Annotated in this window: 234 protein-coding genes, 3 pseudogenes, 1 riboswitch and 1 other annotated feature (2 of these 239 running past the window's edge); of the genes and pseudogenes, 107 read left to right on the forward strand and 130 right to left on the reverse strand. The window is 52.8% G+C overall.

The window, feature by feature from the left end; genetic code table 11:
* Positions 1–146, forward strand: the 3' portion of a protein-coding gene (locus KB235_RS00365) for an SDR family oxidoreductase (RefSeq protein WP_211780078.1). The gene continues 925 nt to the left of window position 1, outside the view; 146 of the gene's 1071 nt are visible here — the last part of the coding sequence; its start codon lies off the left edge, out of view; the stop codon is at positions 144–146.
* Positions 147–158: 12 nt separating this feature from the next.
* On the opposite strand, the gene KB235_RS00370 is transcribed toward KB235_RS00365, so the two are convergent.
* Entirely contained in the window at positions 159–1538 is a 1380-nt protein-coding gene (locus KB235_RS00370; protein WP_211780079.1) for a TrkH family potassium uptake protein, read from the reverse strand.
* Between the two features lie 136 nt (positions 1539–1674).
* On the opposite strand from KB235_RS00370, the gene KB235_RS00375 reads away from it, so the two are divergent.
* The 3 genes from KB235_RS00375 to KB235_RS00385 all read left to right on the forward strand — a co-directional run bounded on the left by KB235_RS00375 (position 1675) and on the right by KB235_RS00385 (position 3548).
* Complete coding sequence (locus KB235_RS00375; protein ID WP_246514272.1) at positions 1675–1926, forward strand: hypothetical protein; 252 nt, start codon at positions 1675–1677, stop codon at positions 1924–1926.
* Positions 1927–2008: 82 nt separating this feature from the next.
* Positions 2009–2791, forward strand: a complete 783-nt coding sequence (motA, locus tag KB235_RS00380; RefSeq protein WP_034807231.1) for a flagellar motor stator protein MotA — start codon at positions 2009–2011, stop codon at positions 2789–2791.
* Positions 2769–3548 (forward strand): flagellar motor protein MotB, encoded by a 780-nt coding sequence (locus KB235_RS00385; RefSeq protein WP_034816756.1) that lies wholly within the window; start codon positions 2769–2771, stop codon positions 3546–3548. The genes motA and KB235_RS00385 overlap by 23 nt, the downstream gene beginning before the upstream one ends.
* Before the next feature lie 24 nt (positions 3549–3572).
* Here KB235_RS00385 and KB235_RS00390 read toward each other — a convergent pair whose 3' ends face one another.
* The 4 genes from KB235_RS00390 to KB235_RS00405 all read right to left on the reverse strand — a co-directional run bounded on the left by KB235_RS00390 (position 3573) and on the right by KB235_RS00405 (position 7492).
* Positions 3573–4997: a dihydrolipoyl dehydrogenase family protein gene (locus tag KB235_RS00390; RefSeq protein ID WP_211780080.1), complete on the reverse strand. Its 1425-nt coding sequence runs from the start codon at positions 4995–4997 to the stop codon at positions 3573–3575.
* A complete protein-coding gene (locus KB235_RS00395) occupies positions 4994–5359 on the reverse strand; it encodes a DUF1499 domain-containing protein (RefSeq protein ID WP_211780081.1) in 366 nt (121 codons plus the stop codon). The genes KB235_RS00390 and KB235_RS00395 overlap by 4 nt, the downstream gene beginning before the upstream one ends.
* Positions 5360–5423: 64 nt before the next feature.
* Positions 5424–6803 (reverse strand): sensor histidine kinase, encoded by a 1380-nt coding sequence (locus KB235_RS00400; RefSeq protein WP_211780082.1) that lies wholly within the window; start codon positions 6801–6803, stop codon positions 5424–5426.
* On the reverse strand, positions 6800–7492 hold the full coding sequence (locus KB235_RS00405; RefSeq protein WP_034808752.1) for a response regulator transcription factor: 693 nt from the start codon (positions 7490–7492) through the stop codon (positions 6800–6802). The genes KB235_RS00400 and KB235_RS00405 overlap by 4 nt, the downstream gene beginning before the upstream one ends.
* 124 nt (positions 7493–7616) lie before the next feature.
* Here KB235_RS00405 and KB235_RS00410 point away from each other — a divergent pair, with 124 nt between their 5' ends.
* Together KB235_RS00410 and KB235_RS00415 are read left to right on the forward strand one after the other, a co-directional pair.
* The gene (locus KB235_RS00410; RefSeq protein WP_211780083.1) at positions 7617–8438 is read left to right on the forward strand and encodes a Cof-type HAD-IIB family hydrolase; all 822 of its coding nucleotides are present in this window, start codon (positions 7617–7619) and stop codon (positions 8436–8438) included.
* Between the two features lie 35 nt (positions 8439–8473).
* On the forward strand, positions 8474–9466 hold the full coding sequence (locus KB235_RS00415) for an alpha/beta hydrolase (RefSeq protein WP_034808756.1): 993 nt from the start codon (positions 8474–8476) through the stop codon (positions 9464–9466).
* Positions 9467–9533: 67 nt separating this feature from the next.
* On the opposite strand, the gene KB235_RS00420 is transcribed toward KB235_RS00415, so the two are convergent.
* The 4 genes from KB235_RS00420 to KB235_RS00435 all read right to left on the reverse strand — a co-directional run bounded on the left by KB235_RS00420 (position 9534) and on the right by KB235_RS00435 (position 13424).
* Positions 9534–11099 carry an aromatic amino acid hydroxylase gene (locus KB235_RS00420; RefSeq protein ID WP_211780084.1) on the reverse strand — a complete coding sequence of 522 codons (1566 nt, stop codon included), beginning with the start codon at positions 11097–11099 and terminating at the stop codon, positions 9534–9536.
* Between the two features lie 53 nt (positions 11100–11152).
* Positions 11153–11350, reverse strand: a binding site (T-box leader).
* Positions 11351–11471: 121 nt separating this feature from the next.
* Positions 11472–12149: a uracil-DNA glycosylase gene (locus tag KB235_RS00425; RefSeq protein ID WP_034816769.1), complete on the reverse strand. Its 678-nt coding sequence runs from the start codon at positions 12147–12149 to the stop codon at positions 11472–11474.
* A gap of 82 nt (positions 12150–12231) precedes the next feature.
* The gene (locus KB235_RS00430; RefSeq protein WP_034816771.1) at positions 12232–12867 is read right to left on the reverse strand and encodes an FMN-dependent NADH-azoreductase; all 636 of its coding nucleotides are present in this window, start codon (positions 12865–12867) and stop codon (positions 12232–12234) included.
* Between the two features lie 125 nt (positions 12868–12992).
* Complete coding sequence (locus KB235_RS00435; protein WP_034816773.1) at positions 12993–13424, reverse strand: MarR family winged helix-turn-helix transcriptional regulator; 432 nt, start codon at positions 13422–13424, stop codon at positions 12993–12995.
* Positions 13425–13583: 159 nt separating this feature from the next.
* Between KB235_RS00435 and KB235_RS00440 the strand changes: the two genes are divergently transcribed.
* From KB235_RS00440 to KB235_RS00450, 3 genes are all read left to right on the forward strand, one after another.
* Positions 13584–13958: a hypothetical protein gene (locus KB235_RS00440; RefSeq protein WP_034808627.1), complete on the forward strand. Its 375-nt coding sequence runs from the start codon at positions 13584–13586 to the stop codon at positions 13956–13958.
* Positions 13959–14048: 90 nt separating this feature from the next.
* Positions 14049–14936, forward strand: coding sequence for a diacylglycerol/lipid kinase family protein (locus KB235_RS00445; protein ID WP_034808629.1), 888 nt, complete (start codon positions 14049–14051; stop codon positions 14934–14936).
* Between the two features lie 59 nt (positions 14937–14995).
* Complete coding sequence (locus KB235_RS00450) at positions 14996–15520, forward strand: GNAT family N-acetyltransferase (protein ID WP_034816774.1); 525 nt, start codon at positions 14996–14998, stop codon at positions 15518–15520.
* Positions 15521–15553: 33 nt separating this feature from the next.
* On the opposite strand, the gene cbpA is transcribed toward KB235_RS00450, so the two are convergent.
* On the reverse strand, positions 15554–16189 hold the full coding sequence (cbpA, locus tag KB235_RS00455) for a cyclic di-AMP binding protein CbpA (protein ID WP_211780085.1): 636 nt from the start codon (positions 16187–16189) through the stop codon (positions 15554–15556).
* 187 nt (positions 16190–16376) lie between these two features.
* On the opposite strand from cbpA, the gene pdxK reads away from it, so the two are divergent.
* The 3 genes from pdxK to bshB2 are packed head-to-tail and all read left to right on the forward strand — an operon-like array spanning position 16377 to position 18278.
* Positions 16377–17201 (forward strand): pyridoxine/pyridoxal/pyridoxamine kinase, encoded by an 825-nt coding sequence (gene pdxK / locus KB235_RS00460; protein WP_034816775.1) that lies wholly within the window; start codon positions 16377–16379, stop codon positions 17199–17201.
* Between the two features lie 55 nt (positions 17202–17256).
* Positions 17257–17628 carry a YojF family protein gene (locus tag KB235_RS00465; protein WP_034816776.1) on the forward strand — a complete coding sequence of 124 codons (372 nt, stop codon included), beginning with the start codon at positions 17257–17259 and terminating at the stop codon, positions 17626–17628.
* A complete protein-coding gene (gene bshB2, locus KB235_RS00470; protein ID WP_211780086.1) occupies positions 17625–18278 on the forward strand; it encodes a bacillithiol biosynthesis deacetylase BshB2 in 654 nt (217 codons plus the stop codon). Before KB235_RS00465 ends, bshB2 begins: the two co-directional genes overlap by 4 nt.
* Before the next feature lie 163 nt (positions 18279–18441).
* On the opposite strand, the gene KB235_RS00475 is transcribed toward bshB2, so the two are convergent.
* The 5 genes from KB235_RS00475 to nhaC form a co-directional block, all read right to left on the reverse strand.
* Complete coding sequence (locus KB235_RS00475; protein ID WP_034816778.1) at positions 18442–19272, reverse strand: undecaprenyl-diphosphate phosphatase; 831 nt, start codon at positions 19270–19272, stop codon at positions 18442–18444.
* Positions 19273–19416: 144 nt separating this feature from the next.
* Complete coding sequence (locus tag KB235_RS00480) at positions 19417–20520, reverse strand: MFS transporter (protein WP_211780087.1); 1104 nt, start codon at positions 20518–20520, stop codon at positions 19417–19419.
* A gap of 133 nt (positions 20521–20653) precedes the next feature.
* Complete coding sequence (locus KB235_RS00485; protein WP_034816779.1) at positions 20654–21166, reverse strand: type 1 glutamine amidotransferase domain-containing protein; 513 nt, start codon at positions 21164–21166, stop codon at positions 20654–20656.
* Between the two features lie 70 nt (positions 21167–21236).
* Positions 21237–21827, reverse strand: coding sequence for a DNA-3-methyladenine glycosylase (locus KB235_RS00490; RefSeq protein WP_034816780.1), 591 nt, complete (start codon positions 21825–21827; stop codon positions 21237–21239).
* Between the two features lie 258 nt (positions 21828–22085).
* Positions 22086–23462 carry a Na+/H+ antiporter NhaC gene (nhaC, locus tag KB235_RS00495; protein WP_211780088.1) on the reverse strand — a complete coding sequence of 459 codons (1377 nt, stop codon included), beginning with the start codon at positions 23460–23462 and terminating at the stop codon, positions 22086–22088.
* 211 nt (positions 23463–23673) lie between these two features.
* Here nhaC and queC point away from each other — a divergent pair, with 211 nt between their 5' ends.
* The 4 genes from queC to queF are packed head-to-tail and all read left to right on the forward strand — an operon-like array spanning position 23674 to position 25965.
* Entirely contained in the window at positions 23674–24318 is a 645-nt protein-coding gene (queC, locus tag KB235_RS00500; RefSeq protein WP_034805173.1) for a 7-cyano-7-deazaguanine synthase QueC, read from the forward strand.
* Positions 24315–24770, forward strand: a complete 456-nt coding sequence (gene queD, locus KB235_RS00505; protein WP_029333810.1) for a 6-carboxytetrahydropterin synthase QueD — start codon at positions 24315–24317, stop codon at positions 24768–24770. Before queC ends, queD begins: the two co-directional genes overlap by 4 nt.
* Entirely contained in the window at positions 24770–25465 is a 696-nt protein-coding gene (gene queE / locus KB235_RS00510) for a 7-carboxy-7-deazaguanine synthase QueE (protein ID WP_211780089.1), read from the forward strand. The genes queD and queE overlap by 1 nt, the downstream gene beginning before the upstream one ends.
* An 11-nt stretch (positions 25466–25476) precedes the next feature.
* Complete coding sequence (queF, locus tag KB235_RS00515) at positions 25477–25965, forward strand: preQ(1) synthase (protein ID WP_029333812.1); 489 nt, start codon at positions 25477–25479, stop codon at positions 25963–25965.
* 26 nt (positions 25966–25991) lie between these two features.
* On the opposite strand, the gene KB235_RS00520 is transcribed toward queF, so the two are convergent.
* Entirely contained in the window at positions 25992–26624 is a 633-nt protein-coding gene (locus KB235_RS00520; protein ID WP_211780090.1) for a TVP38/TMEM64 family protein, read from the reverse strand.
* Positions 26625–26740: 116 nt separating this feature from the next.
* On the opposite strand from KB235_RS00520, the gene KB235_RS00525 reads away from it, so the two are divergent.
* Positions 26741–27250, forward strand: a complete 510-nt coding sequence (locus KB235_RS00525; RefSeq protein WP_034805178.1) for a hypothetical protein — start codon at positions 26741–26743, stop codon at positions 27248–27250.
* A 188-nt stretch (positions 27251–27438) separates the two neighbouring features.
* On the opposite strand, the gene KB235_RS00530 is transcribed toward KB235_RS00525, so the two are convergent.
* The 3 genes from KB235_RS00530 to KB235_RS00540 form a co-directional block, all read right to left on the reverse strand.
* Positions 27439–27936 (reverse strand): hypothetical protein, encoded by a 498-nt coding sequence (locus tag KB235_RS00530; protein WP_211780091.1) that lies wholly within the window; start codon positions 27934–27936, stop codon positions 27439–27441.
* Between the two features lie 94 nt (positions 27937–28030).
* Positions 28031–28486, reverse strand: coding sequence for a GNAT family N-acetyltransferase (locus tag KB235_RS00535; RefSeq protein WP_246514274.1), 456 nt, complete (start codon positions 28484–28486; stop codon positions 28031–28033).
* Between the two features lie 56 nt (positions 28487–28542).
* Positions 28543–29307 (reverse strand): TrmH family RNA methyltransferase, encoded by a 765-nt coding sequence (locus KB235_RS00540; protein ID WP_211780092.1) that lies wholly within the window; start codon positions 29305–29307, stop codon positions 28543–28545.
* Between the two features lie 220 nt (positions 29308–29527).
* On the opposite strand from KB235_RS00540, the gene KB235_RS00545 reads away from it, so the two are divergent.
* From KB235_RS00545 to KB235_RS00555, 3 genes are all read left to right on the forward strand, one after another.
* The gene (locus KB235_RS00545; RefSeq protein ID WP_034805186.1) at positions 29528–31156 is read left to right on the forward strand and encodes a PTS transporter subunit IIBC; all 1629 of its coding nucleotides are present in this window, start codon (positions 29528–29530) and stop codon (positions 31154–31156) included.
* Positions 31157–31208: 52 nt separating this feature from the next.
* A complete protein-coding gene (locus KB235_RS00550; RefSeq protein WP_034805189.1) occupies positions 31209–32000 on the forward strand; it encodes an endonuclease/exonuclease/phosphatase family protein in 792 nt (263 codons plus the stop codon).
* Between the two features lie 114 nt (positions 32001–32114).
* Positions 32115–33296, forward strand: coding sequence for an MFS transporter (locus KB235_RS00555; RefSeq protein ID WP_246514276.1), 1182 nt, complete (start codon positions 32115–32117; stop codon positions 33294–33296).
* Between the two features lie 30 nt (positions 33297–33326).
* On the opposite strand, the gene KB235_RS00560 is transcribed toward KB235_RS00555, so the two are convergent.
* Complete coding sequence (locus KB235_RS00560; protein ID WP_211780094.1) at positions 33327–34031, reverse strand: alpha/beta hydrolase; 705 nt, start codon at positions 34029–34031, stop codon at positions 33327–33329.
* Between the two features lie 76 nt (positions 34032–34107).
* On the opposite strand from KB235_RS00560, the gene KB235_RS00565 reads away from it, so the two are divergent.
* Positions 34108–35373: a purine/pyrimidine permease gene (locus KB235_RS00565; protein ID WP_211780095.1), complete on the forward strand. Its 1266-nt coding sequence runs from the start codon at positions 34108–34110 to the stop codon at positions 35371–35373.
* 21 nt (positions 35374–35394) lie between these two features.
* Here the strand turns inward: KB235_RS00565 and KB235_RS00570 are convergent, their stop codons facing one another.
* The 4 genes from KB235_RS00570 to KB235_RS00585 are packed head-to-tail and all read right to left on the reverse strand — an operon-like array spanning position 35395 to position 38348.
* Positions 35395–35787 (reverse strand): RDD family protein, encoded by a 393-nt coding sequence (locus KB235_RS00570; protein ID WP_211780096.1) that lies wholly within the window; start codon positions 35785–35787, stop codon positions 35395–35397.
* The gene (locus tag KB235_RS00575; protein WP_211780097.1) at positions 35784–36431 is read right to left on the reverse strand and encodes an NAD(P)H-binding protein; all 648 of its coding nucleotides are present in this window, start codon (positions 36429–36431) and stop codon (positions 35784–35786) included. Before KB235_RS00575 ends, KB235_RS00570 begins: the two co-directional genes overlap by 4 nt.
* 34 nt (positions 36432–36465) lie before the next feature.
* A complete protein-coding gene (locus KB235_RS00580; RefSeq protein ID WP_211780098.1) occupies positions 36466–37770 on the reverse strand; it encodes a nucleobase:cation symporter-2 family protein in 1305 nt (434 codons plus the stop codon).
* The gene (locus KB235_RS00585) at positions 37767–38348 is read right to left on the reverse strand and encodes a xanthine phosphoribosyltransferase (RefSeq protein WP_034816795.1); all 582 of its coding nucleotides are present in this window, start codon (positions 38346–38348) and stop codon (positions 37767–37769) included. The genes KB235_RS00580 and KB235_RS00585 overlap by 4 nt, the downstream gene beginning before the upstream one ends.
* 78 nt (positions 38349–38426) lie before the next feature.
* Positions 38427–38528: riboswitch (purine riboswitch) on the reverse strand.
* A gap of 128 nt (positions 38529–38656) precedes the next feature.
* Here KB235_RS00585 and KB235_RS00590 point away from each other — a divergent pair.
* From KB235_RS00590 to KB235_RS00600, 3 genes are read left to right on the forward strand one after another with little or no spacing between them, the layout of a single operon-like run.
* A complete protein-coding gene (locus KB235_RS00590; protein ID WP_211780099.1) occupies positions 38657–39265 on the forward strand; it encodes an NAD(P)-dependent oxidoreductase in 609 nt (202 codons plus the stop codon).
* A gap of 60 nt (positions 39266–39325) precedes the next feature.
* Positions 39326–40879 carry an ABC-F family ATP-binding cassette domain-containing protein gene (locus KB235_RS00595; protein ID WP_034805204.1) on the forward strand — a complete coding sequence of 518 codons (1554 nt, stop codon included), beginning with the start codon at positions 39326–39328 and terminating at the stop codon, positions 40877–40879.
* Positions 40880–40898: 19 nt separating this feature from the next.
* Positions 40899–42023: a DUF418 domain-containing protein gene (locus KB235_RS00600; protein ID WP_034816797.1), complete on the forward strand. Its 1125-nt coding sequence runs from the start codon at positions 40899–40901 to the stop codon at positions 42021–42023.
* Between the two features lie 46 nt (positions 42024–42069).
* Here the strand turns inward: KB235_RS00600 and KB235_RS00605 are convergent, their stop codons facing one another.
* From KB235_RS00605 to KB235_RS00625, 6 genes are all read right to left on the reverse strand, one after another.
* Positions 42070–42561, reverse strand: a complete 492-nt coding sequence (locus KB235_RS00605; RefSeq protein WP_034805208.1) for a hypothetical protein — start codon at positions 42559–42561, stop codon at positions 42070–42072.
* Between the two features lie 119 nt (positions 42562–42680).
* The gene (locus KB235_RS00610; RefSeq protein ID WP_034816799.1) at positions 42681–43610 is read right to left on the reverse strand and encodes a manganese-dependent inorganic pyrophosphatase; all 930 of its coding nucleotides are present in this window, start codon (positions 43608–43610) and stop codon (positions 42681–42683) included.
* A 93-nt stretch (positions 43611–43703) separates the two neighbouring features.
* A complete protein-coding gene (locus KB235_RS15740; protein ID WP_255344253.1) occupies positions 43704–43838 on the reverse strand; it encodes a hypothetical protein in 135 nt (44 codons plus the stop codon).
* A gap of 95 nt (positions 43839–43933) precedes the next feature.
* Positions 43934–44215, reverse strand: a complete 282-nt coding sequence (locus KB235_RS00615; RefSeq protein WP_029333828.1) for a HesB/YadR/YfhF family protein — start codon at positions 44213–44215, stop codon at positions 43934–43936.
* A 67-nt stretch (positions 44216–44282) separates the two neighbouring features.
* Entirely contained in the window at positions 44283–45242 is a 960-nt protein-coding gene (locus KB235_RS00620) for a LacI family DNA-binding transcriptional regulator (protein WP_034805214.1), read from the reverse strand.
* 11 nt (positions 45243–45253) lie between these two features.
* Complete coding sequence (locus KB235_RS00625) at positions 45254–45487, reverse strand: hypothetical protein (protein ID WP_034805217.1); 234 nt, start codon at positions 45485–45487, stop codon at positions 45254–45256.
* Between the two features lie 238 nt (positions 45488–45725).
* Here KB235_RS00625 and KB235_RS00630 point away from each other — a divergent pair, with 238 nt between their 5' ends.
* The 4 genes from KB235_RS00630 to KB235_RS00645 all read left to right on the forward strand — a co-directional run bounded on the left by KB235_RS00630 (position 45726) and on the right by KB235_RS00645 (position 50090).
* Positions 45726–47015, forward strand: coding sequence for an NCS2 family permease (locus KB235_RS00630; protein ID WP_024370897.1), 1290 nt, complete (start codon positions 45726–45728; stop codon positions 47013–47015).
* A 239-nt stretch (positions 47016–47254) separates the two neighbouring features.
* Complete coding sequence (locus KB235_RS00635; RefSeq protein ID WP_211780100.1) at positions 47255–47992, forward strand: (Fe-S)-binding protein; 738 nt, start codon at positions 47255–47257, stop codon at positions 47990–47992.
* A 2-nt stretch (positions 47993–47994) separates the two neighbouring features.
* On the forward strand, positions 47995–49398 hold the full coding sequence (locus tag KB235_RS00640) for a LutB/LldF family L-lactate oxidation iron-sulfur protein (protein WP_024370899.1): 1404 nt from the start codon (positions 47995–47997) through the stop codon (positions 49396–49398).
* On the forward strand, positions 49395–50090 hold the full coding sequence (locus tag KB235_RS00645; protein ID WP_211780101.1) for a LutC/YkgG family protein: 696 nt from the start codon (positions 49395–49397) through the stop codon (positions 50088–50090). Before KB235_RS00640 ends, KB235_RS00645 begins: the two co-directional genes overlap by 4 nt.
* Before the next feature lie 42 nt (positions 50091–50132).
* On the opposite strand, the gene KB235_RS00650 is transcribed toward KB235_RS00645, so the two are convergent.
* A complete protein-coding gene (locus tag KB235_RS00650) occupies positions 50133–51167 on the reverse strand; it encodes a DUF4097 family beta strand repeat-containing protein (protein WP_211780102.1) in 1035 nt (344 codons plus the stop codon).
* A complete protein-coding gene (locus KB235_RS00655) occupies positions 51164–51484 on the reverse strand; it encodes a PadR family transcriptional regulator (RefSeq protein WP_034805234.1) in 321 nt (106 codons plus the stop codon). Before KB235_RS00655 ends, KB235_RS00650 begins: the two co-directional genes overlap by 4 nt.
* Before the next feature lie 190 nt (positions 51485–51674).
* Here KB235_RS00655 and KB235_RS00660 point away from each other — a divergent pair, with 190 nt between their 5' ends.
* A complete protein-coding gene (locus KB235_RS00660; protein ID WP_211780103.1) occupies positions 51675–53627 on the forward strand; it encodes an ATP-binding protein in 1953 nt (650 codons plus the stop codon).
* A 35-nt stretch (positions 53628–53662) separates the two neighbouring features.
* On the opposite strand, the gene KB235_RS00665 is transcribed toward KB235_RS00660, so the two are convergent.
* Positions 53663–54460, reverse strand: coding sequence for a glucose 1-dehydrogenase (locus tag KB235_RS00665; protein WP_034816812.1), 798 nt, complete (start codon positions 54458–54460; stop codon positions 53663–53665).
* 189 nt (positions 54461–54649) lie between these two features.
* On the opposite strand from KB235_RS00665, the gene KB235_RS00670 reads away from it, so the two are divergent.
* Together KB235_RS00670 and KB235_RS00675 are read left to right on the forward strand one after the other, a co-directional pair.
* The gene (locus tag KB235_RS00670) at positions 54650–55972 is read left to right on the forward strand and encodes a hemolysin family protein (protein WP_246514278.1); all 1323 of its coding nucleotides are present in this window, start codon (positions 54650–54652) and stop codon (positions 55970–55972) included.
* A gap of 192 nt (positions 55973–56164) precedes the next feature.
* Positions 56165–57157 carry a 5'-3' exonuclease gene (locus tag KB235_RS00675; RefSeq protein WP_034805239.1) on the forward strand — a complete coding sequence of 331 codons (993 nt, stop codon included), beginning with the start codon at positions 56165–56167 and terminating at the stop codon, positions 57155–57157.
* Positions 57158–57169: 12 nt separating this feature from the next.
* On the opposite strand, the gene KB235_RS00680 is transcribed toward KB235_RS00675, so the two are convergent.
* Entirely contained in the window at positions 57170–57970 is an 801-nt protein-coding gene (locus KB235_RS00680; protein ID WP_211780105.1) for a VOC family protein, read from the reverse strand.
* Positions 57971–58074: 104 nt separating this feature from the next.
* Between KB235_RS00680 and KB235_RS00685 the strand changes: the two genes are divergently transcribed.
* Together KB235_RS00685 and KB235_RS00690 are read left to right on the forward strand one after the other, a co-directional pair.
* Positions 58075–58401 carry a winged helix-turn-helix transcriptional regulator gene (locus KB235_RS00685; RefSeq protein WP_034805242.1) on the forward strand — a complete coding sequence of 109 codons (327 nt, stop codon included), beginning with the start codon at positions 58075–58077 and terminating at the stop codon, positions 58399–58401.
* Between the two features lie 64 nt (positions 58402–58465).
* Entirely contained in the window at positions 58466–59473 is a 1008-nt protein-coding gene (locus KB235_RS00690) for a S66 family peptidase (RefSeq protein WP_211780106.1), read from the forward strand.
* A 4-nt stretch (positions 59474–59477) separates the two neighbouring features.
* Here the strand turns inward: KB235_RS00690 and KB235_RS00695 are convergent, their stop codons facing one another.
* A complete protein-coding gene (locus tag KB235_RS00695) occupies positions 59478–60668 on the reverse strand; it encodes a helix-turn-helix domain-containing protein (RefSeq protein WP_211780107.1) in 1191 nt (396 codons plus the stop codon).
* Positions 60669–60729: 61 nt separating this feature from the next.
* On the opposite strand from KB235_RS00695, the gene KB235_RS00700 reads away from it, so the two are divergent.
* Positions 60730–61980, forward strand: a complete 1251-nt coding sequence (locus tag KB235_RS00700; protein WP_246514280.1) for an MFS transporter — start codon at positions 60730–60732, stop codon at positions 61978–61980.
* 22 nt (positions 61981–62002) lie between these two features.
* Here KB235_RS00700 and KB235_RS00705 read toward each other — a convergent pair whose 3' ends face one another.
* The 4 genes from KB235_RS00705 to KB235_RS00720 form a co-directional block, all read right to left on the reverse strand.
* On the reverse strand, positions 62003–62299 hold the full coding sequence (locus KB235_RS00705) for a DUF3817 domain-containing protein (RefSeq protein ID WP_034816822.1): 297 nt from the start codon (positions 62297–62299) through the stop codon (positions 62003–62005).
* 82 nt (positions 62300–62381) lie between these two features.
* A complete protein-coding gene (locus tag KB235_RS00710) occupies positions 62382–62885 on the reverse strand; it encodes a DoxX family membrane protein (protein WP_034805257.1) in 504 nt (167 codons plus the stop codon).
* A gap of 185 nt (positions 62886–63070) precedes the next feature.
* Positions 63071–63484, reverse strand: a complete 414-nt coding sequence (locus KB235_RS00715) for a pyridoxamine 5'-phosphate oxidase family protein (RefSeq protein ID WP_034805259.1) — start codon at positions 63482–63484, stop codon at positions 63071–63073.
* A gap of 120 nt (positions 63485–63604) precedes the next feature.
* A complete protein-coding gene (locus KB235_RS00720; protein WP_016507985.1) occupies positions 63605–63805 on the reverse strand; it encodes a cold-shock protein in 201 nt (66 codons plus the stop codon).
* Positions 63806–64072: 267 nt separating this feature from the next.
* Between KB235_RS00720 and KB235_RS00725 the strand changes: the two genes are divergently transcribed.
* The gene (locus KB235_RS00725) at positions 64073–65668 is read left to right on the forward strand and encodes a glycoside hydrolase family 55 protein (RefSeq protein ID WP_211780108.1); all 1596 of its coding nucleotides are present in this window, start codon (positions 64073–64075) and stop codon (positions 65666–65668) included.
* On the opposite strand, the gene KB235_RS00730 is transcribed toward KB235_RS00725, so the two are convergent.
* Together KB235_RS00730 and KB235_RS00735 are read right to left on the reverse strand one after the other, a co-directional pair.
* A complete protein-coding gene (locus KB235_RS00730; protein ID WP_034816827.1) occupies positions 65632–66138 on the reverse strand; it encodes a flavodoxin domain-containing protein in 507 nt (168 codons plus the stop codon). The two genes, KB235_RS00725 and KB235_RS00730, sit on opposite strands and share 37 nt — an antisense overlap.
* Before the next feature lie 101 nt (positions 66139–66239).
* The gene (locus KB235_RS00735; protein ID WP_211780109.1) at positions 66240–67889 is read right to left on the reverse strand and encodes a glycoside hydrolase family 13 protein; all 1650 of its coding nucleotides are present in this window, start codon (positions 67887–67889) and stop codon (positions 66240–66242) included.
* 113 nt (positions 67890–68002) lie between these two features.
* Here KB235_RS00735 and KB235_RS00740 point away from each other — a divergent pair, with 113 nt between their 5' ends.
* The 3 genes from KB235_RS00740 (at position 68003) to KB235_RS00750 (ending at position 71121) form a co-directional block, all read left to right on the forward strand.
* A complete protein-coding gene (locus KB235_RS00740; RefSeq protein WP_211780110.1) occupies positions 68003–68782 on the forward strand; it encodes an AraC family transcriptional regulator in 780 nt (259 codons plus the stop codon).
* An 83-nt stretch (positions 68783–68865) separates the two neighbouring features.
* Positions 68866–70206 carry a globin family protein gene (locus KB235_RS00745; RefSeq protein WP_211780111.1) on the forward strand — a complete coding sequence of 447 codons (1341 nt, stop codon included), beginning with the start codon at positions 68866–68868 and terminating at the stop codon, positions 70204–70206.
* Between the two features lie 18 nt (positions 70207–70224).
* The gene (locus KB235_RS00750; protein WP_211780112.1) at positions 70225–71121 is read left to right on the forward strand and encodes a class F sortase; all 897 of its coding nucleotides are present in this window, start codon (positions 70225–70227) and stop codon (positions 71119–71121) included.
* Between the two features lie 45 nt (positions 71122–71166).
* Here KB235_RS00750 and KB235_RS00755 read toward each other — a convergent pair whose 3' ends face one another.
* From KB235_RS00755 to KB235_RS00765, 3 genes are all read right to left on the reverse strand, one after another.
* Entirely contained in the window at positions 71167–71874 is a 708-nt protein-coding gene (locus tag KB235_RS00755; RefSeq protein WP_021068048.1) for an ABC transporter ATP-binding protein, read from the reverse strand.
* Positions 71874–73511 carry an ABC transporter permease gene (locus KB235_RS00760; protein ID WP_211780113.1) on the reverse strand — a complete coding sequence of 546 codons (1638 nt, stop codon included), beginning with the start codon at positions 73509–73511 and terminating at the stop codon, positions 71874–71876. Before KB235_RS00760 ends, KB235_RS00755 begins: the two co-directional genes overlap by 1 nt.
* Before the next feature lie 134 nt (positions 73512–73645).
* Positions 73646–74716: a Fe(3+) ABC transporter substrate-binding protein gene (locus KB235_RS00765; RefSeq protein ID WP_211780114.1), complete on the reverse strand. Its 1071-nt coding sequence runs from the start codon at positions 74714–74716 to the stop codon at positions 73646–73648.
* 228 nt (positions 74717–74944) lie between these two features.
* Here KB235_RS00765 and KB235_RS00770 point away from each other — a divergent pair, with 228 nt between their 5' ends.
* Together KB235_RS00770 and KB235_RS00775 are read left to right on the forward strand one after the other, a co-directional pair.
* Positions 74945–75517 (forward strand): TetR/AcrR family transcriptional regulator, encoded by a 573-nt coding sequence (locus KB235_RS00770; protein ID WP_211780115.1) that lies wholly within the window; start codon positions 74945–74947, stop codon positions 75515–75517.
* Positions 75518–75541: 24 nt separating this feature from the next.
* Complete coding sequence (locus KB235_RS00775) at positions 75542–78685, forward strand: efflux RND transporter permease subunit (protein WP_211780116.1); 3144 nt, start codon at positions 75542–75544, stop codon at positions 78683–78685.
* A gap of 47 nt (positions 78686–78732) precedes the next feature.
* Here KB235_RS00775 and KB235_RS00780 read toward each other — a convergent pair whose 3' ends face one another.
* Positions 78733–79470 carry a YwqG family protein gene (locus tag KB235_RS00780; RefSeq protein ID WP_211780117.1) on the reverse strand — a complete coding sequence of 246 codons (738 nt, stop codon included), beginning with the start codon at positions 79468–79470 and terminating at the stop codon, positions 78733–78735.
* Between the two features lie 151 nt (positions 79471–79621).
* Here KB235_RS00780 and KB235_RS00785 point away from each other — a divergent pair, with 151 nt between their 5' ends.
* From KB235_RS00785 to KB235_RS00810, 6 genes are all read left to right on the forward strand, one after another.
* Entirely contained in the window at positions 79622–79978 is a 357-nt protein-coding gene (locus KB235_RS00785; RefSeq protein WP_114164927.1) for a CidA/LrgA family protein, read from the forward strand.
* A complete protein-coding gene (locus KB235_RS00790; protein ID WP_211780118.1) occupies positions 79975–80649 on the forward strand; it encodes an LrgB family protein in 675 nt (224 codons plus the stop codon). Before KB235_RS00785 ends, KB235_RS00790 begins: the two co-directional genes overlap by 4 nt.
* 90 nt (positions 80650–80739) lie before the next feature.
* A complete protein-coding gene (locus tag KB235_RS00795) occupies positions 80740–81477 on the forward strand; it encodes a glucose 1-dehydrogenase (RefSeq protein WP_211780119.1) in 738 nt (245 codons plus the stop codon).
* 112 nt (positions 81478–81589) lie between these two features.
* Positions 81590–82828, forward strand: a complete 1239-nt coding sequence (gene pepT, locus KB235_RS00800) for a peptidase T (RefSeq protein ID WP_211780120.1) — start codon at positions 81590–81592, stop codon at positions 82826–82828.
* A 55-nt stretch (positions 82829–82883) separates the two neighbouring features.
* Positions 82884–83330 (forward strand): OsmC family protein, encoded by a 447-nt coding sequence (locus KB235_RS00805; RefSeq protein WP_211780121.1) that lies wholly within the window; start codon positions 82884–82886, stop codon positions 83328–83330.
* Positions 83330–84046, forward strand: coding sequence for a DNA/RNA nuclease SfsA (locus KB235_RS00810; RefSeq protein ID WP_211780122.1), 717 nt, complete (start codon positions 83330–83332; stop codon positions 84044–84046). The genes KB235_RS00805 and KB235_RS00810 overlap by 1 nt, the downstream gene beginning before the upstream one ends.
* A gap of 25 nt (positions 84047–84071) precedes the next feature.
* Here KB235_RS00810 and KB235_RS00815 read toward each other — a convergent pair whose 3' ends face one another.
* A complete protein-coding gene (locus KB235_RS00815; RefSeq protein WP_211780123.1) occupies positions 84072–84683 on the reverse strand; it encodes a stage II sporulation protein M in 612 nt (203 codons plus the stop codon).
* Positions 84684–84815: 132 nt separating this feature from the next.
* On the opposite strand from KB235_RS00815, the gene KB235_RS00820 reads away from it, so the two are divergent.
* The gene (locus KB235_RS00820; protein WP_211780124.1) at positions 84816–86441 is read left to right on the forward strand and encodes an ABC-F family ATP-binding cassette domain-containing protein; all 1626 of its coding nucleotides are present in this window, start codon (positions 84816–84818) and stop codon (positions 86439–86441) included.
* A gap of 33 nt (positions 86442–86474) precedes the next feature.
* Here the strand turns inward: KB235_RS00820 and KB235_RS00825 are convergent, their stop codons facing one another.
* On the reverse strand, positions 86475–87221 hold the full coding sequence (locus KB235_RS00825; RefSeq protein ID WP_211780125.1) for a FixH family protein: 747 nt from the start codon (positions 87219–87221) through the stop codon (positions 86475–86477).
* Between the two features lie 277 nt (positions 87222–87498).
* Here KB235_RS00825 and KB235_RS00830 point away from each other — a divergent pair, with 277 nt between their 5' ends.
* Entirely contained in the window at positions 87499–88698 is a 1200-nt protein-coding gene (locus KB235_RS00830) for a LysM peptidoglycan-binding domain-containing protein (RefSeq protein ID WP_211780126.1), read from the forward strand.
* Between the two features lie 43 nt (positions 88699–88741).
* Here the strand turns inward: KB235_RS00830 and aceA are convergent, their stop codons facing one another.
* From aceA to KB235_RS00845, 3 genes are all read right to left on the reverse strand, one after another.
* Complete coding sequence (gene aceA / locus KB235_RS00835; RefSeq protein ID WP_034808062.1) at positions 88742–90016, reverse strand: isocitrate lyase; 1275 nt, start codon at positions 90014–90016, stop codon at positions 88742–88744.
* Between the two features lie 67 nt (positions 90017–90083).
* Complete coding sequence (locus KB235_RS00840; RefSeq protein ID WP_211780127.1) at positions 90084–90380, reverse strand: hypothetical protein; 297 nt, start codon at positions 90378–90380, stop codon at positions 90084–90086.
* On the reverse strand, positions 90377–92563 hold the full coding sequence (locus KB235_RS00845) for a malate synthase G (RefSeq protein WP_211780128.1): 2187 nt from the start codon (positions 92561–92563) through the stop codon (positions 90377–90379). Before KB235_RS00845 ends, KB235_RS00840 begins: the two co-directional genes overlap by 4 nt.
* Before the next feature lie 179 nt (positions 92564–92742).
* On the opposite strand from KB235_RS00845, the gene KB235_RS00850 reads away from it, so the two are divergent.
* Positions 92743–93189 (forward strand): MarR family winged helix-turn-helix transcriptional regulator, encoded by a 447-nt coding sequence (locus tag KB235_RS00850; protein ID WP_211780129.1) that lies wholly within the window; start codon positions 92743–92745, stop codon positions 93187–93189.
* A complete protein-coding gene (locus KB235_RS00855; protein WP_211780130.1) occupies positions 93186–93821 on the forward strand; it encodes a nitroreductase family protein in 636 nt (211 codons plus the stop codon). The genes KB235_RS00850 and KB235_RS00855 overlap by 4 nt, the downstream gene beginning before the upstream one ends.
* Before the next feature lie 38 nt (positions 93822–93859).
* Here the strand turns inward: KB235_RS00855 and KB235_RS00860 are convergent, their stop codons facing one another.
* From KB235_RS00860 to KB235_RS00875, 4 genes are read right to left on the reverse strand one after another with little or no spacing between them, the layout of a single operon-like run.
* A complete protein-coding gene (locus tag KB235_RS00860; protein WP_211780131.1) occupies positions 93860–94522 on the reverse strand; it encodes an NAD(P)H-dependent oxidoreductase in 663 nt (220 codons plus the stop codon).
* A gap of 16 nt (positions 94523–94538) precedes the next feature.
* Positions 94539–95150 (reverse strand): class I SAM-dependent methyltransferase, encoded by a 612-nt coding sequence (locus tag KB235_RS00865; RefSeq protein WP_211780132.1) that lies wholly within the window; start codon positions 95148–95150, stop codon positions 94539–94541.
* Positions 95150–96154: an ABC transporter permease gene (locus KB235_RS00870; protein ID WP_211780133.1), complete on the reverse strand. Its 1005-nt coding sequence runs from the start codon at positions 96152–96154 to the stop codon at positions 95150–95152. The genes KB235_RS00865 and KB235_RS00870 overlap by 1 nt, the downstream gene beginning before the upstream one ends.
* Positions 96151–96825: an ABC transporter ATP-binding protein gene (locus KB235_RS00875; RefSeq protein WP_211780134.1), complete on the reverse strand. Its 675-nt coding sequence runs from the start codon at positions 96823–96825 to the stop codon at positions 96151–96153. Before KB235_RS00875 ends, KB235_RS00870 begins: the two co-directional genes overlap by 4 nt.
* A gap of 112 nt (positions 96826–96937) precedes the next feature.
* On the opposite strand from KB235_RS00875, the gene KB235_RS00880 reads away from it, so the two are divergent.
* Positions 96938–97810, forward strand: coding sequence for an ROK family protein (locus KB235_RS00880; RefSeq protein ID WP_211780135.1), 873 nt, complete (start codon positions 96938–96940; stop codon positions 97808–97810).
* Positions 97811–97846: 36 nt separating this feature from the next.
* Here KB235_RS00880 and KB235_RS00885 read toward each other — a convergent pair whose 3' ends face one another.
* Both KB235_RS00885 and KB235_RS00890 read right to left on the reverse strand, forming a co-directional pair.
* The gene (locus tag KB235_RS00885) at positions 97847–98341 is read right to left on the reverse strand and encodes a hypothetical protein (RefSeq protein ID WP_211780136.1); all 495 of its coding nucleotides are present in this window, start codon (positions 98339–98341) and stop codon (positions 97847–97849) included.
* Positions 98338–99855, reverse strand: a complete 1518-nt coding sequence (locus KB235_RS00890; protein ID WP_211780137.1) for a GGDEF domain-containing protein — start codon at positions 99853–99855, stop codon at positions 98338–98340. The genes KB235_RS00885 and KB235_RS00890 overlap by 4 nt, the downstream gene beginning before the upstream one ends.
* Positions 99856–100490: 635 nt before the next feature.
* Between KB235_RS00890 and KB235_RS00895 the strand changes: the two genes are divergently transcribed.
* Positions 100491–100928: a hypothetical protein gene (locus tag KB235_RS00895; RefSeq protein WP_211780138.1), complete on the forward strand. Its 438-nt coding sequence runs from the start codon at positions 100491–100493 to the stop codon at positions 100926–100928.
* 119 nt (positions 100929–101047) lie between these two features.
* On the opposite strand, the pseudogene KB235_RS00900 reads toward KB235_RS00895, so the two are convergent.
* The 7 genes and pseudogenes from KB235_RS00900 to KB235_RS00925 form a co-directional block, all read right to left on the reverse strand.
* A pseudogene (locus tag KB235_RS00900) lies at positions 101048–101389 on the reverse strand (family 1 glycosylhydrolase); the annotation flags it as partial.
* A gap of 5 nt (positions 101390–101394) precedes the next feature.
* Entirely contained in the window at positions 101395–102018 is a 624-nt protein-coding gene (locus tag KB235_RS00905; protein ID WP_246514282.1) for a PTS transporter subunit EIIC, read from the reverse strand.
* A 28-nt stretch (positions 102019–102046) separates the two neighbouring features.
* Positions 102047–102127: pseudogene (locus KB235_RS15800) on the reverse strand (hypothetical protein); the annotation flags it as partial.
* A 100-nt stretch (positions 102128–102227) separates the two neighbouring features.
* Positions 102228–103079 (reverse strand): BglG family transcription antiterminator LicT, encoded by an 852-nt coding sequence (gene licT, locus KB235_RS00910; RefSeq protein WP_211780139.1) that lies wholly within the window; start codon positions 103077–103079, stop codon positions 102228–102230.
* Positions 103080–103289: 210 nt separating this feature from the next.
* The gene (locus tag KB235_RS00915; protein ID WP_211780882.1) at positions 103290–104030 is read right to left on the reverse strand and encodes an AAA family ATPase; all 741 of its coding nucleotides are present in this window, start codon (positions 104028–104030) and stop codon (positions 103290–103292) included.
* Positions 104021–105289 (reverse strand): sensor histidine kinase, encoded by a 1269-nt coding sequence (locus tag KB235_RS00920; RefSeq protein WP_211780140.1) that lies wholly within the window; start codon positions 105287–105289, stop codon positions 104021–104023. Before KB235_RS00920 ends, KB235_RS00915 begins: the two co-directional genes overlap by 10 nt.
* Entirely contained in the window at positions 105286–105936 is a 651-nt protein-coding gene (locus KB235_RS00925; RefSeq protein ID WP_211780141.1) for a response regulator transcription factor, read from the reverse strand. Before KB235_RS00925 ends, KB235_RS00920 begins: the two co-directional genes overlap by 4 nt.
* Positions 105937–106079: 143 nt before the next feature.
* Here KB235_RS00925 and KB235_RS00930 point away from each other — a divergent pair, with 143 nt between their 5' ends.
* Entirely contained in the window at positions 106080–106643 is a 564-nt protein-coding gene (locus KB235_RS00930; RefSeq protein ID WP_211780142.1) for a hypothetical protein, read from the forward strand.
* 31 nt (positions 106644–106674) lie between these two features.
* Here KB235_RS00930 and KB235_RS00935 read toward each other — a convergent pair whose 3' ends face one another.
* A complete protein-coding gene (locus tag KB235_RS00935) occupies positions 106675–107382 on the reverse strand; it encodes a hypothetical protein (protein ID WP_211780143.1) in 708 nt (235 codons plus the stop codon).
* 88 nt (positions 107383–107470) lie between these two features.
* Positions 107471–109381: an endonuclease MutS2 gene (locus tag KB235_RS00940; RefSeq protein WP_211780144.1), complete on the reverse strand. Its 1911-nt coding sequence runs from the start codon at positions 109379–109381 to the stop codon at positions 107471–107473.
* 458 nt (positions 109382–109839) lie between these two features.
* On the opposite strand from KB235_RS00940, the gene KB235_RS00945 reads away from it, so the two are divergent.
* The 3 genes from KB235_RS00945 to nagE are packed head-to-tail and all read left to right on the forward strand — an operon-like array spanning position 109840 to position 112680.
* On the forward strand, positions 109840–110328 hold the full coding sequence (locus tag KB235_RS00945; RefSeq protein ID WP_034816872.1) for a PTS sugar transporter subunit IIA: 489 nt from the start codon (positions 109840–109842) through the stop codon (positions 110326–110328).
* Between the two features lie 19 nt (positions 110329–110347).
* Positions 110348–111196: a PRD domain-containing protein gene (locus KB235_RS00950; RefSeq protein ID WP_211780145.1), complete on the forward strand. Its 849-nt coding sequence runs from the start codon at positions 110348–110350 to the stop codon at positions 111194–111196.
* Complete coding sequence (gene nagE, locus KB235_RS00955) at positions 111193–112680, forward strand: N-acetylglucosamine-specific PTS transporter subunit IIBC (RefSeq protein WP_211780146.1); 1488 nt, start codon at positions 111193–111195, stop codon at positions 112678–112680. Before KB235_RS00950 ends, nagE begins: the two co-directional genes overlap by 4 nt.
* Before the next feature lie 67 nt (positions 112681–112747).
* On the opposite strand, the gene htpX is transcribed toward nagE, so the two are convergent.
* Complete coding sequence (gene htpX, locus KB235_RS00960) at positions 112748–113632, reverse strand: zinc metalloprotease HtpX (RefSeq protein ID WP_211780147.1); 885 nt, start codon at positions 113630–113632, stop codon at positions 112748–112750.
* 15 nt (positions 113633–113647) lie between these two features.
* The gene (locus KB235_RS00965; RefSeq protein WP_211780148.1) at positions 113648–114193 is read right to left on the reverse strand and encodes a LemA family protein; all 546 of its coding nucleotides are present in this window, start codon (positions 114191–114193) and stop codon (positions 113648–113650) included.
* 230 nt (positions 114194–114423) lie between these two features.
* On the opposite strand from KB235_RS00965, the gene KB235_RS00970 reads away from it, so the two are divergent.
* Positions 114424–115605, forward strand: coding sequence for an amidohydrolase (locus tag KB235_RS00970; RefSeq protein WP_211780149.1), 1182 nt, complete (start codon positions 114424–114426; stop codon positions 115603–115605).
* A 12-nt stretch (positions 115606–115617) separates the two neighbouring features.
* On the opposite strand, the gene KB235_RS00975 is transcribed toward KB235_RS00970, so the two are convergent.
* The 5 genes from KB235_RS00975 to KB235_RS00995 all read right to left on the reverse strand — a co-directional run bounded on the left by KB235_RS00975 (position 115618) and on the right by KB235_RS00995 (position 119381).
* Positions 115618–116940, reverse strand: a complete 1323-nt coding sequence (locus KB235_RS00975) for a hemolysin family protein (RefSeq protein ID WP_211780150.1) — start codon at positions 116938–116940, stop codon at positions 115618–115620.
* Positions 116941–117018: 78 nt separating this feature from the next.
* The gene (locus tag KB235_RS00980) at positions 117019–117489 is read right to left on the reverse strand and encodes a DMT family transporter (protein WP_211780151.1); all 471 of its coding nucleotides are present in this window, start codon (positions 117487–117489) and stop codon (positions 117019–117021) included.
* 11 nt (positions 117490–117500) lie between these two features.
* The gene (locus tag KB235_RS00985; RefSeq protein WP_081852689.1) at positions 117501–118172 is read right to left on the reverse strand and encodes a Crp/Fnr family transcriptional regulator; all 672 of its coding nucleotides are present in this window, start codon (positions 118170–118172) and stop codon (positions 117501–117503) included.
* Positions 118173–118185: 13 nt separating this feature from the next.
* Positions 118186–118611 carry a DMT family transporter gene (locus KB235_RS00990; RefSeq protein ID WP_034808008.1) on the reverse strand — a complete coding sequence of 142 codons (426 nt, stop codon included), beginning with the start codon at positions 118609–118611 and terminating at the stop codon, positions 118186–118188.
* A gap of 110 nt (positions 118612–118721) precedes the next feature.
* On the reverse strand, positions 118722–119381 hold the full coding sequence (locus KB235_RS00995; protein ID WP_034808006.1) for a type 1 glutamine amidotransferase domain-containing protein: 660 nt from the start codon (positions 119379–119381) through the stop codon (positions 118722–118724).
* A 381-nt stretch (positions 119382–119762) separates the two neighbouring features.
* On the opposite strand from KB235_RS00995, the gene KB235_RS01000 reads away from it, so the two are divergent.
* Positions 119763–120869: a glycerol dehydrogenase gene (locus KB235_RS01000; protein ID WP_211780152.1), complete on the forward strand. Its 1107-nt coding sequence runs from the start codon at positions 119763–119765 to the stop codon at positions 120867–120869.
* Between the two features lie 12 nt (positions 120870–120881).
* Here the strand turns inward: KB235_RS01000 and KB235_RS01005 are convergent, their stop codons facing one another.
* Entirely contained in the window at positions 120882–121358 is a 477-nt protein-coding gene (locus tag KB235_RS01005; RefSeq protein ID WP_034808003.1) for a hypothetical protein, read from the reverse strand.
* Positions 121359–121416: 58 nt separating this feature from the next.
* Entirely contained in the window at positions 121417–121635 is a 219-nt protein-coding gene (locus KB235_RS01010) for a hypothetical protein (protein ID WP_034808001.1), read from the reverse strand.
* Positions 121636–121835: 200 nt separating this feature from the next.
* Here KB235_RS01010 and KB235_RS01015 point away from each other — a divergent pair, with 200 nt between their 5' ends.
* Both KB235_RS01015 and KB235_RS01020 read left to right on the forward strand, forming a co-directional pair.
* Positions 121836–122672, forward strand: coding sequence for a M15 family metallopeptidase (locus tag KB235_RS01015; RefSeq protein ID WP_211780153.1), 837 nt, complete (start codon positions 121836–121838; stop codon positions 122670–122672).
* A gap of 81 nt (positions 122673–122753) precedes the next feature.
* Positions 122754–123089: an antibiotic biosynthesis monooxygenase gene (locus KB235_RS01020; RefSeq protein ID WP_034807998.1), complete on the forward strand. Its 336-nt coding sequence runs from the start codon at positions 122754–122756 to the stop codon at positions 123087–123089.
* On the opposite strand, the gene KB235_RS01025 is transcribed toward KB235_RS01020, so the two are convergent.
* Complete coding sequence (locus tag KB235_RS01025) at positions 123072–123773, reverse strand: CBS domain-containing protein (RefSeq protein ID WP_034816888.1); 702 nt, start codon at positions 123771–123773, stop codon at positions 123072–123074. The genes KB235_RS01020 and KB235_RS01025 overlap by 18 nt on opposite strands.
* Before the next feature lie 113 nt (positions 123774–123886).
* On the opposite strand from KB235_RS01025, the gene KB235_RS01030 reads away from it, so the two are divergent.
* Together KB235_RS01030 and KB235_RS01035 are read left to right on the forward strand one after the other, a co-directional pair.
* Positions 123887–124618 (forward strand): AzlC family ABC transporter permease, encoded by a 732-nt coding sequence (locus KB235_RS01030; RefSeq protein ID WP_034807996.1) that lies wholly within the window; start codon positions 123887–123889, stop codon positions 124616–124618.
* On the forward strand, positions 124615–124914 hold the full coding sequence (locus KB235_RS01035; RefSeq protein WP_211780154.1) for an AzlD domain-containing protein: 300 nt from the start codon (positions 124615–124617) through the stop codon (positions 124912–124914). Before KB235_RS01030 ends, KB235_RS01035 begins: the two co-directional genes overlap by 4 nt.
* Before the next feature lie 39 nt (positions 124915–124953).
* Here KB235_RS01035 and KB235_RS01040 read toward each other — a convergent pair whose 3' ends face one another.
* A complete protein-coding gene (locus KB235_RS01040) occupies positions 124954–126432 on the reverse strand; it encodes an HD-GYP domain-containing protein (protein WP_211780155.1) in 1479 nt (492 codons plus the stop codon).
* A 115-nt stretch (positions 126433–126547) separates the two neighbouring features.
* Positions 126548–128329: a mechanosensitive ion channel gene (locus KB235_RS01045; RefSeq protein WP_211780156.1), complete on the reverse strand. Its 1782-nt coding sequence runs from the start codon at positions 128327–128329 to the stop codon at positions 126548–126550.
* Positions 128330–128542: 213 nt separating this feature from the next.
* Between KB235_RS01045 and KB235_RS01050 the strand changes: the two genes are divergently transcribed.
* From KB235_RS01050 to KB235_RS01065, 4 genes are all read left to right on the forward strand, one after another.
* Entirely contained in the window at positions 128543–128956 is a 414-nt protein-coding gene (locus KB235_RS01050) for a methylglyoxal synthase (RefSeq protein ID WP_034816894.1), read from the forward strand.
* 95 nt (positions 128957–129051) lie between these two features.
* Positions 129052–129861 (forward strand): hypothetical protein, encoded by an 810-nt coding sequence (locus tag KB235_RS01055; RefSeq protein WP_246514285.1) that lies wholly within the window; start codon positions 129052–129054, stop codon positions 129859–129861.
* A 118-nt stretch (positions 129862–129979) separates the two neighbouring features.
* Positions 129980–130495 carry a YflT domain-containing protein gene (locus KB235_RS01060; RefSeq protein ID WP_034807990.1) on the forward strand — a complete coding sequence of 172 codons (516 nt, stop codon included), beginning with the start codon at positions 129980–129982 and terminating at the stop codon, positions 130493–130495.
* Positions 130496–130513: 18 nt separating this feature from the next.
* Positions 130514–131125 carry a YflT domain-containing protein gene (locus KB235_RS01065; protein WP_211780157.1) on the forward strand — a complete coding sequence of 204 codons (612 nt, stop codon included), beginning with the start codon at positions 130514–130516 and terminating at the stop codon, positions 131123–131125.
* A 342-nt stretch (positions 131126–131467) separates the two neighbouring features.
* On the opposite strand, the gene KB235_RS01070 is transcribed toward KB235_RS01065, so the two are convergent.
* The 3 genes from KB235_RS01070 to KB235_RS01080 are packed head-to-tail and all read right to left on the reverse strand — an operon-like array spanning position 131468 to position 134730.
* A complete protein-coding gene (locus KB235_RS01070) occupies positions 131468–132430 on the reverse strand; it encodes a 2-hydroxyacid dehydrogenase (protein ID WP_211780158.1) in 963 nt (320 codons plus the stop codon).
* A 26-nt stretch (positions 132431–132456) separates the two neighbouring features.
* A complete protein-coding gene (locus KB235_RS01075) occupies positions 132457–133599 on the reverse strand; it encodes a YcjF family protein (protein WP_211780159.1) in 1143 nt (380 codons plus the stop codon).
* A 12-nt stretch (positions 133600–133611) separates the two neighbouring features.
* Positions 133612–134730, reverse strand: a complete 1119-nt coding sequence (locus KB235_RS01080) for a GTPase (RefSeq protein ID WP_211780160.1) — start codon at positions 134728–134730, stop codon at positions 133612–133614.
* A gap of 81 nt (positions 134731–134811) precedes the next feature.
* Between KB235_RS01080 and KB235_RS01085 the strand changes: the two genes are divergently transcribed.
* A complete protein-coding gene (locus tag KB235_RS01085) occupies positions 134812–135198 on the forward strand; it encodes a VOC family protein (RefSeq protein ID WP_081852690.1) in 387 nt (128 codons plus the stop codon).
* Positions 135199–135290: 92 nt separating this feature from the next.
* A complete protein-coding gene (locus KB235_RS01090; protein ID WP_211780161.1) occupies positions 135291–136088 on the forward strand; it encodes a formate/nitrite transporter family protein in 798 nt (265 codons plus the stop codon).
* Positions 136089–136130: 42 nt separating this feature from the next.
* Here KB235_RS01090 and KB235_RS01095 read toward each other — a convergent pair whose 3' ends face one another.
* On the reverse strand, positions 136131–137603 hold the full coding sequence (locus KB235_RS01095; RefSeq protein WP_211780162.1) for an alanine/glycine:cation symporter family protein: 1473 nt from the start codon (positions 137601–137603) through the stop codon (positions 136131–136133).
* Between the two features lie 408 nt (positions 137604–138011).
* On the opposite strand from KB235_RS01095, the gene KB235_RS01100 reads away from it, so the two are divergent.
* Positions 138012–138986 carry a hypothetical protein gene (locus tag KB235_RS01100; RefSeq protein ID WP_211780163.1) on the forward strand — a complete coding sequence of 325 codons (975 nt, stop codon included), beginning with the start codon at positions 138012–138014 and terminating at the stop codon, positions 138984–138986.
* Between the two features lie 50 nt (positions 138987–139036).
* Here KB235_RS01100 and KB235_RS01105 read toward each other — a convergent pair whose 3' ends face one another.
* The 12 genes from KB235_RS01105 to KB235_RS01160 form a co-directional block, all read right to left on the reverse strand.
* Complete coding sequence (locus KB235_RS01105; RefSeq protein ID WP_167331255.1) at positions 139037–139204, reverse strand: hypothetical protein; 168 nt, start codon at positions 139202–139204, stop codon at positions 139037–139039.
* Position 139205: 1 nt separating this feature from the next.
* Positions 139206–139409, reverse strand: a complete 204-nt coding sequence (locus KB235_RS01110) for a YwbE family protein (protein ID WP_024370994.1) — start codon at positions 139407–139409, stop codon at positions 139206–139208.
* Positions 139410–139473: 64 nt separating this feature from the next.
* Positions 139474–139806 (reverse strand): hypothetical protein, encoded by a 333-nt coding sequence (locus KB235_RS01115; protein WP_211780164.1) that lies wholly within the window; start codon positions 139804–139806, stop codon positions 139474–139476.
* A gap of 39 nt (positions 139807–139845) precedes the next feature.
* Positions 139846–140205, reverse strand: a complete 360-nt coding sequence (gene mnhG, locus KB235_RS01120) for a monovalent cation/H(+) antiporter subunit G (protein ID WP_211780165.1) — start codon at positions 140203–140205, stop codon at positions 139846–139848.
* Entirely contained in the window at positions 140192–140467 is a 276-nt protein-coding gene (locus KB235_RS01125; RefSeq protein WP_211780166.1) for a Na(+)/H(+) antiporter subunit F1, read from the reverse strand. Before KB235_RS01125 ends, mnhG begins: the two co-directional genes overlap by 14 nt.
* Positions 140467–140943, reverse strand: coding sequence for a Na+/H+ antiporter subunit E (locus KB235_RS01130; protein WP_034816920.1), 477 nt, complete (start codon positions 140941–140943; stop codon positions 140467–140469). Before KB235_RS01130 ends, KB235_RS01125 begins: the two co-directional genes overlap by 1 nt.
* Positions 140940–142430, reverse strand: a complete 1491-nt coding sequence (locus KB235_RS01135) for a Na+/H+ antiporter subunit D (protein ID WP_034816922.1) — start codon at positions 142428–142430, stop codon at positions 140940–140942. The genes KB235_RS01130 and KB235_RS01135 overlap by 4 nt, the downstream gene beginning before the upstream one ends.
* Positions 142423–142761, reverse strand: coding sequence for a Na(+)/H(+) antiporter subunit C (locus KB235_RS01140; protein WP_034816924.1), 339 nt, complete (start codon positions 142759–142761; stop codon positions 142423–142425). Before KB235_RS01140 ends, KB235_RS01135 begins: the two co-directional genes overlap by 8 nt.
* Positions 142761–143198, reverse strand: coding sequence for a Na(+)/H(+) antiporter subunit B (locus tag KB235_RS01145; RefSeq protein ID WP_034816925.1), 438 nt, complete (start codon positions 143196–143198; stop codon positions 142761–142763). The genes KB235_RS01140 and KB235_RS01145 overlap by 1 nt, the downstream gene beginning before the upstream one ends.
* Positions 143195–145603 (reverse strand): Na+/H+ antiporter subunit A, encoded by a 2409-nt coding sequence (locus tag KB235_RS01150; RefSeq protein WP_211780167.1) that lies wholly within the window; start codon positions 145601–145603, stop codon positions 143195–143197. The genes KB235_RS01145 and KB235_RS01150 overlap by 4 nt, the downstream gene beginning before the upstream one ends.
* Before the next feature lie 444 nt (positions 145604–146047).
* Positions 146048–147739, reverse strand: coding sequence for a glycoside hydrolase family 13 protein (locus tag KB235_RS01155; protein WP_211780168.1), 1692 nt, complete (start codon positions 147737–147739; stop codon positions 146048–146050).
* 136 nt (positions 147740–147875) lie between these two features.
* Positions 147876–148631, reverse strand: a complete 756-nt coding sequence (locus KB235_RS01160; RefSeq protein ID WP_211780169.1) for an alpha/beta hydrolase — start codon at positions 148629–148631, stop codon at positions 147876–147878.
* Positions 148632–149027: 396 nt separating this feature from the next.
* Here KB235_RS01160 and KB235_RS01165 point away from each other — a divergent pair, with 396 nt between their 5' ends.
* The 8 genes from KB235_RS01165 to guaC all read left to right on the forward strand — a co-directional run bounded on the left by KB235_RS01165 (position 149028) and on the right by guaC (position 163564).
* Positions 149028–152546 carry a chitobiase/beta-hexosaminidase C-terminal domain-containing protein gene (locus KB235_RS01165; RefSeq protein WP_211780170.1) on the forward strand — a complete coding sequence of 1173 codons (3519 nt, stop codon included), beginning with the start codon at positions 149028–149030 and terminating at the stop codon, positions 152544–152546.
* Between the two features lie 76 nt (positions 152547–152622).
* On the forward strand, positions 152623–153873 hold the full coding sequence (locus tag KB235_RS01170; RefSeq protein ID WP_246514287.1) for an NAD(P)/FAD-dependent oxidoreductase: 1251 nt from the start codon (positions 152623–152625) through the stop codon (positions 153871–153873).
* A 103-nt stretch (positions 153874–153976) separates the two neighbouring features.
* Entirely contained in the window at positions 153977–154585 is a 609-nt protein-coding gene (locus KB235_RS01175; RefSeq protein WP_235193437.1) for a hypothetical protein, read from the forward strand.
* 91 nt (positions 154586–154676) lie between these two features.
* Complete coding sequence (locus KB235_RS01180) at positions 154677–156761, forward strand: heparinase II/III domain-containing protein (protein WP_211780171.1); 2085 nt, start codon at positions 154677–154679, stop codon at positions 156759–156761.
* A gap of 115 nt (positions 156762–156876) precedes the next feature.
* A complete protein-coding gene (locus KB235_RS01185) occupies positions 156877–158886 on the forward strand; it encodes a catalase (RefSeq protein ID WP_211780172.1) in 2010 nt (669 codons plus the stop codon).
* Between the two features lie 147 nt (positions 158887–159033).
* A complete protein-coding gene (locus tag KB235_RS01190; protein ID WP_211780173.1) occupies positions 159034–160218 on the forward strand; it encodes an MFS transporter in 1185 nt (394 codons plus the stop codon).
* Between the two features lie 109 nt (positions 160219–160327).
* Positions 160328–162379, forward strand: a complete 2052-nt coding sequence (locus tag KB235_RS01195; protein WP_211780174.1) for a PAS domain S-box protein — start codon at positions 160328–160330, stop codon at positions 162377–162379.
* A 201-nt stretch (positions 162380–162580) separates the two neighbouring features.
* The gene (gene guaC, locus KB235_RS01200; RefSeq protein ID WP_034816940.1) at positions 162581–163564 is read left to right on the forward strand and encodes a GMP reductase; all 984 of its coding nucleotides are present in this window, start codon (positions 162581–162583) and stop codon (positions 163562–163564) included.
* Between the two features lie 30 nt (positions 163565–163594).
* On the opposite strand, the gene KB235_RS01205 is transcribed toward guaC, so the two are convergent.
* Genes KB235_RS01205 through KB235_RS01225 form a run of 5 tightly spaced genes read right to left on the reverse strand, consistent with a single transcriptional unit; the run spans position 163595 to position 168090 of the window.
* Complete coding sequence (locus KB235_RS01205; protein ID WP_211780175.1) at positions 163595–164035, reverse strand: GNAT family N-acetyltransferase; 441 nt, start codon at positions 164033–164035, stop codon at positions 163595–163597.
* Positions 164032–164889, reverse strand: coding sequence for an MBL fold metallo-hydrolase (locus KB235_RS01210; RefSeq protein ID WP_211780176.1), 858 nt, complete (start codon positions 164887–164889; stop codon positions 164032–164034). The genes KB235_RS01205 and KB235_RS01210 overlap by 4 nt, the downstream gene beginning before the upstream one ends.
* Before the next feature lie 14 nt (positions 164890–164903).
* Entirely contained in the window at positions 164904–165701 is a 798-nt protein-coding gene (locus KB235_RS01215) for a GGDEF domain-containing protein (RefSeq protein ID WP_211780177.1), read from the reverse strand.
* 25 nt (positions 165702–165726) lie between these two features.
* Positions 165727–167331, reverse strand: a complete 1605-nt coding sequence (locus KB235_RS01220) for a sensor domain-containing diguanylate cyclase (protein WP_211780178.1) — start codon at positions 167329–167331, stop codon at positions 165727–165729.
* A 51-nt stretch (positions 167332–167382) separates the two neighbouring features.
* Positions 167383–168090, reverse strand: a complete 708-nt coding sequence (locus tag KB235_RS01225) for a sensor domain-containing diguanylate cyclase (RefSeq protein WP_211780179.1) — start codon at positions 168088–168090, stop codon at positions 167383–167385.
* A 156-nt stretch (positions 168091–168246) separates the two neighbouring features.
* On the opposite strand from KB235_RS01225, the gene KB235_RS01230 reads away from it, so the two are divergent.
* Positions 168247–168558 carry a hypothetical protein gene (locus KB235_RS01230; protein WP_211780180.1) on the forward strand — a complete coding sequence of 104 codons (312 nt, stop codon included), beginning with the start codon at positions 168247–168249 and terminating at the stop codon, positions 168556–168558.
* A 39-nt stretch (positions 168559–168597) separates the two neighbouring features.
* Here the strand turns inward: KB235_RS01230 and KB235_RS01235 are convergent, their stop codons facing one another.
* Positions 168598–169590, reverse strand: a complete 993-nt coding sequence (locus KB235_RS01235; RefSeq protein ID WP_211780181.1) for an LLM class flavin-dependent oxidoreductase — start codon at positions 169588–169590, stop codon at positions 168598–168600.
* Positions 169591–169855: 265 nt separating this feature from the next.
* Between KB235_RS01235 and KB235_RS01240 the strand changes: the two genes are divergently transcribed.
* Together KB235_RS01240 and KB235_RS01245 are read left to right on the forward strand one after the other, a co-directional pair.
* Positions 169856–171232 (forward strand): YjiH family protein, encoded by a 1377-nt coding sequence (locus tag KB235_RS01240; protein WP_211780182.1) that lies wholly within the window; start codon positions 169856–169858, stop codon positions 171230–171232.
* Between the two features lie 72 nt (positions 171233–171304).
* Positions 171305–171949 (forward strand): C39 family peptidase, encoded by a 645-nt coding sequence (locus KB235_RS01245; RefSeq protein ID WP_211780183.1) that lies wholly within the window; start codon positions 171305–171307, stop codon positions 171947–171949.
* A gap of 4 nt (positions 171950–171953) precedes the next feature.
* Here the strand turns inward: KB235_RS01245 and KB235_RS01250 are convergent, their stop codons facing one another.
* Positions 171954–172760, reverse strand: coding sequence for a hypothetical protein (locus KB235_RS01250; protein ID WP_211780184.1), 807 nt, complete (start codon positions 172758–172760; stop codon positions 171954–171956).
* A 96-nt stretch (positions 172761–172856) separates the two neighbouring features.
* On the opposite strand from KB235_RS01250, the gene rluF reads away from it, so the two are divergent.
* On the forward strand, positions 172857–173567 hold the full coding sequence (gene rluF / locus KB235_RS01255) for a 23S rRNA pseudouridine(2604) synthase RluF (RefSeq protein ID WP_034803651.1): 711 nt from the start codon (positions 172857–172859) through the stop codon (positions 173565–173567).
* Between the two features lie 32 nt (positions 173568–173599).
* Here rluF and KB235_RS01260 read toward each other — a convergent pair whose 3' ends face one another.
* The 3 genes from KB235_RS01260 to KB235_RS01270 all read right to left on the reverse strand — a co-directional run bounded on the left by KB235_RS01260 (position 173600) and on the right by KB235_RS01270 (position 175204).
* A complete protein-coding gene (locus KB235_RS01260) occupies positions 173600–174001 on the reverse strand; it encodes a hypothetical protein (protein WP_246514289.1) in 402 nt (133 codons plus the stop codon).
* Between the two features lie 68 nt (positions 174002–174069).
* Positions 174070–174483 carry a hypothetical protein gene (locus KB235_RS01265; protein WP_211780185.1) on the reverse strand — a complete coding sequence of 138 codons (414 nt, stop codon included), beginning with the start codon at positions 174481–174483 and terminating at the stop codon, positions 174070–174072.
* A 91-nt stretch (positions 174484–174574) separates the two neighbouring features.
* Entirely contained in the window at positions 174575–175204 is a 630-nt protein-coding gene (locus tag KB235_RS01270) for an immunity protein Imm33 domain-containing protein (RefSeq protein WP_211780186.1), read from the reverse strand.
* A gap of 162 nt (positions 175205–175366) precedes the next feature.
* Between KB235_RS01270 and KB235_RS01275 the strand changes: the two genes are divergently transcribed.
* Positions 175367–175993: a TetR/AcrR family transcriptional regulator gene (locus KB235_RS01275; RefSeq protein WP_211780187.1), complete on the forward strand. Its 627-nt coding sequence runs from the start codon at positions 175367–175369 to the stop codon at positions 175991–175993.
* A gap of 57 nt (positions 175994–176050) precedes the next feature.
* Here the strand turns inward: KB235_RS01275 and KB235_RS01280 are convergent, their stop codons facing one another.
* Positions 176051–176188 (reverse strand): VOC family protein, encoded by a 138-nt coding sequence (locus KB235_RS01280; RefSeq protein WP_211780188.1) that lies wholly within the window; start codon positions 176186–176188, stop codon positions 176051–176053.
* Between the two features lie 279 nt (positions 176189–176467).
* Here KB235_RS01280 and htpG point away from each other — a divergent pair, with 279 nt between their 5' ends.
* From htpG to KB235_RS01320, 8 genes and pseudogenes are all read left to right on the forward strand, one after another.
* Positions 176468–178336, forward strand: coding sequence for a molecular chaperone HtpG (gene htpG / locus KB235_RS01285; RefSeq protein ID WP_211780189.1), 1869 nt, complete (start codon positions 176468–176470; stop codon positions 178334–178336).
* Between the two features lie 95 nt (positions 178337–178431).
* The gene (locus KB235_RS01290; protein ID WP_211780190.1) at positions 178432–179229 is read left to right on the forward strand and encodes an SRA domain-containing endonuclease; all 798 of its coding nucleotides are present in this window, start codon (positions 178432–178434) and stop codon (positions 179227–179229) included.
* Positions 179230–179560: 331 nt separating this feature from the next.
* Entirely contained in the window at positions 179561–180124 is a 564-nt protein-coding gene (gene ahpC, locus KB235_RS01295) for an alkyl hydroperoxide reductase subunit C (RefSeq protein ID WP_114165035.1), read from the forward strand.
* 12 nt (positions 180125–180136) lie between these two features.
* Positions 180137–181660 (forward strand): alkyl hydroperoxide reductase subunit F, encoded by a 1524-nt coding sequence (ahpF, locus tag KB235_RS01300; RefSeq protein WP_211780191.1) that lies wholly within the window; start codon positions 180137–180139, stop codon positions 181658–181660.
* A gap of 181 nt (positions 181661–181841) precedes the next feature.
* Positions 181842–182162, forward strand: a pseudogene (locus KB235_RS01305) (transposase); the annotation flags it as partial.
* Between the two features lie 569 nt (positions 182163–182731).
* A complete protein-coding gene (istA, locus tag KB235_RS01310) occupies positions 182732–184288 on the forward strand; it encodes an IS21 family transposase (protein ID WP_211779436.1) in 1557 nt (518 codons plus the stop codon).
* Entirely contained in the window at positions 184281–185030 is a 750-nt protein-coding gene (istB, locus tag KB235_RS01315) for an IS21-like element helper ATPase IstB (protein WP_211779437.1), read from the forward strand. The genes istA and istB overlap by 8 nt, the downstream gene beginning before the upstream one ends.
* Positions 185031–185499: 469 nt before the next feature.
* Entirely contained in the window at positions 185500–186360 is an 861-nt protein-coding gene (locus tag KB235_RS01320; protein ID WP_211780192.1) for an IS30 family transposase, read from the forward strand.
* A 261-nt stretch (positions 186361–186621) separates the two neighbouring features.
* Here the strand turns inward: KB235_RS01320 and KB235_RS01325 are convergent, their stop codons facing one another.
* The 6 genes from KB235_RS01325 to KB235_RS01350 all read right to left on the reverse strand — a co-directional run bounded on the left by KB235_RS01325 (position 186622) and on the right by KB235_RS01350 (position 191222).
* Entirely contained in the window at positions 186622–187329 is a 708-nt protein-coding gene (locus KB235_RS01325) for a Crp/Fnr family transcriptional regulator (protein ID WP_029333958.1), read from the reverse strand.
* Between the two features lie 64 nt (positions 187330–187393).
* Entirely contained in the window at positions 187394–187627 is a 234-nt protein-coding gene (locus tag KB235_RS01330) for a heavy-metal-associated domain-containing protein (protein ID WP_026907428.1), read from the reverse strand.
* A 65-nt stretch (positions 187628–187692) separates the two neighbouring features.
* Entirely contained in the window at positions 187693–187992 is a 300-nt protein-coding gene (locus KB235_RS01335; protein ID WP_128123856.1) for an iron-sulfur cluster repair di-iron protein, ric, read from the reverse strand.
* Positions 187993–188025: 33 nt separating this feature from the next.
* Positions 188026–188259, reverse strand: a complete 234-nt coding sequence (locus KB235_RS01340; RefSeq protein WP_131472014.1) for a heavy-metal-associated domain-containing protein — start codon at positions 188257–188259, stop codon at positions 188026–188028.
* 192 nt (positions 188260–188451) lie between these two features.
* Positions 188452–190332: a heavy metal translocating P-type ATPase gene (locus KB235_RS01345; protein ID WP_246514291.1), complete on the reverse strand. Its 1881-nt coding sequence runs from the start codon at positions 190330–190332 to the stop codon at positions 188452–188454.
* Positions 190333–190961: 629 nt separating this feature from the next.
* A complete protein-coding gene (locus KB235_RS01350) occupies positions 190962–191222 on the reverse strand; it encodes a hypothetical protein (protein WP_211780193.1) in 261 nt (86 codons plus the stop codon).
* A 142-nt stretch (positions 191223–191364) separates the two neighbouring features.
* Here KB235_RS01350 and KB235_RS01355 point away from each other — a divergent pair, with 142 nt between their 5' ends.
* Positions 191365–192201: an aldo/keto reductase gene (locus KB235_RS01355; RefSeq protein ID WP_131472018.1), complete on the forward strand. Its 837-nt coding sequence runs from the start codon at positions 191365–191367 to the stop codon at positions 192199–192201.
* Between the two features lie 35 nt (positions 192202–192236).
* Here the strand turns inward: KB235_RS01355 and KB235_RS01360 are convergent, their stop codons facing one another.
* Genes KB235_RS01360 through KB235_RS01370 form a run of 3 tightly spaced genes read right to left on the reverse strand, consistent with a single transcriptional unit; the run spans position 192237 to position 194482 of the window.
* Complete coding sequence (locus KB235_RS01360; RefSeq protein WP_211780194.1) at positions 192237–193055, reverse strand: MetQ/NlpA family ABC transporter substrate-binding protein; 819 nt, start codon at positions 193053–193055, stop codon at positions 192237–192239.
* A 25-nt stretch (positions 193056–193080) separates the two neighbouring features.
* Positions 193081–193743, reverse strand: coding sequence for a methionine ABC transporter permease (locus KB235_RS01365; protein WP_211780195.1), 663 nt, complete (start codon positions 193741–193743; stop codon positions 193081–193083).
* Positions 193736–194482 (reverse strand): methionine ABC transporter ATP-binding protein, encoded by a 747-nt coding sequence (locus KB235_RS01370; RefSeq protein ID WP_211780196.1) that lies wholly within the window; start codon positions 194480–194482, stop codon positions 193736–193738. The genes KB235_RS01365 and KB235_RS01370 overlap by 8 nt, the downstream gene beginning before the upstream one ends.
* Before the next feature lie 174 nt (positions 194483–194656).
* Here KB235_RS01370 and KB235_RS01375 point away from each other — a divergent pair, with 174 nt between their 5' ends.
* Entirely contained in the window at positions 194657–196441 is a 1785-nt protein-coding gene (locus KB235_RS01375; RefSeq protein WP_211780197.1) for an SLC13 family permease, read from the forward strand.
* Positions 196442–196485: 44 nt separating this feature from the next.
* On the opposite strand, the gene KB235_RS01380 is transcribed toward KB235_RS01375, so the two are convergent.
* Positions 196486–197229 (reverse strand): hypothetical protein, encoded by a 744-nt coding sequence (locus KB235_RS01380; protein ID WP_211780198.1) that lies wholly within the window; start codon positions 197227–197229, stop codon positions 196486–196488.
* Positions 197230–197358: 129 nt separating this feature from the next.
* On the opposite strand from KB235_RS01380, the gene KB235_RS01385 reads away from it, so the two are divergent.
* Positions 197359–197790 carry a MarR family winged helix-turn-helix transcriptional regulator gene (locus tag KB235_RS01385; protein ID WP_034816977.1) on the forward strand — a complete coding sequence of 144 codons (432 nt, stop codon included), beginning with the start codon at positions 197359–197361 and terminating at the stop codon, positions 197788–197790.
* Between the two features lie 106 nt (positions 197791–197896).
* A complete protein-coding gene (locus tag KB235_RS01390) occupies positions 197897–198421 on the forward strand; it encodes a CarD family transcriptional regulator (protein ID WP_081825769.1) in 525 nt (174 codons plus the stop codon).
* Positions 198422–198509: 88 nt separating this feature from the next.
* Here KB235_RS01390 and mqo read toward each other — a convergent pair whose 3' ends face one another.
* On the reverse strand, positions 198510–200009 hold the full coding sequence (gene mqo / locus KB235_RS01395) for a malate dehydrogenase (quinone) (protein ID WP_211780199.1): 1500 nt from the start codon (positions 200007–200009) through the stop codon (positions 198510–198512).
* 223 nt (positions 200010–200232) lie between these two features.
* Between mqo and KB235_RS01400 the strand changes: the two genes are divergently transcribed.
* Positions 200233–200643: a (deoxy)nucleoside triphosphate pyrophosphohydrolase gene (locus KB235_RS01400; protein WP_034816981.1), complete on the forward strand. Its 411-nt coding sequence runs from the start codon at positions 200233–200235 to the stop codon at positions 200641–200643.
* Between the two features lie 22 nt (positions 200644–200665).
* On the opposite strand, the gene KB235_RS01405 is transcribed toward KB235_RS01400, so the two are convergent.
* Positions 200666–203545, reverse strand: a complete 2880-nt coding sequence (locus KB235_RS01405; protein WP_211780200.1) for a DEAD/DEAH box helicase — start codon at positions 203543–203545, stop codon at positions 200666–200668.
* A gap of 111 nt (positions 203546–203656) precedes the next feature.
* Between KB235_RS01405 and KB235_RS01410 the strand changes: the two genes are divergently transcribed.
* Entirely contained in the window at positions 203657–204208 is a 552-nt protein-coding gene (locus KB235_RS01410; RefSeq protein WP_211780201.1) for a histidine phosphatase family protein, read from the forward strand.
* Between the two features lie 46 nt (positions 204209–204254).
* On the opposite strand, the gene KB235_RS01415 is transcribed toward KB235_RS01410, so the two are convergent.
* From KB235_RS01415 to KB235_RS01430, 4 genes are all read right to left on the reverse strand, one after another.
* Positions 204255–205118, reverse strand: coding sequence for a DegV family protein (locus KB235_RS01415; RefSeq protein WP_211780202.1), 864 nt, complete (start codon positions 205116–205118; stop codon positions 204255–204257).
* Between the two features lie 89 nt (positions 205119–205207).
* Positions 205208–205720, reverse strand: coding sequence for a methylated-DNA--[protein]-cysteine S-methyltransferase (locus KB235_RS01420; RefSeq protein WP_211780203.1), 513 nt, complete (start codon positions 205718–205720; stop codon positions 205208–205210).
* Entirely contained in the window at positions 205707–206606 is a 900-nt protein-coding gene (locus KB235_RS01425) for a DNA-3-methyladenine glycosylase family protein (protein WP_211780204.1), read from the reverse strand. The genes KB235_RS01420 and KB235_RS01425 overlap by 14 nt, the downstream gene beginning before the upstream one ends.
* Entirely contained in the window at positions 206563–207150 is a 588-nt protein-coding gene (locus KB235_RS01430; RefSeq protein ID WP_211780205.1) for a bifunctional transcriptional activator/DNA repair enzyme AdaA, read from the reverse strand. Before KB235_RS01430 ends, KB235_RS01425 begins: the two co-directional genes overlap by 44 nt.
* Before the next feature lie 195 nt (positions 207151–207345).
* On the opposite strand from KB235_RS01430, the gene mprF reads away from it, so the two are divergent.
* Both mprF and KB235_RS01440 read left to right on the forward strand, forming a co-directional pair.
* A complete protein-coding gene (mprF, locus tag KB235_RS01435) occupies positions 207346–209844 on the forward strand; it encodes a bifunctional lysylphosphatidylglycerol flippase/synthetase MprF (protein ID WP_211780206.1) in 2499 nt (832 codons plus the stop codon).
* Between the two features lie 21 nt (positions 209845–209865).
* Positions 209866–210456, forward strand: a complete 591-nt coding sequence (locus KB235_RS01440) for a DUF4304 domain-containing protein (protein WP_211780207.1) — start codon at positions 209866–209868, stop codon at positions 210454–210456.
* An 89-nt stretch (positions 210457–210545) separates the two neighbouring features.
* Here the strand turns inward: KB235_RS01440 and ltrA are convergent, their stop codons facing one another.
* From ltrA to KB235_RS01465, 5 genes are all read right to left on the reverse strand, one after another.
* Positions 210546–211808, reverse strand: a complete 1263-nt coding sequence (ltrA, locus tag KB235_RS01445) for a group II intron reverse transcriptase/maturase (protein WP_211780208.1) — start codon at positions 211806–211808, stop codon at positions 210546–210548.
* Between the two features lie 589 nt (positions 211809–212397).
* Positions 212398–214788 carry a carbohydrate binding domain-containing protein gene (locus KB235_RS01450; protein ID WP_211780209.1) on the reverse strand — a complete coding sequence of 797 codons (2391 nt, stop codon included), beginning with the start codon at positions 214786–214788 and terminating at the stop codon, positions 212398–212400.
* A gap of 154 nt (positions 214789–214942) precedes the next feature.
* A complete protein-coding gene (locus KB235_RS01455; protein ID WP_211780210.1) occupies positions 214943–215515 on the reverse strand; it encodes a DUF1349 domain-containing protein in 573 nt (190 codons plus the stop codon).
* On the reverse strand, positions 215487–216029 hold the full coding sequence (locus KB235_RS01460) for an NUDIX hydrolase (RefSeq protein ID WP_211780211.1): 543 nt from the start codon (positions 216027–216029) through the stop codon (positions 215487–215489). The genes KB235_RS01455 and KB235_RS01460 overlap by 29 nt, the downstream gene beginning before the upstream one ends.
* A 13-nt stretch (positions 216030–216042) precedes the next feature.
* Positions 216043–216537, reverse strand: coding sequence for an LURP-one-related/scramblase family protein (locus KB235_RS01465; protein WP_034817000.1), 495 nt, complete (start codon positions 216535–216537; stop codon positions 216043–216045).
* Between the two features lie 135 nt (positions 216538–216672).
* Between KB235_RS01465 and mntA the strand changes: the two genes are divergently transcribed.
* From mntA to KB235_RS01480, 3 genes are read left to right on the forward strand one after another with little or no spacing between them, the layout of a single operon-like run.
* Complete coding sequence (gene mntA / locus KB235_RS01470; RefSeq protein ID WP_211780212.1) at positions 216673–217080, forward strand: type VII toxin-antitoxin system MntA family adenylyltransferase antitoxin; 408 nt, start codon at positions 216673–216675, stop codon at positions 217078–217080.
* Positions 217073–217480, forward strand: a complete 408-nt coding sequence (gene hepT, locus KB235_RS01475; RefSeq protein ID WP_211780213.1) for a type VII toxin-antitoxin system HepT family RNase toxin — start codon at positions 217073–217075, stop codon at positions 217478–217480. Before mntA ends, hepT begins: the two co-directional genes overlap by 8 nt.
* A 5-nt stretch (positions 217481–217485) precedes the next feature.
* A complete protein-coding gene (locus tag KB235_RS01480; protein ID WP_211780214.1) occupies positions 217486–217929 on the forward strand; it encodes a hypothetical protein in 444 nt (147 codons plus the stop codon).
* Between the two features lie 37 nt (positions 217930–217966).
* Here the strand turns inward: KB235_RS01480 and KB235_RS01485 are convergent, their stop codons facing one another.
* A complete protein-coding gene (locus tag KB235_RS01485; RefSeq protein ID WP_211780215.1) occupies positions 217967–220741 on the reverse strand; it encodes a glycoside hydrolase family 3 C-terminal domain-containing protein in 2775 nt (924 codons plus the stop codon).
* The gene (locus KB235_RS01490) at positions 220738–221817 is read right to left on the reverse strand and encodes an alpha/beta hydrolase (RefSeq protein ID WP_211780216.1); all 1080 of its coding nucleotides are present in this window, start codon (positions 221815–221817) and stop codon (positions 220738–220740) included. The genes KB235_RS01485 and KB235_RS01490 overlap by 4 nt, the downstream gene beginning before the upstream one ends.
* A 135-nt stretch (positions 221818–221952) precedes the next feature.
* Between KB235_RS01490 and solA the strand changes: the two genes are divergently transcribed.
* Entirely contained in the window at positions 221953–223089 is a 1137-nt protein-coding gene (solA, locus tag KB235_RS01495; RefSeq protein ID WP_211780217.1) for an N-methyl-L-tryptophan oxidase, read from the forward strand.
* Between the two features lie 99 nt (positions 223090–223188).
* A complete protein-coding gene (locus KB235_RS01500) occupies positions 223189–224634 on the forward strand; it encodes a DEAD/DEAH box helicase (RefSeq protein WP_034817008.1) in 1446 nt (481 codons plus the stop codon).
* Positions 224635–224871: 237 nt separating this feature from the next.
* Here the strand turns inward: KB235_RS01500 and KB235_RS01505 are convergent, their stop codons facing one another.
* Positions 224872–226065 carry a DUF4317 domain-containing protein gene (locus KB235_RS01505; RefSeq protein WP_211780218.1) on the reverse strand — a complete coding sequence of 398 codons (1194 nt, stop codon included), beginning with the start codon at positions 226063–226065 and terminating at the stop codon, positions 224872–224874.
* Positions 226066–226316: 251 nt separating this feature from the next.
* On the opposite strand from KB235_RS01505, the gene KB235_RS01510 reads away from it, so the two are divergent.
* Together KB235_RS01510 and KB235_RS01515 are read left to right on the forward strand one after the other, a co-directional pair.
* Entirely contained in the window at positions 226317–226949 is a 633-nt protein-coding gene (locus KB235_RS01510) for an HNH endonuclease family protein (protein ID WP_034817012.1), read from the forward strand.
* A gap of 18 nt (positions 226950–226967) precedes the next feature.
* A complete protein-coding gene (locus KB235_RS01515) occupies positions 226968–227210 on the forward strand; it encodes a hypothetical protein (protein ID WP_034817014.1) in 243 nt (80 codons plus the stop codon).
* Between the two features lie 255 nt (positions 227211–227465).
* Here the strand turns inward: KB235_RS01515 and KB235_RS01520 are convergent, their stop codons facing one another.
* Entirely contained in the window at positions 227466–227939 is a 474-nt protein-coding gene (locus tag KB235_RS01520; RefSeq protein ID WP_211780219.1) for a peptide-methionine (S)-S-oxide reductase, read from the reverse strand.
* 97 nt (positions 227940–228036) lie between these two features.
* Between KB235_RS01520 and KB235_RS01525 the strand changes: the two genes are divergently transcribed.
* Together KB235_RS01525 and KB235_RS01530 are read left to right on the forward strand one after the other, a co-directional pair.
* A complete protein-coding gene (locus KB235_RS01525) occupies positions 228037–228543 on the forward strand; it encodes a hypothetical protein (protein ID WP_246514293.1) in 507 nt (168 codons plus the stop codon).
* A gap of 12 nt (positions 228544–228555) precedes the next feature.
* A complete protein-coding gene (locus tag KB235_RS01530; RefSeq protein WP_211780220.1) occupies positions 228556–228852 on the forward strand; it encodes a hypothetical protein in 297 nt (98 codons plus the stop codon).
* A gap of 146 nt (positions 228853–228998) precedes the next feature.
* Here the strand turns inward: KB235_RS01530 and KB235_RS01535 are convergent, their stop codons facing one another.
* Positions 228999–230686, reverse strand: the 3' portion of a protein-coding gene (locus KB235_RS01535) for an efflux RND transporter permease subunit (protein ID WP_211780221.1). The gene runs 1387 nt beyond the window's last position; only the last 1688 of its 3075 coding nucleotides appear in the window; its start codon lies off the right edge, out of view — the gene reads right to left on this strand; it ends in the stop codon at positions 228999–229001.

Below are 230686 nucleotides of genomic sequence, written 5' to 3' on the forward strand. Positions count from 1 at the left end.
AACTGCTCGACTATTTCAAGCATCAAGTCCGGTTCGATACGACACAGGCGATGCGCGCATTGAGCGGGACCGGGATCGTCTGCCCGGACTTGAAAGATTATTTGCCGCAAGTCGTCACCTATTACGAGACACACAAAAAGCCCTAATAGGGCTTTTTGTCATCCAATCAATAGTTTTTCTTTCGGGTAGCGAATCTTACGGTCGAGCTGCCGTGCCACGGTGAAGAGGATCGTGAGCGAGCCGACGCGACCGAGTAGCATCATGAACATGATGAGTTCTTTCCCGCTGTTGTTTAACTCGGCCGTGATCCCGAGCGACAAGCCGACCGTCCCGAACGCGGAGACGACTTCAAACAATACGGCCGTCGCTGGCAAGTGACCGTTCGTCAAAACCGTCAAGGTCGTAATAAATACTATAAAGAAGAAGCTCGTAATCGCGACCATGTACGCTTTTTTGATTTGAAACGTGTCGATTGTCCGTTCCATGATGACCGTCTCCTTCTTCCCAAGCAGAAACGCCCACATGTCGGCCAAAATGACCACTACAGTCGTCACTTTAATCCCTGATCCTGTCGAGGCGGCCCCTGCCCCGATATACATGAGGATGAGGATGAGACCGATTGAGACCGGCGCCATCGTCGCGATATCCATCGTATTGAAGCCGGCCGTCCGTGTCGTGATCGCTTGGAAAAACGTCGCGTGAAGCGCTTCGCCGAGTGGGCGTCCGTAAAGCGCCCCTTCTCTCGACACCCACTCGAACAGCATGAGGCCGAACCAGGCGATTCCATTGATGACAAGTAGTGAGCCGATCATGATTTTCGAGTGGAGCGCCAAGCGCTTCCAGCCCTTCACTTCGGTCACATCAGCAATCGTCGTGAAGCCGAGGCCGCCAATCATGATAAGAATGGAAATCGTGATGACGATGGACGTGTTCTGTTCAAACTGCATGAGGCTATCTGGCCATAGGGCAAACCCGGCGTTATTGAACGCCGAGACGGCGTGGAAGAAGCCGTAGTACAAGGCGTCACCGAACGAGTAGTCGCCTGTGCCGTACAGTTCTGCTGTCAAAAAGCAGAGACCGATCACTTGAACGATGATCGTCGTGAAGACGATGTTTCGAACGAGCCTTACCGTCCCGCCCGGTCCTGACAAGTTGAGGGACTCTTGGAGTAAGATGCGTTGTTTCAAACCGATTTTACGTCCGAGCACGCTGAGGAGCATGAGGGCGACGGTCATAAAACCGAGCCCCCCGATTTGAATCAACGCCATGATGACAACCTCACCAAACGTCGTAAACGCCGTCCCGATGTCGACTGTGGAAAGCCCTGTCACCGTAGCGGCCGACGTCGCGATGAAGAGACAGTCAATCCACGCGACGGGTTCACTTTGCGCGAACGGCATATAAAGGAGCGTCGCCCCAATCAAAATCACGAGTAAAAAGCCGCTGGCAATAAAACGGGCCGGTTTTTCGAATACGATTCGGTATAACGCCTCGATTCGCTTCAGCCGCCGTTCCCGTATCGATAATGGATGTCGCATCCCCATGTCCCCTTCACTCTTTCTAAGCCACATATTACGCCTTGCCAACAAAATTGCCAACTAGGAAAATGTCACGCTAACCCTTTCTTCGATTTTTTGGTAATATGATAGATAGACTTTATAAACGTTGAGGAGGTTGAATGAAACCGTGGACCCTAGTACGGTAGATCATTCGCTAAAGGATGTCTCGCGAAGGTTGGAGCGCCAGTCACAGTACATGCCCGCCCATCTTTATTTCCAGCTTGAAGAATTGTTGCATTGGTCACTCGATCAAGAAGTTGTGAATCAATTGTACGCATTGTTAAAAAAATACGACGTATTAACCGATATAGAGCGTGAAGAACGAAATGTCAGCATCCAATTGCTGATTGACGAAAACGGCGCTTAACCATCGGGAACGCATTATGCGGGAGACGAGTGGCGTCTCTCGCTTTTTTATGTCCTGGATTAGAAAGGTGGAAAACATAGACATGGATGTCGTCACGTTAGTAGGGCTTATACTCGGCTTTTTCACATTGATTGGTGGAATGCTTCTAAAAGGTGCAGGCGTAGCCCCCCTGATTAACCCGGCCGCATTGGTCATCATTTTTGTCGGGACGGCCGCTGCGGTCAGTATCGCCGTCTCGAAAGAACAGCTGCAAACCGTTCCAAAACTTTTTAAAATTCTATTCACGAAACAAACGCTCCCAAGTAAGACCGGCATGTTGACGCAATTCGTCGATTTATCGACACAAGCACGAAAAGAAGGGCTTCTCTCTCTTGAGACAGCGCTCGAACAAGTCGATGAACCGTTTTTGAAGCAAGGCATGATGATGGTCATCGATGGACAACCGTCCGAATATATCGCCGAAGTCATGTCACGTGATATCGAAAACATGGAAATCCGCCATAAGGCGAACGCTGACGTCTTCACACAAGCCGGTACATACGCCCCGACACTCGGCGTACTCGGAGCCGTCATCGGGCTTGTCGCTGCCTTAAAAGACTTATCCGACATCGAAAAACTTGGCTACGCCATCTCAGCCGCTTTCGTTGCGACGCTATTCGGAATTTTCTCAGGGTATGTGCTCTGGTTCCCGTTCGCGAATAAACTGAAGCAATACTCGAAGAGCGAAGTGCTCATCAAAGAGATGATGATTGAAGGGATCCTCTCGATTCAAGGCGGCGAATCGCCGAAGACGTTAGAAGATAAGCTGTCTGTGTATTTGTCTCCAAAGGAGCGAGCCGACTATGAAGCGCAAAAAGAAGCATGATCATGAAGAACATATTTCAGAAGGCTGGCTCATCCCCTACGCCGACTTATTGACGCTCCTCCTCGCGCTCTTCATCGTCTTGTTCGCGTCGAGTAACGTCGACCAGACAAAACTCGAGAAGATGTCACGGTCGTTCAACCAAGTCTTCTCTGGCGGGACGAGCGTATTCCAAGCATCGACCGCCTCAAACAGCGACATCAACCGGACGAACAACACGGACACGACGGCGAACCCGCGAACGTACGAACTCGCGAAACTCGACGAACTGAAAGAACAAGTGAACGAGTACATTAAACAGAACGGGCTACAAGACGAGATTGAAGCGACCATCAATTCGAGCGGTCTCGTCTTGACGATTCAAGACCGTGCGCTCTTCAGCATGGGGGAAGCGACGTTAGACGCCGAGGCTCGAGCCGTCGCCCGCTCCATCAGCGGCATCCTCGAGCAAGCCGGTAACCGGGAAATCGTCGTCTCGGGCCATACGGACAACGTCCCCATCAACACGGCCCGCTTCCCATCGAACTGGGAACTCAGTTCGGCCCGGGCGACCGCCTTCATGCGTGGCTTATTGACGAACGACACACTGAATCCGAGCCAATTCACACTCGCGAGCTATGGGGAATATAAGCCGATTGCGACGAACAGCACGCCGGAAGGACGGGCCAAGAATCGTCGCGTCGAAGTGTTGATTAAACCACTCGTCGACCTATCCGAAGGTGCACCAAAAATGATTGAGACGATTATTTTGCCACAGTAAAAGCCCACTCGCGTGGGCTTTTTGTCATCTTGTCCATTCAAAATATTTACGAGCGAGGTCAGTGAGCGGGCTGTTGAAGAGACGTTTGCGCCAGTAGAGGTCGGCCGCCTTCTTCACGGCCTCGCTCCGTGATGGATACGGATAAATCATACGGGACAGCTTTCCAATCTTATCCCCGCGCTGCATCGCGTAGACGACGATTTGCATCCAATCGCCGGCCGTCATTCCGACCGCGTGACCGCCAATGATTTTACCGTTCTTCCGCGTGATGATTTTGACGAAACCGGTCTCTTGACGGTCGGCGACGAAACGGTCGACCTCGGACAGCTTCGCTTCAAAGATGTCGACGTCTTCCCCGTACTGTTCTCGTGCCTCGGCCTCGGTCAAACCGACGTGGAACACTTCCGGGTCCGTGAACGTGATCCACGGCATCTTCTTATAATCGACTTTGTTCCATAGACCGAACAAGGCGTTCGCGACGACGGCTTTCCCTTCTTCGCCCGCAGCGTGCGTGAACGGGAGCGTATTGATCGTGTCGCCGATTGCAAAGATGTGCGGTTGTGACGTCCGATACGTCGATGAGACGTCAACGTATCCGTCTTTGACGTGGACGTGGGCCCGGTCGAGGCGAAGCGCCTCGAGCCGTGGCTTTCGCCCCGTCGCCATGAGCAGCTTGTCCGCTTCGTAATGCACGGTCTCCCCATCGATTTCCGCTTCGACACGAATCTTACCGTCCACTTCTGAGATGTGTTTGACGTCCACGCCAATCTTCAAACGCATCGCCATCTCAAGTTGAGATTTAAGTAGCGTCCGCACCGACTCATCTTCTTTCGGCAAAAACGTATCGAGCGCCTCGAGCACCGTCACTTGACTCCCTAGCCGAGCGAATGACTGAGCGAGCTCGAGCCCAATCGTGCCGGCTCCGATGACGATGATGCTCTCTGGTAGCGTCTCTTCGTGGAAGACGTCTTCGTTCGTTAAGTACGGTACCGTATCAAGTCCGTCAATCGGTGGGACGGTCGGTTGCGATCCGGTTGCGATGACGAATTTCTTCCCAATCAAAAGATCGTCCCCGACTTTTAACTCGTACGGGCTTTGGAACGACGCTTCGCCGATATAAACGTCAACGCCTAACTTCGTAAAACGTTCCGTCCCGTCATGCTCTTGAATGATTTCGCGGGCACGATCGACACGGGCTTTCGTTGACTGGTAATGGTCTCGTCCATCGAACTCGGTGCCGAGCACGCGGGCTGCTTGCATCATCGAACTCGCTTCTTTCGAGGCGGCGATGAGCGCCTTTGACGGGATACATCCGACGTGGAGACAGTCGCCCCCGAGGTGCTTCTTCTTCTCGACGAGCGCGACTTTCGCGCCTAGGTTGGCCGCACCTGCGGCGACCGTCATCCCGGCGGCGCCACCTCCGATTACAATCAACTGATAATCTTTCATTTGATTAACCTCCGATATCGCTCGCTCACGTCTTCCATCCGTTTCCGATTCACATTGAAATCTGAATAGCCGACTCTTGATGCTGAACGAAATTCAATTTGTCGTGTCTCGTCGTCGAATAAAAACTCGACGTCATCTTTAAACTTCATCACTTTCGTCGCGACGACGTAATGGAGTGACTCTTCGGTCTCGTCGATGAGCTCGGTCCGCGGCAATTGCCCCATGACCATCTTAATCGCTCCGACCGTCTCGGCCCGGTCGCGCCCGTACGGAAGCGGCTCCATCTTGAGCGCCTCGTTCGACGTCTGTGTCGATACGGCGTTCGGTGTCCCTTTAATTGGTTTCAATGATTTCGTGGCCACGCGAAAAACCTCCCTTATTCTACATACAATTACATGTATCCTAAATCGGGGAGGTTTAACCCTATTAATGTAACTCGCTCGGGTCGAGCGGCAAGAGGACGGTCACGGTCGTACCCTGCCCGACCTCGCTCTCGATGACGAGTTTTCCTTCATGCGCTTCAATCAACTCTTTGGCGATGGCAAGGCCGAGGCCGCTACTGCCTTCGGTCACTTGCGCCTGATAGAACATCTCGGTGATGCGTTGTAAATGTTCTTTTGAGATGCCCGGTCCTTCATCGATAATCGAAATGAAGGCGACCCGTTCCGACTGAACGAACCGAACCGTCAACGTCCCGCCTTCCGGCGAGAATCGAATCGCGTTGTCGAGCAAGTTCAAAAACACTTGCTTCAGTCGATTCTCATCGAATAGACCCGTCGATTTTTGTGGATACCGCTCGATGAGGGTAATCTGTTTATCCTCAAGCGACTGTTTTAGTTGCACGGACACTTTACGCAACAACGTGACGAGGTCGAGTTCCTGACGATACAAGACGAGGCGGCTCTCTTCGATCTTCGTGTAATCGAGGAGCTGCTCGACGAGGCCGATCATCCGCTCGGTCTCAGAATGGATGATGCTGAGGCCGAGCTCGGTCTCTTCGGACAACTTCTCGTTGCCGCCGCGAATCGTCTCGGTCCACCCTTTGATTGACGTGAGCGGGGTCCGCAATTCATGGGACACGTTCGATAAGAATTCATTTCGCGTCGACTGATGCTGCTGCACTTTCGCCCCTAAGTACGTCAACGTCCGCGCGAGCGCCCCAAGCTCATGTTTCTCATTCGAGTAGACTTCGAGATCGAAATCTCCTTGTGCCATCTCATCGGCCGTCTCGATGATTTCTCGAATCGGACGGACGAACCGGTCCGCGATGCGAATGACCGCGTAGAGGGCGATGAGCCAGATGAGGACGCCAATCATGACGACCGCCATCCAAATCTCTCGGATGAGCGTGTCGAGATCTTCGAGCGGGCGGGTGAAGCTGATGGCGAGTTCGCTCGTTTCCCCGGTCATAATCGGGCTCGTGACCGACAAGAAATGCTCGTCGTTGACGTCATAATCCTGAACGATTGATTCACCTTGGGCCAACTTGTCGAGTTGCGCCTCGGTAAACAGCGCCTGCTGGTCTCGTTGCCCGGTCGTCTTGACGATGTCACCGCTTCGGTCGACAATCGACAAATCCGTACCCGGGTAACCAAACGTCCGCACGAGCACCGAGAAGGCGCTCGGCGTATCGAATCCGACTTGCGCTTGCGGATATAAATACGCACTCGTCGTGGCGTGACTGAGGAGCGCCTCGGACTCATACTCATAGTAATAGCGATACGTACCGTAAGAGAGGACGCTCACGAGCAGGACGAGGACGAGTGTGACGACAATCATAATGCGAAGGACAAGCTGTTGCTTCATCCGTCATGTCTCCGCCACTTGTACCCATGCCCCCACAGCGTCTCAATGAACGCCGGATGGCTCGGATCATCTTCAATCTTTTGCCGCAGTCGCCGAATGTTCACGTCTACGGTCTTCCGGTCCCCGAAGTAATTGATGCCCCAAACCGCGTCGAGCAAGGCGTCGCGCGACAAGACGACTTCCTCGTTTTGGACGAGATGGCAAATCAAGTCGTATTCGGTCGGTGTCAAGTCAATCGGTTGCCCGTACTTCGTCACTTGCTTGGCTGCAAGGTCGATGGCGAACGGTCCCGACTTCAACCGTTTCTTCTCTTTACGCTTCACTTTCTCGACCCGGCGAAGGAGCGCCTGAATCCGGGCGACGAGTTCGCCTGGACTGAACGGTTTGGCGATGTAGTCGTCCGCACCTTTCCCGAGCCCTTCAATCTTATCCTCTTCAAGCGTCCGTGCCGTCAACATGATGATCCCGACGTTCTCGTCTAAGTCGCGAATCGCCGCGCATGCTTCGAATCCGTCCATTTCTGGCATCATGACATCGAGCAAGACGATATCGAACGGCTGGCGGTCAAACGCCGTTACCGCCTCACGTCCGTTCGTCGCCTCAAACACATCAAACCCGGCTCGCTTTAAATTTACGATGATGAAGCTGCGAATCGCATGCTCATCCTCGGCTACTAATATCCGATTCATATATCCACCTCTTCTGAAGTTCACTTCTCTACATTATAGTTACGTTTTTGCGACAAGGTTGTCAATTGACCTCAAATCGTATTAGGATGGAGTCATTAGATTCCGAAGGAGGACTCATCCCGATATGAGTTATAAAATGATTGTGTTAGATATGGACGATACGTTGCTCACGAGTGACCATACGATTTCCCCGAAAACGAAAGCCGCGCTCCTCGACGCCCAAGAGCGTGGACATAAAGTCGTCCTCGCGAGCGGCCGTCCGACATATGCGATGTGGGACGCGGCCCGTGAGCTCGAGCTTGCGAAATACGGTAGTTTCATCTTGTCGTTTAACGGTGCGTCGATTATTGATTGTGCGACGAACGAAGAAATCTTCTCGAGCACGCTTACACCTGAAACGGTCGCATACCTCCATGATATCAGTGTACGTGAGGAAATCGCGATTCATACGTACATCGGTAACGAAATCGTAACCGATCAACCGAACCCATACACCGATATCGAAGGAGAATTGACGGGGATGCCGGTCATCCACGTCGACGACTTCAAAACGGCGGTGACGACACCGGTCGTCAAATGTCTCATGCTCGGTGACGGGGACACCCTCGCACCAATCGAGACGAAACTCCAAGTCGAACTCGAAGGCAAGCTCGCCGTCGCTCGCTCGAAGCCGTTCTTCCTCGAGTTCACAGAGGCTGGCGTGACGAAAGGGACGAGTCTTGCGTTTCTAGCGAAGCACGTCGGAATCGACCAAGCACAAGTGATTGCTTGTGGAGACGGGAACAACGACTTGACGATGATTGAGTGGGCCGGTCTCGGTGTTGCCATGGGCAACGCCAATACGACAGTCAAAGGAAAAGCCGATTTCATTACGAAATCAAACAACGAGGATGGCATCGCGCATGTCGTCGAGACGTTCATGAGCAGTGTCCTCGTCGATCAGTAAATCGTGAAGCAACGCTTCATAAAGGAGGAAGTATGATGAATAAAGGATTGAAACGAGCAGGACTCGGACTAGTCGGGACGGCCGTCGCCGGAGCCGCGTACGTATTCTTGTCCCCGAAACCGACGTCCCGCCTCGTCAAAACCTCATTTTCCGGTGGCAACGAAGTCGCAATGAAAGGATTTGACGAAGTCGTTCAAAAGACGTCGGTCCGAAAAGATATCGACTATCATTCGTCTTACGAGAACGGGACGTTTGATTTGATTCGTTATGAAGGCGACAAGCAAGTCCCGACCATCTTTTGGGTGCACGGCGGTTCGTTCGTCGGCGGTGACAAGGCCGACGTCTTCAAATATGCGACGTCCATCGCGAGTAACGGCTACAACGTCGTCAGCATCAACTATGCGCTCGCGCCGGACGTAACGTATCCCGTGCCGCTCCAACAAATCGAGGAAGCGTACGCCTATATCGTCGAGAACAACGACCGCTTCCGGCTCGACCTCGACCGCGTCTTTTTCGCCGGCGATTCAAACGGCGCGCAACTCGTCGCTCAGTTCGTCGGTATTCAATTGAACGACGGCTACGCCCCATCAGCCGAAGTGAAGCAAGTCGTACCGAAACAATCGATTCTCGGGACGATTTTGATGTCTGGCCCGTACGACTTGAAGCGGACGATGCTCGAGTCGTCAAAAGCGGTCAACCGCTTCCTCTTCAAACGGATCGGGTGGGCGTACTTCGGGACGTATAACTGGGAGAACCTCCCCGTCGTTACGGAAGCGTCCCCGCTCGTCAACATTCCAGCGACGTTCGTCCCGACGTTTATCACGGACGGCAACACGGGCTCGTTCGAGGCGCAGGCAAAAGAGTTCGCCACCATCCTCGCTGGTCGCACCGATGTGACGAGCGTGTTCTATGACGAAGGGGAACTTGGTCACGCGTATCACTTCGAGATGGACAAACCGGCCGCGAGTTCGACGTATCGCCGCCTCATCACGTTCTTGCGCGAGACGACAACGTCAGTCAATCCGTGACCATCGTCGTTCCGCAAAAATGACCGCCTACTCTTGCGAGTGGGCGGTCATTTTTTTCTCGTCTTGTTCAAATGTGTAGCAAATCAAACGCCCGGCCAATCAGTTCGTTCCGTGAAGCGGATGTCGCACGTAACTGTTGGAGCCGTTCAATGAGCGCCTGCTTTAGCGTCTCGGATTCGACGAGTTCGAGACACTCGATTTGAAGCAACCAGGCGTCCGCGTGGTCTTCGAGGATCGTCGGGACGATCTCATCGATAGATGCTCCTTGTTCGCGCAAGTTACGGACACGGTTGAACATCGGATCATCGTTCGTCCAAACGCGCGCATCTCGTTCGACGATGACCGGTTTTTCGATGAGGACGAGCTCCTCGACGTCGGTCCCCGGAAAGACCGACGGAATCGAATCTTGGCGAATTTCAAGTGTCGCCAGTTCGATTCGGCGCCCTTCCAGCTCAATGACGACATTTTCTAAACGCAACTCGTCTGCCGTCTCGTTGACGACCTGTCCATCGAGTCGAATCGCTGCCGTCGCCAACACGTCTTGAATCGGCCCGTCGAGAATGAGCAAACCGTGGTTCTCGAGGTTCGTTAATTGTCCGTTGTCGACTTTCACACAATCGTTCCATTGGATGAGGACGTGCCCGTCGTGCTTCGTCATGTGGCGGACCACGCCGACTCGGTCCGTCCCGTCTTCGAGGCGGACGGTCGCCTGACTGCCCGAGGCGAGCGCCTTCTCGATTGAGGCGATGCCGCCCTGATGAACGGCCATCCGGCGCTCGAGCTCGTCAAGCGCATCGGTCAAAGCGTCAAAGTCCCGGATGACGAACAGCTCACGTTGCATATTCGTCACGTCTTGTTTCGTCTCGAGGGCGTGTTCGAGGTCGAACGGATGCTTCGTGACGGCGTCTGTCAAACAGTGACGACTCTCGCCTACTGAAGACAAGAGGCCTGCCCCGTAGATAAGCGGGTTGTCAACGTCACCGATCAAGCCGAACTCGACCGTCCACCAAAAGATGCGCGCGACTTGTTGCGCTTCAGAGAATCCGGTCACTTGCGCTTTCGCCGCATGGACCGCCGCCTCTGCCGCTGCAATCTCTTCATCCGTCGAGTTGGCGTTCTCCTTCACGACAGTCAACCGTTTCAAAGCCGCGAACGAGGCATGCTCTTCCCGGTTCATGAACGCCTTGGCACCAAGTTGACCGAACCGTTTAACGATATTTGAAAAATCGGGGTCCATCAGCATCGGGGCATGGCCAGCCGCTTCATGAATGATGTCCGGCGCCGGGCTGTATAAGATGTTTTCGACTTTTCGGATATCGGTCGCGACCGGAAGCATCCCGTTCCCTTGGAAGTCGAAGAAGGCGACACCAGGGATGAGTCCATCGACGGAGACCGTCGACCATCCGGCCGAACGCATCTCTTCGGTCATCGCCTCGACGTTTGGCAACCGTTCCGGCCCCATCCCGGTCTTCTTCAATCCCTCGATGTAAAACGGGTGGGCTTTCCCTTCGAGCGTATGCAAGTTGAGCCGTAAGACGAACCGCCAAACAGCGTGATCGGTCGGCGTGTACTCATCGTAGAATTGTGGAGAGATATGTGGCGCCAAGTGGCGTGGGATCAGTTGTGTCAACATGTTGGTTCCTCCTTTTGTGTATGAAACGTCAAAAAGTCCCTATCGAATCACTCGATAGGGACGACGGTTGCCGCGGTACCACCCTGATTACTAGACAGACGTCTAGTCACTTCATTCCGGTAACGGGGGACCGCTCAATCGTTGAGAGCTCGCAAACTGTAATTCGATTCATCTTTTGGGCGTGTTCGCAGCACCACACGCTCTCTGAGCCAGGGAAGATGTCTCTACTTCGGTTTGGTCATCACTTTTACTGTTATACAGTTATGCTTTTATGCACATTTGCTTTTAAGCACTAAAGCATCTTGTTGGTAGTAACGATACCAGACCTTTTTTCTGACGTCAACCAAAAAAACAGTCCGCATGCGCGAACTGTCATAAACACCAATCGATTTCTTCGACGCCCCATTCACTGAGCTTCGCATTCACTTGCGAGAATGGCTTTGAACCAAAGAAGCCGCGGTGGGCCGAGAGCGGGCTCGGATGGACCGATGTCAAAATTAAGTGCTGCTCACCGATGAGCGTCTGTTTTTTCTTGGCATCGTTACCCCAAAGAATAAAAACGATTGGTTGCTCTCGATTGCCAAGCTCTCGGATAATCGTGTCGGTGAACGTTTCCCATCCTTGACCCCGGTGTGAACCGGCTTTGCCCGCCTCGACGGTGAGCGCCGTATTGAGGAGCAATACGCCCTGGCGCGCCCACTTCTCAAGGTTCCCACTCTTCGGTGGTGTACAACCGATGTCATCGGCCAGCTCTTGGAAGATGTTTCGAAGCGATGGTGGGAAACGAACGCCGTCCTGTACCGAAAAGCTGAGGCCGTGCGCCTGATTCGGGCCATGATACGGATCTTGTCCGAGAATGACGCACTTGACGTCCTTGAACTTCGTGTAGACGAACGCGTTCCAAATGTCTTGGCGCGCCGGATAGACCGTCGTCGTGTTATACGCCTCGTCGACGAACGTCTTCAACGCTTGAAAATATGTCTCCTCCATCTCGGATTCAATCAAATGTGACCAGTCCCCGAGCAGGCGGTCTGATAATTGTTCTCCCATAGGTGTCCTCCCCTTTCCGTTCTATCATACCCAAATGTAGCGCAAGCAAAAAGGCGAGCCCGCATGGACTCGCCTTCAATCATTATACGGTTACCGCACCAGCGACTTCTTTCGCGAGTGTCTCGGCTTTCGCTTTCGCGTCAGCGACGATTTCTTCAATCTTGTCTGGGAATTGGTTCATTCCTTCAACCGCAAGCGTCGTCACATCTGTCACGCCAACGAACGCGAGCGCTTGACGAAGGTATGCGTCAGCGAAGTTAAGGTCAGTGCCCGTGTAGACGCCGCCTGTCCCTTGAATGTGGATCGCTTGTTTGTTCTCGAGAAGACCGACCGGGCCTTGCTCTGTGTAACGGAACGTCTTACCAGCCGAAAGAACGCTGTCGAGGAACATTTTCATGCGGGCCGGGAAGAAGAAGTTCCACATTGGTGTCGCGAAGACGTAAACGTCCGCTTCCATGAACTTCTCGAGCATGCCGTTCATCGTCGCGACTTTCTTCGCTTCTACGTCCGTAAGCGCTTCGCCTGAAGCGAATTTGCCCCATGCGCTGAGGACGTCGCCGTCGATTTCTTGAACGTCTACGTCGTAAAGTTCGATCGCCTCGATGTCGAGCGATGCGTTCTCTTCTTTGAGTGTCGTCATGAACGTCTCAGCGACTTGCTTGCTATATGACAATTCTGTCGGTTTCGGGTTAGCTGATACGTAAAGTACTTTTTTCATAATGGCTTCCTCCATCTATTCAAATCTCTATTTTTTATAACAACAGTTAGAACTATACCAGCTGTATATCTCATCGTCAATTATTTTAATTTCAAGATAAAAGTGCATAAAAAACACAGCAGGCTTCATTTGCCTGCCGCGTTATAGCCGACGCGCTTCAACAATTCGATGAGCGTCTCGGTCTCCGACTCACTGAGCGGACCGTAAATGTCTTTGAAAATCTCGATATGCTCGGGGTAGACAACATCCATCAAGTGCTTGCCTGTCTCTGTCAACGAAGCGTATGTCACACGCCGGTCAGACGGGCAGGCGACGCGCTCGATGAGCCCTCGTTTCTCGAGCTTGTCAATTACATACGTGACGCTTCCGCTCGTAATCAAAATTTGATCACCAATTTGTTGTAGCGGAGTGTCTCCTCGTTTATACAGGACCGACAGCACACCGAACTCTGTTGAATTCAATTGGTGGCGTCTCAAATCATCTTTCACACGGTCACTGATTGCGTCCATCGTCCGTGCCAAGACGACCCACGCCTTTAACTCAAGGGATTCAATCATGTCGGTTTCACCTCAATTCGTTCTTCGTTTATCTTTAGTATAGCAGGACATGAGCAGTATACGGGCAGGAAAACGCTTCGTCAAGAAACTTCTTCATTGTCCCATTCTGGCGAAACGTTTAGAATGGAGGTATTGTGATTTTTAGAAAGGGTGGACGGTATGCGTGAGTATTACGAGATTTCATTGACGATCAAACAAGATTACTTGGGTTCGGTCATCGAGTTGTTGAATCGGGAAGGCATCGCCCCGGATTATGCGCTTCGAAAAGAAGGTGCGGTCTTTTTGCTGTTCAATCACTTGCCTTGGTCGAACGTCACACGTGAACCGCATGCGGTCGAGCGCTTCTTGCTCACGCTCCCGCGCACGGACTACTTGTTCGTCAAAACGAAACGTAAATCGCCCGTCCCTGACCATGAGCCGGTCGCCTGCATGGGGGCGTTCGATTCTCCGTTTCATGAGCATTTGAAGATTGAGCTCGCCGTCGATGAGTCGGATGCGAGCCATCTCGATATGTCGGCGTTTCGCCACTACTGAGCAACGGGAAACCGTTGCTTTTTTTATGACTAGCTTTTCCGACAGACGGGAATATAGCACAGTATCTAAACGTAAAAGGGGAATGTCTGAATGGAACCTGTCATGTTAATCGTCAATCCGTCATCTGGAAAAGAGTTAGGAAAAGAACATGCGCCGCATGCCGAGGCAGTGCTGAAAGAGCGATACGGCAACGTCGACGTCCGCTTCACAGAAAAAGCGGATGACGCCACCCACTTCGCACGTGAAGCGGCACAACGCGGTTATCGCGCCGTCATCGCCATGGGCGGGGACGGGACGCTAAACGAGACGGTCACTGGACTCGCCGAAGCCCCGCACCGGCCGGACTTCGGGATTATCCCGCTCGGTACGGTGAACGATTTGGCTCGCGCCCTCGGTGTACCGAGCGATCCGGAAGACGCGATCGAGGCGCTCAAGACGGCTGAACCGACCCCGATGGATATCGGAAAATACGAGAACGGGTATTTCATGAACGTCATCGCCATCGGTCTCATCGCCGAAGCGGTCGATGAGGTGAGTGTCGAGGAGAAGACGAAATGGGGACCGTTCGCCTACCTTATCGAAGGCGTGAAGGCGTTCCGCGAGCACAGCCCGTATTCCCTTTCCGTTCAAGCGGACGAGAAGACGTTTGACGGGGACGCGTACCTTGTCGTCGTCGCCCTCACGAACTCGGTCGGCGGGTTTGAGAACTTTGAGCCCGACGCCGAGGTGAATGACGGCTTGTTGCACGTCTATTTGTTCGAAAGCCTCGGCTTCAAAGATGCGCTCCAACTTGCCCCGGCCCTGTTCACGGGCAAGTTGAAAGAGACGGACAGCGTCACCTCGTTCAAGACGAAACGAGTCCATGTCGACTCGCCTGAGTCGCTCCCGGTCAACGCGGACGGCGACACGGGTGGAACACTCCCGCTCACGTTCGAAGTGTTACCAAGTCATCTAAACGTTTTAAAACCGTTGACGTGATGACAGGAGTTTACCGTTCTATCTAGAAGCAAATGGGGTACCAGAAAGGAGTGGATGGGATGACAATCTCGCTCGTTCCTTTGAAAGAATCGTCACAGGACATCGTCAAGACGTTCAACCGCTGGAACAACGATCCCGAAATCGTTCATTTGATTCGACCGGCCCGCTCGGAAGAAGAACTCACCGTCGAGCACAACTTGACGGTCGAGTCGTTAGCAGAACGACTCCAGACACACGATATCTTTTTGATTTACGCGGACGACCGCCTCGTCGGTGAAGTGAACGTGATGTATGACGCCGCCCACCTTTACAGCCAAGAGCCTGGAAGCGCCTGGCTCGGACTCGTCATCGGCGAAATGGTCGGCCGTGGCAAAGGCGTAGGGACATATGCGCTCACCCTCTTAGAAGCACGGCTCAGGTCCCAAGGCACCCCGCGCATCGAGCTCGGTGTATTTGCGTTCAATGAAGCGGCCCGGCACCTCTATGAAAAGCTCGGCTACGTCGAGATTGCCCGAATCAAAGGATTCACGTATTGGAACGGAACGTTTCACGACGACATCCGAATGGAAAAACGACTGACATGAACAAGACCTCCTTCGCGTGAAGGAGGTCTTGTCTCAGTTGTTTAAATTCTCGACTTCGACGACACGGAACCCTTTTTGTTCGAGTTTCGCGACAATCTTATCTTTCATCGGCTCCTCGACGTCCGGTGGTAACGTGATCAACACGCGGCGAAGCACTTTGCTCTTCGCGTCGAGTGTCATTAAGCTCGCAATGGACGAGTACTTGCTGACGATTTTCGTAATCTTCTCAAGCGCTCCGGCTTGTTCGCTGAGTGCGATCGTGACGACGTAACTCCCCGTATCACGGCTCCACGCTTCTTCGAGCATCCCGAGCATCTTCCCGTGCGGCAAGATGCCGTAAAACTCGTTGCTCTCGTCTTTCAACACCGCGATGTACGGCAGTTCTTTGATGGAGAAGAACACTTTGAAGAACCCGTCCGACTCGTGGACATATTTTTGCGTATTTTTGATGAGCGTCAAGACATTATCGTCTAGGCTCCCCTCGTTCATGCCGTGACGATAAATGTGCATTTTATAAATGTTACCGCGGAAAAACGTTCCCGTCTCATCCAGGACAGGTACGCAGCGATACCCCGTTTTCTCGAGCGTGTCGAGCGCTTCCCGTAATGTCGCCGTTTCACTGATGGTGACGACATCTTTTTTCGGAATGCATAAGCTGTGCACTAACATGCGATTTTCCTCCTACCCAATTGAAAGTGGTCTACACCCTATTCATTACTATTCCCCAAATATGATTGAAATCCTCCTCTCGTTTTTTGGAAAGTTGGTCCGTCACTTTCTAAACATGGGATTTGTCGTAACGTCAAAAAGTCGTTATAGTGAAACTATCCAAACAGACAAAGGGGATTGAACGACTATGACGATGAAAAAAGCTTTAACGATCGCCGGTTCGGACACGAGCGGCGGTGCAGGGATTCAAGCGGATTTGAAGACGATGGAAGAGCTCGGTGTGTACGGTATGACGGCGCTCACGGTCATCGTGGCCCAAGACCCGCATAACGCCTGGCACCACGAGGTGTTCCCAATCGACACGACGTTGATCGAGAAGCAAATCGACACCGTCCTCGCCGGAATCGGGGTCGATGCGGTCAAGACAGGCATGTTGCCGACGCCTGAGATTATCGAACTCGCGTCACGTAAAATCAAAGAGTACGGCATCGAAAACGCCGTCGTCGACCCGGTCATGGCATGTAAAGGTGCCGATGAAATCTTGAACCCGGACGTCGCTATCGCTATGCGCGAGCATCTCGTCCCGGTCGCCAAAATCATCACACCGAACTTGTTTGAGGCACGCATGCTCGCTGGTCTCGACAAGACACCTTCGACGATGGAAGAAATCAAAGAAGCGGCTCGTTTGATTCATGAGCTCGGCGCTGAGATCGTCATCGTCAAAGTCGGTGGCAAGCTCGGTTTCGATACGGCGTTCGATGTGCTCTATGACGGCAATGAATACCGTCTCCTCGAGAGCGAGAAAATCGAACCCGCCTTCACGCACGGCGGCGGTTGCACATTCTCGTCTGCCATCGCGGCGTCACTCGCAAACGGCCATTCGGTCGACGAGGCCATCGAAATCGGCAAAGCGTTCATCACAGAGGCGGTCCGTCATTCATTCCGACTCAATCAGTACGTCGGACCGACGAACCACACGGGCTACCGTAAAAAACTAGCAACACAATCCTGAACGGGTGACCCGGGGCGCATGCTTCGGGTCATCGTTTCCATTGGAGGAGAGAAGTGTGAACACGATTCAACCTGAAGTGATTCAAGCTTATTTAAACAAACACGTGACGACTCCGCTCTACGCGCACGTCGAGACGACGAACGGCGCTTACGCCACTCATAACGACCCTGATTTCCATAACGCCGGCATGTTCATCCGAAATGTCGTCATCGAATATAGCATCGGACAAATCAAAGGCCATGGACCTTACCGCGTCGGATTAAAGCTCGACCACGGCTGGCTCTATGTAGAAGGTCTGACCGACTTCGAGTTGCATGGGGATCAACTACTGCTCGCCGGACACGACCGCCTCGGCCGTCTCGCCTGCGCGCTGCATCTCGACCCGAAACCGCTCCCACAAGGAGCCACGGAGGTGGAAGACCAATGACCGGACCGTTACTCGTCATTTTCCCGCATCCCGACGACGAAGCGTTCAGCTCCGCCGGGACGATTATCCAACATCAAAAGCAAGGATTTCCTGTCACGTACGTCTGCTTGACGCTCGGTGAGATGGGACGAAACATGGGCTCCCCGATTTTCACGACGCGTGAAGAGCTTCCAAAAATCCGCAAACACGAACTTGAGGAGGCCTGTGCCGTCATGGGCATCTCGGACCTTCAAATGTGGGGACTCCGGGACAAGACTGTCGAATTCGAGGACGAGGCCGAGCTCGCCGCCCGATTCCGCGCCTTGATTGATGAAGTCAAGCCGGCACGGGTCATCTCGTTTTATCCGGGATATGCCGTCCATCCGGACCACGAGGCAACGGCACGCGCCGTCGTGCGTGCCCTCCAAGAGATGGACGCGTCCGTGCGACCTGAATTTTTAGGCGTCGCGTTCGACCATCGTACCGAAGCCGATCTCGGAAAGCCACACGTCATCATCGAGGTCGGCGATGAGAGCGCGGCGAAGCGAGAAGCACTCTTCGCCCACCGCTCGCAGACAGAAGGTCTCCTGCGTGCCATCGATCACGCAGAAAACGCCCACGTCATGGAGTTACTCCAACGTGAGCGCTTTTATCACTATCCGTTCTCATGATTCATATGCGAGACGCGTCACGTACAGCAATGTACCGACCGTCCCAAGACCAATCAACGTTCCTAATACGACAACGATATGTTCCATGTTCTCACCTCTACTTGGTTTTACGAACTGTCTGAACAATAGGTTTCAACGACGCGTGCAGCTTGCACGCGTTTTTTTAGAAATACAAGAAATAAATGACAGCCGCCAACACGATCCGATAAATCGCGAACGGTGTCAGTTTCACTTTATTGATTAACTTCAAGAAAAATTGAATCGACAACAGCGCGAACAAGAAAGCGCTGACGAAGCCGACAAGGAATACCGGTAACGTCTCCATCGTGAAGTAGTTCCACTTGCTGTAAAGCGATAGCGCACTCGCCCCGAACATGATTGGCACGGCCATGATGAACGTGAAATCCGCTGCTGCGCGGTGACTCATCCCGAGGAGGACACCACCTGAAATCGTCGAGCCCGACCGTGAAAAACCTGGCCAAAGTGAAAAGCATTGAATCAATCCGACACCGAGCGCTTGTTTGTACGAAATTTCATCGAGCGTCGCCGTCGTCTGACGCTTCACGCCCGACAAATCAGCCGCAATCATGAAGAACGCCCCGATGACGAGCCCGATCAATACCGTCTTGACCGAAAAGAGATGCGTATCGATATAGTCTTCAAACAGTAGGCCGAGCACCGCTGCCGGCAACAGGCCAATCAAGATATGTAGCAGATTCAACTTGTCGGTCTGACCGCGTCGGAACGAGACCAGCTCCTTCGGATTCAATAACTGTTTAAACCGATTCCGAAACACGACGATGACCGCTAAAATCGAGCCAAGTTGAATCACAATCTTGAACGTGTTCGCGACTTCCTGTCCTAAAAATGCGCTCGAATTGAGCCACAGGTCATCGACGACAATCATATGTCCCGTAGACGACACCGGTGCGAACTCGGTCAACCCTTCGACGACACCTAACAAAAAACCGATGAACAACTCATACCATGACATAATGTTTCTCCTGCTTCTGTATTGGTTCTAATCATACATCGGGATGAGTCGTCCCGCCCTCGGTCTTAAGACGTAAAAAAGAGGGCGTTACGCCCCCTTTCCCCTTGTTTTAAAAAAACAAGCGGTTCAATGTGCTTCATCGATTTACATTTTTTTTGCGTGGTAGAGACACACGACAGCACCGATCATCAGAAATGCGCTAAATAAAGTACGTTCAGCTCCCACGACAAACAATAGACCGAGTGCAATGATGCTTCCATGCAACAAGACCGAAACCGACGATTCGGTCGTCGCACGGATGGCAGAAGGGACGCGGTGATGTAGCACCCCTAAATAAATTGGCTCAATCACGCCTGCGAAGCATGCCATTATGGTCATCCATATGAGACCGAATGGGCTTGGAACACTGCCGAGTAGGAGAAAGCCAATCCCGATTCCCCACCCGATGATACGATGCCAACGCTCGGCCGAGGCGACTCGTAGTAGATGCGGGGCGAGCAGTTGTCCCGGGATTTGGATGAGCAACAAGCCAGTCGAGATGGCCCCGAACCAATAGATTGGGACGCGAACGTCTCGTGCATACAGTTGCCAAAACTCTTCGACAAAGTTGAACGCACCGAGGACGAGGACAAACGATACGGTCAACGTGAGAAACAATCGGTCGCTCCATAGAAAATAGAAACCGGCCCGTAGCTGACGCCATGTCATCACCTCGTCGTGTGTGGTCCGAGTCGGTTCAACGAGCAACAAACTACAGCTCGTGGCAAAGAAAAGGCTACCAATCGACACGATATAATTCAACTCAAACGAGAACATTGCCGCAAGTAGACTTCCGCTAAAGGCTGCCACGACAGCAGCAACTAGTCCGATTGCGTTTAAGCGGCCAACCCATCGTTCGAACGTGGATTCCATTCCGCCTTGTTCGAGTGTTTCATACAAAAGTGCATGTTCCGTCCCACTCCGACAGACCGCACCGACCGCGGACAAACTGATGGCAATCGCGAAACCAAGAAATGAAAACGACCATAGCAACACGACAAACGAGCACCATTCCAGTGCGATTCCGAGTTGAAGCAGACGACGACGTTCCATATGATCGGCTAACACACCGGCCGGAACTTCAAGCAACACCACGATGATGGCGTAAAGGATCTCGATATAGACGACTTCTTGAATCGTAATGCCACGAGATTCCCAAAACAGCCGTTCAATCGTATAGGCCGGAATCAACGCTTCAAACCAACGCATCCCACTGAGTAACCCGATATTTCGACGAACTTAACTAGGTGATCGTGCTCTTCGCTTCATATCTCATCTCCTCCTTAATTCTCTATTCCCGATTTCACGAAAAAAGCCACGGAACGTGTCCGTGGCTGAGCGATTATTTTAACAGATTGAGCATCTCGCGATTGAACGCCGGGATGTCATCCGGTTGACGGCTCGTGACGAGCTGTTCTTGGCAAACGACGACTTCCTTGTCGGCGTACTTCGCACCGGCGTACTCCATGTCGACTTTAATCGACTTGTAGCCCGTTGCGTCGCGTCCTTCTAATGTTTTCGCCGTAATCAACAACTGTGGTCCGTGACAAATCGCGAACACCGGTTTTTTCGCATCCATGAACGCTTTCGCGAATTGGACGAAACGGTCGTCTTCACGAAGCAAGTCTGGCGAGAAGCCGCCCGGTAAGAGCAGGGCATCAAAATCTTCTGGCGAGACGTCATCGATCGCTTTATCGATCGTCACTTTTGCTTCGCCTTGCTTCCCTTCAATCGTGTTCCCTGCCGATTTTTCAATCGTGACGACTTCGTGGCCCGCTTCCACCAACGCGTCGCGTGGCTCTGTAAACTCTACGTCCTCAAACATATCTGTAATTAACGTTGCTACTTTTGCCATGTTGAAACACTCCCTCAATTTGTTTTTTCACACATAGGGAGTGTTCCACTCGACCTTCTCCGTTAAACCTTCAGCGATACTTTGAGACGTACGGGTTCGTCCGTTCGAAGAATCGGTACGGGTAGTCTCGCGCCTCCCCGGTGTTCGGGATACCGACGCGAGGCCCGGCCTCGACATCCGTCACGGCTTCCCCTTCGACAATGAAGAGCGGCTCGTGTTGAAGCGAATGTCCGTATAAGTCCATCGTGATACCGAGCGCTTTCGTCAACTTACCCGGCCCGTTCGTCTGGTCGACCGGCTTCAAACCGGGACGGTGCTGGTCAATCAACGCCTGACCTTGTATCGGTTCGACCGCGCGAATCAAGACGGCCTCCGGTGTCCCGACCGGTCCGCTGACGACGTTCAAGAGCGTATGCGTGTGCATCTGATACGTGTAGACGTGACCCGGCAGGCCGAACATCACCTCGGTTCGATTCGTCCGTCTGCCGCCAAAGCTATGCGCCGCCCGATCGATAGCACCGAGATACGCCTCGGTCTCGACAATCTTGGCGATGATTTCGCCTGTCGGATGCTGATGGACGAGATAGTGCCCGAGTAGCGAACGGGCGAGTTCGAGTGTCGGTTGTTCGTAAAAGTCTTTAGGCAGTCGTTTCATCCTCATCCCTCCTCACTTTAGTTTCTCAAATGACGACGGGGCGCACAAAGAAGATGCCCGTTTCACAATCCGGTCGCGATGCGCAGGTTTTTCATGAGCAAGCGAGAAACTGTATTGTAGTAGAAAGTGAGGCGAACGCGCTCCTCGAACAGTTCGGAGATACGTTGTGGGAACTTGAGAGCTCTTATAAGCCGATTACCTAAACGACACGATGAAACGTAAAACGATCCAGGACCTCGATTGGTCCTGGATCGTTTTGTGTACTTACGATGCGAGCTTCATCGCATCACGTTGCTTTCCCAACTTCACGTAGCCGAGAATGACCGAGAAGATTGGACTGAGCCAGAGGAAGAACGCGAACGGTGCGTATTCGAGCACCGGTACGCCGAGTGTCGCGGCGAAGAACGCACCCGACACGCCCCATGGAATGAGCGGGTTGATGACCGTCCCGCCGTCTTCGAGCGCACGCGACAAGTAACGCGGATCGATGCCACGGTCGACGAACCCTTGTTTGAACGCCTGCCCTGGGAGCAAGATCGACAAGTACTGTTCGCCGGCGAGCAAGTTGACGCCAATCGAGCTCAAGACGACCGACAACACCGAGCTACCCGGTGACTTCAAGCGTCGGAGCAACGCATCGACGATTGCTTGGAACACACCGAGCTCTCGGAGCAAGCCACCGAACGCGAGCGCGATCAAGACAAGGCTGACCGACCAGAGCATCGACTCGAGACCGCCGCGGTCGAGCACGGCCGCAATCGTTTCGTTTTCAACACCTGACTGGAAACCGCCTTGCATGACACCGAACCAGTTCGAGATGTTCCAGTTCCCTTGTACAAATCCAGCCGTCAACACACCGGCCAACATCCCGACGAGCATCGTCGGCAACACCGGCATGCGGCGGAATGCGAGCACGGCGACGAGAATCGGCGCGAGAAGTGTCACCCAAGACAAGTTGAACCGGCCTGCGAGCGCGGCTTGTGCTTCCGCGATTTGGGCCGTGTCCGCGGCTTGACCGCTCCGACCGAGAATCGTGAACAAGACGAGTGTAATTAAAAAGGCTGGCACCGTCGTCCCCATCATGAAGCGGATGTGGTCGAACAGTTTGACACCAGCGACAGCCGGTGCGAAGTTCGTCGTATCCGAGAGTGGGCTCATCTTGTCTCCAAAGAGTGCACCCGAGACGATGGCCCCGGCGGCGAGCGCCGGTGAGATGCCAAGCGCCATCCCGATTCCAAACAAGGCGACCCCGACGGTACCGACCGTCGTGAACGCGCTCCCTGTGAACGTCGAGACGATCATCGTGATGAGCAAGACGCTCGGTAAGAACCATTGTGCTGAAATTGTATCTAAACCGATGGAGAGAATCGTCGCCACCGTGCCGGACATCTGCCATACGCCAATCAACATTCCAATTAATAATAAGATCATAACCGGCATGATGGCTTCACGAATTCCGTTGATCATCGCCGTTTCGATTGTTTTGAAATCACGCGTACGATAGTATGCGTACACCCCTACTAGTACCATTGTGCCAAAGATCGCCATATGTGGCGTCGCTTTGGCCAAAAACATCAGTGCGAGCAAGGAAATCCCGCTCAACAGCACGACGAATACAGCCTCTTTTCCTTTCATCTGCATCGACGTCCCCTCCTTTCAGTTCCATCTTTTTATTTTGCCTAACCGCTTAAACGCTTTTATGCACGAAAGTGTGTCAGTGATGTTCTTTACTATACCGGCTTCTCTTTACCCTGTCAAACAACTTTTTATGGTAAAGTAAACGCTCGAGGGTGACCTCCGGAGTTCGTAACCTCCTCCGACATCAAAACTAGCGAAAAAGGAAGTGTGCATCATGCAACACGAAAAAGCATTGGTCGTCTTCAGTGGCGGTCAAGATTCAACCACTTGCCTATTTTGGGCAAAACAACAATTCTCTCACGTGGAAGCTGTGACGTTCGCCTATGGGCAACGCCACGACGCGGAAATCGAGGTCGCAAAAGAGATTGCGGCCGAACTCGATGTGCCGCACCACATCCTCGACTTGTCCTTACTCGGGCAACTCACATCGAACGCGCTCACGCGACACGATCTCGACATCGATAATGCGGACGTCCCAAATACGTTCGTCGATGGACGCAATCATCTCTTCTTGTCGTTCGCAGCCGTCATGGCGAAACAGCTCGGTATGCACCACATCGTGACCGGTGTGTGCGAAACTGACTTTTCAGGCTATCCGGACTGCCGCGACCAATTCATCAAATCACTCAACGTGACACTCAACTTAGCGATGGACTATCCGTTCGTCATCGATACGCCACTCATGTGGCTCGATAAGAAACAGACGTGGGAACTTGCCGACCGTCTCGGTGCGTTCGACTACGTCAAAGAGCGGACGCTCACGTGCTACAACGGCATCCTTGGCTCAGGCTGCGGCGAGTGCCCAGCGTGTGTGCTTCGTCAAAACGGCCTTGACGCGTACGAGGGGGTGCGTGTATGAAGAACGCCCCGTTCCTCGCCCCGACGAGCGTCGAAGCCAAACAAGACGGCTCGCTCATCTACTGTAAACACCGCGTCCAAATCGTCAAAGAAGTGACGTTTGACGCCGCCCACCACTTGTTCGATTACGACGGCAAGTGCCGTGCGCTCCATGGCCATACGTATAAACTGCAAATGGGCATCAGCGGCTTTTTAGACAACCGCGGGATGACGCTCGACTTCGGTGACTTGAAAGCCATCTTCAAAGAAGAGCTCGAACCGTATCTCGACCATCGCTATTTGAACGAATCGTTGCCATATATGAACACGACGGCCGAAAACATGTGCTATTGGATTTTCGAGCAGCTCGCCAAACACTTGCCTGACGAGCGCGACGTCCGTGTCGAGTTCGTCAAACTGTACGAGACGCCGACGTCATACGCCGAGTTCCGCCGCGAATGGTTGGTGGACTGATGAAAATCCCGGTCCTCGAAGTATTCGGCCCGACGTTCCAAGGGGAAGGCCGCGCCATCGGACAGAAGACGATGTTCGTCCGGACCGCCGGTTGCGATTATCGCTGTTCGTGGTGTGACTCCGCCTTCACATGGGACGGCTCGGAAAAACCAGACATGCTGTCGGCCGATGCCATCATCGAACGGCTTGACGCACTCGGTATGTACGACTACGTCACCATCTCTGGCGGCAACCCGCTCCTCATCGCCGGCATGAAAGACTTGGTCGAGAAATTGAAGGCACGTGGCGTCAAACTCGCCGTCGAGACGCAAGGGAGCCGCTATCAAGACTGGCTCACGCAAATCGACGACGTGACACTCAGCCCAAAACCGCCCTCGTCCGGCATGTCGACCGATTGGGAGAAACTCGACGCCATCGTCGAACGCCTCCGCCCGGAACAGACGACGTTCAAAGTCGCCGTGTTCGACGAAATCGATCTCGCCTACGCGAAACAAGTCCAGACGCGCTATACGCCGGACGTCATGTATTTGTCGGCCGGCAACCCGGAGCCTAGTGCGGACGGTGACATCACCGACGCCCAACTCCGTCGCTTGAAACAATTATGGGAAGACGTCGCGCGCGACCCTTCGTGGCAAAGCGTCCGTGTCTTGCCGCAGCTACACACATTACTGTACGCCAACGAACGTGGCGTCTAAGGAGAATGAATATGAGACCAGAAGACTTACAAGACTTGTCGCTCCTCGGACAGAAGAGCGTCCCATACATTTTTGAATACGCACCGGACGTCCTCGAGGCGTTCCCGAACCGTCACCCGGAGAACGATTACTTCGTGAAGTTCAACGCCCCGGAGTTCACGTCGCTCTGCCCGATCACGAACCAACCGGACTTCGCGACGATCTACATCTCGTACATCCCGGACGAGAAGCTCGTCGAGTCGAAATCGCTCAAACTCTATTTGTTCAGCTTCCGTAACCACGGAGACTTCCACGAGAACTGCATCAACGTCATCGGGAAGGACCTCGTCAAGTTAATGGAGCCGCGCTACCTCGAAGTGTGGGGCAAGTTCACACCACGCGGCGGCATCTCGATCGACCCGTACTACAACTATGGGAAGCCGGGCACGAAATACGAAAAAATGGCGGAACATCGCCTCTTCAACCACGACCTCTATCCAGAGACGGTCGATAACCGCTAAACGAAAAGTAGGTGCCCACGGGGCGCCTACTTTTTTTGGTAGCGATGGATTTTTCGTTTAATCGGCTCGCGAAACACGGTCGCGACGAGCGTCAAGACGGCGAAGACGATTAACGCGAGGACAATCATCTTGAAGTCCCCGGTCGCAATGCTGCTGCCGAGAAAGTTGTTCGCGAACGCGCCCGGGATCATGCCGACGACGGTCGCGAGGACGAACGCTGGCAGCTTCACTTTCGCAAGGCCCGAGACGTAGCTCACCAAGTCGAAGTTGAGGACGTAGAAGAAACCGTCCTCCTCGATTTTTTGTTGTAGTTTTTTATAATCGGTCGATTCAAAGTGGTTCAAGAAGCGTTCCCCGAACCGGGTCGCCACGTAAAAGGCGACGAGCGCACTGAGCGTCGCCCCGATAATCGTGTATAACATACCCGGCAACGTCCCGAACGCGAGCCCCCCTGCAATCGACAGGACGGACGCGGGGAAGAGGATGAGCGGACGGAACGTATAGAGGAGGATGAATACGACCGGTGCCATCCAGCCGAACGCTATGATATAGTCCCGAATCACGCCCGGGTTCAAGTCGATCCATTGATAGAGGAGCGTCGCCGTCCCAAAGATGAGCAACACGCTAGCAATGATCCATTGCGTCTTCCACTTTTTCACTGAAACGACCCCCTCTCTTTTTACCATCATATCGTCTCGCCCCAAAAAAGTAACGTCTTCCTTTTTTCGGCAATCCCGTTATGGTACGGTAAGAAAAAGCAGAAGGAGGACTCCCTATGTACTTGGCAGATGCCATCAAACTGAAGAGCCTGCTCCATAAGCAGATTGATAAGTTGTTAGAAGAAGTCGAGCGCGTCGCGTTCATCGAGCTCGAAAAAGATGAACCGCTCCCGACGATCCAGTCGCGTTCGCTTGAAGACATCGAAGTCGAACTCGAGTCGATTCGGCGTGATATGCGCCGTCTCGACCGCCTCGTCTACGAGGCCAACTTGAAGACGGTGATTGAGACGCACGACGGCCCGCTCCCGCTCGTCGAGGCGATTGAGTTCGCCATCCAATTGCGTGCTCAGGCCCGCATGTATCAAGACCTATCCGAGCGACCGAAGCGCGAGTTTCAATACGGTTTTGGTGAAGGGACGGCCGTCATCAAGCATGCGCTCTATGACCCGGAGCTATATCGCTTGAAGGCGATTGACGTCGAGAAACGGGCGAATCGCATCTCGAACGCCATCAACGCGGCCAACTATCGGACGGAGATCGACTTTGACCCGAGTCGATACATGTGACCTTGGCCCGGTGAGACTCCGGGTCAAGGATTGGCGCCAAACTCTCTCCAATGCGACTGGATGCGAACACGGCCATGGACCAACCAATCACCGATGACCGATGACACGTTCACCTGTCACTCGTTCCTAACCAGACACCATTCAAGTGCGCCGAAAACGCGCCGGGGAACACTCCCTGGCGCGTTTTTTCACGTGTGGTGATGATGGTCGTTGTGATGGTGATGGTGGTGCGAACTCGAACTACGGCGCGGTGCCGGCTCATCGGCAAACTTTTCCCCGTCCAAGATGCCGAGCCGCTTGTATTGGCGGCCGACCCGCTCCTTCGTCTCGTCGTGCACGTACGGTGACTCCATGACCAACTGATAGCTGCCGAGTGCGACCCGGAACGGTTCCATCTGCGTCCGTTCGACCGGGAACGACGTCACGTCACGCAAATAGTCAGCAAGCCGGTTCGCCGACTCGTCACTCGGATGGTCGGCCAAGTCGGACGCGAACTGCTGCATATCTTTCAAGAGACTGTTCGTTTTCACTTGCTTACCGATTCCTGTAATAACGGCAAATACGATGATACCGATAATCAAGAAAAAGAAAATCGGGAACATGATTGGCACCCCACTAAAAAACGAGTCCCCCATCCCCGTCGAATCAATGTATACCTCTTCCCCGAATGCGAATGTGTTGACCATGACATCTCCCCCTTTTTTCCTAATATACGGACGCCCATTCATTTGGTTTCATGCTCACGAAAAAAAAGCCGCGGCACTCGCCACGGCTCAATTTTCAGTTCAATTGTTTCTCCATCATGATGCGTGGCGCTCCGTCTTCTGTGTATGCCCCCATGATGTCGTAGCCACACAACAGGTTCAAGATGATGACGCCTTTATTCGTGTTCCGTGCTTTCGTCCGAATCGAGTGGAAGCCTTGCGCCTTCACCCATTCGAGCTGCGTGTCCATCAGCTTGCGGCCGATGCCATGTTTTTGAAACTCCGGATGCACGCCTCCGGCCCAGCTGTAATATCGGTACGGTTCGGCCTCATATCCAATCTTGAATCCGACGAGCCGCTCTTCTGAGAAAGCGAGCAATACGAGCGGATTGGCATGTCGATACAGTCTCTCCTTAAAGCGCAGTTGATCGATGTCGCCGTACAGGCTGCGGTACAGATTAAAGAACTCCTCTTCAAATTCGTTAAAGTGCGTCGTGACATCTTTCACGATAAATGAACTGGTCGTACTCATCGTTCCATCCCCTTTCAACGTGTGAACAGTGCTCGTACGTCTGTACACTTCGCCGTTTACTCGGATTTTCCTGTTTCGCGTTCAAATGCGGATAGACCTTTTTGTTTATACACGCCGAGCGAACGCTTCGGCAAGCTCTTGACCATCCAATTCTTCAAGATGCGCTGTTTGTCTTCTACCTTCAATCCATAGCCTTCCGTCACGACATGGCGCGCCCGTGTCGTCACGTCGTATAACGAGATCGCCGCGGCGACCGAGATGTTCAAACTTTGGACGTACCCTTGCATCGGAATCACGTAATTGCCGTCCGCTTTGGCGAGCGCTTGATCCGATACACCGTGATGCTCATTCCCGAACAAGAGCACGGTCGGTTTCGATACGTCGATGTCTTCAAGTGGGACCGCTTCCTCGCTCAGTGCCGTCGCGAGCACTTGATAGCCATCCGCCTTCAATCGATCAATTGCATCTTCAATAGAAGGATGTTCGACCACGTCGACCCAACGATCTGCGCTCTTCGCGATAATCGAGTTCGGTTTAAACTTGGCCCGACCTTCGACGACGTGAAGCGTCTGCACACCGAACGCATCCGCTGAGCGAAGCACCGCCGACTGGTTGTGCGGGTCATCGACCCCTTCCGTCAAAATCGTGATATGGTTCGTCCGTAACGCCAATACTTCCTGCATCCGTTTGACACGGTCAGGCATCAACATACTATACAGTAGTCGATCCTCTTCTAATAGAAGGCCCGACTGCAATAACTCCTCAAGCAATGCCGCTTGCTCTTCTTTTGATAATGCCGATGTCGTCTGTCTCCAACCCATGATTCTCGCCCCTTTCAACCTCTAGTATTGTAGCGGGATTCGATTGTGCTGACAAGTTAACGTCGCATCCCGCTGTTTCAGTCAATTTATGAAAATAAATGAAAATTAGGAAACCGGTTGCACAAACTTATGCAATCGATTACAATCATTAATGCAAGCGATTGCATAGACAGTCGCCACAAACAGATAAAAAGTTCCGTACAGGAAGGAAGCGTATTATATGAAACAACTTATCTCGTTCGATTTTTGGCAGAAGCTCGGGAAGGCCTTAATGGTCGTCATCGCCGTCATGCCTGCTGCAGGTCTTATGATTTCAATCGGTAAACTCATCGGCATGTCAGCCGGCGACGTCGGGATTTTACTGACGACGGCTCGCATCATTGAAGATTTAGGTTGGGGCATCATCGTCAACCTACATATCTTGTTCGCAGTCGCCATCGGTGGCTCATGGGCAAAAGATAAAGCAGGCGGCGCTTTCGCTGCCCTGATCGCTTTCATCTTAATCAACCGCGTCACCGGTGCCATCTTTAACGTCAACGGTGCCATGCTCCAAGATTCAGAAGCGACCGTGAAGTCGCTCTTCGGTGCCGATCTCGTCGTTGCCGACTACTTCACATCTGTCCTCGGTTCGCCAGCCCTCAACATGGGCGTGTTCGTCGGGATTATCGCCGGTTTCCTCGGTGGTGCTCTCTACAACAAGTTCTACAACTTCAACAAATTGCCGAACGCCCTCTCGTTCTTCAACGGGAAGCGTTTCGTCCCATTCGTCGTCATCCTCGGTTCAGTCGTCGCGGCCATCGCGCTCTCGATCGTCTGGCCGACGATTCAAGGGGCACTCAACAGCTTCGGTGAGTGGATCGCCACGTCACGCAACACGGCGCCTGTCCTTGCACCGTTCATCTACGGGGCACTCGAGCGTTTGCTCTTGCCGTTTGGTCTCCACCACATGCTCACCGTCCCGATGAACTATACGGAGCTCGGTGGCACATATACGATTTTGACAGGTGCGACAGCTGGTTCGGTCGTCGCCGGACAAGACCCGCTCTGGTTGGCATGGGTGACGGACCTCGTCAACCTCCGTGCTGCTGGTGATACGGCTGCCTACAACGCGCTCCTCGCGGATGTCGTCCCGGCCCGTTTCAAAGTCGGACAAGTGCTCTTGTCGTTCGCAGCGCTCATCGGTGCCGCTTACGCCATGTACCGTAACGTCGATGCGGACAAGAAAGCACAATACAAACCAATGTTCTTATCTGCTGGTCTCGCGGTCTTCTTGACAGGAGTCACAGAACCAATCGAGTTCATGTTCATGTTTGTCGCACCAGTCCTTTATGTCGTTTACGCACTCATGGCAGGTGCCGCCTTCGCCTTGGCGGACATCATCGACCTTCGTGTTCACGCATTCGGTGCGATCGAGTTGCTCACACGCATCCCGATGATTGTCAAAGCGGGTCTCCTTCAAGACTTGATTAACTTCTTCCTCGTCGCCATCGCGTTCTTCTTCATCAACTTCGGTGTGTTCAATTTCTTCATCAAGAAGATGAACTTGCCGACGCCTGGACGTAACGGAAACTACATGGAAGAAACGACCGAGAAATCGACTGTGACAGGCAACGAGCAGGTCATGGGGATTATCGCCCTTCTCGGTGGGGAAGAAAATATTGAAGACGTCGATGCGTGCATGACACGTCTACGCGTCACGGTTAAAGATATGTCGCTCGTCTCGGAAGAGAGCGAATGGAAAAAGAACGGCGCCATGGGTCTCATCTTGAAAGACCGCGGTGTCCAAGCAATCTACGGCCCGAAAGCCGACGTATTGAAGTCAGACATTCAAGACGTCATCGGAGCATAATCAACAGGCCAGCTCGCTCGAGTTGGCCTGTTTTTTCTAAAGGAGGACTATCGTGAATATTTTGACGCTCAACTGCCACGCCTGGTTAGAGGACCGCCAACAAGAAAAAATCGACTTCATCGTCGAACGGATCGCGAGCGAGGATTATGACATCATCGCGCTCCAAGAAGTGAATCAACACAAAGAGGCCCCGATCGTCGAGGGGTTGATCCGGGAGAACAACTTCGCCTACGTGCTCGTCGAACGATTGAAGGAGCTCGGGGTCACGTATCACATGACGTGGGACTTCGCCCATTACGGCTATGACGTCTACGAAGAAGGTGTCGCCATTTTGTCGCGTACCCCGTTTTTATCGACCGAGTCGTTCTTCGTCTCGAAGACGACGGACCCGAACAACTACAAGTCCCGAAAAATCGTCAAGGCGATCGTCGACGGCGTCGATGCGCCGACGGCCGTTTACTCGTGCCATCTCGGTTGGTGGCATGACGAGGAAGAACCGGTCCGCCATCAGCTTGATGAGTTGCTGCGCCGTGCCGAAGAGGATGATCGTGCCCTTCTCCTCGGTGACTTCAACAACGACGCCTTTCTCCGCGGGGAAGGGTATGATTACTTGATCGATCACGGTCTCCAAGACTTGTTTCATTTGGCGACCGAACGTGAAGGCGATGCGACCGTCCAAGGCAAAATCGCCGGCTGGGACGAGAACAAGAAAGCGCTCCGAATCGATTTGATGCTGACGAACGCACCGATTCACGTGTCACGCCACGCCGTCGTCTTTGACGGTGAGAACGGACCGATCGTCTCCGACCACGCTGGCGTCGAAGCGACCGCCTTTTGGCGCTAAGGAATCCTTTTCTTTCACGATTGTGAGAGAAAAGGGTTTTTCTTTCGTCGTAAATTCGGTATGGTTGGAGACGACTGAAGTCTAACAACTTTGAACGAAAGAAGTGATTTTATTTTGACGACTACCCCATCGCTCAGCCGTACCGACTGGACGCTCATCTTATCGCTCGCCCTGCTGACATTCGTGCTCGGGACGAGCGAGTTCGTCATTGTCGGCATCTTGCCTGACATCGCCGACGGGCTCTCCATCTCAATCGCGACGGCCGGAACACTCGTATCCGCCTTCGCCATCACGTTCGCCATCGGGACCCCGCTCACGATGTCATTCACGAGCCATTTGCCGAAACGTAAGCTCATGCTCACGCTGACCGCTCTCTTTATCCTATTTAACTTATTCAGTAGCCTCGCGCCGACGTATGGCATCTTGCTCGTCCTTCGCATGTTGACCGCCGTCGTGACCGGGGTTCTCATCTCGCTCGCCATGCTCGTCGCAAGTGAATCGGTACCGACGGGAAAACGTGGCATCGCCATCTCGTTCATCTTCGGCGGGTTCACGATGGCGAACGTGTTCGGGGTCCCACTCGGTACGTTCATCGGGCAACGAAGCGGCTGGGAAACGACGTTCATCTTGACGACCGTCTTAGGTGTCGTCGCATTTCTCGCTGTGTACCGCGTCGTCCCGAGTCAGTTGACGAGTGTGCGGACGTCGATTGCCGACCAGTTGCGCCTGTTGACGAACCCACGTATTTTAATCGCCTTCTTCATCCCGGCGTTCGGTTTCGGTGCGACGTACGTCGTCTACACGTATCTCGTCCCGATTTTAAAAGGTGTGCTCGGTGTGCCGGTCACTTGGGTCAGTCCGATTCTATTGGCGTACGGATTCATCTCGATTTTCAGCAACATGGCGGCCGGGAAAATCGCGAGTCACAATCCGATCGGCCGACTGCGTTTCGTCTTTCTCATCCAGGCGTTCGTCTTGGCCGCCTTGTACGTGACGACGTCGAACGTGACGCTCGGCCTCCTCAATATCGCGCTCATGTCGTTCATGGCGATCTTGCTCACGACGTCGACGCAACTGTATTTAATCGACTTGGCCGAGAAGTTCAATCCGGACGCCAAAGGGCTCGCCTCATCGCTCATGCCTGTCGCGAGCAACGTCGGGATTGGCTTCGGGTCTGCGCTCGGTGGACTCGTCTACGCGAACACACCCGTCATGACGCTCGCCCTCGTCGGAGGCGCCGTCGCGCTCTTGACGGCTTTACTCACCACGGTCAGCTATACGCTCGACCGACGCTAAAACAGCGTGCCCACCTCGGGCACGCTGTTTTCATAACCAATTTAAAATCTGTCCAATCGTCTCGTCGAGCTGCTCTTTCGCGCTGAGCGGACTGTCGTTATCGCCGTCTTGCGGTCCGTACATGCCGAAGTTGGCATGGTTGCCGTCTACAATCTCATAAAAGACGGCATCGTCCGGGACGTTTTCTCGGCTCGCCTCGATGTCAGTTTGCGTCGCGAGCCCATCGACTTCTCCAGAGATGGACAAGACACGTAGCTCGCTCTCCACCATCGAGCTGATCGGGTATGAAGCGAGGAAGATGACCCCTTCGACTCGGCTCTCGTTCTCGAGCGCAAAACCGGACGCGGCCGAACCGCCGAGCGAGTGTCCGCCGACGATCCAACGTTCGATGCCTGGATGAGCGGCGATAATCGTCTCCGCCGCATCGATATCTGCGATGCCGAGATTCAAGCGCAGCGACGGGATGGCGACAAAGACTCCTTCTTCCGCGAGTCTTGAGCCGTAGTAGGCGTATGCTTCTTTCTCGACTTTCGCACCCGGATAGAGGATGATTCCAATCTCGCTATCCGGGTCACCAAATTCGAGACGATTGTCCACTTCCGTCGCCTCGGCCGCGTAACCGAGCGCTTCATCCGTCGGCCCATACGTCAGTTGCGTCCACACGAGGAAGCCGATGACGGCGACCAAAATGAGGCCAACTAGACCAAGGCCGATCCACTTCAACTTTTTCTTCATTATAAGACCTCCATTTGCATCCGTTTCAAGGTCACGGTACACTAGTAGTAAAAAAGGGAAATACCAGGGGGACACCATGACCAAGAGTACTGTAACCACGACGATTCAGTGGTTCATTTTTATTTTAGCTACAAATATTGTACCACCGCTTTCGATCGCTGCCTTATTCGAACTGTCGCCGGCCGATACGATGACGTTCATCTCACGTTCGCTGTTCGTCTTCGCGCTGTTTAGCATCATCCAGACGCTGCTCGGCCACCGTTTGCCGATTTTAGAAGGACCGGCCGGCATTTGGTGGGGCGTGTTCACGCTTTATGCGTCCATCGGTCCTGCGCTATACGGAAGCGGCCAAGAGACACTCCAAGCGCTCGGATTCATGTTGTTCTTGAGCGGTGTGCTCGGTGTGCTCATGACCGTCACCGGGATTTTACGTCGGATGCTGTCGCTCTTTACGCCGCAAGTGCTTGGCGTCTATATGATTCTCCTCGTCCTCCAGTTGTCAGGCGCCGTCATCAAAGGCGGATTTGGCGTGAGCGAGAGCGGTATCAATACGATTCAGGCTGTCGCGACGGCCGGTCTCGTCTTGTTCGCCCTCACGCTCGAACGGAGCCGCTTCAAACAGTACGGTCTTGTCATGACGCTCCTTGTCGGATTCGGGCTGTTCAATCTGCTCGGGCTCGGCAATCCAATCGTCCGTTCGGAGTCGTTCTTCCTCGTCCCTGAGTTGTTCCCGTTCGGGGCTTGGGTATGGGATTGGAACTTGCTGCCGACCGCGTTCGTCATAACGCTCCTCCTTATGACGAACGTGCTCGCCAACATCAAACTGATTGAACGGATTGTCAGTTCGCGGACGAAGCAACAAGTCGAAGGCAACGTCCCGGCGTCAGGCATCGTCAGCGGCTTCAGCCAAATCGTGGCCGGATTGTTCGGTACACCTGGCCCGATCGCGATTTCAGGAACGGCCGGCTTCTTGTCTTCGACCGAGAGCGTGCACCGGGCACCGCACCTCGTCGCCCATACGCTCATGATGGTGCTCGCCTTGGTCGGTCCGTTCGTCTCGCTCATCGCGAGCATTCCAGCCGCGGTCGGCTATGCCATCGTCACCCCGCTCATCGCGACGATGATCATCATCGGGATTAACGAGGCGGCGTTCGAGTTGAATCAGAAGACGGCCTCGCTCACCGTCGGCCTCCCGCTCGTCATCGGGGCCGGAGCGATGCTGCTCCCGCCTGGGGCGATGAACGATTTGCCGCCGCTCCTTGCGACCGTATTCTCGAACGGACTCGTCCTTGGGACAATCGTTGCGTTGACGACGGCAATCCTGAGCCGCATTAGAGACTAAAAGAACTGACCTCGCGCGAGGTCAGTTCTTTTTCGTGACGTGCATATGGAATGCCCTGTCGTGCGGCAAGACGGCACCCTCTTCAAGCTCGAAATGGGTACGGTCTTTGACATAGGTTGCAATCGAGCGCGTGTCACGGTGAAGCGCGCGTCTGAACGCCTGCTCGGCCGTGACCGGGCTCCCATCGTCGTTTCGTAACTCGAGCCCCATCAGTTTATACCCGAGCGTCTGGCCGCCACGGCTCATCTGGCACGCCTCGAGCGCATAGGCGACAAGCGTCGGGGTGATGACCGTATGGACGAACTCGCTCTTCACTTTCTTCCGGACGATTTGCTCGACACCGTAACTGACGAGTCCGGCGATGACGCTGTCAATCAACACGGCTTGCGTCCGTTTTTTCGTCAACGGTCTCATCGGCTCATCCTCTGCATCATGCCTGACGTCAACACTTCCGTGCCCTGTCCTTCTTCGGCGGCCATAATCAAGGCGCGCGCCACATGGAGCGCTTGAATCGGCGCGGCGTCCGGTAACTTATCGAGTAACAACGGTTGGAGCGGACGGCTGACGATCTCGGCCGCTTTCTCGCCGAGACGGAACTCCTTCCGATCCCCGAGCAATAGCGACGGACGGGCGATAATCAAATGGTCGAACCCGAACACTTTCAGGCCGTTCTCGAGTTCCCCTTTGACTCGGTTGTAGAAGAACGGTGAGCGGAGCGACGCCCCTTGCGCCGAGACGACAGCGTAACGTGTCGCGCCATGTTGTTTGGCGATGCGCGCCGTCTCGAGCGGCAAGTCGAGGTCGACGTGTTTGAACGCATCTTGCGAACCAGCGACAGCAATCGTCGTCCCGAGCGCACAGTAAACGTCATCGACGTGAGGTAACGCCTCGTCCATCCCTTCAAATCCGACGACTTCATGTAATTTCGGATGCTGCCAACGGGTCGAGCGGCGGACTACCATCCATACCGCATCATATCGTTCCTCTTCAAGCAACTGCTCGACGAGCTCGCGTCCGATTAAGCCGGTCGCGCCGACCACAAGTGCTGTTTTCCCCATCCTCGTTCCCCCTTGATTCGTAGTTGCTTTCAGTCTAGCTGACTTGCCGTTCCTCGGCAACGACTTCGACCGGACGGAAGCGGTCGACGAGACGGAAGAATCCGTTCAAGAACAATGCGGTGAACGAACCAGCGACGATCGCACTATCAGTGAACAATTGAATCGGTTCCGGCATGTTGGCCACGATTCCTGGGTTGGCCGTGATGCCGAGCCCGATGCCAATCGAGAGCGCGATTGTAACGAGGTTCTCGTTCTTCGAGAAATCGACTTGGCTCAAGATGCGAATCCCGGATGCGGCGACCGTCCCGAACATGACGAGCATCGCCCCGCCGAGCACTGGTTTCGGGATGAGTGTCGTGAACGTCGCCACTTTCGGTAAGAAACCGAGTAAAATCAAGAGCCCACTCGTCCAAAAGATGACACGACGGGATTTGACGCCCGACAGTTGCACGAGTCCGACGTTTTGGCTGAACGTCGTGTACGGGAAGCTGTTGAAGATGCCACCGAGAATCGTCGCGACCCCTTCAGCCCGGTAGCCTTTCGTCAATTCGTTCGAGCCAATCGGTTTTTTCGTGATGTCACTGAGCGCGAAGAACACGCCTGTCGATTCAATCATGGAAATGATGGCAACGAGCGTCATGACGAGGATAGCCGAGACGTTGAACGTCGGCATCCCGAAATAAAACGGTTGCACCATCTGGAACCAGCTCGCCTCTCGGACAGGGCTGAAGTCGACGAGTCCGAGCATGGCGGCCACACCGGTCCCAATCAAGACGGCAAACAAAACCGCTGCCGCACGGGTGAATACCGTCCCGACCCGATTCAAGACGATGATGAGACCGATTGTGAGTCCACCGAGCGCCAAGTTTTGCATCGAGGCGAATCCAGGCTCCCCTGCCGCGCCACCGCCGATATCGTTGATGGCGACCGGGATGAGCGACAAGCCGATGACCGTCACGACCGAACCGAGCACGACCGGCGGGAAGAAACGGGCCAGTTTTCCGACGAAACCAGAAATTAGAATGACGATGATACCGCTCGCGATGAGTGCGCCGTAAATAGCGGTGATGCCGCTCGAGCTCCCGATCGCAATCATCGGGCCGACCGCGGTGAACGTACAGCCGAGCACGACCGGGAGACCGACACCGGTGAAACGGGTCGTCCATACTTGTAACAGCGTCGCGACGCCGCACATGAATAAATCAATCGCGACGAGGTATGCGAGTTCCGTCGGACCGAGCCCGATGGCACCGCCGACGATGAGCGGGACGATGGCCGCGCCCGTGTACATCGCAAGTAAATGTTGGAAGCCGAGACTGGCCGTCTTGAACGTATTCATCGCACAGCCTCCACAAACGAGATGTGTCCCGCTTCAAGTTTACTGATTCGTGCGAGCGACTCGACACGATAACCGCGTGCGAGTAACTTCTCGCGTCCTGGTTGGAACGACTTTTCGATGACGATGCCGATACCGGCGACCGTCGCCCCAGCTGACTCGACGAGTTCAGTCAACCCGAGTGCCGCTTCCCCGTTCGCGAGAAAGTCGTCGATGACGAGTATGCGTTCTCCGGGTTTTACGAAGCGTCGGCTCAAACTGATGCGGTTCGTCTCTTGCTTCGTGAACGAGTAGACGTCCGCTTCGACGAGGTCGTCTTGGAGTGTCAGTGACTTACGTTTTCGGGCGAAGACGAACGGGACGTTCATCTCGAGTGCCGTCATCATCGCCGGCGCGATTCCGCTCGACTCGAGCGTGACGATGCGGTCGATGTCGAGATCGGCGAACCGCTCAGCGAACGCTTTCCCGATGTCTTGCATCAAGACCGGATCGACTTGATGGTTTAAGAACGCATCGACTTTCAATACGTGTTCGGACAAGGCTTGTCCTTCTTCTCTAATCTTGTCTTCTAATCGTTTCATCTTATTCCCTCCAACAAAAAAATGCGATTCGTCACCCCAACTCGGGAGGCAACGAACCGCATGGAGACATGACGAATACACACGACTAGCGCCACCCGTAGTCGAACCATTTACGGTGGTTCGGTAGAGACTTGTGAGCCATATTCTCACGGATATACGAGTGCGAATCTATTTATTTATAAGATAGAACTTATTGTAGACGATATCTTTGGAAAAGCAACACTTTCTGAACGGATAGCTAAAAGTTCGATTTTTCTGAAACTGCTGTATACTGAACGTATACGAATCAGGATGGGAGCGATTATGCGATGAAGCTATTTGTATTAGGCGCGACCGGCCGGACCGGTCACCAGTTCGTCGACCAAGCGACCGAACATGGCCATCACGTCACGGCTTTCGTCCGGGAACAGAAAAAATTGATTCCGACGCCACAACTTGAAATCATCGAGGGCGACGTGACGGACGTGTCTGCATTGACGGACGCGATGAATGGTCATGACGCGGTCGTCAGCTGTCTCGGGACCGACCTTTCGGATGAGGACTTCCTCGCCCGCGTGACCGACGCACTCGTCCCGGCGATGAAAGCGAACGGCGTGACGCGCATCATCTATCTCGCCTCGGCCGGAATCGACCAGGAGATTCCCGGGCTGGCCGGAAAAGTCGTCACGTTCATGCTCCGAAAGCCGCTCCGTGATCACCGGGCCGCGGTCGATTTGTGGCGCAACTCGTCGTTCGATTATACGATTGTCCGGCCGATGCAACTGACGGACGGTCCCCGGACGTCGGTGTATCGCGTGTCCGTCGATGGGATTCCAGACAACGGGAAACAAATCTCCCGGGCCGACGTCGCCCAGTTCATGTTGAATGCCGCTGAAGACCAGCTGTTCATCCGCCAATCGATTGGACTGGCGTACTAATTTTTTTCAATTCATGCTACAATATCGGATAGTCAAATTTGAAAGGAACGAATACAACACATGAGTATATTATCGGTACAAAACTTGAGCCACGGCTTCGGTGACCGCGCTATTTTAAACGACGTCTCTTTCCGCCTATTGAAAGGCGAACATATCGGCCTCGTCGGGGCGAACGGTGAAGGAAAGTCGACGTTCATGAACATCATCACACGTAAATTGCAACCGGATGAAGGAAAAATCGAATGGGCGAAAAACGTCCGTGTCGGCTACCTCGACCAGCACGCGGTCCTCGAGCGCGGCATGACCATCCGGGACGTCTTAAAGAGCGCGTTCCAATACTTGATCGACATGGAGACACGCATCGGCGAACTCTACATGGAGATGGGTGACGCGACACCGGAGCAAATGGAAGACATGCTCGCAGAAGTCGGTGAGCTCCAAGAGACGCTCGACTCGAACGACTTTTACATCATCGATGCGAAAGTCGAGGAAGTCGCGCGTGGTCTCGGTATTCTAGACGTCGGGCTCGACCGTGACGTCACGGACCTCTCCGGTGGGCAACGGACAAAGGTGTTGCTCGCGAAGTTGCTTCTCGAGAAGCCGGACATCCTCCTCCTCGATGAGCCGACGAACTATTTGGACGAGGTCCACATCGAGTGGTTGAAGCGTTATCTTCAAAACTACGACAACGCGTTCATTTTGATCTCCCACGATATCCCGTTCTTGAATAGCGTCATCAACTTGGTCTACCACATGGAAAACCAAGACTTGTCGCGCTACGTCGGCGACTACGATAAGTTCATGGAAGTGTACGAGATGAAGCGCTCGCAGCTCGAGTCGGCCTACAAACGCCAGCAGGCGGAAATCGCCGACTTGAAAGACTTTGTCGCCCGGAACAAGGCACGCGTCTCGACTCGGAACATGGCGATGTCACGTCAGAAAAAACTCGACAAGATGGACGTCATCGAACTGAGTGCGGAACGTCCGAAGCCAGAGTTCCGCTTCCTTCAGGCCCGCACGTCAGGCCGTCTCATCTTCGACGCCAAAGGCCTCGTCATCGGGTACGATGAGCCGCTTTCACGTCCGCTCGACCTGCAAATGGAACGCGGTCAGAAAATCGCGCTCGTCGGAGCGAACGGAATCGGGAAGACGACGCTGTTGAAGAGTCTTCTCGGGTTGATCAATCCGCTCGAAGGCACGGTCGAACGCGGTGAGTTCTTGGAGATTGGTTACTTCGAACAAGAAGCGGCCGTCAGCAACAACACGTGTATCGAAGAAATTTGGAGCGAGTTCCCATCGCTCAACCAACAACAAGTCCGGGCCATGCTCGCGAAATGTGGGCTCATGACGAAGCATATCGAGAGTAAAATCGCGGTGCTCAGTGGTGGCGAGAAGGCGAAAGTCCGCCTCTGTAAGCTTCAAAACAACGAGTCGAACCTTCTCCTCCTCGATGAGCCGACGAACCACTTGGACGTCGATGCGAAGGAAGAGTTGAAGCGTGCGTTGAAAGAATATAAAGGCAGTATCCTACTCATCAGTCACGAACCAGAGTTCTATCAAGACATCGTTACAGACGTCTGGAACTGTGAGTCGTGGACGACGAAAGTATTCTAACTTGTAGAGGAAGTGTCGCATGACTGGCCCAATCCAATTGAACGAACGGATCGTTCTTTACGACATCATTCGAGGATTTGCCTTATGCGGCATTTTTCTCGTCAATATCCCGAGCATGCTCGGGAGCGACTGGATGTTCGGTCGCCCCGACTACACCGGAAGTGACTTGCTCGTCCGGACGCTGTTCGACATGTTCGTCCAGACGAAGTTTTACACGATTTTCTCGCTGTTGTTCGGCATCGGCTTCTCGATTTTCCTCGAGCGTTCGTACGCTCGGGGCGAGTCGGCGAGCCGCTACGTCCGACGTATCGTCATTCTATTTTTGTTCGGACTCGCTCACCTGGCCATCTGGTCGGGTGACATCTTACATACGTATGCGATGTGGGGCTTACTGCTTCCCTTGTTTTATCGCTTGAGTAATCGGGCCATCTTGACGTGGGCGTGGAGTTTATTGCTCGGAAGTTTCTTCTTGCTTTACGTCTCATCCGCGCTCGTGGAATGGACCAACGGCGGATCGTTCAACTCCGGTGTTCCGTTCCCGACCGTCTTCAATGACGGGTTCAGTGTTTGGTTCGATTATCGTCTGAACGTCGAAATCTTTGCTGCTATCTCAAACTCCCTTCTCGTCGGGATTGAAATTTTAAGTATCTTCTTGTTCGGCCTCTATATCGGACGGGAGCGAAAGCTACTCACGTGGACCATTCAAGGACTGACACGGACGGCCATCGTCTGCGCCGTGCTCGCCTTGCCGTTTTTCGGTGTCATCTTGTGGCACCATTACGGTGGCGGCGACGCCTATTACTGGGTGAACTTGATTGCCGTCCTCGTCTCTGGGAAGTTACTCGCGACGACGTACGTCTGTCTATTCACGATCGCCGTCCGCAACGGGCGCGCATTCCGCCCGCTCCAAGCGCTCGGTCGGATGGCGCTGACGAACTATTTGACGCACACCCTCGTCGTCGTTTTGCCCGTTATCGCCCTCGGCTACTACGGTCGCCTGTCGTTGACGGAAGGTTTGTTCTTGAGCATCGCGATTTTGATTGCCCAAGCGTTCTTCTCGATGTGGTGGCTGAAGTCACACCGTTACGGACCGTTCGAGAAGTTGTGGCGCATCGGGACGTATGGGTTGCAACGAAAATCTTAACAAGCATCATAAAGGCTCGAAGCAGACGCTTCGAGCCTTGTTTACGTTAACGGTCCGGTTTTGCCTTCGTGTTCAACAACATCAGGGCGATTCCGATCCACAGTGTCAACCCGACGTACATGAAGAACGTATTGACGTTGAACAGTTGATTGTTCATGTAGATGGAAAAGACGTCGCTCGTGATACTATTTGCGTAGTCTAAGCCTCCACGTCCCTCCTGATTTAAGACGATATCCGTCACGTACGTCCGGTATCGGTCGAATGCATTCATCTGATAGCGATACCCCGCAACGAGCAACATCGGGATAAAGACGAAGCCGTACCATAACAAACGTGGGCGCACGTTCGCCATCAGTTCCATCCAGCCGAGCATAAAAAACAGGATGAAAAAGAAAAGGAGAAACAGGCCGATGAGCGCCGGATTCCCGTTTCCGGATATCTTCTCCGGTTGAACGGTCATCACGTTACCTAGATAGAAAATTCCGATACACACCCCAAACCCGAGTCCCATCATCCAGCCGATTCGCTTCTTGTTCATCTGTGCCCCCCGTTCATCGTTCGATTTATCATAAACTCTTCCTCGTTCAGTATAAGGCTACTTTTCCCAATTCCCCATAAAAAAATGAACATCCCGTCTCCAGGATGTTCATTCATACGTCAGTTCGTCGCCGTCTCTGTTAACACAGGTACGATCTGTTTTTTCCGTGACACGACGCCAGGAAGTGTCGCCAACCCTTCTTGAAGTTCAACGTTGAACGCCTTCTCGAACAAGTCCTTTTTCTCACCGACGACGAGCGCTTCTGAGTCGTTCGTCAAAATGTTCGTGATGGCAAGAACGAACAGGTCGAGCTCTTTGTCCAACAACTTCACCGCCATCGCTGCTTCGACGTCCGCTTTACGGTTCAATACGTCGTTCGCGTCGACCGTGTTCACTTGTGCGATTTCCACACGGTAGTCGCCCATCGCGAACTCTTTCGAGTCGAGCGTGATCAGTTCAGGCACCGTCTTTTGGCTCAAGTCAGCACCGGCTTTCAACATCTCAAGACCGTACGTCTCGACGTCTGTCCCAGAGATCTCGGCAAGCTCTTTCGCCGCTTTGACGTCCTCGTCCGTGCACGTCGGTGATTTGAAGAGGAGCGAGTCCGAGATGATGGCCGAGAGCATCAAACCAGCCATGTCCGGAGCGATCTCAATCCCGTGCTCTTTGTAGAGTTTAAGCAAAATCGTCGCCGTGCAACCGACCGGCTCGGCCCGGTAATAGAGCGGGTCTGCCGTTTGGAAGTTCGCGATGCGGTGGTGGTCGATGACTTCGAGGATGCGCACGTCTTCGATGTCGACGGCACTCTGTTGGAACTCGTTATGGTCGACCAAGATGACCGCGTTCGCTTCGTCTGAGACGCGTTCGACAAGACGTGGCGCTTTGACGCGGAAATGATCGAGTGCGTATTGTGTCTCGTTGCTCACTTCACCGAGACGGACAGCCTCTGCGTCCATCCCTAATTTCTTCTTCAGCTCCGCGTAGGCGATCGCTGAACAAATCGTGTCCGTATCCGGATTTTTGTGTCCGAAGACAAGTACTGTACTCATAGTTCATTCTCCTCACTGAATAGTTTTCCCTCATCCATTATAACGTCTATGCCCGTTCTTTCAATTGCAAAACAAAAAGAGCCCGCGGGCTCTTTATGCTTGTTCGTCTTCGTCCGTCTCTTCGAGGTCCGAATGATCCCCTTTTGAGTCTTCCTCGTGCGAGATGTCGGGCTGATCGCGTTTCAACTTCTCACGTTCTTCTTGTTCGCGTTTGTCTTTGTCTGACATGCGTCTTCACCCTTTCGGTTTTGTCATGTCGTAGACTGTTCCCCGCGGATGTTTGATTCAAACAGATGTCACCCATCTGTTAACGAATTGTGATGTTACGCTTGCACGAACACGACTTCGTCGCCGCGAATCTCGACGTTGACGTCCTGCCCTTGGAATAACCACTCGTCTTGTTCGGCTACGACGAAGCGAATCCCGTCCGCCTCAGTCTCAACCGCCGCGTTATCGATGTCTTCTGTGATGACGCCGACCGAGAAACCGTGCGTCAAGTCCGTCGAACCCCCATACTTAGCAAACAAGCGCACCGTCTGGCCTGACTTCACTTCCATCTCGTCTTTAAAGAATTGTAATGCTTCTTCTGTCACGTTGATTTTCATCTGACATCCTCCTCTCGACTTCTGTCTTCATTCTAATCGTTTCGAAATAGTCGAGCGAGGAAGTTGCCTAGAGGGTCGTCCCTGACAAGTACGTGACCGTCAAACTTTCCTGGACGACCGGCGCGCCCGTCATTTCCTGGAACGTGGCCTCAAACAAGGCGCGCCCGATGTCTTCGTTCGGGGAGCGCATCGTCGATAAACCGAACGCCTGGCCAATCGGATGGCCGTCAAAACCGAGCACAGCGATGTCATGCGGTACCTGAAGGCCGCTACGGGTCGCTTCCCCTAAAAAACCGAGCGCGACATAGTCAGACGAGAAAAAGAGCGCACGGGGGCGCTCCTGTTCAGAGAGGAAAGCCGAGACCAACCGCTTCCCGTCCTCACTCGTCAAGTATCCGCTATAGACCCATCGCTCACGCGCGGACGCCACTTCATCGAAGTATGCCTGCTGACGCACGATGGAGCTTGGACTGTCCGGCCTCGATAAGACGATGCCGACGTCTTCATAGCCTGCCTCTGTCAAGACACGAAGGCCGGTTTGGAATGCGGTGTAATGATCGACATGAACAGACGAAATCGTCTCCGGTGCACCGACCGTCGCGACGGAAATCGGACCATAGGCTCGATACGTCTCCATCTCCTCGAACGTCATCGTATGCGACAACACGATCGCACCGTCAACTTCCCGATGCTTCAACAAGTCGAGCGCTTGACGTTCTTGATCGAGCCGATATTCGGTTTGCCACATGACGAGTCGATAGTCTTTCGCTAGCGCGGCTTTGGCCAACCCGTTGACGAACAAGCCATAATACGGATGGTCCATATACGGCAAGATGACGACGAACCGCTGTGTCCGCCCGGTCGAGAGCGTCAACGCTTGTTGATTCCGCAAGTAGCCGAGCTCTTTCATCGCACGCTGCACCCGCTTTCGTTTCTCGTCAGACACGTACGGATGCGCATTGATGACGCGCGATACCGTCGTCACGGACACGTCTGCATGTTTCGCGATATCTCGAATGTTCGCCAACTCGTCTCACCTCAGTTTGTCAGTCTTTGCATATAGTGTACCCAGTTTGCATCTGGACTGCCACCCTTGTCGATCACTTGCACGCGAATCGCCTGTACGAGACGAAACCGTTCCTCGATTGGCAACTGAAGGAATTCATCTTGAAAATGGCTACACAACATTCTTCCGAACGGCGTGTACAACTGATTAATCACCAGTTCATAGACGATCCCGCTGCAAAACGTCTTCCATGTTGATCCATTCATCGGATTTCCCCTCCTTTGATTCAAGCGTACAGGCTGAAACGCGTTTCAGAGCAAGCTTTATTTTTATTCCATCGATTTCCGAACAATATATGAATAATTCGAACGTTTTTTAGTTTTTTCATTCGAAATGATTGACGACTCAACCTCATTTTTGTATAGTCATCAAGTTGATAGCGTTTATTTCTGATTAACCGGACTATTAATGTTCGGAAATTCATCATCATAAGGAGTCTTATTCATGAACTTATTTCGTTTACAGCAACATGGAACGAACGTTAAACAAGAAGTGACCGCCGGCGTCACAACGTTCGTCACGATGGCTTACATCTCGGTCGTCAACCCGGCGATTTTGTCGGATGCCGGCATCCCGTTCGCGCAGGCGTTCACAGCGACGATTATCGCTATTTTAATCGGGACCGGGTTAATGGCGCTTTACGCCAACCTCCCGATCGCCGTCGCACCAGGGATGGGCTTGAACGCCTTCTTCGCCTACACGCTCGTCGCCCAACAGCAAATCGCCCCGTCGACCGCGCTCGGTGTCGTCTTCGTCTCGTCCGTCTTTTTCTTGATCTTATCGTTGTCCCCAATTCGGACGAAACTGATTCAAGCGATTCCGGCGTCACTGAAACATGCCATCACGACCGGAATCGGGTTGTTCATCGCTTCGCTCGGATTGAAACTGTCAGGACTCATCGTCGCAGACGAGGCGAACCTCGTCCGTCTTGGTGATTTGTCGTCCCCGAGCGTCTTGCTCGTTCTCGGCGGTTTGATCGTCTCGGCGCTTCTGTTCTCCCGGAACGTGCCGGGCTCACTCCTCATCGGAATGGTGATCACGGGCATCGTGGCCTATTTCATGGGCTTGTTAAAAATCGACGGTGTGACGGCGATGCCGACGTTGCCGGAAGGTCTCATGGTCAATCCGGTCACGGCGTTCACCGACGTCATCCAATACGGGCTGTTCGGCGCCGTATTGTCATTCTTCCTCGTCACGCTGTTCGATACGACCGGCACGCTCGTCGGTGTCGGCAAACAAGCGGGCCTCATGAAAAAGGATGGCACGATCGAGAATGGACATCGAGCCTTGTTCGCTGACTCACTCGCGACGATGGGCGGTTCGCTCGTCGGGACGAGCCCATCGACGGCATATATCGAGTCGGCTGCCGGCGTCGCCCAAGGCGGACGGACCGGTTTGACGACCGCTGTCGTCGCGGCCCTATTTGGACTCACGCTCTTCTTCAGCCCGCTTATCGGCGCCATCTCCGGTGTCGCCGCCATCACAGCTCCGGCGCTCATCATCGTCGGTGCCCTCATGTTGACGAACGTCCGCTACATTGACTGGTCGGACTTCAGCGAATACTTCCCGGCGTTCATGACGATTCTGATCATGCCGCTCTCAGGCAGCATCGAGCGTGGGATCGCATTCGGTTTCATCCTCTATCCGATCTTTAAGGCAATGAACAAAGAGACGGTTCACCCACTCATCTATTTGTTCGCGGGATTATTCATTTTGGAAATGTTCTTCCTATAATATTTAATTTGACCCTCGTCGCAAGACGAGGGTTTTTCTGTTATTAATCAGGGAATCACTGTCGTATAGCAGAAAAGCTGTGAATACACGTTCATTATCATCCTGTTCTCAATTAGACAGGATTTTACAGTTTTTTGTGAGAATCGCCCCATTTTTCTTTATTCTCGTCGCTCTGTTATGGAATAATGGAGTTGAAACCGTTTACGAATATCACTATTTACAGGAAAGAAGGAATGAACATGCCTAAAGTGGCGCTGTTCGTCACTTGTCTCTCCGATACGTTGTTCCCATCGGTAGGACAAGCGACGGTCGAACTATTAGAACATCTCGGTTGTGACGTCAGTTTCCCGTTCGAGCAGACGTGTTGCGGTCAACCCGCCTATAACAGCGGTTACCATGAAGAGACGAAAAAAGTGGCCAAACACATGATTGAAACGTTCGAGAAAGCCGATGCCGATTACATCGTCGGGCCGTCGGGTTCTTGCGTCATGATGATGCGTGATTATCCACACTTATTCAAAGACGACCTAGCGTGGAAAGCGCGGGCCGAGGCGCATGCGGCGAAGACGTTCGAGTTGACACAATTCATCGTCGACGTGCTCGAAGTGAAAGACGTCGGGGCGAAGTTTCCGGCCAAAGCGACGTATCACGCCTCGTGCCATATGACGCGTCTCCTCGGGATTGAGGCGGCACCGGGACAACTGCTCAAACATGTTGACGGCTTGACGATGCTTCCGCTCGATGGTGTCCATAACTGCTGTGGTTTCGGGGGGACGTTCTCGGTCAAGATGCCGGACGTATCGGTTCAGATGGTCGACGAGAAAGTGGAGTCGATCTTAAACTCAGGAGCGGACATCTTGATCGGTGCGGACGCCTCATGTCTAATGAATATCGGCGGACGCCTACATAAGCAAGGGCATCCGATCAAAGTGATGCATATCGCGGAAGTGTTGAACGAAGGGGTGAAACAAGCATGAGTATGGGGATTCGGCTAGATGAAAAGTTTCAAGCACGTCGCAAAGACGGGATCGACAACCCGTTCATGCGCCAAGCTGTCAGCTCGGCTCAAAACCGGCTTCGTGACGGTCGGCTGAACGCTGCCGGCGAACTCGGGGACTGGGAAGCGTTCCGTGACCATTCGGAAGAGATTCGCCAGCACGTGCTCGAACATCTCGACTATTACTTATATCAGCTAAGTGAGAACATCTCGAAACGCGGCGGCAACGTCTTCTTCGCGGAGACACCGGAAGAAGCGAACCGATACATCCGTGAAGTCGTCCGCTCAAAAGAGGCGAAACACGTCGTCAAATCGAAATCGATGGTGACCGAGGAAATCGGTTTGAACGAGGCACTCCATGAGGAGGGTTGTACGGTCGTCGAGTCGGACCTCGGGGAATGGATCCTTCAACTCGACAACGATCCACCGTCCCATATCGTCGCCCCCGCGCTCCATAAAGATCGAAACGCCGTCCATGAAACGTTCACGGCCCACGGGTACGTCGGAACGAACGACCCGACCGAACTCGGCCGTTACGCTCGTCGCGAGCTGCGGAAAGATTTCTTGAAAGCGGAAGTCGGGATCACTGGATGTAACTTCGCCATCGCCGAGAGCGGTGCCGTCGGTCTCGTCACGAACGAAGGGAACGGCCGCATGGTCACATCGCTCCCGGATACCGTCATCTCCGTCATGGGGATGGAACGGATCGTGCCGTCATACGAAGAGTTCGAAGTGCTCGTCAACATGTTGTGCCGAAGCGCCGTCGGGCAACGACTCACCTCATACATCACGACGTTCGCCGGCACGAGAGGCGCCGGTGAAGTCGATGGTCCTGAAGAGTTCCATCTCGTCATCGTCGACAACAAGCGATCTGGGATTCTCGGCACCCAGTTCCAATCGGTGCTGCAATGCATCCGCTGCGCCGCCTGCATCAACGTCTGTCCCGTGTATCGTCATATTGGCGGTCACGCCTACGGCTCGATCTATCCTGGCCCGATCGGCGCCGTGCTCGCACCGCTCCTTGACGGTTACGAGAATTATAAAGAATTGCCTTACGCCTCGAGTTTATGCGGTGCCTGTACGGAAGCGTGCCCGGTCAAGATTCCGCTCCATGAGCTGTTGATCGAGCATCGCCGCGTCATCGTCGAAGAGAAGAAGCAGTCACCGTTCGTCGAACGCATCGCCATGAAAGGTTTCGCCGTCACGTCATCGAGCCCGTTCTTATTCGAGGCGGCCGAACAGATGGCGCCGTTCGCCACATCCCCGTTCACAAAGGCGGGCCAAATTGATAAAGGCTTACCGGCTTGGACCGACTCGAAAGATATGCCGCAACCGGCTAAACAGACCGTACGGGACTGGTTTAAGAAACGGGGGAATGCACAGTGAATCCAGGAACAATCACGAATCGGGAAGACTTTTTGAATCGTATCGCCAAACAACTCGGACGTGACGTCGACTTGACCCCGCCCAAACGTGTGTACAAGCACCGCCCGCAAGACGAGGTGTTGAAAGACGCATCTGAAGAGGAGCTCCTTGAGACGTTTCGCATGGTTGCGATGCGCATCCATACGGACGTCGTCGAGTGCGATTCGGCTCACCTCGACGATACGCTCCGTCTTTTAATTGAACGCTATGAAGGATCCGCCATCATCGCCGAGCAAGACGAACGAATCAAATCGTGGGCACCAAAGACGAGCGAATCGTTCGATTGGTGGGACGCAGAACGTCCGGATGAAAGTCGGGCGTTAGCCGTCAAAGCCGATATCGGCATTACGATCGCCGACGAGGCGCTCGCCGAGAGCGCGACGATCGTTCAATATGCGAAGCCTGGAAAGTCGCGGACGATTAGTTTGTTGCCGCAAGATCATATCGCCATCATCCCAAAATCGGTGCTCGTCCCCCGGATGACGCAAGCAGCGAAGCGGCTCAGTGATTTGGACCGAGATGGGGACCTCGCGTCACCGAACGGCGTCAATTTCATCTCCGGCCCATCGAACTCGGCCGATATCGAGATGAACTTGATCGTCGGGGTGCACGGACCGGTCCGTGTCGCTTATGTGCTCGTGCACGATTTATAAATAGCAAGACTCGCGCGTGAAGGGCTCACGCGCGAGTCTTTTTCATGCTTGTTCAACGGTAATGCTTCCGTTCGAGCTCGTCAGTCTAAGTTCAACCGAACCGTCCCCATACGTCCGCTCGTTCGCCCGGTCCCCGAACAACTCGACTTTGCCATTGTTCGTTTTCGCACGGATGACGGCGTCACGCGGCTCACGTTTCAACCGAACATCGATGCGCCCATTATTCGTCTTCAGGCGGACTGGGTGCTCGAGCGCATCAATCGCATAGTCGATCCGACCGTTCGAGGTCTTCGCCTCGACAGTGCCTCGTACGTCATGGATATCGAGACGTCCGTTCGAGGAGTGGACCTCTAATCGATCGACGCTCGAGGTGCCTACTTCCACGCGCCCGTTCGATGAATGGGCATGTAACGCCTGACCGCTCATCGCCGTGAGACTGACTTTCCCGTTCGAGGAGCGGAAAGAGCCGCGCTTCGCATTCACGGTGTGAACCGTGATGCTTCCGTTCTCGCTCTCGACTTCGACCGATGCCGCATCTAGGTTTCGCAAGTCGCACGAGCCGTGACGATTTTTCAAGACGACTTGCTCATACGCATGACGGGGCAGCTCGACGTGGAGCACCGGGGCCTTCGTCACCGCCCAGGCAAACAAATTCGATAGACCGAAACGACGCTCGGACTCGATTCGGATTTCCAAGGTGTCCCCGACGATATTCATCGTCACCCCGTGGTCCCGTTCCGTCTCGAGCGTGGCGTAGGCAAAACCGTCATGCGACGGAACGACGCGGACGTGTGCTTGCAGGACGTCGATGGAGACGTTATGGAACGCCACGTTCTGACTTTTGACGACGGTCGGCTCTTTACGACTGACTTCAGAAGAGGACTCAGTCGACCCAAGCAGCTCACCGGCTAACGTCTCTGGCCGCCCAAGCTCCTCAATCATCGCTGCGTCCGTCTTCCCGTCTGCCCGTCCGTTCGCAAAGTACTCGGACACGTCACGCAACATATCGACTCGTTCGATGACGCTCACCCCGGTAAGTAATCGTTCGAGCTCTCCCAAATACTGTTCTTCTGTCATACGTCGTCTCCCCCTTTAATCAATTCGTTGACGCCTGTTGTGAACAATTCCCACTCGTTTCGTAACGCCTCTAAATGCATCTTCCCTTGGTCCGTGATCGTGTAATACTTTCGCGGCGGTCCTTCAGCCGACTCTTTCAAGTACGTCGTGAAGTAGCCTTCGGACGTTAGCCGCCGAAGGAGCGGATAGACCGCACCTTCCGAGATGGATACTTTCGCCGAAATGGCTTGGACGAGCTCATAGCCGTAACGGTCGCCTTGTTCGACGAGCGCGAGCACACATAAGTTGAGCACGCCCTTCTTAAATTGAGGATTCATCATCCCGCCTCCTCTACTATATATTAAACAATAGCCCATCGTTCACTATTGGTCAATGAATAATAGTGAATTTCCGAGAATTTCTTGATTGGTGGCAATGGCTGGTTGAAATCTGTACAATGAAGGAACGAACCAGACAGGATTTTGTCACAGATGGAATGCACGTAGTTCCAGGAAGGAACGGTCTATTATGAAAGCATGGATTGACCAGCGGATCGGAAGACAGTTTTTATTCGTCTTCTATTTATTCATCGGACTGATCCTCCTTACCTCACTTGCCGTGTACGTCTATACGGAAAATCGAATTGAACAGACGACGACCTCGCTCGAGAATGTCAGCGAACGCAGAACGAATGCGACTGAGTTATTCGAGACGTGGCAGTCCATGCAATATGAGATGCGCGGCTACGTCATCCTCGGTGACGAGGAGATGCTCACCCGCGTCAAAGATAAACAAGCATTGATTGAGACGCAGACCGCTTGGTTTGAAGCGAATGCGGTCACTGAAAAAGAGAAAGTGTATGCGAGCGACGCTCGGACGCTCTTCTCGGCATATCAGGAACGTGTCATGCCGAGCCTAGAGCGCTATGTCGTAGCGAAACGTACCGGTACGGTCACCGAGCCGTTTTTGCAGATGCCGACACTCGGCAAGGTGACGCCGCAAGCGGAACCACCGGCAGACCGGAAGTTTAAAATCAATTCGAAGAGCGCCGCGGATATGAGCGCGAGCATCGTCGACATGGAGTCCGTGTTCACGGAATATCGAAACTCATTGAACGATGAGGAGAACATGCTTCGTGAGCAACTTGCGACACATACGAAGTGGGCGCAAGTACTCTGGTTGTTATCCCTCCTCGCCGTCCTCCTCGTCCTCTTCATCGCCGCCCGTCCGTACGTTCAGCGGTTGACCGGTCAGCTCCAAGACTTGATCGTCAACAGCGGTCGACTTGCGGATGAACAAATCGTGCCGATGCAGTGGGCCTCGTCTCGAAATGAGGTCGGCCAATTGACCGACTCGTTTCGTCAAATGGCCTCTTCGCTCGCGATGCAGCGTCATCAAGTCGAAGAGGAACGTGAAAAGACGGCCCGTCTGCTTCACTCGATTCGAGATGCTGTCATTTATGTCGAACATACGACGAACGAGAAGATGGCGAACCAGGCGCTATTCGTCATGTTCAATCAAGCCATCACAAAACGAAACGAGATGGACTTATATCGACTCGACGCCGATTTAGAAGCGCTCGGACTTCAAGTCGACCAAAAAGACGCGTTCTTCTCGTTCATGCGCCATGCGTTCGAAGGTGAGGGCATGGAAGAGAGCGTGACGTTCTCGATGAACCAAGAAGCACGCTTCATTCAAATGTATGCCGAGAAGATTCATTTACGGGGCACGCGACACGGCACGATGCTCGTCTTCCGTGACGTGACACAAGAGACCGAAGTCGACCGTCTGAAGACCGAGCTCGTCTCGACGGTGTCCCACGAGTTGCGGACACCGCTCACGAGCATCATCGGCTTCACGGAACTGTTGCGCTATCGGAGCTTACAGCCAGATCGCGTCGATCAGTATTTAGGGATGATTCATCAAGAGACGCTTCGCCTTGAGGACTTGATTTCGAATCTGCTCGACGTCCAGCGCATGGAGTCTGGTCAACAGGCGTACGAGTACCAACCCGAACGCCTGCATGACATTTTGTCCGAAACGATTGCGCTACATCAAGGCGCGAGCCAACACCATGCGCTCACGCTCGAATGTGATACGAATCTCCTCGTTTATGGGGACCGGAATCGGTTGAGTCAACTGTTCACGAACTTGCTGCACAACGCGATTAAATATTCGCCGGACGGGGGGAAGGTTGCCGTCTGCGTCACGCATGATCAAACGGACACGATTGAGATTTCGGTTCAAGACAAAGGCATCGGAATACCTGAATCGGCGATTTCCAAACTGTTCGATAAATTCTATCGTGTCGACAACTCGGCCAGCCGTAAAATCGGCGGCACCGGTCTCGGTCTTGCCATCTGTAAAGAGATTGCGGAAGGGCATGGCGGATCGATTCACGTCGATTCACGCGTCGGTCATGGCTCAACATTCACCATCACGTTGCCAAAGTATGTAGCCGAAGACAAGATGAGTAGCTAACAAAAAGGGGTCCGCATCGCGCGAACCCCTTTTTCTTATTGGACTTTGTTTTCAGGGCCAAACGACGGATAGAGCGAAAGGCCACCGTCGGCGAAAATCGTCGTACCAGTCACGTAGGATGACTCGTCTGACGCGAGCCATGCGGCGACCGCCGAAATTTGTTCCGGACGACCAATCTCATGCGTCGGGATGAGCGCCTCGAGCCCTTTCTTCTCTTCCGGGTCTTGCATCGTCTCTTCGTTGATCGGTGTATCGATCGCACCTGGTGCGATGGCGTTCACGCGAATCTTGTTCGGTGCGTATTCGAGCGCGACCGATTTTGTGAACATCTTGACGCCACCCTTACTCGCCGCATAGTGCGTATAACCTGGGCGGGGGATGACTTCATGCACCGACGACATGTTGATGATATTTCCTTGAATCTCGTGTTCGACGAAATATTTCAACGCGGCACGCACACCGAGGAACGTGCCCGTCAAGTTCGTATCGATAATCTTCTTCCAATTGTCGAGCTCCATCTCGTGCGTCTTCGCTTCGACTTGGACACCGGCGTTGTTGACGAAGATATCCATCTTCCCAAACTCAGAGACGGCTTTCTCGATCATCTTCTCGGCGAGCCCTTCTTCCGCGACGTCCCCTTTTACCGCGACCGCTTTCCCGCCACTCGCCTCGATGCCACGAATGACTTCGTTCATCTCGTCTTCGCTACTCCGATAGTTCAAGACGACATGGACGCCTTCTTTCGCATAGCGCTCGGCGACGGCACGCCCAATCCCTTTCGAACTCCCCGTGATGACCGCGACTTTCCCTTTTAACTCTGGATAGTTTGCCATACTGTTCCCTCCTTCAGCTTCTCGCTTTGTAGTTCCCTCATTCCCCTCTTGTCGAAACCTCCCGACCTTGATTTTGAATATTTAAAGTAAATCCACTATACTGAAACAAACTACTCGTTTTCAGGAATTGCCTGAAAGACGTACAATCTTACTTCAATGGAGGTGACTCCCCGATTTTTGGGGGAATTTTTGGACAGTCCCACGTTACTCAGTTTAATCATCGTTGCCTTGCTCATCTTCTTGACCGCGTTCTTTGTCGCTGCCGAATTTTCAATCGTCAAAGTGCGGGGCGCACGACTCGACCAACTCGTTCTTGAAGGAAACAAGCGCGCCATCGTCGCAAAAAAAGTGATTGAGAATCTCGATGATTCCCTTTCCGCGTCTCAGTTCGGCATCACCTTGTCCGCGCTCGGCCTTGGGTGGATCGGCGCCGATCAAATCGAAGGGATGATGGAACCGCTCGTCAACGTCTTCAACGTCTCGGCGACCACTTCGACGTTCTTGTCATTTTTAATCGCCTTCTTGTTGATCGCCTTCTTACATGTAGTTATCGGTGAACTCGTCCCGAAGACGCTCGCTGTTCACGAGGCCGAGAAGTTGACGCTCCTCGTCGCACGTCCGCTTTACTGGTTCACGAAGATTATGTATCCGTTCATCCGTGTGTTGAACAGTTTGGCCCGGCTCACGCTTCGCTTGTTCGGTGTCCAGACGACCGCTCAAGAGACGGCGCATTCCGAGGAAGAACTGAAGATTATCATGACGGAGAGCTTCAAGAGCGGGGAGATTAACGAGAACGAGCTCGCCTACGTGCAAAACATCTTCTCGTTCGACGAGCGCGTCGCGAAAGACGCGATGGTGCCGCGCATGAACATGGTCACGATTGACGAGGAAGATTCGATGGACTCGATTATCGCCACCGTCCAAGAGCACCAATATACGCGCTATCCGGTCACACGCGACGGCGACCGGGACGACGTGCTCGGCTTTGTGAACGCGAAGCAGTTGTTCACGGCCCAACTCGCGAACAGTGATGCCCCGTTCGCGACGTTCATCCATCAACTGCCGCTCGTGACCGAGTTCACCCCGCTCCAAGAAGCGATGGTGAAGATGCAAAACGCACGGACGATGATGTGTCTCGTCATCGATGAATACGGCGGCACGGCCGGCCTGCTCACGATTGAGGACATCTTAGAAGAAATCGTCGGCGAGATTCGTGACGAGTTCGACCGCGACGAACAGGCCGAAATCATGGAAGTCACCCCGGGGCACTATCGCCTGTCCGGCCTCGTCCTCACACAGGAAGTCGAGGAACGGTTCGGGATCGAGATTGAAGACGACGTCGACACGGTCGGCGGGTTCGTCTTGTCACAAAAAGCGAACGCCCGAGCCGGCGAACGCTTCGTCCTGCCCGGTGATCACGAATTAATCGTCCGTGAAGTCGATAACCACCGCATCGTCTTCGTCGACTTGATTCTCGCCCACAGAGACGAGATTCAAGCTGAAATCGATTGACGCTTCCACTTGCCTTCCCACTCCACGTCGGGAAGGCTTTTCTTATGCGCTCAGAACTGTCGCTATATTTTCATGTCCTGTCGTGCTATACTGCACATATGTTGCTTATTTGAGTGCACGCCACTCATTGACACAACATCACCGAGTTATTCACGATTGCTCGGTCCAACAACTACAGAAAGAAGGTTACGCATGGAACGTAAACTATTTTTAATTGACGGTAACTCCATGCTGGCCAGTGCCTACTATGGTGCCGCCGCGAGCCGAACGAAAAAAGGACGCGAGGTATCAAAAAACGATCGGAGCGCCGTCATCGGAATGACCGGCCTCATCCGGACGATTCTACGCAGACATCGTCCGACCCATTTTGTCGTCGTTTGGGACGTATCACGTGAAACATTGTGGCGTCGGGAACTTTATCCCGGTTATAAACGCCGCCGTCGCCAAACACCGCCCGAATTGAAGGCTCAAATGGAACTCATGCGCCAACTCCTTGAAGAGAGCGGCATCCCGCAATATCAAGTCGAAGGCTATGAAGGAGAAGATTTGATCGCCCACATCGCGCGGAAGTTCAGCTGTAGCGCACCTGTCGTCATCATGACGAAGGATAAAGATTTGCTTCAGCTCGTGAGCCCACGCATCACGGTTTGGCTTCAAACTCAAGAACTGCAACAGATGCAGGCGCGTTGCGACATTAAAGACAACCGCCCGCTCCCGCTCAAGCGACATCTCGAGATTCGCCCTGAGGAGATTGCAGCACTCTATGAAGGCTTGAAGCCGAAACAACTCTCAGCCGTCAAGGCGTTGACAGGAGACCGTTCTGACGGGATTCCTCCTGTGGCCGGACTTGACGAGAGCCAGTCGGTAAAATTGATTAAGCGATTCGGTTCGCTCGAAAAATTGTATACGGCACTGAGCGTCAAAGGCGACAAACGACAACAAATCAACGAAACGATCGCGGCACTGACGTCAGAGGAAGTGCCCCGTAACTTGAGACGCACCCGTAAGAAAGCCGAGCGCAACATGGAGCTCGTCCGTCTCGATGTCACGGTGCCACAGCTTGAACATTTGAAGCTCGCTCATCTCGAGCTTAGCATCAACCCAAAACGAGTCGAGCAAGCGTATAAAAAACGCGGGCTTCGCCTCTCGTTCGATTCAGGCCAGAAAAAAATGACAGCACGTTAAAAAGCGCGGACATCAGTCCACGCTTTTTATATTGACCGTAATGCCGTCTGAATCGGTGAGCGACCATTCGCTCGTCGTCCCACCGAGCGCTTCGTTCGTCGCCGCATCGACGAGCAGTGTCCACGCCTCGATGCCGGCCTCTTCGCCCATCGGCATGCTCGGTCGCGCCCAAACGTTCGTGCCGACATGATGATGATAGCCGTCGGCCGCCAAGAATAAGGCACCCGGATAAGAGTCCGTCGTCACCGTGAAACCGAGGCGATCCGCATAAAATGAACGCGCCGTCTCGAGAGAACGAACTTTGAAATGCACGTGGCCCATCGTCGTCCCGGACGGCAGTCCCGTGAACGGGCGATCGGCCGCCGCTTCGAGCATCGATTGATAGTCGACAGGATCCGTCGACATCTTCACGTGCCCGTTCGGCTCATATTCCCACTGGTCACGAGGTCGGTCGGCATACAGTTCGATGCCGTTCCCTTCTGGATCGCTCAAATAGAACGCCTCGCTCACCAAATGGTCCCCTTGCCCGACCTCGATGTGACGACTGATTAAATGATGGAGCACTCGGCCGAGCTCGATTCGGTCCGGTAGAAGGATGGCGAAATGGAACAGGCCAGCCGCTTGACGATTTGGTCGCGCGCCTTTCACTTCATGCAAGATGACGAGCGGCGTCATTTCCGTGCCGAGCGTCACGTACCCGTCTCTCGTGTCGAGAACGTCCATCCCGATGATTTCTTTATAAAAAGCTTGCATCCTGTTCAAGTCGCTGACGCGCAACGTGACAGCACCTAATTTGATATTTGTTAGTTTCATGTTCTTCACCTCTCTTTTGAGTATACCCGCTAAGTGAAATCGACAGAAGACGGCACAAAAAGGTGGTATAGTTACGTAAAGGATACTATGAAGGAGAGAACGTTGTGACGAAAATCTCAAGTTGTGAAGTCGATACGGCGCTCGAACTGATTACGGGCAAATGGAAGCCGTCGATTTTACTCGCCCTCATTAACGGAGGCACACTCCGGTTCAGTGAACTGAAACGCGCGCTTCCGAACATCAGTCAAAAAATCCTGACGGCCCAACTCCGTGATTTAGAAGAGCACGACATCATCATCCGGACCGTCTATCCGGAAGTGCCGCCGCGCGTCGACTATCGATTAAGCGAATACGGACGGACGCTCATCCCGGTGCTCGAGACGATGAACGCGTGGGGCATCCGTCATGCGGAGCATATGCGTCAAAAGTGACTTGTCCACATGTGGATAATCCGATTCCACACTTCATTCCACTACTTATCCACAGGAGGCCTTTATGATTCGTTATCCCCAACTGACCGGCAGAACGGTCGGTGTCACGGCGCCCTCATCCGGCATCCCGACCGAACTTCACCATCTACTCCATGAAGCGGAGAAGACGTTCAACCGTCATGGTTTCACGTTACGCTTCCAGCCGTCGAGTTGGACGCAGTCAAACGCCAAGTCGGCGCCTGCCGACGTCCGCGCGAGTGAGCTGACGTCGTTGTTTCAAGACGAGACGATCGATTTGATTATCCCGCCGTGGGGCGGGACGCTATTGATTGAAATTCTAGACCGTATCGCTTGGGACGCGCTACCGGCGAAATGGATGCTCGGTTATTCCGACGTCAGCTTATTTCTATTCGTCTATACGTTAAAAACCGGCATCGCCTCAGCGCATGGGACGAACCTCGTCGACCTTCGCGGCGAGGAGTGGGACGAGACGAGTTCACGTTGGCTCGATGTCGTCTCGGCAAAAGAAGGCGAGACCGTCATTCAACGCGCTTCGGAGCATTATCAAAAGGAATGGCAACACGGGAACCCGACTCCGCACATCTATCATTTGACCGAGACGACCGAATGGAAAGCGATGGGCGGCACCGAGGCGACAGGGCGACTGCTCGGCGGTTGCATCGACGTCTTGTTGCATACAATCGGCACGCCTTATGGCGACATCCACACGTTCCAACGCGAGCATTTGAACGGGGAGCCGATTCTTTGGTACTTCGAGAACGCTGAGTTCGATGTGCCCACACTCAAACGGACCCTGCTTCAAATGAAGTGGGCCGGTTGGTTCGATCATACGAGCGGAATTTTGTTCGGCCGAAGCGAGGCGCAACAACCGGTCCAAGGCTATACGGCCGAAGACGTCTATGCCGAGCTTCATGACATGCTCGACGTACCCGTCATCTATGACATCGACTGCGGGCACGTGCCGCCACAACTGACGCTCGTCAATGGCGCGCACGCCTCGATTCAAGTCGAGGATGGGAAAGGAACACTCATTCAAACGTTCAAGGGCTGAGTCATCAGCCCTTGATTTTTTTCATCATCGAAGTAAGGTGGCTCCGGAAACGACCTTCCGGGAATAAACCGACTTCTCTTTCAATCAACGGTATCCACTCATCCCCACAACCGTGACTCGTTCCAATTAACAATCCCTCGAAGTAAATGGCTTGGTCGACAAAACCATGCTTCGCCCACTGATCATGGTGCTCCAACAGCTTCAAAAACGACTTCCGAGCTACTTCTGTCTCACCGGTCAGTGCGAAATAGACACCTTTACTCATCTCGAATGCGGCAATGAACTCTTCATTCCCCGCTAATAATTGGTCCATAACCGAAATTTGCTGTTTTAGAAGGTCTGTTTTCCGATAATCAATTGCGTAGAGCGCCTCGGTCATCGCGACACGTATTTTCATTGATACATCCCCTGTAAAGGCAGTGTATTGCTTCGCTTTCTCTAGCGCACTTAAGACTAAATCCTCATCTTTTAAATACAGGGCACATATCGCGATGACACGATATACATCGTCCACACGATAGTATATCTTTGTCCGTGTCATATAATCGAGTGTATCTTCAAGACGACGAATCGCACCTGGCAAATCATCGTCATACAACATATTCCGGAACACCATCAACATACTGAACTCAACACGCGTCTTCGTTTTCATGCTCCTCAAATCAATCAATTCAAGCATATCAATGCGCTCAATCGCCTCGTCAAAACGATTCCACATAAGCAGATAAAAGGCTTGGCTGATGCGCGCCATAATCAGTTCCTCTTTCTCCTCGAACCGCTCAAACACCGCAATTGCCCGATCGTATAGCTCAAGCAGTTTTTGTTGCTCTCCATTATTGAACATCGTGTCCGCGAATAAAGTATAAGCTTTCCCTTGCCATACCGAGTTCATCTCGTCTTCTAAATAAGGACGAAGCGCTTGTTGGACGTCTTCATCTTTCCATGATTGGAGCGTCCCTTGTGTCGATTCAATCTCCTCGACGATTTTCTGTAAATCTGCTTCTCGCGCATCGACAAGCAGCGACTGTACCGGCACGTCTAGTCGCTTCGCAATCTCGCGTAGGCTGCGCATCGACGCCTCCGCCTTGCCGTTCTCAATCATACTGAGCATCGATTTCGTGATGATGCCTTCTGCGAGCTGGCTTTGGGTCAACTTTTTTTCTTTCCGTAACGCTTTAATCTGTTGTCCAATCATAGAGCACCTCTTTAAAAAAGTTAAATTAAATTGAACTTTATAGTAAAGGAGAATGATTCTGATGAACACATCACCAAACTTGTACGTCTTGTTGCTCGGGAAATTCATGTCGCTGTTCGCTTCGAGCCTGTTCACGTTCGTCGCCGGCTTGACCGTCCTGACGACGTCAGGCTCCGGACTCCAGTTCGCGCTCGTCCTTCTTTTTGGCACGTTGCCCCGCGTCCTGTTATCCCCGCTCGCCGGTGTCTATGCCGATAAACTGAACCGCAAGCGTGTCATCATCACGATGGAATCGTTGAGCGCGGCCTTGTTCTTTCTCGCAGGCGCTGCGAGTCTCGTTTGGACGTTCGGCGTCCCTGTCTTCTTGATTATCACATGTCTGCTCTCTATCGTCTCGACTTTCTTGTCGGTCACGCTGTCGAGTTCGATTCCTTTTCTTTTTGATAAAGACGAACTGCAACGTGCCAACTCGCTCATTCAAAGCGTCGTCTCGATCTCGAGTATCGGTACACCACTGTTGGCCGGGGCGTTGTTCCTCCTTCTACCGATCTCAGCGTTTCTGTTCAGCTCGTCACTGCTCTTTATCATCGCAGCTCTCTTCGCCTCCCGGCTCACCTTTCAATCATATGAAAAAACTTCCGCCGATCATTCGACGTGGGAAGACGTCCGTTCCGGTTTCCGCTATTTGAAACGGCAGCGCGTGCTGTGGACGTTGACCGTCCTTGCCGCACTGCTCAACTTTTTCTTCGTCGCTTCACAAGTGTTATTTCCGATTGTCGCCTTGCAAGAAATCGGAACGAGCCCGCTCCAGTTCGGTTTATTAGAAAGCATGTTCGCCGTCGGCTTTTTAGTCGCCTCGCTCGCCCATGCATTACCGATATTTGCGATCAAGTATCGCCTCGCGACAGTCCGAACGTCGCTCATCGTCATGAGTTGCCTCTTTATCGCACCGGCCGTGCCCGTTTATTTTGACTTCTCGATTACACCGGCCATCGTTTTTTTAACAGCTTTCACGCTGTTCAGCGGCTTTTTCATCATCCGGGTCAACATTCCGATGCAACTGTATTTACAAACGAATACAGAACCGAGCTACCTCGGTCGGGTCATCGGTGTGCTCGAATCACTCGCGATGGGCATCACGCCGCTCGGTTTCATCTTGTTCGGCGCCTTGAGTGAATGGGTATCGGTCACTTTCCTCTATACAGTCTGCATGGTCTGCCTGCTATCGATCACGCTGCTTGCGATGTATCGGATCCGTCACGACATCGCTGCCGAAAAAGCAGCTGTGTCAGCAGACGCGGAAAGTGCATGAACGCCAAAAGACATCGAACCGCTCAGTTCGATGTCTTCTCTGTTGAAGGTAAAATTCGTTTTTCGAGTAGGAACGGTCCGAACGGGATGACCGACGCCATGACCGCGAGGACGAGCACTTTGAAACTCCAGCGGAAGCGCCACGCCATGTAGACGGCAGCCGCGACGTACGCGACGAACAAGAATCCGTGCGCCGCACCGACGATGCTGACGGCGAGCGGCATACCCGCTAAATACTTGAGCGGCATCGCGATAAACAATAACAATAAGAACGACATGCCTTCCGTATATCCGAGCCATTTAAACTGTGTAGCGTTCATTTCTGTTCTCCTTTGCAATCCATGCTATGTTCATCGTAGCCGAACAACGAACGGTTTGTCACAGGAGAATGTCAGAAAGTCGTCACGCTATTTGACGATTTGGTGAACGATGCATGACTTTCGTTTCAACGAACTTGCGAAGGAACAACCCGTCGATCCCGATTTTCCCAGCGTTGTAACCGGCGACGAGGATGAGGACCGAAACGATGAGCATCGTCGGGTTCGTGCTGACCGTACCTGAGAGCAAGAACGCCATGTTCATGACGAGACCGAAGAAAGCGGCGCTACGAGTCAACGCTCCGAGCAAGAGGCCAAGACCGACCAAAAACTCACCATACGGGATCAAGATGTCAAACAACGCTGCGTTCGGAATCGCGAAGCCTTCGAGGAAGGCGGCCCACCAACCGGCCACCGCCGGATGGTCGCCCGTCGCGAGCGACGCTGCGTTTTGAAGATAGCCACCAGATGCGAAGTCGCCTGTGATTTTTCCCCACCCGGCCGTGAGCCAGTGATAACCGAGCCAAATCCGAAGTACGGTCAAGATGCCGGTCGCGATGTTGTGGTTTTGCCAAAACTTTGTGAACATGATAATACCTCCTTGTTATGTGGAATGATGACTTATATGTGATTACATTCACAATATACCACTCATGTTCAGTTTTTCACATACGTTATGACAATCGTTCACCGTTCGTCCATATGTGTGTCATAAGTCAGTCACTTTTTGGAAATTCCACAAAAAAGACGCCCGTTTGGACGTCACGTCGACCTTTATAACTGAACTTCTTGCGGTGGTTGCCCTTTCTTATTCATGACCCGCATCGATTGTGGCGTCACTTTCAAGATGACAAGTTTCGGATCATCCGGACCGTCGAACCAACCTTCGAGCTTCTCGTTCCACACTTTTTCTTTCATCGACTCGTCGTCCGACACGGTCGTCTCCCCTAAAATCTCTAAATACGTATCGCCGACACCGTCGCCATCGTAACCGATTAAAATATGTGTATACGGATTGTTTTTCAACTCGTCGACTTTATCTGTGTCTTTCGAGGTCGCGGTATAGAGCGTCAATTCATCGTGGAAAAATGTCATGTAGCGGCTATGCGGCTTTCCTTTATAGACAGTCGCCATCGTCCCTACGTTGCTGTGATTCAAAATATCTTTTGCCGTTTGCAATGCATCCATTTCGAATACCCTCCTTGTGATTGTCACTCGTATACTCTTCCCCGGAGGCACGCGATTAAACACAAAAAAACCTGCCCGCAGATGCGGACAGGTTGTAAAATTCCTTAAAGTTAAGGAAGATTAGATTTTTTCAACGTTAGAAGCTTGTGGTCCACGAGCTCCGTCAGTGATTTCGAAAGTTACTGCTTGGCCTTCTTCAAGTGTCTTGAAGCCGTCGCCTTGGATTGCTGAGAAGTGTACGAATACGTCGTCTCCGCCTTCCATTTCGATGAAGCCGTAACCTTTTTCTGAGTTAAACCATTTTACTTTACCTGTGTTCATAATGAACCCTCCTGAAATAAACGCTGAGCGTTATAGTAGTGCCTTACTAGAAAAAACTGACCAAAAAAAAGCACAAACCTCTGGGATTATCTTAAAACGAAAAATAATCCAAAGCGTTTGTGAATTATGTTTCCAGCTATTCTTAATTAAGCACATATGTAATATACCACGGACAAATGCTTCTGTCTACTAAATACTTCGGTTTGCTAAAAATACTTCGAAATCGGGTACAGTCAGAGGGAAGTCATCACGAGGAGGAGACAGACCATGGAGGCCATTAATCGATCGAATCCCCACGCCACGATTCGCGCCAACTCTGCTTATGCGGAGGAATCTTTATGGACGGATACGCTCGCTTGGCATGAAGCGACTCGCCGCGAGTCCTATCCGCATCAACATCATACCGAACCGTCACGTCTTCCATTGACCGAACGAATCGTACCGGTGACGAACGCCCTTCCCCTCGAAGTGGCAGACGATATGGTGCGCCCCGTTTGGATGAGACGACTGGACGCGGAATATTTGAATCTGACACAAGCAACGACACACCAAGTCGATGTGACCGAGTACGGGGCCGTCGGGGACGGGAGGACCGACTGCACGCTCGCCTTCCGGCTCGCCCTTCGTTCAAATCGGCGCGTCCACGTACCAGCCGGGACGTACGTCGTCCGAGGGATTCGAATGCCATCGAACTGCGTACTCGTAGGGGCCGGACAGGACAAGACCGTGATTAAGCTCGCCGACGGGGCCCCGAAACATCGACGTCTACTCCGGAATGCGACACCGTTCCGTGGCAACCACCATATCGAAGTCGCCCATCTCACGCTCGATTGGAACGTCGATCGCCTCGGCGACGTCGAACGGACGTCGAGCGGCGATACGGCGTCGAGTGCGTTGACGTTCGCCCATGTCACGTTCGGCTGGATTCACCATGTGACGGCGAAGAATGCCGGCTTGCACGCGTTCGACATCACGGCGCCCCACTACCACTATCTTGGGGACGGCCTACGGGCGGCGAACGGGAGCCGTTACGTTTGGCTCGACCGATGCGAGGCGACCCATTACGGGGACGATGGGATCACGACCCATCACAGCGACGCCATCTATATCACGAACTGTTATTGCCACCACCCGCACGGTCGAACGCACACGGCCGGTTTTTCGAATTCGAACGGGATTGAGGTCGATGACGGCTCACGTCACGTCGTCCTCGTCAATAATTTGACCGAAGGCTGTTTCGGCGGGATCGAGGTGAAGGCGCACGCCACGTCCTCGGCCGCCCATGACGTCCACATTTTCGGGCACGTGTCGTATCACGACAACCGTTCGTATAACTTCCGCCACATCGGCCACCATTTGGCGGACGACCCGGACTCGAAGACGGCCCGGTTCCTCTCCGGGACGAACCTCGTCTCCATTGAACCGGTCCGGTCCGGCTTATACGAAAAGTCCTCGCCTCGCAGTCTCGTCATCTCCGCTTATCAAGATGTGTTCATCAACGGGTTCACCGCACTCGGAGACACGGCCTACGACTACGAGGCCCAACCGGCACTCGCGATTCAATACAAATCGCGTAACGTGCGTTTGAAGCGGATCACGGCGAGCGGATTCACATCGGCCCGTGCCGACATCGAACTGTTCGGCGGGGCGAACCATACGGACCGTGTCTCGATTGAAGACGTGTCCTGCCGTCACTCGGCTCCGATCGCCATTAAAATCGGAGGACGGCTTTCGACGGTCTCGCTTCATCGAATCGAGGGCGAACAAAAAGGAGGAGATGCACTCATCTCCTCCCAAAGTCCACTCGACACCCACGACGTGTTCGCTTACGGATTCTCAGAACGGGTGCGGAGCGACGCTTGAGCCGATTCGACGAGCTCGTCGAGCATCGCTTCGTCCAAATTGAGCGAACTTACTGTTTGTTTCGCCATCATCCGGACGATCGCCTTGTCGAGGAAGCCCATGCGTTCAAAGTCATACCCGCTGCCCACGACTTCGACGAAATAGGCATGCGCCCGTAACGCGTCCCGATAAGCCGCTTCAAGTTCCCGTTTGCGTTCCGCGGCGGTCGGGGTGCCGGCACACAAATAGAGTCCGAGCGGGCGTTTCAACAGTTCCGACTCGTTGATGTGAAGCCAAGCGGTCATCTCGTCTTGGATTTTCCCCATTCGGATTGAGCTGCCGACGATGACGTGATCCACGCCCGCCCAGTCTACGTCAGGCCGTTCGACCACATCCTGAACGTGGACGTCCCCCGGTAATCGGTCCGCCAATAGACGTGCGACCTTTTCGCTCGTCCCGTAGCGGCTTGAATAGGTGATCAATGTCTTCATCTCGTTTCCCCCTTTCGGTCAGGTCATAGTATCCTATTCCCGAAAGAACGCGCGAGACGTAGCAGCATCAAAAAAACTCGCCTCTAAAGGCGAGTTTTTTGTCACACTTTATACACTTGTGCCTCGTACGGGCGAAGCGTGAACGGGGACACGGGTTCCATGTTTCCGATGACGCGTTCGTTCACTTCAAACGGGAGTTCCCGCACTTGCTCCTCATCCGAGAAGTTACACAGGACGAGCCATGTCTCACCTTCGTACGTCCGTGTGAACGCATATACCGCCTCGTCGTCTGGTAAGAGCAGTTCATACTTCCCGTAGACGACGACCGGGTTCTGTTTCCGGAGCTGAATCAACTGGCGATAGTAGTGGAAGAGCGAGTCCGGGTCTTTCCGGGCCGCTTCCGCATTGATGTCGACGTAGTTCGGGTTGACGTCAATCCAAGGCGTCCCCGTCGTGAACCCTCCTTGCGCCTCAGCCGACCATTGGACCGGCGTCCGGGAGTTGTCGCGTCCACGCTCGTGGATGCCGCGGAAAATCTCTTCATGCGTGAGCAGTCCGTTCGACGTGTAATCGCGATAGGCGTTGAGCGTCTCGATGTCCCGATACTTGTCAATCGCATCGAAGGCGACGTTCGTCATCCCGAACTCTTCCCCTTGATAGATATACGGCGTCCCTTTCAACATGTGTAAGAGCGTCGCGAGCATCTTCCCAGACCGCACGCGATATTCTGCCGAATCGTTCCCGAAACGGGAGATGGCACGCGGTTGGTCATGGTTGCTCCAATAAAGGCTGTTCCAGCCTTCCTCGTCGAGCCCTTCTTGCCAACGCGAGAAAATCGTCTTCAAATCAGTCAACTTCCAATCGGTCGGGTTCCACTTCCCAAAGCTCCCGTTGCCGACGTCGACGTGCTCGAAATGGAATACCATGTTCAACTCGTTCCGATCTTCAGCGGTATACAGTTTCGCTTCCTCGACGCTCACGCCCGGCATCTCGCCGACCGTGATTGTGTCGTACTTCGAGAGTACTTCCTTGTTCATCTCCTGCATGAATTCGTGAATGCGTGGCCCGTTAAAGAAGAACGGTGTCCCGTCGCCGTAACCCGTGCCCCGCGTCTCCCCGTCCGGATAGCTCTGGTCTTTCGAAATCATGTTGATCACGTCCATCCGGAACCCGTCGACCCCTTTATCGAGCCAATACGTCATCAAGTCGTACACTTCACGACGAAGCGTCTCCGACTCCCAGTTGAGGTCCGGTTGTTTCTTACTGAATAGATGCAAATAGTACTCATCCGTCGCCTCATCATACTTCCAGGCGCTGCCGCCAAAGAACGCCCCCCAGTTCGTCGGAGGCTGTCCGTCCTTGCCTTTCTTCCAAATGTAGTAGTCACGATACGGATTGTCTTTTGACGAGCGAGATTCCATGAACCAATGATGTTCGTCCGACGAGTGGTTGACGACGAGGTCCATCATGATTTTGATGCCGTGACGATGCGCTTCCTCTAACATCGCATCGAAGTCTGCCATCGTGCCGAACTCGTCCATGATGGCGCGATAGTCGCGAATGTCATATCCGTTGTCGTCGTTCGGCGAATCGTATACCGGCGAGAGCCAGATGACGTCGATGCCGAGCTCTGCTAAATAAGACATCTTCTCGGTGATGCCCGGGATGTCCCCGACCCCGTCCCCGTTCGAATCGTTAAAGCTGCGCGGATAAATTTGATAGACGACCGCTTCTTTCCACCATTGTTTCATGTTCATCCTCCTCATACGTTCTGTCGCCTTCATCGTACCGTCTATTCGAACACATGGCTATCCATGATATGATTGAAATATGAACGATTTTGCTATTAAGAAAGGAAGATTCGATGGAGATCGGCTTTTGTGGCTATTCTTATCACACTACATCCTATACTTTTCCGTTTCCAAATCAACTTGAGACGTATTTGATTCGGTTGCAGACGGAGGGGACGGCCCGCGTCGTCATCAACGGTGAGACGTATGCGGCACGCCCTGGGGACTTGTTGCTCGTCAGGCCGGGCGATGATTACGCGCTCCACGTCGACACCCCGGCGAGCGGCGACTATCACTTGTTTTGTTTAGGTGCCCCGCTCGATGCCTGGTGGGAAGAAGCGCCCCGTCAGACGATGACGTCCATTCCGATTGATGCACGCATGCTATCGCTTTGGCAACACATCACAGAAGAGGCGCGGCGTCCTGCAATCGACCAAGATGAGCGGATTATCGAGACGCTCGTCCAAGCGCTACTCTTCATGCTTGACCGGGCGATGCATGAGAATCGGATGAATACGCGGCCGCCCGTCGTCTCCCGCATGATGCGCTATATCGAAAGCCACGCGACGGACGACTTTAAAGTCGCGGACGTCGCCGACGCGGTCGGACTGAGTGTCTCGCGCATGGTGCATCTCTTTAAAGAAGCAACCGGTCTGACCATCATCGCCTACGCTCAGTCGATTCGCCTTCAACTCGCTGAAGAACAGATGCGTTACACACAACACTCACTTGAACAGATCGCCGAACAGTCCGGCTTTCATTCGTATCCGTATTTCCATCGAATCTTTAAACGAAAATATGGCGTCGCACCAGGGGTTTATCGCACACTTCAACAAAAAAACGAAAATAAATAAAAAAAGAGTGATCCATTTTTTGAACCGCTCCGTTAGATGGGTGTAAACAACGACAACACTCACAAAACAAAGGAGCGATTCACATGAAGAAGAAAACAATGAACAAGATTGTAGCACCGGCATTAGCGTTAGGCTTACTCGTCCCACTCAACGCCCAGGCGGCAGATCACGCACCGACAGCGAGCACACCGGCCGGTGACCTTCGTGCGACACTCGACCAGTTGCTATCTGAGCACTATGTCTTAGCGGTCACATCGATGATGAAAGCATACGACGGAGCAGCAGACGCTGAAGTGGCGATGAAAGCGCTCGACCAAAACGCACTCGACATGACACCTGCCATCGCATCGATTTACGGTGATGAAGGCGCGGCCCAATTCGAAGAAATCTTCGCCGGCCATAACGACTACTCGGCAGACTTCGTCGAAGCAGCGAAGTCAGAGGACCAAGAGCTCCGCGCTGAGGCAGAAACAGAAGTCGACGAGTTTGTCGAAGAATTCTCGACATTCCTTGACGCCGCGACAGAAGGTAACCTTCCTAAAGATGCAGCGGCTGACGTCCTCGAACTTCATGAAGAACAAGTCCTCTCTGTATTCGACAACTACGTAGCAGGTGACTACGAGTCGGCATACATGACGTATCGTGAAGGATACAAGCTCATGTTCGACATCAGTAAAGCCCTCTCAGGTGCGATCGTCACACAAATGCCTGACAAGTTTGATTCACCAGCCGACACACCGGCCGTCGAGCTCCGCTCAACGTTGAACAGCCTTGCAGGTGAGCACTTCGCTCTCGCCGCAATCGGCATGCAAAAAGGATACGACCAAGCAGAAGACTTCGACTACGTGAGCTGGGCGGAAGACCAGAACACACTCGACTTCAAAGCAGCCATCGCTTCTGTATACGGTGACGAAGGCGCAGCGCAGTTCGAGAAAGTATGGAACGGCAACCACATCACAGCCCAAGGTGACATTGTCGCTGCCACACTCGAAGGTGACGAAGCGAAAATCGAAGAAGCTCGTATGAAGCTTGACCAGTTCGCTGTCGACTTCAGCACATTCCTCGATGCAGCAACAGAAGGCAACTTGCCACAAGCTGCCGGTGAAGAAGCAATCAAACAACACGAAGCACTCGTGCTTCAAACGTTTGATCAATATGTAGCCGGTGATGCAGAAGCAGCTTGGATGTCATTCCGTGAAGGATACGCGTTCATGTTCGGTGTCGGTGAAACACTCGGTAACGCGATCGTGACACAAATGCCTGACAAGTTCCACGAAACAACAATGCCTGAAGAAATGCCTGAAACAGGTCTCGGTGGTGCACAAACACAATCGATGAACACACTCTACGCTGGCCTTGCTGTCCTTGGCGGAATCTTACTCGCCTTCGTCACACTTCGCAACCGTAAAGTATCTGAACAATAAGAAATAAGGAGGGAGCCCATGAACAAGCGCCATTTGTTTCTGGCGCTCTCTCTCTTTTGTTTTGGCTTCTGGACGTGGACGAGCGCCCAAGAATCGTCGTCACCACCTGTAGAAGAAAAACAAATAGAGGAGAGTCCAGATTTATCGGCTGAATTCTCACTTCTACAGGAAGAGGTGAAGAAACTTCGGCTCGCAGTGGAAGAAGAAAGTGCTAAGGCAGTGACCCCGGTCACCATCCAAATCCCAAAAATTAACGTCGATACCGCCATCGAACAGGTCGGCTTGCTCGAGAACGGTCAGATGGGTGTACCGGCTGACGAAGATCAAGTCGGCTGGTTCGAACCTGGCGTCAAGCCCGGAAGTAAAGGCAATGCCGTCATCGCCGGACACGTCGACAGCAAGACGGGGCCCGCCGTCTTTTACGAGCTCGACCAACTGAAGGCAGGCGATGACGTGACGATTATCGACGAGAACGGCAAAACGTTGACGTTTCGTGTCACCAAAACAGAGAGCTATGATACGAAAAACGCACCGATCGAGGATATCTTCGGGGCCACGTCGAGCCGACAGTTGAATTTGATCACGTGTTCCGGCACGTTCGGTGACGGCGGTTATGACGAGCGTTTCGTCGTCTATACCGAGCTTGTCGATACCGAGATCAATACCGAAGTTGAACTCGACGCACCGACGAGCGTCGAACTCCGCGGGAACTTACTCACGTGGCACGCCGTCCGTGACGACACTGTCATCGGCTATCGCGTCTATGAAATCATCGACGGTGAAGCGACGCATATTGAAAGTATCCCGTCGCACGCCCGGAAGAGCATCGAGGTCACGAACGAGCAGGCAACTTATTACGTGACAGCGATCGATCAACTCGGGAATGAATCGGGTCCTTCTAAACAGACGAAGTAACCACAAAGAACCCGCAGACGATTTATGTCTGCGGGTTCTTACGTTCTACACAAAACACGGAATCTGCGGGTTGAACGTCTTGTTGTTCTCCGTCATGATCTGTTTTTTGATTTTGCCTTCACCAAGATAGACGATACGGTCGGCGAGCGCCTCTGCGTCCTCTTCATCGTGCGTGACAAAAATCGTCGTCGTCCCCGTCTGTTTGAGGAGGCGGCGCAAATCGTCCCGAATCCGATGTTGGAGCGACGTGTCCAAGTTGCTGAATGGCTCATCCAAGATGAGGAGCGACGGTTTCGGTGCGAGCGCACGCGCGAGCGCGACACGCTGTTGCTGTCCGCCACTGAGCTCATACGGATAGCGATGACGGAACTCGGACAGGTTCACGAGCGTCAACATCTCTTCGACACGCTCGTTTCGCTCTTTCCGGCTCAATTTATGCAGACCGAAGCGGATGTTCTTCTCAACGGTCATATGTGGGAAGAGCGCATAGTCTTGGAACACCATCCCGACACCACGCTGTTCAGGCGGCATGAACTGGCAATCGTCGCAACAGACACAGTCGTTGACGACGACGACGCCTTGATTCGGCATCTCAAGCCCTGCGATGAGGCGTAAAATCGTACTCTTCCCAGAACCACTGTCACCGAGAAGCGAGACGATTTCACCTTTCGTGATCGAGATGGAGAATCCTTTAATCGTTTCGGCTTGCGCACCTTTATAGCTGAAGTGTAAATCGTTGATTTGAACAAACATTAGTCGGCCTCCTTATCAAGCACCTTATGGAACACAAAGATCAACAGTCCGCTCATGAGCACGATGACGATCGAGGCGAGCGCGGCCTCATGTATCTTCTCGTCACTGACATATTTGAACGCCTGTGTGGCGAGCGTCGAAAAATTGAATGGCTGCAAGAACAGCGTCAGCGGCAATTCTTTCATAATATCGATAAAGACGAGGATGAACGCGCTCATGATGGCCCCTTTAATCATCGGGATATCGACCCGGAAGAACGTCTGTACCGTCCCCCACCCGAGCATGCGCGACGCTTCCGTGAACGACTTGCCGACTTTCTCAAATCCACTCTCGATCGAGTTATAGCCGATGGCGAGGAAGCGGATGACGTAGGCGAAGATTAGCATGATGAGCGTCGTCCTGAACACGAACGTCTGGCCTAAATCCAGGGCGAGCGCCACGTTCAACACCCACTCATCAAGCAGCAAGAACAACGTGATGACGGCGATGGCGATGGCCGCTCCCGGAATCGAATAGCCGAGCGTCGTCACTTTCGAAATGACGCGTGTCATGTTCGACGGGAACAGGCGCGTGTAGTTCGCGATGATGAGCGCGAACACGAGAATGATCACGGTCGCAATGAACGCTACGCTCACCGTGTTCCAAACAAGGCGGAAAAACTCGGCCGTAAACACTTGTTCGAACGTTAATACCGTCCAAGCGACGAGTTGCACGAACGGAATGAGGAACGCAATCCCAAAGATGGTAGCCACATAGCCGAACACGGCGTAACGATGCCATCCATTCAGTTGTCTCGGTTTGAGCGGCTTCACTTTCGTCGTCGCATAGCTGAACTGTTTCCGGCCACGAACGAGCCGTTCCATCGTCAAGATGGCGATGACGAGAATCATGAGCGTCCCGGCCAGTTTGAGTGCCGAGGACGTATCTTTCATCCCGAACCACGTACTGAAGATGGCCGTGCTGAACGTCTGAATCCCGAAGTATTTGACGACCCCATAGTCGTTCAACACTTCCATCAAGACGAGGCTGACCCCGCCGATGATGGCGACGCGCGAGATCGGAATGACGACGGTGAAGAAAATGTCCCACGAGCCGCGGCCGAGGATGCGGGCGTTCTCAATCATCGAGGACGATTGGTTGTGCAGGAAGGCCCGTGTGATTGTATAGATATATGGATACAAGAACAGCGTGAAGATGAACACCGTTCCTTGAATCGTCATAATGTTGAAATACGTCTGGTCGACTGTGATGCCGAACTCGTTCCGAAGCGTCGTCTGGATGACGCCCGTGTAGTTCAAGATGCCGTGATACGTATACGCCCCAATGTAAGGCGGGATAGCGAGCGGTAAGATGAGCGCCCATTTGAAGAACCGACGGAACGGAAAGTCATACACCGTGACGAACCACGCCAGGCTCGTCCCAATGACAGTCGTCAACAGGCCGGTCGCGAGCATGATGAACAGTGTATTGCGCACGTAAGTCGGCAACAAGTACTCGCGAATGTGTTGCCAGTTCTCATTGACCGGTGCGAACAGCTCGACCAAGACGACGACGCCTGGCAGGACGATAAACACGAGCGCGATAAAGCTGAGGATGGCCCATCCATTCAGTTGTCGTTTCAGCGCGTACCAGTTCATTCCGTACAACTCCCGTTCTTTCGTTCAGTCACTTCCTGTCCCATCATATCAGGTTCAACGCTCCCGTTGTACCGCTAGCATGTCGAGAAACGCAAAAATCTTCGGCCTGAACGCACGTTCAAGCCGAAGTCTTCTTATTTCCAGCCCGCTTCGTTGAAGAGACGGATGGCTTCTTGTTGGTGTTCTCCAAGTGCCGAGAGGTTGATGTCCTGCTCTTTGAACTCACCCCATGATTTGAGGAGTTCGTTCGGTTCAACCGACTCGTTGACAGGGTACTCATAGTTCGCGCTCGCGAACTGTTCTTGTGCTGACGGGTCAGACATGAACTCCATGAGTTTCTTCGCGTTGTCTGAGTTCTTCGCTGCTTTTGTCATTGCGATTCCTGAGATGTTCACGTGTGTTCCTGTCGTGTCTTGGTTCGGGAAGAAGACACCGAGCTCTTCAGCGACTTTCTTCTCTTCCGCGTCTTCCGAGTTCAACATGAGTCCCATGTAATATGTGTTCATGATAGCGACATCACCTTCGCCGGCGACGACTGCCTTCGCTTGGTCACGGTCATTCCCTTGTGGATCGCGTGCAAAGTTGTTGACCATGCCTTTCGCCCACTCTTTTGCCTGGTCGACACCGTTCACTTCGATGAACGAAGCGAGGAGCGAGATGTTGTACATATTCTCAGACGGACGGACGAGTACTTTGCCATTCCATTGTTCTTCTGTGAGTGCTTCATACGTTGACAAGTCTTCTGGTTTCACACGGTCTTTTGCATAGACGATGACACGTGCCCGTTTCGTGAGACCGAACCATTCTTTATCCGTGTCACGGTATTTTTCCGGGACGTTCGACTCAAGCACATCGCTATCGACCGCTTGCAGATGTCCCGCCTCTTTGGCTTGATACAAGTTCCCTGCATCCGCTGTGATGAAGAGATCGGCTTCCGTGTTGTCGCCTTCTGTGTTCAAACGCTCGAGCAACTCATCGCTCTTCCCTTCGACGACGTTGACTTTCACGCCCGTTTCTTCTTCGAACTGCTTGTAAAGCTCTTTATCGACATCATAATGACGGCTCGAGTAAACATTGACGACTTTTGACTCTTCCGCTGTCTTATTATCGCTTGAAGTCGTCGTCTCTTCCGTGCTGGCGCAAGCCGCAAGAAGCGATGTTGTGAGCGCAGCCGAAAGGCCGAGTGCCATGTACTTTTTGTTCATTTCATAATCCCCCACTTATTCATCTCTATTGTTGGTAATGATAATTACTCTCAGTTACTATCATCACTGATAATCATTCTCACGTCAACCTTTTTTTGAAATCGTTTACAGTAGTTATAGATTTATAACTTAACAGTTTTAACGTCATCATGTCTTGACTTCAAAATGACTACCCCCCTATAGTGGAAGAGAACAAACCGTCTGGTCGGTACAGAAAGGAGGCGTGACATGACAAACCGATCACTGATCACGAAACAGAAATTGTTGGATGCAGCGACGGATATCATCATGGAACATGGTGTGCATCACCTGACATTGGACGAAGTCGCCAAGACGGCAGGTGTCTCGAAAGGTGGTCTCCTGTATCATTATCCATCCAAAGAAGCGTTGTTGACCGCCATCGTCGAACGGCTCCAAACCGAGCAAAACGATTTGTACGAATCGCTCCAAGCCGATGGCAACGGTCCCGTCGAAGCGTTCGTGCGTCTCTTTGACGAGACGAAACTTCATCCCGAGCGCTCAGCCATCCACATCGACGCCGAGAAGATGATTGCCTTTTTGACGCTATTTGCTGTCGACCAGGAGTACGCCGAACGGTGGAAGCACGACCTCGACACGTTCTTCGCTCAGTTTCAACAGACGAGCGACCCCGTCGAGACGATGATTATCCGCTATGCGCTCGAAGGCATGATGATGTCCGAGCACTTTAACGTCGGCGTCGCCCCACCTGCTTTAAAACAAGACATTATCGCTCGCTTGATCGAGCGAGCCCAGAACATCGATTCGGGTAAAACAGACTAATCTATTAGAGGAGAAATGAACCCCATGCAAAAAATCACGTCCTTCTCCGTCAACAACAAGTTCGCCGTCTGGTTGATGACGATCATCTTGACGGCCGCCGGAATTTTCGCCGGCTTGACGATGAAACTAGAAACGTTGCCTGACATCACGACACCGACTGTCTCGGTGACGACGATTTATCCAGGCGCCTCACCTGAACAAGTGCTCGACGAAGTGAGCACCGTGCTCGAAGAGCGCTTGAAGAGCTTGAACGGGGTCGAACAAGTTCGTTCGTCTTCGTTCCAGAACGCGTCAAACATTCAAATCGATTATGACTTCAGCACCGATATGGAAGAAGCTGAACAACTCGTCAAAGACGCGCTCAGCAACGTCGAATTGCCAGAATCCGTTCAAGACCCACAAGTATCACGACTCAGTTTTGACGCGTTCCCTGTCGTTGGTGCAGCCGTCTCAGATGAGAGTCTCGATTTGGCCGAATTGACGAAATTGGTCGAAGATGAGTTGCAACCGGCCCTTGAAGGCGTCGAAGGCGCTCAGACCGTCCAAATCGCCGGACAAGAGATTCGTCGCGTCGAGCTTCGATTCGATGAGGAGGCGCTCGCCGAATATAACTTGACGGAAGACACCGTCAAACAGTTGATTCAAGCGAACGATGCCCGCATCGCGCTCGGCCTGTATGAACTTGGTGATACGGAGCAAGCCGTCGTCATCGACGGGAAGTCGGAGACGCTTGAGGCGTTCCGCGATCTCCAAATTCCGTACTCACCCGCACCAACGGAACAGCCGGTGCCAGGTGCGCCAACGGAACTTCCGACTGGCGAGACGCCGCAAATCCCGACTGACGTACCAGGTGCAGTCCCACCTGCGAATCTACCGACGACCGTCCCGACGGTCGCTTTGAGCGAACTCGCGACGATTGAAGACCGTGGCATCGAGGAATCGATTTCACGGTCGAACGGGGAACGTTCAATCGGGATTCAAGTGACGAAAACGCAAGACGCGAACACCGTCGATGTCGTCAATGCCGTCAAAGATGCATTTGCCGATTTCGAGACCGACTATGACACGGCCAACGTCTCGATTACGCTCGACCAAGGTCAACCGATTGAAGAATCGGTCGAAACGATGGTCTCGAAAGCGTTACTCGGTGGTCTATTCGCCATCTTGATTATTCTCGTGTTCCTTCGTAACTTCCGCTCGACGATTATCGCGGTCATCTCCATCCCGCTCTCGCTCTTGATGGCATTGATCGTCTTGAAACAGCTCGATATCACGCTCAACATCATGACGCTCGGTGCGATGACCGTCGCCATCGGGCGGGTCGTCGATGACTCCATCGTCGTCATCGAGAACATTTACCGTCGCCTCACCCGTCCGAACGAGACGTTGCGCGGCAAAGACCTGATTATCGCCTCGACGAAAGAAGTGTTCATTCCGATCGCTTCGTCGACGATCGTCACGATCGCCGTCTTCTTGCCGCTCGGATTCGTCACAGGCTTCGTCGGCGAGCTGTTCTTACCGTTCGCCTTGACCGTCGTTTTCGCTTTAATCGCGTCCTTACTCGTCGCGATCACGGTCGTACCGATGATGGCCGACTCGTTCTTTAAGAACCGCGACAAGCTGAAGCCGGAAGAAGGACCAGGGAAGCTCGCCGAATGGTATCGTGGCGTCCTCAACTGGTCGCTCAACCATAAACTCGTCGTCTTCGGACTGGCGACGCTTCTCTTAATCGGAAGTTTCGCCCTTGTCCCAGCTATCGGGGTCAACTTCTTGAACCAAGAGTCTGAGAAGACGCTGTTCGTCACGTTCGACCCAGAACCGGGTCAAACGCTTGACGATTCGATTGCCGCAGCCGAAGTTGCAGAAGCATATTTCATGGATGAACAGCCGAACGCGACCGACGTGCAGTTCACGGTCGGCGGCGAAAACCCACTCAACCCGGGCAATAACAAGCAAGGGATTTTCATCGTACAATATGATCCGGCCACAGAAGATTTCGCTGATGTCAAACTTGCCGATATTGAACGTTTGAACGAACTCGCCCCGGCCGGTGAGTGGAAAGAGCAAGACTTCACAGGTGGCGGCGCGACGAGCGGGGTGACGTACAACGTCTATGCCAACTCGTTCGAAGACCTCGAGGCCATCGTCCCGACGTTCGTCGAGACGATTGAGCAAGAGACCGAATACGTCCGTCAAGCCACGTCAGACTTACGTGAATCGTATGTGCAATATACGTTCAACGTCGACCAGCAAGCGGCGGCTGAAGCCGGTGTCTCGACGTTCCAAATCGCGCAGACAATCGGTCAGTTCCAAGCTCAAGAAAGCCCGCTCGCCAGTGTGACGGTCGATGACAAACAACTCGACGTCATCATCCCGACCGAACAAGTCACGTATGACAGCATCGAAGATTTACAAGCGCAAGACATCACGACCCCGTTCGGTCCACGTCCAATCTCGGACTTCATTGAAGTCGAAGAAGGAACGACACCGGACACGCTCGTCCAACGCGACGGGAAACTGCTCGCACGTGTCAACGTCGAGCTCAGTACGGACAAAGCGACGGAAGCGTCGGCTGCCATCGAAGAACGGGTAGCGGACATCGATCTTCCAAGCGGTGTATCGTATGACGTCGGTGGGGTAACGGAACAGATTCAAGAGTCGTTCACGCAGCTCGGCCTCGCGATGCTCGCAGCCGTTGCCATCGTGTACTTGGTGCTCGTCATCACGTTCGGCGGCGCCGTCACACCGTTCGTCGTCTTGTTCTCGCTTCCGTACGCCATCATCGGAGGGCTGGTCGCGTTGCTCGTGACGGGTGAGACGATTTCCGTCTCGGCACTCATCGGTGCACTCATGCTGATTGGAATCGTCGTCACGAACGCCATCGTCTTGATTGACCGCGTGCTTCACAAAGAAGCGGAAGGATTGTCAACGCGTGAGGCGCTCCTTGAAGCGGCCGGCACACGTCTTCGTCCGATTCTCATGACGGCGCTCGCGACGATTGGGGCGCTTTCCCCACTCGCCCTCGGGCTCGAGGGTGGCGCACTCATCTCGAAAGGGCTCGGTGTGACCGTCATCGGTGGACTCACAAGTTCGACGCTGTTGACGCTTCTCATCGTCCCAATCGTGTATGAGTTCTTCGCACGGTTCCGTAAGACAAAACAAGTTTAACCAAAAAGAGAGTCGACCCGATGTTGGGGTCGACTCTCTTTTGGCGTTCAGTAGCATTGCATGATAATTTCCGCTTCTTCGAAATGTTTGGCTCGGAGCGCTTCGGTCGGGATGAGGAAGTAAAGGATGCCGGCATCACCGAACATGATGTCGAGTTCTTCGCTTGAATCCATTTGGAATAAGAGAAACGGGTCACCGAATCGTTCCCCATGCGTCTCTTCAATCTCTTCAAACACATCATGTTGCACCTCGTCCGGATGCCCGCCTACCGCATGTGCCTCGTCCTCATCGAATAACTCCTCAAAAGCGGCATATTCATCCTCGCTCATCAGATCAAACAAGTCGTGATCGTTCTGCGCATAGCCTTCTTCGAATGCGACAGCCCTCTCGTTGAGTGCTTCACCGACGCGGACCCGTTCAAGCGTCATCGCTTCTGTATAGAAGACGCGCCAAAGGTGACGTTCGTCCGCGTCACCCCATGGTTGTTCGTCCAAATCATAGAAGAACGATAACACCCCTTCTTTCGGAAGCGCTTCGACTGATTCAAATCCAGTGAAGTCACTCAGGCGGAACTGTGCCAATAACGTCAAGTTCTCTCCAGGATGGTCCGAGGCACTCGGTAAATCCGGATAGCCGCCAAATTTTGAGTGACCGATCGCGACTTCTTCCCGTGTCGTTCGGGGTACGAGCTTCAAGTTGACGCGCTTCGTAAACGCCGCCAAGATGTCACCGCCCTGTTCGAGCCCGTGTTGATCAATAAACTGTTTGATTGATTGAAGTTCCATTCGACCACCTCTTTCGGATATGATACAAATAGTCTACCATACCGAACGTATGTACCCTTTATCATTTTTTATACAACCTTTATCTTGACCGCATGGATGAAACTTGAGAAAATGCATACGTTTTGAACGTATTCGCGAAAGGATGGTATATATGCAACTCTTTATCAAATGGATGATCGGCCTTTCGCTCTTATTCGGGTTAAGCGCGTTCGGCAACTGGATTGTCGCCACACTCGAATGGAAAGTGCCTGGAAACGTCATCGGGATGATGCTGTTATTGATATTGCTCATGACAAAAATCATCCGAGTCGAATGGATCGAGGACAGTGCCGGCTTCCTCACGAAACATCTCGCTTTCTTCTTCATCCCAATTGCGGTCGGCCTCATGTCGTATAGCGGTCTCTTAAAAGCAGAAGGGATTCCGCTATTTCTTGCCTTGATTGTCAGTCTATTTGTCGGACTCATCGTGACCGCTCTCATCTCCGGAAGACGAGGTGAAACGTCATGACATTACTTTGGGTACTCGTCACCATCGGCGTTTATCTCGTCAGCCGCAAACTGTCCTTCAAATGGGCGTCCCCGTTCACGAACGTCGTCTTCTTGAGCACAACTATTTTGATTGTGACCCTCCTTCTTTTTGAGCAACCATACGACGTGTATGAACCGGCCAAAGATTTAATCACGATTTTACTCGGTCCGGCGACCGTCGCCCTTGGTCTGCCGCTGTATCGTAACTTGCCGACGCTCCTCGCACGCGCACAACGCGCCCTGAGCGCAATTATTGCCGGTACCGTCTCGACGATTGTCGTCGCAGTCCTGATCGGCACGGCGCTCAAACTGACGGACCAGGTGCTCATCGGGCTAGCGGTCAAATCCGTCACTGCTCCGATTGCGCTCGAACTGGCAAAACAGCTCCAAGGAGACGCGGCCCTTGCCGCCTCCATCACTGTCGCCTGTGGCATACTCGGTGCCATGTTCGGTCCGCTCATGTTGTCGCTCTTTAAAGTGACCGATCCGTTCACGCGAGGACTCGCGCTTGGAACAATCAGCCACGGCATCGGCACGGCTCAAGCCGCGACGGAACATCCGCTGTCCGGGGCCACCGGGGGCGCGGCGATGGGTTTATCCGCCATCTTCACGTCGTTTTTACTTCCATTTTTACTGCCTCTCCTTTTTTGATGTTTCAAGGTCAAACTACTTCATAATATGTAGTAATTCCTATTATAATAAAGAGAGACGGTGCTTTCTTTTATAAAGGAGGAAGGGACAATGGGACGTGTACAAGGTGAAGTCGCATTCGTGACCGGTGGGGCCCGCGGGATGGGCGCCTCCCACGTGCGGAAGCTGGTGGCAGAAGGTGCACACGTGTTGTTCACAGATATTTTGGCGGATGAGGGCGAGGCTCTAGCTGCGGAACTCGGTGATGCCGTCGTCTTCTTGAAACATGACGTCACGAAACGAGAAGATTGGGAAGATGCAGTGAACATTGCCGAAGAGAAGTTTGGTCCCATCACGATTCTCGTCAACAACGCCGGCATCGCATTGACCCATACGCTTGACGAGTTGTCCGAAGCCGATTATCGAAAAGTCATCGACATTAACCAAGTCGGTGTGTTCCTCGGTATGAAATCGGTCATTCCATCGATGCGGAAAGCGGGTCATGGATCGATCATCAATATCTCGTCCATTTCAGGCATTCTCGGCCTAGGTGGAGCCGCATACGTCGCCTCGAAATTCGCGGTGCGGGGGATGACGAAAGCGATCGCGCTTGAAGTCGCAGCTGACGGGATTCGCGTCAACTCGATTCACCCGGGCTTGATTGAGACGCCGATGATTATGCAACCTGGTGTCGAAGAAATCGTCAGACAGATGGCAGAGACGGTACCGCTCAAACGAATCGGCACACCGGGCGACGTCTCGAACCTCGTCCTGTTTCTCGCTTCGGAGGAATCGAGTTACTTTACCGGGGCCGAGTTCGTCATCGATGGCGGCGTCATCGTCCAGTAATCCAAGGAGAGGCCATCGCGCCTCTCTTTTTGTTTTCAAACAATTTCGATACTTTTCAAAACGGCTCTCATGCTACACTAAACGAGAATAGATTGATTAGAGGAGGCAGACCATGCAAGCGAAATTGATTGAACGTTTAATCACGTATGCAAAAATTGATACACAGTCCGACTTCACGAGCGAGACGACACCGTCAACGACGAAACAATGGGATTTGATTCGCCATCTCGAGGCCGAGTTGAAAGCGATTGGGCTCGAGGACGTCGAGACGGATGAGTACGGCTATTTGTTCGCCACCCTTCCGAGTAACGTCGGTCATGAAGTACCGACAATCGGCCTGCTTGCCCACGTCGATACGGCGACCGACTTCACCGGAACGAACGTCAACCCACAACTCGTCGCACATTACGAGGGCGGCGATATTGTCTTGAACGAGGCGCTCAATGTCATCTTGTCCCCACGCGACTTCCCAGAACTTGACGGCTACGTTGGACATACACTCATCACGACAGACGGGACGACGCTGCTCGGTGCCGACGACAAAGCCGGCATGGCCGAGATCGTCACCGCGGTCGAATACTTACTGGCCCATCCGGAGATTCCGCACGGACCGGTCCGGATCGCCTTCACACCGGACGAAGAAATCGGTCGTGGGCCACATAAATTCGATGTCGCCCGCTTTAACGCCGATTTCGCCTATACGATGGACGGTGGTCCCCTCGGCGAACTCCAATACGAGAGCTTCAACGCAGCCGGTGCGACCGTGACGTTCCACGGAACGAACGTCCACCCAGGCAGCGCGAAGAACAAGATGGTCAACTCGATGAAGCTGGCGATGGCATTCCATAACCGCCTCCCGGCCGACGAAGCACCGGAGCACACGAGCGAGTATGAAGGCTTCTTCCACTTGAACGGGTTCTCGGGCGATGTCGAGACGACGACGCTCCAGTACATCATCCGCGACCACGACAAAGCGAAATTCGAGGCACGCAAAGTGTTGCTTGAGAAGCTTGTCGCGGAATGGAAGCAGAAATACGGTGAAGCGCGCATTGACTTGAAGATGGACGATCAATATTACAACATGGCCGAAAAGATCGTCCCGGTGAAACACATCGTCGACACGGTCGCGGACGTCATGCGTGACCTTGGCATTGAACCGAAAATCGAACCGATTCGCGGCGGAACGGACGGTTCGCAACTGTCTTACATGGGCCTTCCGACGCCGAACATCTTCACAGGCGGTGAGAACTATCATGGGAAGTTCGAGTACATTTCCGTCAACAACATGGAAAAAGCGACACACGTCATCATCGAAACGCTCCGCACATTCGCCGAGCGGGCTCGAGCATAATTTATGCGCCTCCACTGATTCTCTTCTACACTAGAGACATTGGAGGCGATTTTTTATGAAGCATACCTTTCACATGAACCTCGACTGGACCGGTGGACGAAACGACGTCGGGACGATTGAGGCGGAACGACTGAAGACACAGATTTCGATTCCCCCGGAAATGGACGGCCCCGGCATCGGGACGAACCCGGACGAGATGCTGCTCGGAGCGGCGGCGACGTGTTACATCATCACGCTCGCGGCGATGCTCGGCCGAAGTGAGTTGACGCATCAAGGCATCACGATTGATGCTGAAGGCATCGTCGACGTGACGAACGGCGTTTTCACGTATGAGACGATTCGGTACGCGACGCGCGTCCTGATGCCACAGACCGCGACAGACCGCGACATCTCGCTCGTCGAACGCATCGCCAAGAAAGCGAAAGACGGTTGCATGATTTCACGCGCCTTGGCCGGCAATGTCGCGTTCGAGCTCGACACGACGATCACGCGCGTCGACTGATGTCCCAATTCGAACAACCGTTACGCGAAGGGACAATCGTCAAGCGACGCAATCGGTTCGTCATGGACGTGTTGCTTGATGATGAGGTCGTCGCCTGTCACTGTCCGGTCACAGGACGCATCGGCGACCTCGTCTTTCATGGGGTACCTTGCCTCGTCTCACCGGCAGACGGGACAAACCGCACGACCCGCTTCACGGTCGAGGCCATCTCGATCGACGATACGCAATGGATCGGCATTCATCAAGGTCGCGTCAACGACTGGGTCGCTCACTTGTTAAGCCTCAACGCCTTACCGGTCTTTTCATCTCCGGAACGCATCGAACGAGAACCCCTCGTCGCACGGTCGCGACTCGATTTCAAAGTTGACGGTCTCTATATGGAAGTAAAGATGCCGCTCACCGAACTATTCGTGACACCGCTCCCCCGCTTTGAACGACGTGAGGTGACGAGACCGGTCGAGACCGAACGGTTGATTCGTCATCTCGAGGCGCTGATCGCAACGTTACCGGAAGCCGGTCGGGCCGTCTTGCTCTATGTCTTCTTGTACGACGCGCCCGTCTTCACGGGAAATCCGAACCGGAGACACGATGCCTTGATTCGCCAGTTGATACGTGAGGCGATTAGGAATGGGCTTGAAGTGTGGCAGGTGAACGGTCGCGTCTCTCCTGATGGCATCACGCTGCTCCGCTGTTTCGAGACGACGGCGTCACAATAAAAACAGCCATCACACGATGGCTGTTTCACTGTAATAAAAGCGGCGTGACGTACGCTTCGATGACAGCCGAGATGGCGAGTAGCGGGACGACGATGAAAAGAAACATCTTCACCCCGACGAAAAAGAGCGCTTTTAACGTGACGTCCGTCTCTTTCCCCCGCATCCTGTGCCAAATATGTCGGTTGAGCGACAACCCCATCGCCGCACCGAGCAGGATGGCCGAAATCTCCGTGATGCCGTGCGGCAAGATGCCGAGCGCGATCACTTTCATGACCGATTCGCCGGCAAAGTCGACGATCATGGCGACGAGGCCGATGATGGCCGCGTTGACGACGACGAACACATACGGGATGAACAATGGGATCATCCCAAGTAAAAAGGCGAGTAGTGCGACGCGCGTGTTGTTCACGAAGAGGGCGATCATCGTATCAAACGCACTCGTATCGAACGTCAGTCCACGCGACTCGAACATATCGCCAATCTGAGTCAAGATTTCTTCGATTTGCTCACTCGTGACGAACGAGCGGAAGATGAAGTAAGACGCGATGCTCGTCACGATGAAAAGGACGAGCAGGCGAAAAAAGTCTTTCCGATAATGGTTGTTCCACGCTTCACGAAGCGAGATTGATGTTTTCATGGTCATTCCCCCTATAGCAAGGTATACGAATTGCGTCAACTTTTGTTTCATATTTACCCATGCCTGCGCGTTTTCAAAAAACGTGATACAATACACGTCGTAAACTAATCAGAAAAACGAGGGATCCTATACATGATTACAGTAAATAACGTAAGTCTCCAATTCGGTGGACGCAAGTTGTTCGAAGACGTGAACATCAAGTTCACACCAGGCAACTGTTACGGCTTGATCGGCGCAAACGGCGCCGGGAAGTCAACATTCTTGAAAATTCTTGCCGGCGAGCAAGAGACGACAACAGGTGACGTCAGCTTCTCACCAGGCGAACGCCTCGCCGTCCTCAAACAGGACCATTATGCGTACGAAGACCAAGCGGTACTCGAGACGGTCATCATGGGCCACGAGCGTTTGTATCAAGTCATGAAAGAGAAAGACGCCATCTATATGAAGGAAGATTTCTCTGACGAAGACGGCATGCGTGCAGCCGAACTCGAAGGCGAATTCGCCGAGATGAACGGTTGGGAAGCTGAATCAGAAGCTGCGATGGTCCTTCAAGGACTCGGCATCACGGACGCGTCCCACCACAAGCTCATGAGCGAGCTCACAGGTGGCGAGAAAGTCAAAGTCCTCCTTGCGCAAGCACTCTTTGGCAAACCTGACATTCTTCTCCTCGATGAGCCGACGAACGGTCTTGACCTCAAGGCGATCCAATGGCTCGAAGAGTTCTTGATCAACTTCGAGAACACGGTCATCGTCGTATCCCACGACCGTCACTTCTTGAACAAAGTGTGTACACACATGGCCGACCTCGATTTCGGGAAAATCCAGTTGTACGTCGGAAACTACGATTTCTGGTACGAGTCGAGCCAACTCGCTTCACGCATGGCCAACGACCAGAACAAGAAAAAAGAAGAAAAGATCAAAGAGCTTCAAAACTTCATCGCCCGTTTCAGCTCGAACGCCTCGAAGGCGCGTCAAGCGACGTCGCGTAAGAAGTTGCTCGATAAAATCACGCTCGACGATATCCGTCCGTCATCACGTCGCTACCCGTTCGTCGGGTTCTCGATGGAACGTGAAATCGGGAACGACGTGCTCTACGTCGACAACGTCTCGAAGACGATTGACGGTGTGAAAGTACTCGACAACGTCACGTTCTCACTGAACAAGACGGACAAAGTCGCCTTCGTCGGCCGCTCAGACGTTGCCATCACGACGCTCTTCAAAATCATCATGGGCGAGATGGAACCGGATTCGGGTACGGTCAAATGGGGCGTGACGACGACACAGTCGTACTTCCCGAAAGACAACTCGGAATATTTCGAAGGGTCAGATAAGAGCATCTTGGATTGGTTACGCCAGTTCTCACCAGCCGACGAGTCGGACACGTTCCTTCGCGGCTTCCTCGGACGCATGCTCTTCTCAGGCGAAGAAGTCATGAAGAAAGCATCTGTCCTCTCAGGGGGCGAAAAAGTGCGTTGTATGCTTTCGAAGATGATGCTCTCGAACTCGAACGTCCTCGTCCTCGACGATCCGACGAACCACTTGGACCTCGAGTCGATCACAGCGCTCAACAACGGCCTCGAGTCGTTCAAAGGCGTGCTCCTCTTCAGCTCGCATGACCATCAGCTCATCTCGACGATTGCGACGCGCATCATCGAAGTGACGCCGAACGGGATTGTCGACAAGGAAGCGACGTACGATGAGTTCCTCGAGAACGAATCGCTGCAACAGCAAGTCGAGTCACTCTATCAGAACGCATAAGAAAAATCGATCGGCCGCGGCCGATCGATTTTTTTATTTGACCTCGATGGTCTCCATGATGTGTTCATGGATGTCATGTCCTTTCGTCACATGGACTTGGACGTTGTATGGGCCCGCCTCGGTGAACGTGTGCTCCCCTGTGTACACACCGTCCGCTTCCTCAAGTTTCACCCATTCATGCTTTTCAGCCCCGTCTTTGAATACCTCGAGTTGGACGTCAGCCCCTGTCAGCATCTCGTGATCAATCTCCACGTTCACGTTGAACGGTTGCGGTTCGTTCACCGTCGCTTGTTTCGGTTCAAGCACAATCTCAGCGCCGGCGTGGTGATGATGATTGCTCGTTTCTTCGGCTTCAGCCGCCGTTTCCGGATGACCGACCGTCACGTTCGTCGTCGGCATCGTGTGCATCGACCGCGCCGTCACATGGACTTGCACCGTATAGACCGCTTCGTCAGCGAACGTCGTCTCGACTTCGTATACCCCGTCTTCCGTCAGGGATGCCTTCATCATCTCGCTTTCTTCTTTCGCCCCGTTTTTCCATACCTCGAATTTGATTTCGTCGGCATCGTCGACCGCCACGCCGTCTTGCGTGACACGAACCGACAAGGTGACGGTTTCCTCCTTGTCAGCTGTCGCCGGTACGTTCAATTCGGCTTCGACAGGCTCCATGGATTGAACGGTTTCAGATGCGTGATCCACCTCTTCCGTCCCACAAGCCCCGAGCATCAAAACACCAGCAAGACCAGTCGCTAAACTCAGTTTCATCATTGTCCGTTTCATCATACATCCCCCTATTTAATCGCTTACATGGTTCACACTTTGTTCATGATACCATCCTTTTTCAGGAAATGTGTGAGGATTGTGTGATATTTGCGACGTCCTCCGCTCATAAATTACACACATATTTTGAGAGATGGACGCCAAAAATTCCTTTGTCTAAATTTAGGTTTTTTGATGGAATCATCTGAAATGGGGTATATAAAATATATATACAGCTCAATATTTGGAAAGCCTTGACACCAAGATACATACACCTAAGAATGGAGGCGAAACCAAAATGAAGAGCAAGTTCGTACGTGAATTGATGGCCTTGTTGATCATGCTGGCACCGTTAGTCGCTTATCCAAAATCGGCTGACGCCGCCGCTTCGAAATTCATCACGAGTGTGAATACGACGAGTAAAGTCGTCGCGTTGACGTTTGATGACGGAGCGGATGGTGCGAATACGAACAAAATTTTGGACATACTTGCCAAGAACAACGTCAAAGCCACTTTCTTCTTGACTGGATCAGGCGCCAATAACCATCCTCAATACATTAAAAACATCGCAGCCAAAGGTCACCAACTCGGTAACCATTCCTACACCCATCCAGACTTCACAAAGTTGACCGCCACGCAAATGAAATCAGAACTTGATCGGACGGAAGCGCTCGTCAAATCCATTACCGGTAAAACGACGAAACCAATCTTCCGGGCACCATTCGGCGCCGTCAATAGCGCCGTCTTGAGCGGAGTCGGCGCTGCCGGCTACGGTTATACGATTCAATGGAACATCGATACGATTGACTGGAAAGGACTGACTGCTAGCCAAATCAATACGAAAGTACAGACAAACATCAAACCAGGCTCAATCGTCTTGATGCACACCGGTGCCGGTGCACCAGGTACACCGCTCGCCTTGCCGACGATGATTTCTCAGTTGAAAGCGAAAGGCTACAAGTTCGTCACCGTCTCTCAACTGCTCGCTTACCAAAACACATCGACTAGCAAGACTTACACCGTCAAATCAGGTGATACGCTCTACAGCATTGCTCGGGCTTACGGTGTCACTGTCGCTGCGCTCGCTGCCGTGAACAACATTACAAATTACAACTTGATTTCAGTCGGACAAGTACTCGTCATTCCGAGTACGACCATCACACCTCCACCAACGACCACAGTCAAATATACTGTCAAGTCGGGCGATACGCTCTATAAAATTGCGACGATGTATAATACGACCGTCGCAAAGATTGCCGCTGCCAATAACATCACGAATGTCAATTCGATTTACGTCGGACAAGTGCTCGTCATCCCGGGTACGACCGTCACACCTCCACCACCGACGACCACAGTCAAATACACCGTCAAGTCGGGCGATACGCTTTATAAGATCGCAACAGCCTATAACACGACCGTCGCCAAGATTGCCGCTGCCAACAACATCACGAATGTCAATTTAATCAGTGTCGGACAAGTGCTCACGATTCCTCGTTAACTACAAAAAGATGGCGCCCGTCGCGGCGCCATCTTTTTTAATGTCATTTCACCTCAAACTGTTCGGCCTCGGTCGAGCCGGCGAGTGCCGTCGTTGACGACTCCCCGCCCGAGATGACAAGCGACACTTCGTCGAAGTAACCGGTCCCGACTTCGCGTTGGTGACGCGTCGCCGTGTAGCCATGCTGTTCAGCACTGAACTCCGCTTGTTGCAACTCGGAGTAGGCAGCCATACCGCGGTCCTTATATCCGCGCGCGAGCTCGAACATGCCGAAGTTGAGCGAGTGGAAGCCGGCGAGCGTGACGAACTGGAACTTGTAGCCCATCGCCCCGATTTCTTGTTGGAACGTGGCGATCTCGTCATCCGACAGCTTCTTCTTCCAGTTGAACGAAGGCGAGCAGTTGTAGGCGAGCAGTTTTCCCGGATACTTGGCGTGAATCGCGTCCGCGAATTGGCGCGCTTCGTCCAAATCTGGCTCCGACGTCTCGCACCAGACGAGGTCGGCGTACGGGGCGTAGGCGAGACCGCGGGCGATGGCTTGTTCGATGCCCGCTTCGGTCCGATAGAATCCTTCCGGTGTCCGGTCACCGACGATGAACGGGTGGTCGACCGGATCGATATCACTCGTGATCAAGTTCGCCGCATGTGCATCTGTCCGGGCGACGATAATTGTCGACACACCCATGACGTCGGCCGCAAGCCGTGCCGCAATCAAGTTCTTCACGGCCGTCTGTGTCGGCAGCAACACTTTTCCGCCGAGGTGTCCGCACTTCTTCTCCGAAGACAGTTGGTCTTCGAGGTGGACACCGGCCGCTCCCGCCTCAATCATCGCTTTCGTCAGTTCAAAAACGTTCAACACGCCGCCGAACCCGGCTTCCATATCGGCGACGATTGGCGCGAACCAATGTGTATCGCCTTTCCCTTCTGCCGTTTGAATTTGGTCGGCACGCTGAAGCGCCTGATTGATTCGTTTGACGACGCTCGGTACCGAGTTGGCCGGATACAGGCTTTGGTCTGGATACATATGCCCGGAAAGGTTCGCGTCGGCAGCGACTTGCCAGCCGCTTAAGTAAATCGCTTCTAATCCGGCTTTCACTTGTTGGATCGCTTGGTTCCCCGTGAGGGCACCGAGGGCATGCACGTAATCGCGCTGATGGAGCAGTTCCCATAAACGTTCCGCTCCTTTTGTCGCGAGGGTGTGTTCAATCAACACTGACCCTCGCAGCTTCATGACGTCATCGACGCTATAGGGGCGTTCGACTCCTTCAAACCGTTCTGACTGAAAAATCCCTTCAAGTTGCATCCGCTGTTCATTCATATTTCCATTCCTCCTGTTTTATATTAGTTGATTTATTATCATTTGTTATATAACAGATAGTGCGCGCTTAATCCAAATAAGCACAACATTCGAGCGCCGCTTTGAACGTCGAATGTTCCATCCCGCAACAGCGGCAGACGTTCTCCTCGTCCCGCTCCTCTGGCTTTCGGAAGACGACAACCTCCTCGACCGGTTCCCACATGATTTGGAGTGAGCCGTCTGTGCGATCGAGGATGAGGCGCATCAAATCATTGCCATAGACGAAAGCCGTATTGGCGAGCGTCGCGGTCGATTCTCCCGAAACGATGCGGCGGACGACCCAGCGTTCAATCAATTGTTCACTTTCAAGTTTTTTCGTTGTCATGATGATGCTCCTCCTTTTACATTTTCCAGTGTCGACTGTTCGATGAATTCACGACGGCGCCGATGTAAGATCGGCTCCGTATACCCGCTCGGCGAATCCTTACCTTGGAACACCAAGTCTCTCGCGGCCTGATAGGCAAGCGAGCGTTCCACGTCAGGCGTCATCGGACGATAATGCGGATCTCCCGCATTTTGCGCGTCGACGACCTCGGCCATACGCCGGAGCGTCGCTTCGACTTGTTCTTTCGTACAGACACCGTGGTACAGCCAATTGGCTACGTGTTGGCTCGAGATGCGAAGCGTCGCCCGGTCTTCCATCAACCCAATATGATGAATGTCCGGCACTTTGGAGCAACCGACCCCTTGTTCGACCCAGCGAACAACGTAACCGAGCAATCCTTGTAAGTTGTTTTCGAGTTCCTCGTTCACTTCTTCTGCCGCATATACGTCCGTCGCCAACGGGATCTCGAGGAGACGGCGCTGTTCACGCGCTGTGTCGAACGGTGCGTCCAATAGCTCACGTTGGACACCGGATGCATCGACTTGATGGTAATGGAGCGCATGTAGTGTCGCCGCTGTCGGTGACGGCACCCAGGCTGTCGTGGCGCCTGACCGCACATGATTGACCTTGTCCCGCATCATGTCTTTCATCTGGTCCGGCATCGCCCACATCCCTTTGCCGATTTGGCCGCGGCGGTGAAAACCTGCTCCAAGTCCGACGCGGACGTTCAAACGTTCGTAGGCGTCAAGCCACTCTGACGTCTTCATTTCACCTTTTCGGCGCATCGGTCCAAGCGTGAGCGACGTGTGAATCTCGTCCCCGGTCCGGTCGAGGAATCCGGTATTGATGAAGACAATACGTCCTTTCACACGCTCAATACAATTCTTCAAGTTGAGCGACGTCCGCCGCTCCTCATCCATCACCCCGACCTTGATTGTTTGGCGCGGCACATCAATCAAGTCCTCGATGGTGTCGAACAAATCGTTCGTGAAGGCGACTTCTTTTGAACCGTGCATCTTCGGTTTGACGATATAGATGGAGCGTTCACGAGAATTTCGGTTCGCATCCAAGTGACGGCTTGCAATCAAGGCGGTGAATATGCCGTCCACGATCCCCTCGGGCACTTCACGCCCTTCCCCGTCCAGAATCAAATCTGTCGTCATCAAATGACCGACGTTTCGGATGAAGAGCAAGGCTCGTCCCGGCAACACGACTTCACGTCCGCCCGTCCCGATGTAATGACGGTCGGGATTCAACGTCCGCGTGAGCGACTGGTCCCCTTTTTGGAACGTGGCCTCGAGCGTGCCGTCCATCAATCCGAGCCAGTTTTCGTAAAGGTGAACTTTGTCTTCAGCCCGGACGGCCGCGACCGAGTCCTCACAGTCGACGATCGCCGATAATGCCGATTCGAGCTCAATGTCGACGAGCCCTGCCGGATCGCTCTTCCCGACCGGATGATGGCGATTGAATCTCAGCTCGGCATGGAGGCCGTTATGGACGAGCAGCAGACGGTCCGGAGACTCCGGAGCGCCGGTGTAGCCGACGAAACAGTCTTGTCGGAACGGAACCCGTTTCCCGTTCAAGACGGCATAAGCGGCATCACCCTCGACGCTGTATCCTTCCGCCTCACGATGCGTCCCTTCTCGGAGCGGGAACGTATCGTCGAGAAACTGTTTGGCGTAGGCGATGACGGCCGCGCCTCTAATCGGGTTATAACCCCTCGTCTTTTTACCGTCCGACTCATCAATCACGTCCGTTCCGTATAAGGCGTCATAGAGACTTCCCCACCTTGCGTTGGCCGCGTTCAAGGCGTAGCGCGCATTGTCGAGCGGGACAACGAGTTGCGGTCCGGCTTGTTGTGTGATCTCCAAGTCGACGTTCGAAACGTCGATTTGAAAGTCTGGGACGACCGGCTCGATGTAACCGATCGATTGAAGGAAACGTTCGTACTCGTTCACATCGAAATTGTGTTTGTGGTCGCTGTACCAATCCTGTAACAGTCGCTCAAACGATTCACGTTCATGGAGCAGCGCCTCATTTCGAGGAATGAATTCGTCGAGTATGCGCTCGACCCCTTGCCAAAATTGCTGGCGCGTGGCCGCTTCCGGCAATACACGAGCCGAAACGAAGTCGAGCAGCTTCCGATGTACGCGATAAGTTCCTAGTTGCTTATACTGTTCCAAGCCTTCACATCCTCTCGCATTTATTGTTATATATCAGTTGACTTTAATATAGACTATTATATAACAGTTTGGCAACAGGTTTTTCAAAACTTTTTATTTGAAATATGTAGGCGAAGGCGGTAGCATTCATTGTGTGACCTATCAATGATTGATGCATCAATGACCAAGGAGGACTGCCGATGCGCGATTCCTGTTCGCTCAGCGACGAGATCCTCTACCAAATCATGACGATTCAAAAAGAATTCGGCCAAGTGTTCGATACCGAAATGGACGGGCTGAGCTTGACTCGATTCGATTTATTGAGCAACCTTTATCACATCGGTCCGCTCAAACAACGCGAGCTGCAACAACGGGTCGACGTCGACCACGCAGCCGTCACACGGCACTTGAAGCAACTCGAGGCAGACGGCCTCATCCGGCGTGACCGTTGCCTGAAAGACAACCGTGTCATCTACGTCGAATTGACGGAACTCGGCCACGAACAAATCGCACATTGGACCGAGCAAAAGAAGTGCTTATCGAATCGACTTTTTGTAAACATGAAGGTAGAAGATCAACACCGCCTACTCGACCACTTAAATACATTACAAACAAACATTCAACATGAAAGGAAGACGTTACTATGAACACAACGACCGAGAAAGACTTTATGGAGATCGTGAAAGGGCGCCGCTCGATTCGCGTCTACGATGAGAACGTCAAAATCTCGAAAGACGAGATGACGCAAATCTTGGAGGAGGCGACAACGGCTCCGTCTTCACTTAACCTACAACCGTGGCGCTTCGTCGTCATCGATAGCGCAGAAGGCAAAGACACGCTCCTCCCACTCGCAAGCTTCAACAAGCGCCAAGTCGAGACGTCTGCGGCCGTCATCGCCATCTTCGCCGATTATCAAATGGCCGACTACACGGAAGAGATTTTTGACACGGCCGTCGAACGTGGCCTCATGCCGCCGGAAGTACGCGACCGTCAAGTCGACATGATTAAAGGCATCTACAAAGACGCACCAAAAGAGGCAATCAAGGACAGCATCTTACTCGACTCCGGCCTCGTCGCGATGCAGCTCATGCTCGTCGCCCGGGCCCACGGCTACGACACGAACCCAATCGGTGGCTACGACAAGAAGAATATCGCCGAGGCGTTCGGTCTCGAGAAAGAGCGTTACCTCCCGGTCATGCTCATCTCAATCGGAAAAGCCGCGGAAGACGGCTACCAATCGGTCCGCTTCCCAATCGACCGCATCACCGACTGGAAATAAGCAAAGGCTCAATCGCTTCGAGGCGATTGAGCCTTTTTTCATCCGATGTATTTGACGACCTCGTTGAAGTCGCGGCGTGTCTTCGGTGCGAAGTCACGGGCACGATGTCCGAACGCGACCATGACCGAGAGGGACCAGGCGCCCCGTTCCATGACACCTTCTGTGACTAACAACTCGTCCATCTCGGCCTGATTGAACCCTTCGATCGGGCATGAGTCGACGCCGATTTGGGCAGCGGCCGTCATCATGTTGCCGAGCGGGATGTACGTCTGGCGTTTAATCCACTCTTGGAATACACGCGCATCGTCGAGGAGACGATAGTCGTTTTCTTGGAACGCCTGCACGCGCTGAATGCGTTGCGCATACTCCTCCTCCGTCCGCCCTTGGACGTCCGTGACGATGTGACGGATGTAGTCCGAGTCGTGGCGCATCGCTTCAGGCGTCCGCGCCAAGATTAAGACGAAATGACTCGCCGTGAGCGCTTGTCCTTGTGCGCCCCAAGCGTGCTGTTTAATCTTTTGCAGCAAGTCTTCGCGGCGGACGACGACGAACTGCCACGGCTCGAAACCGAACGAGCTCGGCGACAGACGGCCCGTCTCTAAGATGAATTCAAAATCGTCTTCCTCGATTTTGCGGTCTGCATCAAACTCTTTCGTCGCTTGACGCCAACGATACGCTTCCAAAATCTCTTTCTTCTTCATCCGATTCACTCCTCAATCACCAAGATGATTCCATCATATCAAATCGATAGATGAGAAACCGCTCATGAAGATTTTTGAGTGGCAATCGCACGCCTTGCACGTATTGAAACGGTGTCTCATCATTTAAAAAATGCAAATACTCGTCTGCCGGGTAATACAAGATGAGATCAACCGGACGTGGCGATTGCTCGACTGACGCGATGATGTTCGAGACGACGTCACGGAACACGTTCACCGAGAACGGGTTGAAGAAGTAAAATCGGTTCGCCTCAGGCGGAATGATAAAGCGTTCGGCGTAGTCATGGATGAGCTGAACGCTGCCTCGAGTATGATGCTTTTTTGAATAGTTGATCCAGTTGTCAAGCGCCGCCTCATGGAAGCCGCCGTCCATCTCGACGCCGATAGCCCGGACACGGAACGTGTAAGCCAGATAAAACGGGAGCCGTCCTTTCCCGGAGCCGAAATCGACGACCGTGTCCGTCGCCGCGAGCGGATAGGCGTCCCGCAACAAGTCGAGCGCCTCGTACGGCGTCGGCTCATAGCGATGATATTCGACCGATGCGGGGAAGCCTTGTTGGGGTTTCGCCGTCTCGATTTGAAGCAAGCGTTCATATTGTTGTTCAGTCATCAGTCTGTCCTTCCTTGGGTCATGCGGAAGAACGGATGACGCTCCATCTCGTTTAAGAAGGCGTCCCGTTCTTGAATCCCGACGTACCCGATATATAACGGGATGAGCAACTTGAACCAGCTCGGCACGAGCAGAAACCCCGTGACCGCGAGCGGGATGAGCCGTAACCACAGATTACGGTGGCTCGGCGTGCGGATGTACAGCAAGAGCGCGAGCGTGCGCCGAACGGACCCGAACCGATTCGGGGTAGGCCGATAGTACGGCCGCTTTCGCGTGTTCGGTTTCTCAAAGACGCCTGACGTCGATAAGAGCGATCGGTCGAACGCTGTCCGGACACGCGCGACATGCTCGACCTCGCGGCTGATGAACGGGTGGCGCGAGAGCCAGCCTTCTCCCGAAACAAGCGCCAAGGCGACACTGCCACTGCCGAGGACGACCGCAAGGAGCGGCATGTCTGCGAGGAGCGCGTACGTGCCCGAGAACGCGACGACCGGCACGAGGAGCCGGAGCGACCAATGGGTTCCCTTCATATCAAGCAGATAGCGCAGCCACATGTGCAGCCACGCAACGACGAAGAGCGCGAAACCGAACGCGACGAGCGACACGATCGACCATCCGTGAAGCTTAAGTACCGGTGCCATCAATCCGAGGACGAGCGTATACTTCATGCCCATACCGGCGAGATGATACCCGACCGAATACCGTTTCATGGCCGAGACCAAGTCACGGTTCGCGACTAAAGCGACGTCCGCTCGTTCGATCCATGCGAAGAAGTGATCGTGCAGCTGAATCAACAGGAGGCCGGCCGCCCATGCAAGCATCGGGACGTCCATGAGCCACGGATATGCGCCTTGCCACATCGCTACGTATTGATAGCCGAGAAAGAACGTGAGCGGGATGCCCCCGTAAAGGACGATCGTCCAATCGAACAGTAACCGCCACGTCTTCCCTCGTTTGGTCAAGTCGGTCCGGACACGCCGAACCCAGACGTCTCGAACCGTCATCGCATCACCACATCTTCCATCATCTCGAACAACGAGGCACCGTCCGTCCCGAGCTCCGCTCGAATCGCTTGTTTCGTCCCGCTCGCGAGCATGCGCCCGTTATCGATCCAGACGAAACGGTCGCACAATCGTTCGGCCGTGTCGAGCACGTGGGTGACGAGCAACACGCCCGTGCCGCGTCGACGCTCTTCTTCGAGCAGACGAAGCAACTGAATCGTCGTCGTCGCGTCGAGCCCGACGAACGGCTCGTCCACGAGCAAATAGCCCGCTTCTTGAATGAGCGCCAAGAGGATCATCGCCTTTTGCTTCATCCCTTTTGAAAACGAGGCGATGTAATCGTCTTGTACCGATTCAAGCCGAAACATTCGAAGGAGCATCGCCGTCCGCGTCTGATCTGACACGCCGCTCAGTTCGCTGACGAGGGCGATGTGTTCGGTGAGCGTCAAATAATCATAGTAGACCGGCTGTTCCGGAATGTAGGCGTAGCGACCGATGTCCACCGTCCCGCGCATCCATGGAATCGTCCCGGTCAGACAGGAGACCGTCGTACTCTTCCCGGCCCCGTTCGAACCAATCATCCCGACGATTTCCCCGGGCCGGACGTCGAACTTGATTTCTTCAATCACCGCTTGACGTGCCTCATACCCTGCTTGCTGAATGTGAACGTCCACCGAACTCCTCCCCATATCTTGAGATTCTATGTATTTTTCTTTATCTATCATACCATCCTCTGAAAATATGGCATAATAACGCTTGTCACCCCATTTAAAGGAGTAGAAAGCCATGCAACACTATTTAGCCATCGACATTGGTGGTACGAGCATCAAATACGGGATCGTCCACGCGGACGGCACCCTTCACGCGAGCGACCATGTCCCGACCCCAGCGACGTGGGACGCATTCCTCGAACAACTTGACGCCATCGTCAGCGAGATCAAGATGACACAAGCCATCGATGGACTCGCGATTAGCGCGCCCGGCGCGGTCGACTCTACAGCCGGTGTCATCCATGGGATCAGCGCAGTACAATACATCCATGACCGTCCATTCCTCGACGCCCTTCGGGAGCGCTACGCGTTACCGGTCACCGTCTTGAATGACGCCAACGCGGCCGCCCTCGCCGAAGGATGGACCGGAGCCGCCGCCTCGATCGAACGTTATGCGACAGTCGTGATTGGCACAGGCGTCGGTGGCGCGTTCGTCGACAAGCAGGCCGTCATGATTGGATCCCACTTCCATGGAGGCGAGTTCGGCTACTGGATTCTCGACCCGTCGCTCCCTCATCCGGACGGGACGTGGAGCAAGATCGGGGCCACCGCCGCCCTCGTCCAACGCTGCAGCGACCACCTCGGGCGACCGCTGTCCGGACAAGACATCTTTGCGCTCCAAACCGACGCTGCCATTCAAGAAGAGTTGGAGCGTTTCTATCGTTGGAACGCGATTGGCCTATACAATATCCAATTCAGCCTCGACCCGGAACGCATCTTGATCGGAGGCGGCATCAGCCGTCGCCCGGAAGTTCGCGACGGGATCAAGCGACACCTCGATACATTGTGTGAGGCGTTTGGGACGTTCCGAATCGACGTCGAGACGTGCGCGCACTTTAACGAGGCGAACTTGATTGGCGCGGCTCGGTTTCATATGTTGAACGTCTAAAAGGGTTTCGCTCACGCATTGTGAGCAAAACCCTTTTCATTGTGCAGCCCGGTCCTCATGAAGCTGTTGGTACACTTCCTCACGAATCGCTTGCGCCGTCCGTTCATGAAGGATCATATGGGCCCGAATGATTCGATTCGTTCGTTCGTCGATAATCCGTGTCTCCAAATACCGATCCAACAGCGGCAAGCTAAAGTCATGGAGAGGCAAATACGCGACGGGAATCGTTTCATGCCCCGTCTGAATCGACACTTGGACACCATTCACTTCCGGAAAAAAGTACGACTCGTAATAAGGTTCGATGACCAATTCGTCAATCGAGGCGTCGCGTGCCGTCGGAATCGTCGTCGGCAAGGCGATGAAATACACCATTTGGTCGAACGAGAACGAGACGTCCTGTAAGGAGACGTTGAGACGGGCCGCTTCCCGTTTCGCGATCGAGCGTAAAATCAAACGATAGCAAGGTCGGCTCGTGAACAACAACGTCCCGACGAAGACGACCGCCATGACCATGACACTGAACTCATTCATAGCGGCACTCCTTCCCAGCGGCACACTTGATTTTTCCCACGTGACTTGGCCGCATAGAGCGCTTGGTCGGCGCATTCAATCAACTGCTCGCTCGTCTGGTGACGGAGCGTATGCTTCGAGGCGACCCCGAAGCTGAGCGTCAACCGACCACCGGGCTGTGCTTCCCCGTACGTGAACGACGTCTTCAGCACCGCCACCCGAATCGTTTCCGCCACGTTCGTCGCCTCGACTTCATCAAACTTCGGTAACAGGACGACGAACTCTTCGCCGCCGAACCGGTACGCCATCTGTTCATCCGGCACGCTACGGCGAATCACGCTCGCGAGGCGTGTCAACAGTTCGTTGCCCGCTAAGTGTCCGTTCGTATCGTTGTACTGTTTAAAGTGATCGATGTCCATGACGATTAACGATAGCTCCTCGTCCGCACATTCACGGAACAATACGTCCAAGTCTTGTTCGAACGAGCGATGGTTTTTCAAACGGGTCAGGCCGTCGCGCAAGGCGAGCGTCTCGATTCTTTGATAGAGCGTCGTCTGATGCAAGGCGAGCGATGCCTGTTCGGCGATGGGCCGGACGCCGTCAATCTTTTGCGGCGTAATCGGCTTCTTATTGACGACGTTATCGATCACGAGCAGTCCGTATGGAATGCCTTGATGGTGAAGCGGAAAAATCGTACACTCATCCATCTGTAGCTCCGCGTGCAACATCCGGAGCACCGGGTCGTCCGTGATGCTCGCATACACATGAATCGGTCGCCCTGTGTCGAGCGTCTGTCTGAACACGTGCTCGCCGTCGAACGGGATGCGCATCTTACGAATCCGTTCGTTCAACTGTTCGTCATGGCTCGTGCCCGTTTCCTTCTCGTCAATCAGGCTTTGAAGGTCGAAATGTTGGCGCGTGATCTCTTCCCAAATCTGAAACCCTTCCTCAGGGCTCATCGGTCCCGTCCCCATGACCCCATAAATGCTGTCTTTCTCAGGGTCGGCAAAAAAGATGATGGAGCGGTTGAACCCGAGACCATGCCCCGCCGTCACCGACGTCAAAATCGTCTGCAACAACCGGTCCAAATCAAGCGTATCTTGCATCGTGAAACTGACTTCCCGGAACACGTTCAACTGCCGGGAGCTCCCGGTCAGCATATGTAGCCGCTCCGACCGCTCCCGTTTCAGCTGCTTGATGTACCCGAATAAGAGGGCCGCCCCTAGACCGAAGAAAAAATAACTGAACAAGAGGGGGAACGACAGCATCCCCGATTGGCTATAGACGAGAAGCCAGCTCGTGACGATGGCCGCAAACATGCCTCTCCATTCAAAACAGACGAGACCTGTCACGATGAGGAGAAGTACCGACCAATGAAAGTCATAAAAATCAAACAAGACGCCATGCCAAATGACGATGAGACCGCTCGCCCCAACGAGCAACCAGCGATTCAACAACGGGGTCGTCAACAGACGCAGTACATTGATGACGATCGTGATGAAGACGATACCGCCAAGCCATATCCCGTATACCATCTTGTCCCCTCATTTCTCCAAATTGTTCTCTTCCTCCATTATAGAATGAATCGGGAGAGGTGGGACATCGTTTGCCCAATCACTGACCAAACTTTTAAGTTATTTGAAAGATTTTCCAATCTATTGCTTGTTCCCATTTTACAGATTATACGAGCAGGAAAGCCCATACCGGGCATAGCCCGCCTTTAGGCATGGGATGAACGTGAGTTCGGATGTGAAAAACATCCGACATTCGGGTATATATATCCCATAGACAAGTACAAGTCTCTAAAACGCCCGTGTCCATCGCTCCTTGAGAATCGTATCCGGTTCGGTCACGAAACCATGTGACCGGTAAAACGATGCCTGTCGTCATGCAAAAGACGCTAAAACATCAGGTGGACACACCTGTAACGACCTGTGGTTGATGGTAACAGTCAATCAGCCTGAGAACCTATATGGTCTGTCTCAGGAGGGGTGATGGCACACCCTCATCTGAAGGCTTGAGCAAAACAGAAATGGACTGCGCTCGCACAAGCACTTCAGAATCCCACTGCTTTAGCTGTGGGAGTGTCAAATAATGTTTTCGTATACTTTAGTGCGCTACCGTGAAATGATAGAGCTACCTAACTAAAAAATAAAAGCGAGGTGGAAGCGTGACCCGTACTACAAATAGTGAAGCTTCGAAAATTTTAACGCATCTCTTCAGCACGACGTCGTTCGTTGGGATCGACTTCGGGTCTGGACCGAACCACCACCTGCTTTACTTCAAGCGCGGGGACGACCATGAGGCTTGGCTCTCCATCGAGGGGTCTTGGCACGTCCATACCGCGGACACCTTATTCGATGAGGCGCTACAACTGCAACGTCTCATCGAATTGCGGCGCGAACGGGTCCGTCACGTCCGTCTAGGCGACGAATATCCACATCTCGAGTTGACGTTCGAGTCTGGCCGCACGTTATTCGTCAACGGTTTCCATGAACAGTTCGAGAGCTGGCAGGCAGGGGACGCCCGCCCGCTCGGGGGAGATGAGTACTTGCTCGTCGCCATGCCGCAAGGCGAACTCGCCGTGTTTGTCGAGGAGGAGGCTTGATGGGCATCTGGACTGAAATCGCCACGTATATGCTGATTGCGTTTGGAATCAGCCTCGCCATCATCGTCCTGCGTAAAATTACCAAGTCATAACAAAGGAGCGGCCGCGGCCGCTCCTTTTTATTTAACCGTCTCATCTTCGAACAGGCTTGCTCCGTTCGTCTGGATGACGTCTTGATACCAGAAGAACGAATCTTTCCGTGAACGCTCGAGCGTCCCTGACCCGTCGTCGTGCTTGTCGACATAGATGAACCCGTATCGTTTGCTATATTCACCCGTCGATGCACTGACGAGGTCGATACAGCCCCAGCTCGTGTAGCCGATGACGTCGACCCCGTCCTCAATCGCCTCGACCATCGCCTTCAAATGGTCACGCAAGTACCCGATGCGATAATCGTCATGGACCGAACCGTCCGCTTCGACGTTGTCATACGCCCCAAGACCGTTCTCGACGATGAGGAGCGCCATCATCGGGGTCGTGAAGTTCCGGACTGCCTCATGCGTCCGCTTTTGAAGAACGCCTCCACTTTTGACGAGACGTACGTCGCCAAGATGATTGGAATGACAGAAGACGCATAACTCATCAACACGACCGGTAAATTGAGGAACGTGAGCGTCTCGCCAGCACCTTGCATCGCGACGATGGCCGGATAGACGAGCGCTCCCCCGATAATCATCCCGATATACGGGTTCCCACCGAACTTCTTCGCGGCCGAGTGTCCGAGGATGACCGGCAGGAAGTAGAAGAGGGCATCGGCCGCTGCGTTCAAGACGATGTACGTCCCCATGTCTTGCGTGAGGAGACCGAGGGCGACGAGAATGGCAAGCAATCCTTTCAACAACCCGCTCCCGGCCATCGGGCCGAGAATCGGGGTGAAGATACCGGCAATCACATCGATCAAGCGATTGAACACGCCCGTCTTCTCTTCTTCCTCATTCGATGACGTTTGAAAACCTCCGGCTGCGACGACGTCCTGATAGACGTACGGTACATTGTTGCCGATGACGACTTGGAACTGGCCGCCGCTTTGGACGACCGTGATGACGCCATCGTGTTGTTTCAGCGTCTCCGGGATCGGCCTTTTTTTCATCTTTCAATTTGAAACGCAACCGTGTCGCACAGTGGAACACGCTTTTGACGTCGTCTTTCCCACCGACGTGACGAATGATGTCGTCGGCGAGGGCCTTGTATTGGCTCATTTTGCTCACTCCTTCAGTTTGAGGTAAAAAGAAAAACCTAAATGTACGTCTACATCGCGTAGCGTCATTTAGGTTTGGCCTGCATCATCAGTAACCATCCTTAGGATCGTCTTTCTTTCATTAAATTTTCGATGTGGATCATCATATAGAGCCGTTCATCGGTCGACACCGCATAGTTGTACTTCGAGGCGATCAGTCCCGCGATTTTCTCGACACATTCATAGGCGTCAGGATAGCGCAGCTTCACCATCTCAAACAGCGTCTCATCGCCTCCGGTCTTCACCGGCTCTTTCGAGGCGAGCCGTTGGACGAAGTATTTGAGATGGGTCAAGAACCGGGAGTAGGCGTGCGACTCTTCATCCAAGTCGATTTGAAAATGGTACGTGATGATTGTCAGGATCGCTTGGGTCGCTTTCGTCATCTCGGTGACAAGGTGTAAGTTCTCACCCTTCGCGCCAGACATCGTCGCATTGACGAGATGAAGGGCGATGGCGACGGCCTCATCTTCATCGAGGACGACGTCGTGCCGCTCGTTGATGAGCGCGACCGCTTCTTTCCCGATTGAAAATTCAGGTCCATAAAACCGTTTCACTTCCCAAACGAGCGGGTTTCGGATGACGATTCCATCGCGATAACGACTGAGGGCGAAATGAATATGGTCGGCGAGCGTCACATAAAGCGAGTCGTGCACCGTCTTTTCGAGCCTTGTTTCGGCGAGTTTGACGATTTGCTTCACCGTCTCCATCTCCTCACCCGGCATCTCATTTAAAAAATGGACGAACCGATCATGGCTCTCTTTACTCTCGAGCGTAAAGATCTTTTCGATTCGCGCTTGATCGATCGCGTCACCAGGTCGTTTTGGGAACGCAATCCCTCGTCCCATGACGACTTGTTCTTGACCGTTCGCTTGAATGGCCACGACGTTGTTGTTGAACACTTTTGAAATGTGCATGGAATCTTGTCACCTCCGCTCAGGGTCGATTGAAAAGAAAAAAACCTAAATTCACGCCGGTCCCCTAAAGTTGGATGGACGGCATCAATTTAGGTTTTGCCTGCATGACCAGTAACAATCCCAAAGTGGATTTTCTTCTTCTCGTCCTTAGCATACTCCGTTGATATCTTGACGTCAACATAAAAATAAAACGCTTACACGATGACCGTTTTATTCGAACAAGATGCGTTGCATCCGTTCCGGGGCCGCCAAAAAGTCACGCATGACCCGAACGTGCTCGAGTTCATCGAACGACGTCGGTTCGAGTCCCGTTTCGACTTGGAGAATATCGGCGTCAGGATACGACATAAGAATCGGCGAATGGGTCGCGATGATGAACTGGCTCCCCGACTGCACGAGTTCATGCATCCGAGCGAGCATCGTCAACTGTCGCATCGGGGACAAAGCGGCCTCAGGCTCGTCCAATATATAAAGCCCTTTACCCCGGAAACGGTGGAGCATGAGCGACAGAAACGCCTCGCCATGTGACTGCTCATGGAGCGACCGACCGCCGTAGGACGAATAGAACCGTTCCGGATCGGGAGACGTCCGTGCAATCTCATCCACATAACTCGACAGTTGATACGCAGTCTCGGCACGAAGGAAAAATCCGTCTTTTGGCCGGTAAGCGCCACGGATTGGCCGTAGCGCTTCAAACAACGAACTATGTGTCGAATCGGTTTCGAATCGGAACGTCGTCGCCCCACCTTCCGGATTGAAACCGGCGGCGACGGCCATTCCTTCAATCAGTGTCGATTTTCCGCTCCCGTTCTCCCCGACGAGAAACGTGACCGGCTTCGTGAGCGTCAGTTCATCAAACCTATCAAAAATCGGTAGCGAGAACGGATAATCGGGTTGTTCGATGCGATCCCGTTCCAAGCGCACACCGCGCAAAAATAAGTTTAGTACCACATGATCCAAAACAGCGCCCCCTCTCTCGACTCAATCCCGTACGACAGCCCTTGCGCCTCGAGCAACAGCTTGTTGATAGCAAGACCGAGCCCGTGCCCATCTGACTGGTCCCCTTTCACGTACATGTCCCAAATGTTGGCGTGCATCGATTCCGGGATGCCCGGTCCCTCATCCTCGATTTCGAGTCGTCGCTCGGTGAGCCGGACCGTAATCATGCCGCCGACCGGGCTGGCATGATAGGCGTTTTGCAGGAAGTTCGACAAAATGCGTTCCAACGCCAACCGATCCGCCTGCACTGTCACGTCTTCGAGTTCAAGCGCGACCGTCACTTGCTTGTGCTTGAACGACTCTTCCATCCGTGAGACTGTTTCTTCAATCAACTCGTTCAAGTGAACAGGCTCGGTCGTAAGCGTCAGCTTCCCAGCCGATAGTTTCGAATACTCGAGCATCTGTGTGACGAGCCGGTCGATGCGGTCAACCTCCTCGGTCATGCTTCGCCCGGTCGCGGCCACATCTTCTTGTTTGACGATTCCGAGCTCGAGCATCTCTGCCTCGTTTCGCACGATGGCGAGCGGGGTACGAACGTCATGCGTGACCCCCGAGATGAACGTGTTCTGCAGCCGTTCCTTCTCTTCGAGCGATGTGTTCATCTGCCGGACCGCTTCCGTCAAATCACCAATCTCGTCGTTGGTCACCGGTGGCAGCTTGAGTTCGTGCCGACCCGACATGATGGACGCGGTCGCTTGTTTCAATTTGACGAGCGGGGTCGTCAAACGCTTGCTCATCCAATACGTCATGCCGATGGCGACGAGAAGCGCGAACAAAAAACCGCTCCCAAGAATGACGTAAATTTGGCGAAACTGTGGATTTGCCAACGGTGCGGTCGTATACGTCACAATTTGCAAATCACCTTCCTCAAGTTTGAACGTGAGCAGGTTTGTTCCGTTCATACGAATTTGGTCTCGTTCACTTAATACGTCCGGGTTCAGAAACGGTGTCATATGGCGATGCATCCGGCCGCCCCGCTCAAGGTCGAGCCGTTTCCCGTCTCGAAACACGACGACATCGAACTGTCCAGGGATGCCCCGACCGTCCATGAGCGCATCGTAGACAATATCAGCTTCCCGCCCGAGTTGAGTATAGCTTTCGGTCTCGGCAAAGCGACCAATCAGCAGCGACGTTAGCCCGAACGTGAGCACGGCCATGACCGTAAGCGGCAAAATCGCCATGACGAGTAACTTCTTCATCAATCGATTCATCGGATATCCTCCAATCGATAGCCGACGCGGTGCACGGTCTTCAATTGCCGCTTCATCGTCGGCAACTTGTCACGCAACTGTTTGACGTGCGTATCGACCGTGCGCGTGTCCCCGGCGAACGTATAGTCCCACACCTCATCAAGTAGCCGATTCCGGTCGATGGCTTCTCCGCTATGCTTCAAAAAGTAGAGCAACAACTCATACTCTTTATTCGTCATGCGAATCGAACGGCCGTCATCGGTCACCGTCCGGGAGCGAGCATCCACCGTCATATCGCCGAACGAGATTTCATCCGTCTGTTTGACGAGACGCTTCAGGCGGATTTCGAGTTCTTTCAATACAATCGGTTTGACCAAATAATCGTCAGCCCCGAGCTCAAGTCCGAACACACGGTCATCCGCCTCGCCCCGTGCCGTCGCCAAGATGATGACAGGAGCAGGCCGCAACGCCTTCAATTTCGGAATGAGCGTCCACCCTTCCCCGTCCGGCAAACGCACGTCGAGGAGGACCGCATCGAACGGTTGCTCAAGCTGTCGCTTCGCCTCGGCGAGCGTACCGGCCACACGAACGTGAAAACCAGCATACGTCAGAAAGCGGGCAAGTCCGTCCGCTAATTTGGGTTCATCTTCGACCACGAGTACGTTCATCTCTATCGCCTCCACTTTGATTATATCGTATCGGGAAACAGACCCCATCGTTTCCCAAAGACAATTTGCAAAAACCTTGCAACTCCCTCACAACTTTTGAACGGTCGCGCCCTACACTTGAGGTAGTAAAGGAGGAGATTGACATGAATAAATTAGCAATCGCCCTGGCCGGCCTACTTGTCGTCTCAGGCACAGGCGTCTATGCCGCCACGAACGATACGACAACGACTGACGGAACGGAAACGACGACACAATGTGAGCGCGGCGAACGCGGGGAGCGCGGGATGTTCGGTGACCGGGCAGCCGGACAAGCCGCCTTACTCGAGGCGCTCGGGTTGACCGAGGACGAAGTGGCAGCAGCACGTGAGGAAGGGCAGTCACTTCCTGAGTTGGCCGAATCGAAAGGAATCACCATCGAACAGTTCATCGAGGCGATGATCGCGTCTCATGAAGCCAAACTCGACGCAGCGGTCGAATCCGGTGATTTGACGCAAGAAGAGGCCGATTCAATCCTTGCCGAGCATGAGGCGCGCTTCGCCGACGTCACGAGTTATGACGACCTAGACGAGATACGCGGTTTTGGCGGAGGACGTCATCGGGGCGGACACGGCCCACATCACGGTGGTCCATTCGGCGGGTCGAACACAGATGAGGATACACCTTCAAGCGATGACAACGTAGACGACCAGAGCACGAATTCATTGTAAGCAAAAAGGCAACCGCGCGGCGGTTGCCTTTTCATATGGCCAACAATAAGAGCGAATAACCGACGAGCCCGACGGCGAAGGCTCGAAAACTGCTGTCCCGTTCCTCTGGCAGCTCTTCTTTCATGACGTTCAAGATGATGCCCCCGGCCAAAAACGCGACGATGATGGACAACGTCAATTCATCGAGCGCCGAGAACGCGCCGACGCCCCACCCAGCGAGCACCGAAAGGGACAATAAGAGCCGTCCTTCCCGATCATACATCGCTTTGTGATGGTGTCTCAGCCCTTGGTCGACCGTGATGAAATGAATCCCTAGCGCAAAGAAGTAAAGCGTCATCGTCCATGCATTATCGAACGCGCTCTCGGCGAGCACATAGCCGATGCTGAAGTTATAGAAAACGAACAGCGCCATATGAATCCAGAACACGCTGCCGCTCCCGCGCCGACTCATCTGTGTGGCGAGTCGCTCGAGACCGTAAAACGCGGCCAGGCCAATCATGCTGACGACGAGAATATGATTCTCAACCGATGTGAAAAGCCCGTCCCCTAAATGACCTTCCAACTGTTCTTGATATTCATTCAACTCCGGTAAGAGGTGCAAGAAGACATAAGCCACCGCGACGCCGCCAGCGAGCGATAAAAAACGACTGCGCGGCGTCTCACGCACATGAATCAAGTTTCCCGAGAAATAATGGATCAAGGCAAACCCGATGGCAAACAATAAGCTCAACCAAAACATTCCATCCACCTCCGACACTTACCCGTCAGCCGAACGATTAGACGACTCCCGGTCCTTGTTCCTTACCCGAGTGCTTTGCCGAATACTCTCATTCGCCTCGTTCGGCTCGTTGCCGTGCTCGAATCTCTTTCTCGACGCGACGGAGCGCCTTTTTTGAACCGCGGGCAAAGTCATGGGCTTCCTTGCGGTCCCGATAGTTGACGAATAGCGTCTCGAGGTCGTAGCCTGCCGGATAAAGATCGATCGCTTTCGCCTCAAGCCGGACACGACGGAGCGGATAATCGTTAGACACGCCGTCGACATACACGGTAACGCGACGCAACGACTCGTCCATCGCATACACGAGGCCGACTTGATTCGTCTCGAGCAGGCGGACCCGATCCCCTTTTTCGAAGCGTTCATCCGGTTCGATGACCGGTCGGACGAGTTCTTGCGCGAGTCGTGATGAATCGACGAGCGACTGATCATACGTTTTATCATGCATGTAGCGTTCCGCCTGCTTCAAAATGCTCACGGGCAGTTTCATTTTTCGGGCGATGAACAAGGCGTTACTGTCGCCGGACTGTCCAATCAACAATCGATACTTCGGCTCGAGCGTGTCCGAGTCGAACTGCATCGCTGCATTCATGAAGTCCGGGTGCATCTCCGAGTACGCTTTGATCTCCCCGTAATGGGTCGAAGCGACGACGAGGCAGCCTCGCTTGTATGCCTCTTCTAAAATCGCGATGGCGAGGGCCGCTCCCTCGTTCGGTTCCGTCCCGCTTCCGATTTCATCGAATAATAGTAATGATCGCTTCCCTGCCTTCTGCATGATGCTCGCCACGTTATGCATATGGGCCGAGAACGTGCTGAGCGCCGACCCCATATCCTGGTTGTCCCCGATATCGACGAATACGTCGTCAAACGTCGAGATGTCCGTGTCCGGATGTGCCGGGATATGAAGCCCGCTCATCGTCATCAAACTGAGCAGACCGATCGTCTTCAAGACGACCGTCTTCCCGCCGGCGTTCGGTCCAGTGATGATGAGACCGCGATACGTCTCACCGAGCGAGAAGTCGAGGGGGACCGCTCGTTCGAGAAGCGGGTGGCGGACTTGTTTCAAACGGATTTTTCCGATGGCGTTCACGCGCGGGGCGATGCCGTCGATGGCTTGGCTATACTTCCCTTTCGCGAACACCATGTCGTATTGGGCGATGACGTCGAGTGTCGCCTCGATGGTCGATAACGCCTCGGCCACCATGCCGGTGAGCGTGGCGAGCACTTGGTAGATTTCGACCGCCTCCTCGGTCCGTTTGACGACGAGTTCTGCGTTCAGTTTTGCTACCGCTTCGGGCTCGATGAAGACAGTCGTGCCACGGCTCGACGTGTCGACGATCGTCCCGGCGATTTTATGCTTATACGAGGCCTTGATCGGAATCGTGAATCGGTCTTGTTTTTTCGTCACGAAACCGTCTTGAATCGCTTCCCGGTTCACCGCACTCTTCAAAAACTTACTCAATCGCTCCTCGATCCGTCCTTCGAGAATCTCGATTTGCTTACGGACACGCTTTAATTCTTTCGAGGCCTCGTCGACGACGCGTCCCCCGCGAATCGACTGGATAATGTCTTCCTCAATCTGACGCCACTCGCTCATCTCACCGGCGTACATGGATAAGAGCGGGGCGAAGAACGCCTGCTCCGTCATGAATCGCTTCAACTTCCGGGCACCGCGGAAAAACTCGGCGACATCTTCTAATTCGCTCGCCTCAAGTTGAATCCCGCGGCTGATTTTCCCGATGAGCGGTTCCATCGCGGACACGCCGATAAATGGGACGTGTGACGTCGCGTCGAGAATCGCGCGCGCCTCTGTCGTCTCTTGCAGTCGTTTTTTCACCGTTTGTAGGTGGCTCGTCGGACGCTGGTTGCATAACAACTTCCGTCCGAATCCGCTGATGCAGTATCGTTCGACGCGTTGGATGAGTTCAGTATATTGTAATTTTTCTAATGTTTGTTCGTTCATGGGAATCTCTCCTTAAATATGATGGAAATACCGCGCAAACAAAAAGCGTCGGCCGATGACGACCAACGCAAAAAGACAGACCGGTGTCTGGCAGTTTATGAAGGGCGGTATCTGTAACAGAACATGAAGGCATGACAAAAATACGCGTCATCCGACATTTTTCAGTTCGTTAGGCAGATACGACCTCACTCATTAACATGCAACACCTTTCTCATTCAGTTTCGCCCTAACTATACAACAGATTTTCGAAGAAGTAAAATTTCTAGAGAACGCTTTCAAATTAGGCCTTGATATCTATATTCGGGCGTGCTATGTTGAGGGTGACGAAACGAATAATGATCACATGTGACTGATTCGATCAGGCATGGGGTAAGACGAAAGGCTCACGCCACCCGTCTATACTCCATGCCTGTTTTGTTTTTTCACAATCATTTTTCGAACGAAAGGATGAATCGAAGATGTTATTGAATAAGTGGATGAAGAGACATACACTGACACTTTATGCACCCATGGAAGGAGACATCATTCCACTTGAGGAAGTGAGCGACCCAGTGTTCAGCGAGAAGATGATGGGCGACGGAATCGCCATCATGCCGACTGACGGGACAGTCGTCGCACCGGCCAAAGGGACCATCGTTCAAGTCGCACCGACGAAGCATGCAATCGGGATTCGCACCGATGACGGCGCTGAAATTTTGATTCATGTCGGGCTCGACACGGTCGAACTTGCAGGTGACCCGTTTACCGTGCATGTGAACGTCGACGATTCGGTCGAGGTCGGTCAACCGCTGCTCACAGCGAACCTCGAACAGATTCATCAAGCCGGAAAAGACACGGTCACGCCGATGATCGTCACGAACGGTGGCGAGCTGAAGGAACCTTACGTCTTCCATACAGGCGGTCCTGCCCTCTCTGGCAAGACGGTCGTCGCTCAAGCGGAACAATGACTCCTCGATAGGAGGAACCATGTTAAAAATCAAAAAAATCTTGAACAACAATGCGGTCATCGTCTCAGACGACGGGGAAGAGAAGATTGCCATCGGGCCGGGCGTCGCGTTTAAGAAGGCGCGCAACGACGTCGTCAATCCGCATAAAATCGAGAAACTGTTCGTCATGTCCGAAGGCGACAAGTTTCAACAACTCTTGAGCCGCATCCCGGTCGAACATTTCACGATTTCTGAAGAGATCATTAGTCACGCGGAAAAGCGGCTCGAGACGACGTTCAACGAACACATCCACGTCGTCTTGACCGACCATATCTCGTTCGCCATCGAACGGGAGCAAGAAGGGATCTCGCTCCGGAACAAACTGTTGAACGAGATCAAAATTCTATATCGCAATGAATATGAAATCGGGCTATGGGCGATTCAGCATATCGAGAATACGCTCGGGGTGAAGATGCCGAAAGATGAAGCCGCCTTCATCGCGCTCCACATCCATACACTTAAAGTGAAAGGGGGTGATTTGCGTAAGACGCTCAAACAGACGACGATCGTACGAGACATGATTCAATCGATTTCGAGACGGCTCGACCTATCCATTGAAGAAGATGACTTATCCTATCAACGCTTATTAACTCATTTACGATTCGTCATGGATCGGGTCAACCATTACGATCACCACACGATTGACGAGGACATGTTGACGATGATTCAAACGAAATTCTCGTCTGCTTACGCGTGTGCGTCTGATGTCGCAAACGAAATGGAAGACTTATACGGTATCGTCTTGCCCGAGTCAGAGCTTGGTTATATTACGCTCCACATTCAACGCCTGCAAGATCAACACCATCAAAAAGGAGGACATTCACAATGATGAACTTTTTACAACGTCTCGGACGTTCCCTCATGTTGCCGGTTGCGGTACTTCCTGCAGCGGCCATCCTCATGGGGATCGGTTACTGGATCGACCCAGTCGGCTGGGGGTCTGAGAACATTGCCGCCGCTTTCTTGATTAAAGCCGGTGGTGCTATCATCGATAACATTCCAATTCTATTCGCCGTCGGGGTCGCCCTCGGGATGGCGAAAAACCGTGACGGCTCAGCCGCCCTCAGTGGTCTCGTCGCTTTCCTCACGGTCACGACACTTCTTTCTGCGGGAACGGTCGCCCTTTTCCAAGGGGTCGACGTCGAAGCCGTCAACCCAGCATTCGGACGAATCGCTAACGCGTTCGTCGGTATCCTCTCAGGTATCGTTGCCGCTCAAATGTACAACCGCTTCAGCCACGTGAAATTGCCTGACGCCCTCGCCTTCTTCAGCGGTAAGCGTCTCGTACCGATCATGACGGCGTTCGCGATGATCCTCGTCTCGGTCGCTCTTTACTTCATCTGGCCGGTCGTCTACACAGGACTCGTCGGATTCGGTGAAACGATTTCGAAAATGGGCGCGTTCGGTGCCGGCCTTTACGGCTTCTTCAACCGTCTGTTGATTCCGACCGGTCTCCATCACGCCTTGAACTCGGTGTTCTGGTTCGATGTGGCCGGCATCAACGATATCGGAAACTTCTGGTCGGGTGAAGGGGAGAAAGGAATCACGGGACGTTACCAAGCCGGATTCTTCCCAATTATGATGTTCGGTCTCCCGGCGGCAGCACTCGCCATGTATCACACAGCGAAAACAAAACGTAAAAAGCAAGCGGCTTCGCTCCTTCTCGCCGCAGCGTTCGCTTCATTCTTCACAGGTGTCACAGAACCGCTCGAGTTCTCGTTCATGTTCCTCGCGCCAGTTCTTTACCTCGTGCATGCAGTGTTGACAGGGATTTCACTCTTTGTCGCCGCGACGTTCCAATGGACGGCCGGGTTCGGTTTCAGTGCCGGTCTCGTCGACTTCGTGCTCAGCTCACGGTTGCCGCTCGCGAATCAACCGTACATGTTGCTCCTCCAAGGTCTCGTCTTCGGTGCCATCTATTACACAATCTTCCGCTTCATGATCGTCAAGCTCAACTTGGCGACACCAGGTCGCGAATCGGATGAGGCGGTCGATGCCGTCGCAACCGAGACAGCGCCTGAAGGCCAAACGAAAACAGCTCCAGTCGCAGCTGGCGGACAATACTCGGCCATGGCAGCGATGATTTACGACGGACTCGGTGGCGACCAAAACGTCACAGGCATCGAGTCTTGTGTCACGCGTCTCCGTGTCGACGTGAAAGACATGGACACGGTCGACCAAGCACAAATCAAGAAAGCAGGCATCCCTGGAATCAAGGTTGTCAGCCCGAACCACATTCAAGTCATCGTCGGGACGAACGTCCAGTTCGTCCTCGAAGAAATTGAAAAACTCCGGAGCCACCGCGCCGGATAAACGATGAAAGCCACCTCAAGCGAGGTGGCTTTTCCTATAGTCGACGCATCAAGCGTAACGCAAAACGTTACATTTGGCGCAACCGGTTGATCCGTTCGACCGGATTCGGGTGTGTCGACAACAGCCCGCTAATCTTTTTCTTCAACGGGTCGGAGAAATAAAGCGGGGCCGACGCACTCGACGCTTCTTTCACCGGTGTCTCGACGTTGGCAATCTTCTCGAGCGCCGAAGCGAGCGCTTCCGGGTTACGCGTCAGCTCCGCCCCGCTCGCGTCCGCTAAAAATTCGCGATTTCTTGAAATCGCCAAGTTGATGAGCGTCGCGATAATCGGTGCGAGGACGAGCAGGACGAGCCCGACAATTAAGAAAATCGGGTTTTGATTGTTGTCACGCCGTCCGCCGACACTTCGAAAGAACAGCATCCGCGACCCGATGTCACTCATAATGGCGATGACCGAGACGAGGGCGAGCGTGACCGTCGACAATCGGACGTCATAGTTTTTGATGTGCGCGACTTCGTGGGCGATGACCCCTTCGACCTCTTCCCGCGACAGACGGTCAAGTAGACCCGTCGTGACCGCGACGGCCGCCTTTTCCGGCTTAAGTCCGGTCGCGAACGCGTTCGGGGACGGGTCGTTGATGATGAAGACGCGCGGCATCGGCACCCGGGCGACCATCGCCATGTTCTCGACCGTATGCCATAAGAAGCGATGCTGCTCGACCGAGGTGATTTCTTTCGCATGGTTCATCCGCATAACGATGCCCGTGCTCGACATGATGACGATACCGACATAAAACAACGAAAAGACCGGTGTGAAAATGAGACCCGGCAACGCGTCCCCGTAATTGATATACGAAATCGCCGCCCCAACGAGCAAGACGAACAAGACGAAGCCGGCGACGATGAACACTGTCTTCACTTTGTTTTTACGAATCTGTTCATAAAGGAGCATCGCTGGCACCTCGCATTAGAACGAGACGCGAACGTTCTCGCGTTCTTCCTCTCGCGCCTCGAGCATGTCACGCTTCTCAAAACGATGGAGTGAGGCGATGACGTTCGTCGGCACCGATTCGATTTTCGTATTATATTTCATGACCGTATTGTTATAGAGTTGTCTTGAATACGCGACTTTGTTTTCCGTTTGCGTCAACTCTTCTTGGAGCATCTTGAAGTTCTCGTTCGCTTTCAAGTCAGGGTATGCCTCGCGAAGCGCGAATAGATTTTTCAGGGCGCCGCTCAACTGATCGTTTATTTCCATCTGTTCTTGCCGCGTCGACCTTGCTCCCATTTGATTACGGAGTTCGACGACTTTCGCGAGCGTCTCTTCTTCATGTTTGGCGTACCCTTTCACCGTCTCGACCAAGTTCGGAATCAAGTCGTAGCGACGTCTCAGCTGTACGTCGATTTGGGCCCACGCCTCATCGACCCAATTTCGATACTTCACTAATCCGTTATAAGCCGAGAAATAAATGACGGCCAGCAAGATGATGACGCCTAATCCAATCCATAACATATTCCTGCACCTCGTTTCTTAAATTCACTGCTGTTCTAATTCCCTTTCATCGTATACGATAAGCTTATCTTTTACAAAAATAAGGAAAAGACACAGTCTAGGCTGAATCATGTCAACAAATCGTCATCAGAAAGGAAGAGTGGGACCGCCGTGCAACTGTGAAAGGCGACGCCCATGCCGTTTGGCAGCATATTTGACCGACCATTATATGTAGGATTGGAGTGTTCTCGATGTTTGTCACAACGCTTGATGCTAGACTGACCGATTTATATGAAGAGATGGTGACGCTGCGCCGTCATTTCCATCAACATCCCGAACTCTCATTCGAGGAACAAGAGACGCCCCGTTTCATCGCGCGTTATTTACGCGACCTCGGCCTTGACGTCCGAGAAGGGGTCGGTGGCAATGGCGTCGTCGGGCGTATCAAAGGTGGGGACGGACCGACGATTGCGTTCCGGGCCGACTTTGACGCCTTGCCGATTCAAGACTTGAAAGACGTTCCGTATCGCTCCAAAGTGAACGGCGCGATGCACGCATGTGGTCATGACGCGCATACGGCGTCGCTCCTCGTGCTCGCCAAAGTGCTCGCCGAGGCCGAGTTGCCAGGAGATGTCGTCTTGATTCACCAGTTCGCCGAAGAACTCGCCCCAGGTGGTGCCAAACCGATGATTGAAGATGATTGTCTCGACGGTGTCGACTATATATACGGCGTGCACATTTGGACACCGCTTCCGTTCGGAACGATCGGCATCAAGACCGGCCCGATTATGGCGGCAGCCGACCGTTTCGAACTGACGATTAAAGGCAAAGGCGGTCACGGGGCCATCCCGCACCATACGATTGACTCGCTCATGGTCGGCGTCAACGTCGCGAGCCAACTCCAACAAATCGTGAGTCGCCGCGTCGACCCGCTCGAACCGGCCGTCTTGACCATCGGGACGTTCGAATCAGGACAGGCGTTCAACGTCATCGCAGACGAAGCCCGCCTCTCTGGAACCGTCCGTACGTTTAATCCGGACACGCAAACCCGCATCATGGAAGACATGGAGCGCATCATCGCCACGACATGTGCCGGGGCAGGGGCCGATTACGAGTTGAACTATATTCAAGGCTACCCTGCCGTCATCAATCACCCGATGGAAACAACGCACGTGCGTCATTCGGCCGTGAACGTGGTCGGCAGTGCCGGCGTCATCGAGATGTCCCCGCTCATGGTCGGGGAAGATTTCGCCTATTACTTGCAACACGTCCCGGGCAGCTTCTTTTTCGCCGGCGCCGGTAACCCCGAGCGCGATGCGATTTTCCCGCACCATCACCCTCGCTTTGACATCGACGAACGGGCGATGCTCCTTATGGCCCGCATCTTGATGAACGCCGCGTTTGAGACGTGGGAAGAGACAAAAGAAGAATGACGCGACGTCGCGTCATTCCTCTTTTTCTTCTGGCAAGATTGAGATGAGGACTTGGTCGACCCGTTTCCCATCCATGTCGACGACTTCAAAACGTAGGCCATACGCCTCGACGATGTCTCCGCGTTTCGGAAAGTCACCAAGCGTGTAGATGACGAGTCCGGCGAGCGTATGATACGCGTTGCGTCCTTCGTCAAATCGCGCGTCACGGATGCCGAGCGTCTGCTTCAAGTCCTCGATGCTGAGGAGTCCATCGGCTAAATACGTGCCGTCTTCCCGACGAACGACGTCAGGCGCCTCTTCTTCAATCATCACTTCCCCGACAATCTCTTCAAGAATATCAAACAACGTGACCAGTCCGAGGAACCCGCCATACTCATCTAAGACGAAGGCGATGGGCGATCCGGTCTGTTGCATCATTTGAAGGACTTGGCTCGCTTCGCGTTGCTTCGGGACGATCAGTGGCTGTTTGATTTGTTTTAAAATGTCCGATGGCGCCGCGAGTTCCGGCAACATCAGCACGTCACGGACATCGACGTATCCGACGAACTCATCGAGCGTCCCGCGTCCGACGGGGAGTTTGTTATGTCTACTTTCATATACAGCGGCTTTGATGTCGGCCATCGAGTCTTCGATATCAATCCATTCAAGTGTCGTCCGCGGTTGCATCAGTTCATAAATCAATTGGTCATGAAACGCAAACACGCGCTCGACTTGCTGCACTTCTTCATGCGCAAACTGTCCTTGTTGCGCTCCTTCGAATAACAGTTGCTTGATTTCAAGTTCTGTCTCCCCATCTGTCCGTTCTGCCTTCAACCCGAGCAATTTGAACAAGAACAGCGTCGATTTCGATAGAATCCAAATGAATGGGCGCATCACTTTACTGAACAAGTCGAGCGCCGGGATAATCGCCATCGTCACCCGTTCCGGTGCGACGAGCGCGATTCGTTTCGGGACGAGTTCCCCGATGATGAGGGAGAGGTACGTGATCACGGTGACGACGAGCACATATCCGACTGTCGACGCCGACTGTGCGCTCATGCCGAGCTGTTCAAACGCGTTGCCGACCGGAGTCGAAAACCTGGCACCCCCGTATGCCCCGTTGATGATCCCAATCAACGTGATTCCGACTTGGACGGTCGAGAGCAGGTCTGTCGGGTCTTTTGAATACTTCAATGCGATTTGCGCGCTCCGCTTCCCTCGATTCGCCTCGACTTCGAGCTTCGACGGCTTCGACGAGATGAGCGCGATTTCGGTCATTGCGAAGATCCCGTTCAACACAATCAAAAACAAGACGATCATTAAGTCAATCCATATGGAAGAGCCCACCGTATTCATCACCTCTATAGTTATTTCAGTTCACTTTATCCATCATACCTCTCTGTACCCGTTTTGTGCACGAAAAAAGCCACTCCTTCAAGCGGCTTCCTTCATCGACTCACGCGCGAGCGCCGTCGCTTGTGACTGTTTGAAAATGACGACGCCGAGGAGCAAGATCATCAAGCCGATGACTTGTCCAGGTGCCAACGTAAGTTGCGGCATGCCGAACGCACCGAATAAGTCGACGCCGAGCGCCCAAACCAATTGCGACACGAGGATGACCGACACCGACAACGTCGGACCGAGCAGCTGGATGCTGCGCATGACACAAAAGACGACGCCCACCCCGAGCAGCCCGCCAAGTGCATAGATGGGTGAGACGTCCCGAATGCCCGCAAGGTCCCCACCGAACAGAACGAGCGGTATGAGCGACCCAACGAGCCCGACGATAAAGACGAGCACCGTCGTCGCCCACGCCCCGAGATGGACGTTCATTTTCGCATTGACGGCCGCTTGTACACTGATGAACGCACCCGCGATGGCCGAACAGATGATTCCAATTACCATGAAGATTCTCCTTATTCATAGAGCATGCCATTGGCACGCTGCTTTAATCGTTCCATATCCAAAATCTTGACTTGCTTCCGTGTCCGTTCGACGAGTCCTTCGTCCGCGAACGCCTGGAGCGTCCGGTTCAAATGTCGATAGCTCGTCCCGAGCCATTCGGCCACTTCTTTTCGCTTCAATTGACTCATCTCGGATTGAAACAAGTCGTTCCCGGCCTCGCTGAGCGAGACGAGATAGCCGGCGAGTCGTTCCTCGAGCGTCGACATCAAATGGTTCGACGAGGCGTTCGCTTCGATAAATAGCTTCTCTGACACGCCACGAAGCAAATGTTCGGTAAATTCGATCGTCCGGTTGTATGTTTTCAATACCTCAAACGGGATGCGCAGACAGACGACCGTCCCGACCGCTTCGACGGTATGGAGCACGTGACGTCCGCTTGCGTATTCGATATCGCCAATCAACGTCGGTGCGGCTTTCAAGCGGAGGAGCCGCAACTTGCCTTCCTCACTGAGCGTATAGATTTTGACGCGTCCTTCTAAGACGACGAACAACGAATCGATCACGCCGTCGTTCGCGCAAAGCATCGCTCCCGAAGGAAACGTGACGATCGAGGAAGCAGCGAGTGTCTGTCCCGAGAACAAATGGTGCCAACCGAGCCGATGTAGCGCAGCCTCTACTTTCATCTCCATCTCCTCCTCATGTGAACGTGTAGACGCCAATCCCGATGACCATCAGGCCGAGCCCGATGACCTGCCCTCCGGTGACCGGTTTTTTCGCGACACCGAACCATCCGTTCGAATCAATGATAAACGCTCCCATCAACTGCGCGACGAGTAAGACACAAATCGCCCACGTCACCCCGAGTTGTTGAATCGCCGTCAATTCACCAAAGACGACAAAGACACCGAACAACCCGCCTAGACTGTAGTACCAAGGCACGCGACGAAACGCGGTCAAATCGCCATCACGCTTGAACGCGTAGATGAATAACGCCAGCACCAATCCGACGAGGTGGACGATGGTGACCGACAACCATGCCCCGACCGCATAGCCGAGTTTGGCGTTGAAGATGCCCTGCAACGCGATGAACGTGCCCGAGAGCAACGCAAAAATGATTCCCATCCCTATTCCCCCTGTCTCTTCGTCTGACTGTACGGGAGAATGAATCGTTTGAAAAGGACATATGTCCGAAAAAAAGACAATCTAGGCGATTGCCCAGATTGTCCATGTCGTTAGTTGAGTAATTTGACGACTTCTTCTGCTACGCGTTCAGACGATTGTGGGTTTTGTCCCGTGACGAGACGTTCGTCGACCGCGACGTTGACCGCCCAGTTGTCGGCCCCATCGAACTTGCCGCCCTTTTCACGCAGTGCCGATTCAAGCAAGAACGGCACAGCGGATTCAAGTTGCATTTCCCGCTCTTCGGCGTCGGTGAAGCCGGTCACTTGTTTGTCTTTGACGAGCGGTTCCCCGTTGCTCAACGTGACGTTGACGAGGCCGATTGGTCCGTGGCAAACGGCGGCGACGACGTTCCCACTCTCATATACGTCACGGACGACACGTTGAAGCGTCTCACTGTCCGGGAAATCGACGACCGTTCCATGTCCACCAGGAAGGAACACGGCATCATACGAATCATCCGCGACTTGGTCAAGTCGGACCGTATTTTTCAACAAGGTTTGTGTATCTAAAATCTCTTGTGACAAGCCGTCCTCGAGACTGTTCGCATCGATTGGCACGTCTCCGCCCTCGATACTCGCGACCGTCACTTTGTATCCTTGTTTCTCAAATTGAAGATATGGTGCGGCGAACTCCTCGAGCCAAAGCCCGGTAGCATGACCGTTCTCTAGTTTATCGGCAGACGTCGCAATGATCAATACATGTTTAGCCATCGTTCATTCCTCCTTCAGAAAGTTACATACGACATAGTTGTTCCCCGTCTCCTCTCGTTCAAACCATCAAACGCGTTAAGAAATCGGGACGTGTCTCTTTTTTCGACCAGGTCATTTTTTACGGACGGGCCCTCCGTATCGGGCGGCTATACTGTACCCATCAGCTCATAGGAGGGGTCATCGTGACGAAATCGATACTCGAATGGGGATTTGTTGCCGTCGCCGCTTTGATTGTGCTACTCATCGTCCTCGGAAGTACACTATGCATGCTGTGACGCTCGTTCACGGAGCTGTCACGCGAATATCCGTTTACCGTACGCCTGAAATCGGGAACATCTTTACTGTTGTCCATCGCCATTTCACTTCGAAAGGATGTTGATTATGTCAGAACGCGTTTTCATCAGTCCAGCCAAGTATGTGCAAGGGAAGAACACGATTGACCAGCTCGGAAAGCATGTGGGCCATTTCGGCTCGAAAGCGCTGTTGATTGCCGACGATATCGTCTGGCGCATCATCGGGGACCGCGTGACGACCGCTCTTTCCTCAAGCGACGTCGAGACGGAGAAGGCCGACTTTGTCGGCGAGGCGTCTCGTCATGAAATCGAACGGATTGCCGCTTCCGCGAAAGAGAATCATGTGTCGTTCGTCATCGGCATGGGTGGCGGCAAGACGCTCGATACGGCAAAAGCGGTCGCCGATGAGCTTAACGCTCGCATCGTCATCGTTCCGACGATTGCCTCGACGGATGCACCGACGAGCGCCTTATCCGTCATCTATACGGATGAAGGGAATTTCGAGACGTATCGTTTTTATAAGAAGAATCCAGACCTCGTGCTCGTCGACACGAAGTTGATTGCCGAGGCACCGGCCCGCTTCCTCGCCTCAGGCATTGCGGACGCCCTCGCGACGTGGGTCGAAGTGCGGAGCGTCCTCGCATTTGGCGGGAAGACGATGGCCGGCGGTGTCCCGACCATCGCGGCCGAAGCGATTGCGAAACGCTGTGAAGAAGTGCTGTTCGACTATGGGATCCCAGCGTACGAGTCGGTGCAGGCGAAAGTCGTCACGCCGGCGCTCGAAGCTGTCGTCGAGGCGAACACGTTACTCAGCGGCCTCGGCTTCGAAAGCGGCGGTCTGGCGGCGGCCCATGCCATCCATAACGGGTTCACGGCACTCGACGGGGACATCCACCATTTGACCCACGGCGAAAAAGTCGCGTTCGGCACACTCGTGCAGCTCGCGCTCGAAGGACGGACACAAGAAGAGTTTGAGCGGTACGTCGCCCTATACATGGCGCTTGATTTACCGGTCACGCTCGAGGACGTGAAATTGAAGGACGCCTCACGAGAAGATATCCTGAAAGTCGGACAAGCGGCCACCGCAGAAGGCGAGACGATTCATAGCGGCTTTGACGTCACACCAGAAGAAGTCGCGGACGCCATCATCGCGGCCGATCGGTACGCCCGTTTGTATCAAGCGAAACAGCGATAACAAAAACGAGGATCAGCGCACGGGCTGTTCCTCGTTCTTTTGTTTCGGGGAGGCGATGAACGTCAACAGGATGCCGACGACCATGCAACTGACGGTCAATATGAAAAACGTCAGTTGGTTCGCGTAAATGATGTTCGTGAACTGATTCCAACCTGTCGCATAGGCCGCATTCGTCGACTCCTGAATCCCATCACGGAGTGCGTTCGCCTGATCCATATTGACCGTCAGCGCGAACGCTGCCATGGCGATGCCGCCGATGATGAGCCCGATTCGCCCGAGCGGATGGACCGTTTGCACCGTTCGACGCGCGAGCCGAATCGTGATCCAAACGAACAATAGCGCGAACGGCCAGCCGATGAGGAGAACGAGCACGTACGGGTTCCCTTCCCCTGCCGGCTCCGTGTACGATGCCGTCATCGTTTCACCGAGCTTGAATAAAACGAACGTGATCAGCGTGATGATGAACCACGCCTTGATTAACTTTTCCATGACTTCACCTCGCCCTCAGTATAACAAAACACCGCATGCCTCGGCATACGGTGTTCGCTCATGACTTCGGACGAATCGCGTAATAAATCAGGATGACGAGCCATGTCCAAATCCCGGTGAAAATTCCGAGAATCCCGATGATGAAGAATCCAAGCGGAATCATCGACTTCGTACGATTGTAATCTTTCCACATGTCCGATAGCCCTTTGATGTTGAAATACAAAAAGGCAAAGAACAAAATGAGCAATAAAAGCGGTAAGCCGAAAATGAGTTCCATACGATCACTCCTTTCTTGTCCCGACCGTTCTCGTTAGTTCAAGTGTACCGCGCTCATGCGTACGGCGCATCGGGCTGCGGCCGTATGCATCCATGGTCATGAGGCGGATACGCTCGTACTCTATTCCCTAAAAGTTTCTCTTTTCAACATTTCTAAAAAAGGGAAAACAGAACTATCGATTGATAAGGAGGACGATCATCATGAAAGTCATCGCCGCGTTCTTCATCGTCTGTCTGTTTTTTAGCGCATATGTCACCGAAGCTGCAACGAACACAATCGCCGGCTATACGCTGCAATCGACGAAACTGTATGGACGTGCTATGCAGACGTCACCGGTCTTGAAAACCCTTCCGAAGAACACGCCGGTACAGTATTCTGTCTATAATCGAAGTTGGTCGAACGTCTACATCGGCAACACCCGCTACTTCACTCCGTCCACGAACCTCAAAGCCGGCATCCCGAAACTTTCCTCCACCGAACGGCTCCGCCTCGTCAACAAACAACATGGCCTGTCTAAAACGTATCGCTCGTCTCAACTCGTGCCGCTCACAATCCCGACCGTCTATGCGAAAGGAAGCGAGCGGACACTTATGGCCGCCGAGGCCGCCCACGCACTCGCTCGTCTCTATTACGATGGTCGAAAACAAGGACACACACTCTACGCCTTGAGCGCCTATCGGTCGTATCGCACGCAACAGTCCCTCTACACCTATTGGGTCAACGCCCGCGGGACGGCCTACGCCTCGATGTATGTTGCCCGGGCAGGTCATAGCGAGCATCAAACAGGACTCGCGGTCGACATGACGAGTCAACGTATGCAGCTGGGGCTCGCTACCTCGTTTGACCAGACCCCGGAAGGAAGATGGATGTTAGCGAACGCCCATCGCTACGGCTTCATCATTCGTTACCCGAAAGGGAAAGAAGCGGTCACCGGCTATAACTATGAGCCTTGGCACCTGCGCTACGTCGGCGTCAAAGAGGCGACGACGATGAAACAAAACAACTGGACGTTTGAAGAGTGGTGGGCGAAGCGTTGATGGCAAGCAGGAAGCAATAAACCGGAGCCGACTTCACGCTATACTAGAAGATGTACGATACTTGTGAAGGGGGAACCGAGGATGTGGATTGTGATGAACAAGTTGGACGTGGAAAAAGGGAAGGTCGAGGCGGTGAAAGCCCGGTTCGAGACGACAAAGGGAATCGAGTCGATGGATGGGTTTATCCGTATGCAAGTGTTGACCGACACATCGGACGAGACGAAAGACCAAGTCGTCATCATGACGACGTGGCGTGACGCGGCGAGTTTTGAGAACTGGCTCGAGAGCGGAGCTTATAAACATGCCCATAAAAAACGGGACGACGGCACGTCGGAAGTGAAGCCGGTCGTCCTCGGGAACACAGTCAGTCAATATGAGGTCGCCATCGAACACGGCGCCTCATCCGATCACGTATAAGATGTCTTGCGGACGAATGATGCCGAGGAGCGGCTCATCCGTATCGCCGGTCGCTGTGACGAGGAGCGCGTCGAGACGTGCTCCTTCTTTCATGTTCACGAAATGATGATGGGCTTCGATGACGGACGTGTTCGCGGCGATGAAGCGATATCGATGGATGTGCGGATCATGATGGAGCACGTGGCTCACGAGCACCCCTTCGAGTGAGACGTGTGACGCGTACGCCGCTTCGGCGAGCCAACTCGTCACGCCTTTTTTCGTCAATAAGCCGAGCCACGATCCGTCGATGCTATAAATCGGGAACTGGGAGTAATTCTCGTTTCGAATCGCCCGCAGCACGTCTTGTAGAGGATCGTCTGCCCGAAATGTTGTCACCTGTTTTTGAAACAGCGGGATGACCAACTTCGGATGCAACAGTTCCCGCTCCACTTCAAGAATCAAGTCGACAATCGAATCGTGCGGCTCTGCGATGATGAAGTCAGGTTCCCGTCGCTCATGCACGATGGCGTTGCGCAACTGGCTCATCTGGTGTAAGTCTTCTTTATACCGTTCAATGATTGGATTCTGTTTGGCGAGTCGGTTGACCATGTTGCTGAAACTAAAATGTTTCCCATCGCCCATCTCGCGACTCAAATAATCTTCAATCCGATGATACGACGCGATGAACTCTTCGGCTCTACTCATGTTTCCACTCTCCTTATCGCCTATCTATACCCGATTTTTTCTTCGTTCGAGCAGGATAAGCGCGCCTTATCACGAATGAGAACACATCCTACTAACCGAAAGGAGGAGCGTCGATGGCGACTCCGCTCCAAAACACGGCGCGCCTCTCGAACAAAGACGCGTTTCGTTCCGGCATGCGTGCCGGCATCCCCGTCGCGGTCGGCTACATTCCGATCGCCATCGCGTTCGGTCTGCTCGCGAAATCGTTCGACATGCCGAACGTGATCACACTGGCGATGTCCTTATTCATCTTTGCCGGGGCCAGCCAATTCATCGGGATCCAATTGATCATGGCCGGGGCGATGTATTGGGAGATTGTGCTGACGACGTTCATCTTGAACTTGCGTCACTTCCTCATGTCGGCCTCCTTGTCGCAACGACTCGAGACGACCTCGAACCGCTTCCTCGCGGCCGTCGCGTTCGGGGTGACCGATGAGACGTTCAGCGTCGCCTCGATTCGCAATGAGGCGACGCGGGGCCATTTCGTCCTCGGATTGAACAGTATCGCTTTTTTGGCCTGGAACGTCGGTACGTGGATTGGCGTGTTTCTCGCGTTCGGCTTACCTATGGAGCTCCAAGCGAGTATGGGCATCGCCTTATACGCCATGTTCATCGGATTGCTCGTCCCGAGCTTGACGCGTAAGCCGGTCCTCGTCGTGGTCGCCGTGGCGGCAGTCGCACAGAGCGTGCTCCATTGGGGCGTGTCCCCGTTCTTCCCGCTCTCGTCCGGCCTCCGTATCATTCTTGCGACGTTCATCGCGGCTGGAGCTGGTGCCATGCTTTACCGAGAGGAGGAGTCCCCATGATCAGTCTATTTCTTCTCGTTTTGGCGATGGCGGTTGTGACGTATGTTCCGCGGCTCGTTCCGCTACTTTGGTTAAAAGACGTAACGTTACCCCCGCTGTTGAAACGATTTCTCCTGTTCACGCCATACGCGGTGCTTGCGAGCCTCATTTTTCCTGGCATCTTGACGGCGACGCACACTGTCTCATCAGCCTTGATTGGTGGGGCTGTGGCCGTGCTCTTGGCAATGCTCCGTGTGAACCTCGTCTTCGTCGTGCTCGGAGGTATCGCTGGTGTGTATGTGCTCGAGGTGTTATGAGAAACGAAAGGACTGTCCCGCAAACCTGGGACAGTCCTTTTATGCAGATATCGTCTGGCGCCGCAATTCGATGAAGACGTCAACAAAGTTGGCGTCCCATTGCGTACCACGACCGCTCTCTAAAATCGCGAGCGCCTTCTCCGTCGGCATCCCTTGTCGATATGGGCGGTCCGACGTCATCGCGTCATATGCATCGGCAATCGCCATGATGCGACCGAACAGCGGGATCGCGTCCCCCGCCAACCGGTCCGGATAGCCATTGCCATCGATTCGTTCATGATGGGAACGCACCCCGGCCAAAATCGGCTGCAGTGAATCCGGCAACGTGATTTGATTCAAAATATGGATGCCGATGGTCGGGTGCTCTTGAATCTGGGCGAACTCGTCGTCCGTCAATCGCCCTTCTTTCAACAAGACGTCATCTCGGACCCCGATCTTTCCGATGTCATGAAGGAGCGCCGACTTGCGAAGCAGTTCGACCTCGTGGACAGGCATCTGGAGCGCCTCGGCCAGTTCGACCGAATAAGCGGCGACCCGTTCCGAGTGACCGGCCGTGTAGGAGTCACGAGCGTCGAGGGTAGCGGCGAAGAGGACGAATAGACTATTCAACAACTGTTCGTTCTCCGTCTCTCGACGCGTCACGTTCTCGACCATATGGTTGAAACCGGTCACGAGCTGACCGAACTCGTCCGCATACGGGTTCGCAATCGGGCGAAGTTGCCCGGCATCTAACGAGGCGACCCCTTCGGTCAAGGCGCCGAGCGGACGCTTGATGCTGTCATAGAGTAGGATGCTACTAAACGTTGCCACACCAACGATAACGACTAAGATGAGGGCAGCCCATCCCCAATACGCATCGACCTGTTCGACAGTCGACAATTGGACGCCCGAAGCGAGCATGAACAACATGACCGGTAACATCCCGATAACGAGCATGCTCACTAACAATTTCGTCCGGACACTGAGTGAACGCTGTGTCGTCTGAAGCGGTTGTTGATGCAACAATCCGTTCTTTCCTTGGAAATGAAGGAGCATCGGTTCGACCGAGCGGTACGTCAGAAAGAATTCAATTAATGCATGCAAAAGTGCGATCAACACCGCTCCAAGTGCAGCAAGCCCAATCATCCGATACGGCAAATCAATCCAACTGAAGTGAATCGCGGTAGCTGATAAAAGCATCGCCGGAAGCGACAGTCCGAACAAATGCGGTCCCATGATTCGCTTGATGGTGAGCACCGGAAAGCGGCTCGTCTGATCAAACGCCTGCTGAAGCACGGCCTGACTCGGGAACTCGACCACACAAGCCGTACGAATCGGTGCCACATGTCTGCGGTACATGAGTAACTCCAGTCCGGCCATCATGGTCCCCGAGATGACCATGATGGAAAATAGAATCGTCATTTCAACCGATGACAACTCGAGCGTCTGAAAAATGAATAAACCGCCAACCCCAAAGACGGCGATGCCAGACCCCAATATGTAATTCACTAACAATGTCCGTTGGAACGTTTTGAACATGAAACCCACTCCCGCCTCTGTCGACTGATTACTTACTATATCGACCAATTGCCCTTCACTATTGAGACCAACAAAAAAACAGGCCTCTCAAACGAGAGACCTGTTCAACGATTGATTACGGACGGAGCGGTCCTTCATTATCGTCTAACGACCGGTTGTTTTCATCCGGCGTGATATTGTCATGGAACGGGTTCGGTTCTGGACCGTCTACGTTCGTTTGGTTCGGCATATTCGTCCGATCCGCTTCGCGTTTCAATTCTTGTTTCGTTTGATTCGCTTCACGTTTCGATTGATCCAAACCTTGTTTCGCCTCACGCTTCGCAGCTTCGGCTTCTTGGCTCATTTGTGCTTTTTCTTGCTCGAGCCCTTCTTTCGAGACTTCTGTCTCATCGATGTTCTTCTCTGCTTTCTTCAGGTAACGGGCCGCTGTTTCACGTCCGCCGAGACCGAAGGCAAGGCCGAACGCGAGGGCAACTGCCCCGAGGATGAGCAAGAACGCCGTGTTGACGATCATCGGTGCGATTCCGAGTTGGCTGATTGCCATGAAGAAGGCGAGTCCGAGAATCGCGTACTTCGCAATGTGACGGAGAGCGCTCGGTTGACCGGCTCCATCGACGAGCACACTGCCGACGAGACGTTCTGCCATGTTCGCGAGCCATAAACCGACCGCCAAGATGATGATGGCCGCGATGACCATTGGCAAGTAGGCGAAGATGGCTGTCGCGAGCGATGCCATGAATTCAAGGTTCGCTACTTGAAGTGCTTCTGAGACGAACAACAAGATGACGATGATTTGCACGATTGTTCCGATGACTTGTGCGACAGACGTCGATGATGTCGAGCGTCCACCGAAGCCCATCTTCTCAGCGAGTGAGTTCACACCTAAATTCTCAAGGAGTGATACGACGACACCTTTGAGCCATTTGGCAACGAACACACCGACGAGAATCAAGACGATAGCGACGATGATGTTCGGAATCATCGCTAGGATGTTATTAAGCATCGAGATGGCTGGTTCCGAGATTCCACGGATGTTCAACGCTTCAAGCGCCGAAATCGTGACCGGAATCATGATCAAGATGAAAACGATTGTTCCGACAGCCTTCGCAAGGCTTGACCCTTTGACGTAATCCGCCAAATGTAACTTCTCAGCGAATCGGTTTAACCCGGCTGCTTCCAAGAATTTCGTCAAAATGTCGCGGACGATTTTCGCCACGACGTAACCGATGGCGAAGATGAGTGCCGCAGCGACAAGTCTTGGGATGAAGGCAAGGAAACTGTTGAGCAAGTCTTCGAACGGTCCGCTAATTCCTTGGAGACCGAGCGCATCAAGTACGGCCGGAAGAGCCAACAAGAGGACAAGGTAGAAGACGATGTTTGCTACCGTATCCACCCATTGCGTCTGGTTCACACTAGACGAATCTTGACCAGTCTTCTCCATCAACTTGTTCAAGTTGAGGCGATGACCTGCCATTTGAATCGCTTTTTTCAAGAGTGTTGCGATAATCCAAGCAACGAGTAAGATGAGACCGGCTTTAATGACCCCGGTAATCAATCCTGAGAAGCTTGCATAGATTTGGTTGAACGGCTGCACAACGCCCGGCACGTTCATGTATTCAAACACAATCAAGAATGCGAGGAGCAAGACCCCAAAGAAGACGACCTTCGCAATAATGCGCTCTGGCGTCCACTTTCTTTCGTCACGGCCCGGCTTAGCCGGATCCCCTTCTTTTGTTACCCCGACACGTTCGTCAAGTCGTGCTTTGCGAAGCGCTTTACGCGTCACACCTTCTAACACTTTTGCTAAGATAAAACCGATGACAAGAACTAATAGGACTAGCAAAAGGTCTGGTAGCCACGACATGACTGAGTTGAAATTGTACGTCGTATTGTTCATTCAACATCTTCCTCCTATCTCTTTTTGAATTTTTGGTTAAGATTGACTCTCTGTATTAATACCAACATTTTCATACCGGTAAACCTTGCCCGTTTCATATCGCACTAAAACAGTTGTTCGCTTATGATTTTTATATCTATAGAAAGAAGACGTGTCTTTCTTAGCCAAATATGGTACGAATGAGTTGGAAATCTTTTTTGAGGAGGAGTCTCGATGAATATCGCTTTGATTGCCCACGATAAAAAGAAAGATGATTTGATTCGCTTGGTGCGTGCTTATGCGCACATTTTAAAACACCATCACCTATTTGCCACCGGCACGACCGGAAAGCGCGTGGCCGAAGCGACCGGGCTTCCGGTTCACTGTTTTAAATCGGGCCCGCTCGGCGGAGATCAGGAAATCGGAGCCGCCGTCGCACGTGGTGAGATGGACATGATCCTCTTTTTCCGTGACCCGTTGACGGCACAGCCGCATGAGCCTGACGTCAGTGCGTTGATGCGCTTATGTGATGTGTACTCCATCCCGCTCGCGACGAACATGGGCGGCAGTGAGATTTTAGTCCGCAGCATCGAACAAGGCGACTTCGAGGCCCGAATGCTCGACCATAACGACGAGCCTCCTGCCTGAACCGAAACAAACTATAGAAGAGAGGGATTCATCTGAAACAACCTATCTTTACCGACCCCGCCCTCCAAGCGTTTTATGACCAAGTTCGAACTCACTTGCTGGACTTAGTTGACGATGAAGCGGAAGCGGAACGGCTACTCGACAGTCTCGCCGGCTATATGAATCAGGCCGAGAAGAACGGGCAATCACTCGACGGCCTGCTCAGTCAGTCACCGGAAGAATATGCCACGTTCTTAATTGAAAAGCCCGTGACGAATGAAGAGTTCCGCCGACGCTACCACACGCTCATCGAACAATCGGAGGAATTGAAACCTCACGAAAAGACGCAAGTCAATCGCGAGTTCGATTGGGCCGTCGATCGATTGAATGACATGAAATTGAAGCTGCAAGACATCGAGATGCGCGACGTCTCGTTTCTCGCCTATACGAAAATCGAGGCGATGAAATCGTCACGTCGAGCTTGGAATCAGTTCGGCTGGCTACTTGGCATGATTCTCGCCTTCGCCTACGCCAATCTGCTCCTCGTCATGGACGACGTGTTCAGCCTGCGCCTCTTCACGGCCCCGACCGGCATGTATGCCATCGATTACTTCGGCTTCATCCTGCCGGTCCTGTTGACGGGTGCCGTTTTCGGCTTGTTGACGCGATTCCGCCACCACTTCCAGACGCTCGGTCGGCGTGTCTTGTTTGCTGTCTTCATCGTGCTCGTCTACATCGGGTTCGTCATTTTGACCCAACCTGTACTCATGGCGCTCGAATGGTCGTTTCTCATTCAATTAACGCCGCTGTATGCACTCGTCCTTCTTGGCCTCAGCGGTTTCATGGCGCTATGGACACTGATTGAGTTCGTCTGGCGCAACACGCGTTGCCGGCTCGGCAACGACGACGTCATCCTCTATTACTAATCGACAGACGCCTTTTCGTTAGAGAAGGCGTTTTTTGTTTGAAGTTCGGCAAGAACGGAAATTATTAATACCGTGACGCCAATTTGTACAGTAAAAAATAGATTGAAGGAGGCACACTATGTCGGACCGTAAAATTATTGGGCTCTTTTCAAGTGAACAAGAAGTGATGGATAAGGTGGATGAGCTTCGAACAGCCGGGGAAGCTGAGAAGAACATGCACGTCGTTGCCAAACGAGATGGGGAAATCTCTGCCCTGCGCTATCACACCGATGTGAATGCAGAAGCGGGCATTCGAGACGTCAACTGGCTCGACCGCGTCAAATCGTTCTTACACGGAAGTGACCGGATTCGTGACGAGTTGCGTAATATGGGCTTGAGCGATGCAGAAGCAGAAGAGTATTACACGGCAATCGACAATGGCAAACTATTACTTTATGTCGACAAGCATTCCTATGAGCGCTATCCAAACATGTATAAAAAAGACAGCGAACTCGATCATGAAAAAGGGGAAGAGGCGGACGGCATCGCCTTTGATGCCAAACCGTTCAATGACCACGATGAAGAACCACGTGGCACGAAAGACGACCCGATCGTTCGCGGACACTCCGGTTTAGAAGACCATCGTCGATTATAAAATAAGGAGGAAACAGACATGAGTGAGAAACAATTCGTCAGCATGTACGAAACCCAGCAGTCAGCACTTGGTAAAATCGAAGAGTTGCGCGCAAAAGGCTACAAAGACTCGGACATTTATGTCGTCGCGAAACATGAAGACAACGTCTCGATTTTACGTCGTCAAACGGACGTCCATACCGAGGCGTCTCATGAGACCGGCTGGTTCGACAAAGTCCGTGCGTTCTTAAGTGGAAAAGAAGATGTGCATAGCGGGCTTCGCAACATGGGACTAAGCGAAGAAGAAGTAAATCGCCACTACCGTGACGTCGAAGACGGGAAAATTCTCATCTATGTCGACGAAGACTTCGAACGTCGCCACAACGATGGGTTAACGATCGACTCCACACGTTTCAACGAATCGACGCATGGGACAAGCCATCAAGGCCACCATACGGCCGACGGACTTGAAATCGACTCGACCCGATTTAATGAAACGACCGGTGACAATCCAAATCGAGCTGTCGACCCAGAGCAAGACAGACTGGATGAGAAAGCTGAACTGAATGATAAAGAAGCGAAATTGCGCGGTCTCGACGACCGGGCGCTGCGCAACGATTTTGAAGACCCGGACAACGTCCGCCGCTTCTAAACCAAAAGGAGTCTGACCTACGCGTCAGACTCCTTAGGCTGTTGACGAACCAAATCACCCGTCACGATGTGGTTCGTCTTCTTTTCGATTCAATGGTCTCGAGGCGCTCTGAACGACATAAAAAAGACGAAAGGCCACCAAAGGGCGGCCTCTCGCGGCGTTCATCCGACGGCGCCGTAGACTCCTTAGAGGTCAGCGAGCGAAGGGAGACCCAGCAGCGACAACGTCGCGATGCGGCTCCCTGCTCGCCCCTAGGAAAGCGGAGGCGCCAAGCGGATGAGCGAAAACATTCTGTTAGTCAACAATCTGAGGAGTCTGACCTATGCGTCAGACTCCTTTTTTTCACGTCAATCGATTTTTCGGCTCTTCTCCTTCGAGCACGTTCACAATCGCTTGGCGGTTCAGTTCCATCATGGCGAGACGCGTCTTGATCGAGGCGCTGCCGATATGTGGGAGCGTCGTCACGTTCGGGAGCGTCAAGAGTGGATGATCCATCGACACCGGCTCTTTCGCAAACACGTCGAGTCCGGCCGCCCAAATCCGTTTCTCATGTAACGCGTCATAAAGCGCTTCCTCATCGACAATCTCACCGCGGGCGACGTTGATGAACACGGCCGTCGATTTCATCTTCGCGAGCGCTTTCGCATCGATGAGACCGCGCGTCTCTTCCGTGAGCGGGGCCAACACGACGACGAAATCGGATTCAGCGAGCAAATCATCGAGTTCCGCGTAAACAAATCCGTACATCGATTCGGATTCATGCCGTCTTGTCCGATTATGGTACAGCACATCCATATTAAAGCCACGTGCACGGCGCGCCACCGCTTCACCGATACGCCCCATTCCAATAATCCCGAGTTTTGCCTGATACAAGTCCATGCCGACATAGCCCATCGGTGTCCAGGACTTCCACTCGCCGGCGCGAAGGTCACGCTCGGCCTCTCCGAGCCGGCGTGCCGTCATCATCATGAGACCGAACGCCAAATCCGCCGTCGTTTCTGTCAAGACGTCCGGTGTATTCGTCACGATGATGCCATTCGCTTTCGCCGTTTCGATGTCGATGTTGTTGTAGCCGACCGCCAAATTCGAAATTACCTCGAGGTTCGGGGACTGCTCAATCAACTCTCGGTCAATCGAATCGCTCAGCATCGTCCACAGTGCGTGCGCCGTGCTAGCTTCTTCTAGCAAGACGTCACGTGGCACACTACTCGCTTCTTCACTCCACATGCGGACCTCGTAGTTCTCACGTAGCGGGGCCACGGCCTCTTCCGGCAGTCGTCTCGTAATATAGATTCGTTTCTTCATCTAATCGCTCCTCTGTATTGTTCGATTCAGTCTTTCTTTTTCGTCACCGGATTTTGGGCCATGAACTGCTCGAACAATGAGCCGAAGTCACTGTTCAACAGTTGCTCGATCGTCTTCGACGAGTCCATCGCGTTCCGATAGGCGACCTCATTGATAGCGAGGCCAATCGCCCACGTGATGCCTGACGCGACCGTCGCATTGATGACGCTCGCCGCCGCGTTCGCTCCTGGGAAAAACTTCATGACGTTCAACAGAATCGTCTTCGAGAGCGCCCGCCCGATTTGTGGGATCACGGTGCTGCCAATCAACGCCCGGAGCATGTCATCGTTCGTCTTGACGCCCCAATAGCGGAAAAGATGCACGCTCATCGTCACTTGAATCGGCGTCAAGGCGATGGCGTCCGCGAACGGGAGCGGCACGGCTGCGGCTGTTCCGGCGCTGGCCACGTAACCCGAGATGATGCGGTTCGCTTTCTTCCGCTTCAGTTTGAGCATCTCCTCGCTCTCGGCACGGACTTCCATGAGTAGCCCTTCCTGAAGCGACTGGTCGAGCTGCTCGACCGACCAGGTTACGAGCCGCTCCCAGTCCAAATGGACACGTAGCTCCGAGTCACTCAATAATTCCGAGGCGACGCTCACTTGGAATACCGCATCGTTCGCCACGACATCCTTCACTTCCTCACGTAGCGCTGCCAACTCATCGAGGTCGACTTGGTCGATTTGTGTGAAGACGACCGCGACCGACGTGACGTCGTTCAAACGACGGATCAGTGCCTTGTCGAGCGGGGTGACCCGCTTCATCGAAGCGTTGATCGCATACCAGACGAGATGCATCTGTTCAGCCGCCCCTTTTGAACCGGCCCGCTCGACGAACCCGATGACTTCATCCGCATACGCTTCTTGGCGCGCACTGCCGATCTCATAGCCCTCACTATCGTATAGGACGATGGCAACGTCTTCACTTTTAAATTCATGGATGCCTCGCGTGACCGGTTCCCCCGCGGCCACTTTCGTCAAATCCCGTCCGAAGACGTGATTGACGACCGAGCTCTTCCCCGACCCGGTCGCCCCGGCGATTAAGATGTTCGGTTTCTTCACTTTGCCCCGTAAACGGTCGAGCTCTTCTTTCAAATCATACGTATCCAAGTTGAACGGTGCTTTTTTCTCCATCTTGCTTCCTCCTTATTGACTGAGCGTCCGGCCGAGCCGACGCATCTCTTCTTCGAATCCGCGGCGCACATCGAATTCAATCGTCTGTTTGACGACCTCATACTGTTGATTGACGGCCTTTTTGATGCCACGTTCGGCCGTCCGGCGCTTGAATGCCCAATAGATGAAGTGCACGCCCGGAATCATGCCGAGCACCATCTTTCGAATCGTCCGCTTGAACGAATAGTCGAAGCCGAGCTCGACGCGGCGCGTCTTGAACACAAGGTCGGACGGGGCACCGACGAGCGGATACCGTTCCATCAGTTGGATGTAGTGACGAATGCCTTCTGCCATCGCCTCTTCTGTCGTCTCCGCGGCCGCTTCGAGCGTCGCTTCCAAATCTTTCTCGATTTGACGCGCCTTCCAGCTGATCGTCGCCTGCGGGGTGAAGATGCGAATCGATTCGGCGACGCGATGGCTGCGGTCCCGCCACGCCTCGAGTTCGCCAAGTAGATGGTTCGTCAAGTTGAGCGGCAACTTCCGCTCGACGTCTTGCCATAAATTCACCCGATTTCTTGTCCAGACGGCATCGTAACCGAGTCGCGGGACGAGCTGTCCGCTCAGTAGCTTCTTCTCGACGCTGTTGACTCGTATCATCGCCTCGCGTGGGATACCGAGCTCGCGCATGAGGACGGACTCCATCGCCTCCGCCTTCTCAACGTTCATTGCGCTCTCGGGGTTATAGTTCGTCAAGATGATCGTCACGTTGCTTTCTTTCTCATAGAGCGGTCTCAATATCGAGTCAATCTCGTACGCCTCGACACGGCCCGAGTTGATGGACAGCAGATAGTAAATCGTATGGAACCAATCGGCGATATCGAGCGCGCCTTCCCGTTCATTGACGACGGCGAGCACCGCTTCATGCCACTCGTCCGAGCGGTCGGCCTCAAGCCCCCACGTATCGAAGAAACGGAACAGGATGCCGCGTTCGAGGTCGTAATATTCATATTCGTGCAACCCTTCCTCTGTCACCGGGCTGCCCGCTCGCGACGCCGCGATATCACGGCCGTATATATAGTTTAAAAATGCACTCTTCCCGACGCCGGTCTTCCCGGCAATCAAAATGTTCGAGACAAGCCCCGTATTGTCCATATGGTTCCCCCTGCATTCGTCGTATAATAACCATTATACTAAATGGACGGTTTCGAAACGTCCGACGGAAGGATGAGCCCGATGTTGCATCATGTCGAATTGTACGTCTCTGATTTGAAAAAGAGCCTGACCGCCTGGGACTGGCTCCTCAACGAACTCGGTTATACGCTATATCAACAATGGGACAAGGGGCAAAGTTATAAGTTCGAGAAAACGTACCTCGTCTTCGTCCAGACGGAGCCCGAACACCTCGAGCCGCCGTATCACCGGAAGAAGACCGGCTTGAACCACCTCGCCTTTCATGCCGATTCATTGGAACAGCTCGAACGGCTACGCTCAGAACTGCCGCATCGTGGATTCACGGAGCTATACGCCGACCGTTTCCCTCATGCCGGCGGGCCGAACTATATCGCGCTTTATTTCGAAGACCCGGACCGGATGAAAGTCGAACTCGTGGCGACGCTGTGAACAGTTCATACACCCCCCACAAAAGTTTGTGAAAACAATTGCAAACTTTATGGAGACCTCCTAGACTTAAAGTGTCGAAGGAGGTCGTTTAAATGGAAAAACAAGTTATCGATTATATGGAAGAAGCGGCGCATAAAAAGACGACGCTGTTGCGTCACGCGTTCGGACAATACGCGCTCCGGTCCATCGTCGCCGGATTTCTCATCGGGATCGGGGTCGTCTTCGCGTTCTCGGTCGGGAACATGTTCATCGATGTGCCCGGTACGATGCTGTTCGCCGGGATGAGTTTCTCTGTCGCGCTCGTCTTTATCGTCTGGATGGGTGGGGAATTGTTCACGAGCAACACGATGTACTTATATACAGGCGCGAAGCGGAAACGGGTGTCGTGGCGCGACCTCCTCGCCGTCTGGGGTGTCAGTTGGGTCGGCAACTTGGTCGGTGCGCTCCTGCTCGTCGCCCTCGTCGTCGGTGCCCATAGCATGGGCGAGGTCGGGAGCGACCACCTCTTGGCCGTCGTCGCCGCGAAGAAGATGGGGACCGATGCGTTCGCCATCTTCTTAAAAGGGATTCTATGTAACGTGCTCGTCTGTATCGCCATCTTCATGCCGCTGAAGACACAACATGACGTCGCCAAAATCATGTTGACGATGCTCCCGGTCGTCGCTTTTTTCGCCGCCGGTTTCGAACACTCCATCGCCAACATGGGGATTTTCGGACTGGCCCTCTATTACGCACCGTCGGAGATGGTTAACGTCGGCCTCGCATTCAACAACTTGTTGTTCGCCACACTCGGCAACATCGTCGGCGGTGCCTTGTTCGTCGCCGCGACGTACCTCCATTTGAACGCACAGACGTCGACGAACGTCGAATCGATTCGTCAGAACGCATAAAGACAGGGGCCCCGATGAGCAGGGCCCCTGTTGTTGCATCCATTATGCTTTTGATGAGTCAGCCGCGGCCGCTTGGACCGTACCTTGTGCGACTTCCTCTTCTTCCACGTCCCAGCACTCCGTGTTCTCAATGCCGAGTTTACGAGCTGAGAAGCGTGGGTTGAGTCCTTGAGCCCGTTGCTCTTCGTAGTCACGAAGGACTTTGAAGGCAACACCACCAAGAAGGATGATGGCTGCCAAGTTGATGAGTGTCATCCCCGCCATGAACAAGTCAGCGAGGCTCCAGACGAATCCAAGACTTGCGACCGATCCGATGAAGACGAAGCCCATTGTGAGTAAACGGAAACCGAAGACGGCAGCTTTACTCTTCTTGATGAACTCGATGTTCGTCTCACCGTAGTAGTAACTTCCGACGATTGAACTGAACGCGAATAAGAGGACGCTGATGGCGATGAAAGCTGGCGCCCACGCTCCGATTTGCTCAGCCAATGCGTTTTGAAGAAGTGCGATGCCTTCCCCGTTACCTGCTGCATAGCTGTCTGAGAGAAGGACGATTGCAGCCGTTGCCGTACAGACGATCAACGTATCCAAGAAAACACCGAGTGTCTGCATGAAACCTTGTTTCGCAGGGTGCGAAACTTCCGCAGTCGCTGCAGCGTTTGGAGCCGAACCCATACCAGCTTCGTTCGAGAAGAGACCACGACGTACACCCATCATGATGGCCGCACCGACTGAACCACCGAACGCCTGCTCGAGACCGAACGCGCTCTGGAAGATCATCCCGATGACTGCTGGCATTTCTGCGATGTTCACGACGACGACGTAAAGCGCGACGACCAAGTAGAGAACGGCCATGATTGGGACGACGATTGCCGAGAAGTTGGCGACACGTTGCACGCCACCGAAAATGACGAGACCTGTCAAGACGACGAGGATGACACCGCCGATTGCGGCTTCAAGACCGAACGCGTTGTCAAACGCCGCTGCGATCGTGTTCGATTGTACCGAGTTGAAGATGAGACCGAACGTGAACGCGATCAAGACCGCGAAGACGATACCGAGAACACGGTTGTTGAGGCCTTTTTCGATGTAGTATGCTGGACCGCCGCGGTAAGCGACGTCATCTTTTACTTTATATACTTGCGCGAGCGTGCTCTCAATCATCGCTGTCGCGCCACCAAGGAGGGCGACGATCCACATCCAGAAGACGGCACCTGGGCCACCGAGCGTGATCGCGACCGTGACACCGGCCAAGTTCCCTGTACCGATTCGTGTTGCCGCTCCGATGAAGAACGATTTCGCTGAACTGATACTCTTGCCATCTTTTGCGAGTGTGACGTCTGATTTGTCAGTGACGACACGGAACATCTCTTTTAAGTAACGGAACTGCATAAATCGTGTTTTGACCGTGAAGTAAATCCCGGCTCCGACAAGCGCGACGATCAACACGTACGTCCACAAGATGTTGTTTAAAAAGTCGACGCTTCCTTGCAATAAGTTTTGTACGGCTTCCATGAATAAGTTCCTCCCTGTTGTGCGAATCTGAAGTTGTTACGATTTTTATAATGTCTTATTTTGAATTATACAAAGATTCTGACAATTAGCAATAATTTTTTTACAGGTCAGTTCACATAAAATTCACACAAGTTTCGACATAAATCCCGAAAAAACGACACTTAAAGCGCTTACATATTGTTCAAAAAGAAATTATAAATCTTTATTTCCCAGCCCTATAGTGATGATACGATTCAACTTACTTCGTAATGTTCGCTTTATGAATAGATTTGTTAATGAATCTGATTGTTTTTCTATCAATATTTCCCGAATCCTGAATGAATCCCGACCTACCGGGTAATAAATAACTATAGGTGCGCGCCTTCTACAACACCACGTTCAGTCATCACGAAGAAAGAAGGGAATGAAATGAAGAAGCATCGCAAATGGTGGTCGCTTTTGTTCGTGCTCATGTTCGCGCTGTCGCTGTTGCCAATGAAAGGAGTAGTCGCGGAAGAAAGTAGTCAACAATGGTGCGTGTCGACGACATCGGATAAAACGATTTATGCGGGACAAAACATCCCCATCGGTACGGTCGACTTTGAGTTTGTCGCAAACGGGCTGAAAATCGTCATTGATTTGAATGACGGGGTCGTGCTAAAAAATGACCCTGAAAACATCAAGATTGATTTCCGTTTATTGACCGAGTCGCTTGAACGGGGAAGCCCAGGCGCATACGACTTTAAAACGTCTTCAAACGTGGATCCGACACATCTGCTGATTTCGTATGCGGATCTCGCCTTTTACCTCGGAGTCCCTGTATCGACACTCTTGTCGGACGGTTTCCAATTCAATGTTTTCCTCCATTTGGATACAGTCGTGAACGGTGAAGACGAGACCGCCTATCCAGGTGACCCTGGTGTCGGCAACCCATGGGTTCGCTACGTCACGTTGACGGTGGAAGAGTGCACACCACCACCGCCACCAATGGACGACTATGATGTGTTTACAATCGGCTTCTGGAAAAACATCTTCAATTTCGACAAAGTGACGTTCTCGTACGGCACAGTCATTACTATTGATGGAAAAGACTATAGTGTGATTCATGATCGCGCAGCCCTTGCCCTTCTCATGGATCCCGCAAAAAAAGGGATGACCGAAGAAAAACGGTTGATCATGCAGCTGACGGCCGCGAAAATCAACGTCCTGTTGAACGACGCTGATTTCCAAAACCTTGATCTCGTCTACAAAGATAGCGGAGTCGAGGTCGGTTTGACCGTGGGTGAGATGATTGCCGGTGCAGACAATGCGTTGAAATACAAGGATATCGACCAAATGAAGTACTACCAAAAAATTCTCGATGACTTCAACAACGGGCTATTCGTTGGTACGTCGCATGACTGAACATGTGTGAACGAAGGAAAAAGGCAGTCGCTCGATTGAGCGGCTGCCTTTTAGATGCCTGTCCGTTTCTTCTGGTTGTTCGGCTTCTTCGTCAACTGGTTCGTCAACGGCTTCTGCTTCGTCCCATGAAGGCCTGTCGGCACTTTCGTCTGACTTTGTTTCTTCTCGGCGAGCTTTTGTTTCATCGCCTCTTGAAAACTCATTTTCTTTTCACTCATGTCATTCACCTCCAGCTTCGATCACTTTCACTCGACCGACCTGTCCATCGCTTAAGCGTACTTTTATGCCGTGCGGGTGACGTGGCGAGTTCGTCAAAATGTCTTTGACGACGCCTTTCGTCAACTTCCCACTCCGCTGATCTTGTTTTAGGACAATCTGGACGTGGAGCCCTGGGCGAATGTCCGCGCGTTTCGTGCCATCCATACCCGACACCCCTTTCCGTATAGTCAACCTCTATCATATGCTCTTTTCCCGCTTTTGTCACAACCTATTCGACAATCCCGATTTGCGCGAGCGCCGCCGTCACATAGCTTTGATCGGTTTGAAACGTTCGAACTGACGTGTCCCGGACGAGCCGTACCGCGACCCGGCCTCGGTTGAACGTGAGCGTCAACAGGGCGCTGCCGTCTACACGGACGAGCTCGGCTGTCCCGTCGAGCCGGTGATAGGCGTCCGTCAGCGTACGCACGAACGTGACGTAGTCCGTGACGCGCACCCGTTCCTCATGGCCGAACAGCGCGATCGTCAACGTCTCACGATCCGCCTCGACGATCGTGAACGAATGCGACTCGATGTCGTTGCCGATTTCAAAGTGATGCATCGAACCCCTCCTAAAAAACACTCCCCGCTGTGGAGAGTGTCAGTTTACGTCTTTTCGTTCTTCCGGGTATTTCTTTTTCAAATCGTCCTGCGTCGTCAAGTTAGAGAGCGGGACCCCGGTCCGGTAGGCGGCACGGGATACCATCAAGGCCGCGAGCGGTGCCGTCAAGAAGACGAAGATGATCGTCAGTAGAATCTTGCCGGAGAACATCCCTTCCGCGAACAGGAAGTAGAGGAACGTCCCGACCATGACGGTGATGACGCCGAGCGTGGCGCTCTTCGTCGCGGAGTGCGTCCGTCCGTAGACGTCCGGGAAACGGATAAAGCCGATTCCCCCGACAAAGCTGAGGAATCCACCGATGAGACAAAGAATCGCAACAATCCATTCAATCGCGGTCAAAGATATCCCCCCTCTCAATAAATTTCGACAAGGCGATCGTCCCGATGAACGCTAAAATCCCGATGACGAGGATGACTTCGGCGTACGCGATCGTCTCTTGAAGGATCATCAAAATCCCGATGACCCCGATGAGCGTGATGCCGATTGCATCGAGCGCGACGATGCGGTCCGGCATCGTCGGCCCTTTCACGGTCCGCATGAACGAGATGACGAGCGAGATGGACATGAAGAACAAGGCAATCATGAGCAACACTTTAAACATTAGTGCGTCACCTCCATAATCGCTTTCTCAAACGTGTCGTGAATCTCTCGAATCATCTGTTCCTTATCCGGGACGTGAATCGAATGGACGAAAATCGACTTTTTGTCTTCAGCAAAGTCCATCGAGAGCGTTCCCGGCGTCAGGCTGATGAGCGACGCGAGGAGCGTCAACTCCCAGTCCGACTTGAGCTGTGTCGGCACCTCGATGATGCCGGGCTCGATATCGAACTTCGGGCTGAGGAGCACCTTGACGACATCGATGTTCGACATAATCAATTCCTTGATGAACAAGGCGATCAGCTTGAACGCGGCGAAGACGCGACGCATATAGAAATCGAAATGGAGGAAGCGACGCAAGACGAACAGGATGAAAATCCCGACGATATAACCGAGCAGGAAATCGACGCCGGTATAGCTATTCCAAAGCACCGCCCACATGATGGCGATGACGGTGTTTAACACGACTTGGAACGTCATGCGCCCCCTCCTTTCAAGACTGAATCAATATAAATCGACGGATCGAGCAACTGGTTCGACGCCTCGAGGAAGAACGAGAGAATCGGCTGGGCCGCGACACCGAGCACCGTCGTCAAGATGACGAGCGGGATGGCCGGGAGCAACAAGTCGCCGACTTTTGTCTTGCCTTGGGCTTTCGTGTGCTTTTGCTCGCCCCAGAACACGTACATGAAGATTTTAATCATCGAGAAGAGCGTCAACATCCCGACGGCGAGTGCGATCCCGCCGACGACGTATTGCTCCGTCTCAAAGCTCGAGACGACGAGTGACAGCTTACTGACGAAGCCACTGAACGGTGGAATCCCGGCGATGGCGATTCCGGTGATGAAGAACATCCACCCGAGAAGCGGGTGCGTCTTCAACAAGCCGCCCATCTGTTTCAAATCGGTCGTCCCGGTGATCCGTTGCGCTGTCCCCGCATAGAGGAAGAGCGCCGTCTTCACGATGATGTTGTGGACGATATAATAAATCGCCGCCGCAATCGCGAGACTCGTGTAAAGCCCGAGACCGATGACCATATAACCGACCTGCGACACGATGTGGTACGACAGGATGCGCTTAAAGTCGAAGTTCGAGACGGCTCCGAGCCCACCGATGACAATTGTGATCGCCCCGACCCAGATGAGGATCGGCTGCGTGAACTCTTGATTGTGCGGGAAGATGAGCGTGAACGTCCGGATAATCGCGTAAATCCCGACTTTCGTCAACAAGCCACCGAATAAAGCGGCGACCGCGGCCGGCGGTCCATAGTAGGAACGCGGCAACCAGAAGTAAAGCGGGAACAGCGCCCCTTTCATTCCGAAGACGACGAAGTAGAACATTGCAATGACGTTCAATACCCCGACCTGCTCGAGCTCGGCGACACGCTCGGCGAGTTGCGCCATGTTGAGCGTACCGGTGACCGCGTACGTGAACGCCATCGTCGCGATGAACAAGATCGAGGCGAAGATGTTCATGACGACGTACTTGAGCGACTCACGGAGTTGATAGTTCGTCCCGCCCATGACGATCAAGACGTAAGACGAGATGAGCATGACTTCGAAGAAGACGAACAAGTTGAAGATGTCCCCTGTCAAGAAGGCACCGTTCACACCCGTCAACAAGAAGAAGTAGAACGGGTAGAAGTAGAACTTTTCACGTTCCGGCGCAATCGTCCGGAAGGCGAAGAAGAGACAGAGCAGTCCGACGATGGCGGACATGAGCACCATGATCGCCGCGAACAAGTCCGCGACGAGCACGATCCCAAACGGTGCCGACCAGTTACCGACTTCTAACACGACGACGCCCTCGGTTCGGACGACGCTTAGGAGGTAAACCGCGACACCGAGCATAAGAATCGACGTCAATCCGCTCAGGAAACGTTGCAATCCGATTTGCTTCGAGAACAAGATCAAGATCGCCCCGATCGCGAACGGGATGAGGAATGGGAGTACGAGCAAGTTATTCATCGGCTGACCCCCTCAACTGTTCTAAATCGTCCGTCTTGAACGCTTTGTACGTCCGGTAAGACAAGACGAGTAAAAATGATGTCATTCCGAAGCTGATGACGATTGCCGTCAAGACGAGTGCCTGTGGCAACGGGTCCGCATACGCTTCTGAATTTAAATCAAGGAGCGGTGGTGTCCCGCTCTGTAGTCCCGACATCGTCAGGAGTAAGAAGTGCGCCCCGTGCGACAGCAAGATGAGTCCGAGCACGATTCGCAACAAGCTTTTCGTCAGTAACAGGTAAGTGCCGACCATGAAGAGGACACCGACCGTAATCGACATGAGTATTTCCATTACGAAACATCCTCCGCAATCGCTAAAATTATCGTCAGGGCAATGGCTACGACGACCAAGTAGATACCGAGGTCAAACGGGAGCGCCGTCGACAGCTCGGTATTTCCGAGTACCGGCAAGTCGTAGTATTCAAAAAACTGGGTCAAGAACGGGTAGCCGAACAGCATACTCGAGACGCCCGTAAAGAGGGCGACGAGCAAGCCGACGGCGATCATCGTCGTGAAGTTGAACGGGATCGCTTTTTTCACACGCTTCATGTCAAAACCCAAATACATGAGGAGAAGCGCACTCGCCGTCATCAATCCACCGATGAACCCTCCGCCCGGGCTGTTGTGCCCGGCGAAGAACAGATAAATCGAGAATGCGAGCAAGATGAACGTGACGACCCGCGTGATGCTATGGAGCATCAAGTTGCTGGCTCTCACTTGTCTCTTCATACGTCTTCTCCTCCTTTCAAGCGTAGTTTAATCAAGGTGACAATCCCGAGGGCCGCGACGGCCAACACGAGTACTTCGAGCAACGTATCAAGTCCACGGAAGTCGACGAGGATGACGTTGACGACGTTATAGCCGCCGGCAAGTTCTTTCGCGTTCTCGAGGAAGTAATCTGAAATCGATTCAAAACCGGCCTCGTTCCCGAGCGCTGCCGAACTAAGAGCGACGAGCGTCATCGTGACACCGACCCCAATCGAGATGAGGAGGTTCGCCACGTTCAAACGCGGCGTGAACTTCTCTTTCCGCATCTCCGGCAAGTGGTAGAACGCGAGCATGAAGATGACGAGCGTCACCGTCTCGACGAGGAGCTTCGTGAGGGCAAGATCAGGCGCCCGGAACACGATGAGCAACAGCGCGAGCAAGAAGCCGATGACCCCGACGACGATGACCGCCGTGATGCGGTGGTTCAAGAACGGGATCGTGACGATTGCCCCGATGAGGAGCGGGATCAAGATCCACATGAACGGCTCGATCACGCTCGTGTTTGCCGTGTCGATGGCGAACGCATCGAATCGCCAGAACGTGTAGCCGACGAGGAGCAGCATGAACGTGAAGATATACGCGAAGTAGTCACGCAACAGCCCCGTCATTTGCAGGCGTGTGATCCACTGCGAACCTGACGTGAGACCAGTGAGCGCATTGTCATAGAACCAGTTGAACGGATCACGCTCACGGTTATAAATCGCGAGTTTCATCCAACGGTGCATGAGATAGAACAAGAACGAGGCGATCAAGACGACACCGAGCGTCATGAGCAGCTCTGTGTTGACCCCGTGCCAAATCTTAATATCGACGACGAACTGTTCCCCTTCCGGCAAGAGCGTCGGCAAGATCGCTTGTTTCGCCGGCTCGATAATCGAGTACGACAACAAGTTAGGGAACAAACCGAAGACGATGACGAGGACGACGAGAATGATCGGGCTGATGAGCATCCCGATCGGCGCCTCGTGCACCTTCCGTTCATAGTTGCTCGGCTCGAACTTTCCACGGAACGTGTGGAAGAACATGATCAAGCTGTAGAGGAACGTGAAGATACTCGCAATCCAGGCGATGAGCGGGAACATGAACCCGAGTGAGCCGACGTCGAACGCTTCGAAGTTACGAACGTTCAACATCGCCGAGAAGAACTTCTCTTTACTCAAGAATCCGTTGAACGGCGGGAGGCCCGCCATCGAGGCGAGACCGATGAGCGAGACGGTGAACGTGATTGGCATGACCGTCATCAAGCCCCCGAGTTTGCGGATGTCCCGCGTCCCCGTCTCGTGGTCGATAATCCCGACCGCCATGAAGAGCGCGCCTTTGAACGTCGCATGGTTGAACAAGTGGAACACCGCGACGAGAATCGCTTGCGAGTAGATCGGGTCATCTGCCCCACCCGTCAGCGCGGCCGAGCCGACACCGAGGAGCGACATGATGAGACCGAGCTGACTCACCGTCGAGAAGGCGAGAATCCCTTTCAAGTCCTTTTGTCGGACGGCTGAGATTGAACCCCAAAGGAGTGTCACGAGTCCGACGATGGACAGCGTCCAGAACCAGACGTTCGAGCCGCCGAACACCGGCGTCATCCGAGCGACGAGATAAATCCCGGCCTTGACCATCGTCGCCGAGTGCAAGTATGCACTGACCGGCGTCGGGGCTTCCATCGCGTCCGGCAACCAGATGTGGAACGGGAACTGGGCCGATTTCGTGAACGCGCCGAGCAGGACGAGGAGCATCGCCGGTACGAAGAGCGGGCTCGCCTGGACGACATCGACGTTCTCGATGATTGTTCGGATGCTGAACGTGCCCGTCATTTGATAGAGCAACACGAATCCACCGAGCATGGCGAGTCCGCCGGCCACGGTGATGAGCATCGATTTTTGGGCACCTTTCGTCGACTTGTCTTTATGGAACCAGTAACTGATGAGGAGGGCCGAGGCCATGCTCGTCACTTCCCAGAACACGTACAAGACGATCAAGTTGTCCGATAAGACGACGCCGAGCATCGCGCCCATAAAGAGCATCAAATAGACGTAGAAGTTACCGAGCCGCTCTTTCTTCGATAGATAGAAAATCGAGTACAAGACGACGAGCGACCCGATTCCGGTAATCAACAGGACGAACAGCATACTCAGTCCGTCTAAATAAGCGGTGAACTCAATACCGAGTGCTGGAATCCAGGACACACTCGTCTCGACGACTTGTCCGGACGAGATGACCGGTAGCCAGTTCATGAAGTAGATGAACAAGGCCGTCGGCAACAACCAGACGAACCATCCTGTATGAATTTTTGAAACGTACTTAAACAAAAACGGGATGATGAGCGCGAATAAAAAAGGCGATAAAATCACCCAATGCAGTGCGGACAAAGTGTTCCCTCCTTCAAATTTTCTCATTATGCCTTGTAAGGTAATCTTTTACATTAGTGAATGCAGATTCCTTTTCTCTGATTGCGATTGATGGCATCGAATATCTTACCTTTCATACCCGATTTTCTTGCCCCTCAATCTCGAACATCATTTTGAATGCTCTCTCAATGTGTTGTTGATTCCCAGTATAGCTTACTTTTCCGTCCGTTTCATCTCTCCTGCTCGTTTAAATTCGAATTCACGTGACCTTGTTAATAAGAAGAGACCCGATATTTTTTTCTTTTATCACCGATTTATATAAACCTTAAATTGGAATTTAATTTACTTTTAAATACATAAATGGTTCGCTAAAATCTTTTATTTTCAAACCTGTTACAGCGTAAGGTTGTCTAAAAACGACAAAACGGACACTCTCCTCAGCTAGGAAAGTGCCCGTAAGTCGGGTCAAAGGCGATACAATCTCGCCTCGAACGGTTTCAATAGAAACGTCTCGGTATCAATCGGTTCCGGGTCAAGCTCATTCGTCAAGACGAGCGTACCCGTCACGACGTCCGGAAGCGTCACCATCGTCGGATTGGCCGTCAAATTCGTGACGATTAAGAAACGCTTGTCCTCGAACGCCCGCTCATAAACGAACGCTTGGCGATGATCCGGCAACACGTCACGATAGCTGCCGTACGTGAACGTCTCCTCCGCGCGACGGAGACGAATCATCGTCTTGTAGAACGATAAGATGGAGTGGGCGTCCTTCGCCTGGGCCTCCACGTTTAGCGTCTCGTACTCTTCATGGACCGGCATCCACGGCGTCACCGTCGAGAACCCCGCGTGTGGCGAGGCGTCCCATTGAATCGGGGTCCGGACGTTGTCGCGCGACGTGCCCCACACTTGTTGCATCGAATCGATTTCGCTCATCCCGTTCGCGATGCGCTCGAAATACTCGTTCTTCGTGGCGACGTCATCGTAGTCATGAATCGACGGGAGCGGCACGTTCTTCATCCCAATCTCTTGCCCTTGGTAAATGAACGGCGTCCCGTGCATGAAGAAGTACATCATCCCGAGCGCGGTCGCGCTCTCGCGCCAATAGTGATTCTCGTCCCCGACGAGCGAGACGGCACGGACCATGTCATGGTTCTCGATATAGAGTGCGTTCCACCCTGTCTCAAGTAGCCCTTGTTGCCACTTGTCGAAAATCCGTTTTAGCTCGACGACATCGAGCGGGGCGAGTCGTGACTGTCGCATGATGTCGACGTGATCGAAATGGAACGCCATGTTCATCGCCCCGTTATCCGGTCCCATCCAAAGGTCCGCCGCTTCCGGCTCAATCCCATTCGTCTCGCCGACGGTCATAATGTCATAGTTCGCGAACGTTTTGCGCTTCATCTCTTGCAAGTACTCGTGGATGCCATCGATATTGGAATACATCGAGAAGGCCGTCACGTACTTCTTTCCGTCCGGTGACGGCAGCATCGTGTCCGTCGGCTTCTTTTTGATGTGGCTAATCGCGTCGACACGGAAGCCGTCAATGCCTTTGTCGAGCCACCAGTTGATCATGTCGTAGACGGCCGTCCGCACGTCCCCGTTCTCCCAGTTGAGGTCGGGTTGCTTCTTTGAAAATACGTGTAAATAATACTGGTTCGTCTCCGGGTCGAGCTCCCACGCCGAACCGCCGAAGATGCTCGCCCAGTTGTTCGGCGGCTCGCCGCCTTGCCCGTCCCGCCAGATGTACCAGTCCCGCTTCGGACTGTCTATGGACTGTCGTGACTCGACGAACCACGGGTGTTCGTCTGACGTATGGTTGACGACGAGGTCTAACAGTAGCTTCATCCCCCGTGCGTGAACCGCCTGAAGCAACGCGTCGAAATCCTCCATCGTCCCGAACTCTTCCATGATGCCTTGATAGTCCGAGATGTCATAGCCGTTGTCATCGTTCGGTGACTTATACATCGGGCAAATCCAAATCACGTCGATGCCCAAATCCTCGAGATAATCGAGCTTCTCGATGATTCCGCGAAGGTCGCCGATCCCGTCCCCGTTCGAATCGTTGAAACTGCGCGGATAGATTTGATACGCGATCGCTTCTTTCCACCATGTGCGTGTGACCGTCTGTTGCTCCACTCGTCTGAACGCCGTCTCCATACGTCAAGTTCCCCCTAGTGACTGTAGTCAATGTATTAGACAGATACATACCTGTTTTTCGATAAATCTAATCTTACAATAGCATTGGTGCAAGCGTTTGCAAAGTAAGACGGCACAAAAAAATGTAGTCCGACGACTACATTTTCGAAACAGACGAAACTTGTTCACAATACGAGGAGATGAGCCCGGAAAGCCGCTCTCGGTCATTGTCCATCGTCGCCACATGATAGGATTGCTCGAGTACGGCACGCGCTTTCGGACCTCTCACTTGTTCGTATAACCAGACCGAGTCTTCCGGCGGCACGACATGGTCAACCGCCGAATGGATGACGTATGTCGGGACCAAGACGCGCGACACGTGCGGGCGGACGTCTTCGATTAAGGCGAGCAGCTGTCGAATCGCCGATGTCGGCACTTTGTCGTAGACGATTTCATGAACTCCTTCCGCCAAAATGTCAGGCTCGTCCTCGTCGATAAATCGACAAATTCCGTCCGCGGCGTGGCAGGCATAACCCGGTACCGACAACGCGGCGTTAATCGTGACGATGGCGTCGACGTGACCTGCGAGCGCGGCCTTCAGCGCGAGCGTTCCACCCATCGATTGTCCGACGATGATCACGTGACGACATCGCTCTCGTAGAAGACGTACCCCATCGATGACCGTCTCGTACCAATCGTCCCGCGTCGACCGTCTAAAGTCCTCTAGGTCGGTGCCGTGTCCGGCGAGACGCGGTGCGTACACCGTAAACCCACTCCCCATCAAGTCGAGGGCGACCTCGTGGACACTTTGGGGCGTCCCGTTGAATCCATGACATAACAGGATACCGGTCTCGTTTCCTTCATAATAAAATGCGCCAGCTCCCGGGATGACCGGGTAAGTCGTTGTCGTCATTCATGTCCTCCTTTTCAATCCTCAGTTCACCGATACATTTAATTTGTATTAGAGAATTGTAAAAGTTGCGCCTGATTCCGTCAACACTATTCGACAAACTAAAAACCGATTTTCCTTTGTCATCAAAATGTAATATGAACTTCGCGTTAAGAGGATTGAGTTCTGACGTCTGCTTGGTTATGTTTAACATGTAGTTTAAAAGTTGGTAAATGATAGCGAATTGCACCATTCCTGATGAGGGGAATCATCTCAGGCACATATCGTAAAGTAGAATAATGTAAGCGCTATCATTTATCTTGTCGTGTGGTGTGAGGGGGGCAACTAAACGGGACAAGTGACGTTATATTCAGCAACACGCGTATCAGCCATCTTACATAAATAAGGGAGACTAGAAACATGGGGATTCAACCATCACGCTCGTTCAAAAAAATGACAGGACTCGCCTTGTCTGTCGGACTCATCGCGAGCAGCTTGACGCCGATCGCGGCTAACGTTCAAGCAGAAGGACTGAACGCAACAGATTTATTCATCTCGGAGTATGTGGAAGGGTCAAGCAACAACAAAGCCATCGAACTGTTCAACGGAACGAGCTCGGTCATCAACCTTGCGGACTATAAGCTCGAACTGTATACGAACGGTAGCGCGACCGTCGGCACGACATTGAACTTAACGGGGACGCTTCAACCAGGAGCGACGTACGTCATCGTCAACGGAAGCGCGAGCGATGCGCTTAAAGCGAGGGCGAACGTCACGAGCGGCGTGACAAACTTCAACGGCGACGATGCGCTCGTCTTGAAGAAAGGCACGACGGTTCTCGACGTGTTCGGACAAGTCGGTTTCCGTCCGTCACCGAAGTGGGGTACGACGGTTTCATCTGTCGATCAGACGCTCGTCCGTAAAGACACGGTCACGACTGGCGACGCGAATGGCAGCGACGCATTCGAGCCAGCCAACGAATGGAACGCACTTCCAATCGATACGTTCACGAACTTAGGAAAACATACGTTCCAAGGCGTTGAATATGGGGATGGCGGCACAATCGAAGAACCACCGGCACCGGTGACACCAATCTCCATCGCGGATGCACGCACGCAAGCAGACGGCGCGACGGTCACGGTCAAAGGAATCGTCACGGCGAAGCTCGCGAACACGATTTCGATTCAGGACGCGACAGGCGGTCTGTCGATTCGACCGACTTCCCTCGCGGTCAACGTTGGCGATGAGGTCGTCGTGACGGGCGCGCTCGGGTCATACCGTGAACTCCTTCAATTGAACAACGCCGTCGTCGTCTCGAAACAAGCGACCGAAGTACCAGCCCCGCAAGTGTTGACGGGTGAGCAAATCAATGAAGACGTCGAATCTGAACTCGTCACCGTGAAGAACGTGACGCTCTCTGGTAGCGGACAAAACTTGACGGCGACGGATGGAACGAAAGAGTTCGTCGTCCGCGATGAGCGCGGCATCCTCGACCTCCAGACAGGCGTCAATTACTCGACGATCACGGGCGTCGTGCAACAGTTCGATAACACGTACCAAATCATCCCGCGCAGCGTCGCCGATACTGTCATCGATTCATCGGTTCTCCGCCCAGCCATTGCGGCACCTGGCGCCGGCACGTTCGTCGGGCCACAAGACGTTACGCTCTCGACGACGACGGCGGACGCCGAGATTTACTACACGCTCGACGGGTCGGACCCGAAAGTGAACGGTACCCGCTACACGGCACCGATTCGCATCGAATCATCGCAGACGTTGAAGACGGCCGTCAAAGCAAACGACACGTTCAGCGCCGTGACGACATATGACTATAAGATCACGGATAAGATTCGCATCCACGACATTCAAGGCGCAAGCCATACGTCACCGATGAACGGACAGACGGTCGAAGGTGTCGAAGGCATCGTCACGTACTCGTTCGTCTCAAACGGTACGACATACTATTACATCCAAACACCGGACATGGAAGCCGACCAAGACCCACGAACGTCTGAAGCCATCGTCTTGTACGGCGGACGCTCGATCCCGGGCATCCAAGTCGGTGATCTCGTCAGCGTGAAAGGTCTCGTCAGCGAATATGCGATCGAAGGCTATAGCGACCGCCAGCAGACGGACATGAAGATGACGCAAATCGACACACGTAACGGCAAAGTCGACGTCTTGAAGAGCGGGGTGAAGCTCCCGACACCGGTCAAGATTGACGAGTCGAACTTACCGACCGAGTTTATCGACAGCGACGCGCTCGCCATCTTCAACCCGGACAAAGACGCCATCGACTTCTGGGAAAGCCTTGAAGGCATGCGCGTCGAGACGGGCAACTTGAAGTCGGTCTCGCCGCAACAGTACGGGGACCTCGTCACCGTGCTCGAAAGCACACCGACAGAGACGTTCAACGGCGGTATTCTCCTGAAGAAAGATGACGCCAACCCAGAACGGATCCAGTTCCGTCTCGAACCGAACGTCGAAGCGCGTGAGTTCGACGTCGCTACGGGCGACTTGTTCAACGGACCGATCGTCGGGGTCGTCGGATACTCGTTCGGCAACTATAAGATTCAAGTCGGGCTCGATGAGATGAAGTCTGCCTTCGTGAAAGGTGACGCGAAACGGGAGACGACGTTCATCCAAGCAGAAGAAGACAAGTTGACGATCGCCTCGTACAACCTCGAGAACTTCTCGAACAACATAAAAGAGACGTCGGACGACAAGGCGCTCAAGCTCGCGAAAGCGTTCGTCGAAGAATTGAACAGCCCAGACATCATCGGGGTGACCGAGGTCCAGGACAACAACGGCCAAAGCGCGGGAGATGCAGCGGCTGACCAAAGCTACCAGCGCTTGATTGACAACATCGTCGCTGTCGGCGGCAAGACGTACAAGTACGTCAATATCGACCCGGAAAACAACAAAGACGGTGGCGCACCGAACGCCAACATCCGCGTCGGTTTCCTGTATGACCCAGAACGCGTCTCGCTCACAGAAGGTGCGCCAGAAGGTGACGCGACGACGGCTGTCGGCTATGAGAACGGGAAGTTGACGCACAACCCAGGACGCATCGACCCGCTCAACCCGGCGTTCAATAGTTCGCGTAAGCCGCTCGCGGCCCAGTTCGACTTCCAAGGCGAGAACGTCATCGTCATCGCCAACCACTGGAACTCGAAAGGCGGCGACACAGGCTTCTTCGGTTCACAGCAACCGGTCGTCCTCGGTAGTGAAGTCCAACGTAAGAAAATCGCACAAATCGTCCATGATTTCGTGGCGGATGTGAAAGCCGACAACCCGGATGCGAACGTCGTCGCGCTCGGTGACTTCAACGACTTCGAGTTCTCAGACGCCATGCAAATCTTCAAGGGCGACTTGATGACGAACATGGTCGAGAAAGTGCCGGCTGCGGACCGATATTCGTACGTCTATCAAGGCAACTCGCAAGTGCTTGACCACATCCTCGTATCGAACCGTCTCGCTGCTTCGACGGAGATTGATATGATTCACGTCAACGCCGACTTCACAGAGATGTCGGGCCGCGCGAGTGACCACGATCCGGTGCTCGTCCAAATCGACTTGAAACCTGAGCCGGAAACGCCAGAAGTCGAATTGAAACGCTACACGGTCGAGAACCATCCGGCCGCACGCCTCGTGCTTCAAGAGGACTTCATTGGAGTTACAATCGGCAAAGGTACGAACTTCAAGAACGGCATCTTCGTCCGTGGCATCCACACGGAACTCACAGGTGACCCACTTAAAAACATCGTCGTTCAAGTGAAGCCTGAGAAAGCCGGTGCCATCATCGACTTCAAAGGTGCGACCGTCAAAGAAGTGATCGTCGACGGGACGAACCTCGCCGAGATTCGCGGCGCGGAGAACGTCAAACGCATCACGTATACGAAAGGTGCTTCCGCTAAAACGGTCGTCATCACCAAATAACGCCTGAACCGCAGACAAACTCGTCTGCGGTTTTTTGTGTTTTCATTTCGCAGAATCGGGGATGTATAGGGAAGATATGAACGAAGCGGAGGATGAACGGATGGAACTGCATAACGGGAACTTGTATTGGCCGACGACGGAATCGGAAGACATCGTGTTGGAGCGCCCGATGAAACGAGAGCGCTACGACGTCCTCGTCATCGGGTCGGGCATGTCCGGCGTGTTGACGGCGTATACGCTTCATCAAGACGGCGTCGATGTCGCCGTTGTCGACAAAGGGAAAGTCGGGGCCGGCAGCACCGCCGCCAACACCGGCCTCATCCAATACTCGAACGACATCATGTTGCACGAGCTCGCCGACCAAATCGGGGAAGCGGATGCCGTCCGCTTCTATCGCCTATGTGCCGAGGCGGTCGACGCCCTTGATGACGTCGCCGCAACCGTCGGGGCGAACGATGTCTATCTGCGCCGGGACAGCCTCTGTTTCGCAAGCTGTGACGAAGATGTCACGAAATTGAAACGAGAATATGAGATGCTTACGAGACATGGCTTTTTTGCCGAGTGGCTTGACCGCGACGCGCTGAAGGCGCGTTTCCCGTTCGAGAAGCCGGCCGCGCTCGTGACGAAAGGTGACGCCGAGGTCAATCCGCTTACCCTTAGCCGTCAAGTCGTGCGTCACCTCTCAAAAGCCGGTGTGCCGTTCTTTGAGGAGACCGAGGTGACGGACGTCGTCCCGGACGGAGACGGTTGGCTCGTGATGACGCCACACGAGACGTTTTATGCGAAGCACGTCATCTTCGCGACCGGATATGGCGCTTCCCCGCTCCTCGATCCCCACCGCATCGAGTTGAACCGGTCCTACGCCATCGCGACAAATCCGCTCCCCCACTTCGATGATTGGGACGGCCAAGCGCTGATTTGGGAGACGAAGCGTCCCTACCTATACGTCCGGACGACCGTTGACGGACGCATCATCGCCGGCGGTCTCGATGAAGAAAAGCCTGAGACGCCGCATAGCGAGGCGCTCATTCGCAAACGCGCCGAACGCATCAAGCAGGAAGTCGAGACGTTGTTTCCGATGTATGAGTTGACAGTTGAATACGCTTGGGCGGCATTGTTCGGGGAATCCATCGATCAATTGCCGTTCATCGGGGAACACCCGGACCGGCCGCACCTGTATTATTTGCTCGGTTACGGTGGGAACGGCACGGTCTACAGCATGCTCGGCTCTCGACTATTAAGTGATCTCGTACGCGGCATCGACAATGACGATACCCGCATCGTCCGACTCGATCGGACGCGACAATCCGACACCGTCCGCCCCTGACGTTCAGGGGCTTTTTTGATACATATCGCAAGGAGTGAACGACATGAGACAGAAAAAGAAAAACAGACGAAAACCAACATGGGTGTACCGTACCCGAAGAGGCTTGCTAGTCCTCCCAGCGCTCGCTTTCGCCATCTACGTCTGGCCGAACGACGCCGAGAGCGAGCCGGAGTCGACGCAGACCGAATCGGTCCAAACGACGGACCGACCGTACACGATAAAAGAAAGTCGAGCCGTCGAAGAAGACGAGACGGTACGCTATGAGTACGACGTCGTCGTGCACGGCCAACCGGACGTGGAGACGCTACAGGCAATCAGTCACGACGTCATCGACGAAGTTAAACACCGCGACACGTTCCAAGCGGCGTTAATCCAATATTACGACCATGAGGCGTACATCGGTACCGACTCACCGCTCGGACAAGCCGTCTTCGGTCCCGGTGGTGACTGGGGACTCGCCGGAACGGTCGCTCCCGGCGATTACGAAGAGATGACGTTCGGGTGGCAGTTGCGCGAGAAAGAGTGGGATTCCCAACTATCCGAGGAAGAAGTTCGCGTATGGCGGGCCTGGAACGATGTGTATGAGACGAAAGCGTCGGACCACCCCGATATCCGTTCACGTGTGACCCGGACCATTTCGACCAAATACGGGATTGATCCGGAAGACGTGCAACAGATCGTCTTAAAACAAAACGTCTGGGCCGCCCTCTAATCAACGGAACAGGCAGGACTTCCCTTCTCCTTCGGCTAATGATAAGGAGAAGGTTTTTGTCGTTTTCGTTGATGTAGAAAGGACGAGATGCATGAGAAGACACCTATGTGCTGTTGTCATCGCCCTATTGGTCGGTTCGTTGTTCCCGCCGCTCGGCGCGGAAGCGGCCGCATCGGCACCGTATCAGCTGAACGTCCGAGCCGGTGCCACGCTCTATCAATTTGTCGGCAAGACGCTCACCCCGAAATCGACATTGAGAGGCGCCAAGACGTTTCAGGCCATCACGACGTCAGGGAGCTATTATCGCGTCACCGATGGCAAGACGACGTGGTACGTCCGAAAGCAAGACGGCACGCTACAGGCGAGTCACCTCTCACGCGCGACATTCTCGTCAGACGCGTACGCCCGGCTGACGCACGAATATATGCGGACGCTCACCCGCGGGGCGTCCCAATATACATATGATGTCCTGTCGCCTACGAACGCCGTCACCCGAGCCGATGCCGCCTTGCGAGGAAACTGGTATATCCCGTCCCCTCCCTACACGCTCCGGGTCCCGAACGTTGATACATATCGATTTGACACGTCGATCCCGAAAGTCGACTCTAATTCGTTCGTCTTTCAAATCCATTATTTCACGACGCTCAACCAACTGACACAAGCCTATACGGTGAACGGACGGGACGAGTACCTCCGTTACGGAAAACGACTCGTTCAAAGTTGGACGAAACAATATCCAGTCGAGGACTATAAGCGCCATACGTGGCCTTATCATGACCACGGGACTGCTATTCGGACGTTTCACCTGCTCAATTTTTGGAACGTCTACCGGACGTCACGTGTGAATGACGACCCGGCGTTCTCGCAACTGTTCGCGAAGACGCTGTATGAGCACGCGACGCTACTAGCGACACCGAGCTTCTATAAATCGAAAAACAATCACGGCATCTTTCAAGACATGGCGCTCACCGCCATCTCCGAGACGCATCGCTCGTTCGATCGTTCCGCCGGCTGGCGCACGCTCGCCACGAACCGACTGACTGCCCAGCTGAATCACAGCCTGAGTGCCGACGGTGTCCATCTCGAGCATTCGCCGTTTTATCAAATCTATATGTATGACACACTCAGCCGCTTCAACGACTGGGCCGCCGCCAATCGCTTCGGATTATCAAGCCGGATGCTAGACGTAAAGGATATGCCGAACGCGCTGACCTATATGCTTAAACCGAACGGAACGTTGCCGATGTTCGGCGACACCCCGTCGCTCGTCCATCATCCGGAGGCCATCCCACACGTCGACCGTTCCCCACACCTGCTTTACGCGATGAGCGGCGGGACGCGCGGAACAGCCCCGACGACACGGGTCGGGCGCCTGTCGGATCAATACGCGTTCTTCCGCCAACATTGGGGCGGACGCGCCGGGGCGTTCGAGGATGCCGTCCACGTCATGATGACAGCCGGCTATCACAGCAACGTCCACAAACATGCCGATGACTTATCGATTGACGTCTCCGGTTACGGACGAGACTTCATCGTCGAGAGCGGTCGCTACGGTTATACGTCCCGACCCGAGCGACAAGCCGTATTACCCGCGGCGGCCCACAACACGGTCCATGTGTCCGGCAAGAGCTTCAATTTGACCTCGAGCAATTTGGGGCGAAGCCGCATCACGTCCGTCGGGGCGTCGTCGACGCAATGGACGGCCGCCGGGACGAGCCAGTTGATCGGGAGCGGCATGGCCCATACGCGTCGACTCGCTTACGACCGGGACGGGACGATGCTCGTCTACGACCGCATCACGAGTCCCGTGACCGCTTCGTTCGTCCAACGGTTCCACCTCGGGGTCGGGTTGAACCGCACCGAGAGCGGGAGCCGTTACGCCTATTTCAAAGATGCCGCAGGACGCTCGCTCCATGTCTTACAGCTTGAAGTCGACGCCACGCCGAAGCTTGCCATCGGTTCGAGCTACGTCTCGTATCGCGATTACGATTGGAAACGACGCAACCAAGTCGCGACGACGAAGCGTGGAAAAGGCGTGACTTACTTGACGCTCCTCCACCTCGGCGAACGACCGACGAAGATTCGCTCGTATACGCTCGAGACGACGGCCCGACACTACATCGTCCGTTACACCTTGTCCGACGGGACGACGAGGACGCTGTCGATGCTACGATGAACCTTCCCCTCTTTTGAAAAAGAGGGGTTTTTTATCGTCCGGTTAGGGAAAACTCGATAAGTAAGCCAAATCGTGGCTTACACGGGTGCGTATACTTAAAGGGGAGGCAACAAACATGGGGAACAAGAAGGAAGAGCAGTTGAAACAACATACGATTGACAACGAGCAACAGGCCGGGCTGACGACGAACCAAGGGCTGAAGATGGCCGAGGACGAGTTCTCGCTCAAGGCGGGTCGGAGGGGACCGACACTCATCGAGGATTTCCACTTCCGCGAGAAGATGACGCATTTCGACCATGAGCGTATCCCGGAACGCATCGTCCATGCCCGTGGCGTCGGGGCGCACGGGGAGTTCCGGTTGTATGAGCCGCTCGCCGACTACACGAAAGCCGACTTTTTGAACGACACGTCGAAAGTGACCCCGGTGTTCGTCCGTTTCTCGACCGTACAAGGATCGCGTGGTTCGGGTGACACCGTCCGTGACGTGCGGGGATTCGCGACGAAGTTCTACACAGATGAAGGCAACTATGACCTCGTCGGGAACAACATCCCCGTCTTCTTCATCCAAGACGCCATCAAGTTCCCCGACCTCGTCCATGCCGTGAAACCGGAGCCGCATACGGAAGTCCCGCAAGGCGGGAGCGCCCACGATACGTTCTGGGATTTCGTCGGCCAAAATCATGAGACGGCCCATATGATCATGTGGGCGATGAGCGACCGGGGCATCCCGCGCAGCCTTCGCATGATGGAAGGGTTCGGCGTGCATACGTTCCGCCTCGTCAACAGTGAAGGGAAGGCCCATTTCGTCAAGTTCCATTGGAAACCGAAACTCGGCGTCCATTCGCAAGTGTGGGACGAAGCGCAGAAAGCGCTCGGCAAGAACGCGGACTTCCACCGCGTCGATTTGTACGAGGCGATCGACAAAGGGGATTATCCGGAATGGGAGCTCGGCCTCCAGCTCATCGCCGAGGAAGATGAGTTCAAGTTCGATTTCGATATTCTCGACCCGACGAAACTGTGGCCGGAAGAAGAAGTGCCGGTGAAACTCGTCGGTAGCATGGTGCTCAATCGAAACGTTGACAACTTCTTCGCCGAGACGGAACAAGTCGCGTTCCACCCGGGCCACCTCGTCCCAGGTATCGACTTCTCGAACGACCCGCTCCTGCAAGGGCGTCTGTTCTCGTATACGGACACGCAATTGTCACGACTAGGCGGACCGAACTTCCATCAAATCCCGATCAATAAACCGGTCTGCCCGTTCCATAACAACCAACGCGATGGCATGCACCAGATGGCCGTCCACAAAGGCCAGACGAGCTATCACAAGAATGCGCTCAACAACAACCAACCCGAGCCCGTCCCTGCCGACCAAGGCGGCTTCGAGCATTACCAAGAGAAAATCGATGGGCATAAGATTCGCGGACGCAGCGACAGCTTCCTCGACTTCTACTCACAGGCGAAAATGTTTTATAACAGCATGACCGACGTCGAGAAACAACACATCCAAGACGCATGCAGCTTCGAGCTCGGCAAATGTGACTCGGACATGGTGAAAACGAACGCCGTCGACTTGTTGAATCGGATCGACCGGCACCTCGCCTCTGTCGTCGCTGACAACATCGGAGTCGAGCTACCGGCTGAGAACAACGAAGTCGTCTCGGACAAGAAGTCCCCTGCCCTCAGCATGGCCAACACGATTTCGAAACCGGACACGAAGAGTGTCGCCGTCTTGTTAGCGGGCGATGTCGATGCCGGGCAAGTGAAGGCGTGGGTGCAAGCGCTCGCTGGCAACAAGGTCAACTATAGCCTCGTCGGCAAGAAAGCATACACGCTCGGCGACTTGAAAGTGAAAGAGACGTATGACACGGTCGACTCGAGCCTGTTCGATGCCGCCTTCCTCGTCAGTGCCGCCAACAAAGTCGAAGACGACGTCCTCGAGTTCATCGAGAACACGTACAAGCACTTCAAACCGCTCGCCCTCCATCTTCACCACGAGGAAGCGCTCGCGAAGTGCCGTGTGGAGACGGACCAGCCTGGAGTATTCTCGTTCCCGGAACACAGTCTCGACGGGTTCGATACGTTTATCGACGGGATTGCCAAAGGCCGATTCTGGGACCGGACTTGATTGAAATCAATTCAGAAGACGTGACCCATCCAACGGGTCACGTCTTTTTCGAGGCGAGGCGATGCGTCCGAACAGACAAACGCGCCCGCTGTTTGCTATACTCCTTTAGTTATGTTTACTAACTATTTATATTAGGAGGCGGGTTCCATGCATTTGGCCACTCAAAAACTTTGGACGAAAGATTTTCTCATCATCTCGCTCGTCAACTTTTTCTTAACACTCATCTTCTTCCTGCTCATGGTCACAATCGGGGTCCACGCCGTCTCGGCCTATGGGGCTTCAACGAGTGAGGCCGGTCTCATCACGGGCATCTTTATTATCGGTACGCTCGTCGGGCGGTTGTTCATCGGGCGGCTCATCGATTCGATCGGCCGGAGGAAGACACTCCTCATCGGACTGACGTTCTTCACCGCCACGATTCTCCTATATTTCGTCGACCTCGGTGTCGGTTTCCTCTTGTTCACCCGCTTCGTGCACGGGCTCGGCATGGGACTGTCGAGCACGGCGACCGGCACGATTGTCGCGCAAGTCATCCCAGCGGCCCGTAAAGGGGAAGGCATCGGCTATTACAGCATGAGTTCGACACTCGCGACCGCGATCGGTCCATTCGTCGGCCTACTCATGAGTCAATATACGAACTTTTCTACGATTTTCTTGCTCTGTCTCGTCATCGGGCTCATCAGCCTCGTCAGCGCCCTGACCGTCAACGTGCCGGAAGCGGACAACCCAAGCATCGTCCGCGGCTTTTCACCGAGCTCGTTCGTCGAACCAAAAGCGTTACCGATCGCCCTCATCATCGCCGTCGCCGCGCTCAGCTTCTCGAGTGTGTTGTCTTACATCAACTTTTACGCGAGCGAGCTCGACCTCGTCGAAGCGGCCAGCATTTTCTTCCTCGTCTATTCGATTGCCGTGCTCTTATCCCGCCCGATTACCGGTCGGCTCATGGACGCGCGCGGGGCGAACGTGGTCATGTATCCGGCCATCGCCGTGTTCGCCGTCGGTTTGCTCGTGTTGAGCCAGGCCACGTCGGCGCTCGGTTTGCTCGTCGCCGGCGCCTTGATCGGCCTTGGTTTCGGGAATATCCAATCCGGGACGCAAGCGATTGCGGTCAAAGCGGCGACGCCTGCACGAATGGGGATGGCCACGTCCACGTTTTTCATCGCCCTCGACGCCGGTCTCGGATTCGGACCATACTTGATTGGCTTGATGATTCCACTGACCGGGTTCTCGATGCTCTACCTCGGTCTCGCAGGGGTCGTGGCTTTATTGCTCTTCTTGTATCACATCATGAACGGACGGCATGAACGCGCCAAGCTAAAACAGGTAGCCTGACAGGACGGAACTTTCGTTTTGTCTTTTTTGAATGTTCACACATTTCTGTTCGACATACGGTAATATGAGAATGACGTGTTGAAAAGTTTTTATCGAAACGAGGGACATCATGTACGCTGACCAGACGATTCATCACCATTCCGCCGCCCTACTTCGAACGTTTGATAAGATTTCGGACTACGTGTTCTTCATGGAAGTCGACGGGGCGACCTATCGATATGTGTTCGTCAACGAGCCCGGCAAACGTGCGATCGGCTGGACTGATGACGACCTTGGGAAGAGCATTGAGGATAAAGTGCCGCCTGAAACGGCCGCGCTCATCTCTCGCTATTACAATCAAGCCATCCGAGAACGAAAGAGCGTCGTTTATGAAGATTATCAACTTGCCGATTCGTTCTATACGGATACGCTCGAATCAGAGGACGTCTTGTCGTTGCCACTGCACTACTTCGAGTCAGAAGTGACGCCGGTGTTTGACGGGGAGACGTGCACGCACGTCATTTCGGTCGTCCGGGAAGTGACCGAACGCAAGCGACGTGAGCTCGAACTGACGATTTTACGTGATCAGCATGAGTCGTTACGCCGTTATTCGCCGCACGGTATTTTTGTCCTCGATCATGATTTCCGCATCAAGTCGCTCAATCCGGCCGTTACGGCGATTACAGGTTACACGGAAGATGACTTGTTGGACCGCTCGTTCATCGACTGGGTCGAGACGTCTGAACGCACAACGGTCGAAGCGGGGCTTCGCCATGCCATGTCAGGCACTCCACACAAGTACGCCATTCGTGGACGTTACCGGTCCGGAGAACCGCTCGACTTGGCAATCTTGAACATCCCGATTGAAGTCGGTGGCCATATTAACGGCCTGTTTGCCATCATCATCGACCACACCCCGGAGAAAGATGCGGAACGGGCGATGCGAGAGAGCGAACGGCGTTACCGCCAATTGATCGAGATGATTCCAGAAGGGATTATCGTGCATCGGGATGGACGCGTGTTATACGCGAACGCCATCGCGCGCTCGACGATTGGCGAGACCGACATGCATCACGAATCAATCTTTCAGTTCATCGCCCCGGAACATCACGAGCGCATCCTAAAGCGACTCGAGGCGCTCCGTCTCGGCGACCCTGTCGATGACACGGAGTTGACGCTCGTCACCCATGGCGGCCAGCGATTACATATGGACATCACGAGCCTCGTCATCGATTACGAAGGGACGACTGCCGTCCTGACCGTGCTCCGTGACGTGACGGAAAAGCGCGAGATGGAAGAAGCGCTTCGTCAAAGCGAGACGCAATACCGTCTCATCACCGAAAATATGAGCGACCTCGTCTGCATGCTCGAGCCGGACGGGACGGTACGCTACGCAAGCCCGTCCCATCTTCATGTGCTCGGTTATACGCCGTCATTTTACGAGGGTAAAAATACGCTCGACTTCATCCATCCTCGCGATGTCGCCTCGACACGTCAAACGCTTCAAACCATCACCGCCGCTTCACCGCTTACGCTCGAGTTCCGACATGCGCACGATGACGGACGATGGATTTGGCTCGAGACGAAGATTCAGGCCATCTATAGCGACGCGGGCACGTTGCTCCACTACTTGACAGTCACCCGAGAGATCATGCAACGGAAAGTTGTCGAGAAACAGTTGCGGCATCTCGCGTATCACGATACGTTGACGGACTTGCCGAATCGCCGCTATTTCCTGGCCTACCTCGACGAGTCGCTTTCTCGGATTGAAGAAGAGGCGGAGGCACTCGCGATTTTATCGCTCGACCTCGACCGATTCAAGCTAATCAACGACACGCTCGGCCATGACATCGGAGACGAGTTGCTCCGTCAGTTGGCCAATCGCCTCACCCACGTCCTCCGTAAGCAAGACGTCATCGCCCGATTCGGTGGAGATGAATTTATCGTCTTGATTCGATACAACGACCCGATCGCCCCGCACCGTGTCGCTGAAAAAGTACTCGCTGCCCTTGAACAACCGTGGCAGATCGAGACGCACGAGTTCGTGACGACATCGAGCATCGGCATCGCCTGTTGTGACGGTGCGACGACGTCGAAGCAACTCTTGAAGCGAGCCGACCTCGCCTTATACGAAGCAAAATCGAATGGACGAAACGGTTACGCCGTGTATGAAGACCGCTGAAAAGCGGTCTTTTTCACGTGAAACATACAATTTTTAGATTAAAAACCGAACATTAAAACGTTGGAATCCTGAAACATTATCTTTTTTATGTTTTTAAAGCCATTTTGCTTTGACTTTCATCCAAATATAGGTTACATTACCGAATGGACGAAGTATTTTCACTTAAATCAATTAAAACGTTCGTAAATAGAGGTGGACTACATGGATAAAGTGTTCGATTATGAAGATATTCAATTGATTCCGGCTAAATGTATCGTCGATAGCCGGTCCGAGTGTGACGCTAGCGTGACGCTCGGCGGTTTCACGTTCCGGCTCCCGGTCGTGCCTGCGAATATGCAGACGATCATCGATGAGAACGTCGCCCTCTCCCTCGCGGAGAACGGCTATTTCTACATCATGCACCGTTTCAATCCCGAGACGCGCCTCGCCTTCATCGAAGACATGCACGGACGCGGCTTATACGCGTCAATCAGCGTCGGGGTGAAGGAAGACGAATATCGTTTCGTCGAGATGCTCGCTGAAACGGGGCACACGCCTGAATTCATCACGATTGACATCGCGCACGGGCATTCGAACGCGGTCATCCGCATGATTCAACACATCAAGCATCATTTACCGGGGACATTCGTCATCGCCGGGAACGTCGGGACGCCCGAAGCGGTCCGCGAACTTGAGCATGCGGGGGCAGATGCGACGAAAGTCGGCATCGGCCCGGGGAAAGTGTGCATCACGAAAATCAAGACTGGTTTCGGGACAGGTGGATGGCAACTCGCTGCTCTCCGTTGGTGCGCCAAAGCGGCGACCAAACCGATCATTGCGGACGGGGGCATCCGCACGCACGGGGACATCGCGAAATCGATTCGTTTCGGGGCTTCGATGGTGATGATCGGATCGTTGTTCGCCGGACATGAGGAGTCACCAGGTGCGACGGTCGAGCAGGACGGGAAACTGCTCAAAGAATACTTCGGCTCGGCGTCTGAATTCCAAAAAGGAGAGCGGAAAAACGTCGAAGGCAAGAAGATGTTCGTCGAGTACAAAGGGGCACTGCAGGACACGTTGACCGAGATGGAGCAAGACCTCCAATCGGCCATCTCTTACTCGGGTGGGGACAATCTGGACGCATTGCGCACCGTCGATTACGTCATGGTGAAAAATTCGATTTTTAACGGGGATAAAGTATACTGAAACAGGCGACTCGCGGGAGTCGCCTGTTTTTTATACGTCGCTGAGACGCTTCGTCATCATATAATAGTCGGCACCCGGTGGATAGTCACGCAACACCCCGGCGACCTCGTAGCCGTAAAGCTCATAGAACGCTTTCGCCTGGAATGAGAACGTCGTCAGTTTCACCTGAGTGGCCCCGAGCGCCTGTGCTTTCGCCTCTCCCGCCGCGAGCAACCGTGAGCCAAGTCCTTGCTTGCCATACGCTTCAGCGACCCATAGTCGGTCCAAATCGAACCAGCCCCAATAGACGCTACCATACAATCCGGCGATGATCTCCCCGTCTCGCTCCACTTTCAATTGGACGACCGGCACGTCCACACATCGAATGTTTCGATGATGGGGTGAATGCTTGTCGTTAAACGCCCGAAGTCGCTCCGTCAAGTGTTGTTGAAACGCTGCATCGTCCTGTACAATCTCTTGAATCTCCATCATGTCTCACTCGACCCGTTCACGAAGAACGTAATCAACTCCCGCTCTTCCTCATTGACCGTCCGACCGACCTTCTGTTCGTACTGAGCCGTCATCACCGCTTCATTTCCCGGGAAATCTAACGCCAAATGCGCCAATTCGCGCAACATGTCACGGTCTTTTTCAAACGCTTCACGGGATACGACTTCCCCATGCGACCACACGTACGCGTCCGCATCGAACCGGTCGAGCAGGTGGAGCAACCGGAGCGTCGCTTCTGCCGTCATGCGCCAGGACGGGGCGTACAGGTTCGCATAGAGTGCGTCGCCTAGAAACAAAACTTTCTCTTCCGGGATATAGGCGACGACCGAGTCGGCCGCATGGTCCCCACCGACGTGTTTCAAGATGACGTGGACGCCACCGAGATCGAGCGTGAGCGTGTCATCGAACGTGACCGTCGGCAAGACGACGCGCATCGTCCGTTCCGTACCGAACTCGAGACGGATGGCATCGGCACAGAATGGGATCTCGATTCCGCTTTTGACGCGTTCGTCGAGCGAGGCATCGTCCCATTCATAGGGCAAGAGACGCGCCATCCGGTTTTTCGTGTCCGTGCTCGCGATCGAGACGAGACCCGTCAAGGCCGAGAGCCCGAAAATATGGTCCCAATGCCAGTGCGTCAGCGCGACGAGCGTCGGTCGCTTTAGACCTTCGGCATCCATTGCGGCGAATAAGTCGTTCGCATGGGACTCCGAGTTCCCGGCGTCGATTAAGAGTGTATGTGTTTCCCCCACAACGACGCCTAGGATGGGGCGATCGGTCTCGGCCACTGGCGTCATGTACCAAAATCGAGGTGAGTGAGGAATGAATGTCTGCATGTGTGATCCTCTCCTTATTGGTCGTCTTTAAATGAATCATAAATATAAAACCCGTCGCCCCCACCATTTTTGGCGACATACATTGCCGCGTCCGAGTGATGGATGAGCTCATCGAGCGAGGTGAGCCCGCTCGACGAATAGGCGATGCCGATGCTCGCGGACAGACGGAGCACCAACTCGTTCCCGACCATCATTTCCTGGGAAATGAGCGTTGCTAGTTGCTCGAAGTCCGCTTGTGCGAGTTGTTCTGTTTCCAAGACAATCAAAAACTCGTCCCCGGCGAACCGATACGCCTTGCCGTCATGAAACTGACTGAACGAACGGATTCGTTTCGCCGTCTCGACGAGCACTTCATCCCCGACGAGGTGACCGTGTGTGTCGTTGATCCGTTTGAAATCGTCTAAGTCGATGAACAGGAGCGCGACGGCTTGTTTCCGATTCATCTTTTGTCGCAAGTCTGCCGTGAGCGAATGGCGATTGCCGAGCTTTGTCAGGCCGTCTTTCGTAATCAGATCGATGACTTCCTGATGTTTGCGCTCGCGGCGAATCTCGTTCTCCATCCAACGGGTCACGAGTAAAATCGTGTCCGTCATCTCTTGAATTGCGACCTGGTCGATCACATCCTCAAAGCTGCCCTGTTCCGTGAGGAAGACGAGCCAGCCGAACGTCTTGCCCTCATTGACGAGCGGCAAGCTGATCATTCCCGAGAATTCGATTGTATCGATGACGAGCTCGGCCCGCTCCAGCTTTTGGTGACCGTGCTTCGCTAACGCTTCGATTCGCTCATACGTGCCCTCCGTCCAATCGAGCATGGTGTCCCCGTCACTCGACCACGTCTTATATCTTATAACCACTTTCAGTTGAGAAGGCGATCGTATGCGAATACCCCATCCATTCCCGCAACACGGTCTGAATCCGTTTTAGCTTCTCCGGGAAGGAGGCGTGGAGCGCGGTCACTTCATATAGCGACTCGAGCGTCTGTTGCCGTCTCATGCCGGCACGCACCTGCTCGCTCAGTTCAATTTCGGCCATCACCCAGCGGGCAAAATCTTCGAGCGTCCGAACCCCTTCCTCGTCGAACGGCCGCGGTGTCTCGTCCGTGACGCAGAGCGTCCCGATGGCGTGTCCGCTGCGTGTGACGAGCGGGACACCGGCATAAAACCCTAGCCCTTCAAGAACCGGATTCCCGCTCGTCGGTTCCGTCGCTTGGACGTCTTCTAACACGAGATTCGTTCGACTCGTGACGACGCGGTCACAGAGCGTCCATTTTCGTTCGACGTACGGTGCGATTTTTTCCCCGTGACACGATTTGATCCACTGCTGGTCCGTCGTCAAAATCGAGATGAGCGTGGTCGGCATATCGAGTGTCTGGGCGACGAGACGGCTGATTCGGTCATATCGTTCTTCCCGTGGCGAATGTAAAATTTCAAGGCGTAAAATCGCCTTCAACCGCTCCGTCTCGTTCTCGTCGAGTGAAGTGATTGCCTGTTGTCGCCCCGATAACCCATGGCGCAGCGCCGCATGATGATGCTCGAGCGCATTCAGCGCCGCGTGCAAGTCGGCCGGCGGCAGCGGGCGGCTAAAGAAGTAACCTTGGACTTCGTCACAGCCGAGGCGCTCGATCGCACGATACTGCGCTTCGGTCTCCACCCCTTCAGCTGTCACTTCTAGGTTGAGTTTCTTGGCGAGCGAGACGATCAATTTGACGATCTCGTATTCCTTTAAGCCGTTGTCTTGATCGAGCTGACTGATGAACGACCGGTCAATCTTGATGCCGTTGATATCGAACAGTTTTAAATAATTGAGGGACGAATAACTGACACCAAAGTCGTCAATCAAGATACGAAACCCTTTTTCTTTTAAGTAATCAACCGTCTGGATCCCGACGAGCGGCTCCTGCATGAGTGTGTGCTCGGTGATTTCAAACTCGAACTGTTCCGGCGAAAGCCCGTGCGATGCCAAGACGGTGAGCACGTTCCGCATATACGGTTGACGGAAGACAACCAGTGACACGTTGATGGCGACACGGCGCCCCTCGAACAAGGCCGGGGCCTCGGTCATATCCCGACAGACGCGGTCGACGACGAAGGCGGTGACGTCCTCAATCAAGAGCGATTTTTCGGCAATCGTGACGAACGATTCGGGCGAGACGTTCCCGAGCAACGCGCTATGCCATCGCACGAGCGCCTCGAAATGAATCGTCCCATCATGGCAGCTGACTCGCGGTTGATAGACGACACGCAACTCGTTCGCTTTCAATCCTTTGACGAGCTCGGTCTCAATCGTCATCTCGTCAATGTAATGTTGGACGTAATCATCCTTCTCATAGATGCGAATCATTTGCTTTCCGGCCTGCCTCGCTTCGAGCAGTGCCGTCGATGCGTTCATGATGACGCGGTCGGCATCCTCGTACCCGGTGCTCAGCCCGATACAGCCGGACAACGTGAACTCGGTGCCTCCCACCTCATACGTGTAGTCAGCGATGGCTTCGAGCTATCGTTCCGCATGCTCGAACGCCGTCTCGATGTGCGTGTCCGGCAAGACGGCGATGAAGTCTTCCCCGTCGACTCGTCCAATCATCGAACCGGTCGGCAATAGCTCCGCTAGGCGGCGCGTCATCTCTTTAATCAAATGGTGTGACGACTCGACCCCTTGCAGCGACAAGACGATTTTGAACCGGTTGATATGGAGGCGCATGACGCTCGCCATGTCACGTTCCGTCGTATGTTCAAACAGCTTCTCGAGCTCGAGCTTCACTTTCATCAAGTTCGGCATCCCGGTCAAATAATCGATGTGCTCAATGCTCGACAACAGCTTCAGCTCGGCCTCTTCGGACAGGTCGGTCGTCAAGCCGAGGACGTAACAGACGTCACCGGCCACGTTCTCGATCGGCATGAGGACCGATGAGGCGAAACGTGCCGTGTTGGATTCGATGTTCATCTTCGACATGAAATAGACCGGCTCACTCGTCTCGATGACGGTATCGTAATGATGAATCAACTCCTCGGCCACATCAGCTGCGTACATGTCGTGCAAATAGCGTCCGGCCACGTCGTCTGGGAGCATCGAGGCACGCTTCCCTTGCTCACTGACGCGGACGTATCGATAGCCTTCCGGGGTCACTTCCATTAAAAACACCATGCGATATAAACGAACGAATACATCAAACAAGTAATGCGGGTCGGCCTTCATCTGCTTCATACGTTACCTCCATGCGATTTCTGTTGACTCTAGTGTAGAACTTTTCTACCCGTTTGTTCACAAATCCGTTCAAAAAAAGGGAAAGTGTTTTTTACTCAGAGCATACAAAAACGGGTAAAGATAACTGAATCAAGTCTTGAAACGAGGTGAGCCATCATGATCAGTCGAAACGTCTATCCGCAGACACGGCCAGGCAAATGGTCGGTCGGGTTGTTGCTCGCCGTCTTCCTCTTGTTGATTGTCGCCACCGTCAGCACGCAGTCCGCTCAACCGTTCAACACCGGCACGCTGTTCGACAATACGTGGGCAGCCGCCGCCTCGATGACGGCGTTCGCCGCAGCGATCGGTGCGTTCTTTGTCGGGCTGTACACGATTCTTCGCAATCAAGAGCGGGCAGCTTCCGTGTTCTTCACCGTGCTACTCGGCGGTATCGTCGTCTTGTTCGTGCTCTTCCAACTGTTCGCCTAAACGAAGACGCCCCTTCCCGATTAGAGAAGGAGCGTCTTGTTATAGCAGTTCGTTCGCGAGCAAACGATAGACGTTCAGGCGGTCGGACTGCTGGTGTTGGATGCTGCAAATCATCGCCTCGTCAAACCCGTAACGTGCCGACTCCTCTTGAAGTTGGGTCGCAATCTGTTTCGGCGTCCCGACGAGATGGATGGCCCGGTTGTTCGCGATATGAATCTTGTCGACCTCGGTGAGCGGGTACTCGTGCGCCGCTTCCGGACTCATCAGTTGGCGCAGTTGGCCACGCATCAAGAAGAGACGAGACAAGTCGGACGGACGGGCCAAATATTCCGCCTCTTCTTCCGTCTCGGCCGTCGTGACGAGATACGTCACGTTGATGTCCGGTTTCTCCATGAAAGCGGACGGACGGAAGTTGTCGCGATAGGCGTCGAGCGCTTCCGTGCTCAATTCCCCGTTGAAAAATTGAGCGAACGAATAGCCGACGCCCATCCGCCCGGCTTGGACGGCACTGTTCCCGCTCGACCCGAGAAGCCAAGCCTCCGGGCGCGTCACACCGGTCGGCGCGGCCGGCGTGTGTTTATACCAACGTTCTTCTGGCGTCTCGTCATTGATGAGTTGGAGCGTCGTCGCTAATTTTTCATACAATCCGTCCATCATCGGCTTCTGGCCTTGTGACATCGCATAAATCGCATTCGCATCCCCGCCCGGCGCCCGTCCGACCCCAAAGTCGATGCGTCCTGGCGCGAGTGCGCTCAGCGTCTTGAACACCTCGGCCATCTTGAGTGGGGAATAGTGCATCATCATGATGCCGCCCGAGCCGAGCCGAATCCGCTCCGTTTTGGCCGCGATGTACGCACTGACGACTTCCGGTGCCGAGCTCGCGAACGACATGCCGCCATGGTGTTCGGCCATCCACATGCGGTGATAGCCGAGCGCTTCACCTAGTTGCGCGAGTTCGACGGCGCTCGTCAACGCATGCTCTGACGTATGGCCAGACGTGACCGGGGCTTGATCGAGTATGCTTAATCTCATGTTCATCTCTCCACTTCTATTATATATGCTGAATATCTCGAATTTGTAACACTCGCTGTCATCATACTAAAGTGAGGCCGAGAATACGAATCGTACGCTCATGAGACCGTTCATTTTTTTCTGAAAATTGCAACGGATTGTTGTCCGTCATGCTTTCCCTTCTCTATAATGAATGAGAAGAACACATTCCTTCATCGTCATACCGTCTCGCGTGATGGGGACACGCGAAGACATACTACACTCTCGGGGAAAAGGGGTATTCACTATGAATCAACCACCAAACAGGACGAACGAAGACAATCCATCGTTTACGTCCAACGATTTTTTGAAATTTATCATCCCGTCTCTAATCGGTCTCATGTTTTTCATCGTCCCGATTCCGACGGACGACGGCTTTACCATCCCGGTCGCCTTCTTATCGAACCAACTCATCGACTTGATTGGCGACGTCGTACCGACACTTGCTGTCATCATGATGGGCCTCTCGGTGCTCGGGTCGCTATGGACGTATTTGGCCAAACCGGCGTTCGTCTTGGAGCGTCCGCACTTCAATTCGTTGTTGAACGTCACACCGTTTTGGTTCGCCATGCGCGTCGTCGGGTTCATCGCCGGCGTCATGACACTTCTCGTCCTCGGCCCTGAGATGATCACGTCCGAGTTCACGGGCGGACTACTCCTTTACGATTTGATTCCAATCTTGTTCGCGACGTTCCTCTTTGCCGGCATGTTGCTCCCGCTCCTCTTGAACTTCGGGTTGCTCGAGTTCGTCGGGACGATGCTCATCAAAGTCATGCGTCCGCTCTTCAAGCTCCCGGGCCGGGCCTCGCTCGACTCGCTCGCATCATGGGTCGGGGATGCGACGATTGGGATTCTGTTGACGACGAAACAGTACGAGAACGGCTACTATACGAAGCGAGAAGCCGCCGTCATCGCGACGACGTTCTCGGTCGTCTCAATCACGTTCACGATCGTCATATTGTCGTACATGGAACTCGATGCCTACTTCCTACAGTATTACGGAGCGATCGTCATCTCAGGTATCGTCGCGGCCCTCATCATGCCGCGGATCTATCCGCTCTCGAAAAAAGCGGACACGCCGTATGAAGGGACGGAACTGAAGCCGGAAGAGCCGGTCCCAGCAAACGTGTCGATGCCGAAGTGGGCGCTTCGCCAAGCGCTCCTCAAGTCGCAATCGAGTAAGAGCTTTGGTGCCACGCTGAAGGACGGCTTCCAAAACGTGCTCGACATGTGGCTCGGCATCTTGCCGATCGTCATGGCCGTCGGGACGATCGCGCTCGTCATCGCGGAGTATACGCCGCTCTTCACGATTCTCGGCAAGCCGTTCGAACCGATTTTGATGTTGCTCCAAGTACCGGAAGCCGAAGCCGCCGCCCAGACGATGGTCGTCGGGTTCGCCGACATGTTCTTGCCGGCCGTACTCGGTAGCGGCATCGAGAGTGAGATGACGCGCTTCATCATCGCGACCGTATCGGTCACCCAGCTCATCTTCATGTCCGAAGTCGGGGGGCTGCTCCTCGGCTCGAAACTGCCAATCTCATTCGTCGACCTCATCCTCATCTTCTTGCTCCGGACGTTTATCACGCTCCCGATTATCGTCGGGATCGCCCATTTGGTCTTTTGACGACAAACGCCTCTTCTCGTATTTCCTGGGAAGAGGCGTTGTTTGTATAATGAATGAATAGGAGGGATCGGTGTGGAAGAGCATTTTGCCGGACAACTTGAAACCGCAAAGAAAGGCTATGCGGGCATCGTCAATCCGCAAGCTTATGTAGACGACCGGTATCACGGCCATTGGACTGTGAAAGAAGAGAAACGCATCGACGGGGTGCCCCCCCTTCTTCAACGCGCGTTTAACGGCGGGAAGAACAACTGCACCCTCACATCCATCACAGCCATTTTTCGCTACTACCGTGATCACGGCTACACGAACATCCCCGACGACCCGTTTGTCATTCAACAAGACGCTCGAGCGATTGCGATTGAATATCAGTTCAAAGACGAGAAAGGCACGCCTCCGACACGAATTGCGACGATCGTGACGAAACTTTGGGAGCGGTACGGCTATAAGGGACGCGGCAGTTCGCGCTACTTATGGAAATGGTCGACGTTCGAGCGCGAGCTCCTCGCCGATCGTCCGTTCATCTTGAATATGGCGAACGGGTTCTATAAAAATCATTCGGTCACAGGCATCGGCTATATTATTTATAAAAAGCCCGGCTACGCTGACGTCGTCTTGCTCGAAGTGCTCGACAACCGCTCCGAGGACGTCCGTTACATCGACTTCAACGAGTTCAATTTTTGGGGCAGCATCACGCGCGTCTATCCGCCTGCGAAGTAATCTTTCAGGAGAAGAAAATGTCTGCCTCCTGACGCACGTGCGCCCCGATTCGCATTACGTGCTCCCGCTTCGCATATGCGCCGTGGTGCAGACCGTTCAAGTCGACGCCGTTGCCGAGGCCGACGAGCACTTCGGACGGTTTGAAGTGAAGACCGACCATCGGGATGCCCGCCGGATGAAGGCCGAGCTCGTAGACGGCGCTCGGATAGCCCGTGACCGTCCGTTTTTCGGTAAAGCCCGTCATGGCCACGCAGTTGTCGCGACCGAGCACGATGAGGCGTTCTGGACGGATGAGACGAATCGTCCGTTCTAAAAGCGCCAGCGAGTCGGGATGTTCCATCCAACGACGCCCGTCTCGAATCTGCCCCATTTGCCGATAGGTCGCATATTTGAAGAAGTCGACATGGATGGCGGTCCCATCGTAAAACGATCGACCCATGCCTTCGAGTAACGCTTCAAGTTTCGCCCCGTCTGGCTTGCCGAACCAGCTCGTCGTCGCCCGCCCGGCCTCAAAATAGGCCGTTGCGTATTCAATTGTCGCGTCGAGGGCTGTCTCGTCCTCTAGATACGCTTCAAATGACTGGTCACGCCAATAGAATTTCTGCGCGTCGTCACTTCTGACTTTGCCGTCTCGTTCAAAGAATTCGCCGCGCGACGGGTTCGTGCCGATGGTCAGCCACTGGCCGTCTGTCGGACGCCCGTACCAAAGGACGGGAGATGCCCCCTCAATCAGCTCCTTTTGAAACGGTGACGCCAAGAGCCGTTCTTGAAATCGAAGCGCCTCTTTTAATAAATCTCGTGCGTGCTCCATCGTGTCACATCCCTTCTCTCCGTTCGTTTCCCGCTTTCGGCGGTATGTAAAATGCGTTATAGTGAGAAGACGAAGCCAAACAAAGGACGTGAATCGATGCGTATCAATAAATTCATCAGTGAATCAGGCAAGGCGTCCCGCCGCCAAGCCGACCGTCTCGTCGAAGAGGGACGCGTCACCATCAACGGGAAGAAAGCGAAAATCGGCGACCAAGTGAAGCCTGGGGACGAAGTGCTCGTCAACGGCTCGGTCGCCCGTGTCGCCCGCAACAACGTCTACATCGCCGTCCATAAACCGGTCGGCATCACGAGCACGACGGAGAAAAAAGTGAAAGGCAACTTGGTCGACCTCGTCAACCATCCGCTCCGTATCTTCAATATCGGGCGCCTCGACAAAGACTCTGAGGGGCTCATCTTGATGACGAACGACGGCGATATCGTCAACGAGATCCTTCGCGCCGAGAACGAGCACGAGAAAGAGTATATCGTCTCGGTCGATAAGCCAATCACTCCAGAATTCGTCGAGCAGATGGAGGCCGGCGTCAAGATTCTCGGGCAGAAGACGTTGCCGTGTAAAGTGCACCAACTGTCGAAGTTCGACTTCAACATCACGCTCACGCAAGGACTCAACCGTCAAATCCGTCGCATGTGCGAAGAGCTCGGGTACGAGGTGTACCGCTTGCAGCGCGTCCGCATCATGAACATCACGCTCGGCAAGCTCCCGCCAGGCCAATGGCGCGACCTTTCGAAGAAAGAGCGCGAGCAGTTGTTCCGTGAATTGAATTACGAACCGAAAGAATGGTATTAAAACAAGCCCAGACGCTTATTTGTCTGGGCTTGTCATCGTTCATGGAGCGAGGCGACATGGTCGGTCTCACGAAGAATGAACCGTTTGAGTTGGGCGCTGAGGTCATCGAGTTGTCCCATCGTCGTCTTGAATCTGAAGGCCGCACGGAAGTGGTCGAACGGGTCGTGTTGCCACTCATCATGGATATGGACGTCGACTTGGATCGTCCCGGTCCGATCAATCAGCGTGAAAGTGAGGCTGATTTTTTGCTCATCCGCATCCGAGTCGAACAACTCCCAAATCACAGGTTTCTTCCCCCAAGTGTTATTGAATCCAGCAATCGAGTCAATCAGTTCTTGCAGCGTCTCGTCCTGCATATACACCTCTTGACTGCTAGAACAGACGGAGGCGTGGAGCTGGAGTCTGACTTGGTAAAATAGGTCGGTCTCATCCATCCAAATGCGTTCTAACTCAAATTGAGTTTTCAGTTTCTGCACCCACTTTCTTGTTTTGGTCTGGCGATTTAATCCGAACGAAGCGATTCGACCAGATTGGTTTCACGCGCCAAAAAATTCGATAGTTGTCGCTGCAAGTCATCAATCTGACCCATCGTCGTCTCGAACGAGAAAACAGCCTTCATGTCGCCGCCGTCACCTTTCATTTGGTCGACCATCGCGGTGACACGAACGGTCCCTCTCGTGTTCGCCAGCTCGAACGTCAAAGAGACGTGGACGAGTGGGCTATCAAGTGTCCACGTCCGAACCAATTTTCCGTTTCGAGCATTGAATGCTTGTAGCGCAGAGACGAGCGCTTCAATCTCGGCTACTGTGACATACTCGTTTACCGTGACCTCGCACCACTTTGCTTTTAACTCGAATGTCACATTCATCTCGAGTGCATCTTCCCATAAACGTTTCATCTCAAATTGATGCACCATACCTTCACCTCTTTTTTCTGAGATACATGATGACAAGTCAGTAAGTTGTTTCGAATAGTTGGAGCAGACAAAAGAAGCGCCATGCTATCGTTTAGCCGTTTAAATACCCGTCCCAATCGTAGTCTTCAATTTCCTGAAACGTCCCTTCCTCGTCCCGTTCATATGCACAAAGCGGGGGTTGTTGTACGATTGATAAAATCGAATCATCCATATTCAACACGACTCCAATCGACACGATGAGAAAATTCTCGGTATCACTTAAATATGCGTCGTCCTCATACCCGCTCAAGAAAGACCAACCTGAATCCTCTTCCCCGTTCGGATTATCCCGCAACATAAAATGAAATTCTTCGCGCTCCAACACGTCCGCACTGACGATTACAAATGTATTAGCGTAATAATCCCATTTCTCCCCATCCGGCTCCTCGTATTCGGTCTGACAAATGTGCTCTATTCCAAATGAAAGTTCCGTGCCGACTTCGATCGGTAAATAATATGGCTCATTGTCGAGCACACCCTCAAATTGATTACCTTGAACGTCTGTGATTTTCACCCACATACGTTCACCACCATATCCATCAGAAGAAGGATGTTCGTTCATAAAAATCAATTTTACTAAATCACCGACTTTCAATTGACGGAATACTTCTTCGCTCGGGATATAAAACGTATACGGTGCAGCCGCATGCATCTCGCGTACGTCATCTAAACACCACTTCATCAAATCCCTCCCTAATGTGAAATCATCCTCTTGTCAGTATAGGCTTTCTGACACGAGACAGACAAAACGAATTTCATCCTTTAGTACCACTTCATACACATTCACGTCTCAACGAAACCGCTTTGACACGTTATAATAGCTACACAACAAAGAGGTGATTTCATGAGTAAACGACAACAGAATAAAGAAGAACGTCTAAATCGCATTATCGAACAAGCCGAGATTTTGTTTCTACAAGACGGGTTTGAACGGGTGCAGATGCAAGACATCGCGGACGCAGCTGAAATCGGCGTCGCGACATTGTTTCGTTATTTCCCTAAAAAAGACCAACTGATCGTTGCCGCCGCAGTGCGCAACTTGACCCCGACACTTGAGACGTTCAAGCAATTGACGACAACGCCCGGAGACGCCTACACGCGACTCACGGCGGTGCTCGACCATATGCTCGACCAACAGATGAAACAGACGAACCATTCCCGTTTTCGCGAAGCGTTTGAAAGCTATGCGTCGTTCGTCGCGAGCCCGTTACCGGACATCGACGACTACATCGACTTGCAATGTGAGATTATCAAGACGCTTGACCCTTTAATTGAAGAAGGCAAGATGGACGGGTCGTTCCGAAACGACATCGATGTGAGGGCGACTCTCGTCACGATCATCAACGCGTTCGGGACGTTCGGAAACAACATCATCTTAAAGTCACACATCAGCTATTTAGAAGACGACATCGAGCCTATCATTCAGCAACGGGTGCTTCGAGAGATGCTCTTGTCCTATGTAAGGCCATAACGAAAGCCCCTTCGCGTGAAGGGGCTTTTGTTATGGTCGTTCGAAGCTCTTAGACACCTAGACGCTATAGTCACGTTTGTCCGGCCGAACATGCTCGCGGATGACGTCGAACCCGAGGATGTCGACATAGAACCGTTTCGCCTCATTATAGTTCGAGGCGATAATCGCCACGTGATGGATGGTATGTAGTTGCATCATAATCCCCCCATATACAAAAAAATGAGCACCTCTCACTAGAGGTGCTCTCGAAAGTCTACCGCGACGGACCACGCTCCACAACGTGCTCCCAAAAGGAATGTCCGCCGTCTTACATAGACCAGCTCATCGCATGTACTCAACTATAGGTGAATCCGAGCCCCGCGTCAATCTTTTGTTTGATGCGTCTTGACATCTTTCTAAAAATTAGGATAATCAATAGTGTTAGCACTCTTATATATAGAGTGCCAAAATCGAACATACAAAAGGAGAACGATCATGACAAAGAAACAGTTTCAAGCCGAATCGAAACGAATTTTAGAGTTGATGGTCCACTCAATCTATACGCATAAGGACATCTTCCTCCGTGAGCTCATCTCGAACGCGAGTGACGCCATCGACAAGATGTATTACCGGGCCCTCTCGGACGAGGCACTCGACTTCAACAAGGACGACTACTTCGTCAAAGTCGTACTCGACAAAGACGCTCGGACCATCACAATCCGCGACACCGGGATCGGGATGACGGCTGACGAACTCGAGTCGAACCTCGGGATCATCGCCAAGAGCGGCTCGCTCGCGATGAAACAGGCGACGAAGATGGAAGAAGACCATAGCCTCATCGGCCAGTTTGGCGTCGGCTTCTACTCGGCGTTCATGGTCGCGGACCGTGTGACGGTGCGCACCCGCTCGGTCGACAGCGAGCAAGGTTACTTGTGGGAATCGGAAGGCACGGACGGCTACACGATCGAACCGACGGACAAGGCCGACATCGGGACCGAGATTACGTTACATGTGAAAGCTGACACGGACGACGAGACGTACTCGACGTTCCTCGAAGAGTACGAGATCCGCTCGCTCATCAAGAAGCACTCGGACTTCATCCGCTATCCGATTAAGCTCGATGTGACGAAGCATCGTCAAAAAGACGACTCGGAAGAATACGAGGACTATGTCGAAGAAGAGACAATCAACAGCATGGTGCCGATTTGGCGCAAACGGAAGAGCGAACTCTCGGACGAGGACTACAAGGCGTTCTATCATGAGAAGCGCTACGGCTTCGACGAGCCGCTCAAGCACCTGCACTTGAACGTCGACGGCACAATCCGGTACCAGTCGATCCTCTACATCCCATCGACGGTCCCGTTCGACTATTACACGAAAGAGTTCGAGAAAGGGCTCGAGCTGTACTCGAACGGTGTCTTGATCATGGAGAAGTCGCCTGACCTGCTCCCGGATTATTTCGGTTTCGTCAAAGGGATGGTCGACTCGGAAGACCTGTCGCTCAACATTTCCCGGGAGATGCTGCAGCAAGACCGTCAACTTCGCGTCATCGCCAAAAACGTGAAGTCGAAAATCAAAGGCATGCTCGAGAAGATGCTCCGCGACGAGCGTGAGGACTATGAGAAGTTCTTCGAGTCGTTCGGCCGTCAAATCAAGTTCGGCGTCTACGACCAGTTCGGTGCGGCCAAGGACGAGTTGAAAGACTTGCTCTTGTTCCACTCGTCGAACGAGAAGAAGCTCGTCACGCTCAACGAGTACGTCGCGCGCATGAAAGACGATCAAAAGTACATCTATTATGCAACGGGCGAATCGATTCACCGCATCGACCTCTTGCCGCAGGCGGAACGCTTGAAAGAAGAAGGCTTCGAGATTCTCTACTTCACAGAAGAAATCGACGAATTCGCCATCAAGATGCTTCAGTCGTATGACGACAAGGAGTTCAAGTCAATCGCGAGCGGTGACCTCGGTCTCGATGACGCCGAGGCCAATTCACTGAACGACGACAACAAAGACTTGTTCGCCTTCATGAAGCAGGAACTCGGCGACCGCGTCAAAGAAGTGCGCGCCTCAACACGACTCAAGTCACATCCGGTCTGCTTGACGGTCGCAGGTGACGTTTCGATTGAGATGGAGAAGATTTTGAACGCGATGCCAAACGGCGGCGGCATGAAAGCGGAGAAAGTGCTCGAAGTGAACGCCGACCACGCCATCTTCCAGACGTTGCAGCGCGTCTATAAGGAAGACGAAGCGAAAGCAAAACAGTATACGGACCTCCTCTATCAGCAAGCGCTCCTCATCGAAGGGCTACCGATTGAAGACCCGGTCGCCTATTCGAATGCGGTGTGCGCATTGATGGCGGAATAAGTGAAAGGCAGAGGGCGACCTCTGTCTTTTTCGTTCATTTCGTTAGAGACATGGTACAATTTGTATAAATGGAACTCTAAGGAACGAGGTGCCGCATGCTGTTCGAAAAAAATAAATTGTACAAGCGTTCTGAACTTCACGATCGTTATGGGGGAAGTCGTCAACGAGGAATTAGCACACCAAATAAACATAAACTGATCTTTATCTTCGATAGTGGAATGGATGAAGAGTTTGGTTATAAAAACGGTTGGAATGAAGAAGATGGTCTCTACTATTACAGCGGGGAAGGACAAGAAGGAAATCAATCGTTTTCTTTCGGTAACAAAGCACTCCTTAACCATGTCGAAAATGGCGAAGATGTTTATTTGTTCGAATCACTTGGACGCGGCACTTATCGCTTTGTCGACCAACTCATTTTAATTGGCTTTGATATTCAATTTGGAATTGACAAATACCACAATCAACGAGAAGTGATCGTCTTTGCGTTTGAGCCTCTGCACGTTATTCAGGAAGAAGCGCATCAATTTTCCTCGATAATGCGCTACAAATCGATTGAAGAGTTAGAAGAAGTCGCATCACGCGATCCGAAACGAGCAACAGGTTTAAGTATGTCTGCCCGAAAGTTACAAGTACGCGAACAGACTGCGGCTCTATATTACTACGTACTCGCTCGTGCGAATAATCGTTGCGAAGCGTGTGGACAACCGGCTCCTTTTGAGACTGAACATGGTCCTTACCTTGAACTCCACTCGGTCTTTAAAGAATCCGACGATGGGTTGTCACAACCGGATCAAGTTGTAGCCGTATGCCCAAACTGCCATGCCCGCCTTCACAAAGGCGTACACAGAGTCGAATTTAATCAACAGCTTATAGATAAGATTCAACAACCTTAATCGAATTTGGATTAAGGTTGTTTGTTTGTAATTGATAATGTCATGATTTTTTACGAGAATCCATTTGTGATTTCTCAATAAAGTGAGTGAATTCCAATCCCATTTTGTTTTTCTCACATAAGGGATTGAAAACAAAAGCACATTTATTTTGTAATCGTTTTCTTTCCTTTCATCAAGCGTTTTATCCGTTCGACGTTGATATATCAACATTTTACCATACATGCAAACGTCTTGACATTTTTGGCGGGTTATATGAAGTTAGTATTACATTATAATTATTCTAGTAGAGACGAAAGTCCACTAGAGTAAAAAAACAAGGAGGACATATCCCATGTCATTAATCGGCAAAGAAATCTTACCTTTCAAAGCACAAGCATTCCAAACAGGTGAATTCCTCGAAGTATCGGACAACGACTTCAAAGGTCAATGGAGCGTCGTTTGCTTCTACCCAGCTGACTTCACATTCGTCTGCCCGACTGAACTTGAAGACCTTCAAAACGAATACGCGACACTCAAAAACCTCGGCGTCGAAGTCTACTCAGTATCGACTGACACACACTTCACGCACAAAGCATGGCACGAAACTTCTGAGAAAATCGGTAAAATCGAGTACATCATGATTGGTGACCCATCACACACAATCTCACGTAACTTCGACGTCTTGAACGAAGAAGATGGCCTTGCTGACCGCGGTACGTTCATCATCGACCCAGACGGCGTCATCCAAACAGTTGAAATCAACGCAGACGGTATTGGCCGTGACGCAAGCACGCTCGTCAACAAAATTAAAGCGGCACAATACGTCCGCAACAACCCAGGCGAAGTTTGCCCGGCGAAATGGGAAGAAGGATCTGCAACACTTCGCCCGAGCCTCGACCTCGTCGGCAAGTTGTAAGGAGCGGATTTCATGTTAGAAGCAGATATTAAACAACAGTTGGACCAATATCTCCAGCTCATGGAGGGCGATGTCGTCCTCCGTGTCAGCGCTGGAGACGACGCGGTCTCAAAAGAGATGCTCGACCTCGTGAACGAACTCGCGAGCATGTCGTCACGCATTTCGGTCGAGAACGTCACACTCGATCGCACACCGAGTTTCAGCGTGAACCGCCCGTCTGAAGAGACAGGGATTGTCTTCGCAGGGATCCCGCTCGGTCACGAGTTCACGTCACTCGTCCTCGCGTTGCTCCAAGTGAGCGGCCGGGCGCCGAAAGTGGACGCGGATGCGATCAAACAGATTCAAAACATTCAAGGCACGTACCACTTCGAATCGTATATCAGCCTCAGTTGCCACAACTGCCCGGACGTCGTCCAGGCACTCAACGTCATGAGCGTCCTCAACCCGAACATCTCACACACGATGATCGACGGTGGCGCGTTCAAGGCAGAAGTGGAAGCGAAAGAGATCATGGCTGTCCCGACCGTCTTCTTGAACGGTGAGGCGTTCGGCAACGGACGCATGTCACTTGAAGAGATTTTGGCGAAACTCGGAACTGGTCCTGACGCTTCGGCGTTTGACAACAAAGACCCGTATGACGTCCTCGTCATCGGTGGCGGCCCAGCTGGTGCGAGCGCAGCGGTTTACGCGGCTCGTAAAGGCATCCGGACCGGCATCGTCGCGGAACGCTTTGGTGGTCAAGTGATGGACACGATGGGGATTGAGAACTTCATCGGCACATCTTACACGGAAGGCCCGAAACTCGTCGCGAGCTTGGAAGAGCACGTGAAAGAATACGGCATCGACGTCATGAATCTCCAACGCGCGAAGCGTCTTGAGAAAACTGACCTCGTCGAAGTCGAACTTGAGAATGGTGCCGTCTTGAAGAGTAAGAGCGTCATCCTGTCGACTGGTGCACGCTGGCGTAACGTCAACGTCCCAGGTGAAGCTGAGTTCAAAAACAAAGGTGTGGCCTACTGCCCGCATTGTGACGGCCCTCTCTTCGAAGGCAAGCGCGTCGCAGTCATCGGTGGCGGCAACTCTGGAATTGAAGCAGCGATCGACCTCGCTGGGATTGTTAAACACGTGACGGTGCTCGAGTTCGCTTCTGAACTCAAAGCCGACCAAGTGCTTCAAGACCGTCTCCACAGCCTCCCGAACGTGACCGTCGTCACGAACGCACAGACGACAGAAATCACGGGTACGGACAAAGTGAACGGCATCTCGTACTTGTCACGTGAGACGAACGAGACGCATCACGTCGAACTCGAAGGCGTCTTCGTCCAAATCGGCCTCGTCCCGAACACGGACTGGCTCGACTCGGTCGAGCGTAACAACTTCGGTGAGATCGTCGTCGACCGTCATGGCGCGACGAACGTCCCAGGTGTGTTCGCAGCAGGTGACTGCACGAACAGCGCCTACAAACAAATCATCATCTCGATGGGATCTGGTGCGACTGCCGCACTCGGTGCTTTCGATTATATGATTCGCAACTAATAGGAAGAGGCTGGGACATAACTCAGTAGATTTATAAGAAAGAGGCCACCTGGCGCGACTCGTTCGCGCCAGGTGGCCTCTTCTCCTTTTTATGGGTTCTTACGCACATTTCGATATAAACAGATAGGGGCGACCTCTGATAAAGTTAAAGTGACCAAACCATAACTTTGGAGGTGCCCCTATGTACAAAGAGTATACCATGAACCAGTTGGTTTTGCCCCTAGATTTAGAAGTTCGGCTCCCGGAGAACGACATCGCCTTCGCCGTCCACGACCTCGTCGAACAGATCCCGGACGAGGCGTTCGAGACGTTCTGGCGAACGACGGGCTGCCCGGCCTATCACCCGCGGATGATGATGAAGATCGTCCTCTGCGCGTACACGCAGTCCGTGTTCTCGGGCCGGAAGATCGAGGGCCTTCTCAAGGACAGCCTGCGCATGATGTGGCTCGCCCAGGGACACGAGCCGAGCTATCGGACGATCAATCGGTTCCGAGTCCATCCGGCCCGCCCGAAGTACAAAGAAGGGGTCCGGTCACCGAAAATCGGTGACCGGACCCCTTCTTTTTGATTGAAATACTTTAGAACTGGCTAGTTATGTCCCAGCCTCTTTTATAATGTCTCCCGAATCGGGTAAAAACAAGACTCGGTCCCCTGAATCGATTTCAAACAAGTAGACGCGATTCGGTCGAAATGGGTTCCATCCCCTGTCCGATACACCGAGATCATTCACATATGTCACGTTCTTGTGTCCTCTTTTTCAAACCGTAAAAAGTAGTTTCGTATTGTTTAAGAACGTGCCTCAAACCCGCATGAAATGGGGTTTTGTTGCAATCTGATTGTGTATTGTACATTTTCGTTTGGACCCTTTTTGCAAATTAAAACACCGGATAAACACCAACTATTTCTCTTATGATTACGGCCATTAGAATGTACCAGTCTTGCAATCTTATTTACCAAAGAGTGACAAACAATTTACCAAGTGATGCCAAAGCCCCGACCAACCTTCATATTGCCTCCTTATGATTAATGTGCACACCTAATGGTGTGACATCGTTACATGGGAGGTTTTTTATGCTTCGGTATTTAGCTATTCTAAGACTTAGGGAGCAAGGGCTGAGCCTGAGAAGTATCGCGGCTAGCACTGGCAACTCGCGTCAGAAAGTGACGGAGGTGATTGATCGGGCGACAGACAAGGGCTTGATGGGACCTTTCGATGATGACATGACCGACAAGTGGATTGAAGAGTTCTTATTCCCTGAGAAGACGCTTGAATCTTCCGGTAGACATCCGATCGATTTTGACTATGTACACAAGGAATTGGCAAAGCCGAACGTCACCCTGTCGCTCCTGCATCACGAGTACGAGATGGAGTGCCGCACGAACAAGCGCATTCCTTACTCCTATCGGAGTTTCGTCCGACATTACAGCGCCTATGCGAACAAGCATAGGGCTACGCTCCGGATTCGTCGCAAACCAGGGGAAGTGATGGAAGTCGACTGGGCCGGTTCAACCACGTTCATCATCGATCGGGACACAGGAGAAAAAGTAAAAGTATACATATTCGTAGCGACATTGCCCTGTAGCCAATTGTCTTATGCCGAGGCGAGTCTCTCGATGGACTTGTCTGCATGGATTACGTGCCATAACCATGCCTACAGCTATTTCGGTGGGAGCACCCAGATTCTCATCCCTGACAATCTGAAGACCGGTGTCACGAGAAACACGTCACGTGAACTCATCCTCAACCCGACATACCGAGAGATGGCTGAACATTATGGGACGGTCGTCATGCCCGCGCGTGTGAGCGCACCTAAGGACAAACCGAGTGTCGAGGGTTCCGTCGGTGTCATCTCCACTTGGATCATCGCCGCCTTGAGGAACTCCCACTGTTTCAGCCTAGAGGAGTTGAACCGTGAGGTTCATGAAAAGCTGGAAGAATTCAACCGTCGTCCGTTCACCCGGAAACCCGGTAGCCGTCTCTCCGCATTCGAGGAAGAGGAAAAGTTCGCGTTAGCACCACTGCCGAAGCATTCGTACAAACAATCGAGTTGGCGGGACGCGAAGGTCCGCCCGGACTACCACATATCCGTCGAGAGCATGTTTTATTCGGTGCCCTATGAATATATCAACTGTCAGGTCGAGGTGCGACTGACCGAGCAATTGGTCGAGGTGTATTTCAACGAAATGCGGATTACCTCCCACAAACGGCTGATTGGACGCTTCGGACAATTATCGACCAACCGCGATCACATGCCCGACAACCATAAGCTCTACATCGACCAGACCCCGGAGAACGCAAAAGACTGGGCAGACGAGATCGGTCCGAACACATTGAAAGTGATCGATTTCCTTCTTGGCACTGCTCAGACCGAGCGATTGGCACTCCAATCCATCTTCACGCTGAAGAAACTGGAGCGACGTTATTCCAAGTATGAGATCGAGCGCGCCTGTAAGATGGTCGTCTCCATAACCAACAGACCGACGGTCAAGGGCATCCAGAGCATCCTGTCGAACAACAAGAAGAGCGACGCCGAGCAGGAGTTGAAACGCAAGACGGAAACTGCCAACAATCACTATGGCTTCATGCGTGGTGCGGCATACTATGGGGGAGCTGATAAAGATGAATGAACAGACGATTGCCAAACTGATCGAGATGAAGATGAACGGGATGGCCGAAGCCTATGAGGAACAGTCATCCAATCGCGATTTTCAACGCATGGACTTTGATGAACGACTGGCACTACTCGTCGATTTTGAGCATTCCAGACGAAAGAACGGCAAGCTGCACCGGCTGATCCAGGCTGCCTCGTTCATCAACTCGAATGCTTGCATCGAGGACATCGAGTACCATGCCGACCGTCGATTGAACAAAGAGCAGATCCTCAGGTTGGCAAGCGGAACTTACATCTTGGACGGCCACAATTTGATTCTGAAGGGACCGACAGGGTCCGGGAAGACCTATCTCGCGACCGCGTTCGGGGTCTCGGCCTGTCGCCAGTCGTTCAAGGTGAGATACATTCGTCTGCCTGAATTGTTGGATGAACTGACACTGGCGAAGCTCGCAGCCGATGGGAGCTACCGACGACTCCTCAAAAAGTATACAAAAGTCGACCTACTCATCCTCGATGAATGGCTATTGACCGACTTGACGACTGACGAGGCGACGATCCTCCTCGAGATTTCCGAGTCGCGCCATAAGACCGTCTCCACCATCTACTGTTCTCAGATCGACCCGAGCGGATGGCATCTTCGATTAGGAAACGAGACCATCGCAGAGGCTATCCTCGACCGGATCATCCATGACTCTTATCAAATCATGATCGACGGTGAAATATCGATGAGGGAACGCCATGGCATATCAGCACGCTGACCGTCCGAGCCATCCAAGTGATGGCTCTTTTCTTCGCACTAGGTGGCTCAGTCGTCCGCAATCGATGGCTCACAATGCCGCAATCCCTTGTCCAACGGACTTTGAGTCACATGATGGTCGACATATGTCACTGAGTGGTACCGAACATGGCATTTGATGGTAAATAAAATGGCAGAGGCGGTAAAAACTCGTGGCCGTAATCACTCTTAAAGTACACTTTTCTATAAAAAATGTACTGCAAGGATTTTTCTAACCTTACAGCACACTCGAAATTGCCTTGTGTACCCGTTTGCAGCACACTATAATATTTTCCAACAAATGGGGGAAACTAATTTGTATGGAGGTGATATTTTATGGGATGAATTATAAAATTAAGTGCAACACCTGAACGTGAACGCAAAAAAAGCCCATAGCGACGGCCTCGTGTAGAATGAAGTTACCAGACAAACATTCAGACTGAGGAATCGCTATGAGCTACACCCATCTTACCACAGCCGAACGCGTGAAAATAGAGACCTATCTGGAGCTCGGGATGTCCATCCGCTCCATCGCGAGACGGCTCGGGCGACAGCCCTCAACCGTCTCGCGGGAGATCAGACGGAACCCCGGGTACAAGTCGGACCGTGCACAGGAACGCTACGTGAGGGCGAAAGCGAACTGCGGGGCCAAGACGAAGCTCGACGACAGGATGCGTCAGACGATCATAGGGAAGCTGCGGGCGACGTGGTCCCCGGAACAGATCGTGGGGCGGCTCTTCAACGGAAAGATCGCCTTCTCGACCATCTATCGCTGGATCTACTCGGGGCTGATCGATGTGCCGACGACCGCGCTCCGCCAGAAAGGCAAGCGCCGGAAACCGGTGGAGACACGCGGGAGGTTCAACGTCGGGCTGACCATCTCGGACCGACCGCAGGAGGTGCGCACACGCGAGACGTTCGGGCACTGGGAGCTCGACACCGTCGTCTCCGGACGAGGGAAGTCGAAGGCCTGCGTCGCGACGTTCGTCGAGCGCAAGAGCCGGTTCTACCTCGCCCTGCCGATCGCGGACCGTAGCGCGGCCTCGATGGAGGGGGCGATCCACACGGTCCACGCCGCCTTCCCGGAGGGCACGTTCAGGACGGCGACGACGGACCGGGGCAAGGAGTTCAGCTGCCACGAGAACGCCAACGGCCTCCTGCGCGAGTTCTTCCCGAAAGGATCGGACTTCGCGACGGTCGGCCAAGGAGAGATCGTGGACGCGCTCGCCAAGATCAACGGGCGGCCGAGGAAATGTCTCGGCTGGAAGACCGCACACGAGGCCTTCGCGGAGGAAGTGTTGCGCTTAATTTGACAAACCGTCCAGAGTAATTAGCTTAGTTAATAGGGGTGTTTTGCTAATGAATTATGCAGTTGACACAAGTTTATGTCATCTTGGTAAAATAAGTGCCAAATAAGTAGCCATTTCTCTTTCTTTTTGTAGATAAACATTGTTAAATCAACAAAAATTAGCAATCCATTTTATATGCTAATTGGATTGCTAAAATGTTTGTTATTTTATGTTTTGTACTATTAAACTTAACACGTTAATGATGGCACGCTACTCTGCTTATATTTATTTAGTATGAAGTAACAATTGATCTAAATCCATTATTTTAATTTTCTTTTTCGGTAACTGTTTAATCAATCCAAGTTCTTCTAGAGTAGTAAATTTACGGCTGATTGTTTCTGGTGTGGTACCAAGATACGAGGCTAAATCCTTTTTGGACATTGGTAAGATAATCGTTGGACTATTGCCACTTCCCTTTTCAATATTCTCAGCTAAAAAGGATATAATGCGGGTTTCTACATTTTCAATCGCTACTTGTGTGGTTTGTTTTTCAGAATCCTTTAAACGCATCGTTACTTCTGACAGTATTTTTAATGAGATCTGCGGATATTCCACCAAATACTTCTGTAAATCACCTCGTTTAATTAAACAAATAGATGTATTTTGTAGTGCTTCCGCATAATTCTCATGAATACTTCCAGGTTGGAAAATGGCGACTTCACCTGTAAAATCACCAGGATTTAAAATGCGAACAAGTTGTTCTTTTCCAGAATCCGATAAGCGGTAAATCCGAGCCTTACCTGAATTGATAATATATAAGGTATCATCTTCCTCATCTGCACGGAATAACATTTCCCCTTTTTTAAGATGAAGTGTCTTGGCAGATTCCGCAATCAAATCCATTTGTGAGTCTTCCAAATGGTTGAAAATGGGGACAATACGAATACATTCTGCATGTCCATGTTGGTGATGACAACATTGGTTTTGTTCCAAAATAACCTCTTCCTTTTATAAAAAGCCTAAGAGGGCATCGTAGGCTTCCTTTCTATTCACTCGATTAAGCAGGCTTTACCTTTGATTTGACAACAGGATATCCTAAGTCTTCAATTGCCTTTTCGATATCGTTAATAGCGACTGCTTCTGAATCAAAATCTACTTTTACTTTACTTGCATTGAACATTACTTTCAAGCTATCTTGATTCACACCGTTTATTCCTTTCACTGCATTTTCAATCTTTTGGAGACAAGATGGGCAAGATAAGGTTTCTAATTGAATCGTTGCTTTTTGCATAAATCATTTCCCCCTTCATTTTTTAACGACCGTAAACCAATCTATTCTTTTGTTTTTGAGTTACTTTAAGCCTGATATGCTTTATCTACTTCTGATAACATCTCGAATGTGCCTCCATACGTTTCACATACATCTCCAGGAATGGTGTAGTTGTCTGTGATTTTTCGTAATTGAGCAAATTCAGCATCTAAGTCAGGTTTGTTCGTACCTGCGTCTTTTACTTTTCCACTAATTGTTTCAAACAATTCACGTACTTCAAAGGCTTCTGGGTGATTCTTACCATGGGCCCGTGTAATTGCAGTGGTGTATAAATCCAGCTTTTCAAAATGGTTTGTTATTACTTCGTTAAATGTCTGTTCAGACATTATTCGTTCCCTCTTTCTTGTGGTTTTTTGGTCTTAGGCCGATTTTACTTTTGATTTGACGACTGGATATCCTAAGTCTTCAATGGCTTTTTCGATATCGTTAATGGTGATCGTTTCTGAATCAAAATCTACTTTTACTTTACTGGCATTAAATAATACTTTTAAGCTATCATGATTAACCCCGTTTAATCCTTTCACCGCATTTTCAATCTTTTGCATACAAGATGGACAAGACAATGTTTCTAATTGAATAATTGCTTTTTGCATGAATTATTTCTCCTTTCATCTTATCTTTTATTTTTTTGTTTTCCCTCTTCTTCTTTACAATTTAAGTATAGTTCAGGTTCAACGAAATGAATTTGATGCAAATCAAGTTTTAAGAAAAAGTAGGTGAGTATTTTGTTCTTCCTACCTGAATACTTCCCCTTTATCATTCATCAAGACTGCTTTCTATTAAAATTATTCTCTCAAACGGTATCGAAGCAATCTCATACCATTCAAGATGACTACTAAGATACTTGCTTCGTGAACCAACATCCCGATTGACATATTCATCCATTCACCAAATAGTAGGCTGGCAAGTAAGACTAATACCACACCAACTGCTATGGTAATGTTCTGTTTCATGTTTCTTGAAGTTGATTTTGTTAAGCCTAATGCGTGTGGTAAACGACTAAAGTCAGAATTCATTAAAACAACATCTGATGTTTCAATTGCAACATCTGTTCCACTTCCCATGGCAATTCCGATATCTGCTAAGGCTAGTGAAGGACTATCATTCACTCCGTCACCGACAAAGGCAATGATCCCGCCTTCTGCTTGCATTTTTTCGATATAAGCAGATTTTCCTTCCGGTAGCATATGACCATGTGCTTCTGTTAACCCAAGTTCTCGAGCAACTAAATCTACGGTTCCTTGGTTGTCCCCAGAAAGAACGACAAGGTTTTTGACCCCTAGTTTTTTCAGTTTTTGAAGATCTTTTTTAACACCTGGGCGGATTTGATCCCGAATACCCATCAGAACGTTTAATTCTCCGTCGACCGCAGTTAACACAAGAGAATTCCCATTTTTCTCAAAGCGTTCGACGTCTTTTTTAGCTTTTTCGCTTAATTTCACATTTTTCTTTTCCATTAAAGCTACGTTACCAACGGCTATACGATGAACACCTATTTTTGCTACAATTCCGCCACCTTTAACGACTTCGGTTTCTTCAACAGTAGAGAAAGTTATCTCGCCAATATCCTGTAGGACAGCTTTCGCTAGTGGGTGGTCCGATTCACGCTCCACACTTGCTAAATATCCTAGAACCTCTTCAGTATTTTTTCCGTAAAATTCTTTTTCGGCAACTTCAGGGTTTCCTACTGTCAATGTTCCTGTTTTATCAAAAACGATAGTATCTACTCTGCTAAAGTCATTGATAACTTCACTACCTTTTAAGAGGACACCATTACGTGCACCGTTTCCGATACCGGCAACGTTGGATACAGGAACCCCGATAACTAATGCACCTGGACATCCTAAAACAAGAATCGTGATAGCTAGTTCAATATCTTTTGAGAAAAACCAAACAATAAAACCAAGGACTAACACAGCTGGTGTATAGTATTTTGAGAATCGGTCAATGAAACGTTCTGCTTCTGATTTGGAATCCTGTGCCTCTTCCACTAATTCGATAATTCTACCAAATGTTGTATCTTCTCCAACACGATCAGCTCGAATTTGGATCGTTCCATTTTCTAAGATAGATCCTGCAAATACTTCCGAATCAACCTTTTTACTTACAGGTAGAGATTCTCCAGTAATACTTGCTTCATTAATGTGACCTTCACCAGTTAACACTGTTCCATCTACCGGAACTTTTGCACCCGTTTTAACTAATAAAATATCACCTTCGTCTACATCATCGACATCTACTTCTTCAAATTCTCCGTTTTCCATTTGCTTTAAAGCACTTTCTGGTGCCAGCTCTGTTAATTCTTTAATGGCAGAACGTGTTTTGTTCAAGGTACGCTGCTCCAAGTAAGAACCAAATAAGAATAAGAAAGTAACGATGGCTGATTCCTCATAATTTTGAATCAATACTGCTCCAATAACTGCAATGGTAACTAAAACATCAATACTGACAACTTTTACTTTTAATGCCTGATAGGCTTGGATTGCAATCGGCGCCACACCAAGAATGGATGCAATGATGAGCGACCAATTGAAAATGGCCATGTTGTCTAAGGAAAATCGTCCGAAGAATGCAAGTGCAATCAAAATTGCACTGATCAGTGTAATGGAATTCTTTTTACTTAATATACATCTTTGCATGTTGATTCCCTCCAATTTCATTTTCATTTGTATTCCTTGTTGATGACTCTAGTCTAGGATGTTTCTATGAAATAAAAATTGATTCGAATCAAGTTCTATTGTAAAAGTGAAAAATTATAAAAGAACAGCAAAACAAAACCAACTGTTTTACGGAATAACTCTTATATATTATCGAACATCGACATACAATCACAAAAATTCATTATATTGTACATTCTTTATTCAGCAGGCTTTAGAAAAGTAGTTAGTTTAAGTGTACTCTTTCACATTATCCATTGGCGTTACTCAGAATTTGCTCCAATTACTAAACAAAAGCTAATGAAGATTATGGAACAACATGATCCAGTTACCGTTTTTTTTTGGAATATCCGCCATAGGCTCAAATAGTTTGTTTAACAAACAGCTATCATACTAATCACCTAAACAGGTAGTTTTGTTTAAAATTTTGTCGCGAATGTGTGAATAACTCAACTATTTAACGAAACCCTCCAAGCTATAATAAAAAAATGGTGCTCATCCAAACACTAACAGAAAGTGTAAAAAGGGCCGTTTTGTATTTCATCATTAATTTTCGTTTATTATCTTTAAACACCAAACAAACACCAACTCTAAATCAAAAGCGCGTAAGATAGCGTGTTTTCGGGCTTTGTTCCGTATCAGTGTGAATGTTTCAAAGTATGTTCCGCCTCGGCGACTGAATAACTCGGCAACCCAAAGTAAATCGCTTCAGCAATCAATAATGAAAAGATGACTCCCATTCTTATCCGATATCGGTTTTCTAAACTCTTTAGGCCAATCAACGCCACGATAATCATACTGGTCGCCGTTCCAAACGCCGCCGAGTTTCCATACCAAGCCTCATTGACGAACATCATTCCTCCAATGGCCAATATCCCGAACATCCACCACCACTTCATCCCCATCACCTCATGCCAATTACCCCAAAAACAGGAAAATAGGCAACTCCATTTTAATTAACTCCGACCGATTCAAACGTTTGATTCCCCGGGAAAGTGGAATATCGGACAAGAGAACGGATTTTGAATGAGGAGGCATTTCATGAACATCCCAACCATCAAACTACATGACGGCTACGAGATTCCGGCAATCGGGCTCGGCACCGTTTATTTACGAGGTGAACCGGGCGTCGACGCCATCACGAGCGCTATCCGCAACGGCTATCGTCTCATCGATTCGGCAATTCGCTATGACAATGAAGGAACGGTCGGCGAAGCCGTCCGGCAATCCGGCATCCCGCGCGAGCAACTGTTTTTGACGTCCAAGCTTCGCGCCCAATACTTCGACTACGACGATGCGCTCGAGATGATTCGTGAGTCGCTCTACCGGGCGAATCTCGACTATTGGGACTTGTTCTTGTTGCATTGGCCGAACCCGAAACAAGACAAATACGTCGAGGCGTGGCGTGCCCTTATCCAAGCGAAAGAGAACGGGTGGATCCGCTCCATCGGCGTCTCGAACTTTATGCCCGAGCATCTCGACCGTTTGATTGAGGAGACGGGTGAGACACCGGTCATCAACCAAATCGAGCTCCACCCATACTTCTCCCAAGTGGAGCAGCGTCAGGCTGACAAAGAGCGCGGCATCATCACTGAGGCATGGAGTCCGTTGAGCCGAGCCCGGACCGTCACGCATGACGAGACGATCGCGGAACTAGCAAGACAAAAAGGCAAGACCGTGTCCCAAGTCATTCTGCGTTGGCACGTCCAACTCGGTGTCATCCCGCTCCCGCGTTCGTCGAGCGAGTTGCACCAAAAAGAGAACCTCGACGTCTTCAACTTCGAATTGACCGAGGACGAGATGGAGACGCTCAACGCCCTGACGAAGCAAGACGGCCGCATCGATAATCAAGACCCGAGAGAATACGAGGAATACTAAAAAAGATTGAGCCGTCTGGGCTCAATCTTTTCTCGTTAAAACGCCGGAATCGCCGTTTCTTCGTAATTTTCTTCCAAGAACGCACGGACTTCGTCACTTGTGAGTGCTTCGCCGAGTTTCTGGATGGCTTCTTCATCTTTGTTGTCTTCACGGGCCACGAGTGTGATGGCGAAGTCGTTCTCGACACCTTCCGTCAAGAGGGCATCACTCTTCGGCGTCAAGCCGAGTGGCGCCGCATAGGCCGGCGTCATGAGGACCGCGTCGACGTCGTCATACGCACGCGCGAGCATGAGCAAATCGACTTCCTCGAACTTGAGGTTCTTCGGGTTTTCCGTGATATCGGCTTGCGTGTAATACGAACCGTTTTTCTCACCGAGCTTGATCACATCGTGTTGCGCGAGCAATGAGAGCGAACGGTCGATGTTCGACACGTCGTTCGCGATGGCAATCGTCGCGCCTTCCGGGATGTCGTCCATGTTGTCATACTTTTTCGAGTAGACACCGTAGTTGGCGAAGTAAATCGGTTCGATTGGGAAGAGGTTAGCATCATTGCTGCGGTTGAACTCTTCCATGTACGGGACGTGTTGGAAGAAGTTCGCATCGACTTCTTCTGCCGCGAGCGCCGTGTTCGGCTGGACGTTGTCCCCGAGGACGACGATCTCAAGCTCGATGTTGTCTTCGGCAAGCTGTTCTTTCGCGATCTCAAGCATGTCCGTCATCGGCGGGATGAGCGATGCGACTTTGAGCGTCTGCGGCTCGTTCGACGGGGCTTCCGTCGTGTTCGTTTCTGAATCGTTCCCACACGCTGCGAGGACGAGCGTGAGTGAAGCGAAGAGGGCCATTAATTTTTTCATTGGTTTTCCTTCTTTCTGTGTTTGATTAGCGTTTGTCGATGAGACGGGCCACGGTCGTACCGGTGAACTGAATCATCTGGACGAAGAGGAGCATGATGAGAATCATGTACATCATGAGCTCCGTCTTGAACTGTTGATACCCGTAGCGGATGGCGAAGTCACCGATGCCGCCGCCCCCGACCACCCCCATGATGGTCGAGTACGAAATGAAGCTGATGATGGACGTCGTCAGCCCGAGGACGAGACCGGAACGGGCCTCGACGAATAAGAACTTGAAGATGACGTCTTTGATGGATGCGCCCATCGATACCGCCGCCTCGACGACGCCGCGCGGGACGTCTAAGAGCGATTGCTCGACGAGGCGCGAGTAATGGGCGATCGCGATGATGGCGAGCGGCACGGTCGCCGCTGCTGTCCCGATGGCCGTTCCGATGATGAGCCGTGTGAATGGAATCAAAAACACGACGAGTAGTAGGAACGGGAACGACCGGACGATGTTGACGACCAAGTTGAGGACGGAGAAGACGGCCCGATTCTCTAAGAGCTGCCCTTTTCGAGACAAGTAGAGCCATGTGCCGAGCGGTAGACCGACGAGGACGGCGGCGAGGATCGAGACGCCGACCATGATGAACGTCTCGCCGATTGAATGCCAAATCTCGGTCTGGTATTGGACGAGCACTTCAGGCATCGGTCTCACCCGCCTTCTTCAGCTGGTCGACGAACCAGCTCGGATTGTTGTCGATGACTGGCACACCGCTTGGGACGAGGTCCATCGTCTCATAAACAGACCCGTCCGCCATGACGGTCACGCGGTCACACACTTGTTTAATGACGTCCATCTCGTGCGTGACGATGACGATGGTGACGCCGAGTCGCTCGTTAATCGACTTCAACACGTCGAGCACCTCGGCCGTCGTGTTCGGGTCGAGCGAGGACGTCGGTTCATCGCACAATAAGACGTGCGGCTCGTTTGCGAGCGCCCGCGCGATGGCGACGCGTTGCTTCTGTCCCCCGCTCAGTTGGGCCGGATACTTGTCCTTGAACGATTCGAGCCCGACGAAACGGAGACATTCGAGCACCCGTTCCTTGTGCGTCGCTCTCGATCGACCGGCTAGCTTGAGTGGTGCGACGACGTTGTCATAGACGGTCTTATTGGCGACGAGGTTGAACTGCTGAAAGATCATCCCGATGACGTGTCGCTTTTCGCGAAGCTGCCGTGTCGAGAGCGAGGTCAGCACGGACCCGTCAATCTCGACCGTGCCGCTGTCCGGCGTCTCGAGCAAGTTCATGAGCCGGAGCACCGTCGACTTACCGGCACCGCTCGCCCCGATAATGCCGTAGATTTCCCCACGGTCGACGTGGAGCGAGACGTCCTTTACAGCTATATCGCGTCCAAACTGTTTGCGTACATTCGTTAACGTAATCATCGACTGTCCCTTTCCTTATGAAATCTGTGTGATACCCGTATCCCATTTTAGCGAAGTAAAGGACAAATGTCAGTTCTTCCGCTCCATCCAATCGGCTTCAGAACATTTCACTTCCCAATCGCCCACCTCGGCCTCTATAATGAAAACAGATAATACCATAGGGGGTATATAAAAATGACAATTGAAATCGGATTGACCTTCGCCGTCCTGGCGCTGGCGATTTTCCTGTTTGTGACCGACAAGCTCCGGACCGACCTCGTCGCCGTCTTAATCATGGTCATCTTGCCGTGGACCGGCGTCATCACGGCGAACGAGGCGTTTTCTGGATTCGCCTCGAACGCGGTCATCTCGGTGATTGGGGTCATGTTAATCGGATATGGCGTTGAACGCTCCGGTATCATGTCCGTCGTCGCGGGCTTCATCACGAAACGTGTCGGCGTCAAAGAAAAGAACGTGATGGCAACGACGTCGACGACCGTCGGCCTCATCTCGGCGTTCATGCAAAACATCGGTGCGGCTGCTCTATTCTTGCCGGCGCTGAAACGCATCAGCAAGAATGCGAACATCCCGGCCTCGAAACTGATCATGCCGATGGGCTTCGCCGCCATCCTCGGTGGGACGCTGACAATGGTCGCCTCGGGTCCGCTTATCATCTTGAACGACTTGTTGACCGAGTCGGGATTTGACGCCTTGAACTTGTTCGCCGTCACGCCAATCGGGCTCGCCTTGCTTGCGACGGGAATTCTATATTTTTATTTCGCGGGAAATCTCGTCTTACCGAAAGCTTCAGGTGAGAAGCTAGCGACGAGCGCCTCGTTCATGCAAGAGACGCACAACTTGACGACCGACATCCATGAGTTCGACGTCAACGCCCGGCTTACCGGCTCGACGATTGAACAACTCGATATTTGGTCGACGTACGGTCTCAACATCCTCGCCCTTCGTGAAGATGCGAGTCACGTCTATGGCCCATGGCGGAAAACGCACCTCGCCGAAGGGCAGACGCTCGCTGTTCTTGGGACGAAGGACGCGGTGGAGCGGTTCGCAGACGATTATGGTGTGAACATTAAGCCCGAGCTCGAACACTTCGCCTCGCTTGAGAACGAAGATGAGAGCGGCTTCGCCGAAATTATCATCCCACCGACATCGCCGTTCATCGGCAAGACGCTTCGCGACATCGGCTTCCGGAAAAACTTCCGGCTCGAACCGCTCGCCGTCGTCGGCAACGACGGAACGAAGACGGCACTTGAGGACGTCCCGTTTGAAGCCGGGATGCAGCTCATCGTCTACGGTCGTTGGCAAGATTTAATCAACCTTCGTAACGGTCGCGAAGTCGCGGTGCTAAGTGACGTGAAAGCACCCGAACTCGCACCACAACAAAACAAGAAAAAGCCGGCACTGTTCGCAATCGTCGTCTCACTCGGACTCGTCTTCATGGGCTTTCCACTGTCGCTCAGCTTTTTCACCGGCGCCTTGCTCATGATCTTGCTCGGCGTCATCCCGAAAGAAGAGATTTATCCGGCAATCGATTGGAAGACCGTCTTCTTGCTCGCCGGGCTCATCCCGCTCGGTACGGCATTCGAGAAGAGCGGAGCGGCCGCCTATACGGCGAACGCCATCGTCAACCTCGTCGGAGGATGGAGCACTCTCGCCATCTTGTTCATCATCGGGCTCATCACGATGTTCTTTTCGCTCTTTATGTCGAACGTCGCCGCAACGGTCTTGCTCGTCCCACTCGTCCTCATGATGGCCGACACGTTCAGTATGGACCCAATCGGACTCGCCCTTCTCGTCGCCGTCTCGGCCTCGAACTCGTTCATCTTGCCGACGCACCAAGTGAACGCCTTCATCATGGGACCCGGTGGTTATCGGAACGCCGACTATATGAAAGCCGGCGGCATCATGAGCCTACTTTTCCTCGTCGTCTCGGTACTGATGGTGTACGTATTGTTCATGTAACACAAAAAAGGAAGAATCCGCAGATTCTTCCTTTTTTGATGCGCTTAAATCGGATGACGTTTGAAGTGTTCGGCGATGTGGGCGCGCATCGCCTCCCGATTCTCAGCAAAGATGCGATGCCGGTGTCCGTTCCCCCCGGAAGGGTGCGGAAACCCGCTCACGACACGTGCTGGATCGATCAGATCGCGGTCGACGAGCGTCTCGACGGCGCGGCGCACGTTGATACCCATCGGCAAGATCAGCGCGTCTTTCAGTAAAGCCATCTCGTCCGCGAACATCCCGTAGATATAGGAGCGGAACAGATCCGTCTTCAACAGATCCGGGCTCGCCCCATTATAGTTTTTCCCTTTATAGAACACCGGGTACGGCAAGACGGCCGTGTTTTGGACGAGGTGGTTCGCAGGCCCGAACAAGTCGAGCGTCGTCTCGATGCCGAGGTGACGATGTAAGTCCAAGTCGTCGAGCATCGTCACCAAGTTTTTTCGAATCGGCCCTGAGAAACTCCCTCGTTGTTTGACGGACCGGAGCGCCTCCTCCTCCGGGGCATTTGCCAAATCACGAATCGCCTCGAACGACTGACGCATCTGGTACAGGCCCGGCGTGATGCCGGCGATGACGACTTTCGCATCCGGATTGACGTATTCGAACGGCGCGTAATAAATCTCGAGCGGTTTGACCGGGTCTGCTTCGAACAAGAACGTCTCACTCTTCAACGTCGCTTCTTCTAAGTCCGCCAAATCGAGAATCTTTTGTTTATAGGCTTGAAAGTGGTCGGTTCTCATCGGCATGGTCGTCCCTCCTTTATTGTCTGTTCTCAATAGTGACTGTATTGAAACGCCGACCGTCGCCTCAGTTTGACGCTTACGCCTTGCTTTTGTATAGTTAGGAACGACAAAAACGAATGGAGGAGTGCCATTTTGACTCCAAACGAAACGAGCTCGACCCGGCTGCTTGATTTGCTCGCCGCACGCCACGATCAAATCCGACGCATCAGCGAGCAGGCTTGGAACGACAAGCACGACATCTATATCTCGAACTCGGAATGGTACGTGCTCGCCCGGATTTATCAAAAGAAACCGACCATCGCCGAGGTGACACGAGGCGTCCACGTCTCCCGCCAGGCCATCCATAAACTCATTAAAAACTTGGACACGAAAGGGCTCGTCCTCGTGACCGACCATCCGACGAGCCGAAAAGATAAATGCATCGAACTGACCGCGCTCGGCGTGACGTGTTACGAACAGAACGAGGCGCTCAAGGCGAGCCTCGAGCGAGACATCGCCAACGCCCTTGGTGACGAGGCGTTCCAACAACTGCAGACGTTGCTTCAAGCCGATTGGAAACTGTAGACCCTTCAACGGAAAGGGTCTTTTTTTCACGGACCACGTCTTCCTCTAAATGTCAACCGAGTTGACATTTTATATCATGAACTACTATACTTGATGAAAGGGAGAGGTGATCGATTTGTTCAAAAAAGGTGATTTAATGATTTATTCGACCCACGGCGTCTGTCAAATCGACGACATTTCCGATAAGACAATCGCAGGTGAGACCAAGTCGTACTACACGCTTCATCCAATCAACAACACGCAGAAGCTTCAAATCAGCATCCCGGTCGACAGCGACAAAGTGATGATGTTGACGCTTCTTGAAGCGACGGAGGCAAAATCGATTCTCGAGTCGTTTCGTTCCCCTGGCGTCGAGTGGAATCCCCACCCGAACAACCGGAACCGTGAATTTTTGAACGTCGTCCATTCAGGCAATCGCCAAGAGATTGCACAAGTAATCAACACACTGGCACGTCGGAAGGCAGAGGCCGATTTGTTGAACAAGAAACTGTACGAGCAAGACCGTAAAATCTTAGAGAACGCTAAAACGATTCTCGTCAAAGAGTTGTCGCTCGCGCTCAAGCAGTCAGAAACTGAAATCGAACAACAGATTGCCTCGTATTTAAGCGAAGAAGCCATCGCTTCCGTTTGATTGGACCCTTCCGTGCGAAGCGGTCTTTTTTTATTTGAAAATGTAAAGGAAAAAGCGAGAATCTTTTCGTATTCTCGCTTTTGCTCATTTAATTGTGGACGACGCCTTTCTCTTTCAAACCGAGCGCCATCGCCGTCGATTCGTGAATCGTCTTGAACAGCTCCGGATGCTCCGAGAGCGAGACGCCGTAAGACGGCACCATCTCTTTGATTTTCGGCTCCCATTCCGGCATACGTGTCGGGAAGCACTGTTCGAGCACTTTCAACATGACGTGAACGGCCGTCGACGCGCCCGGTGACGCGCCGAGGAGTGCCGCGACCGATCCGTCTTCGGCGCTGACGACTTCCGTGCCGAACTGTAGCGTCCCTTTGCCTTGTGGTGTGTCTTTAATGACTTGGACACGCTGTCCGGCGACGACGATCTCCCAGTCCTCGTTCTTCGCGGTCGGGATGAACTCGCGGAGCTCGTCCATTCGTTTGGTGTGCGACAAGAGCACCTGCTCGATCAAATATTTCGTGAGCGGCATCTCTTTCGCGCCAGCCGCGAGCATCGTCATGAGATTATACGGCTTGACCGATTGAATCAGGTCGAGGTTCGATCCCTTCTTCAAAAACTTCGGCGTGAAACCGGCGAACGGTCCAAACAACAGCTCTTTTTGATTGTTGATGTAACGCGTATCAAGGTGCGGTACCGACATCGGCGGTGCGCCGACCTTCGCCTTGCCGTATACTTTCGCGTGGTGTTGCTCGATGACGTCACGGTTCTTACAGACGAGGAACAAACCGCTCACCGGGAAGCCGCCGATATGCTTCGATTCCGGAATACCCGTCTTTTGAAGGAGGTGCAAGCTACCGCCGCCACCACCGATAAAGAGGAACGGGGCCGTATGTGTCTCGATCGTGTTCGACGCGATGTCCTTCACTTTCACTTCCCAGAGCCCGTTCGTGAGCCGCTTGACGTCCTCAACGCTATGCTTGTAGTTGACCTCGACACCTTGGTCCGTCAAATGATCGAACAGCATGCGCGTGAGCGCGCCGAAGTTGACGTCTGTCCCCGTATCGATTTTCGTCGCTGCGATCGGCTCGTCGACGGGACGTCCTTCCATGACGATCGGCATCCAGTCACGAAGCTGTTCCGGATCGTCCGATAAGACCATCCCTTCGAACAACGGATTCTTTGTTAGCGCTTCCAAACGTTTTTTCAAGAAGCGGATATCTTTCTCGCCTTGCACCATGCTCATATGTGGAATCGAGCGGATGAAGTCTTCCGGTTGTTGAATCAGTCCTTTGTTGACGAGATGCGCCCAAAACTGACGCGAAATTTGGAACTGTTCATTGACGCTGATCGCTTTTGCGATGTCGAGCGTGCCGTCCGGCTTCTCGGTCGTATAGTTCAACTCGCAAAGGGCAGCGTGGCCCGTCCCGGCGTTGTTCCATTCATTCGAACTCTCTTCCCCTGCACTTTCGAGCTTCTCGAACACTTTGATTTCCCACTCCGGTATAAGCTCTTTAAAGAGCGACCCGAGCGTCGCGCTCATCACTCCTGCACCAATCAAAATGACGTCTGTTTTCTTTTGGACACTGCTCATGAAAACCCCATCCTTCTCCCCTGAATTTGTGCGGGAGACCGCCGTTTAAATCCCCATTCATCGGCAGTCCCGTTTATAATCGTTATACTGATTATAACGCTTTTGTGATGAATGATAAGAGTTAAGTACGGAATTCTTTAATTTGATTCCTGCTTAATTCTACATGACGAATAGGAATGATATGATTGACGTAATTGAAGAATAAATAGAGTGGGGCGATTTGATGAAAAAGACGGTAAAAGTTGTGGCAGCGGTGATTGAAAATCAAAATAAAGAAATCCTTTGCGCCCTTCGCTCAACAAATATGTTGATCCCGAACATGTGGGAGTTTCCTGGTGGAAAAGTTGAAGACGGCGAAAATTTGCAAGAAGCACTTGAACGCGAGATTTTCGAAGAATTAGCATGTGAAATCAAGGCGCACGAAGTGATTAATGAACATGTACATGAATATGACACGTTCATCATTCAATTGATTTCATTGCGTGCCGAGTTGCAATCAGGAACGCCTGTTGCGACAGAACACGATGCGTTAATTTGGCTGAAACGTGAAAACTTGCATTCACTTGTTTGGGCTCCTGCAGACATCCCAGCGGTCAATGATGTCATCAACCAAAAAACGAAAGCCGAGACGTGAGTTTACACGTACTCGGCTTTCATTAATGTGTCTGTTCGTGTAAGTAGTCGTAGATTTGTTGATCAACACGTTCTTGGAGAAGTAGATTCATCGTAACAACAGACAATTCTTGTCTGTCTTGACTCATCATAGTCGTATCTCGTACGGATTCAAGATCCGGTGTAACTTCTCCTAAATAGTAGAAGTCTCCACCTTCATCGTCATCTTTTTTCACAAAAAGATGAATATCGATGTTTCTTTCCTTCGATTTTATAATCTTTTGTACTTCCTCCGATTTAGTTGTTCTTCTGCTTCGTGTGTACCAATGAAATACTTCAGGATTAATAAACGCATCGCCATAATTCACACTGGCCTCCACATCTTTGCCTTTATGGTAAGTTACAAAGATTGGACATGTTTGATGCTTAATCTTATAGCCATACATCGTTGACTGTTCTTCTTTGTCCCAATTTAGTAAGCGACAAGCGTCTTTCCTCGTATATTTTTCAAGTCTCGTTAATGGTTTTGTCTGATCATATCGTTGACCTCTAGCTAAGGAAGCTGTTAACACATCATTAAACAGTTGAGTGAACCATTCATCTTTTAATAAAAACTGCATATGAGATGAAAATCTATACTCTTCATTTTCCCAAGAAATTAGGGAATGCCCTCCATATTTTAATTGATCCGCGTCTTTAAAAAAGTTTAGTGATAGTACGTTTTCTAAAGATTGAATGGTAGCTTTATCACTTCTTATTCCCTGCTCACGCAAGCGATAAATAAAGTCCTCTTTGCTTAAACTTTCTTGCTCCAACAGAAGTTCCATTAACAACACTTCATGTACTCGTTTTCCTGACAATAACTCTTGAGTCACCATCAACAGAACTTTTGAGTGCGCGGAAGAAAGGTCAGGAAGATCGTGCTCCACTATATTTAAAAAGGCACCGTAATGACCCTTCTTTGTTCCAATAACAATGGGATCCATTGAATAATGTGCCACAAAATCGCTTAACATCGGAGGTCGTCCTAAACGGTTTTTTAAATTGTGATAGGCTTCTTTTAAAACCTTTAAGTCAGTTAGTTTTGCTTGATTAATCGATTCGTAAATTCGTTCTTTTGCGATGGCTTCAAAGTTAATGGTCGACGTGCCAGAAATATAGCTACGATCGATTACTTTTCTCCGAATCGAATCTTTGTTTTGAGAGCGGTCTCCGGATAAAGCGATTGGAATCAAATAGTTATTTTTGTAGTTAGCAATGAAATCAATGACTGTCACATACTGTTTCGAATGATGTTTTCGTAGTCCACGTCCTAATTGCTGAATAAAAATGATACTTGATTCTGTCTGTCTTAACATGACGACTTGATTAATGCTAGGAATATCAATCCCTTCATTGAATATATCAACCGTTAAAATATAATCTAAACGACCTTCTTCCAAGTTAGTTACTTCAACTCGTCTTTTTTCTTGAGAATCATCTCCCGTTAAAGCACATGTTCTAAAACCTCGATGATTCAATTCCTCAGAAAGTCGTTTCGCTTCTCGTTTTGAACTACAGAACATCAAACCACATAAACGCTCTCCAGAAAAACCATAGTAATCAATCTTCTCGATAATCCGTTCTACACGTTCCTCTGACACGAGCTGAGTGAATACATCAAACTCAACTTGATTTCCACTCACTTCAAGATCTGTCACTCCAAAATAGTGGAAAGGACACAACATGTCCTCTTCAAGCGCTTCTTGTAACCGAATCTCATATGCAATGTTGTAATCAAACAACTTAAATAAATCATATCCATCTGAACGTTCAGGAGTTGCTGTCATTCCTAATAAAAATTGTGGTGTGAAATGTTCTATAATTCGTTGATATGTAACCGCTCCTGCTCGGTGACTCTCATCAATCAATACGTAGTCAAATGCGTCTCGGTCAAACTGATCTAATGTTTCTTGTTTAGAAATTGTTTGGATCGTTGCAAAGACATACCTGGCCCCCATTGCTCGGCTCGAACCTGACAGGATACCAAAATCACTTTCATCACCACCAATGACTCGATGAAAATCATTCTTTGCTTTTTGCAAAATCTGTTCGCGATGCACTACGAATAGCATTCGCTTCGGTCGATAGCGACGAACATCAAAAGCTGCTAAATATGTTTTTCCCGTGCCCGTCGCTGATACGACGAGCGCTCTTGTATTTCCATGCGCACGAACGGCCTCAATCCCACTTAAAGCTGCTAGTTGCATCGAATTAGGTTCTACTTGTAACGCTTCTTTTAATCGATTTACTCCATACGAGTCTGGAAACTCAGCTACACGTTCTCCAAAGACTGGACGATACGAACGTTCGTAAGCTGAAATCCATTCAAGTGTCAATGGAATTGAAACACTCCACATTTCTTCAAACTGATCGAGGAAGTGTCCGACAATTTCTCCATTCTCGTGAGAGGTCAACTTCAGATTCCACTCGTAATTTGTCTTTAACGCTCCAGACGTCAAATTAGAGCTTCCAACAATTAATGAGTAGTACTCTTCGTGTTGAAAAATGTATCCCTTAGAGTGGAATGCCTCAACTTCTGAAATGCGAATATCTACATTCTTCAGTTTTAATAGTTCTTTAAAGACTTTAGGTTGATTAAAGTATTGGTATGTTGAGGTCATGATTTTTCCACGGATACCTTTGTCATGTAAGTCGGAAAGCGTAGATTTTAACGTAGCTAAGCCAGCTTCCGTAATAAACGCAACAGAGAATAAGAAAGATTGGCATCCCTTTAGTTCGTCTAGAAGCGAAGTGAGTACATCTTGTCGTTTATGTTTTTCATTCATTAATAACTCAGGTTTAAATGGACTCACGTGATGATGATGCTTATCAATGAACCCCTTTTCTAACGAATTTTTGAGTTGTTCTGTAAAATGAGTCATATGTACCTCCAACATAATTTATACTAAATTCAAATAATTTCAATACCAGTATTTTATTTTACATATATTTCATTATTATCTTCTGCATAAAAATGATCAAGGAGGAACTTTATGTCTACGTTCTATCTCATCCGCCATTGCTCGGCCACCGGTCAAGAACCGGACGCCCCACTCACTGAAGCCGGCGAACAACAAGCACTCGCCCTCGCTGACTTCTTTCGAGACATTCCCGTCGACCGCATCATCTCGAGCGACTATACGCGAGCCATCGCCTCGATTGCACCACTCGCCACATCCAAACAGCTGACCATCGAGACGGAGCCGAAGTTGCGCGAACGCATCCTCTCGCTCGAACCGCGCGACGATTGGTTCGAGTTGCTCCGTCATTCGTTCACCGATGCCTCGTTCCGTGTGCCAGGTGCCGAGTCAGGTCAAGATGCGACGGACCGGATCTTGAGCGTCATCGACCCACTCGACGACGTAAACGGCACGACCGTCCTCGTGACGCACGGCAACCTGCTTGCGCTACTCCTTCAACATGTGGATAACCGCTATGACTTCGACACGTGGCGCACGCTCAGCAATCCCGACGTCTATCGTCTCGAAATTGTGGATAACTCTTGGTCCGTGAATCGCGTCTGGTCCGTCCCTGCCTGTGGATAACGTTATCCACAGAAAAAGCCGCCTCTTGAATGAGACGGCTTTCGTTTTATTTCTCTACGAAGAACATTGAGATGGCTCCGAGGCCGACGTGCGTCCCGACCGAGACGCCCATCTGCATGAGGTAAATCTCGCCGTCAAAGTCGGATTCGGCTTGAATCTTCGCCTTCAAGTTCTCGGCAATCTTTTGATCCGACGTATAGCCGATGATGACAAAGTTGGTGATGTCCTTGTCGCAACGTTTGATGAACTCGTCCGTATAGTGGTTGAGCACTTTACGCGTTCCGCGCTCTTTGGCGACGATGGCGCCTTTCCCGTTCTTCATGCTCATGATCGGTTTGACCATCAACAGCTTGCCGATGATGGCGCTCGCATTCGAGATACGACCGCTTTTAATCAAGTGGTCCAAGTCGTCGACCGACAAGAAGTGCTTCACTTTCAGCTTATACTTCTCGTTGAAGTCAACGAGCTCCTCGAACGTCGCCCCGGCTTCACGCATCTGGGCGCTCTTCATTAACAACCAGCCGCTCCCGTGGCTCATCGAACGTGAATCGACGATATGAATCTTCACCGTCGAATCGGGATGCGCCTCTTCGAAGTATTCTTTTCCGAGCACGGCCGATTGATACGACCCGCTCGTCCCGCTCGACATACAGATGCAAAGAATCTCGTCATGTCCGCTCTCGACGACCTCTTCCATCAGCTTCATAAATGTCGCCGGGCTCGGCATCCCCGTCGTCGGGAATTCCGGTAGCGCTTCCAACATTCCGTAAAACTCATCGGGCTGGATGTCGACACGGTCCTCATACGATTTATTGTCAATCGTGATGATGAGCGGCGCGACGCCAATCTCATATTTTGTTAAAATCTCATCGGATAAATCGCAAGTTGAATCTGCTAGTAATTTAATCATAGTACCCTCCAAAAATCGCTCCTGAGTGACGAGAATCGTCCTAGACCACTACGTCGATTCAGACGTCACGATAGGACTTCTCCATTGTATCAGATATGGAGGGGTAGATGTTTTTTTGCCAGGCTCGAATATGCGTTTGTTTGCTCGTGTCGGAGCAGCCATTCCTTCCGCCAGAGTCCGCCCGCATAGCCCGTCAACGTCCCGTTCGATCCGATGACGCGATGGCACGGGAGGACGATGCTCAATCGATTGCGCCCGTTGGCGCTACCGACGGCACGCACAGCGCGGTCCCGGCCGAGTGTCATGGCCAATTCGCGATACGAGGTCGTCTCGCCATATGGAATCATGACCAGCGCCTGCCACACGTCCTGTTGAAACACCGTCCCCTCGACTTCAAACGAGAACGTGAACGATTGGCGACGTCCGTTGAAATACTCTTCGATTTCTCGGTAACACGTTTTCAACACGTCCGGTGTCGTCTCATCCGCTTCAAAGCAGACGTCATCACGTTCGACGAACAAGATGGAACGGATGGCCGTCTCTGTCCCGACAATCTCCAGAATCCCAATCGGACTCACATAGTCCAGTCTATACGTCTCCATACAATGACCTCCATAAATAGAATGTGGCGTATGCCTCCCACCCGGCAAACCGTTCCCCGTACTGTCTCACTTCGTCTGCCGTCAACTTGTCGCTTCGCCCGAGGTGATACTTCAACGCTTGATGCAGACCGGCGTCCGCGGCCGGGAACGCCGTCGGATCTTGGAAACACTTCATTCGAACATATGCGGCCGTCCACTCCCCGACACCGCGTAAGCTCAGCAAACGTTCATGCATAACGTCGGATGATTCGCTGCGTAACTGCTGTTTCGACAATCGTCCGTCCGTCATTTCCTGGGCGATGCCGATGATGTATTCTGCTTTTCGGGTGCTGAATTGAAGCTGTCTCAGTTCACTCGGGTCGAGCAGCGCGATCGTCTCTGGGCTCGGGAACGCCCAGTACGTCACGCCGTCCACTTCCCGGGATGGTCCGTACTGCTCGACGAACCGTCGTTTCAGCGTATAGGCGAACGACAGCGTGATCTGTTGGCCGATGACGGCCCACGTGAGCGCCTCGAACAAGTCAGGGAACCCGATTAGACGTAGCCCCGCGTACTCTCGGACGAGCGGACGCAACAGTTCATCCGTCTCGGCCATCTGCACGAACGCCGCGACGTCTTGGTCGAGATCGAACCAGTCGTGGACGTAGCGCTCCACGTGTTTCTGTTCCGAGCTCGTGATGTCGTCTTCTGGGAACGCGATGACGAGGCCGTGAGCCGTCTCCATGATATTCCCTAGCAACAATCGTCCGTCCACATCGAACAGTTTGGAGACGGACGTTTCGCGGGCGACATGCATCACTTCATCGTTTGAGCGTCGTAAAAACTGCAGACATTGTTGAAAGTCAAACGGAGCGGTGACGTGAATCTCGAACGACGAGCGACTCATCGGCTCCCCCCTTTCGATACATGCTCGGTGAACAGCCCTTTAGCCGTCGGAAAACGCGATAAAAGTTGGATGGGGTTTGAAAGCCGACCTCATAACAGATGGCGAGATTGCTCATGTCCGTCGTCCGCAACAGGTGGGCCGCCTTGTCGATGCGAATTTTTTCGAGCAGACGGCGCGGCGTCTCGCCCGTCGCTTGAGTGAACGTCCGCTCGACGTAGAACGGGCTCAAGTTGACGTGCTCGGCAATCTCCTCAAGTTTGAGCGGCCGTCTGTAATGCGTGAGCACGAACGCCGTCACGTCATGGACGAGCGCGCTCGCCGGACTGCGGTCGACCTCGGGTTGACATCGTTTGCACGGCCGAAAGCCGGACGACTCCGCTTCCGCTTTCGTCTCATAGAAATCGATATTCTCCCGCTTCGGTTTCCGCGAGCGGCACGAGGGCCGACAGTAAATCCCGGTTGTCTTGACCGCGGTATAGAACTGTCCGTCATACGCCGCGTCACAGGCGAGCACTTTCTCCCACTTCTCTTCAAACGTCAGCATCTCAGTCCCCCCTTTTGTTTTTACTGTATCAGATTGATTTTCGTTCACTCGTCCTGTTTCTTGCACTTACAGTCTATATTCCCCCGGTTCACGAATCTCATTTATTTTGAATCCGTCTCTCCCTCTGACTCGTACTATGATTACGCGACTCGATTGAGTACACTTTAGCTAATCAAGTCAGAAGGAGTACATACGATGCATAAGCGATTTTCCTGGAAACAACTGAAATGGTTGCTTCCATTCCTATTGATTGGATTAATTCTTTACCAGAGCGGCCAGGAACTCCAAAACCTGTCGCTCGCTGCGGCGTTTCAAACATTAGAGGCGTTGACGGGCTTCGAACAAATCGCCTTGATCGGACTCGGACTCGTCGCTGTTTTGACGATGACCGGCTACGACTATTTTTTACTGCGTTCGCTCGACGTCCATCTCCCGCTCTCGAAGGTGCTACGCGCGGCATGGATCACTAACGCGATGAACGGCATGATCGGGTTCGGCGGCGTCATCGGCATCGCACTTCGGACGTCGCTGTATCGACCGTATACGGACACGTTGCGTTTGCTTCGGGCCATCGGTTGGATGACCCCGACGCTCATCAGCGGCTTGTCGCTGCTTGCCGCAGGGGTGCTATTCGGGCTCTTCCCGGCCGGTGTGCTCACCGAAACAAAACAGTGGATTTGGCCCGTGCTCCTCGCGACACTCGCCGTCCTGCCGCTCTACATCTATGTAACGCGGAAGCGGTCGAACTTGGATTGGCCGACATTGCTCGGCTATATTGCGACGTCGCTCGCCGAATGGGTGACGGCTGGACTCGTCGCCTTGTATGCCCTGCATTTACTCGGAGGCGAGGCGCCGCTCGTCGCCATGATGGGCGTCTTCATCGTCGCGACCATCGTCGGGGTCGTCTCGCTCGTCCCAGGTGGTGTCGGTTCGTTTGATCTATTATACCTCGTCGGGATGACCCAGCTCGGCATCGACCAAGAGATTGTCTTGTCTTCCTTGATCGTCTATCGCTTCGTCTACTTCATCGTCCCGTTCATGATCGGGCTGTTTTTGGCGGCACTCGTCTTCGGAGACCAGGTCGTCAAACAGATTGAGTATAAACCGATCATCGGGTCGTCTTATGAGATTGGGACCGTCGTCTGGCGCATCGTGTCGCGTACACTCGCCAAGACGGGACGGCTCGCCGGAAGCCTCATCGCATTGATGACGAGTCTCGTCTTGTGGTTCCAGACGCTGTTACCGAGCGTGTCACCGCTCTATTCGACCGACCTTTGGTTACAGTGGGTCGGTACGCTCGCGCTGTTCACGGCCGGTCTGTTAACGCTACTGACCACGTTCGAGATGTACATCCAGACGAAGCGTGTGCTCTGGCTCGTCGGGGTAGCAGTTTTCATTGCCAGTATCGGTGTCATCACACGAGGCTTCAATCTGTTCGAAGCGTTCGTCGTCGGTGGGTTCGCCCTGTTCGTCTGGTTGACACGGACCCAGCACAAACGCTATCGCTCCATCGTGACCGTCAGCCGTTTCATCCGCAACGTCGCCTATGTCGGCCTCTATGTCGGTACGCATGCGTTCCTGCTGCAATCGTTCAGTCAGACCGACTCGATTTTCTTCGATCCGGAAGCTGCCGCCGGGTTGAGCATCGCTGCCGTCGTTTTGTCCGGACTGCTGTTGATTGGCATTTTCACGCTGTTCAACCGATTGAAACGTCCAAAGCTCGGCTCGTCGTTCGACCCGGCTCGTTTTGCGACGTTTCAAACCACGCACACGACCACGAGCGCGTTCGATTTGGCCTATATGAACGACAAGCTCGTCTATTATGGGCCGGACGACGAGGCATGTCTCTTGTTCGCCGTATCCGGCAATCACGCCATCGTCCTCGGGGATGTGCAAGGAGCTCGAGACGCCGCATCCCACCTGTTGCTCGCCTTTATCGAAGAGACGGACCGACTCGGCTATATTCCGCTCTTTTATCAAGTCACCCGGGACTGGATGCCGCGCCTGCACGATGCCGGGTTCACGTTCTTCAAGCTCGGTGAAGAAGCGACGGTCGACGTCGCCACGTTCTCGCTCACCGGTAAAAAGCGCGCCAACATGCGCTCGCTCCATAATCAATTCATGAAGCGGGGTTACACGGCCGACATCGTCACGGCTCCGTCGTCCGAGCTAATCGCGTCACTGCGCGGCATCTCGGACGATTGGCTCGGCAATCGAAGTGAGAAAGGCTTCTCGCTCGGCTTTTTCAATGAGCAGGCTTTGGCTCACTATCCGGTTGCCCTCCTTCGTGACGAGACCGGACAAGTCGTCGCCTTCATCACGTTGCTCCGCGGCAATGATACCGTCTCCATCGATTTGATGCGTTCCCATGGTGAGGCTCCGCCCGGATCGATCGAGGTGCTGATTCTGTACGTGATTGAGTGGGCACGATCAAATGACTATGCCCATGTCGGCCTCGGCATGGCACCGCTCGCCTCGGTCGGTGAGCAACCGTTCGCGTACTGGCCGGAGCGGATTGCGGCCGACATCTTCGAGAACATCAGTTACATCTATCCGTTCAGTGGGCTCCGTCAATTCAAACGCAAGTTCACATCAACATGGGAAGCCAGATATTTGGCCATCCGCAAGCGTCGAAAACTACTCCCGCCCTTGCTGCGGACGGCACGGTTGATCAGCCGGAAAAAAGGACAATGATATAAGAAAGGAGCCCTGTTTATGTCCCAGGAAACACCGCGTATCGGTTCACCAGAAATCAATAAAGTGATTCGTGAACACTTGTCGCTAACTTTGCGAGAACAAGGTTTTCAAAAGGTGAATACACGGCACAATTGGAAATTTAATCAGCACAACGTTTGGGTGATTGATGTAACAGCTGTCGGGGCATATTTCTCCGATGTCACCGGCTGGCCATCAATGTCTCTCTTTGTTGAATGCGGAATTTACTACCCATTTTTAAATACCGACGATTTTGACGTGAAAATCGGAAAGAAAGGAGAATTACTACCGAGAGCCCATCATTGTCACTTGCGCCTATCCCTCGACAGTACACTCGACCAATCGCCTTACACAAAGACGTTAAAGAATCCAGCTGAACGAAATCGAAAAGACCTTTGGTGGATTGAGCCCGATGGTTCAAATATTGACGATGTAGTCATGAATATACGTGATGTTACTCTCAATCAAGCCATCCCTTGGTTCGAGAAGCATATGGACTGGTCACTCGTATTGGAAGAGTTCAAAAACAGTCACAGTCCTTCATTCTTTCAGGAACTAAAAGAAAAAATTGATCACTATCGAAATACTTGAACATTGTTTAATGCAATCGAGTAGGAGGGAGTGATTAACTCCCGACCTCTCACACCACCGTACGTACCGTTCGGTATACGGCGGTTCAATTAAGATGTATGACGCAAAGTTTCATAACGTGATACCAGACTTTTGAGCCCTTGGGAACTCCAGTAGGAGTTCCCGAGGGCTCTGTGCAGTATCGGACTTTTTGAAATCCGCCAGTAACCCTTCCGTGAGTTGCCCCATTCATGGGCCTTCCCTTTCGGGATGCCCAGTCCGGTGAGCTTTCTCACTTTTGTGCTCGGCTTCTTCCAACTCTTCCACACGCACATGCGTAGCCTTCTTCGAATCCACGACTCGAGGGTCTTGAACACACTCGGTGTGTCTGCCAACGCAAAGTATCCGCACCATCCCATCAGGTATTGGTTCAGCTTTTGGATACGGACCTCCATCGAGTACGGTCTCTTTCGCGATGTGATGTCGCGGATTTTATCTTTCATCCGGTTCACACTGGCTTTGGCAATCCGTATTTTCGGTTCTCTGTGCTTCGTGAAGCTGAACCCAAGGAACTTTCGTCTCCATGGGCGGTCCACGGCGGACTTGTTGCCGTTCACTTTCAGCTTCAGCTTCCCTTCGATATAGGAGGTCACCGACCTCATGACCCGATTTCCCGCTTTTGGTGTTTTCACATAGATGTTGCAGTCATCGGCGTAGCGGACGAACTGATGTCCACGCTTCTCGAGTTCCTTGTCCAGTTCGTCTAGGACGATGTTCGAGAGCAGCGGGCTGAGTGGGCCTCCTTGCGGAGTGCCTTCCTCGTTGTCCGTCACGACTCCGTTTATCATGATTCCGGTTTTCAGATACTTGTGGATGAGCTTGAGCAGACACTTGTCCTCGATTCGCTTCGCCAGAAGCCCCATGAGCTTGTCATGGTTCACCCGGTCGAAGAATTTCTCCAGGTCGATATCGACCACCCAGCGATTTCCCTCTGCGATGTACCCTTTTGCTTTCTTGACCGCCCCGTGGGCACTCCGATTCGGTCGGAATCCATAGCTGTGGTCAGAGAACGTGGGGTCGTAGATAGACGACAACACCTGGGCGATCGCCTGTTGAATGAAGCGATCCATCACGGTAGGGATGCCGAGCAGTCGCACACCGCCGTCAGGTTTCGGGATTTCGACCCTGCGGACCGGTTGCGGCTGGTAGGTCCCCGACAGAAGCTCCACCTTCATGGTGTCCCAGTGTTCGATGACATGCGCTCGCAGGTTTTGTACGGGCATTCCGTCGACACCGTGGCTTCCTTTGTTCCGAACCACTCGGTTCAGGGCACGTATTAAATTTTCCCGTGACAGAATCTGTTCCATTAACATTCGTTATGCCTCTCTCCGTGAACAACGCTTCTTCTTTATCCAGTCCCTGCTCCACCCTCTTGACGTCCCCAGTGGAATTCACCACGTCCTCCATTCAAGCAAGCCCTAACGGGTTGTCTGTGTTCGTCACAGCGACTGCCTGCCAAGATGTTGTTCTCTCTTAATTGTTCGGCCCTTCCCACTCGTCTCGAGACAAGGTGGTACTATGGCCTCTGCTGACTTCTGATTGTTCAGCCGCCCATCACTGGGCGGGTTACCAAGTGTACTTGGCGTTCCAATCAGAGCTCCCCGGGTAAGGACGCAATCTTTCCCTCCATCTATCTGCTCCATTTACTGCATGCGACCTTCGGCAGAAAGGGCTTTACCTTGTTCAGCAGGCTCACCCAGTCGCACATAGCCTCGTATGAAGTTCGTGTACCTCAGACCGGAGGTTTGCCGCCCGCTTCCTTCAGATTCCACGTCGCCGTGGACACCCTTGCGCTTGGCTAACTGTTACTTCTGCCTTCACAGTTCGGGACTTGCACCCTATAGATTACGCCCATGCCGGGCACACTGAAAAACGCCTCGACATCATGTCGAGGCGTTTGCATTATTTTACGGATACTTCAACGTTATCGATCGTCACATCGTGCGCGCCGAGCGGCGAGCCTTCCGTGCGGCCGAGCAAGAATTTCATCGCTGTCATGTCCGTCTGGCCCATCGTGAGCTCGAACTCGTACGACTTCGTCTCCGGAGTGACTTGGACGATCTCGCTCAAGTAACGCGTGTAGGCCGCGTTCTCGATCGTCACTTCCATGTTGCGGGCCACAGTGGATGAAGCGTCAAAGCGCACGACGTACGTTTGGCCTGCATGCAACTCGAGGCCGCCTTGCTCCATGAGCACGCTCCACGGCTCTTGTCCTTCTTGTGTGATGGACAAGCGAGCCGCCTCGTTCACCGCTTCGACTGCCGCTTGGGCGTCAAAGTGGACGTATGAGCCCCAGTGCGTCAATCCATCTGTGAATGAACCGTTCTTGAGCGGTGACGGGTCAACCTCGACCGGTGTCACATCCAGTAATTGTACATCGTCGAGCGTGATTTCACCTTTCGCTGACCCGAGGACGAATTGGAGTTGGCTCAACAAGTCCGTCTCTTGTCCCATCGTGAACGGGATTTCGATTGACTGGAAGTCGCGCGTCAACGCCACGTCTTGGAGTGGAAGATACGCGTCTCCGTCCAATCCGTTCAAGCCGACTTGAAGCGATTTGATGCGTTCTGACTTGGCGTTGAAGCGAAGCACGTACTCATGGCCTTCCGTCAATTGAATGCCGTTTTGGACGAGTGTTGCCGGTTGCCCTTTCTTCGCGTTCGTCACGAACTCGAAATGACGCGCTTCCTCATCGACAGTGCCGGTGCCTTTCGTCGCACCTGGGTCGAACTGCCAGTACGTCAAGCGGTCCATCGCCCCTTGATCGAACGTGCCGTTATAGACGTGGTTGCCGTCTCCGAGCGCCGGTTTCGTCGCGTTCGGGTCGAGCGCTTCACGTGGCGTCTGTTCGACGCGGACGTTCCCGATTTGGACGCCTGCCGTGCTGAGACCGACGTTGAACTCGAGGCGTGCCGCGAGATCCGTGTCTTCTGCCATGTCGAACGTCATCGAATATGTCTGGACGTCGGTCGTCAAATCGAACGAGCCTTCATCCGAATATTTGGCGTAACCACGGTCCGGTCCGCCGCCGACTTTGACAGCGATTGAGCGAGCCGAGTCGGCACTCGCGTCGAACGTCACTTTGTAGTGACCGCCTTTGCCGAGTGACACGTTTTGAATCAATTGGTGCGAGTACGGCTGACTGCCCGCTTGTGTGATTGAGATATCCGCGAAGCGCGAACCTGCCTGCTCAATCACGTCAATAGTTCCAACTCCACCGAAGTCCGGGAGCGCCACATAGTTCCAATTCACCGGGTCGAGCGCCTGCGAACCGTTCGTCACGGTCGTGATCGGCTCCGTGTAGTCTTGGTCGTAGACGAGGTTGCCGTCTTCAGACGGTTGTTTCGCTCCGTCCGGAAGCACGATCGTTTCATCCGTATACACCGGTTCGACCGCTTCGCGATAGTCGCGGTTCTTCAAATCGAAGACGCGAACGTAATCGACTTTCATATCAGCCGGGAATGGTGTCGTCGCATCGACGTCCCCGTCAAACCAGCCGCCGACGGCCAAGTTCATAATCAAATAGAAGTTTTGGTCGAACGGTGCCGGATAGCTGTATTTCGTCGCTTGGTTCAACCCTTTCGAGTACCAATCGTTTTGAGTCTGATACAATTTTCCGTCGACGTACCAGCGCAACTCGCCTGGCTCCCACTCGACCGCATATGTATGCCATTTGTCGATGCCGTCGCCTTCTTCGAAGTGGTAGTCTTTGCCTGTATATTTATTGTTCGGCCAGTTCTCGCCGTAATGGATTGTCCCGGCGACCTTGTCAGGCTGGCTGCCCCATGCTTCCATGATGTCGATTTCACCAGACGCGGCCCAGGCGCCGTAGCGGTCCTGTTCCGGCAACATCCAGAATGCCGGCCATAGCCCTTTGCCGGTCGGGAGCTTCGCCCGCATCTCATAACGGCCGTACGTTTGACTGAACTTGCCTTTGGTCGTCAACTTCGCTGACGTGAAATCGTATGACCCGAGTTCGTCTGTCACTGGTTCTTTTTTGGCACGGATGACGAGGTTCCCGTCTTCTACGAAAGCGTTTTCGTTTTTGTCCGTGTAAAATTGCTTCTCATTGTTTCCCCAACCTGGTGTGACCGGCGTGCCTTCGGCGTCTTTCAACCAGTTCCCCGTGTCAAAGTTCCATTTGGTCTGATCGATTTCTGATTTGTTGAACTCATCCGACCAGACGAGCTTCCATTTCGTGTTGTCTTTTTTCTCCGGTTTTTCGGCAGATGCGCCTTGTGCGGCAGATAGGACAAGACCAGTCCCGAGTGCAAGTGCGACCCATTTCTTCATTACATTTCCTCCCTTGCCTCTTCTAGTGACGTACAGTTTGAAACCGCTTTCCGAAAGCACTTTCGTTAAGTCCATTATAAATTTTTCCCATGCCTCGATTTAACCATTTTCTTGAAGTGAAATGAAAATGACATAAAAAAGCATCGACAATGAATCAAGTCGATGCTTCCGTAACGGTCCAATTTGAAATCGTGACGTTGAATCCAGGCGCCTCCTCATCCGGACTACAGGCGTACGGTCCGACGCGTAACGTCGACACGTCATGGAGATGGGCAATCCGCAACTGTTCACGCGTACCATCCTCGTATTCGAAGAACACCTCGACATCGCCATCTGTATAGACGAGTTCGAACGTCAACCGCCCGTGAATGTCCTTGTTCGGGAAATCGCGCGTCGACCAATCCGAGTAGCCAAAGGACGTGACGACGGCCCCGAGATGTGACGGTCCGTCCGGGATATACTCGACGGACGTCTTGAGCCAATGGTCGTCGTTGACGTACAACAGGATGCCGGCCTGATCGTATGTATGACTCGGCTCTATCTGAATCGTCGCCCGGCACGTGAAGCGCTCGGCCGACACGTCCGTCACGAAAGCGTGTGCGGTCATCCGGTTGAAGCCGTAATGGGTGTTCCGCCAGAAGTCGGTGTCTGGTGCCGTCCGGAACGTCAGGTGCTTACCTGCGTTCACTTCATTCGGTTCATTGATCCATGTGTATGGCTGCCACATGATTGATTCCTCCCCATTGTCCTCGCATCGCGAACAATAATGGAATCATCCCCTCGTGATACGGAATGAATTCGCCTGAACGGATCATGTCGAGAATCGTCGCCTCATCCGCCCACTGCACGGCCTGTACTTCTGATTCCTGTAACGTCAACTCATCGAGATCGACTTCTGTCTCGACGAGGTAGATGTCGTCGAACCCCTCGTCAAAGTTGACCGTCAAATGCGGTCGTGTGTGCGATAAGTCGAGTATCAGCCCGATTTCTTCTTCGAGCTCGCGCATCGCCGCCTGTTGGCTCGTATCGCCGACTGTCGCGCTACCGCCGACCGTGATGTCCCACATGTTCGCCCACCCGTCCTTCAACGGTTGGCGTTGCTGAATCAACATCTGTCCGTCTTTGTTGAAGATACAGACGTGGATGACGAGGTGATAGTCACCGTTCACGAGACGGTTGCCCCGTTGCCATGTCCGCCCTGTTTTCTCGCGATCGACCGTGTACACGTCCCATAATTCCATCTTGCGTCCTCCTTTACGTCGCAGCGCTCGAAGATGCCGCTTGGTCGGCTTTGACGCAGTCGATGGCGACGACGATCGAGATGAGCAAATGTTCCATCGCGTCATCCATCACTCGAATCTCGTACGTATCGCCCCACGTCAGCCATTTCTTTTGGACGCTGCCGATGACATGCCCGTCCTGCTTCACTTCGAAGTCCATGTCCCACCAGTTGCCGTCGACTTCAATCCCGGCCGCGTCAATCGTATAGCGCGGTTTGAAGAACGTGAACTCTTTTGAAATCGTCAACGTCTCTTCTCCCTCGACGTCGACGTAAAACGTCGGCAAGAAACTGAACGTCTTCTTCGTAATCGTCGTGATTTCGCGTCCGCTCGTATCCGAGATGGTGAACGATTTCGGTAGCTTCATGAAGCTCCCTTCGACAACATACATGTCGTGCTCGTCGGCATCCTTAATCGTAAAACGTCCGCGCAGACTAAACACTTTCTGTTTCATGTAGAGCGTGTTCATGTTCATCCCTCCGGTTCGTTGATTATTCTTTTCTCTATACGACTGTTTACCCGAATATGGTTCAACCTTTCATGCTGCAAAACAACTGTTTATACGAAACGTGAAGAGCGTATAATGAGAGAAGGGGGTGGGAACATGGTTTCTGACGTGATTAACCAAGCAGTCATCGAAACGATTCGACAGAAGACAGACGCGGAATTCATTTTGTTGTTCGGTTCATTCGCAAAAGGAACAGCTCGAGATGACAGTGACGTAGACCTCGCATATTTCAGTCAGAAACGCCTCTCACCTTATGAACGATTCACGTTGGGGAACGAAGTGGCCCTCTTATGCGGTCGAGACGTCGATCTGGTCGACATCCGTGAAGTGGACACCATCTTCGCCATGCAGATTTTCTCAGAAGGTATCCCTCTGCTCGTGCAGGACGAAAATGAATGGGTCCGGCAACGGATCAAAGCATATCGAATGTATGCGGAGTTGAACGAACAGCGCCAAATGATAGTAAACAATATTCAATCTAGGGGAAGTGTGTTTGATGAATGATGTGATTCTAAACAAAGTGACGACAATTGAGCGTTGTATCAAACGGGTTCATGAGGTCTATGAGGGAAATCCAGAGCACCTTCACGATTTCACAAAACAAGATAGCATCATCCTCAACATTCAACGCGCGTGCGAAGCGAGTATCGACATCGCGATGTACCTCGTCAGCCAAAAGAAGCTAGGGGTGCCGAAAGCGAACCGAGACGGATTCATCATGCTCGCGGACGCAGGAATCATTGATCACGACCTAGCCAAGACGCTCATCAACATGGTCGGCTTCCGCAATGTCGCGGTCCATGACTATCAAGCGCTCCAACTAAATATTTTAGAGGCGATTCTTGAGAAACACATTGATGATTTCAAAGCGTTCACAAAAGTTATTCTCCAGTTGGATGTGTGACAATCATGGGGGAGCAAATTTCAATTGAACTAACGATTGATTCATTAACTTATGACACCCAAATCGTTGGCAACATCGCCTTCGTCATCAATTCTTATGATTATTTCCCGGGACAAAGCTGGTCCGATTTTGTCGCCATCGTCTTGAACTGGTGGATTGATAGTTGTCGTGCCCTTGTATTTGCGCCGTTACATGAATCGTATTCATTCTCCTTTATGGACGGATCAGTCAAAGTGGTTGCGAGGAAAGTGAACGAGACAGAAGCCGAACTTTTCTACGTGGATTGCGATGCACGTCACGCGCTCATGGGGACGGTATCGATTGAAGAGCTAAGACTGGCCCTCATCAAATCGACATACCAGCTTCTCAACGCAATCGACCGAAACGGCTGGGAGAACGAGGAGGCCGAGACGTTACGTCACACCGTAAAATCCATTGAACGCATATAAAAAAGCGCCGCCTCTTTTCGAGACGGCGCTTCGTTCGTTATCCGTTTTTCATGCTGAACGAGTCGGCGAGCGTGAACGTGATGTCTTTCACGTCGAGACCACCGAGCGCGAAATAGAGCTGCAAGTAGTTGTGTTGATTCAAGAAGAACACTTGCTTTGTCTGTGTCACCCATTCCCCGTCCGTCCCATTGAACGTGAACGTCGGTCCTGGGATGTTATTCGCGAACAGCGTCACCGGCATCTGGGCGAGTTCGCCCGCGTCCGACTTGGCCGTGATCGTCACGTCATACGTCCCCGTCTCATCGACCGAGACGGCGAAGACGTGCATGCTCCCTGTCGATGTGTCGGCATCACTCAGGCTGACGGGCTCGCCGCTTTCAAGATGACGATACGTCACATCGAAGTCGATGGCCTGGTCGGCTTCCTCGTCGAGTCCGATCACTTCGACCGAGCCGTCGTGGATGCCGAGCGCACGCTCCATCGCCGGCGACGTCAACACGAACCGACAGATGTTCGCCGCGCTCCGGAGCAGTTCTCCGCGTGTGAGCGAGCCGTCGGCAAGTGCCGCCGCCGTGTTATCGTCGAACGAGTTCGTGTCCGGACGGTCGACGACCATATACAAGTCGTTTTGTGAGCGCACCATCGCCGCCGTGTTCTGGCGGTTCGCCGGCTCGTCTTCATGATGGTTCACTTTCGCCCACCAGTCGGTCATGACGATGCCGTCAAAGCCCCACTCGTCGCGAAGGACGCGCGTGTTCTGGTCATACAGACCGGCCGTCCAGATGCCGTTGACGGCGCCATACGTCGTCATGATTGAGGTCGCCTTGCCTTCCTTCACCGCCATCTCGAACGCTTTCAAATAAATCTCACGAAGCGCCCGCTCGGAGACGACCGAGTCGATGTCGTGGCGATGGGCTTCTTGGTTGTTGGCACTGAAATGCTTGAGCGTCCCGGTCACCCCGACACGGTGCATCCCGTTCAACTCGGCGATCGCTATCTTGCCCGTCACGTGCGGGTCTTCCGAGAAGTACTCGAAGTTCCGTCCGTTGAGCGGGTTGCGGTGAATGTTCATCCCTGGTCCGAGGAGCGTATCGACCCGGTTCTTCCGCATCTCAAGTCCTGTCATCTCGAACAAGTCTTCCACTAATCGCGTGTTGAACGTCGAGGCGAGCAGCGTCCCGTTCGGAAGCGCGAACGCTTTCGTCCCGATGTCCATGCGGATGCCGGACGGGCCGTCCGCACAACAGGCGGCCGGGATGCCGAACGTTTCGAGACGGTCCGACACCCCGCCGAACGCGGCGGCCGTCCCCGGCGTCACGCGTGGTGAGTTCATGCCTTGACCGCGGACGATGCAGGCGAGGTCCTCATCCGTCAGTTGGTCGAGGAATGTCTCGAGGTCTGCTTTCCCGTGATAGACGTCTGCGAGCTTCACGCCTGTATCGCCTGTCTCTTCACGCACGACCGGACGTTCTGCTAGATAACGTGCCTCGACGTCGACGCTGCGGAGCGGTGTCGCCTCGTAGCCGACCGTCAAGCCGGTTTCCGTCGCACGCGGTTTGATGCGCTCGAACGATGTGACCGGAGCCATATTCTCGCTGAGCGTCTCGACGACCTCGAGCGCCTCGACCGCATAGTCGTAGAACGCCTCGGCCGAACGGACGTCGGTGCCGGCGTAGAGGCGATACATGCCGGCCTCTAACACGAAGCTTGATTCGTGACCGGTCGCACCATTGTCGTCATAGCTCGCGAACTCTGTGACGGGAACGCTCAGCGTGAGCGTCTCCCGCTCACCCGGCGCCAAGCGATTTGTTTTGTCGAAGGCGACGAGCGCACGGGCCGGGTTGCCGAGCACGCCTTGCGGCTTCTCGACGTACAGCTGCACGACTTCTTTCCCGGCGACGTCTCCCGTGTTCACGACGTCAATCGTCACCGTGATGACCCCGTTCGTCTCATCTGAAGACACGACGTCCGTGGCGAACGTCGTATACGACAACCCGAATCCGAACGGATAGAGCACATCGTCTTTCGCGAACGTCTCAAAGTAGCGATAGCCGACGTAGATGTCTTCTTGATAAATGCCTTTGTCGGCATGTCCGAAGTTTTTCGTCGACGGATAGTCGTCGATCGATTTCGCAATCGTGTCGGTCAATTTACCGGACGGGCTGACCGTTCCCGTCAGTACATCGACAAGTCCGGTGCCACCTTCAAGACCACCTTGCCAGGCGTAGAGGATCGCGCTCGGTTCGTTCGCCCAACGCATATCGATGATGTTTCCGACGTTCAAGACGACAGTCGTCTTCGAAAACGTCCGCGATACTGTATTGATCAACTCGAGTTCGATGTCGGTCAACAAATAACTGCCCGGGTCGGCCGTGTTGTCACGGTCTTCCCCAGCCGTGCGCCCGATGAAGACGAGCGCGACGTCTGATGCGGCAGCCGCTCGCTCAACGAGTTCATCTGTCACCGCCATCTCCGGCTGTGACCACGGTTCGTCGGCCCAGCCGACACCTTGGTCGAACGGGTTCTCCTCGACCCACGCCTCGTACGTTTCGAGGAGCGACTCGTTGACGTCAATCCCTTCTGTCGCTTGAAGCGCCTCGAGCGGGCTCGTCACGTGGGAGACGTTGACCATCCCGCCAGAGCCGGTGCCGCTCTTGTAGTAGTTGAATTGACTGCGGCCAAAGACGGAAACGGTCGTCCCCGCTTTTAGTGGAAGCGTCGCCTGCTCGTTCTTTAAGAGGACCGCCCCTTCTGAAACAGCTGTCCGTGCCAGTTGCTTATATGTATCCCAGTTCAATGTATATGTCTTCATCTTGTCATCTCCTTTAATCCATTTGCGATTTCAGCCAGGCAATCTTCTGCTTGGGGATAGTCACCGAGTTTGTCCATGAACGCGTGGTCCACCCCCCGGTATTGAATCAACCTCGTCTTCACCCCATCACGCGCCAACTTCCGCGCGTACGCCTCACCTTCGAGCCGAAGGTAATCGTATTCGGCCGTGATGATCAAAGCCGGCGGCAAGCCTGTGACGTCTTCTGCGAAGAGCGGGGAGACGAGCGGGTCGGTCAGCTCGGCCTTGCCTTGTAGATAGATTTGGTTCAACAGATTTTCTGAATCTCCGAGTGCCATCACGACGCCACGGATCAAGTCGTGATGATGCTTGATTTCATAGCGGTCGAGCGTCCATTCGTAATCTTCTGTCGGAATCGACCCTAAATTGACGACCGGATAAACGAGCGCTTGGAAGGTGATCCAGTTCGTCCCTTGCGCCCGGTCCATGAGACAACACGCCGTCGCCAAGTTCCCACCGGCACTGTCACCGGCGACCGCGATTTGATGGCGATTGACGTTTAACTTTTCTGCCTGCAGATACACCCATTCGACGGCGGCGAAGCAGTCGTCTAGCCCCGCTGGGAAGGGATGCTCCGGCGCAAGCCGGTAATCGACCGAGACGACGAGAGCGTTCGCCTTCTCGGCGAGCCGTTTACACGGGTTCTCTACCGTATCGAGCGTGCCGCCGAAGAAGCCGCCACCGTGGAAAAAGAGGATCGCCGGTAACGTCTCGGTCGTGTCCGGGCGATACATCCGAGCCGGAATATCCCCGTCTCCACTTGGAATGTTGACTGTCTCCGTCGTGATGACGGTCTTGGTGACGTCCCGGTTCGGCCAGCCCATGTTCGCCCGGGCACTCGCCAAATCGAAAATCTCGGGTCCGTCAGACGGCACAAAGGCGCGCATCGTGGCGAGCACCCTCGGGTCGAGATCACCCGGGACGTCCGAATCCGGGATCGGTTTTGTGATCGTCTCGACACCGTCAATCGTCTGAGACGGACGTGCGGTTTTGAGTCGCTCGACTAACCGTTCATACACTTCAACATCGTTCGACATATCAAGTTGCCCCTTCCAGTTCAAAATTAGGAATATAGTTAAACGATGATTCAATCATGCACAAGAAGAAATTGACAATTGCGTTTCTTTTCCCTACCATTTCTACTAATACCCAAATGGAGAGGGATGGATGGAATGACTGATATACAGTATGACGTCGCCGTGATTGGGGCCGGGACGATGGGGATGGCGGCTGCCTCGTTTTTGACAGCACGAGGTGCGCAGACGCTCGTCATCGATGCCTTCGACCCGCCCCACGACAAAGGGAGTCATCATGGTGATACGCGAATGATTCGCCACGCTTACGGAGAAGGACGGCAATATGTCGCGCTCGTCGAACGGGCCCAAACGTTGTGGGAAGAACTCGATCGCGAGGCGGCCTATCCGGTTTTCCAAAAGACAGGTGTCCTCGGCCTAGGTCCAGCCGATTCTGTATTCTTGAACGAGATGATGGCCTCGGCCGATGAACATAACTTGTCGCTTCAACGTCTTTCGTCTACGGACGTCATGAACCGGTGGCCCGGTCTATCGATTCCCGACGACTATATCGGCTGTTTCGAGACGGAGTCGGGCCTGCTCTATAGCGAGAATGCGATTCGGGCGTATCGCGAGCGTGCTGTTCGAAACGGTGCCACCCTTGCCATGAACACGCCGGTCGTCTCCATCACACCGACAGCCGTCGGCATCACAATTGCGACACGGAACGAGACGTTCCACGCGAAGAAAGTGATCGTGACGGTCGGGGCTTGGGCGAAACAGCTCCTTCCTGATCTCTCACTCCCGCTGCAACCGACAAGAAAAGTCGTCGGTTGGTTCGATGCCGATGAAACGTTGTTCAGCGACATGGCGTTCCCTTCTTTCTTTATCGAGGACGACGAACGCATGTTTTACGGCTTCCCGAGCCTAGATGGTTCCGGCTTAAAAGTCGGCCGTACCGATGGCGGACAACCGATTGACCCGGGGCTTCACACGCAAGACTTTGGCCGCTATGACGCGGACGAAGGTGACTTGCGACGATTCCTATCCGCCTATATGCCGGCGGCGAACGGTCCGTTGAAACAAGGGAAGACGTGTCTTTATACGATGTCGAGCGACCATGACTTCATCATCGACTTTCATCCCGAGCACGACTCGATTCTCTTCGCATGCGGCTTCTCCGGTCATGGGTTCAAGTTTGGTAGCGTCATGGGTGAAGTGTTGAGTGAACTCACGTTAGACGGTGAGACACCGTTCGATTTATCACGCTTCTGCTTGGCCCGTTTTCAGGCATGAACGACGAACTGCATCGTTTCGTGTATAATGAGGCGTAATCCAAATCGCTAATGAAAATTTCGAATACAGAAGTTTCTTACATGAAAACGAGGTAAACACATGAATCAACCACAATTTGCAGACTACCGCTTAAGCGAAGAAATTCAACGCGCACTCGGTATTATGAAGTATGTCGCCCCGACCGAGGTCCAACAAAAAGTCATCCCGCTTGCACTCGAGCGTCAAGATCTCGTCGTCAAAGCGCAGACCGGGAGCGGGAAGACAGCCGCCTTCGGGATCCCAGTCACGGAACTGATCGATTGGGCCGAGAACAAGCCGCAAGTCTTGATTCTCACGCCGACGCGCGAACTCGCCGTCCAAGTCCGGGAAGACATGACGAACATCGGCCGTTTCAAGCGCATCAAAGCGGCAGCGGTCTACGGGAAAGAACCGTTCTCGAAGCAACGTGAAGAATTGAAGCAAAAGACACACATCGTCGTCGGGACACCGGGACGCGTCATGGACCACATCGATCGTGAGACGCTCGCTTTAGACAAAATCGAATACTTGATTATCGATGAGGCGGACGAGATGTTGAACCGCGGCTTCCTCGCCGACGTCGAAGCGATTCTCGAACAGTTGCCGACAGCGCGCGTGACGATGGTCTTCTCGGCCACGTTCCCGAACGATATCGAGCGTCTCTGCCAAAAGCATATGAATGAGCCAGTCCGTGTCGCGATCGAATCTGCTGGCGTCACCGCCTCAACGATTGAGCATCGTTTGATCGAAGTCCGCCGCGAAGAGAAACTATCAGTCTTAAAAGACGTCACCGTCGTCGAGAACCCGGACAGCTGTCTCATCTTCTGTCGGACGAAAGAACATGTCGACACGGTGTACAGCGAACTCGACCAAGCTGGCTACTCGTGTGAGCGACTTCACGGCGGGCTCGAGCAAGAAGACCGCTTCGCCGTCATGAACGGCTTCAAGATGGGCAACTTCCGCTATCTCGTCGCGACCGATGTCGCCGCTCGCGGCATCGACGTCGACAACGTCGCGCTCGTCATCAACTATGACGTGCCGATGGAAAAAGAGAGCTACGTACACCGGACGGGCCGAACAGGGCGCGCCGGTAAGCAAGGAAAAGCGATCACGCTCGCCACACCGTATGAAGGCAAGTTCGTCCACGCCATCGAGTCGTACATCAAGTTCGAGATCGAAGAGATGGACGCGCCGACCGAGAGTGAAGTCGCGAAAAACCAAGCCGCGTTCGAAGAGAAGTTGAGCGGGCGCCGCGTCGTACGCAACAACAAGACCGCGCGCATAAACCAAGACATCATGAAGCTTCACTTCAGCGGCGGGAAAAAGAAAAAGCTCCGCGCCGTCGACTTCGTCGGGACGATCGCGAAAATCCCAGGCGTCACGGCCGACGACATCGGCATCATCACGATCACCGATCAGATGACATACGTCGACATCTTGAACGGCAAAGGATCGCTCGTTCTAGAAGCGATGGAGACGACACCGATTAAAGGGAAGAAGTTGAAAGTAAGCAAAGCCCGGAAATAAACGATGCCTTGGAGGACGTGTTCCTCTAAGGCTTTTTTATTGTCATCCACATATCCGAAAGCGCTTTCGATAAGGTGTAAAAAAATAAGGGTGATCAAGAGAACGCTTTCAAGAGCATCATACCGATATTGATGTCTAAATTCAACCGCCCTTACGCGATTGTCATAAAAAAGCCCAGGAGGAAATCGCCTGGGCTCGCTTCATAGAAACAATCTCTGCCTCTCTGTGAATCTCAAATCAGTCAAGCAACTCTTCCGAGATCAACTTGAATCCTTCAATCTCCGTGTCGTCCTCCACTTCAATCAACAGGCACGGTCTTCCTTTATAGTTCACTTGCTTCACGTATTTCAAGTCTTGTGGGCTGATGGCGATATTGGCGACTTTCGTGTTGATTTTAATCGATTTCGATGTATATTTCGGGATGACGCTGCTCGCTTTCATCTCGTATTGACGGTCATCGACGACTTGTTGGAACGCCGCTTCGACCTTTTCCGTCGTCACGTCCTCGACCCCGCTCGCCTTCAATACGATCTCGACCGTGCGGGCATCCATGACCGGCACCGTCTGGTCCTCTTCCTCACGCTCGGCCTCGGCGACGATGATTTGGTTGATCTCGTCATACACGGTCGCGAGCGTCGCCAAGTTGACCTCTTCGCCGATGACGGTCTTGACAACTTCTTCGAACATCGCCTTCTCCTCGACCGCCGTCACAATCTCGGTGCCGTTCAACACGTTCTCGATGAAGCGATAGTCCGGTTGATGCGGTTTTTGCGCCGCATACAAGATATGATTGACGTCGGCCGCGTTGTCCGTGAAGCTCGGGAACATGAACCCACCGACCGGCGCATCGAGCTTGATGACCGGGTTGATGAAGATGTTCGACTTGAACTCGCGTTCGATGAAGTCGAAGACGAGCGACTGTTTCGGCAGCTCCGTCTGGTTGATGCTGCAGAGGATGAACCGGGACGTCCACACCTCGTCACGCATATCGATCTCCGTCTCCTCCGAGTGACGGCGTGTCGGTTTATTGTATTTGAAGCGGATGAACGTGATGACCATGTCCTTCTCGAACGTGGCGTCCTGTACCGTCTTCAAGGCGACCTTTTGCATCGAAGACGCCCATCCTTCGATTTCGTCCGTCTTCAACCCCTCGTAAAGAAGCGTCTGCGTATGGTCACTCTGCCCGGGTTCCGGATGTTGGAACTTCACCTCGAACAGCTTCTCGTCCATCTTCCCGCCGAGCACTTTCTTGAAGTTCGCGAGGAACAGCTCTTGGTGCTCCTGCTCGAGAAACGGGAACGAGCGCAACTCCTCATGGAAGATCTCATTGCTGTCCTGTCGGATATAAATATTATAAATGTCGGCGATTTTGACCGCCTCGGCATTCAATTTGAAATGTTTGCGGATTGCCGCGACTTCTTTTTGATTCATTCATCCCCACTCCTTCGTTCTTTCCTACGAACCGACTCCATTATACCAATAGTTGCGACTCTCGCGAGTATGACTAGGGCTAAAGCCGGGACGTCTGATGTCATATATTATGTCTCTCATCTTAACTTTTCTAATCTTTCTATTCATTTTTGTAAATTTCACACTTTCTTCATCCCAGCCCATGTATAGTCGATGTGCGTCCACCGATTGGGCGCTTGATTTCGTCGTCATACATATGAGGAGGCTCACCTATGTTGAAGAAAATGCTCAGTTCTTTATTCGCCATCGTTCTCGTTTTGACCACGCTCCACTTCAGTACACCGACCGCTTCGGCCTTGCCGCCGAACATTCCGTCGAAAGCCGACGCACTCACGAAACTGAACGCGTTGACCGTCCAAGCGGAAGGGCCGATGACCGGCTACAGCCGTGACTTGTTCCCCCATTGGAGCAGTCAAGGGAACGGCTGTAACACCCGTCACGTCGTCTTGAAGCGTGATGCCGATTCAGTCGTCGACACTTGCCCGGTCACGACCGGAAGATGGTACAGTTACTATGACGGTCTCGTCTTCACGTCCGCTTCTGATATCGACATCGACCACGTCGTCCCGCTCGCGGAAGCGTGGCGTTCAGGTGCGAGCAGCTGGACATCGACGAAGCGTCAAAGCTTCGCCAACGATTTGAACGGGCCGCAGTTGATTGCCGTATCCGCGACATCAAACCGTTCCAAAGGGGACCAAGACCCGTCGACATGGCAGCCGCCGCGTGCCGGTGCGCGTTGTGCCTATGCGAAGATGTGGGTTGAGACGAAGAGCCGTTGGGGACTCACGCTCCAATCGTCAGAGAAAGCAGCGCTTCAAACAGCCATCAACGCCTGCAGCTATTGATTCAAAAAGGAGGCCATTATGGATCAACAATCGTCTATCTTTAAAGCTTCTCACGGTGTCATGACCGAAGAAGTCGGCGTCATCAGCGGAGAACTCGAACTGAAGACGTCGTGCCATGATGATGGCACACTCGAGCTCGCCGTCACGTACGTCGGGGCAGCCGAATGGTACACATTACCCGGGAAAGACTACAAGCTTCACGACGTACGCGACCACGCCGTCGTCCATCAACTGCTCGTGAACGTGCTCGAGCGGGCGTAACATGAAAAGGAGCCTCGACACCGCATTTTGGTGACGAGACTCCTTTTTTGTGCGGGCTCATTTCATTCTTCTCATAATGGAACGAATGATTAGGAACAGGATGCCAATCATAACCCCTGTCAACAGCAAGCTGGCGCCCCCGACGATGCCGAATGTGAACATCGTGGTCCTCCGTGGTGATGTGATCATCGTTACTTCCCTACGATATCATTTGTCCTACTTCTACATAAGCTAAGTTTATTTTTACATCGTTGTTCAACGCTTGTATTTCTCAAGCAACGCTTGCGGGATGTGACAATAATCGTCCGGACAGCGGGCGAGACGGTCCTGATGCTCCGCTGCGCTCGGAACGTAATTCGTAAGGGGCAACACTTCGACCGCGATTCGGTCCGCGTCGCTTCGTTTTTGGATAAACGCACGGGCCGCCTCTACATGTTTCGCATCCTCACTATATAAACCGGTCCGGTACTTCTCTCCGACGTCCTCGCCTTGTTGGTTGACGCTATACGGGTCAATGATTTCGAATAGGTATCTCATCAACGCTTCAATCGTCACGATTGTCGGATCGAACGTCGTTTTGACGCATTCAGCGTATCCGTCGTAATCCCCTTCAAGCGTTATCGTCTTCCCGTTCGCCCGTCCGGCTTCCGTCTCGACGACACCGGGTAACGTCTTGACGAACGCCTGCACACCCCATAGACAGCCTCCGGCAAGATATACAGTCTGCATCACATCATCTCCTTTTAAAAATTAGTAAAAAATCCCACTATTATGCATCAATACGCTACACTAAAAGAAAGGTCGCACTCACTTGGGAGGAACTCATATGAAAAAACTTATCTTGACCACATTTTATACGATGACGCTTTGTTCAGGCATCTATTATATGGCGACAGGTGAATCGTTCGTCACGATCAGTCAGTCCGTCCCACTCGATCAAGCCGAGGTGGAGCGCTACTTGGCGACCGAAGTGATGGCGCCGAGCTTTGGTGGTAAGGTCTATACGACGTATAAAATTCTCGACACGAGTACGACGAAGAACGAGATTTACGTGTGGGCACTCATTCAAGAATATGTGCGAGAAGGTGACCACATCGAACCAGGTACGGGCATGGCGGGCCCGCTCGTCCTCTACGTCGACAGTGAGGCAGAGACGTTCACGATTACAGGGCATGAATCGCCACGTCCTGGAGATTATTACCCGGGCGATGTGCGACGAATGTTCCCGCTTTATGCCGAACTCTCTGTCCTGCCGAATCCAGTCTCGCTTGGACAAAAACTGCATGATCAAATGGAACAAAAGCTTTCACGAAGCCCACTCGTGAAAGAATGAAAGGACGTTTTTATGAAACGACTGACCCGTGTCGCCCTCATTTCGGCGGTACTTCATTTCATTTATGTTATTGCCACGTTCGGAATCGGCTTTCTTCGGACGCTCACGTATGAGCCCGACATCATCGCGGAGGCGAACCACGTCGTCGTCTTGCAAGACAAGGTCGTCATCGGGATGACCGGCACCCCATTCCTATACGTCTTCACATGGATTGGCCTCGCTCTCGTTCTAGGACTCGGGAGGCTCGTATTTAAAGATAAACGAGCAAAGAGTATCCAAATCAACTTAACGTCTACATCCAATGTGTAATCAGATGAAATAACAAATCTGTGGGCGTGTTTTCTTATGCAATGAATTATAAAAAAACCAACAAGCTGGAAAATAATCAGCTTGTTGGTTTGAATCTTCATAACCATCAAATATTTTAACTTTTTTCTAGACCCATCCTTTACTTCTTATGAAGATTGTTTAACTTTCTCCTCATTTAACTTTCGATTTTCACGATCTTCTTTCATTCCTACAATTAAACTATATATAACAGGAATGATTATTAAAGTTAGAATTGTTGAAGTAAACAACCCTCCAATAACAGCAATTGCCATTGGTGCTTGGATTTCTGCTCCTTCACCCGCTCCAATCGCAAGTGGAAGTAAGCCTAGCATCGTTGTCAATGCAGTCATGATGATTGGACGCAATCTTGTTAAGCCTGCTTCGACTAAAGATTCACTGACAGTCATACCTTTCAGCCTTAGCTGATTCGTATAGTCGACAAAAACTATGGCGTTATTCACTACAATACCAACTAATATGATTATGCCTATAAAGGCAGTAATCCCAAATGAATAGCCGGTAGCGAGTAAGCCCAAAATAACACCTGTAATTGCCAATGGTAGTGTAAACATAATGATGAGCGGCTGTATTAAAGACTCAAATTGACTAGCCATCACCATGTAGACGAATACAATCGCTAAGATCATTGCAAGGAGTAAACTGTCAAATGCCTCATCCATCATTTCAGCTCCACCTGTTACCTTGATGGTGTACAACTCAGTATCTATATTCAAGTCCTCAATCACCTTATCAATCTCAGATTGAATTTTTGTAGTGATTGTACCTAATGACTCTCCTTCAAACGAGGCATTAATATTCACAGAGTCTTGTTGATTTTCTCGAACAACCGTTACAGGTCCTTCTCCTCTGACGACTTCTCCAATATCTTTCAAAGCGACTTCTTGACCTGTTGGTGTAGGGATCAATAAGTTTTCTACTGCTTCTTTTGAATTTGATACATTTTGAAGTTGAACTTTAACATTTGTATCAAAAATCGTTCCAGCTACTTCGCCTTGAAGCGATCTGTTAACAAACGAAGCAACCTGATAAGTTGTTAATCCATTCTTAAATGCTTCTTCTTTATCAACAATAAATTGATATTCAGGTTTTCCAGATTCGATGCTATTTGTGACAGTTTTAATTTCATTTAAACCATCCAGCCTTTTCTCAATTTCAGTAGTGTATTCTTCAATTTCCTCTTTGTTTTGTCCTAATATGAGGATTTCTACTGAATTAGGCATTCCACCCATTGCCTGTAATGAGTTACTTAAATTGAATGTCAGAGTTGCATCTTCTACAGAGTTCAGTTTGGATTCAAGTTCACTCATCACTTGTTCGGTAGAACGACTTCTCTCATCTGCGTCCACAAGTTTTATCATGATGGTTGCATTATTTTCACCACTGCCTAAAACAGATGACATCAAAGGATCGTCATTTCCAATCGTAGCCGTAATCACATCTACTTCAGTGATTTGGGAAGCTTCGTTTTCAATGGTTTCTACAACTTCTAAGGTACGATCAAATACAGCGCCTTCTGGAAGTTCTACATCAATCGAAAGCATTCCCTCGTCTTGCGTTGGCATTAGTTCCGTTCCAACCTTAGGAGCTAGAGCAATAGAGCCTGCCAGTACAACAAATGCCATAAATAATGTGGCAAAACGATGGTTTAGTGCCCAATTAATTATATTTTTATAAAATTTATTTGGTTTTGTTTCCTTTACCATATTTGGATTGAGTAATAATCCAGACAGTGTAGGGACGACGGTAAGTGCGACTGCCCAAGATGCTAACAGAGCAAATGTTACAGTCAATG

Source organism: Exiguobacterium alkaliphilum (assembly GCF_018138125.1).
Taxonomy (GTDB): Bacteria; Bacillota; Bacilli; order Exiguobacteriales; family Exiguobacteriaceae; genus Exiguobacterium; species Exiguobacterium alkaliphilum.

Coding starts and splice junctions, on each gene's coding strand:
- KB235_RS00370 (WP_211780079.1), bottom strand. CDS start 1,538: ATGCGACATCCATTATCGATACGGGAACGGCGGCTGAAGCGAATCGAG.
- motA (WP_034807231.1), top strand. CDS start 2,009: ATGGATGTCGTCACGTTAGTAGGGCTTATACTCGGCTTTTTCACATTG.
- KB235_RS00385 (WP_034816756.1), top strand. CDS start 2,769: ATGAAGCGCAAAAAGAAGCATGATCATGAAGAACATATTTCAGAAGGC.
- KB235_RS00390 (WP_211780080.1), bottom strand. CDS start 4,997: ATGAAAGATTATCAGTTGATTGTAATCGGAGGTGGCGCCGCCGGGATG.
- KB235_RS00400 (WP_211780082.1), bottom strand. CDS start 6,803: ATGAAGCAACAGCTTGTCCTTCGCATTATGATTGTCGTCACACTCGTC.
- KB235_RS00405 (WP_034808752.1), bottom strand. CDS start 7,492: ATGAATCGGATATTAGTAGCCGAGGATGAGCATGCGATTCGCAGCTTC.
- KB235_RS00410 (WP_211780083.1), top strand. CDS start 7,617: ATGAGTTATAAAATGATTGTGTTAGATATGGACGATACGTTGCTCACG.
- KB235_RS00415 (WP_034808756.1), top strand. CDS start 8,474: ATGAATAAAGGATTGAAACGAGCAGGACTCGGACTAGTCGGGACGGCC.
- KB235_RS00420 (WP_211780084.1), bottom strand. CDS start 11,099: ATGTTGACACAACTGATCCCACGCCACTTGGCGCCACATATCTCTCCA.
- KB235_RS00425 (WP_034816769.1), bottom strand. CDS start 12,149: ATGGGAGAACAATTATCAGACCGCCTGCTCGGGGACTGGTCACATTTG.
- KB235_RS00430 (WP_034816771.1), bottom strand. CDS start 12,867: ATGAAAAAAGTACTTTACGTATCAGCTAACCCGAAACCGACAGAATTG.
- KB235_RS00435 (WP_034816773.1), bottom strand. CDS start 13,424: ATGATTGAATCCCTTGAGTTAAAGGCGTGGGTCGTCTTGGCACGGACG.
- KB235_RS00440 (WP_034808627.1), top strand. CDS start 13,584: ATGCGTGAGTATTACGAGATTTCATTGACGATCAAACAAGATTACTTG.
- KB235_RS00445 (WP_034808629.1), top strand. CDS start 14,049: ATGGAACCTGTCATGTTAATCGTCAATCCGTCATCTGGAAAAGAGTTA.
- KB235_RS00450 (WP_034816774.1), top strand. CDS start 14,996: ATGACAATCTCGCTCGTTCCTTTGAAAGAATCGTCACAGGACATCGTC.
- cbpA (WP_211780085.1), bottom strand. CDS start 16,189: ATGTTAGTGCACAGCTTATGCATTCCGAAAAAAGATGTCGTCACCATC.
- pdxK (WP_034816775.1), top strand. CDS start 16,377: ATGACGATGAAAAAAGCTTTAACGATCGCCGGTTCGGACACGAGCGGC.
- bshB2 (WP_211780086.1), top strand. CDS start 17,625: ATGACCGGACCGTTACTCGTCATTTTCCCGCATCCCGACGACGAAGCG.
- KB235_RS00475 (WP_034816778.1), bottom strand. CDS start 19,272: ATGTCATGGTATGAGTTGTTCATCGGTTTTTTGTTAGGTGTCGTCGAA.
- KB235_RS00480 (WP_211780087.1), bottom strand. CDS start 20,520: ATGCGTTGGTTTGAAGCGTTGATTCCGGCCTATACGATTGAACGGCTG.
- KB235_RS00485 (WP_034816779.1), bottom strand. CDS start 21,166: ATGGCAAAAGTAGCAACGTTAATTACAGATATGTTTGAGGACGTAGAG.
- KB235_RS00490 (WP_034816780.1), bottom strand. CDS start 21,827: ATGAGGATGAAACGACTGCCTAAAGACTTTTACGAACAACCGACACTC.
- nhaC (WP_211780088.1), bottom strand. CDS start 23,462: ATGCAGATGAAAGGAAAAGAGGCTGTATTCGTCGTGCTGTTGAGCGGG.
- queC (WP_034805173.1), top strand. CDS start 23,674: ATGCAACACGAAAAAGCATTGGTCGTCTTCAGTGGCGGTCAAGATTCA.
- queD (WP_029333810.1), top strand. CDS start 24,315: ATGAAGAACGCCCCGTTCCTCGCCCCGACGAGCGTCGAAGCCAAACAA.
- queE (WP_211780089.1), top strand. CDS start 24,770: ATGAAAATCCCGGTCCTCGAAGTATTCGGCCCGACGTTCCAAGGGGAA.
- queF (WP_029333812.1), top strand. CDS start 25,477: ATGAGACCAGAAGACTTACAAGACTTGTCGCTCCTCGGACAGAAGAGC.
- KB235_RS00525 (WP_034805178.1), top strand. CDS start 26,741: ATGTACTTGGCAGATGCCATCAAACTGAAGAGCCTGCTCCATAAGCAG.
- KB235_RS00530 (WP_211780091.1), bottom strand. CDS start 27,936: ATGGTCAACACATTCGCATTCGGGGAAGAGGTATACATTGATTCGACG.
- KB235_RS00535 (WP_246514274.1), bottom strand. CDS start 28,486: ATGAGTACGACCAGTTCATTTATCGTGAAAGATGTCACGACGCACTTT.
- KB235_RS00540 (WP_211780092.1), bottom strand. CDS start 29,307: ATGGGTTGGAGACAGACGACATCGGCATTATCAAAAGAAGAGCAAGCG.
- KB235_RS00545 (WP_034805186.1), top strand. CDS start 29,528: ATGAAACAACTTATCTCGTTCGATTTTTGGCAGAAGCTCGGGAAGGCC.
- KB235_RS00560 (WP_211780094.1), bottom strand. CDS start 34,031: ATGAAGAAAAAGTTGAAGTGGATCGGCCTTGGTCTAGTTGGCCTCATT.
- KB235_RS00565 (WP_211780095.1), top strand. CDS start 34,108: ATGACCAAGAGTACTGTAACCACGACGATTCAGTGGTTCATTTTTATT.
- KB235_RS00570 (WP_211780096.1), bottom strand. CDS start 35,787: ATGAGACCGTTGACGAAAAAACGGACGCAAGCCGTGTTGATTGACAGC.
- KB235_RS00575 (WP_211780097.1), bottom strand. CDS start 36,431: ATGGGGAAAACAGCACTTGTGGTCGGCGCGACCGGCTTAATCGGACGC.
- KB235_RS00580 (WP_211780098.1), bottom strand. CDS start 37,770: ATGAATACGTTCAAGACGGCCAGTCTCGGCTTCCAACATTTACTTGCG.
- KB235_RS00585 (WP_034816795.1), bottom strand. CDS start 38,348: ATGAAACGATTAGAAGACAAGATTAGAGAAGAAGGACAAGCCTTGTCC.
- KB235_RS00590 (WP_211780099.1), top strand. CDS start 38,657: ATGAAGCTATTTGTATTAGGCGCGACCGGCCGGACCGGTCACCAGTTC.
- KB235_RS00595 (WP_034805204.1), top strand. CDS start 39,326: ATGAGTATATTATCGGTACAAAACTTGAGCCACGGCTTCGGTGACCGC.
- KB235_RS00600 (WP_034816797.1), top strand. CDS start 40,899: ATGACTGGCCCAATCCAATTGAACGAACGGATCGTTCTTTACGACATC.
- KB235_RS00605 (WP_034805208.1), bottom strand. CDS start 42,561: ATGAACAAGAAGCGAATCGGCTGGATGATGGGACTCGGGTTTGGGGTG.
- KB235_RS00610 (WP_034816799.1), bottom strand. CDS start 43,610: ATGAGTACAGTACTTGTCTTCGGACACAAAAATCCGGATACGGACACG.
- KB235_RS15740 (WP_255344253.1), bottom strand. CDS start 43,838: ATGTCAGACAAAGACAAACGCGAACAAGAAGAACGTGAGAAGTTGAAA.
- KB235_RS00615 (WP_029333828.1), bottom strand. CDS start 44,215: ATGAAAATCAACGTGACAGAAGAAGCATTACAATTCTTTAAAGACGAG.
- KB235_RS00625 (WP_034805217.1), bottom strand. CDS start 45,487: ATGAATGGATCAACATGGAAGACGTTTTGCAGCGGGATCGTCTATGAA.
- KB235_RS00630 (WP_024370897.1), top strand. CDS start 45,726: ATGAACTTATTTCGTTTACAGCAACATGGAACGAACGTTAAACAAGAA.
- KB235_RS00635 (WP_211780100.1), top strand. CDS start 47,255: ATGCCTAAAGTGGCGCTGTTCGTCACTTGTCTCTCCGATACGTTGTTC.
- KB235_RS00640 (WP_024370899.1), top strand. CDS start 47,995: ATGGGGATTCGGCTAGATGAAAAGTTTCAAGCACGTCGCAAAGACGGG.
- KB235_RS00650 (WP_211780102.1), bottom strand. CDS start 51,167: ATGACAGAAGAACAGTATTTGGGAGAGCTCGAACGATTACTTACCGGG.
- KB235_RS00655 (WP_034805234.1), bottom strand. CDS start 51,484: ATGAATCCTCAATTTAAGAAGGGCGTGCTCAACTTATGTGTGCTCGCG.
- KB235_RS00660 (WP_211780103.1), top strand. CDS start 51,675: ATGAAAGCATGGATTGACCAGCGGATCGGAAGACAGTTTTTATTCGTC.
- KB235_RS00665 (WP_034816812.1), bottom strand. CDS start 54,460: ATGGCAAACTATCCAGAGTTAAAAGGGAAAGTCGCGGTCATCACGGGG.
- KB235_RS00675 (WP_034805239.1), top strand. CDS start 56,165: ATGGAACGTAAACTATTTTTAATTGACGGTAACTCCATGCTGGCCAGT.
- KB235_RS00680 (WP_211780105.1), bottom strand. CDS start 57,970: ATGAAACTAACAAATATCAAATTAGGTGCTGTCACGTTGCGCGTCAGC.
- KB235_RS00690 (WP_211780106.1), top strand. CDS start 58,466: ATGATTCGTTATCCCCAACTGACCGGCAGAACGGTCGGTGTCACGGCG.
- KB235_RS00695 (WP_211780107.1), bottom strand. CDS start 60,668: ATGATTGGACAACAGATTAAAGCGTTACGGAAAGAAAAAAAGTTGACC.
- KB235_RS00700 (WP_246514280.1), top strand. CDS start 60,730: ATGAACACATCACCAAACTTGTACGTCTTGTTGCTCGGGAAATTCATG.
- KB235_RS00705 (WP_034816822.1), bottom strand. CDS start 62,299: ATGAACGCTACACAGTTTAAATGGCTCGGATATACGGAAGGCATGTCG.
- KB235_RS00710 (WP_034805257.1), bottom strand. CDS start 62,885: ATGTTCACAAAGTTTTGGCAAAACCACAACATCGCGACCGGCATCTTG.
- KB235_RS00715 (WP_034805259.1), bottom strand. CDS start 63,484: ATGGATGCATTGCAAACGGCAAAAGATATTTTGAATCACAGCAACGTA.
- KB235_RS00720 (WP_016507985.1), bottom strand. CDS start 63,805: ATGAACACAGGTAAAGTAAAATGGTTTAACTCAGAAAAAGGTTACGGC.
- KB235_RS00725 (WP_211780108.1), top strand. CDS start 64,073: ATGGAGGCCATTAATCGATCGAATCCCCACGCCACGATTCGCGCCAAC.
- KB235_RS00730 (WP_034816827.1), bottom strand. CDS start 66,138: ATGAAGACATTGATCACCTATTCAAGCCGCTACGGGACGAGCGAAAAG.
- KB235_RS00735 (WP_211780109.1), bottom strand. CDS start 67,889: ATGAAACAATGGTGGAAAGAAGCGGTCGTCTATCAAATTTATCCGCGC.
- KB235_RS00740 (WP_211780110.1), top strand. CDS start 68,003: ATGGAGATCGGCTTTTGTGGCTATTCTTATCACACTACATCCTATACT.
- KB235_RS00745 (WP_211780111.1), top strand. CDS start 68,866: ATGAAGAAGAAAACAATGAACAAGATTGTAGCACCGGCATTAGCGTTA.
- KB235_RS00750 (WP_211780112.1), top strand. CDS start 70,225: ATGAACAAGCGCCATTTGTTTCTGGCGCTCTCTCTCTTTTGTTTTGGC.
- KB235_RS00755 (WP_021068048.1), bottom strand. CDS start 71,874: ATGTTTGTTCAAATCAACGATTTACACTTCAGCTATAAAGGTGCGCAA.
- KB235_RS00760 (WP_211780113.1), bottom strand. CDS start 73,511: ATGAACTGGTACGCGCTGAAACGACAACTGAATGGATGGGCCATCCTC.
- KB235_RS00765 (WP_211780114.1), bottom strand. CDS start 74,716: ATGAACAAAAAGTACATGGCACTCGGCCTTTCGGCTGCGCTCACAACA.
- KB235_RS00770 (WP_211780115.1), top strand. CDS start 74,945: ATGACAAACCGATCACTGATCACGAAACAGAAATTGTTGGATGCAGCG.
- KB235_RS00775 (WP_211780116.1), top strand. CDS start 75,542: ATGCAAAAAATCACGTCCTTCTCCGTCAACAACAAGTTCGCCGTCTGG.
- KB235_RS00780 (WP_211780117.1), bottom strand. CDS start 79,470: ATGGAACTTCAATCAATCAAACAGTTTATTGATCAACACGGGCTCGAA.
- KB235_RS00785 (WP_114164927.1), top strand. CDS start 79,622: ATGCAACTCTTTATCAAATGGATGATCGGCCTTTCGCTCTTATTCGGG.
- KB235_RS00790 (WP_211780118.1), top strand. CDS start 79,975: ATGACATTACTTTGGGTACTCGTCACCATCGGCGTTTATCTCGTCAGC.
- KB235_RS00795 (WP_211780119.1), top strand. CDS start 80,740: ATGGGACGTGTACAAGGTGAAGTCGCATTCGTGACCGGTGGGGCCCGC.
- pepT (WP_211780120.1), top strand. CDS start 81,590: ATGCAAGCGAAATTGATTGAACGTTTAATCACGTATGCAAAAATTGAT.
- KB235_RS00805 (WP_211780121.1), top strand. CDS start 82,884: ATGAAGCATACCTTTCACATGAACCTCGACTGGACCGGTGGACGAAAC.
- KB235_RS00810 (WP_211780122.1), top strand. CDS start 83,330: ATGTCCCAATTCGAACAACCGTTACGCGAAGGGACAATCGTCAAGCGA.
- KB235_RS00815 (WP_211780123.1), bottom strand. CDS start 84,683: ATGAAAACATCAATCTCGCTTCGTGAAGCGTGGAACAACCATTATCGG.
- KB235_RS00820 (WP_211780124.1), top strand. CDS start 84,816: ATGATTACAGTAAATAACGTAAGTCTCCAATTCGGTGGACGCAAGTTG.
- KB235_RS00825 (WP_211780125.1), bottom strand. CDS start 87,221: ATGAAACGGACAATGATGAAACTGAGTTTAGCGACTGGTCTTGCTGGT.
- KB235_RS00830 (WP_211780126.1), top strand. CDS start 87,499: ATGAAGAGCAAGTTCGTACGTGAATTGATGGCCTTGTTGATCATGCTG.
- aceA (WP_034808062.1), bottom strand. CDS start 90,016: ATGAATGAACAGCGGATGCAACTTGAAGGGATTTTTCAGTCAGAACGG.
- KB235_RS00840 (WP_211780127.1), bottom strand. CDS start 90,380: ATGACAACGAAAAAACTTGAAAGTGAACAATTGATTGAACGCTGGGTC.
- KB235_RS00850 (WP_211780129.1), top strand. CDS start 92,743: ATGCGCGATTCCTGTTCGCTCAGCGACGAGATCCTCTACCAAATCATG.
- KB235_RS00855 (WP_211780130.1), top strand. CDS start 93,186: ATGAACACAACGACCGAGAAAGACTTTATGGAGATCGTGAAAGGGCGC.
- KB235_RS00860 (WP_211780131.1), bottom strand. CDS start 94,522: ATGAAGAAGAAAGAGATTTTGGAAGCGTATCGTTGGCGTCAAGCGACG.
- KB235_RS00865 (WP_211780132.1), bottom strand. CDS start 95,150: ATGACTGAACAACAATATGAACGCTTGCTTCAAATCGAGACGGCGAAA.
- KB235_RS00870 (WP_211780133.1), bottom strand. CDS start 96,154: ATGACGGTTCGAGACGTCTGGGTTCGGCGTGTCCGGACCGACTTGACC.
- KB235_RS00880 (WP_211780135.1), top strand. CDS start 96,938: ATGCAACACTATTTAGCCATCGACATTGGTGGTACGAGCATCAAATAC.
- KB235_RS00885 (WP_211780136.1), bottom strand. CDS start 98,341: ATGAATGAGTTCAGTGTCATGGTCATGGCGGTCGTCTTCGTCGGGACG.
- KB235_RS00890 (WP_211780137.1), bottom strand. CDS start 99,855: ATGGTATACGGGATATGGCTTGGCGGTATCGTCTTCATCACGATCGTC.
- KB235_RS00905 (WP_246514282.1), bottom strand. CDS start 102,018: ATGAAAAAAAGGCCGATCCCGGAGACGCTGAAACAACACGATGGCGTC.
- licT (WP_211780139.1), bottom strand. CDS start 103,079: ATGCACATTTCAAAAGTGTTCAACAACAACGTCGTGGCCATTCAAGCG.
- KB235_RS00920 (WP_211780140.1), bottom strand. CDS start 105,289: ATGAATCGATTGATGAAGAAGTTACTCGTCATGGCGATTTTGCCGCTT.
- KB235_RS00925 (WP_211780141.1), bottom strand. CDS start 105,936: ATGAACGTACTCGTGGTCGAAGATGAACCCAAATTAGCGGACGGACTT.
- KB235_RS00930 (WP_211780142.1), top strand. CDS start 106,080: ATGAATAAATTAGCAATCGCCCTGGCCGGCCTACTTGTCGTCTCAGGC.
- KB235_RS00935 (WP_211780143.1), bottom strand. CDS start 107,382: ATGTTTTGGTTGAGCTTATTGTTTGCCATCGGGTTTGCCTTGATCCAT.
- KB235_RS00940 (WP_211780144.1), bottom strand. CDS start 109,381: ATGAACGAACAAACATTAGAAAAATTACAATATACTGAACTCATCCAA.
- KB235_RS00945 (WP_034816872.1), top strand. CDS start 109,840: ATGTTATTGAATAAGTGGATGAAGAGACATACACTGACACTTTATGCA.
- KB235_RS00950 (WP_211780145.1), top strand. CDS start 110,348: ATGTTAAAAATCAAAAAAATCTTGAACAACAATGCGGTCATCGTCTCA.
- nagE (WP_211780146.1), top strand. CDS start 111,193: ATGATGAACTTTTTACAACGTCTCGGACGTTCCCTCATGTTGCCGGTT.
- htpX (WP_211780147.1), bottom strand. CDS start 113,632: ATGCTCCTTTATGAACAGATTCGTAAAAACAAAGTGAAGACAGTGTTC.
- KB235_RS00965 (WP_211780148.1), bottom strand. CDS start 114,193: ATGTTATGGATTGGATTAGGCGTCATCATCTTGCTGGCCGTCATTTAT.
- KB235_RS00970 (WP_211780149.1), top strand. CDS start 114,424: ATGTTTGTCACAACGCTTGATGCTAGACTGACCGATTTATATGAAGAG.
- KB235_RS00975 (WP_211780150.1), bottom strand. CDS start 116,940: ATGAATACGGTGGGCTCTTCCATATGGATTGACTTAATGATCGTCTTG.
- KB235_RS00980 (WP_211780151.1), bottom strand. CDS start 117,489: ATGGTAATTGGAATCATCTGTTCGGCCATCGCGGGTGCGTTCATCAGT.
- KB235_RS00985 (WP_081852689.1), bottom strand. CDS start 118,172: ATGAAAGTAGAGGCTGCGCTACATCGGCTCGGTTGGCACCATTTGTTC.
- KB235_RS00990 (WP_034808008.1), bottom strand. CDS start 118,611: ATGGGAATCATTTTTGCGTTGCTCTCGGGCACGTTCATCGCGTTGCAG.
- KB235_RS00995 (WP_034808006.1), bottom strand. CDS start 119,381: ATGGCTAAACATGTATTGATCATTGCGACGTCTGCCGATAAACTAGAG.
- KB235_RS01000 (WP_211780152.1), top strand. CDS start 119,763: ATGTCAGAACGCGTTTTCATCAGTCCAGCCAAGTATGTGCAAGGGAAG.
- KB235_RS01005 (WP_034808003.1), bottom strand. CDS start 121,358: ATGGAAAAGTTAATCAAGGCGTGGTTCATCATCACGCTGATCACGTTC.
- KB235_RS01010 (WP_034808001.1), bottom strand. CDS start 121,635: ATGGAACTCATTTTCGGCTTACCGCTTTTATTGCTCATTTTGTTCTTT.
- KB235_RS01015 (WP_211780153.1), top strand. CDS start 121,836: ATGAAAGTCATCGCCGCGTTCTTCATCGTCTGTCTGTTTTTTAGCGCA.
- KB235_RS01020 (WP_034807998.1), top strand. CDS start 122,754: ATGTGGATTGTGATGAACAAGTTGGACGTGGAAAAAGGGAAGGTCGAG.
- KB235_RS01025 (WP_034816888.1), bottom strand. CDS start 123,773: ATGAGTAGAGCCGAAGAGTTCATCGCGTCGTATCATCGGATTGAAGAT.
- KB235_RS01030 (WP_034807996.1), top strand. CDS start 123,887: ATGGCGACTCCGCTCCAAAACACGGCGCGCCTCTCGAACAAAGACGCG.
- KB235_RS01035 (WP_211780154.1), top strand. CDS start 124,615: ATGATCAGTCTATTTCTTCTCGTTTTGGCGATGGCGGTTGTGACGTAT.
- KB235_RS01040 (WP_211780155.1), bottom strand. CDS start 126,432: ATGTTCAAAACGTTCCAACGGACATTGTTAGTGAATTACATATTGGGG.
- KB235_RS01045 (WP_211780156.1), bottom strand. CDS start 128,329: ATGAACAATACGACGTACAATTTCAACTCAGTCATGTCGTGGCTACCA.
- KB235_RS01050 (WP_034816894.1), top strand. CDS start 128,543: ATGAATATCGCTTTGATTGCCCACGATAAAAAGAAAGATGATTTGATT.
- KB235_RS01060 (WP_034807990.1), top strand. CDS start 129,980: ATGTCGGACCGTAAAATTATTGGGCTCTTTTCAAGTGAACAAGAAGTG.
- KB235_RS01065 (WP_211780157.1), top strand. CDS start 130,514: ATGAGTGAGAAACAATTCGTCAGCATGTACGAAACCCAGCAGTCAGCA.
- KB235_RS01070 (WP_211780158.1), bottom strand. CDS start 132,430: ATGAAGAAACGAATCTATATTACGAGACGACTGCCGGAAGAGGCCGTG.
- KB235_RS01075 (WP_211780159.1), bottom strand. CDS start 133,599: ATGGAGAAAAAAGCACCGTTCAACTTGGATACGTATGATTTGAAAGAA.
- KB235_RS01080 (WP_211780160.1), bottom strand. CDS start 134,730: ATGGACAATACGGGGCTTGTCTCGAACATTTTGATTGCCGGGAAGACC.
- KB235_RS01085 (WP_081852690.1), top strand. CDS start 134,812: ATGTTGCATCATGTCGAATTGTACGTCTCTGATTTGAAAAAGAGCCTG.
- KB235_RS01090 (WP_211780161.1), top strand. CDS start 135,291: ATGGAAAAACAAGTTATCGATTATATGGAAGAAGCGGCGCATAAAAAG.
- KB235_RS01095 (WP_211780162.1), bottom strand. CDS start 137,603: ATGGAAGCCGTACAAAACTTATTGCAAGGAAGCGTCGACTTTTTAAAC.
- KB235_RS01100 (WP_211780163.1), top strand. CDS start 138,012: ATGAAGAAGCATCGCAAATGGTGGTCGCTTTTGTTCGTGCTCATGTTC.
- KB235_RS01105 (WP_167331255.1), bottom strand. CDS start 139,204: ATGAGTGAAAAGAAAATGAGTTTTCAAGAGGCGATGAAACAAAAGCTC.
- KB235_RS01110 (WP_024370994.1), bottom strand. CDS start 139,409: ATGGATGGCACGAAACGCGCGGACATTCGCCCAGGGCTCCACGTCCAG.
- KB235_RS01115 (WP_211780164.1), bottom strand. CDS start 139,806: ATGCATCACTTTGAAATCGGCAACGACATCGAGTCGCATTCGTTCACG.
- KB235_RS01125 (WP_211780166.1), bottom strand. CDS start 140,467: ATGTTTAAAGTGTTGCTCATGATTGCCTTGTTCTTCATGTCCATCTCG.
- KB235_RS01130 (WP_034816920.1), bottom strand. CDS start 140,943: ATGACGTTCCAAGTCGTGTTAAACACCGTCATCGCCATCATGTGGGCG.
- KB235_RS01135 (WP_034816922.1), bottom strand. CDS start 142,430: ATGAATAACTTGCTCGTACTCCCATTCCTCATCCCGTTCGCGATCGGG.
- KB235_RS01140 (WP_034816924.1), bottom strand. CDS start 142,761: ATGGAAATACTCATGTCGATTACGGTCGGTGTCCTCTTCATGGTCGGC.
- KB235_RS01145 (WP_034816925.1), bottom strand. CDS start 143,198: ATGAAGAGACAAGTGAGAGCCAGCAACTTGATGCTCCATAGCATCACG.
- KB235_RS01155 (WP_211780168.1), bottom strand. CDS start 147,739: ATGGAGACGGCGTTCAGACGAGTGGAGCAACAGACGGTCACACGCACA.
- KB235_RS01160 (WP_211780169.1), bottom strand. CDS start 148,631: ATGACGACAACGACTTACCCGGTCATCCCGGGAGCTGGCGCATTTTAT.
- KB235_RS01165 (WP_211780170.1), top strand. CDS start 149,028: ATGGGGATTCAACCATCACGCTCGTTCAAAAAAATGACAGGACTCGCC.
- KB235_RS01170 (WP_246514287.1), top strand. CDS start 152,623: ATGAACGAAGCGGAGGATGAACGGATGGAACTGCATAACGGGAACTTG.
- KB235_RS01180 (WP_211780171.1), top strand. CDS start 154,677: ATGAGAAGACACCTATGTGCTGTTGTCATCGCCCTATTGGTCGGTTCG.
- KB235_RS01185 (WP_211780172.1), top strand. CDS start 156,877: ATGGGGAACAAGAAGGAAGAGCAGTTGAAACAACATACGATTGACAAC.
- KB235_RS01190 (WP_211780173.1), top strand. CDS start 159,034: ATGCATTTGGCCACTCAAAAACTTTGGACGAAAGATTTTCTCATCATC.
- KB235_RS01195 (WP_211780174.1), top strand. CDS start 160,328: ATGTACGCTGACCAGACGATTCATCACCATTCCGCCGCCCTACTTCGA.
- guaC (WP_034816940.1), top strand. CDS start 162,581: ATGGATAAAGTGTTCGATTATGAAGATATTCAATTGATTCCGGCTAAA.
- KB235_RS01205 (WP_211780175.1), bottom strand. CDS start 164,035: ATGATGGAGATTCAAGAGATTGTACAGGACGATGCAGCGTTTCAACAA.
- KB235_RS01210 (WP_211780176.1), bottom strand. CDS start 164,889: ATGCAGACATTCATTCCTCACTCACCTCGATTTTGGTACATGACGCCA.
- KB235_RS01215 (WP_211780177.1), bottom strand. CDS start 165,701: ATGCTCGATTGGACGGAGGGCACGTATGAGCGAATCGAAGCGTTAGCG.
- KB235_RS01225 (WP_211780179.1), bottom strand. CDS start 168,090: ATGAAGCAGATGAAGGCCGACCCGCATTACTTGTTTGATGTATTCGTT.
- KB235_RS01230 (WP_211780180.1), top strand. CDS start 168,247: ATGATCAGTCGAAACGTCTATCCGCAGACACGGCCAGGCAAATGGTCG.
- KB235_RS01235 (WP_211780181.1), bottom strand. CDS start 169,590: ATGAGATTAAGCATACTCGATCAAGCCCCGGTCACGTCTGGCCATACG.
- KB235_RS01240 (WP_211780182.1), top strand. CDS start 169,856: ATGAATCAACCACCAAACAGGACGAACGAAGACAATCCATCGTTTACG.
- KB235_RS01250 (WP_211780184.1), bottom strand. CDS start 172,760: ATGGAGCACGCACGAGATTTATTAAAAGAGGCGCTTCGATTTCAAGAA.
- rluF (WP_034803651.1), top strand. CDS start 172,857: ATGCGTATCAATAAATTCATCAGTGAATCAGGCAAGGCGTCCCGCCGC.
- KB235_RS01260 (WP_246514289.1), bottom strand. CDS start 174,001: ATGGATGAGACCGACCTATTTTACCAAGTCAGACTCCAGCTCCACGCC.
- KB235_RS01265 (WP_211780185.1), bottom strand. CDS start 174,483: ATGGTGCATCAATTTGAGATGAAACGTTTATGGGAAGATGCACTCGAG.
- KB235_RS01270 (WP_211780186.1), bottom strand. CDS start 175,204: ATGAAGTGGTGTTTAGATGACGTACGCGAGATGCATGCGGCTGCACCG.
- KB235_RS01275 (WP_211780187.1), top strand. CDS start 175,367: ATGAGTAAACGACAACAGAATAAAGAAGAACGTCTAAATCGCATTATC.
- KB235_RS01280 (WP_211780188.1), bottom strand. CDS start 176,188: ATGCAACTACATACCATCCATCACGTGGCGATTATCGCCTCGAACTAT.
- htpG (WP_211780189.1), top strand. CDS start 176,468: ATGACAAAGAAACAGTTTCAAGCCGAATCGAAACGAATTTTAGAGTTG.
- KB235_RS01290 (WP_211780190.1), top strand. CDS start 178,432: ATGCTGTTCGAAAAAAATAAATTGTACAAGCGTTCTGAACTTCACGAT.
- ahpC (WP_114165035.1), top strand. CDS start 179,561: ATGTCATTAATCGGCAAAGAAATCTTACCTTTCAAAGCACAAGCATTC.
- ahpF (WP_211780191.1), top strand. CDS start 180,137: ATGTTAGAAGCAGATATTAAACAACAGTTGGACCAATATCTCCAGCTC.
- istA (WP_211779436.1), top strand. CDS start 182,732: ATGCTTCGGTATTTAGCTATTCTAAGACTTAGGGAGCAAGGGCTGAGC.
- istB (WP_211779437.1), top strand. CDS start 184,281: ATGAATGAACAGACGATTGCCAAACTGATCGAGATGAAGATGAACGGG.
- KB235_RS01320 (WP_211780192.1), top strand. CDS start 185,500: ATGAGCTACACCCATCTTACCACAGCCGAACGCGTGAAAATAGAGACC.
- KB235_RS01330 (WP_026907428.1), bottom strand. CDS start 187,627: ATGCAAAAAGCAACGATTCAATTAGAAACCTTATCTTGCCCATCTTGT.
- KB235_RS01335 (WP_128123856.1), bottom strand. CDS start 187,992: ATGTCTGAACAGACATTTAACGAAGTAATAACAAACCATTTTGAAAAG.
- KB235_RS01340 (WP_131472014.1), bottom strand. CDS start 188,259: ATGCAAAAAGCAATTATTCAATTAGAAACATTGTCTTGTCCATCTTGT.
- KB235_RS01345 (WP_246514291.1), bottom strand. CDS start 190,332: ATGAAAATGAAATTGGAGGGAATCAACATGCAAAGATGTATATTAAGT.
- KB235_RS01350 (WP_211780193.1), bottom strand. CDS start 191,222: ATGAAGTGGTGGTGGATGTTCGGGATATTGGCCATTGGAGGAATGATG.
- KB235_RS01355 (WP_131472018.1), top strand. CDS start 191,365: ATGAACATCCCAACCATCAAACTACATGACGGCTACGAGATTCCGGCA.
- KB235_RS01360 (WP_211780194.1), bottom strand. CDS start 193,055: ATGAAAAAATTAATGGCCCTCTTCGCTTCACTCACGCTCGTCCTCGCA.
- KB235_RS01365 (WP_211780195.1), bottom strand. CDS start 193,743: ATGCCTGAAGTGCTCGTCCAATACCAGACCGAGATTTGGCATTCAATC.
- KB235_RS01370 (WP_211780196.1), bottom strand. CDS start 194,482: ATGATTACGTTAACGAATGTACGCAAACAGTTTGGACGCGATATAGCT.
- KB235_RS01375 (WP_211780197.1), top strand. CDS start 194,657: ATGACAATTGAAATCGGATTGACCTTCGCCGTCCTGGCGCTGGCGATT.
- KB235_RS01380 (WP_211780198.1), bottom strand. CDS start 197,229: ATGCCGATGAGAACCGACCACTTTCAAGCCTATAAACAAAAGATTCTC.
- mqo (WP_211780199.1), bottom strand. CDS start 200,009: ATGAGCAGTGTCCAAAAGAAAACAGACGTCATTTTGATTGGTGCAGGA.
- KB235_RS01400 (WP_034816981.1), top strand. CDS start 200,233: ATGAAAAAGACGGTAAAAGTTGTGGCAGCGGTGATTGAAAATCAAAAT.
- KB235_RS01405 (WP_211780200.1), bottom strand. CDS start 203,545: ATGACTCATTTTACAGAACAACTCAAAAATTCGTTAGAAAAGGGGTTC.
- KB235_RS01410 (WP_211780201.1), top strand. CDS start 203,657: ATGTCTACGTTCTATCTCATCCGCCATTGCTCGGCCACCGGTCAAGAA.
- KB235_RS01415 (WP_211780202.1), bottom strand. CDS start 205,118: ATGATTAAATTACTAGCAGATTCAACTTGCGATTTATCCGATGAGATT.
- KB235_RS01420 (WP_211780203.1), bottom strand. CDS start 205,720: ATGGAGACGTATAGACTGGACTATGTGAGTCCGATTGGGATTCTGGAG.
- KB235_RS01425 (WP_211780204.1), bottom strand. CDS start 206,606: ATGAGTCGCTCGTCGTTCGAGATTCACGTCACCGCTCCGTTTGACTTT.
- KB235_RS01430 (WP_211780205.1), bottom strand. CDS start 207,150: ATGCTGACGTTTGAAGAGAAGTGGGAGAAAGTGCTCGCCTGTGACGCG.
- mprF (WP_211780206.1), top strand. CDS start 207,346: ATGCATAAGCGATTTTCCTGGAAACAACTGAAATGGTTGCTTCCATTC.
- KB235_RS01440 (WP_211780207.1), top strand. CDS start 209,866: ATGTCCCAGGAAACACCGCGTATCGGTTCACCAGAAATCAATAAAGTG.
- ltrA (WP_211780208.1), bottom strand. CDS start 211,808: ATGTTAATGGAACAGATTCTGTCACGGGAAAATTTAATACGTGCCCTG.
- KB235_RS01450 (WP_211780209.1), bottom strand. CDS start 214,788: ATGAAGAAATGGGTCGCACTTGCACTCGGGACTGGTCTTGTCCTATCT.
- KB235_RS01455 (WP_211780210.1), bottom strand. CDS start 215,515: ATGTGGCAGCCATACACATGGATCAATGAACCGAATGAAGTGAACGCA.
- KB235_RS01460 (WP_211780211.1), bottom strand. CDS start 216,029: ATGGAATTATGGGACGTGTACACGGTCGATCGCGAGAAAACAGGGCGG.
- KB235_RS01465 (WP_034817000.1), bottom strand. CDS start 216,537: ATGAACACGCTCTACATGAAACAGAAAGTGTTTAGTCTGCGCGGACGT.
- mntA (WP_211780212.1), top strand. CDS start 216,673: ATGGTTTCTGACGTGATTAACCAAGCAGTCATCGAAACGATTCGACAG.
- hepT (WP_211780213.1), top strand. CDS start 217,073: ATGAATGATGTGATTCTAAACAAAGTGACGACAATTGAGCGTTGTATC.
- KB235_RS01480 (WP_211780214.1), top strand. CDS start 217,486: ATGGGGGAGCAAATTTCAATTGAACTAACGATTGATTCATTAACTTAT.
- KB235_RS01485 (WP_211780215.1), bottom strand. CDS start 220,741: ATGAAGACATATACATTGAACTGGGATACATATAAGCAACTGGCACGG.
- KB235_RS01490 (WP_211780216.1), bottom strand. CDS start 221,817: ATGTCGAACGATGTTGAAGTGTATGAACGGTTAGTCGAGCGACTCAAA.
- solA (WP_211780217.1), top strand. CDS start 221,953: ATGACTGATATACAGTATGACGTCGCCGTGATTGGGGCCGGGACGATG.
- KB235_RS01500 (WP_034817008.1), top strand. CDS start 223,189: ATGAATCAACCACAATTTGCAGACTACCGCTTAAGCGAAGAAATTCAA.
- KB235_RS01505 (WP_211780218.1), bottom strand. CDS start 226,065: ATGAATCAAAAAGAAGTCGCGGCAATCCGCAAACATTTCAAATTGAAT.
- KB235_RS01510 (WP_034817012.1), top strand. CDS start 226,317: ATGTTGAAGAAAATGCTCAGTTCTTTATTCGCCATCGTTCTCGTTTTG.
- KB235_RS01515 (WP_034817014.1), top strand. CDS start 226,968: ATGGATCAACAATCGTCTATCTTTAAAGCTTCTCACGGTGTCATGACC.
- KB235_RS01520 (WP_211780219.1), bottom strand. CDS start 227,939: ATGCAGACTGTATATCTTGCCGGAGGCTGTCTATGGGGTGTGCAGGCG.
- KB235_RS01525 (WP_246514293.1), top strand. CDS start 228,037: ATGAAAAAACTTATCTTGACCACATTTTATACGATGACGCTTTGTTCA.
- KB235_RS01530 (WP_211780220.1), top strand. CDS start 228,556: ATGAAACGACTGACCCGTGTCGCCCTCATTTCGGCGGTACTTCATTTC.